The sequence below is a fragment of the Sphaerisporangium siamense genome (assembly GCF_014205275.1).
In the GTDB taxonomy this organism is placed as follows: domain Bacteria; phylum Actinomycetota; class Actinomycetes; order Streptosporangiales; family Streptosporangiaceae; genus Sphaerisporangium; species Sphaerisporangium siamense.
In genome coordinates, this window is the sequence record NZ_JACHND010000001.1 from 4,896,069 (window position 1) to 5,126,754 (window position 230,686).

At 72.9% G+C, this 230,686-nt stretch carries 192 protein-coding genes, 4 tRNA genes and 1 riboswitch (2 of these 197 only partly in view); of the genes, 102 read left to right on the top strand and 94 right to left on the bottom strand.

From position 1 onward, the window contains the following. The 3 genes from BJ982_RS22685 to BJ982_RS22695 all read left to right on the top strand — a co-directional run. Window positions 1-17 carry the end of a VOC family protein gene (locus BJ982_RS22685; RefSeq protein WP_184883185.1) on the top strand. The gene continues 346 nt to the left of window position 1, outside the view, so 17 of the gene's 363 nt are visible here — the last part of the coding sequence; the start codon falls outside the window, past its left edge; the stop codon is at window positions 15-17. 548 nt (window positions 18-565) lie between these two features. Then, window positions 566-1,939 (top strand): MFS transporter, encoded by a 1,374-nt coding sequence (locus tag BJ982_RS22690; protein WP_239122779.1) that lies wholly within the window; start codon window positions 566-568, stop codon window positions 1,937-1,939. Between the two features lie 92 nt (window positions 1,940-2,031). Continuing rightward, on the top strand, window positions 2,032-3,150 hold the full coding sequence (locus BJ982_RS22695; RefSeq protein ID WP_184883187.1) for an enolase C-terminal domain-like protein: 1,119 nt from the start codon (window positions 2,032-2,034) through the stop codon (window positions 3,148-3,150). Window positions 3,151-3,157: 7 nt separating this feature from the next. Here BJ982_RS22695 and BJ982_RS22700 read toward each other — a convergent pair whose 3' ends face one another. From BJ982_RS22700 to BJ982_RS22710, 3 genes are all read right to left on the bottom strand, one after another. Next, a complete protein-coding gene (locus BJ982_RS22700; protein ID WP_239122778.1) occupies window positions 3,158-4,738 on the bottom strand; it encodes an FAD-binding oxidoreductase in 1,581 nt (526 codons plus the stop codon). A 329-nt stretch (window positions 4,739-5,067) separates the two neighbouring features. Further along, the gene (locus BJ982_RS22705) at window positions 5,068-6,540 is read right to left on the bottom strand and encodes an LCP family protein (protein ID WP_239122773.1); all 1,473 of its coding nucleotides are present in this window, start codon (window positions 6,538-6,540) and stop codon (window positions 5,068-5,070) included. 121 nt (window positions 6,541-6,661) lie between these two features. Further along, complete coding sequence (locus tag BJ982_RS22710) at window positions 6,662-8,152, bottom strand: alpha/beta hydrolase family protein (protein WP_239122770.1); 1,491 nt, start codon at window positions 8,150-8,152, stop codon at window positions 6,662-6,664. A 202-nt stretch (window positions 8,153-8,354) separates the two neighbouring features. Between BJ982_RS22710 and BJ982_RS22715 the strand changes: the two genes are divergently transcribed. From BJ982_RS22715 to BJ982_RS22740, 6 genes are all read left to right on the top strand, one after another. Next, the gene (locus tag BJ982_RS22715; protein WP_184883190.1) at window positions 8,355-9,482 is read left to right on the top strand and encodes an exonuclease SbcCD subunit D; all 1,128 of its coding nucleotides are present in this window, start codon (window positions 8,355-8,357) and stop codon (window positions 9,480-9,482) included. A gap of 74 nt (window positions 9,483-9,556) precedes the next feature. Beyond that, window positions 9,557-14,101: an AAA family ATPase gene (locus BJ982_RS40560; RefSeq protein ID WP_184883192.1), complete on the top strand. Its 4,545-nt coding sequence runs from the start codon at window positions 9,557-9,559 to the stop codon at window positions 14,099-14,101. Window positions 14,102-14,211: 110 nt separating this feature from the next. Beyond that, window positions 14,212-16,356, top strand: coding sequence for a fibronectin type III domain-containing protein (locus BJ982_RS22725; protein ID WP_184883194.1), 2,145 nt, complete (start codon window positions 14,212-14,214; stop codon window positions 16,354-16,356). 2,077 nt (window positions 16,357-18,433) lie between these two features. Next, window positions 18,434-19,396 (top strand): AAA family ATPase, encoded by a 963-nt coding sequence (locus BJ982_RS22730; protein ID WP_184883195.1) that lies wholly within the window; start codon window positions 18,434-18,436, stop codon window positions 19,394-19,396. Between the two features lie 184 nt (window positions 19,397-19,580). Continuing rightward, complete coding sequence (locus tag BJ982_RS22735; RefSeq protein ID WP_184883197.1) at window positions 19,581-20,807, top strand: DUF58 domain-containing protein; 1,227 nt, start codon at window positions 19,581-19,583, stop codon at window positions 20,805-20,807. A 155-nt stretch (window positions 20,808-20,962) separates the two neighbouring features. Beyond that, window positions 20,963-23,065 (top strand): transglutaminase TgpA family protein, encoded by a 2,103-nt coding sequence (locus BJ982_RS22740; protein WP_184883199.1) that lies wholly within the window; start codon window positions 20,963-20,965, stop codon window positions 23,063-23,065. Window positions 23,066-23,107: 42 nt separating this feature from the next. Here the strand turns inward: BJ982_RS22740 and BJ982_RS22745 are convergent, their stop codons facing one another. Continuing rightward, a complete protein-coding gene (locus BJ982_RS22745; RefSeq protein ID WP_184889176.1) occupies window positions 23,108-23,779 on the bottom strand; it encodes a M50 family metallopeptidase in 672 nt (223 codons plus the stop codon). 523 nt (window positions 23,780-24,302) lie between these two features. Between BJ982_RS22745 and BJ982_RS22750 the strand changes: the two genes are divergently transcribed. The 3 genes from BJ982_RS22750 (at window position 24,303) to BJ982_RS22760 (ending at window position 26,696) form a co-directional block, all read left to right on the top strand. Beyond that, window positions 24,303-24,821: a nuclear transport factor 2 family protein gene (locus tag BJ982_RS22750; RefSeq protein WP_184883201.1), complete on the top strand. Its 519-nt coding sequence runs from the start codon at window positions 24,303-24,305 to the stop codon at window positions 24,819-24,821. 111 nt (window positions 24,822-24,932) lie between these two features. Further along, window positions 24,933-26,081 carry a magnesium and cobalt transport protein CorA gene (locus BJ982_RS22755; protein WP_239122769.1) on the top strand — a complete coding sequence of 383 codons (1,149 nt, stop codon included), beginning with the start codon at window positions 24,933-24,935 and terminating at the stop codon, window positions 26,079-26,081. 48 nt (window positions 26,082-26,129) lie between these two features. Continuing rightward, the gene (locus tag BJ982_RS22760; RefSeq protein WP_184883203.1) at window positions 26,130-26,696 is read left to right on the top strand and encodes a TIGR03086 family metal-binding protein; all 567 of its coding nucleotides are present in this window, start codon (window positions 26,130-26,132) and stop codon (window positions 26,694-26,696) included. Between the two features lie 15 nt (window positions 26,697-26,711). Here BJ982_RS22760 and BJ982_RS22765 read toward each other — a convergent pair whose 3' ends face one another. Then, window positions 26,712-28,922 (bottom strand): thiamine pyrophosphate-dependent enzyme, encoded by a 2,211-nt coding sequence (locus BJ982_RS22765; protein ID WP_203958898.1) that lies wholly within the window; start codon window positions 28,920-28,922, stop codon window positions 26,712-26,714. Between the two features lie 204 nt (window positions 28,923-29,126). Here BJ982_RS22765 and BJ982_RS22770 point away from each other — a divergent pair, with 204 nt between their 5' ends. Further along, window positions 29,127-30,485, top strand: a complete 1,359-nt coding sequence (locus tag BJ982_RS22770; protein ID WP_184883207.1) for a hypothetical protein — start codon at window positions 29,127-29,129, stop codon at window positions 30,483-30,485. A gap of 79 nt (window positions 30,486-30,564) precedes the next feature. Here BJ982_RS22770 and BJ982_RS22775 read toward each other — a convergent pair whose 3' ends face one another. Further along, window positions 30,565-31,593 (bottom strand): Scr1 family TA system antitoxin-like transcriptional regulator, encoded by a 1,029-nt coding sequence (locus tag BJ982_RS22775; RefSeq protein WP_184883209.1) that lies wholly within the window; start codon window positions 31,591-31,593, stop codon window positions 30,565-30,567. Window positions 31,594-31,913: 320 nt separating this feature from the next. Here BJ982_RS22775 and BJ982_RS22780 point away from each other — a divergent pair, with 320 nt between their 5' ends. Then, window positions 31,914-32,288 carry a hypothetical protein gene (locus tag BJ982_RS22780; protein ID WP_184883211.1) on the top strand — a complete coding sequence of 125 codons (375 nt, stop codon included), beginning with the start codon at window positions 31,914-31,916 and terminating at the stop codon, window positions 32,286-32,288. A gap of 61 nt (window positions 32,289-32,349) precedes the next feature. Here BJ982_RS22780 and BJ982_RS22785 read toward each other — a convergent pair whose 3' ends face one another. The 4 genes from BJ982_RS22785 to BJ982_RS22800 all read right to left on the bottom strand — a co-directional run bounded on the left by BJ982_RS22785 (window position 32,350) and on the right by BJ982_RS22800 (window position 35,577). After that, window positions 32,350-33,222: an ABC transporter permease gene (locus tag BJ982_RS22785; RefSeq protein ID WP_184883214.1), complete on the bottom strand. Its 873-nt coding sequence runs from the start codon at window positions 33,220-33,222 to the stop codon at window positions 32,350-32,352. A gap of 5 nt (window positions 33,223-33,227) precedes the next feature. Further along, window positions 33,228-34,211, bottom strand: coding sequence for an ATP-binding cassette domain-containing protein (locus BJ982_RS22790; protein ID WP_184883216.1), 984 nt, complete (start codon window positions 34,209-34,211; stop codon window positions 33,228-33,230). Continuing rightward, a complete protein-coding gene (locus tag BJ982_RS39585) occupies window positions 34,208-34,822 on the bottom strand; it encodes a PadR family transcriptional regulator (protein ID WP_184883218.1) in 615 nt (204 codons plus the stop codon). The genes BJ982_RS22790 and BJ982_RS39585 overlap by 4 nt, the downstream gene beginning before the upstream one ends. 158 nt (window positions 34,823-34,980) lie before the next feature. Further along, the gene (locus BJ982_RS22800) at window positions 34,981-35,577 is read right to left on the bottom strand and encodes an SACE_7040 family transcriptional regulator (RefSeq protein WP_184883220.1); all 597 of its coding nucleotides are present in this window, start codon (window positions 35,575-35,577) and stop codon (window positions 34,981-34,983) included. Between the two features lie 97 nt (window positions 35,578-35,674). Here BJ982_RS22800 and BJ982_RS22805 point away from each other — a divergent pair, with 97 nt between their 5' ends. The 6 genes from BJ982_RS22805 (at window position 35,675) to BJ982_RS22830 (ending at window position 42,466) form a co-directional block, all read left to right on the top strand. Next, a complete protein-coding gene (locus BJ982_RS22805) occupies window positions 35,675-37,252 on the top strand; it encodes a carboxyl transferase domain-containing protein (protein WP_445009392.1) in 1,578 nt (525 codons plus the stop codon). Between the two features lie 2 nt (window positions 37,253-37,254). Next, complete coding sequence (locus BJ982_RS22810) at window positions 37,255-39,288, top strand: acetyl/propionyl/methylcrotonyl-CoA carboxylase subunit alpha (RefSeq protein WP_184883224.1); 2,034 nt, start codon at window positions 37,255-37,257, stop codon at window positions 39,286-39,288. Then, a complete protein-coding gene (locus BJ982_RS22815) occupies window positions 39,288-40,235 on the top strand; it encodes a hydroxymethylglutaryl-CoA lyase (RefSeq protein ID WP_239122768.1) in 948 nt (315 codons plus the stop codon). The genes BJ982_RS22810 and BJ982_RS22815 overlap by 1 nt, the downstream gene beginning before the upstream one ends. Before the next feature lie 3 nt (window positions 40,236-40,238). Beyond that, window positions 40,239-41,405 carry an acyl-CoA dehydrogenase family protein gene (locus BJ982_RS22820; RefSeq protein WP_184883226.1) on the top strand — a complete coding sequence of 389 codons (1,167 nt, stop codon included), beginning with the start codon at window positions 40,239-40,241 and terminating at the stop codon, window positions 41,403-41,405. Between the two features lie 121 nt (window positions 41,406-41,526). Further along, window positions 41,527-41,961, top strand: a complete 435-nt coding sequence (locus BJ982_RS22825) for an ester cyclase (RefSeq protein ID WP_184883228.1) — start codon at window positions 41,527-41,529, stop codon at window positions 41,959-41,961. 55 nt (window positions 41,962-42,016) lie between these two features. Beyond that, window positions 42,017-42,466, top strand: a complete 450-nt coding sequence (locus tag BJ982_RS22830) for a GNAT family N-acetyltransferase (protein ID WP_184883230.1) — start codon at window positions 42,017-42,019, stop codon at window positions 42,464-42,466. 24 nt (window positions 42,467-42,490) lie between these two features. Here BJ982_RS22830 and BJ982_RS22835 read toward each other — a convergent pair whose 3' ends face one another. The 3 genes from BJ982_RS22835 to BJ982_RS22845 all read right to left on the bottom strand — a co-directional run bounded on the left by BJ982_RS22835 (window position 42,491) and on the right by BJ982_RS22845 (window position 46,042). Further along, a complete protein-coding gene (locus BJ982_RS22835; protein WP_184883232.1) occupies window positions 42,491-44,071 on the bottom strand; it encodes a serine/threonine-protein kinase in 1,581 nt (526 codons plus the stop codon). Between the two features lie 78 nt (window positions 44,072-44,149). Continuing rightward, window positions 44,150-45,091: a carbohydrate kinase family protein gene (locus BJ982_RS22840; RefSeq protein WP_184883235.1), complete on the bottom strand. Its 942-nt coding sequence runs from the start codon at window positions 45,089-45,091 to the stop codon at window positions 44,150-44,152. After that, on the bottom strand, window positions 45,092-46,042 hold the full coding sequence (locus BJ982_RS22845) for a pseudouridine-5'-phosphate glycosidase (protein ID WP_239122767.1): 951 nt from the start codon (window positions 46,040-46,042) through the stop codon (window positions 45,092-45,094). Between the two features lie 93 nt (window positions 46,043-46,135). Between BJ982_RS22845 and BJ982_RS22850 the strand changes: the two genes are divergently transcribed. The 5 genes from BJ982_RS22850 to BJ982_RS22870 all read left to right on the top strand — a co-directional run bounded on the left by BJ982_RS22850 (window position 46,136) and on the right by BJ982_RS22870 (window position 50,469). Continuing rightward, window positions 46,136-47,671, top strand: a complete 1,536-nt coding sequence (locus tag BJ982_RS22850) for a phytoene desaturase family protein (RefSeq protein ID WP_184883237.1) — start codon at window positions 46,136-46,138, stop codon at window positions 47,669-47,671. Window positions 47,672-47,702: 31 nt separating this feature from the next. Next, a complete protein-coding gene (locus BJ982_RS22855) occupies window positions 47,703-48,539 on the top strand; it encodes a hypothetical protein (protein WP_184883239.1) in 837 nt (278 codons plus the stop codon). A 110-nt stretch (window positions 48,540-48,649) separates the two neighbouring features. Beyond that, complete coding sequence (locus BJ982_RS22860) at window positions 48,650-49,042, top strand: mannosyltransferase YkcB-related protein (protein ID WP_184883241.1); 393 nt, start codon at window positions 48,650-48,652, stop codon at window positions 49,040-49,042. A gap of 175 nt (window positions 49,043-49,217) precedes the next feature. Next, entirely contained in the window at window positions 49,218-49,634 is a 417-nt protein-coding gene (locus BJ982_RS22865; RefSeq protein ID WP_184883243.1) for a ferritin-like domain-containing protein, read from the top strand. A gap of 184 nt (window positions 49,635-49,818) precedes the next feature. After that, entirely contained in the window at window positions 49,819-50,469 is a 651-nt protein-coding gene (locus tag BJ982_RS22870; protein ID WP_184883245.1) for a TetR/AcrR family transcriptional regulator, read from the top strand. 12 nt (window positions 50,470-50,481) lie between these two features. Here the strand turns inward: BJ982_RS22870 and BJ982_RS22875 are convergent, their stop codons facing one another. Next, a complete protein-coding gene (locus BJ982_RS22875; protein ID WP_184883247.1) occupies window positions 50,482-51,066 on the bottom strand; it encodes a TetR/AcrR family transcriptional regulator in 585 nt (194 codons plus the stop codon). A 96-nt stretch (window positions 51,067-51,162) separates the two neighbouring features. Between BJ982_RS22875 and BJ982_RS22880 the strand changes: the two genes are divergently transcribed. From BJ982_RS22880 to BJ982_RS22890, 3 genes are all read left to right on the top strand, one after another. Next, entirely contained in the window at window positions 51,163-51,597 is a 435-nt protein-coding gene (locus BJ982_RS22880; protein ID WP_184883249.1) for a nuclear transport factor 2 family protein, read from the top strand. Next, window positions 51,594-52,700, top strand: a complete 1,107-nt coding sequence (locus BJ982_RS22885) for a leucine-rich repeat domain-containing protein (protein WP_239122766.1) — start codon at window positions 51,594-51,596, stop codon at window positions 52,698-52,700. Before BJ982_RS22880 ends, BJ982_RS22885 begins: the two co-directional genes overlap by 4 nt. Window positions 52,701-52,773: 73 nt before the next feature. Next, window positions 52,774-53,685 (top strand): NADP-dependent oxidoreductase, encoded by a 912-nt coding sequence (locus tag BJ982_RS22890; protein WP_184883251.1) that lies wholly within the window; start codon window positions 52,774-52,776, stop codon window positions 53,683-53,685. A gap of 19 nt (window positions 53,686-53,704) precedes the next feature. Here BJ982_RS22890 and BJ982_RS22895 read toward each other — a convergent pair whose 3' ends face one another. From BJ982_RS22895 to BJ982_RS22940, 10 genes are all read right to left on the bottom strand, one after another. Continuing rightward, complete coding sequence (locus BJ982_RS22895) at window positions 53,705-53,962, bottom strand: hypothetical protein (RefSeq protein ID WP_184883253.1); 258 nt, start codon at window positions 53,960-53,962, stop codon at window positions 53,705-53,707. A gap of 187 nt (window positions 53,963-54,149) precedes the next feature. Beyond that, on the bottom strand, window positions 54,150-55,001 hold the full coding sequence (locus BJ982_RS22900; RefSeq protein WP_184883255.1) for a helix-turn-helix domain-containing protein: 852 nt from the start codon (window positions 54,999-55,001) through the stop codon (window positions 54,150-54,152). A gap of 82 nt (window positions 55,002-55,083) precedes the next feature. Next, window positions 55,084-55,317, bottom strand: coding sequence for a hypothetical protein (locus BJ982_RS22905; RefSeq protein WP_184883257.1), 234 nt, complete (start codon window positions 55,315-55,317; stop codon window positions 55,084-55,086). A gap of 74 nt (window positions 55,318-55,391) precedes the next feature. Then, entirely contained in the window at window positions 55,392-55,895 is a 504-nt protein-coding gene (locus BJ982_RS22910) for a DinB family protein (protein ID WP_184883259.1), read from the bottom strand. After that, window positions 55,861-57,645 carry an acyclic terpene utilization AtuA family protein gene (locus BJ982_RS22915; protein WP_275411665.1) on the bottom strand — a complete coding sequence of 595 codons (1,785 nt, stop codon included), beginning with the start codon at window positions 57,643-57,645 and terminating at the stop codon, window positions 55,861-55,863. The genes BJ982_RS22910 and BJ982_RS22915 overlap by 35 nt, the downstream gene beginning before the upstream one ends. Further along, window positions 57,627-58,415, bottom strand: a complete 789-nt coding sequence (locus BJ982_RS22920; protein ID WP_184883261.1) for an enoyl-CoA hydratase-related protein — start codon at window positions 58,413-58,415, stop codon at window positions 57,627-57,629. The genes BJ982_RS22915 and BJ982_RS22920 overlap by 19 nt, the downstream gene beginning before the upstream one ends. Further along, window positions 58,412-60,379 carry an ATP-binding protein gene (locus tag BJ982_RS22925; protein WP_184883263.1) on the bottom strand — a complete coding sequence of 656 codons (1,968 nt, stop codon included), beginning with the start codon at window positions 60,377-60,379 and terminating at the stop codon, window positions 58,412-58,414. The genes BJ982_RS22920 and BJ982_RS22925 overlap by 4 nt, the downstream gene beginning before the upstream one ends. A 4-nt stretch (window positions 60,380-60,383) precedes the next feature. Beyond that, window positions 60,384-61,916, bottom strand: a complete 1,533-nt coding sequence (locus tag BJ982_RS22930) for an acyl-CoA carboxylase subunit beta (RefSeq protein WP_184889188.1) — start codon at window positions 61,914-61,916, stop codon at window positions 60,384-60,386. Window positions 61,917-62,058: 142 nt separating this feature from the next. Then, complete coding sequence (locus BJ982_RS22935) at window positions 62,059-63,696, bottom strand: serine/threonine-protein kinase (RefSeq protein WP_239122765.1); 1,638 nt, start codon at window positions 63,694-63,696, stop codon at window positions 62,059-62,061. A gap of 53 nt (window positions 63,697-63,749) precedes the next feature. Then, window positions 63,750-65,108 (bottom strand): FAD-binding oxidoreductase, encoded by a 1,359-nt coding sequence (locus BJ982_RS22940; RefSeq protein WP_184883265.1) that lies wholly within the window; start codon window positions 65,106-65,108, stop codon window positions 63,750-63,752. A 487-nt stretch (window positions 65,109-65,595) separates the two neighbouring features. On the opposite strand from BJ982_RS22940, the gene BJ982_RS22945 reads away from it, so the two are divergent. The 3 genes from BJ982_RS22945 to BJ982_RS22955 all read left to right on the top strand — a co-directional run bounded on the left by BJ982_RS22945 (window position 65,596) and on the right by BJ982_RS22955 (window position 72,329). After that, window positions 65,596-68,205, top strand: a complete 2,610-nt coding sequence (locus BJ982_RS22945; protein ID WP_239122764.1) for an immune inhibitor A domain-containing protein — start codon at window positions 65,596-65,598, stop codon at window positions 68,203-68,205. 188 nt (window positions 68,206-68,393) lie between these two features. Then, window positions 68,394-69,332, top strand: coding sequence for a diacylglycerol/lipid kinase family protein (locus BJ982_RS22950; protein ID WP_239122763.1), 939 nt, complete (start codon window positions 68,394-68,396; stop codon window positions 69,330-69,332). A gap of 411 nt (window positions 69,333-69,743) precedes the next feature. Next, entirely contained in the window at window positions 69,744-72,329 is a 2,586-nt protein-coding gene (locus BJ982_RS22955; protein WP_239122762.1) for a collagenase, read from the top strand. A 108-nt stretch (window positions 72,330-72,437) separates the two neighbouring features. Here BJ982_RS22955 and BJ982_RS22960 read toward each other — a convergent pair whose 3' ends face one another. From BJ982_RS22960 to BJ982_RS22985, 6 genes are all read right to left on the bottom strand, one after another. After that, window positions 72,438-73,337: an ABC transporter ATP-binding protein gene (locus tag BJ982_RS22960; protein ID WP_184889194.1), complete on the bottom strand. Its 900-nt coding sequence runs from the start codon at window positions 73,335-73,337 to the stop codon at window positions 72,438-72,440. A 65-nt stretch (window positions 73,338-73,402) separates the two neighbouring features. Further along, window positions 73,403-74,437, bottom strand: a complete 1,035-nt coding sequence (locus tag BJ982_RS22965) for an ABC transporter ATP-binding protein (RefSeq protein ID WP_184883271.1) — start codon at window positions 74,435-74,437, stop codon at window positions 73,403-73,405. Next, window positions 74,434-75,414: an ABC transporter permease gene (locus tag BJ982_RS22970; RefSeq protein WP_184883273.1), complete on the bottom strand. Its 981-nt coding sequence runs from the start codon at window positions 75,412-75,414 to the stop codon at window positions 74,434-74,436. The genes BJ982_RS22965 and BJ982_RS22970 overlap by 4 nt, the downstream gene beginning before the upstream one ends. 34 nt (window positions 75,415-75,448) lie before the next feature. After that, the gene (locus BJ982_RS22975) at window positions 75,449-76,399 is read right to left on the bottom strand and encodes an ABC transporter permease (protein ID WP_184883275.1); all 951 of its coding nucleotides are present in this window, start codon (window positions 76,397-76,399) and stop codon (window positions 75,449-75,451) included. Then, on the bottom strand, window positions 76,396-78,060 hold the full coding sequence (locus BJ982_RS22980; protein WP_184883277.1) for an ABC transporter substrate-binding protein: 1,665 nt from the start codon (window positions 78,058-78,060) through the stop codon (window positions 76,396-76,398). Before BJ982_RS22980 ends, BJ982_RS22975 begins: the two co-directional genes overlap by 4 nt. Before the next feature lie 433 nt (window positions 78,061-78,493). After that, window positions 78,494-79,690, bottom strand: coding sequence for a MalY/PatB family protein (locus BJ982_RS22985; protein WP_239122761.1), 1,197 nt, complete (start codon window positions 79,688-79,690; stop codon window positions 78,494-78,496). Between the two features lie 159 nt (window positions 79,691-79,849). On the opposite strand from BJ982_RS22985, the gene BJ982_RS22990 reads away from it, so the two are divergent. From BJ982_RS22990 to BJ982_RS23025, 8 genes are all read left to right on the top strand, one after another. After that, the gene (locus tag BJ982_RS22990; protein WP_184883279.1) at window positions 79,850-80,287 is read left to right on the top strand and encodes a DUF5335 family protein; all 438 of its coding nucleotides are present in this window, start codon (window positions 79,850-79,852) and stop codon (window positions 80,285-80,287) included. A 146-nt stretch (window positions 80,288-80,433) separates the two neighbouring features. Then, entirely contained in the window at window positions 80,434-80,928 is a 495-nt protein-coding gene (locus BJ982_RS22995; RefSeq protein WP_239122760.1) for an HIT family protein, read from the top strand. 11 nt (window positions 80,929-80,939) lie between these two features. Beyond that, window positions 80,940-82,154 (top strand): sensor histidine kinase, encoded by a 1,215-nt coding sequence (locus BJ982_RS23000; RefSeq protein WP_184883281.1) that lies wholly within the window; start codon window positions 80,940-80,942, stop codon window positions 82,152-82,154. Between the two features lie 119 nt (window positions 82,155-82,273). Then, window positions 82,274-83,053 (top strand): LytR/AlgR family response regulator transcription factor, encoded by a 780-nt coding sequence (locus tag BJ982_RS23005; protein WP_184883283.1) that lies wholly within the window; start codon window positions 82,274-82,276, stop codon window positions 83,051-83,053. Further along, complete coding sequence (locus tag BJ982_RS23010) at window positions 83,050-83,499, top strand: hypothetical protein (protein ID WP_203958897.1); 450 nt, start codon at window positions 83,050-83,052, stop codon at window positions 83,497-83,499. Before BJ982_RS23005 ends, BJ982_RS23010 begins: the two co-directional genes overlap by 4 nt. Before the next feature lie 16 nt (window positions 83,500-83,515). Next, on the top strand, window positions 83,516-85,246 hold the full coding sequence (locus BJ982_RS23015) for a sodium/solute symporter (protein WP_184883286.1): 1,731 nt from the start codon (window positions 83,516-83,518) through the stop codon (window positions 85,244-85,246). A gap of 166 nt (window positions 85,247-85,412) precedes the next feature. Beyond that, window positions 85,413-85,742 (top strand): DUF485 domain-containing protein, encoded by a 330-nt coding sequence (locus tag BJ982_RS23020; RefSeq protein WP_239122759.1) that lies wholly within the window; start codon window positions 85,413-85,415, stop codon window positions 85,740-85,742. After that, the gene (locus BJ982_RS23025; RefSeq protein WP_184883290.1) at window positions 85,739-87,349 is read left to right on the top strand and encodes a monocarboxylic acid transporter; all 1,611 of its coding nucleotides are present in this window, start codon (window positions 85,739-85,741) and stop codon (window positions 87,347-87,349) included. Before BJ982_RS23020 ends, BJ982_RS23025 begins: the two co-directional genes overlap by 4 nt. Before the next feature lie 101 nt (window positions 87,350-87,450). On the opposite strand, the gene BJ982_RS23030 is transcribed toward BJ982_RS23025, so the two are convergent. From BJ982_RS23030 to BJ982_RS23040, 3 genes are all read right to left on the bottom strand, one after another. Next, the gene (locus tag BJ982_RS23030) at window positions 87,451-88,620 is read right to left on the bottom strand and encodes a sulfite oxidase (protein ID WP_184883292.1); all 1,170 of its coding nucleotides are present in this window, start codon (window positions 88,618-88,620) and stop codon (window positions 87,451-87,453) included. Between the two features lie 111 nt (window positions 88,621-88,731). Next, window positions 88,732-90,417 (bottom strand): DNA polymerase/3'-5' exonuclease PolX, encoded by a 1,686-nt coding sequence (gene polX, locus BJ982_RS23035; RefSeq protein ID WP_184883294.1) that lies wholly within the window; start codon window positions 90,415-90,417, stop codon window positions 88,732-88,734. Between the two features lie 55 nt (window positions 90,418-90,472). After that, window positions 90,473-91,444, bottom strand: a complete 972-nt coding sequence (locus tag BJ982_RS23040) for an aldo/keto reductase (protein WP_184883297.1) — start codon at window positions 91,442-91,444, stop codon at window positions 90,473-90,475. 694 nt (window positions 91,445-92,138) lie between these two features. Here BJ982_RS23040 and BJ982_RS23045 point away from each other — a divergent pair. Together BJ982_RS23045 and BJ982_RS23050 are read left to right on the top strand one after the other, a co-directional pair. Next, entirely contained in the window at window positions 92,139-97,373 is a 5,235-nt protein-coding gene (locus BJ982_RS23045) for an Ig-like domain-containing protein (protein ID WP_184883299.1), read from the top strand. 85 nt (window positions 97,374-97,458) lie between these two features. After that, a complete protein-coding gene (locus BJ982_RS23050) occupies window positions 97,459-98,046 on the top strand; it encodes a hypothetical protein (RefSeq protein ID WP_184883301.1) in 588 nt (195 codons plus the stop codon). A gap of 188 nt (window positions 98,047-98,234) precedes the next feature. Here the strand turns inward: BJ982_RS23050 and BJ982_RS23055 are convergent, their stop codons facing one another. From BJ982_RS23055 to BJ982_RS23065, 3 genes are all read right to left on the bottom strand, one after another. Continuing rightward, a complete protein-coding gene (locus BJ982_RS23055; protein ID WP_203958893.1) occupies window positions 98,235-98,786 on the bottom strand; it encodes a GNAT family N-acetyltransferase in 552 nt (183 codons plus the stop codon). Between the two features lie 119 nt (window positions 98,787-98,905). After that, window positions 98,906-99,661 (bottom strand): PilN family protein, encoded by a 756-nt coding sequence (locus BJ982_RS23060; RefSeq protein WP_184883303.1) that lies wholly within the window; start codon window positions 99,659-99,661, stop codon window positions 98,906-98,908. Window positions 99,662-99,786: 125 nt separating this feature from the next. Continuing rightward, window positions 99,787-100,437, bottom strand: coding sequence for a winged helix-turn-helix transcriptional regulator (locus BJ982_RS23065; protein WP_184883306.1), 651 nt, complete (start codon window positions 100,435-100,437; stop codon window positions 99,787-99,789). Window positions 100,438-100,619: 182 nt separating this feature from the next. Between BJ982_RS23065 and BJ982_RS23070 the strand changes: the two genes are divergently transcribed. The 3 genes from BJ982_RS23070 to BJ982_RS23080 all read left to right on the top strand — a co-directional run bounded on the left by BJ982_RS23070 (window position 100,620) and on the right by BJ982_RS23080 (window position 102,996). Beyond that, window positions 100,620-101,096 carry a VOC family protein gene (locus tag BJ982_RS23070; RefSeq protein WP_184883308.1) on the top strand — a complete coding sequence of 159 codons (477 nt, stop codon included), beginning with the start codon at window positions 100,620-100,622 and terminating at the stop codon, window positions 101,094-101,096. Between the two features lie 165 nt (window positions 101,097-101,261). After that, entirely contained in the window at window positions 101,262-101,639 is a 378-nt protein-coding gene (locus BJ982_RS23075; protein WP_184883310.1) for a hypothetical protein, read from the top strand. 37 nt (window positions 101,640-101,676) lie between these two features. After that, on the top strand, window positions 101,677-102,996 hold the full coding sequence (locus BJ982_RS23080) for a serine hydrolase domain-containing protein (protein ID WP_184883312.1): 1,320 nt from the start codon (window positions 101,677-101,679) through the stop codon (window positions 102,994-102,996). On the opposite strand, the gene BJ982_RS23085 is transcribed toward BJ982_RS23080, so the two are convergent. Both BJ982_RS23085 and BJ982_RS23090 read right to left on the bottom strand, forming a co-directional pair. Beyond that, a complete protein-coding gene (locus BJ982_RS23085; protein WP_184883314.1) occupies window positions 102,877-103,551 on the bottom strand; it encodes a response regulator in 675 nt (224 codons plus the stop codon). The two genes, BJ982_RS23080 and BJ982_RS23085, sit on opposite strands and share 120 nt — an antisense overlap. Beyond that, window positions 103,548-104,684: a sensor histidine kinase gene (locus BJ982_RS23090; RefSeq protein ID WP_184883316.1), complete on the bottom strand. Its 1,137-nt coding sequence runs from the start codon at window positions 104,682-104,684 to the stop codon at window positions 103,548-103,550. The genes BJ982_RS23085 and BJ982_RS23090 overlap by 4 nt, the downstream gene beginning before the upstream one ends. Before the next feature lie 168 nt (window positions 104,685-104,852). Here BJ982_RS23090 and BJ982_RS23095 point away from each other — a divergent pair, with 168 nt between their 5' ends. Both BJ982_RS23095 and BJ982_RS23100 read left to right on the top strand, forming a co-directional pair. Further along, a complete protein-coding gene (locus BJ982_RS23095; protein WP_184883318.1) occupies window positions 104,853-105,560 on the top strand; it encodes a hypothetical protein in 708 nt (235 codons plus the stop codon). 159 nt (window positions 105,561-105,719) lie between these two features. Then, window positions 105,720-106,076 carry a hypothetical protein gene (locus BJ982_RS23100; protein WP_184883320.1) on the top strand — a complete coding sequence of 119 codons (357 nt, stop codon included), beginning with the start codon at window positions 105,720-105,722 and terminating at the stop codon, window positions 106,074-106,076. Between the two features lie 36 nt (window positions 106,077-106,112). Here the strand turns inward: BJ982_RS23100 and BJ982_RS23105 are convergent, their stop codons facing one another. The 5 genes from BJ982_RS23105 to BJ982_RS23125 all read right to left on the bottom strand — a co-directional run bounded on the left by BJ982_RS23105 (window position 106,113) and on the right by BJ982_RS23125 (window position 112,011). Next, window positions 106,113-107,087, bottom strand: a complete 975-nt coding sequence (locus BJ982_RS23105) for a magnesium transporter CorA family protein (RefSeq protein WP_184883322.1) — start codon at window positions 107,085-107,087, stop codon at window positions 106,113-106,115. A 57-nt stretch (window positions 107,088-107,144) separates the two neighbouring features. Next, window positions 107,145-108,143: an IS481 family transposase gene (locus tag BJ982_RS23110; RefSeq protein ID WP_184883324.1), complete on the bottom strand. Its 999-nt coding sequence runs from the start codon at window positions 108,141-108,143 to the stop codon at window positions 107,145-107,147. 117 nt (window positions 108,144-108,260) lie between these two features. Next, window positions 108,261-109,226 (bottom strand): ATP-binding protein, encoded by a 966-nt coding sequence (locus BJ982_RS23115; protein ID WP_184877598.1) that lies wholly within the window; start codon window positions 109,224-109,226, stop codon window positions 108,261-108,263. A 139-nt stretch (window positions 109,227-109,365) separates the two neighbouring features. Further along, window positions 109,366-111,006 carry a M28 family peptidase gene (locus tag BJ982_RS23120; protein WP_184883326.1) on the bottom strand — a complete coding sequence of 547 codons (1,641 nt, stop codon included), beginning with the start codon at window positions 111,004-111,006 and terminating at the stop codon, window positions 109,366-109,368. A 666-nt stretch (window positions 111,007-111,672) separates the two neighbouring features. After that, window positions 111,673-112,011, bottom strand: a complete 339-nt coding sequence (locus tag BJ982_RS23125; protein WP_184883328.1) for a spore germination protein GerW family protein — start codon at window positions 112,009-112,011, stop codon at window positions 111,673-111,675. Window positions 112,012-112,101: 90 nt separating this feature from the next. Here BJ982_RS23125 and BJ982_RS23130 point away from each other — a divergent pair, with 90 nt between their 5' ends. Continuing rightward, entirely contained in the window at window positions 112,102-113,052 is a 951-nt protein-coding gene (locus BJ982_RS23130; protein ID WP_239123748.1) for a GNAT family N-acetyltransferase, read from the top strand. Between the two features lie 144 nt (window positions 113,053-113,196). On the opposite strand, the gene BJ982_RS23135 is transcribed toward BJ982_RS23130, so the two are convergent. After that, on the bottom strand, window positions 113,197-114,471 hold the full coding sequence (locus tag BJ982_RS23135; protein WP_184883332.1) for a C39 family peptidase: 1,275 nt from the start codon (window positions 114,469-114,471) through the stop codon (window positions 113,197-113,199). A 207-nt stretch (window positions 114,472-114,678) separates the two neighbouring features. Between BJ982_RS23135 and BJ982_RS23140 the strand changes: the two genes are divergently transcribed. Further along, complete coding sequence (locus tag BJ982_RS23140) at window positions 114,679-114,918, top strand: phospholipase domain-containing protein (protein WP_260414468.1); 240 nt, start codon at window positions 114,679-114,681, stop codon at window positions 114,916-114,918. A gap of 52 nt (window positions 114,919-114,970) precedes the next feature. Here the strand turns inward: BJ982_RS23140 and BJ982_RS23145 are convergent, their stop codons facing one another. After that, the gene (locus BJ982_RS23145; protein ID WP_203959486.1) at window positions 114,971-116,494 is read right to left on the bottom strand and encodes an APC family permease; all 1,524 of its coding nucleotides are present in this window, start codon (window positions 116,492-116,494) and stop codon (window positions 114,971-114,973) included. Between the two features lie 433 nt (window positions 116,495-116,927). Here BJ982_RS23145 and BJ982_RS23150 point away from each other — a divergent pair, with 433 nt between their 5' ends. Continuing rightward, window positions 116,928-117,941, top strand: coding sequence for a phosphotransferase enzyme family protein (locus BJ982_RS23150; protein WP_184883336.1), 1,014 nt, complete (start codon window positions 116,928-116,930; stop codon window positions 117,939-117,941). Window positions 117,942-118,026: 85 nt separating this feature from the next. On the opposite strand, the gene BJ982_RS23155 is transcribed toward BJ982_RS23150, so the two are convergent. From BJ982_RS23155 to BJ982_RS23165, 3 genes are read right to left on the bottom strand one after another with little or no spacing between them, the layout of a single operon-like run. Next, window positions 118,027-118,584 carry a hypothetical protein gene (locus BJ982_RS23155; RefSeq protein ID WP_184883337.1) on the bottom strand — a complete coding sequence of 186 codons (558 nt, stop codon included), beginning with the start codon at window positions 118,582-118,584 and terminating at the stop codon, window positions 118,027-118,029. Between the two features lie 20 nt (window positions 118,585-118,604). Then, a complete protein-coding gene (locus BJ982_RS23160) occupies window positions 118,605-119,246 on the bottom strand; it encodes a response regulator transcription factor (protein ID WP_184883339.1) in 642 nt (213 codons plus the stop codon). Continuing rightward, entirely contained in the window at window positions 119,237-120,475 is a 1,239-nt protein-coding gene (locus BJ982_RS23165) for a sensor histidine kinase (protein ID WP_184883341.1), read from the bottom strand. Before BJ982_RS23165 ends, BJ982_RS23160 begins: the two co-directional genes overlap by 10 nt. 288 nt (window positions 120,476-120,763) lie before the next feature. Between BJ982_RS23165 and BJ982_RS23170 the strand changes: the two genes are divergently transcribed. Both BJ982_RS23170 and BJ982_RS23175 read left to right on the top strand, forming a co-directional pair. Continuing rightward, window positions 120,764-121,537, top strand: coding sequence for a bestrophin-like domain (locus BJ982_RS23170; protein ID WP_184883343.1), 774 nt, complete (start codon window positions 120,764-120,766; stop codon window positions 121,535-121,537). Beyond that, complete coding sequence (locus BJ982_RS23175; protein ID WP_184883345.1) at window positions 121,534-122,322, top strand: hypothetical protein; 789 nt, start codon at window positions 121,534-121,536, stop codon at window positions 122,320-122,322. Before BJ982_RS23170 ends, BJ982_RS23175 begins: the two co-directional genes overlap by 4 nt. A gap of 90 nt (window positions 122,323-122,412) precedes the next feature. Here BJ982_RS23175 and BJ982_RS23180 read toward each other — a convergent pair whose 3' ends face one another. Further along, the gene (locus BJ982_RS23180) at window positions 122,413-123,612 is read right to left on the bottom strand and encodes a TIGR03118 family protein (protein ID WP_184883347.1); all 1,200 of its coding nucleotides are present in this window, start codon (window positions 123,610-123,612) and stop codon (window positions 122,413-122,415) included. 177 nt (window positions 123,613-123,789) lie between these two features. On the opposite strand from BJ982_RS23180, the gene BJ982_RS23185 reads away from it, so the two are divergent. Beyond that, a complete protein-coding gene (locus BJ982_RS23185; protein ID WP_184883349.1) occupies window positions 123,790-125,292 on the top strand; it encodes a glutamate-cysteine ligase family protein in 1,503 nt (500 codons plus the stop codon). Window positions 125,293-125,362: 70 nt separating this feature from the next. Here BJ982_RS23185 and BJ982_RS23190 read toward each other — a convergent pair whose 3' ends face one another. The 4 genes from BJ982_RS23190 to BJ982_RS23205 all read right to left on the bottom strand — a co-directional run bounded on the left by BJ982_RS23190 (window position 125,363) and on the right by BJ982_RS23205 (window position 128,981). Further along, window positions 125,363-126,202 (bottom strand): sirohydrochlorin chelatase, encoded by an 840-nt coding sequence (locus BJ982_RS23190; protein WP_239123750.1) that lies wholly within the window; start codon window positions 126,200-126,202, stop codon window positions 125,363-125,365. 253 nt (window positions 126,203-126,455) lie between these two features. Then, entirely contained in the window at window positions 126,456-126,974 is a 519-nt protein-coding gene (locus BJ982_RS23195) for a hypothetical protein (RefSeq protein WP_184883351.1), read from the bottom strand. A 50-nt stretch (window positions 126,975-127,024) separates the two neighbouring features. Beyond that, the gene (locus BJ982_RS23200; protein ID WP_184883353.1) at window positions 127,025-128,260 is read right to left on the bottom strand and encodes an MFS transporter; all 1,236 of its coding nucleotides are present in this window, start codon (window positions 128,258-128,260) and stop codon (window positions 127,025-127,027) included. A gap of 178 nt (window positions 128,261-128,438) precedes the next feature. Continuing rightward, entirely contained in the window at window positions 128,439-128,981 is a 543-nt protein-coding gene (locus tag BJ982_RS23205) for an ATP-binding protein (protein ID WP_184883355.1), read from the bottom strand. Between the two features lie 262 nt (window positions 128,982-129,243). Here BJ982_RS23205 and BJ982_RS23210 point away from each other — a divergent pair, with 262 nt between their 5' ends. Both BJ982_RS23210 and BJ982_RS23215 read left to right on the top strand, forming a co-directional pair. Further along, window positions 129,244-129,498 (top strand): DUF397 domain-containing protein, encoded by a 255-nt coding sequence (locus BJ982_RS23210; RefSeq protein ID WP_184883357.1) that lies wholly within the window; start codon window positions 129,244-129,246, stop codon window positions 129,496-129,498. A 142-nt stretch (window positions 129,499-129,640) separates the two neighbouring features. Next, on the top strand, window positions 129,641-130,546 hold the full coding sequence (locus BJ982_RS23215) for a Sco1979 family transcriptional regulator (RefSeq protein WP_184883359.1): 906 nt from the start codon (window positions 129,641-129,643) through the stop codon (window positions 130,544-130,546). 66 nt (window positions 130,547-130,612) lie between these two features. Here the strand turns inward: BJ982_RS23215 and BJ982_RS23220 are convergent, their stop codons facing one another. Continuing rightward, window positions 130,613-131,392 (bottom strand): DUF72 domain-containing protein, encoded by a 780-nt coding sequence (locus BJ982_RS23220; RefSeq protein ID WP_184883361.1) that lies wholly within the window; start codon window positions 131,390-131,392, stop codon window positions 130,613-130,615. A gap of 190 nt (window positions 131,393-131,582) precedes the next feature. Between BJ982_RS23220 and recD2 the strand changes: the two genes are divergently transcribed. From recD2 to BJ982_RS23235, 3 genes are all read left to right on the top strand, one after another. Next, window positions 131,583-133,748, top strand: coding sequence for an SF1B family DNA helicase RecD2 (gene recD2 / locus BJ982_RS23225; protein ID WP_184883363.1), 2,166 nt, complete (start codon window positions 131,583-131,585; stop codon window positions 133,746-133,748). A 91-nt stretch (window positions 133,749-133,839) separates the two neighbouring features. Beyond that, a complete protein-coding gene (locus BJ982_RS23230) occupies window positions 133,840-134,199 on the top strand; it encodes an antibiotic biosynthesis monooxygenase family protein (protein ID WP_184883365.1) in 360 nt (119 codons plus the stop codon). Between the two features lie 39 nt (window positions 134,200-134,238). Then, window positions 134,239-135,090: an LLM class flavin-dependent oxidoreductase gene (locus BJ982_RS23235; protein ID WP_184883367.1), complete on the top strand. Its 852-nt coding sequence runs from the start codon at window positions 134,239-134,241 to the stop codon at window positions 135,088-135,090. 86 nt (window positions 135,091-135,176) lie between these two features. Here the strand turns inward: BJ982_RS23235 and BJ982_RS23240 are convergent, their stop codons facing one another. Further along, complete coding sequence (locus tag BJ982_RS23240; protein WP_184883369.1) at window positions 135,177-136,811, bottom strand: aromatic amino acid ammonia-lyase; 1,635 nt, start codon at window positions 136,809-136,811, stop codon at window positions 135,177-135,179. Between the two features lie 397 nt (window positions 136,812-137,208). Between BJ982_RS23240 and BJ982_RS23245 the strand changes: the two genes are divergently transcribed. The 7 genes from BJ982_RS23245 to hutI all read left to right on the top strand — a co-directional run bounded on the left by BJ982_RS23245 (window position 137,209) and on the right by hutI (window position 147,072). Beyond that, window positions 137,209-138,930 carry a DUF885 domain-containing protein gene (locus tag BJ982_RS23245; RefSeq protein ID WP_184883371.1) on the top strand — a complete coding sequence of 574 codons (1,722 nt, stop codon included), beginning with the start codon at window positions 137,209-137,211 and terminating at the stop codon, window positions 138,928-138,930. A 116-nt stretch (window positions 138,931-139,046) separates the two neighbouring features. After that, window positions 139,047-139,982 (top strand): MurR/RpiR family transcriptional regulator, encoded by a 936-nt coding sequence (locus tag BJ982_RS23250; protein ID WP_239123752.1) that lies wholly within the window; start codon window positions 139,047-139,049, stop codon window positions 139,980-139,982. 120 nt (window positions 139,983-140,102) lie between these two features. Further along, window positions 140,103-141,773 (top strand): urocanate hydratase, encoded by a 1,671-nt coding sequence (hutU, locus tag BJ982_RS23255; RefSeq protein ID WP_184883375.1) that lies wholly within the window; start codon window positions 140,103-140,105, stop codon window positions 141,771-141,773. 529 nt (window positions 141,774-142,302) lie between these two features. After that, complete coding sequence (locus BJ982_RS23260; protein ID WP_373869712.1) at window positions 142,303-143,505, top strand: allantoate amidohydrolase; 1,203 nt, start codon at window positions 142,303-142,305, stop codon at window positions 143,503-143,505. Beyond that, window positions 143,496-143,621, top strand: a complete 126-nt coding sequence (locus BJ982_RS39590; protein ID WP_260413834.1) for a hypothetical protein — start codon at window positions 143,496-143,498, stop codon at window positions 143,619-143,621. Before BJ982_RS23260 ends, BJ982_RS39590 begins: the two co-directional genes overlap by 10 nt. A 254-nt stretch (window positions 143,622-143,875) precedes the next feature. Continuing rightward, window positions 143,876-145,318: a formimidoylglutamate deiminase gene (locus tag BJ982_RS23265; RefSeq protein WP_373869711.1), complete on the top strand. Its 1,443-nt coding sequence runs from the start codon at window positions 143,876-143,878 to the stop codon at window positions 145,316-145,318. Between the two features lie 581 nt (window positions 145,319-145,899). Beyond that, window positions 145,900-147,072 carry an imidazolonepropionase gene (gene hutI / locus BJ982_RS23270; RefSeq protein ID WP_184883381.1) on the top strand — a complete coding sequence of 391 codons (1,173 nt, stop codon included), beginning with the start codon at window positions 145,900-145,902 and terminating at the stop codon, window positions 147,070-147,072. Window positions 147,073-147,224: 152 nt separating this feature from the next. Here hutI and BJ982_RS23275 read toward each other — a convergent pair whose 3' ends face one another. Together BJ982_RS23275 and BJ982_RS23280 are read right to left on the bottom strand one after the other, a co-directional pair. Next, a complete protein-coding gene (locus BJ982_RS23275; protein ID WP_184883383.1) occupies window positions 147,225-148,205 on the bottom strand; it encodes a glycoside hydrolase family protein in 981 nt (326 codons plus the stop codon). After that, window positions 148,202-148,765, bottom strand: a complete 564-nt coding sequence (locus tag BJ982_RS23280; protein ID WP_184883385.1) for a PadR family transcriptional regulator — start codon at window positions 148,763-148,765, stop codon at window positions 148,202-148,204. Before BJ982_RS23280 ends, BJ982_RS23275 begins: the two co-directional genes overlap by 4 nt. Before the next feature lie 106 nt (window positions 148,766-148,871). On the opposite strand from BJ982_RS23280, the gene BJ982_RS38600 reads away from it, so the two are divergent. Next, complete coding sequence (locus BJ982_RS38600) at window positions 148,872-149,684, top strand: ArsR/SmtB family transcription factor (RefSeq protein WP_239123754.1); 813 nt, start codon at window positions 148,872-148,874, stop codon at window positions 149,682-149,684. After that, window positions 149,681-150,415: an SRPBCC family protein gene (locus BJ982_RS23290; protein WP_184883387.1), complete on the top strand. Its 735-nt coding sequence runs from the start codon at window positions 149,681-149,683 to the stop codon at window positions 150,413-150,415. Before BJ982_RS38600 ends, BJ982_RS23290 begins: the two co-directional genes overlap by 4 nt. A gap of 31 nt (window positions 150,416-150,446) precedes the next feature. Here the strand turns inward: BJ982_RS23290 and gdhA are convergent, their stop codons facing one another. Beyond that, entirely contained in the window at window positions 150,447-151,790 is a 1,344-nt protein-coding gene (gdhA, locus tag BJ982_RS23295) for an NADP-specific glutamate dehydrogenase (protein WP_184883389.1), read from the bottom strand. A 100-nt stretch (window positions 151,791-151,890) separates the two neighbouring features. Further along, window positions 151,891-155,139 carry an AfsR/SARP family transcriptional regulator gene (locus BJ982_RS23300; protein WP_184883391.1) on the bottom strand — a complete coding sequence of 1,083 codons (3,249 nt, stop codon included), beginning with the start codon at window positions 155,137-155,139 and terminating at the stop codon, window positions 151,891-151,893. 331 nt (window positions 155,140-155,470) lie between these two features. Here BJ982_RS23300 and BJ982_RS23305 point away from each other — a divergent pair, with 331 nt between their 5' ends. From BJ982_RS23305 to BJ982_RS23315, 3 genes are all read left to right on the top strand, one after another. Next, complete coding sequence (locus BJ982_RS23305) at window positions 155,471-156,844, top strand: FAD-binding oxidoreductase (RefSeq protein WP_184883393.1); 1,374 nt, start codon at window positions 155,471-155,473, stop codon at window positions 156,842-156,844. 227 nt (window positions 156,845-157,071) lie between these two features. Next, window positions 157,072-158,013 carry a helix-turn-helix domain-containing protein gene (locus BJ982_RS23310; RefSeq protein WP_184883395.1) on the top strand — a complete coding sequence of 314 codons (942 nt, stop codon included), beginning with the start codon at window positions 157,072-157,074 and terminating at the stop codon, window positions 158,011-158,013. Between the two features lie 368 nt (window positions 158,014-158,381). Then, on the top strand, window positions 158,382-163,016 hold the full coding sequence (locus tag BJ982_RS23315; RefSeq protein ID WP_184883396.1) for a LamG-like jellyroll fold domain-containing protein: 4,635 nt from the start codon (window positions 158,382-158,384) through the stop codon (window positions 163,014-163,016). A 203-nt stretch (window positions 163,017-163,219) separates the two neighbouring features. Here the strand turns inward: BJ982_RS23315 and BJ982_RS23320 are convergent, their stop codons facing one another. Next, window positions 163,220-164,326: a serine hydrolase domain-containing protein gene (locus tag BJ982_RS23320; RefSeq protein WP_184883398.1), complete on the bottom strand. Its 1,107-nt coding sequence runs from the start codon at window positions 164,324-164,326 to the stop codon at window positions 163,220-163,222. A gap of 29 nt (window positions 164,327-164,355) precedes the next feature. Beyond that, entirely contained in the window at window positions 164,356-164,943 is a 588-nt protein-coding gene (locus BJ982_RS23325) for an NADPH-dependent FMN reductase (protein WP_184883400.1), read from the bottom strand. Between the two features lie 250 nt (window positions 164,944-165,193). Here BJ982_RS23325 and BJ982_RS23330 point away from each other — a divergent pair, with 250 nt between their 5' ends. Continuing rightward, window positions 165,194-165,487, top strand: coding sequence for an SAV_915 family protein (locus BJ982_RS23330; protein ID WP_203959469.1), 294 nt, complete (start codon window positions 165,194-165,196; stop codon window positions 165,485-165,487). Window positions 165,488-165,595: 108 nt separating this feature from the next. Here BJ982_RS23330 and BJ982_RS23335 read toward each other — a convergent pair whose 3' ends face one another. The 5 genes from BJ982_RS23335 to BJ982_RS23355 form a co-directional block, all read right to left on the bottom strand. Next, complete coding sequence (locus BJ982_RS23335) at window positions 165,596-166,156, bottom strand: DJ-1/PfpI family protein (protein WP_184883402.1); 561 nt, start codon at window positions 166,154-166,156, stop codon at window positions 165,596-165,598. A gap of 125 nt (window positions 166,157-166,281) precedes the next feature. Then, a tRNA-Val gene (locus BJ982_RS23340) sits at window positions 166,282-166,356 on the bottom strand. A 15-nt stretch (window positions 166,357-166,371) separates the two neighbouring features. After that, window positions 166,372-166,444, bottom strand: a tRNA-Gly gene (locus tag BJ982_RS23345). 76 nt (window positions 166,445-166,520) lie between these two features. Beyond that, window positions 166,521-166,591 (bottom strand) — tRNA-Cys (locus tag BJ982_RS23350). Between the two features lie 11 nt (window positions 166,592-166,602). Further along, window positions 166,603-166,675: transfer RNA gene (locus BJ982_RS23355), tRNA-Gly, on the bottom strand. A 356-nt stretch (window positions 166,676-167,031) separates the two neighbouring features. Between BJ982_RS23355 and BJ982_RS23360 the strand changes: the two genes are divergently transcribed. The 3 genes from BJ982_RS23360 to BJ982_RS23370 all read left to right on the top strand — a co-directional run bounded on the left by BJ982_RS23360 (window position 167,032) and on the right by BJ982_RS23370 (window position 170,162). Then, window positions 167,032-167,307, top strand: coding sequence for a hypothetical protein (locus tag BJ982_RS23360; RefSeq protein WP_184883404.1), 276 nt, complete (start codon window positions 167,032-167,034; stop codon window positions 167,305-167,307). Window positions 167,308-167,322: 15 nt separating this feature from the next. Further along, window positions 167,323-169,143, top strand: coding sequence for a glutamine--fructose-6-phosphate transaminase (isomerizing) (gene glmS, locus BJ982_RS23365; protein WP_184883406.1), 1,821 nt, complete (start codon window positions 167,323-167,325; stop codon window positions 169,141-169,143). 74 nt (window positions 169,144-169,217) lie between these two features. Continuing rightward, window positions 169,218-170,162, top strand: a complete 945-nt coding sequence (locus BJ982_RS23370) for a pirin family protein (RefSeq protein WP_203959470.1) — start codon at window positions 169,218-169,220, stop codon at window positions 170,160-170,162. Here BJ982_RS23370 and BJ982_RS23375 read toward each other — a convergent pair. Together BJ982_RS23375 and BJ982_RS23380 are read right to left on the bottom strand one after the other, a co-directional pair. Next, the gene (locus BJ982_RS23375; protein WP_184883408.1) at window positions 170,137-171,204 is read right to left on the bottom strand and encodes a sigma-70 family RNA polymerase sigma factor; all 1,068 of its coding nucleotides are present in this window, start codon (window positions 171,202-171,204) and stop codon (window positions 170,137-170,139) included. The genes BJ982_RS23370 and BJ982_RS23375 overlap by 26 nt on opposite strands. A gap of 166 nt (window positions 171,205-171,370) precedes the next feature. Beyond that, window positions 171,371-172,186, bottom strand: a complete 816-nt coding sequence (locus BJ982_RS23380; protein WP_184883410.1) for a hypothetical protein — start codon at window positions 172,184-172,186, stop codon at window positions 171,371-171,373. A 191-nt stretch (window positions 172,187-172,377) separates the two neighbouring features. Between BJ982_RS23380 and BJ982_RS23385 the strand changes: the two genes are divergently transcribed. Together BJ982_RS23385 and BJ982_RS23390 are read left to right on the top strand one after the other, a co-directional pair. Next, the gene (locus BJ982_RS23385; protein ID WP_184883412.1) at window positions 172,378-173,718 is read left to right on the top strand and encodes a sensor histidine kinase; all 1,341 of its coding nucleotides are present in this window, start codon (window positions 172,378-172,380) and stop codon (window positions 173,716-173,718) included. A gap of 88 nt (window positions 173,719-173,806) precedes the next feature. Continuing rightward, window positions 173,807-174,478, top strand: a complete 672-nt coding sequence (locus BJ982_RS23390) for a response regulator transcription factor (protein ID WP_184883414.1) — start codon at window positions 173,807-173,809, stop codon at window positions 174,476-174,478. Between the two features lie 127 nt (window positions 174,479-174,605). Here the strand turns inward: BJ982_RS23390 and BJ982_RS23395 are convergent, their stop codons facing one another. Both BJ982_RS23395 and BJ982_RS23400 read right to left on the bottom strand, forming a co-directional pair. Further along, window positions 174,606-175,619 carry a polyprenyl synthetase family protein gene (locus tag BJ982_RS23395; protein ID WP_184883416.1) on the bottom strand — a complete coding sequence of 338 codons (1,014 nt, stop codon included), beginning with the start codon at window positions 175,617-175,619 and terminating at the stop codon, window positions 174,606-174,608. Beyond that, complete coding sequence (locus tag BJ982_RS23400) at window positions 175,616-176,725, bottom strand: hypothetical protein (RefSeq protein WP_184883418.1); 1,110 nt, start codon at window positions 176,723-176,725, stop codon at window positions 175,616-175,618. Before BJ982_RS23400 ends, BJ982_RS23395 begins: the two co-directional genes overlap by 4 nt. A 285-nt stretch (window positions 176,726-177,010) precedes the next feature. On the opposite strand from BJ982_RS23400, the gene BJ982_RS23405 reads away from it, so the two are divergent. From BJ982_RS23405 to BJ982_RS23420, 4 genes are all read left to right on the top strand, one after another. Next, window positions 177,011-177,973 carry a tripartite tricarboxylate transporter substrate-binding protein gene (locus BJ982_RS23405; protein ID WP_184883420.1) on the top strand — a complete coding sequence of 321 codons (963 nt, stop codon included), beginning with the start codon at window positions 177,011-177,013 and terminating at the stop codon, window positions 177,971-177,973. 73 nt (window positions 177,974-178,046) lie between these two features. Then, window positions 178,047-178,240, top strand: a riboswitch (cobalamin riboswitch). Window positions 178,241-178,355: 115 nt separating this feature from the next. Next, a complete protein-coding gene (locus BJ982_RS23410; protein ID WP_184883422.1) occupies window positions 178,356-180,617 on the top strand; it encodes a ribonucleoside-diphosphate reductase subunit alpha in 2,262 nt (753 codons plus the stop codon). Continuing rightward, window positions 180,617-181,612 (top strand): ribonucleotide-diphosphate reductase subunit beta, encoded by a 996-nt coding sequence (locus tag BJ982_RS23415; protein WP_184889212.1) that lies wholly within the window; start codon window positions 180,617-180,619, stop codon window positions 181,610-181,612. Before BJ982_RS23410 ends, BJ982_RS23415 begins: the two co-directional genes overlap by 1 nt. A 304-nt stretch (window positions 181,613-181,916) precedes the next feature. Continuing rightward, complete coding sequence (locus BJ982_RS23420; protein ID WP_184883424.1) at window positions 181,917-183,131, top strand: mechanosensitive ion channel family protein; 1,215 nt, start codon at window positions 181,917-181,919, stop codon at window positions 183,129-183,131. A gap of 27 nt (window positions 183,132-183,158) precedes the next feature. Here the strand turns inward: BJ982_RS23420 and BJ982_RS23425 are convergent, their stop codons facing one another. The 3 genes from BJ982_RS23425 to glgC all read right to left on the bottom strand — a co-directional run bounded on the left by BJ982_RS23425 (window position 183,159) and on the right by glgC (window position 186,438). Next, the gene (locus tag BJ982_RS23425; RefSeq protein WP_184883426.1) at window positions 183,159-184,733 is read right to left on the bottom strand and encodes a pentapeptide repeat-containing protein; all 1,575 of its coding nucleotides are present in this window, start codon (window positions 184,731-184,733) and stop codon (window positions 183,159-183,161) included. Window positions 184,734-184,814: 81 nt separating this feature from the next. After that, window positions 184,815-185,126 carry a DUF5709 domain-containing protein gene (locus BJ982_RS23430; RefSeq protein WP_184883428.1) on the bottom strand — a complete coding sequence of 104 codons (312 nt, stop codon included), beginning with the start codon at window positions 185,124-185,126 and terminating at the stop codon, window positions 184,815-184,817. Window positions 185,127-185,205: 79 nt separating this feature from the next. Continuing rightward, on the bottom strand, window positions 185,206-186,438 hold the full coding sequence (gene glgC, locus BJ982_RS23435) for a glucose-1-phosphate adenylyltransferase (protein WP_184883430.1): 1,233 nt from the start codon (window positions 186,436-186,438) through the stop codon (window positions 185,206-185,208). Window positions 186,439-186,506: 68 nt separating this feature from the next. Between glgC and glgA the strand changes: the two genes are divergently transcribed. The 4 genes from glgA (at window position 186,507) to pgeF (ending at window position 190,792) form a co-directional block, all read left to right on the top strand. Further along, window positions 186,507-187,682 (top strand): glycogen synthase, encoded by a 1,176-nt coding sequence (gene glgA, locus BJ982_RS23440; RefSeq protein ID WP_184883432.1) that lies wholly within the window; start codon window positions 186,507-186,509, stop codon window positions 187,680-187,682. A 195-nt stretch (window positions 187,683-187,877) separates the two neighbouring features. Next, window positions 187,878-189,689 (top strand): AbeC-like domain-containing protein, encoded by a 1,812-nt coding sequence (locus BJ982_RS23445; RefSeq protein ID WP_184883435.1) that lies wholly within the window; start codon window positions 187,878-187,880, stop codon window positions 189,687-189,689. A 21-nt stretch (window positions 189,690-189,710) separates the two neighbouring features. Further along, window positions 189,711-190,052, top strand: coding sequence for a hypothetical protein (locus BJ982_RS23450; RefSeq protein ID WP_184883438.1), 342 nt, complete (start codon window positions 189,711-189,713; stop codon window positions 190,050-190,052). Window positions 190,053-190,105: 53 nt separating this feature from the next. Continuing rightward, a complete protein-coding gene (pgeF, locus tag BJ982_RS23455) occupies window positions 190,106-190,792 on the top strand; it encodes a peptidoglycan editing factor PgeF (protein WP_184889214.1) in 687 nt (228 codons plus the stop codon). On the opposite strand, the gene BJ982_RS23460 is transcribed toward pgeF, so the two are convergent. Continuing rightward, window positions 190,735-192,132: an acyltransferase family protein gene (locus BJ982_RS23460; RefSeq protein WP_184883440.1), complete on the bottom strand. Its 1,398-nt coding sequence runs from the start codon at window positions 192,130-192,132 to the stop codon at window positions 190,735-190,737. The two genes, pgeF and BJ982_RS23460, sit on opposite strands and share 58 nt — an antisense overlap. A gap of 202 nt (window positions 192,133-192,334) precedes the next feature. Here BJ982_RS23460 and BJ982_RS23465 point away from each other — a divergent pair, with 202 nt between their 5' ends. Together BJ982_RS23465 and BJ982_RS23470 are read left to right on the top strand one after the other, a co-directional pair. Next, on the top strand, window positions 192,335-193,582 hold the full coding sequence (locus BJ982_RS23465; RefSeq protein ID WP_184883442.1) for a sensor histidine kinase: 1,248 nt from the start codon (window positions 192,335-192,337) through the stop codon (window positions 193,580-193,582). Then, window positions 193,573-194,220: a response regulator gene (locus BJ982_RS23470; protein ID WP_184617145.1), complete on the top strand. Its 648-nt coding sequence runs from the start codon at window positions 193,573-193,575 to the stop codon at window positions 194,218-194,220. Before BJ982_RS23465 ends, BJ982_RS23470 begins: the two co-directional genes overlap by 10 nt. 7 nt (window positions 194,221-194,227) lie before the next feature. Here BJ982_RS23470 and BJ982_RS23475 read toward each other — a convergent pair whose 3' ends face one another. Next, complete coding sequence (locus BJ982_RS23475; protein WP_184883444.1) at window positions 194,228-194,971, bottom strand: GNAT family N-acetyltransferase; 744 nt, start codon at window positions 194,969-194,971, stop codon at window positions 194,228-194,230. A 327-nt stretch (window positions 194,972-195,298) separates the two neighbouring features. Here BJ982_RS23475 and BJ982_RS23480 point away from each other — a divergent pair, with 327 nt between their 5' ends. Next, window positions 195,299-196,000, top strand: coding sequence for a hypothetical protein (locus BJ982_RS23480; RefSeq protein WP_184883446.1), 702 nt, complete (start codon window positions 195,299-195,301; stop codon window positions 195,998-196,000). Then, window positions 195,997-197,484, top strand: coding sequence for an NADH-quinone oxidoreductase subunit NuoF family protein (locus tag BJ982_RS23485; RefSeq protein WP_184883448.1), 1,488 nt, complete (start codon window positions 195,997-195,999; stop codon window positions 197,482-197,484). The genes BJ982_RS23480 and BJ982_RS23485 overlap by 4 nt, the downstream gene beginning before the upstream one ends. Before the next feature lie 56 nt (window positions 197,485-197,540). Here BJ982_RS23485 and BJ982_RS38605 read toward each other — a convergent pair whose 3' ends face one another. Together BJ982_RS38605 and BJ982_RS23495 are read right to left on the bottom strand one after the other, a co-directional pair. Then, on the bottom strand, window positions 197,541-198,371 hold the full coding sequence (locus tag BJ982_RS38605; protein WP_239123729.1) for an anti-sigma factor family protein: 831 nt from the start codon (window positions 198,369-198,371) through the stop codon (window positions 197,541-197,543). Further along, window positions 198,368-198,913, bottom strand: coding sequence for a sigma-70 family RNA polymerase sigma factor (locus BJ982_RS23495; protein WP_184883449.1), 546 nt, complete (start codon window positions 198,911-198,913; stop codon window positions 198,368-198,370). Before BJ982_RS23495 ends, BJ982_RS38605 begins: the two co-directional genes overlap by 4 nt. Before the next feature lie 166 nt (window positions 198,914-199,079). Between BJ982_RS23495 and BJ982_RS23500 the strand changes: the two genes are divergently transcribed. After that, window positions 199,080-199,718, top strand: coding sequence for a DUF4142 domain-containing protein (locus BJ982_RS23500; protein ID WP_239123741.1), 639 nt, complete (start codon window positions 199,080-199,082; stop codon window positions 199,716-199,718). A 142-nt stretch (window positions 199,719-199,860) separates the two neighbouring features. Here BJ982_RS23500 and BJ982_RS23505 read toward each other — a convergent pair whose 3' ends face one another. The 4 genes from BJ982_RS23505 to BJ982_RS23520 all read right to left on the bottom strand — a co-directional run bounded on the left by BJ982_RS23505 (window position 199,861) and on the right by BJ982_RS23520 (window position 207,446). Continuing rightward, window positions 199,861-202,224, bottom strand: coding sequence for a GMC oxidoreductase (locus tag BJ982_RS23505; RefSeq protein ID WP_184883450.1), 2,364 nt, complete (start codon window positions 202,222-202,224; stop codon window positions 199,861-199,863). An 82-nt stretch (window positions 202,225-202,306) separates the two neighbouring features. Continuing rightward, complete coding sequence (locus BJ982_RS23510; RefSeq protein ID WP_184883451.1) at window positions 202,307-203,407, bottom strand: alpha/beta fold hydrolase; 1,101 nt, start codon at window positions 203,405-203,407, stop codon at window positions 202,307-202,309. A gap of 147 nt (window positions 203,408-203,554) precedes the next feature. Further along, the gene (locus tag BJ982_RS23515) at window positions 203,555-206,461 is read right to left on the bottom strand and encodes a helix-turn-helix transcriptional regulator (RefSeq protein ID WP_184883452.1); all 2,907 of its coding nucleotides are present in this window, start codon (window positions 206,459-206,461) and stop codon (window positions 203,555-203,557) included. Between the two features lie 325 nt (window positions 206,462-206,786). Beyond that, window positions 206,787-207,446, bottom strand: a complete 660-nt coding sequence (locus tag BJ982_RS23520) for a TetR/AcrR family transcriptional regulator (protein ID WP_184883453.1) — start codon at window positions 207,444-207,446, stop codon at window positions 206,787-206,789. A 120-nt stretch (window positions 207,447-207,566) separates the two neighbouring features. Between BJ982_RS23520 and BJ982_RS23525 the strand changes: the two genes are divergently transcribed. Together BJ982_RS23525 and BJ982_RS23530 are read left to right on the top strand one after the other, a co-directional pair. Then, window positions 207,567-208,763 (top strand): cytochrome P450, encoded by a 1,197-nt coding sequence (locus tag BJ982_RS23525; protein ID WP_184883454.1) that lies wholly within the window; start codon window positions 207,567-207,569, stop codon window positions 208,761-208,763. Between the two features lie 12 nt (window positions 208,764-208,775). Beyond that, on the top strand, window positions 208,776-208,976 hold the full coding sequence (locus BJ982_RS23530; protein ID WP_184883455.1) for a ferredoxin: 201 nt from the start codon (window positions 208,776-208,778) through the stop codon (window positions 208,974-208,976). 33 nt (window positions 208,977-209,009) lie between these two features. Here BJ982_RS23530 and BJ982_RS23535 read toward each other — a convergent pair whose 3' ends face one another. Further along, on the bottom strand, window positions 209,010-209,498 hold the full coding sequence (locus BJ982_RS23535; protein ID WP_184883456.1) for a hypothetical protein: 489 nt from the start codon (window positions 209,496-209,498) through the stop codon (window positions 209,010-209,012). 256 nt (window positions 209,499-209,754) lie between these two features. On the opposite strand from BJ982_RS23535, the gene BJ982_RS23540 reads away from it, so the two are divergent. Continuing rightward, window positions 209,755-211,383, top strand: coding sequence for a DUF1996 domain-containing protein (locus BJ982_RS23540; protein ID WP_184883457.1), 1,629 nt, complete (start codon window positions 209,755-209,757; stop codon window positions 211,381-211,383). 109 nt (window positions 211,384-211,492) lie between these two features. Here BJ982_RS23540 and BJ982_RS23545 read toward each other — a convergent pair whose 3' ends face one another. Further along, window positions 211,493-211,636 (bottom strand): hypothetical protein, encoded by a 144-nt coding sequence (locus tag BJ982_RS23545; protein WP_184883458.1) that lies wholly within the window; start codon window positions 211,634-211,636, stop codon window positions 211,493-211,495. A 314-nt stretch (window positions 211,637-211,950) separates the two neighbouring features. Between BJ982_RS23545 and BJ982_RS23550 the strand changes: the two genes are divergently transcribed. From BJ982_RS23550 to BJ982_RS23560, 3 genes are all read left to right on the top strand, one after another. Continuing rightward, window positions 211,951-213,330 (top strand): cytochrome ubiquinol oxidase subunit I, encoded by a 1,380-nt coding sequence (locus BJ982_RS23550; RefSeq protein WP_184883459.1) that lies wholly within the window; start codon window positions 211,951-211,953, stop codon window positions 213,328-213,330. Then, window positions 213,330-214,343 carry a cytochrome d ubiquinol oxidase subunit II gene (locus BJ982_RS23555; protein WP_184883460.1) on the top strand — a complete coding sequence of 338 codons (1,014 nt, stop codon included), beginning with the start codon at window positions 213,330-213,332 and terminating at the stop codon, window positions 214,341-214,343. Before BJ982_RS23550 ends, BJ982_RS23555 begins: the two co-directional genes overlap by 1 nt. Before the next feature lie 201 nt (window positions 214,344-214,544). After that, a complete protein-coding gene (locus BJ982_RS23560) occupies window positions 214,545-216,431 on the top strand; it encodes an ABC transporter ATP-binding protein (RefSeq protein ID WP_184883461.1) in 1,887 nt (628 codons plus the stop codon). 192 nt (window positions 216,432-216,623) lie between these two features. Here BJ982_RS23560 and BJ982_RS23565 read toward each other — a convergent pair whose 3' ends face one another. Together BJ982_RS23565 and BJ982_RS23570 are read right to left on the bottom strand one after the other, a co-directional pair. Beyond that, the gene (locus BJ982_RS23565) at window positions 216,624-216,989 is read right to left on the bottom strand and encodes a hypothetical protein (protein WP_184883462.1); all 366 of its coding nucleotides are present in this window, start codon (window positions 216,987-216,989) and stop codon (window positions 216,624-216,626) included. Between the two features lie 179 nt (window positions 216,990-217,168). Further along, a complete protein-coding gene (locus BJ982_RS23570) occupies window positions 217,169-217,540 on the bottom strand; it encodes an STAS domain-containing protein (RefSeq protein WP_184883463.1) in 372 nt (123 codons plus the stop codon). Window positions 217,541-217,808: 268 nt separating this feature from the next. On the opposite strand from BJ982_RS23570, the gene BJ982_RS23575 reads away from it, so the two are divergent. Beyond that, a complete protein-coding gene (locus tag BJ982_RS23575; protein WP_184883465.1) occupies window positions 217,809-218,534 on the top strand; it encodes a sulfotransferase family protein in 726 nt (241 codons plus the stop codon). Window positions 218,535-218,580: 46 nt separating this feature from the next. On the opposite strand, the gene BJ982_RS23580 is transcribed toward BJ982_RS23575, so the two are convergent. Both BJ982_RS23580 and BJ982_RS23585 read right to left on the bottom strand, forming a co-directional pair. Then, a complete protein-coding gene (locus tag BJ982_RS23580) occupies window positions 218,581-219,396 on the bottom strand; it encodes a sporulation protein (RefSeq protein WP_221482358.1) in 816 nt (271 codons plus the stop codon). A 97-nt stretch (window positions 219,397-219,493) separates the two neighbouring features. Further along, entirely contained in the window at window positions 219,494-219,859 is a 366-nt protein-coding gene (locus tag BJ982_RS23585) for a YybH family protein (protein ID WP_184883467.1), read from the bottom strand. Between the two features lie 103 nt (window positions 219,860-219,962). Here BJ982_RS23585 and BJ982_RS23590 point away from each other — a divergent pair, with 103 nt between their 5' ends. After that, complete coding sequence (locus BJ982_RS23590) at window positions 219,963-220,874, top strand: LysR family transcriptional regulator (RefSeq protein WP_184883469.1); 912 nt, start codon at window positions 219,963-219,965, stop codon at window positions 220,872-220,874. A gap of 59 nt (window positions 220,875-220,933) precedes the next feature. Further along, a complete protein-coding gene (locus BJ982_RS23595; RefSeq protein ID WP_184883471.1) occupies window positions 220,934-221,743 on the top strand; it encodes a thioesterase II family protein in 810 nt (269 codons plus the stop codon). 71 nt (window positions 221,744-221,814) lie between these two features. Here BJ982_RS23595 and BJ982_RS23600 read toward each other — a convergent pair whose 3' ends face one another. After that, on the bottom strand, window positions 221,815-223,269 hold the full coding sequence (locus tag BJ982_RS23600; protein WP_184883473.1) for a glycosyltransferase family 39 protein: 1,455 nt from the start codon (window positions 223,267-223,269) through the stop codon (window positions 221,815-221,817). A 427-nt stretch (window positions 223,270-223,696) separates the two neighbouring features. Here BJ982_RS23600 and BJ982_RS23605 point away from each other — a divergent pair, with 427 nt between their 5' ends. Beyond that, the gene (locus tag BJ982_RS23605) at window positions 223,697-223,972 is read left to right on the top strand and encodes a hypothetical protein (protein WP_184883475.1); all 276 of its coding nucleotides are present in this window, start codon (window positions 223,697-223,699) and stop codon (window positions 223,970-223,972) included. Window positions 223,973-224,021: 49 nt separating this feature from the next. On the opposite strand, the gene BJ982_RS23610 is transcribed toward BJ982_RS23605, so the two are convergent. Then, entirely contained in the window at window positions 224,022-224,522 is a 501-nt protein-coding gene (locus tag BJ982_RS23610) for a GyrI-like domain-containing protein (protein ID WP_184883477.1), read from the bottom strand. 55 nt (window positions 224,523-224,577) lie between these two features. Next, complete coding sequence (locus BJ982_RS23615) at window positions 224,578-225,555, bottom strand: sigma-70 family RNA polymerase sigma factor (RefSeq protein ID WP_275411777.1); 978 nt, start codon at window positions 225,553-225,555, stop codon at window positions 224,578-224,580. Between the two features lie 123 nt (window positions 225,556-225,678). On the opposite strand from BJ982_RS23615, the gene BJ982_RS23620 reads away from it, so the two are divergent. After that, window positions 225,679-226,041, top strand: coding sequence for a YciI family protein (locus tag BJ982_RS23620; protein ID WP_184883480.1), 363 nt, complete (start codon window positions 225,679-225,681; stop codon window positions 226,039-226,041). 40 nt (window positions 226,042-226,081) lie between these two features. Here the strand turns inward: BJ982_RS23620 and BJ982_RS23625 are convergent, their stop codons facing one another. Beyond that, complete coding sequence (locus BJ982_RS23625; protein WP_184883482.1) at window positions 226,082-226,948, bottom strand: glycerophosphodiester phosphodiesterase; 867 nt, start codon at window positions 226,946-226,948, stop codon at window positions 226,082-226,084. Between the two features lie 360 nt (window positions 226,949-227,308). On the opposite strand from BJ982_RS23625, the gene BJ982_RS23630 reads away from it, so the two are divergent. Further along, window positions 227,309-227,908, top strand: coding sequence for a dihydrofolate reductase family protein (locus BJ982_RS23630; RefSeq protein WP_184883483.1), 600 nt, complete (start codon window positions 227,309-227,311; stop codon window positions 227,906-227,908). A gap of 117 nt (window positions 227,909-228,025) precedes the next feature. Here the strand turns inward: BJ982_RS23630 and BJ982_RS23635 are convergent, their stop codons facing one another. Both BJ982_RS23635 and BJ982_RS23640 read right to left on the bottom strand, forming a co-directional pair. After that, window positions 228,026-228,238, bottom strand: a complete 213-nt coding sequence (locus BJ982_RS23635; RefSeq protein WP_184883485.1) for a DUF3072 domain-containing protein — start codon at window positions 228,236-228,238, stop codon at window positions 228,026-228,028. A 76-nt stretch (window positions 228,239-228,314) separates the two neighbouring features. Further along, window positions 228,315-228,965: a winged helix-turn-helix transcriptional regulator gene (locus BJ982_RS23640; protein WP_184883487.1), complete on the bottom strand. Its 651-nt coding sequence runs from the start codon at window positions 228,963-228,965 to the stop codon at window positions 228,315-228,317. Between the two features lie 120 nt (window positions 228,966-229,085). On the opposite strand from BJ982_RS23640, the gene BJ982_RS23645 reads away from it, so the two are divergent. Together BJ982_RS23645 and BJ982_RS23650 are read left to right on the top strand one after the other, a co-directional pair. Continuing rightward, window positions 229,086-229,790, top strand: a complete 705-nt coding sequence (locus tag BJ982_RS23645; protein ID WP_184883489.1) for an alpha/beta fold hydrolase — start codon at window positions 229,086-229,088, stop codon at window positions 229,788-229,790. Window positions 229,791-229,885: 95 nt separating this feature from the next. Next, window positions 229,886-230,443, top strand: a complete 558-nt coding sequence (locus BJ982_RS23650) for an SRPBCC family protein (protein ID WP_184883492.1) — start codon at window positions 229,886-229,888, stop codon at window positions 230,441-230,443. A 151-nt stretch (window positions 230,444-230,594) separates the two neighbouring features. Here the strand turns inward: BJ982_RS23650 and BJ982_RS23655 are convergent, their stop codons facing one another. Beyond that, window positions 230,595-230,686, bottom strand: partial view of a hypothetical protein gene (locus BJ982_RS23655; RefSeq protein ID WP_184883494.1) — the final stretch only. The gene runs 196 nt beyond the window's last position; only the last 92 of its 288 coding nucleotides appear in the window; the start codon falls outside the window, past its right edge; the stop codon is at window positions 230,595-230,597.

Consider the following 230,686-nt stretch of genomic DNA (forward strand, 5'->3'; position numbering starts at 1 on the left):
GGGAAGACACGGCCTGACGATCGCCTGACGATGGGCCGACAGGGCACTGGCACCCTCGGCAGGAAGCAGGGCGGGTTCGGGCGCGAGGAAGGCGGCAGAGGGGCTCGTGAGCCGGTAGGGCCGTCCGGATGGCGGGCAGTACGGCGTCCGGACCGCAGGACACGAGGACGGCAGCACGGCGTCCGGACCGTAGGGCGCGAGGACGGCGCGCGCGGGTGGCCGAGGGCGCGAGAACAGCGCGGACGGGTGGTCAAGGGGCGAGGGACGGCGCGAGCGGGTGGCCGCGCCGCGTGGGCCTGGCGCGGGCAGGTGGTCGCACAGCGTGGGGCCGGCGCGGGCGGGTGGTCGTGCGGTGTGGGGCCGGAGGCGATCACGGTGGGTGCTGTCGGGGAGGGCGGCGGGCGGGCGAGGACGGGCAGGACGGCGTGGGGCGGGCGAAGATGGACAGGACGGTGTGGGCTGGCGGCTGCGGCACCTCTGAAGGCGACGGGCCGGGCGTGACCTAGGACCAAAGACCGAGGGAGGCCCGATGTGAGGGCCCCGAATCAGGACATACCGTAATCCGGTGTCCCCAGCTGTGATCGATTCCCCCGTCAGCCCCCCTCCCGGCGTGCTGAGCCGTCCCTACCGGGCGATCAGCGTCGGCATGGTGGCGCTGGTCATCCTCGTGGCGTTCGAGTATCTGGCGGTGGCGACCGCGATGCCCGTGGTCGCCAAGACCCTGCACGGCCTGCCGCTCTATGGGCTCGCCTTCAGCGGCTCCATGGCGGCCAGTGTGATCGCGACCGTGGCGGGCGGCCGGTGGAGCGACGTCCGCGGCCCCGTCGCCCCCTTGTGGGCGGGGGTGGGCGGTTTCACCCTCGGCCTGCTCATCGCGGGCTTCGCCCCGAGCATGCACGTCCTGATCGCCGGCCGGTTCGTCCAGGGCATCGGCGGCGGCCTTTTCTCGGTCGCGCTGTACGTGGTCGTGGCCCAGGTGTTCCCCGCTGCGATGCACCCCAAAGTGTTCTCGCTGCTCGCGGCGGCCTGGGTGCTCCCGTCGGTGGTGGGCCCGGCGATCACCGGCGCCGTGGTCGAACACGTGGGGTGGCGGTGGATCTTCCTGGGCATCCCGCTGTTCGTCGCGCCCGCCGCGCTGCTGCTGTGGCGCGGCCTGGCCGGCAGGACCACCGCGCCCCCCGCGTCCGACGGCGCGCCGGGCACCGGGTTCCGTGCCCGGCTGCTCTGGGGCGGCGTGGTGGCCGTCGGCGCGGCGCTCCTGCAGTACGGCAGCGGCCTCGGCCCGAGCGGTTTCCCGCTGCTGGCGGCGGCCCTGCTGATCCTCGCCTTCGCCCTGCCCAGGTTGCTGCCCCGGGGAACCCTGCGCGCGGCGCGCGGCTTCCCCGCCGTGGTCCTGCTGCGCGGCCTGGCCGCGGGCGCGGTGTTCGCGGCCGACGCGTTCATCCCGCTCATGCTGACCGGCCAGCGCGGCCTGAGCCCGACCCAGGCCGGGCTCTTCCTCACCGGGTCCGCGCTGAGCTGGTCGTTCGCCTCCTGGGTGCAGGGGCGCGGCCGGTACGACCGCAACAAGCTGTTGCGTCTCGGCGCCGCCATGCTCTCCGCGGGCGTCGCGGGCGCCGCGCTGCTGGTCTTCGCCTCCGTGCCGCTGGCCGCCGGCCTGGTCGCCTGGCTGGCCGCCGGTTTCGGCATCGGCCTGGTCTACCCGATCCTTTCGGTCCTCACCCTGGAGTTGTCCGCGCCGGGCCAGGAGGGCGTGAACACCTCGTCCCTGCAGATCGGCGAGTCGGTCTTCTCCGTCGTGATCGTGGCGGTCATCGGCGCGGTGTTCGCCGGGCTGGGCACCGCCTGGTGGGTGTACCTGCTCTGCTTCGGGCTCATCGCCACACAGGCGCTGCTCGGCCTGCTGATCAGCGGCCGGGTGCGGCCTGCCACCCCCTGACCAGGACGAAAGGGACGTTCCCTCTGCCCGCGTTTGGTCTGGATCCCCACACCGGGCACCATGGAAGGGCAGGTGTCCGACAAGGGGGTTCCATGCCACGCGTCCGTGAGCTTGAGGTCTTCCGGCTCGTGCTGCCCTACGGCAGGCGTCCGGAGAGCATCCTGGTGAAGCTCACCGATTACGGTGGCATGACCGGCTGGGGCGAGGTGGTGCAGGGCCCCGGCCGCTCCCTGCCCGGCCCCGTGGCCGCCTCCGCCGACGCCGGCGAGGAGGAGGCGGACGAGGACGAGGTGGCGGGCGCGCGTGACAACGCCCTGGCCAAGACCTGGGCCGCGCTGGAGGAGTCGCTCGGCCCCGCCCTGCTCGGCGTCGACTGGGAGCACCCCGACGAGCTGACCTCCCTGCCCGCGAGCCCCGCCGTCGACCTGGCCTGCTGGGACCTGTGGGCCCGCATGCGCGGCGTCCCGCTGGCGCACGCGATCGGCGGCACCCGCACGTCCGTGGTCGCGACCGTGCGGCTGCCCGCCGAGCGGTCCCTGGAGGCGATGGTCGCCCGCGTCAACCGGCACGTGTGCGCCGGATACGCCCACGTCACCCTGGACGTCCACCCTGGCTGGGACGTCGAGCCGGTGCGCGCGGTGCGCGCGGCGTACCCGGCGCTGGCGCTGGCCGTGGACGCCCGCGGCGTCTACACCGACATCGCGGCGCTGGCGGCCCTGGACGCCTACGATGTGACGGCGATCGAGCGGCCCTTCGGCGGCTTCGACACCCCGCCCGACCTCGCCCGGCACGCCGAGCTGCAGGGCAGGGTGTCCTCGCTGGTGGCGGTGGAGGTGCATTCGGTCGCCGCACTGGAGCAGGCCATCGCCGCTCGGGCCGCGAGCGCGCTGCTGCTGCGCCCGTCCCGCTTCGGCACCCTGCGCGCGGCGCGGACGGCCCACGACCGGGCCGCCGCGGCCGGCTGGGACATCACGGCGGCCGGCGGCAGGGGGACGGGCCTGGCCCGCGCGGCCACCGTCGCCGTCGCCAGCCTTCCGGGCTGCACGCTGCCGGGAGACGTCACCGAGCCCCCGCGCAACGCCCAGATCGTGACGCCGCCGGTCGGCGCGTCCGGCGGCGTGGTGGCCGTCCCGTTGACCCAGCCGGGCCTCGGCCACCTCGTCGACGAGGACCGGGTGCGGCGGCTCGCCCGCGACTCCTTCCGCCTGTGAGAGGCCGTCAGCCGATCGACTGCTCGTGGCGGAACACCTCGTGCGGGTCCCACACCTGCTTGACCTCCAGCAGCCGCTCGTAGTTCTGCCCGTAGTAGAGGCGGTACCAGGGCACGCCGGAGGTGTTCCAGACGTCGCTGTTCAGGTCACGGTCGGGGTAGTTGACGTAGCAGCCGTCGGTCACGGCCTCGGGGTCGGCCGCGTCGCCGCTCCCGGCCGGGACGGGCACGCCGCCGGTCCGCTGGTAGACCCTGCGGTACAGCTCGCGGATCCACCGCTCGTGCACGGCGTCCTCGCGCGGGTCGGTCCAGTACGTCTGGTACTGCAGCTTCATGATCGAGTCGCGCTGGGGGACGGCCGTGTCGCGCGGCCCCACCGCGTTGATCCGGCAGCCGTAGGTGTCCACCTGGATCAGCGCGTCGGGGTTGTGGTACCCGGTGTTGTCGTAGTCGCCGTCGTCGCGGGCGCCGGACAGGAAGTTCCACATGACCTGGATCTGGTCATCGGGGAATGGTTTGCGCATGTAGGCGGACTTGTACTTCCCGCGCCGGTTCGGCCCGGAGCCGTTCAGGGTCTGGGTGGCCTGGATCCAGGGCATCAGGCGCGGCTCCTCGTGCAGGCCGGGCATCTGCGGATGCTCGCCCATGACGAGGTCCAGCTCGGCGCGCGGAAGGTCGAGGCCCTCTTCGAGCCGGCCGAGGAAGGCGTCCAGCCGCTCGCGCCCGGTGATCGGGTTGTTGGCCTCGACCTGGGTGATCAGTCCGATCTTCCCCGCCGACCTGTGCGTCAGCTTGAGGATGGAGAACAGGTCGGCGTACTCGCTGCGGACGCCGCCGTTCTCGGCGCAGAAGCGCCCGAAGTTTCCCACCAGGCGGGCGAAGCGCTCCTGGCTCATGTCCTTCCACTCCCACGCGACGGCGCTGAGCCAGACGTTGATGGGCGGGCGGGGGAGGTCCTTGAACCAGTAGCGGGTGATCACGCCGAAGTTCCCGCCGCCGCCCCCGGTGTGCGCCCACCACAGGTCGCGCAGGTGGCCCTCGTCGTCCCTGCGGGCGATCACGGCCTCGGCCCGGTAGTCGCTGTGCGGCTCGCGGCGCACGACGACGACCTCGACGGCGTACAGGTAGTCGACGGTGAGGCCCGCGCGGCGGGACAGCAGGCCGTATCCGCCGCCGCAGATGTGGCCGCCCGCGCCGACCGAGTAGCAGGACCCGGCGGGCAGCGTGAAGCCGGTCTCGCGGTAGAGCTGGGCGTAGTTGTGCCAGTTCGTCGACCCGGCCTCCACGCAGTACGCGCCCATGCCGGGGTCGTAGTGGACCCGGTCCATCTGGCCCGCGTCGATGATCACCTGCGTCTCCGCGTTGGAGACGAAGTTCTCGTAACAGTGGCCGCCCGAGCGGACGGCGATGCGGGTGCGGCCGCTGTTCAGCGCCTCGTTCAGGGCTCCGATGACGTCGGCGGTGGAGCGGACGATCTTGATGTAGTCGGGGTGGGACGTCCAGCGCTGGTTGAATCCTTGGCACAGCGCGCCGTACCTGTCGTCGATCCCCGTCACGGTGACGCCCGAGCTGGCTTCCGCGTTGGACACTGCGCTCTCCTTGTGAGGATTGCCGGGTTTATCGGCGTTATCGGCGTTGTCCGTACCGTCGGTGGACGCCGTCCCGGGGGGGACGGCGGGCATGATCGGCATAGTGGGCATGGTGGGAACCGCAGGAGACGACGGGCGCGGGAACAACGCGCGGAGCAGGCCGCCCGGGGCGCGAAGACGAGGACGTGGAGGACGCATCAGGAAGGGCCGCTCTCAGCACGGCAGCGTCACGGGGGGCGGACACACGAGAAAGACTTACCGTAACCGGTCCGTCACGACACGTCACCAGAACGCCACCGTTATGGAACCGTGATTGCGGCCGGGTGGGTTCAGGTGGCGCAGATGTCCTTGTCCGGCCCGGTGGCGGACGGCGTCGGCGTCCCAAGGCCGGGAGACGGGGTCAACGAGGTCGAAGGGGACGCCGAGAGCGGCGGCGCGGACGGCGACGGGCGGGTGGCCGCCGGGGTGGGGGCCGGGGCGGCGCGGCGCGCGGAGTCCCGTACGGCCTTGGCGCTCAGCCTGCGGATCAGGGCCCAGTCCGGGTTCCCGGTGTGGATCAGCGGCGGTACGAACTGTACGCCCGTGACGCGCGCGTCGCGCACCTTCAGGGCGAGCGGCACGAGGTGGGAGAGCATCGACCGCGGGATGTCGGTGCGGAACATCCCCTTGGTGGCCTTGGCGAGCTGGTTGAAGCGCAGCAGCACGGTGGCGGGGTCGGCCTGGTGGAGGAGGGCGTCCAGCACGCAGCGCTGGCGTCCCATCCGCGTGTAGTCGTCGCTGTAGGTGCGCGACCGGGCGAACCACATCGCGTCCGCGCCCCGCAGGCGGCGGGTGCCCGCCTTGATCAGGCCCTCGTTGTACTTGCCGAACACCACGTCGGTGGGGACGGTCAGCGTCAGGCCGCCGAGGGCGTCGATGATCCGGGCCAGCCCCCACATGTTCACCATGGCGTACCAGTCGATCTGCAGGCCGAGGGTGTGCCCGATGGTCTCCTTCAGCGTCTCGGGGCCCATGCCGGTACGGCCGCCGAACAGCTCGGGGTGGGTCTCGGCGTACTCCCACACCGAGAAGAGCAGGTCCTCGCGCGAGCCGTCCGGGTTGGCGGGCAGGCGGAAGCCGCCGGGGAAGCGGCGGTGCATCGGCGTGCCCGCGGGGAAGCGGACGTTCTCCAGGTTGCGCGGCAGGCTGAACAGGACGGTCGCGCCGGTGCGCACGTCCACGCTGGCGACGTTGATGCTGTCGGTGCGGATGCCGACCCGGTCGGGCTGCCAGTCGCCGCCGAGGATCAGGACGTTGACCCGCGTCCTGCCCACCCACGGGTCGGTCGTCGGGACGCCCCTCTCCGGCGCCGCGGCCACCGGGGCGGGGTCGTCGAAGACGGCGCTGAGCAGTTCCTCCGACACCAGGGCGTACTGCGCGACCGCGACGAACGGCAGCGAGACCGCCACGGCCAGCGTCCCCGCCAGGATCCCCGAGATCACCTGCCCGGCCTGGGAGAGCAGGGACGGCCGCAGCACGACGTAGGAGCGCACCAGCAGCGCGAACCAGCCGAGCGCGAGCAGCGGGGCCACCACGACGGTGCCGCGCAGCAGGGCGGGGTCCACCAGGCGCCCGCTGAGGTCGTCCCCCATCGCGAGGGCCGTCGTCACCAGGCCGGCCAGCACGAGGACGTAGGCGCCGACGAGGATGAGCCCGGTGCGCCGGCGGCCGGCGCGCAGGTGCGCCGAGCCGGGGAGCAGGGCCGACAGGGCGGTCCAGGCGATGACCGCGGCGGTCGTCGGGCGCGTGCTGGTGCCAGGCAAAGATCTTCCATTCCCCCGGTGGTCAGGGGGGCACGATACCCACGCCGTTCGACGGGGACGTGAACACGTCCCGAACAGATCATGAGTTATCCGGACATAGCGAGGCAGGCGTACGGCCGTGCTACCAGGGGATGCCGAACAGCCCGTAGTACGCGGCCGTCACCAGCAGCAACGCCGTCCCGCCCAGCACGGCCGCCATCGCGTACCGCTGCCAGCGCCCCGGCCGCCACCCCTCGCGCAGCGCCGTCGCCACCGCGGCGACCGCGGCGACCTCCTGCACCAGCATCAGCATCGCCAGCACCCGGACGATCAGCCACCCGGACAGCACGGCGGGCCACGCCCCCGCCTGGTTCACCGAGAACAGCACGATCAGCGTGATGAACGCCAGCACCGAGGCCAGCAGCCCCACGCCCGTCCAGGCCATGCGGCGCAGCCGCCGCCGGACGGCGGGCCAGACCTCCGCGCCCGCCGACGTCAGCGGCCCCCTGCCGCGCAGCCGGATGACCATCTCGGTGACCGGCGCCGCGACGTACCCGACCGCGGTGAGCGTCAGCGCCAGGCCCAGGATGGCGCTGTGGGCGTACCACGGCGCCTGCGGGATGTCGCTGGCCTCGTACCGCTGCACGGGCGTGGCCCCGGCGATCTGCGTGGCCGGCTGCGGCCGCGCGGTGCTGGGCAGCCCGCGAATCCAGTTCGCCAGCGTCTCCAGGTAGCCCCGGGTGTAGGGGCCGCCGTTGACGCGCATCGCGTGGTCGGCGCCGCCCAGGAAACGGATCGTGTAGTCGCGGTTGTCGCCGGCGGTCAGCGCGGAGGTCAGCGTCTGCATGCTCTCCACGAACGGGATCGAGGGGTCCATCGTGCCGTACAGCGCCAGTACCGGCTGCGTCATCCGCTGTAGCTCTGGGACGCTGTCGTAGCGCAGGAAATCGAACCCGACCCCGCCCATGGCCTTCGTCAGCAGCTCGCGCACCCCGGCCGGCGCGTGCAGGCGCTCCAGTTGCTCGTTGAGCGCCCAGGCGACCTGGCGGACGGGGGAGACGTTGGGGGAGGAGACCAGGACGCTGAACCCGACGTCCTTGCTGGTGGCGGCCGCGATCGGCACGACCCAGCTTCCCTCGCTGACCCCCCACAGCCCCGTGCGCACCGGGTCGACGTCGCCGCGCGCGCGGAGCACCTCGACCATGCGCAGGGCGTCGTCGGCGAGCAGGCCGAAGTCGCGGTGGCGGAAGTCGTACCCGACCGTGCGCTTGTCGTAGGTCAGCGTCACGATGCCGGCCTTGGCCAGCCACGTGGCCTGCGTGGTGAAGTCGCGGCGGGACCCCGACCCCGAGCCCTGTACGAACGCGACCGCGGGGTAGCGGCCGGGCACGCGCGGCGCGCGGATCGTCGCGGCGAGCGTGGTGCCCTTGACCGGGATCGAGATGTCCTGGGTGGTGATGGCGCCGTCATGCGGGACCGAACGGTACTCGGCGGCCGGCTGTGCCGGCAGCGCGGCCATCGTCTCGGACAGGCGCGGAGGATCGAACGAGGGCGGCGAGAGCAGATATCCCACGGACCCGAGCATCGCGAGGACCACCACTGTCGCGACGCTCAACCGGCTACGGTCGGTCACGCCACCTCCTGTTCTCGCGACCTCCTCGCGGAACCCCGTCCCGTGTTCTCGCCCACCCGAAAGGTTCCGATCGCACGCTTTCTACGCACAACAGAATTACACCCTTGAACACATCCTCCGATCATCAGATTAAGTCACGGGGCATGAACGATGGTGCCGGTGGTACCGCATTTGTCGGTGGGACCTGTTAGCTTCCTGCGACATGCGCGTCCTGCACACTTCCGACTGGCACCTCGGGCGGGCGTTCCACCGCGAAAGCCTCCTCGACGCCCAGGCCGCCTTCGTCGACCACCTGCTCGAAACGGTACGCACCGAGCACGTCGACGTGGTGGCCGTGGCCGGCGACGTGTACGACCGGGCGCTGCCCTCGGTCGACGCGGTCGCGCTGTGTAACGACGCCCTGCGGCGGCTCACCTCCGCGGGCGTCCGCACCATTCTGATCAGCGGCAACCACGACTCGGCGCGCAGGCTCGGCTTCGGCGCCGAGCTGATCGACGCCGCGGGCGTGCACCTGCGCACCGACCCCGCCCGCGTCGGCGAGCCCGTCGTCATCGGCGACGTCGCCTTCTACGGCATCCCCTACCTGGAGCCCGAGGCCGTGCGGGTCCCCTGGGAGCTCGGCGAGCGCAGCCACACGGCCGCCCTCCGGCACGCCATGGGCCTGATCCACGCCGACCTCGCCCGCCGCGGCACCCGCTCGGTGGTCCTGGCCCACGCCTTCGTCTCCGGCGGCGAGAGCAGCGACAGCGAACGCGACATCAGCGTGGGCGGCGTCTCCCACGTCCCGGTCTCCGCCTTCGACGGAATCGACTACGTCGCGCTCGGCCACCTGCACGGCCGGCAGCGCATGAGCGAGACCGTGCGCTACTCCGGCTCGCCGATCGCCTACTCGTTCTCCGAGGAACGCCAGCTCAAGGGGTCCTGGCTGGTCGACATCGGGCCGCAGGGGCTCTCCGCCGCCGAGTTCGTGCCCGCGCCCGTGCCGCGTCCGATCGCCACGCTCCGCGGCCGTCTCGACGATCTGCTGACGTCCGAGCGGTGGTCGCCCCACGAGGACCACTGGCTGCACGTCACCCTCACCGACCCGCAGCGGCCCAAGGCGGCCATGGAACGCCTGCGCCGCCGCTTCCCCCACACCCTCGGCCTCGCGTTCGAGCCGGAAGGCGGCGACGAGGCCGCGCCCGCGGCGCCGCGCCTGGCCGGGCGCCCCGAGATCGACGTCGCCCTCGACTTCGTGCGCGCCGTCCGCGGCGAGCCCGCCGACGCCGACGAGACGCGCCTCCTGCGCGCGGCCGTCGAGGCGTGCCGGCTGAAAGAGGCTCTGGTCTGAATGCGTTCGTGCCACGCTGGAGCGCGTGACCTTGTCGAGCCGTCGATCACCCCCGCGCCGGGAGGCCCGCTGACATGAGGCTGCACAACCTGCGGCTCACCGCCTTCGGCTCCTTCCCCGGCAGCGAGGAGGTCGACTTCGACGCGCTCGGGGAGTCCGGCCTGTTCCTGGTGCACGGCCCCACCGGCGCGGGCAAGACCACCGTCCTGGACGCCGTCTGCTACGCGCTGTACGGCCAGGTGCCCGGCCTGCGCAACAGCGCGCGCCGCCTGCGCTGCGACCACGCGCCCCCCGACCGCGGGCCGAAGGTCACGCTCGAGGTCACGCTGCGCGGCAGGCGGCTGCGCGTCACCCGTTCTCCCGTCTGGGAGCGGCCCAAGCTCAGAGGCGAAGGGGTCGTCGAAGAGAAGGCGAAGGTCCTGGTCGAGGAACTGCCCGCCTCCGGCGCGCCGGTGTTCCTGTCCAGCCGGGCGGACGAGGCCGGCGATCTCATCGGCGGTCTGCTCGGCATGAACGCCGACCAGTTCTGCCAGGTCGCGATGCTCCCGCAGGGCGACTTCGCGAGGTTCCTGCGCGCCGACGGCGAAGAGCGCCGCCGCCTGCTGGAGAAACTGTTCTCCGTCAAGATCTTCAGCGACGTCGAGCACTGGCTGTCCGAGCACCGCACGACCGCCCACCAGGAGCGCCAGGAACTCCGCCAGCGCGTCGACTCGGTAATCGACCAAATGCGCGGCGCCGCCGGCCCCACCCTCCTGGCGACCGCAGCCTCGCCCGTCCCCACGACCGCGGGGCCCGCTCCTCTCGACATCACGGACACCGCCCCGCCGGCGGGCGAGGCTCCCACCACGCTGGAGAGCGAGGGTCCTTCCCGGAAGGCTGGGGATTCCGCCACGCTGGGAACCGAGGGACCGGCCGCTCTGGAGAGTGAGGGTCCAGCCGCACTGGACGCCGGGGGGTCCGCCTCGCCGAGTGGCAGGGGCGTCAGGGATCCGCGGGAAGAGCCGCTGGAATGGGCCCGTGATCTCCTGGAGGCCGCCGAGCGCGCCTGCGCGGGCCTCACCGGCGCGCGGGCCGGGAGCGAGGCGTTCCTGAAGTCGGCCAGGACCGCGCTGGAGGCCGGGCACGAGCTGGCCCGGCGCCGCCGCGCCCACGCCGACGCCCAGGCCAGGCGGGACGAGCTCGACCGCGCCGCCGAGGAGCGCTCCGACCTGGAGACCATCCTCGCCGAGGCGATCCGCGCCGACCAGGTCGCACCGCTGATCCAGCAGGCCGAGCAACGTGCCGAGGAGGCCGCGAAGGCATGGCGCCTTGCCGCCGAGGCCACCGCCCGCGCCCTTCCCTTGCTCCCGTCGGCCGGAACCGCCCACCCGGACGTCACAGCCCCCAGCGGTTCGCGCCCGTCCCCGGAGGACCGGTCCACCTCTCGTTCCCCGGACGGAAGGGGGCCGCGCCCGTCCCTGGAAGACCACTCCGGCTCTCATTCCCCAGATGTGACCGGTGCGCGGGGTGTGACCGGTTCCCCGGACGTGACCGGCCCGCGCCCGTTCGCCGACGACCGGCCGGACTCCCAGGCGCCGGATGTGCCGGAAGACGCCCCGAGGGTGCCGTCCTCGGGCGAGCGTCCGGAGCCGGACCCGGAGTCGATGGCCGCGCTGGAGCGTGCGCGCCGGGACGAGATCGCACGGCTGGAGCAGCTCGCACCCGAGGAGGCGCGGCTGGAGACGCTGCGGGACGGGCTGGCCCAGGTGGGTGCGCGGCGCACGGCGCTGACGGACGAGCGAGACCGGACGAGCCGGCGGCTCGAAGCCCTGCCCGGGCTGCGCGCGCAGACCGGGGAGCGCCTCGCGCTGGCCCGGCTGGCCGCCTCCGGCCTCCCCACGGCCCGCGCCGCCGAGTCCGCCGCCACTCGTCACCTTGATGCCGTCCGCCGCCGCGACACCGCGGCCGCCGACATGTCCGCCGCTCTGAACGACCTCCGCACCCTGCTCGCCGACCTGCCCGGCCCTGTGCCCGGTGACCTGTCCGTTGACCCGGCGAGTCCCGGGCAGGTCGGCGCGGTGGCTCGGGAGGTGCGGGAGCGGCTGTCCGAGATGGAGCGCGCGCACCGGGACGAGCTGGCCGGGCTAGAGCTGCGCCGGGCCGACGAGACGCGCGCGGCCGAGGTGCGCGCCGAGCTCGCCGAAACCGACACCGCGCTCGAAGGGCTGGACGAGCGTGAGACGGCCCTCGCCGCCGCGCGGGACGAGCTGCCGACCCGCCTCGCCGACATCGAGGAGCGCCTGGCCGCCGTACGCGAGCAGGCGGCCCAGGTCCCCGCCGCCGAGGCCGCCTGGAACGCCGCCTGCGCCGCCCTGGAGCACGCCGAGCGCCGCGACGCCGTGGCCGCCGAACTGGAGGCCGCGGAGGCCGAGCGGAGGATCACCACCGACGAGGCCCAGGAACTGCGCGACCGCCTCCAGTCCATCAGGCAGGAACGCATCGAGGGCATGGCCGCCGAGCTGGCACAAGCGCTCACCCCAGGCGAGCCCTGCGCCGTCTGTGGCTCGATCGACCACCCCGCGCCCGCGATCCTCGCCGAGGCCATGTCCACGGTCGAGGACGAGCAGGAGGCCGAGGCGCTCGCCGACGCCGCGCAGGATCGCCGGCAGGCTGCGGAGGGCCGGGTCGCGGTCCTGCACGCCCAGGTGGAGGAGGCCGAGGCCCGGGCGGGCGGCCTGTCGGCCGACGAGGCCCTGACCGCCCGCGAGGAGACCGAGTCGCGGCTCACCGGCCTCGCCGTGGCCGCGGAGGCCGAGGAGGAGCTGGCGGAACAGGCGCGCGCCGTGCGCGCCGAGCTGGACGACGTCAGGGACCGGGTGCGCGACGTCGACCTTGAGATCGCGGGCCACCGCACGCACCGCGCCGCCCTCCAGGCCGAACTGGACCGTCTCACGCTCGTCCTCGACGCCGCGCGGGGTGAGGACGCCACCGTGGCGGCGCGCCGCGAGCGCCTCGGCGCGGAGGCCCGCCTGCTCGGCCTCGCCATCGACGCCGCCACCCGCCTTGGCGAGACGGCCGCCGCCCACGAGGAACAACGCGCCGCGGCACGCCGCGACCTCCCGGAGGCCCTCCGCCTCCTCGACGCCGCCGAAGCCGCGTCCCGCGCACCCGAAACGAGCGGCACCGTCAGGGACGCTGAGCGTGACGGCACTGACGTCGGGAGTGCGAAGTTCCGGAGCGCGGAGGTCAGGGGCACTGAGTTCGAGGGCGTGAAGTTCAGGGGTGCTGAGGTCCGGAGGGCGGAGTTCGGCGGTACTGACTTCGGAGGCGTGGAGTTCGGGGGTGTGGAGGCTGGCGGGGCGGACTTCAGTGAGGAGAAGGCGGCGGGGCTGGTGCGGCGGGGCGAAGGGGTGTTGGCCGCGTTGCGTGAATCGGCCGACGAGGAGGCCGCCCTGGCCGAGGCCGCAGGGCGCCTGGACGCGGAGCTGGCCGACCTGAACGACGCCCTCGCCCGCGTCGGCCTCGAACTCGCCGCGGAACAGGCCAAGGAGGAAGGTCTGACCGCGGAGTCCGAACGGCTGACCACGCGTCTCGACGCCGCCAGGGGGGAGGACGCCACCCTGTCCGCCCGCCTGGAGCGCCTCGCCGACGAGGCGGAGCTGCTGCGGGACGCCGCCGAGGTCGGCCGGCACGCCCGCGCGACCTCCGCCGAACGGGACGCCGCCGCGGCCAGGGCCGAGAGCGCGGCCGGGGAGGCCGGCTTCGCCGGGGTCGAGGACGCCCGCGCGGCCATGCGCACGACATCGGCCCGCCAGGCGATGTCCGAACGGCTGCGCGCGCTGGACGCCGAGCACGCCGCCGTCACGAAGCTGCTCTCCGATCCCGAGCTCGCCGCCGCCGCGGCGGCCCCGCCCCCGGACGTCCCCGCGCTGACCGAGGCGTTCGAGCGGGCCGAGCGCGAGCACGCCGAGCGTTCGTCGGCCCGCGACCAGGCCGCCGCCCGCCGTGACCGTCTCGCCGAGCTGTCCACGTCGCTGGACGCCACGATGGCGCGGTGGCGTCCCGCCGAGGAGCGCCACCGCCTGGCCAGGAGCCTCGCCGAGCTGGCCGTGGGCACCTCGCCGGACAACGTGCCGCACATGCGCCTGTCGTCCTACGTGCTGGGCGAGCGGCTGCGCCAGGTCGTGGACGCGGCCAACGCCCGGCTCGACCACATGTCCGGCGGCCGTTACGTCCTGCTCTACGACCCGCGCAAGTCCGCGGGCGACCGCAAGCGGGCCGGCGGCGGCCTCGGTCTGCGCGTCCTGGACGGCTGGACGGGGGTGGACCGCGATCCCGCCACCCTGTCCGGCGGCGAGGCGTTCATGACGTCCCTGGCGCTGGCCCTGGCGCTCGCCGACGTCGTCAGCGCCGAGGCGGGTGGCGTCGAGCTCGGCACGCTGTTCATCGACGAGGGCTTCGGCACCCTCGACGAGGACACGCTCGACGGCGTCCTCGACATCCTGGACGAGCTGCGGGACGGAGGCAGGGCCGTGGGCATCGTCAGCCACGTCGGCGAGCTGCGTGCCCGGGTGCCCGCGCAGCTCAAGGTGATCAAGAACCGTTTCGGTTCCCGTCTTTCCATGGCGGTTCCCGGATAGACCGCCACATATGGGAACGTTGTAACGGCTGGGGTGTCCGGTGTCTTTGGGATAGATGACACGCGGGGGGACACGCCAGGGCGGATCGAGAAGGGCGGGGAAGTCACGGGGTGAAGATCGCACTGCCGCGGGGAGACCGGCGTACGGCGGTGATCGCGGCGGTCGCCGTCGGCGCGCTCGGGGTCGGCGCGGCGATCGTGGGCGTGGGCGTGTCCAGCGCGAGCCCCAGGCTGGCCGATGTCGGCGCCTGGCTGTGGAGCTCGGCACGCGGCTCGGTCGTGCACGCCAACGGCCTGTCCGGCCAGGTGGACGGTCGTATCGACGACGTCGCCAGGCCCGGCCGCGACCTCGACGTCGTCCAGCACGGAGCCACCGTCCTGCTGGTCGACCGGGCGGCCGGCGTGGTCAGCCGCGTCGAGCCGAGCCGGCTCACCGTGGTCCGCACCCGCGACTTCCGCGCGGCGCGCATCCAGATCGTCGTGGCAGGTGACGCCGCGTACGCCGTCGATCCTGAGGGCACGGTCCAGCGCATCGACCCGGCCACGCTCGGCCCCGTCGGCGCGCCCGTCGCGCTGCCGGGCCCGCTCGGCCGCGCCGCCGCCGACGGGGGAGGGACGCTGTGGGTGCCGGTGCCCGAGACCGGCCGTGTCGTGCCGATCCGTGACGGCGTCAAGGGCACGGAGGTCCCGGTCGGCGCGCCCGGCGACCCCTTGGCGCTCACCGTCGCCGGCGGACTGCCAGTGGTCGTCGACGCCCGCGCGGCACGCGCCGTCACCATCCGCGCCGATGGCACCCGGACACGCTTCACCCTCCCCGACGCCGTCACCGCCGCGGGGCGCGGCGGCGTGCTGTCCCCGGCGACCACCGAAGGCTCGACCGTGCCCATCCTCGTGCCGGGGCGGGACGGGTTGCTGCTGCTCCTCGACTCCGCCTCGGGGCAGATCGCCCAGACCAAGCTGTCGCAGGCCGTCGCCGACCCGGCGGCGCTCGGCGTGCCCCAGGTGCTCGGCACCCGCGCGTACATCCCCGACAGTGGCGCCGGGCGGCTGATCGTGTGGGACTGGGCGGCGAACGGCTTCGCCGCACCCGTCCAGGTCACCACGCGCTACGGCGACTTGCAGGTGTTCGTCCGCGACGGCCTGCTCTGGGCGAACGACGGCGCGGGCGACGGGGCCGTCGTGGTCGATCCCGAGGGGCGGGCGCGCCGCGTGCGCAAGGACGAGCCCGACGTTCCCGGCCCGACGCGCACGCCGTGGACGGAACCGACGCCGAGCGCGGGGCCGACCGGCGACGGCGCGTCCGCGCCCTCCGACCCGACCGGCTCGCCGCCGCCCCGCACCGGCCCGCTCAGCGCGGAACCCACCCGGACCCGCGACGCGGTTCCTCCGGAGGCGTCACCGACCCCGACGCGCGACGGCGAGTCCTCGCCGCAGCAGTCCGGGGCGCCGGGGGCGGTGAGCGTACGGTCCGGTCCCGGCAGGATCGACGTGGCGTTCTCTCCCTCCGTGGGGGGCGAGGTGCGGCGGTACACGCTGGCCGTGTCTCCGGCAGGTGGGGAGGTCACCCCGGCGGCGGTCGCCGGAGAAGGACCGTTCCGATTCACGGTCGCCGGAGGCGACTGCGCCAAGGAGTACACGGTCGTGGTCGTCGCGCAGTGGAAGGGTGGCGAGGCGCGGTCAGCGCCGAGTGGAGCGGCGCGGCCGTGCGTCGCGCCCGCCGCCCCCGCGAACTTCCAGGCCAAGGCCAGGAACCGCGGAGCCGACCTGTCGTGGTCGGCCCCCGAGAACGCCGGGGGCGCGGACGTGACCTACTCGCTGTCGGGCGCGGCGTCCAAGAACGGGATCACGGGCACCTCGTTCGGCGTCGAGGGCCTCAAGAACGCGCGCAAGCACGAATTCACCCTCAAAGCGCGCAACTCGGCGGGGGAGGGGCAGGCCACGGCCTCGGCCACGGCGGACCTGGCCTACCCACGGCACGCCTACGAGAACGCCGGCAACCGCCAGAGCGACACCCCCGTCCGGCCTGGCCCCGGCAAGGACGGCGAGATCGGCCGCATCCCCAAGGGACGGCACCGGCCTCTCACGGTGATCTGCCAGCTCAAGGGTGCCTCCGTCGCGGAGGCCGAGTCGGGGGAGACCAGTGACGTCTGGAACCGCATCGAGTGGAACGGCGGCGTGGGCTACCTCAGCGACACGCTGATGAAGACTCCGCGCGGCGCGTTCCCCGCCGCGCCCCTGTTCCAATGCGACGACTGACCGAACCCGACAGCATGCGACGACATGCGACGACCGACAGGGGGGCGACGTCGTGAGCCACACCCCACGGCACAGCGACCAGGGACGCGCCGCGCGCCCCCCATCCGGCCACCCCCACGACACCCAACCCCTCAACCCGTCCCCGCCCCAAGACCCCCATCCCCTTGACGACCAGTCCACCCCTCACGACCTCAACCGCGCCACCCTGAGCACCCCCGCCCACCTCTCCCCGCCGAACCGCGACCCAGAGTCGCCAGGTGGTGCGGCGGGGCATGGCTCGGGGGCGTCCGGAGGTGCGGGGGGATATGTCTCTGCCGCGTCCGGTGGTGCGGCCGAATATGGCCCGGAGGTGTCGGGTGGTGCGGCCGGGTATGGCCCAGAGGCGCCCGGTGCTGCGGGGAGGCCCGGCTTGGGGGCGTCTCGGGGTGCGGCGGGCCATGGCTTGGGGGCGTCCGTCGGGGCCGCGGGGTACGGCTCGGCGGCGCCTGACGGGGCCGCAGGGCACGGCTCGCAGGTGCCTGGTGGGGTGGTGGGGCACGACTCGCAGGCGTTCGGTGGGACGTCGAAGTATGGCTCGGGGGCGTCCGGTGAGATGGCGCCGGTGTACGGCGAAGGCGTGGTGCTGGTGGTGTCCGGTGAGGTCGGGGGGCGCGGAAACATGATGTCCGACGGTGGCGAAGGGGGGACCCCTGTCGGAGCACAGAGGCCGGTGCCCCCCGGTCCGGGCGACCCGGCGAACGCGTCCCCATACGGTGGCGCCGCTCCCCGCCACGGTATTCCGCCCGCCCCTCGCCACGGCGGCCCGGCTCAGCCCACCGGACCAGACCCCTGGTCCCGGCATGCCGCGCCCGGCGGGACGGTAGCGGGCCCCGATGGCGCGAGTTCCCCGAGCCATGCCGGCACGGCATCCCCCGCTACGGGGCATTCCGGTTACCCGCCTCAGCAGGGCGACTCCGTCACTGTCTCCCTGGGAACGGCAGCGGCTCCTCTAGGCCAGCCGCCCCATCTCGATCAGATGGGTTATCCAGGCCAGACGGGATACCCAGGTCAGACTGGCCATCCCGGTCAGATGAGCCATCTAGGGCAAACCGGTCCCCTGAGTCAGGCGGGACACCCAGCTCAGACGGGACACCCAGCTCAGACGGGACACCCAGCTCAGACAGGGCAGCCGGGGCGATCCGAGCACCCTGGGCAGACAGGTTCCATTGGGGCCACGCTCGCCGGGCCCGCCGACGGTACGGCGATGGGCCGGCCGGGGACGAGCGGTCGTGAAAACGGGACGGGCGGTCGTGGAGAGGCCGTGACCCTTGACCAGGGCACCGCGCGCCTCCAGCGACCCGGGCGCGAGCAATGGGACACCCAGTATGCGGACCCGGGATCTCCGGCCCCTCCGTCATATGCAGCGTCCTCGCCATCTCCGGCCTCCCCGCCATACCCCGCATCCCCGACGCCGCATGGCAATCAGGGGTACGGGGGCCAGGAGACTCCCGTATCGCCTGTGTACGCCCCGCCCTCCCCGAGTGCCGGCTCCTCGGCGCCGCATGCCGATCAGAGGTACGGGGGCCAAGACACTTCGGCCTCGCCGCTGTACGCCGCCTCCTCCCCGGGTGCCGGGTCCTCGGGGCCGCATGCCGATCAGAGGTACAGGGGCCAGGAGACTTCGCCTTCGCCGCTGTATCCCACGTCCTCGCCGAGTAGCGGATCTCCGATGTCGCACGCTGATCAGGGGTATGGAGGTCAGGAGGCGTCTGGATCGGCGCCGTATCCAGCGTCCTCGGCGAGTGCCGGATCCGCGATGTCGCATGGCGAGCAGGGGTACAGGGGGCAGGAGACTTCCGCGTCGGCGCGGTATGCCGGGGCTGCGATGTACGCGGCGCCCACGATGTACGACGCCCCGGCGATGGCCGTGACGTCCTCCCGATACGGCGAGGGACCAGTGGCCTCCGCCGAGTCGGGGTACGGGGACGCGGCCGGGTCTACTCCCTACGCTGTGTCCTCGTTGGCTCCGGGGCCCCGGCCCTACGTCCCGTCGCCCTCCCCGGAGCCGGGGTACGGCGATTCTGAGGATCTCGGGGACATGGCCGCGTTGGCGGGGGAGTTCCGGCAGCGGTTCGAGGCGCTCGCGGGGAACGTGGAGCAGGTCATCCGTGGGAAGCGGGAGGCCGTCGAGCTGGCGCTGATCTGCCTGTTCTGTGAGGGGCACGTGCTCATCGAGGACGTGCCGGGGACGGGTAAGACCACGCTGGCCCGGAGCCTCGCGGCCAGCATCCAGGCGGAGCTGCGCCGGGTGCAGTTCACCCCGGACCTGCTGCCGTCCGACATCACCGGAGTGTCCATCTACGACCAGGCGAGCCACCGCTTCGAGTTCCACCGGGGCCCCGTCTTCGCCAACCTCGTCCTCGCCGACGAGATCAACCGCGCGTCCCCCAAGACGCAGGCGGCACTGCTGGAGGTCATGGAGGAGCGGCGTGTCACCGTCGACGGCGAGTCCCACGAGGTGCCGCGCCCGTTCATGGTGCTCGCCACCCAGAACCCCGTCGACATGGACGGCACCTACACCCTGCCCGAGGCGCAGCTCGACCGGTTCCTCATGCGCGTGGCGGTCGGGTATCCCGACCCCGCCTCGGAGGTCGAGGTGCTCAAGGGCATGCCCACCGGCCCGCGGATCGACCACCTGCCCCTGATCGCGCGGGCCGCGGACGTCGCGGGGATGATCGACTTCGCCGCGCGCATCCATGTCGCCGACTCCATCTACGACTATGTCGTCGCCGTGGTCGGGGCGACGCGGCATTCACCGGAGGTCCGGCTCGGGGCCAGTCCCCGCGCCAGCCTCGCGCTGGTGCGCGCGAGCAAGGTCAGGGCGGCGGCGGCCGGACGGCACTTCGTCATCCCCGAGGACGTCAAGGCCCTGGCGGTCCCCGTCCTGGCGCACCGTCTTCTCCTCACCGCCGAGGCCGAACTCCGCGACCGCACCGCGACGGCCGTCGTCACCGAAATCCTGTCCCAGACCCCCGGCCCCCACGCGCTCACGAAACCCTGACACCGTGCCCCGAACTCCCCGCGACCAGACCAGCGCCGTACCCGATGCACCTCACCCTCGGACCGGCGCTGTGATCCAAAACACTCGCCACCCAGCGGCGCGGGATGCCCGGGAGGGACGAAGCTCGCGGCAGGCCGGGCAGTCGCCGGGCGGCGCGGTGTTGACGTCGGCGGGGAAAGGGGTGTTGGGAGGGGCGGTCCTGCTGTACGTGGTGGGGGCGTTCGTGCTCGGGTATCCCGAGTTGGTCGTGATGGCGGCCGGAGGCGTGATCGCGCTGATCGGGGCCCTGCTGTGGACGTTGCCACGGGCCAGGCTGTCGGTCGGCCGGGAGGTGACGCCGCTGAAGGTGTCCCGGGGCGAGGCGGCGGTGGCCGTGCTGACCGTACGCAACCACGGACGGCTGCCACTGGCCGGGCTGCGCGCCCGCGACCGCGTCGGCGCGTCCGAGCGGGTCGTCGGACTGCCTCCGCTGCGGGGTGGCCGCACGCGCGTCGTGTCGTACGCGCTTCCCACCGACGTCCGCGGTGTGATCGAGGTGGGGCCTCTCGCCGTCGTCAGGGAGGACCCGTTCGGCCTGACCCGCCACGTGACGGGGTACGGCGAGGAGTCCCGCCTGCTGGTCCGGCCGCGGGTGGTGCCGCTCGGCGTGCTGCCGTCCGGCCGCGCGCACCATCTGGAAGGTCCGGCCGGCGACCGCGCGCCCAGCGGCACCGCGACGTTCCACACGCTGCGCGAGTACGTCCCCGGCGACGACCTGCGGCACGTCCACTGGCGTTCCACCGCCCGCACCGGGACGCTCATGGTCCGCAGGCTGGTCGACGCGGGCCTGCCCTTCACGACGGTGGCGCTCGACAACCGGGGGAGCCCGGGCCGTCGCGGCGCCGCCGGTGCTGGAACTCGCGCCGACGAGGAGGTCTCCGGGTTCGAGCTGGCCGTGGACGTCGCCGCCTCGGTCACGGTCGGCGCGGTGCGGGCGGGCTTCCCCGTGCGGGTGGTGACCGCCGATGGGGTGCTGCTCGACCTCAAGGGCGGCGCGGGGGACGCCGAGGTCGTGCTGGACGCGCTCGCTCTTGTCCGGATCCGCGACGAGGACGCCGCCACGGTGGACCCTCTCCGTCTTGCCCGCCCGGGTGGCTCCCTGGTCGTCGTCACCGCGGCCCCGACCGCCGCGCGGGGCAGGAACGCCGGCATGGTCGCGGGCAGTGAGACGAACACGGTCGCGGAAAGGGAGGCGAGCACGGTCGCAGCCGCCCGCCGCCGTCACGACCGGACGCTGTGGCTGCGCGTCACCTCACCCGGCGACCCGCTCCGCCCGCCCGGCGGTGCGGTGCCGGCGGTGCCGGGGGTCGCCGTCATCGATGTCACGGACCTTGATGTTCTTGCCGCGACGTGGCCGGGAGCGCGGCGATGACCGCACTTCCGGATACGGACGGCCCGGCCCGCGGTGCGAGCGGGCCCGCCTGGGTCCACTCGGGGACCGGGGGCGCTTCGGCACGCCACGCGGCCGGGGACGCTCCGGCGAGGGCGGCGGACGGCGGGGGTGGGGGCTTTCGTGGGTCGCGGCTCGTGGCCTTGGTGTTGGTGGCCGGGTTGGCGGGTGTGGCGGGGTGGGGGTTTCAGCGGGTCTTCGAGACGCGGGCGCTGGTGCCGGTGGCCGGGGTGGCGGCGGTCGTGCCGGTGTCGCTGGCCGCGCTGACGAGGCGGTGGCCGTTGTGGGCGGCTCTGGCGGCGCAGACGGTGGTGTGGCCGCTCACGGTGTCGGCGACGTTGTTCCAGGCCATGACCGTGGCCGGGGTTCTGCCGTCGGCCTCGACCGCCGCCGAGCTCGGGCAGGCCCTCGTGAACTCGTGGCGGTCCCTGCTGACGGTGATCCTCCCCGCGCCCGGCGAGCCGAGGCTGCTGACCGTGCCGCACCTGCTGGTGTGGCTGGCCGCGCTGGCGGGCGCCGAGCTGGTCCTGCGCTCGCGCGCCCGGATCCTTCCCGCGCTGCCCGCGCTCGCGGTGTTCACGATCGCCGTGCCCCTCGGCGTGGACGGCCCGGGATCGGTCCTGCCCACGGCCGGGGTGCTGGTGGCGCTCGTGGCGGCGCTGGCGGTCGTGCGCGGGGAAGGGGGCGCACCGCGGTCGCTCGCCGCGCTCCCGCTCGCGGCCGTCGTGGGCGCGGCGGGACTGCTGCTCGCCCCGTCGCTGCCCGTCGCACGCGAGCCGTTCGACCCGAGGACGCTGGTCGAGGAGCCTCCCGTGGCCAGGGTCGACGGCGTGAGCCCGCTCGACCGCGTGTCGGCCTGGCTGCAGGTTCCGACGACGCCGCTGTTCACCGTCCGCGCGCCGCGCCCGCACAACTGGCGGCTGGCGGTGCTCGACCGGTACGACGGGGTGCGCTGGACGTCCTCCTCGCGGTTTCGCATGACCGGCGGGCGCGTGCCGCCGGGCCCGTACCGCGGCGCGTACGAGACCCTCGATCAGCAGGTCACACTGGAGGGACTGCCCGGCGGCTGGCTGCCCGCGGCCGACCGGCCGGTCTCGGTGTCGGGCGTCGGCGTGGCGGTCGACGAGTCCGGCACGCTGCTGTCCGCCCCGTCCGGCGCGCCCGGCAGGACGTACCGGGTCAGCTCCAGCATCCCCCACCCTTCCGCCGAGCAGCGGCGGGACGCGTCGCCCGCGGGCGGTCCCGGCGCGCTGCCGCCGAAGGTCGAGGTGTTCCGGTCGCTCGCCGAACGCGTCACCCGCGACGCGCGCTCGCCGTACCAGCGGGCGTCGCTGCTGGAGCACTACCTGCGCACCAAGCTGAAGTACGACGTGACGTCCCCGCCGGGCCATTCCCTGGCCGTCCTGGACTACTTCCTGCGGACGACGCACCGGGGCACCTCCGAGCAGTTCGCCGCGTCGTTCGCCTTGCTCGCCCGCACGCTCGGCCTGCCGAGCCGCGTGGTCGTCGGGTTCCGGCCCGGCACGGCGGACGGCGGCGCCTACCACGTGCTCTCGGGGGACGTCCTGGCCTGGGCGGAGATCGAGTTCGAGGGTCTGGGGTGGCTGCCGTTCGACCCGACCCCTGAGCGCGGCGACGCGCGGGCCCGGCACGATGTCGTCGGCACGGAGGTGAAGGAGCGCGAGCGGCTGGCCGAGCAGATCCAGGCGTCCCCGGGCACGTCCACCCCGTCGCCGAGCCCTCCGGCGGTCGCGCACGAGGACGACGCGCGGGCGGCCGGGGCGATCGCCGCGGCGGTGGCGGGGGCCGTCCTCGTGCTCGGGTATCTGGTGGCCGTGCTCGCGGCGCCGGTGCTGCGGCGACGACGGCGCCGCCGGGGTGATCCGGCGGAGCGGGTGCGGGGGGCCTGGTCGCAGGCGTGTGAGGATCTGGGGCTGGCCCGGGAGCCGGCGTTGACGGCGTCGGAGGTCGCGGAACGCGCGGCGGCCCTGGCCGGACCGGAGATATCACCTCACATAACGGCCTTGGCGGACCTCTCGAACTACGCCGAGTTCGCCGGCCGTGACATCGGACCGGACGCCGCCGAGAAGGCATGGCGCCACTCCACCGAGGCGAGCACCCTCGCTTCCCGCGCGACCCCGCGACTCCGGAGACTGGTCCGCCTCCTCCACCCGCGCGCCCTCCGCCGTCCACGTCCCCCCAAGGCGAGGCCCCGCGAGAAGGAGTCCGCACAACCTTGAGCCGGGCAGCCGTTCTTCCTGGTGGGCGCGGTGGACGAACGGTCAGATGCCGCCGAGGCGGTTCAGAAGTTCGTTCGGGATCATCAGGTACGCGCCGACGAGCAGGGCCCCGGTGGAGACGAGCAGGAAGAGGTAGACGAAGAAGCCGCCGGGGAACGGGGTGAGGCGCGCGAGCTGGTCGGCGTCGGACTCCGGCGCGCGGCCCTGGCGTCGCTTGCGGCGCAGTTCGAGGATCGGGCGGATGCCGCCGAACAGTAGGAACCAGACGGCGAGCTGGGCGCCGATGGCCTGGATGTCCGGCGTGGCGAACCAGTACAGGGCGAACACCGCCCCGCCGATGGTGACCAGCGAGACCACGCCGAACACGTTGCGGATCATCAACAGCATGCCCGCGAGCAGCAGCAGGACCGTCCACAGCAGGATGGTGATGTACCCGGCGGCGGCGAGCCAGGCCGCGCCCAGCCCGAGCAGCGAGGGGGCGACGTACCCGGCGGCGGCCGTGAAGATCATGCCGGGCCCGGTCGGCCGCCCGCGGGTGAGCGTGACCCCGGAGGTGTCGGAGTGCAGGCGGATGCCCTGGAGCTTGCGCCGGGTGAGCAGCGCCACCAGCGCGTGCCCGCCCTCGTGCGCCACGGTGATCAGGCCGCGCGAGATGTGCCACGAGGAGGGGTAGAGGACCACGCCGAGCGCGGCGAACGCCGCCAGGGCCGTCATCCAGAACGGCGGGCCGGGTTGGACGGCGACCAGCCGGGTCCACAGGCCGCTGAACGTCTGCAGGGGGCACCTCCAGGGGATCCGGCGGCGGGCCGGCGCGCACGGCGTCGCGCTCGCCGGGGACGGCCGGTGCCGCGGGGTCGGCACATCGTAGGTCTCCCCGTGATGCTAGAGCACGACCCTCCGCCCGCGAGCCGCGCTGACGAGGACGCCCGGCTTCGCACGCCGGCGCGCGGGACCGATGGCGGGCGTGAGGAGGGCGGCGGATTCGTGCTTCGGCGTTGGCGACCCGGCGGGGCCGAGGAGGTCTCCCGCGGGTGATGGCCGTCCCCGGCGCGTCCGTGCTCTACGTGGACCACGGCGACCGGGGGCCGGTCGCATCGCCGCGTGCCTGGTCACGGTGGGGAGGAGTGAGGAGGTCGCCTGGCGGGCGTGGCCTGGTGGAGGTGGGGGAGGAGTGGGCGTGGAGGGTCTGCGGGGGGAACGGCGTCTGGTTTTGGAACGTGCCGTCTAAGCTGGGGCAATGCACGAACCCCTTGCGCCGGGTCCTCGGGATGAGGAGCACCACGGTCTGCTTCTGGCGTTCTTCCAGGCCTTCTCGCGCGGAGATCTGGACACGATGACGCGGTGTTACCACCCCGAGATCAGCTTCGGCGACCCGGTCTTCCCCGAGTTGGAGGGCCGTGACCGCGTGATAGGCATGTGGCGCATGCTCTTCGCCGTCGGCCGCGACGTCCGGGTGACGTTCCGCGACGTCGCGGCGAGCCGGCACACCGGCGCGGCGCACTGGACGGCCACGTACCGCCTGCCCGGCAGCGGCCGCACGGTCGTCAACGAGGTGGACGCGGAGTTCCGCTTCGAGGACGGCCTGATCGTCCGCCACCACGACGTCTTCGACTTCCGCCGGTGGTGCAAGATGGCCTACGGCATGCCCGCCGGCGCGGTGCTCGGCTGGACGCCCGCGCTGCGCCGCCAGGTGCGCGGCCGCGCCCGGGGGCGGCTGGACGAGTACCTGAGGAGCACGTCGCCCGCCTCGGGGTGATCTCCGGCCGAGGGAGGCCGTTAAGGATGGCTGTTAAGGGCAGCTAAGGTCTGACACGGGCGGAAGCGGGAGGAACGGGCGGCCGTCCTCACCGTCCGAGGGGAGGGTTCCGTGCCAGAGCGTCGCGTGCGCGGGCTGAGAGATTTCATCCGGGTGCCGGTCCGGGGCGGCGACCACGAGGCGGCGCCGCCGGAGTATTCGATGGATCCCCGGCCCGCCGGCCGCGAGTCCCCGGCCCACCAGAGCCTGATCGACAACGCGGTGTACGTCGACGGGCGGCGGGTGGCCAGCCCGCCGTCGCTGCCGGAGGCCGTGGTCGCCCTGCGATCCACCCCGGGGAGCATGGCGTGGATCGGCATGTACCGCCCCCGCGAGTCGGAGATCCTCAACGTGGCCGACGAGTTCGGCCTGCACGAGCTCGCCGTCGAGGACGCCATCGTCGCCCACCAGCGCCCGAAGGCCGACCGGTACGGCGAGACGTTGTTCCTGGTGCTGCGCGCGGCGCAGTACCTGGACTCGCCGGAGAAGGTGGAGTTCGGCGAGCTGCACGTCTTCGTCGGCCCCGACTTCGTGCTCACCGTCCGCCACAGCGAGGCCCCGGACCTGAGCAAGGTGCGCCGCCGCATGGAGGACGACCCCGAGCTGCTCCGCCAGGGCCCGCAGGCCGTCCTGTACGCGATCCTGGACGCGGTCGTGGACGGCTACGCGCCGGTGGTGGCGGGCCTGCAGAAGGACATCGACGAGATCGAGGTCCAGGTCTTCGGCGGCGACCCGGCGGCGCCGCGGCGCATCTACGAGCTGTCCCGCGAGGTGATCGAGTTCCAGCGGGCGACCCGCCCGCTGCTGGACATGCTCAACGGCCTGATCGCCGGCTCCTCCAAGTACGGCGTGGACACCGAGCTGGAGCGCTACCTGCGTGACGTCGCCGACCACGCGATCACCGTGGTGGAGCGGGTGGACAACTTCCGGCAGATGCTCCAGGACATCCTGATCGTCAACTCCACGCTGGTCAGCCAGGCTCAGAACGAGGAGATGAAGAACGTCACCCAGGCCAGCTACACCCAGAGCGAGGAGGTCAAGCGCATCTCCTCCTGGGCGGCCATCCTCTTCGCCCCCACCCTGGTCGGCACGATCTACGGCATGAACTTCACCCACATGCCCGAGCTGGACTGGCGGTTCGGCTACCCGTTCGCGGTCGCGCTCATGGGAGTCGTCTGCGTCACCCTCTATGTGATCTTCAAACGCCGCGACTGGCTGTGATCCGCGCCGATCTGGGATGAGCCGCGCGTACGGGGTACGTCCGCCGGTATGGAGGATCGAGTCCTGGAACTGCACGCCGTCGCGATGGACGAGTTCGGCCTGCGCGTGGCGATGGTCCGCGACGACCAGTGGGACGCTCCGACGCCGTGCGCGGACTGGACGGTCCGCGACCTGGTCGGCCACCTGGTGTCCGAGCAGCTGTGGGTGCCGCCGCTGCTCGCGGGCGAGACGATCGCCCAGGTCGGCGACCGGTTCGACGGCGACCAGCTCGGCGACGACCCGGTGGGCCGGTGGACGCGGGCGAGTGTCGCCGCGCAGCAGGCGTTCGCCGCCCCGGGCGCCCTGGACCGCGAGGTTCACCTGTCGTACGGCACCGTCCCCGCCCGGCGCTACTGCATGGAGATGACCAGCGACCTGGCCGTGCACGCCTGGGACCTGGCCCGCGCCCTTGGTGTCGACGAGCGGGTGGACCCGGTGCTGATGGCGGAGGTGCACGACTACCTGGCGCCGATGCTGGAGAAGTACTCCGGCGAGCTGTTCGCGCCGCCCGTCCCCGTGCCGGAGGACGCGAGCCCGCAGGAGCGCACGCTGGCCCTCACCGGCCGCCGCCCCTGACCCCGGCCGCCGGGGTCAGGCCAGCAGCCGGCGGGCGGCCGCCTCGATCGCGGCCTCGGACAGCAGGACGTGCGCGGCGGCGTCGCCGAGCGGCACGAAGCTGTCCTGGGACGTCACCCGGGCCACCTTCCCGGCGAACCCGTTGTCGGCGAGCGCGGCGAGCACCCCTTCCGACACGCCGCCGGAGCCGCGGGTCTCGTCGGCGATCAGCACCCGGCCGGTCAGCCCGGCGGCGCCGATCAGGTCCTCCACGGGCAGGGGGGACAGCCACCGCAGGTCGAGCACGCGGCAGCCGTACCCCTCGGAGGTGAGGCGTATCGCGGTCCGCAGGCTCATGCGCAGCCCGTTGCCGAACGTGACGATCGTGAGGTCGCGGCCGTCGCCGTAGGAGCGTGCCCTGCCGATGGGCACGTGCGTCTCGGCCCACCGGGCCGGGGAGGCGTACGGGGTGAGCCAGCCGTTGTCGCCCTCGTCCATCAGGTCGCGGGTGCCGTAGAGGGCGATGGGTTCGAGGAAGACGCACACCTCGCCGTCGGCCTTGGCGGCGGCCACGCACGTGCGCAGCATCGCGGCGGCGTCGTCGGGGCGGGCGGGGGAGGCGACGACGACGCCGGGGATGTCGCGCAGCGCGGCCACGGAGTTGTCGTTGTGGAAGTGGCCGCCGAACCCCTTCTGGTAGGCGTAGGAGGCCACGCGCACGACCATGGGGTTGCGGTAGGCGCCCTTGGAGAAGAACCGCAGCGACGCCGCCTCGCCGCGGATCTGGTCCAGCGCGTTGTGCAGGTAGGCCAGGTACTGGATCTCGGGGATCGGCAGCAGCCCCGAGGCGCCCGCGCCGAGGGCGAGGCCCAGCAGGGCCTGCTCGTCCAGCGGCGTGTCGAACACCCGGGCCGCGCCGAAGCGTTTGAGCAGCCCGCGCGTGACGCCGTACACGCCGCCCTTGCGCGCGACGTCCTCCCCGAACACCATCGCCTCGGGGTGGGCGCCGAGGATCTCGGCGAGCGTGCGGTTGACGGCCTGGGCGAGGGTGAGCGGACCCTCGTGCTCGGGCAGGGTGGGGCCGAACACCGCGGCGCGGTCGCGCGGGCGGCGCGCGGCCTGCGCGGCGACCAGCGCGGGGCGGCGCGGGGCGAGGGGCTCCATGACCTCGCGCGCCGAGCCGAGCCGGGGACGCCGGGTGGACTCCAGCGCGAGCTTCAGCACGTGCTCGCGGATCGTCTCGTAGCGGCCGAGCAGTTCCTCGGGGTCGGTCAGTCCCGCCTCGACGAGCATCCGCGCCGTGGCCACCAGGGGGTCGCGCGCGAGGTCGGCGGCGATCTCGCGGGGCGCGCGGTAGGCGGACTCGACGTCGGAGCCGGCGTGTCCCATGAGCCGCACCACGCGCAGGTGCAGGAAGGCGGGCGACCTGCGGGTGCGGACGTGCTCGGCGGCGCGCCGCGCGACGTCGTAGGCCTCGGCCAGGTCGCAGCCGTCGGCCTCGAACCGCGGGATCAGCGGGTGGCCGGAGGCCTTCACCCAGTCCCGGGGCGTGCGCACGCTGATGCCGATGCCGTTGTCCTCGCAGACGAACAGGATCGGCAGCGGAAGCCCCTGGTAGGCGCAGTAGGCGGCGGTGTTGAAGCCGGTGAGCGCGCTCGCGTGGTTGACCGAGGCGTCGCCGAAGCTGCACACGGCGATCGACTCGGCGGGCCAGGCGCTCTCGACGCCGAGCTTGCGGGCCCGCTCGATGGCGAACGCGACGCCCACCGCGCGCGGCAGGTGGCTGGCGATGGTCGAGGTCTGCGGGATGACCGCCAGGTCGGGGTGGCCGAAGACCTTGTGGCGGCCTCCGGCGATCGGCTCCTCGGCCGCGGCCGACAGGCCGAGCAGCACGTCGCGCAGGCCCTCCTCGGCGAGGCGCCCGGCCTGCGCCGACCGTGCCAGGTAGAACGCTCCAGACCGGTAGTGCAGCAGCGCGGGGTCGGTGGGGCGCACGGCCGCGGCCACCGCCGCGTTGCCCTCGTGGCCGGCGGAGCCGATGGTGTAGAAGCCCTCGCCCTGCTCGCGCAGCCAGCGGGCCGCGATGTCGAGGAGCCTGCTGGCGAGCTGGACCTCGAACAGTTCGCGGCAGAGGTCGCCGGTCAGGGTGGTGCCCGGGCGGACGGGCAGGGCGGGATCGCGGCGCGTGCCTGGGGAGAGCGCGGCGACCGACTCGGTGAAGTGCGTCTCTACTGCGTCGCGGGCCACACGGCCGATTATGTAGCCCGCATCGGGGCCCCGTCTCAGGGCTTGCCGGAACCGTCTGGCCGGACGCGGTGATCGTTCGCTTTGACTCATATTTTTGACGCTTTGTCAGATGTCACAACCAAGGTACACGAAAGGCCGTCTATTGGAGTGGAGAGACGTGGCACCCTCACGCCGCGTTCGAGCAACGGGAAAGGACGGTACCCCGTGTTTCAACGCATGCGCGCCGTCGTGGTCGCGGTGGCGATGAGCGCCGGGGCGTTGGCCCTGGTCTCCTCACCCGCGTCGGCGACGGCCGTGGCGGCCCCCGAGGTCACCTCGGTGGACGTCGGGCCGAGCCCGGTGGTCGTCGAGAACAAGGACGGCAGGCCGGTCACCTTCAGCTTCCTCGTGGACGGGGCGACCTCGGGAGGCTTCACCCTCAAGCGGCCCGACGGGTCGACGGTCGACGTCGAGGCCAAGAAGGCCGGCGAGGTCGGCGGAAAGCAGAAGTGGGAGGGCACCCGCACCTTCGGCCGCGCCGACGCGCCCGGCACGTGGAACGTCACGGCCAAGGCGACGAGCGTGGTCGGCACCGGCAAGGCCGACAAGGACTTCCAGGTCAGGCAGGTCTGGGAGACCGACCTGGCCGGCTTCGGCGCCTGGCCCGAGCCGGTCTCCAAGGGCGGCACGCTGCGGGTGCGCGGCCGGCTGCTGGTCAACGGCACCGGCGGGTGGCGGCCGTACGCGGGCCAGAAGGTCTTCGTCGCCTTCCGGGCCTACGGCGCCCCCGGCTACGAGCGTGTGGCCTCCGACCGCACCGACCGCGGCGGGCGCTTCGCGCTCGGCGTGAAGGCCCTGCGCACCGGCTGGTGGCGGGCCGAGTACGACGGCTCGGACGTCGCGCACAAGACGGTCAGCGACAGCGACCGCGTCGACGTACGGGCCACGCGGGCCCACAGCCGCATCGCGGGCTTCCGCGTCGCCCCGAACCCGGCCACCGAGGGGGCCCGCCTCGTCGCGAGCGGGCGCCTGGAGGCGTCCCGCGGGTGGGGCGGCTACGGCGGCCAGAAGGTCGACCTGCTGTTCAGGGCGGACGGCTCGCACCGGTGGCGGCATGTCTCCTCGGGCAGGACCGACCGGGGCGGCCGGTTCCGGATCGCTGCCGAGGCCGAGCGGTCCGGCTGGTACCGGGCCGAGTACGACGGTTCCCGCCACGTGCGGGGGACGAGCGGCCCGGCCGTGCACGTGAAGGTCGCGCGCCACACCGCCTCGACGCGGATCGTCAGGTCCGACTCCTCGCCCGAGCCGGTCAGGTACGGCAGATACGTCACGAGCCGCGGCGTGCTGCAGATCTGGAACGGCCACGACTACGAGGGGTACGCCCACCAGAAGGTCGCGCTGTACTTCAAGCGTGCGGGCGGCGCCAAGTGGGAGTACGTGAAGACCGTGTCGACCGGCGGCTCGGGCGCCTTCCGCGCCCAGGCCAAGGCGTGGCGCTCCGGCGACTGGAGGGTCGTCTTCGCGGGCAACGACGAGGCGCGCCCCTCGTCGGGCAAGGCCGACTTCGTCAAGGTCAGGAAGTGACGCCCTGACGTAGCGCCCGAACGAACAGGACGGCCCGGGAACCTCGCGTTCCCGGGCCGTCCGCCTCCTGTGGCGGGAATCAGGGGCGGAAGTCGCCCGACTTGAGGCCGTTCGCGAAGTCCGCCCATTCTTCTGAGGTGAAGACGAGCGGCCGGCCGGCGGGGGTCTTGCTGTCGCGGACGCCGACGAGCCCGCGGGACAGGAAAGCGACCTCGACGCAATTGCCGCCGCTGCCCCCCGAGAAGGTGGACTTCTCCCACTGAGCGGTGGAGAATTCCTCGTTCAGCTGCATATGTTCTCGAATCTCCCTAATTCGCGCAAAGGACGCCTGCTGAGGAAGCGCCTCAGCACGGATCATCTCGTATCGCGTCAGGAGTTCCTGAACTTCCGCGGCACGTTCGATGACCTGGCCATGTCCTCCAACAGCCTCGACGTATACCGCATCAGGCAAGCCGTGCGCCTGGGCCATCAGAAAACTTCCCTCCAGTCCTGCGGTCGAGCGTGCCGAGAATGGGAGGACCTGAAGGGTGATGTGCGGAACCGTCTCCAGCGCTTCCAGGCGTTTCAGTTGGTCGGTCATCACGAGAGGGTCGCCGATGACGCGGCGCAGCGCGCCCTCGTCGATCACGGCCCAGAACATCGGGGGCTCGGGGCGCTCGAAGATGCTCTGGCGCTCCAGGCGCGCGGCGACCTGTTCCTCGACCCGCTCCAGCACCGGGCGCGGCTCGCCGCGGAAGATGGCCCTGGCGTACGCCTCGGTCTGCAGCAGGCCCGGGATGACCAGCGGCTCCCAGGCGCGCAGCGTGCCGGCCTCCCGCTCGATGTCGAGCCAGGGACGGAACCACGAGGGGGTCGCCGAGTGGTGGATGAACGGCCAGAGCCTGACCAGCGTGCCGTCGAGGTGGAGGGCGTCGTCGCAGCGCCGGGCGAAGTCGCGCGACGGGGTGCGCTTGGCGGTCTCGACCGAGCTGATCATCGCCGCCGTGTACTGAATTAGCGTGGAAAGCTGCTCCTGCGAAAGTCCTGCTGCTTTTCGATGTTTGCGAAGTTCGTAGCCGAAAAGGGCCCTCGGGCTCTCGGCGGGGTTGAGCTCGCTCGGATGGGGCATCCTGGCGTTCCTTCCACCTCGCCGCGGTTCACGACGGCATTAACCGGATGTGTCTGTGTCTTGTTGAAGGGAAACCTCTACCGAGAGTAATCGTGAAGGAGCAATCTGAGAAGACGGTACGACGCCGTCGAGGCGGGGGGCTGATCGGTGCCAAGGGAGCTCGTACGCGCATTCAATCCCTTTTGTGGCATTTATCGGCTTCAACTCGCTTCACGATGGCTTCGTTACAGGCGGGAGGCCGTCCGGGGCAGGCCCCGCCGCCCGTACGGGCTCGCGTCCGTACGGGCATCGCCCATATCCGACGATGAACGGTTCCCACCATGAACCAGACGAAGACCAAGGCCGTCACGGAAAAGAAGGCGCACGCCGACACGCGGCATCTCTGCGCCCTGCGGGAGGGCCTCCAGGACGCGGACGTCACGTGCCTGATCGTGAAGCGGTTGCGCGTCGTGCTGGCGCACAACACCGCGGAGCCGGTGCATCACCAGCCCGGCGAGCTGCTGGTGTTCGGCCCGGACGGCATCGCCCTGGCCCGGGTCACCGTGTGCCAGGCCACGCGCGGCGCGGCCTACCGCGTCACCTCCGCGGGCGACGCGCCCGAGCGCCTGTTCATCGAGGCGCAGGCCGGCGAGGCGATCGCCTACCTCAGGGGCCTGGTGCGGGGGCACGACCTCGCCGCGCACGCCACACCGTGAGGACGGTGCGGCCCCGGCCGGATCCCTCGCCCGGCCGGGGCCCGGCGCGTTCCCCGGCCGGTCAGTCGGTGCGGCGGAACTGGGCGACGGCGACGCCGAGCAGGGCCACGCCCATGACCGCGACGATGCCGAGCTCCACGCCCACCGGGACGTGCCAGCCCCACCAGTGGACCCCCGGGTTCAGCGCGTCCATCACCTCCGGCCGGACCGACAGGTGGCTGAACACCGCGTGGCGCATCGGGTCCACGGCGTAGGTCAGCGGGTTGATCTTCGTCAGGAACGCGAGCCACGCGGGCAGGCCGGCCAGCGGGAACATCGCGCCCGACAGGAAGATCATCGGCATGATGGCCATCTGCATCACGCCGAAGAAGGACTGCATGTTCTTCATCCGGGCCGCGAGGCTGACGCCGAAGGCGGTGATGGTGAACGAGGCGAGGAACATCTCGCCGAGCAGGGTCAGGATCAGCGTGGGGGAGTAGGGCACGTGCACCAGGCCCGCCAGGGCCAGGATGATCACCCCCTGCGCGGTCGCGACGATGCCGCCGCCCAGGCACTTGCCGATCACGATCGAGCCCCGCCCGACCGGGGCGACCAGCATCTCGCGCAGGAACCCGAACTCCCGGTCCCAGACGATCGAGCCCGCGGAGAACATCGCGGTGGTGACCACCGTCATCGCGATCACGCCGGGGTACATGAAGGTGCGGAAGTCGACGCCCTGGGCGGTGCCGCCGGTGATCAGCGTGCTCAGCCCGGTGCCCATGACGAACAGCCACAGCACGGGCTGGATCAGGGTGGAGACCATGCGCGTGCGGTCGCTGAGGAACCGCAGCAGCTCGCGGTGCAGCACGATCTTGATCGCCCGCAGGTCGTGCGCCGCGCCGCGCCCCGGCACGCGGACCCCGACGACGCCGGACGCGGAGACCTCGGTGGACATGGGGCTCACCTCCTCGCCATGGCGCGCATGTAGGACTGCCCGCCGCTCTCACCCTCGGCGTCACGGATCGTGGAGCCGGTGTAGTTCATGAAGACGTCGTCCAGCGACGGGCGCGACACGCTCACCGAGCGGATCGGCACGCCGAGCTCGGAGAACAGCCGCGGCACGAACGCCTCCCCCGAGGCCACCGCGAAGGTGACCGTGCCCTCGCGGACGGCGGCGTCCAGGTCGAAGCGCTCCTTGAGCGCGGCGATCGCGGTCGCGTCGTCGGCGGTCTGGATCTGGACGCGGTCCTTGCCGACGCTGGCCTTCAGCTCCTCGGGGGAGTCGATGACCACGATCTCGCCGTGGTCGATGATCGCGATGCGGTCGCAGTACTCGGCCTCGTCCATGTAGTGCGTCGTCATGAAGATCGTGATGTCCTCGGTGCGACGCAGCTTGTCGATGTAGCCCCAGATGGCCGCGCGGGTCTGGGGGTCCAGCCCCACGGTGGGCTCGTCGAGGAACAGCACGCGCGGCGAGTGCAGCAGGCCGCGCGCGATCTCCAGGCGGCGCTTCATGCCGCCGGAGAAGGTGTTCACCTTGGCGTCCTTGCGGTCCCACAGCGCGACCATCTCCATCACCTGCCGGATGCGCGCGGCCACGACCTCCTTCGGCACCCCGTACAGCTCGGCGTGGAAGCGCAGGTTCTGCTCGGCCGACAGGTAGCCGTCCAGGGTCGGGTCCTGGAAGACCAGCCCGATGTTGCGCCGCACCTCGTCGCGTTCCCGGACGACGTCGTGCCCCGCGACCAGGGCGCTGCCGCCCGTCGGGCGGATCAGCGTGCACAGCATGCTGATCGTGGTGGTCTTGCCGGCGCCGTTCGGGCCGAGGAAGCCGAAGACCTCGCCCGGCCGCACCTCGAACTCGACGCCTTTCACGGCCTCGACCGCGCCGTAGCTCTTCCTGAGCCCTTGTACGGCGACGGCGGGCGCCTCACGTGTCGTCACGGTTCCTCTTCCTCCTCGTCCCCGTCGTCGGCGAGGATCACGAAGATCGAACGTCTGGTGGACTTGAGCAGGGTGCGCGCCGCGGCGAGCTGCCGCGGGTTGGCGACCTGCGTGAGCTGGGCGAACGCCTCTCCGAGCTGCGACCAGAGCATCCGCAGCTCCATCATCTCCTCGGGCAGGCTGCTCGCGACCTCCGACCACGGGTCACCGGCCGCGTGCCGGGCGAGGTGGTCGCGGCCCTTGCCGGTGAGCCGGTAGGTGCGGCTGCCGCCCGACTCCTCCCCGGTGATCAGCCTCTCGTCCTCCAGTTGCTGGAGCGCGGGGTAGACCGAGCCGGGGCTGGGGCGCCAGATGCCGTGGCTGCGCCGCTGGATCTCCTGGATCATCTGGTAGCCGTTGCGCTCGCCCTCCGCCAGCAGCGACAGCAGCGCGGCGCGCACGTCGCCCCGCCGCACCCGGGGCGCGAAGTGGGCGCCCGGCGGCCCGTGGTGGAAGCCCGGCGGGACCGGGGGGACCGGAGGAGCAGGCGGCGCCGGGGGGATCGGCGGGACGGGCGGCACCGGGCCCGCCGGGGGCGGCGTGAACGGGGGCGGCGGGGGGTGCGCGGACATGCGCGTATGCCACTCGTACGAGGGGTCCACAGGTCATGACCTCCAACTATCGAGATACGTAAACGATATATCTAGATAGTTGGCAGAACAAGCGGCTTTCCGGACATGACGAAGCCCCGCCGCGCCCGAGGGCGCAGCGGGGGAGAGGAGGTGTGTGGTTAGCGCTCGTTAACCAGGCCGGACAGCGCCGCCCGGGCCAGGCTCCGCAGCAGGGCCGCCATGGCCGGACGCGGAAGCTCCCCGGCGCTGTGCGGCGTGGAGTTGAGCAGGCCGAAGACCGCGTGGGTGGCCGCCCGCAGCTCCGGCGGCGCGACGTCGGGGTACAGCTCGGTCAGCACCGTGACCCACTCCTCGACGTACAGCCGCTGCAGGCGCCGGATCTGCCGCCGCGACGGCTCGGGGACGTTGCCGAGCTCGCGGTCGTGCACGGTGATCAGCGCCGGATGGTCGAGCGCGAAGTCGATCTGCCCGCTGATCAGCGCGTCCAGGGCCTCGCCCGCGGTGCCGGCCGCGGTGACCCGCTCCACCGCCGCGCCGCGCAGGCGCTCGCTGACGTCGAGCAGCATCTCGGCGAGCAGTGACTCCTTGCCGCTGAAGTGGCGGTACAGGGCCGGGCCCGAGACGCCGACGGCCGCGCCGATCTCTTCGATGGAGGTGCCGTGGAAGCCCCGCGCCGCGAACAGCCGGGCCGCCGCGTCCAGGATCTCCCTGCGGCGGTTGCCGGGAACGCGGGTAGGACTTCGCATGACGGCCATGACCGGCAATGGTAGACGAAGCAGTTAATCATCACTAACATCTGAGGTCGGTGTTAGCGTACGTTAACCCCTCTGGGAGGAGCGCACCATGGCCCCTGTGCTCCGGACCGCGGTGGGTCCGGGCGGCGAGGAGTACAAGCGCAACGCGGAGGTCAACGAGCGGCTGGCCGCGGAGCTGCGCGAACGCCTCGCGCTCGCCGCCCTGGGCGGCCCCGAGCGATCCCGCGCGCGGCACGTCGAGCGCGGCAAGCTCCTGCCCCGCGACCGCGTGGGCACCCTGCTCGACCCCGGCTCGCGCTTCCTGGAACTGTCGCCGCTGGCCGCCACCGGCCTGTACGGCGACGAGGCCCCCGCCGCGGGCATCATCACCGGCATCGGCCGGGTCTCCGGGCGCGAGTGCGTGATCGTCGCCAACGACGCCACCGTCAAGGGCGGCACGTACTACCCGATCACCGTCAAGAAGCACCTGCGCGCCCAGGAGGTCGCCCTCCACAACCGCCTGCCGTGCGTCTACCTGGTCGACTCCGGCGGCGCGTTCCTCCCGCTGCAGGACGAGGTCTTCCCCGACCGCGAGCACTTCGGCCGCATCTTCTACAACCAGGCCACCATGTCCCGGCGCGGCATCCCGCAGATCGCCGCGGTCCTCGGGTCCTGCACGGCCGGGGGCGCCTACGTGCCCGCGATGAGCGACGAGGCCGTCATCGTCAGGAACCAGGGCACGATCTTCCTTGGCGGCCCGCCCCTGGTGAAGGCCGCCACCGGCGAGGAGGTCACGGCCGAGGAGCTCGGCGGCGGCGAGGTGCACGCCCGTGTCAGCGGCGTCACCGACCACCTGGCCGAGGACGACGCCCACGCGCTCGCCATCGTCCGCGACATCGTCGCCACCCTCGCCCCGCGCGGACCCGCCCCCTGGGAGCGCGCCCCGTCCCGCGAGCCCGCGCACGACCCGCGCGACCTGTACGGCATCGTGCCCTCCGACACCCGCACGCCCTACGACGTGCGCGAGGTCGTCGCCCGCGTGGTGGACGGCAGCGAGTTCCTGGAGTTCAAGGCCGAGTACGGCACCACGCTGGTGACCGGCTTCGCCAGGATCCACGGGCACCCGGTCGGCGTCGTGGCCAACAACGGCATCCTGTTCGGCGAGTCCGCGCTGAAGGGCGCGCACTTCATCGAGCTGTGCGACCAGCGCGGCGTCCCGCTGGTGTTCCTGCAGAACATCAGCGGGTTCATGGTGGGCCGGGCCTACGAGGCCGGCGGCATCGCCAAGCACGGCGCCAAGATGGTCACCGCGGTCTCCTGCGCCCGGGTCCCCAAGTTCACCGTGGTGATCGGCGGATCGTTCGGGGCCGGCAACTACGCGATGGCCGGCCGCGCCTACTCCCCGCGCCTGCTGTGGATGTGGCCGAACGCCCGCATCTCGGTCATGGGCGGCGAGCAGGCCGCCAACGTCCTCGCCACCGTGCGCCCCGGCGGCGACGCCGAGGGCGAGGCCGAGTTCAAGCGCGAGATCCGGGACCGCTACGAGCGCCAGGGCAACCCGTACTACTCCACCGCGCGGCTCTGGGACGACGGCGTGATCGACCCCCTCGACACCCGCACCGTGCTGGGGCTGGCCCTGTCGGCCGCGGCCAACGCCCCCCTCGACCCCATCGGCTACGGCGTCTTCCGGATGTGATCATGCTTTCTGGGCTCTCAGGCATCGGCACCGTGCTCGTGGCCAACCGCGGCGAGATCGCGCTGCGCGTGATCAGGACGCTCCGGCGGCTCGGCCTGCGCTCCGTCGCCGTCCACAGCGACGCCGACGCCGGGGCGCGGCACGTCCGCGAGGCCGACGCGGCCGTCCGGCTCGCCGCGGGCTACCTCGACATCGAGGGCGTCGTCGCCGCGGCGAAGGCGAGCGGCGCCCGGGCCGTCCACCCCGGGTACGGCTTCCTGGCCGAGAACACCGCGTTCGCGCGCCGCTGCGCCGAGGAGGGGCTGGTGTTCGTCGGCCCGCCGCCGGAGGCCATCGAGGCGATGGGCGACAAGATCCGCGCCAAGGCCACGGTGGAGGCGGCGGGCGTGCCGGTCGTGCCGGGCGGCGCCGAGCCCGGCGACGACCTCGCCGAGGCCGCCGCGCGCATCGGCTTCCCGGTGCTGATCAAGCCGTCGGCGGGCGGCGGCGGCAAGGGCATGCTGGTGGTGCGCTCGGCGGGCGAGCTGGCCGACGCGGTCGCCTCCGCGCGGCGCACGGCCGCGGCCGCGTTCGGCGACGCCACCCTGCTCGTCGAACGGTACGTCTCCGACCCCCGGCACATCGAGATCCAGGTCCTGGCCGACACCCACGGCAACGTGATCCACCTCGGCGAGCGCGAGTGCAGCCTTCAGCGCCGCCATCAGAAGATCGTCGAGGAGGCCCCCTCGCCGCTGATCGACGAGGAGACCCGCCGGCGCATGGGCGCCGCCGCGGTCAGCGCCGCCCGCTCGGTCGGGTACGTCGGCGCGGGCACCGTCGAGTTCATCGTCCCCGGCGACCAGCCCGGCCACCCGGGCTACTTCATCGAGATGAACACCCGCCTGCAGGTCGAACACCCGGTCACCGAGATGGTCACCGGCCTCGACCTGGTGGAGCTGCAGCTCCGCGTAGCGGCGGGCGAGCCCCTGCCCCTGACGCAGCAGGACGTGCGCATGCGCGGCCACGCCGTCGAGGCCCGCGTGTACGCCGAGGACCCGGCGCGCGACTTCCTGCCCACCGGCGGCCGGGTGCTGGCCCTGGCCGAGCCCGAGGACACCGCCGGAGTCCGGGTGGACTCCGGCCTCTTCCCGGGCGCGGTCGTCGGCAGCGACTACGACCCCATGCTCGCCAAGGTGATCGCCTGGGGCCAGGACCGCGCCGCCGCCCTGCGCGGGCTCGACACCGCGCTGCGCCGCACGACGGTCCTCGGCGTCACCACCAACATCGCGTTCCTGCGCGCCCTGCTGGCCGACGCCGACGTCGCCGCCGGGCGGCTCGGCACCGGCCTGATCGACCAGCGCCTCGACGCCCTGCTCACCGCCGCCCACGCCACTGGCGCCCCGCCGGACGAGGTGCTCGCCGCGGCGGCCCTGGTGCTGCACGACGAGCTGTCCGCGGGCGGCGAAGACCCCTGGGGTGTGCCGGACGGGTGGCGGATCGGCGAGCCCGCCTGGACGACCTGGCCGCTCGCCGCGCGCGGCGAGCCGGTCGCCGTCCGGGTCAGGGGCCTGCCCGCGCGCGGCGCCGAGGTCGCCGTCGGGGACGGGCCGCCGTCCGAGGCCAGGGTCGCGCGCGAGAACGGCGACGCGCTGGTCACCCTGGACGGGGTCACCACGCGCTACGCCTGCGCCCGCGACGGGCACACGGTGTGGCTCGGGCGCGACGGGCGCGCCTGGGCCCTCACCCGCCACCTGCCCGGGGACCCGGGCGACCGCGCCGGGGCCGGCCTGGCGGGCGACGGCGTGGTGCGCAGCCCGATGCCGGGCACGGTGCTGCTGGTCAAGGTGGTGCCGGGCGAGGCGGTGACCGAGGGGCAGCCGCTGCTGATCGTCGAGGCGATGAAGATGGAGCACACCGTGACCGCCCCCGCCGGCGGCGTCGTCGCCGAGCTCTCGGCCCGCGCGGGGCGTCCGGTCGACATGGACGAGGTGCTGGCCGTCATCCGCGCCCCCGACGCGGGGACGTCCCCCGAGGTCACCGAGACGGGAGGATCGTGATGCTCCAGCCGATGCGGGTGCCGGCGGAAGGGCTGCCGGACCGCGTGACGATCTACGAGGTCGGGCCGCGCGACGGCCTGCAGAACGAACCGGCGATCGTGCCGCTGGAGGTCAAGGCCGAGCTGGTCGCGCGGCTGGCCGCCGCCGGGCTCACCACCATCGAGACCACCAGCTTCGTCCGCCCCACGTGGGTGCCCCAGCTCGCCGACGCCGAGGAGCTGCTGGCGCGCGTCGAGAAGGCGCCGGGCGTGCGCTACCCGGTGCTGGTCCCCAACGAGCGCGGCCTGGACCGCGCGCTCGCCCTGGGCGTCACCGACATCGCGATCTTCGGCAGCGCCACCGAGACCTTCGCCCGGCGCAACCTCAACCGCGGCCTGGACGAGTCGGTCGAGATGTTCGCCCCGGTCGTCGCGCGCGCCCGCGAGAACGGCCTGCGGGTGCGGGCGTACCTGTCGATGTGCTTCGGCGACCCGTGGGAGGGGCCGGTGCCGATCGCGCAGGTCGTCGGCAACGGCAGGCGGCTGCTCGACCTCGGCTGCGAGCAGCTCTCGCTCGGCGACACCATCGGCGTCGGCACCCCCGGGCACGTCACTGCCCTGCTCGACGCCTTCGCCGCGGCGGGCGTCGGCCCCGAGCGCCTCGCCGTGCACTTCCACGACACCTACGGCCAGGCGCTGGCCAACACCCTCAGCGCGCTGCGCGCGGGCGTCACCGTGGTGGACGCCTCGGCCGGGGGCATCGGCGGCTGCCCCTACGCCAAGAGCGCCACCGGCAACCTCGCCACCGAGGACCTGGTGTGGATGCTGTCCGGCCTCGGCATCGAGACCGGCGTGGACCTGGCGTCGCTGGCCGCGACCAGCCTGTGGCTGGCGGAGCGGCTCGGCCGCCCGAGCCCGTCGGCGGTGGTGCGCGCGCTGTCCCAAGAACTCTCCGAGGATGAGGAGTAGATCATGCACCGGCTCAGCGACGAGTACGAGGCCCTGCGCAAGACCGTCGAGGAGTTCTCCCGGGACGTGGTGGCCCCGGTGATCGGCGACTACTACGAGCGCTGCGAGTTCCCCTACGACATCGTCTCCCAGATGGGCCGCATGGGACTGTTCGGCCTGCCGATCCCCGAGGAGCACGGGGGCATGGGCGGGGACTACTTCGCGCTGTGCCTCGCCCTGGAGGAGCTGGCCCGCGTCGACTCCTCGGTGGCGATCACCCTGGAGGCCGCGGTGTCGCTCGGCGCGATGCCGCTCTACCGGTTCGGCACCGCGGAGCAGAAGGCCGAGTGGCTGCCGGAGCTGACCTCCGGGCGCAAGCTCGGCGCGTTCGGGCTCACCGAGCCCGGCGGCGGCTCCGACGTGCCCGGCGGCATGCGCACCACGGCCGTGCTGGACGGCGGCGAGTGGGTGATCAACGGCTCCAAGGCGTTCATCACCAACTCCGGCACCGACATCACCGGCTTCGTGGCGGTCGCCGCCATCACCGGGCAGCGGCGCAAGGCCGACGGCGAGCCCGCGCCGGAGATCTCCACGATCCTGGTCCCGTCGGGCACGCCCGGGTTCACGGTGTCCAAGAAGTACTCCAAGGTCGGCTGGTCGGCCTCCGACACCCGCGAGCTGGCCTTCTCCGACTGCCGCGTGCCCGCGGCCGGCCTCGTCGGCGAGCGCGGGCGCGGGTACGCCCAGTTCCTGCAGACCCTCGACGAGGGCCGGGTCGCCATCGCCGCGCTGTCGGTGGGCCTGGCGCAGGGCTGCGTGGACGAGAGCCTGCGCTACGTCAAGGAGCGGCACGCGTTCGGGCAGGCGATCGGGCGCTACCAGGCCATCCAGTTCAAGGTGGCCGACATGGAGGTGCGCGCGCACACCGCCCGCCTGGCGTACTACCACGCGGCGGAGAAGATGCTCGCCGGCGAGCCGTTCAAGAAGGAGGCGGCGATCGCCAAGCTGGTGAGCTCCAATGCCGCCATGGACAACGCCCGCGACGCCACCCAGATCTTCGGCGGCTACGGCTTCATGAACGAGTACCCCGTGGGCCGGTTCTACCGCGACGCGAAGATCCTGGAGATCGGCGAGGGCACCAGCGAGGTCCAGCGCATGCTCATCGCCCGCCAGCTGGGCCTGAACGCCTGACGCCGGGGCGCGGCGCGCCGGGCTACGCTATCGTGACAAACGGACATTTGGAGCACGAGACGCGATAGGCGACGAAAACCACCCGGCGCGGCCGGTGACGCCGCGAGAAAGGCCCGCCCCCATGCCCGACGCGAGCGAGATCATGAACAGGGTCACCGATGGTTTCAACCGGCACGACCTGGAGGCGCTGACCCGCTGCTTCGACGCCCGGGGAGTGTTCGTCACCCCCAGCGGCGTGGGGGACGGGCTGGAGGAGATCACCTACTTCTTCGAGTCGTCCCTGACGGCCTTCCCCGACGCCGTCGTGACGCTCTGGAGCACGGTCACGTGCGGGGACACCGCGATCGGCGAGTGGACCGTCACCGGCACGCACGGCGGCGCCTACATGCTGCCGGGCGGCGACGTCGTGACGGCGACCGGGCGTCCCATCGCGATCCGGGGCGCCTCCTTCTGCACCGTGGACGAGGACGGCGTCGTCGGCTACCGCATCTACTACGACCAGCTCGAGCTCATCGCGCAGCTCGGGCGCACCGTGGGCGCGGAGCGCGAGTTCTGATCTTTCGGGCACCCCGAATGGACGAACCGTGCGCCGAGTCCCTAAAGTCCCATTCATGACTTCAGATGATCTCCTGGTACGGCAGGCCCGCGAGGACGACGCCGAGGAGATCTACGGGCTGACGCGCGAGTTCGCCCTGTCCTTCCGGCCCGAGCGCGCCGCCTTCCACGCGGCCTTCCCGGCGCTGCTCGCCAACCCCGACGCGATCGTGCTGGTGGCCGTCGTGGACGGCGCCGTGCGCGGGTACCTCCTCGGCTTCGTGCACCTGACGCTGTTCGCCAACGGCCCCGTCGCCTGGGTGGAGGAGGCCATCACGCAGCACGGCTTCCGCAGGCGCGGCCTCGGGCGCGCGCTGCTGGAGGAGTTCGAGCGCTGGGCGCGCTCCCGGGACGGCGGGTACATCGCCCTGGCGACGCGCAGGGCGCCGGAGTTCTACAACGCGCTCAAATACGAGTCCGCCGGCACGTACTACCGCAAGGTTTTGAAAGCCGACGCGCAGGACTGAACCCGGGGCGGCGCCCCGGGCCCGTCACGAGGTGAGCTGCGCGTCCAGGCGGTACCCGTCCACGGTGACGTACACCGAGTCCCCGGGCCTGGCGTTGAGGCGCATGAGCACCGGCTGGAGCGAGTCGAACACCGGCTGGCGGTCGCGCCAGACCAGCACCACCGCGTTGTCCCCCGGCCCGGTCACCGACAGCAGCGTGCCCGGGCGCATGCCGAGCTGCGTCGCGTACCCCTCGGGCACCGGCACCGGCTCGCCGCGCAGATGCTCGCTGGTGACGTCGATGCGCTGCCAGCGGCGCGGGTCCGAGGCCGGCCCCGGCAGCGGGGGCGCGTGGGTCGCGGCGCGCGGCTCGGGCACCAGGTGCGGCCGGGGCGGGCCGGACAGGGCCGTGAGCGCGGCCAGGGCGTTCTGGGCGGTCTGCGCGTCGGGCAGGTTGCCCGCCACGGACGGCACCGGCACGCCGCCGCGCATCTGGTGCCCGTTGGCGCCGGGAGTACGGCGAGGCAGCGGCGCGAAGCCGCCGGTCGTGGTGGGCTCGGGGGGCCGCGCCGCGACCTTGGGCAGCGCCTCGATCCACGCCTGGGCCGAGTGCGCGCGGATCCCCACCTGGGCCAGCAGCTCGACCGCGTCCTCGCCGGAGGTCTTGTCCCCGAGCATCTGGGCGGTGCGCTCCCGCAGCCGGGTCAGGTCGCCGACGACCAGCCAGCCGTCCTGCAGGCGGCGGTCCGGCATGAGCGCCACCAGCACCCGCCACAGCGGCGTGCCGAGCGAGGGCACCTCGATCGGATGCGCCGGGTCGGCGCCGATGAGCTGCTCCTCGGTGGCGGCGTTGCCGAGCCACTCGGTGAGCCGGAACAGGTGCCCGGTGACCGGGGTGCCCTCCGGCGAGCGCAGCCAGTGCAGGACGCGCTCCTCGGCGGCGCGCTGCGCCTGCGACAGCACGTCGCGGTCGACGTGCAGCTCGTGGGCGAGCGTGCGCAGGCTGACCGGCTCCTCGGCGAAGAGCCGCTCGATGGCCACGGCGCGCTCCAGCGGCGTCCACTCGCGGAACACCGCGTCGACCAGGCGGACGAGCGGGTTGTCCGACACCGGCGGCGGAGCCGGGACCTGCGCCACGGGCCGCGCGGCGGCGTCCTGCGCGGGGCCGGTGGGCGGGCCCGCGGGCGCCGGCGCCGAGACGGCGGGGACCCGGCCGATCACCTCGCGGAACACCGCCGTCAGGATCGTCTCGGGGGCGGCGGCGATCGCCGGGGCGCGCAGGTCGGCGGCGGTGAGCCTGCGCAGCCGCTGCCAGCCGCCGATGCCGCCGATGGCCGAGCGTGCGGGCTCGGGCCAGCCGGGCAGCGCCGGGTCCACCTTGTGGACCTGCAGCGCGGGCAGCAGCTCGGTCAGCGCCAGATGGTCCCAGCGGCTGACGGCCAGCCGTGAGAGGCGGTCGCACAGCCACTCGACACCGGTCGTGCCGAGCGCGCGACTGAGCGCGACCGAGGCCCACCAGCCCCCGGGGAGCCGGGGATCGGCGAGCACGTCGGCGACCTGCTGAGGCCGGCTCCAGCGCAGGACCGGCACCAGATCACTCAGGCAGATCATTGAATCGGCGTCCATCGGCTGACCGCATCCTCCCGAGTGTGACGCATGTTGCTAATGGTGCAGCTTACGCCGGACGCTAGCAATTAGCGCCATCTAGGGAGAACATAGCGGCTCGTCGGACTCCGGGGTCCGCGGAGCGGGCATCCCGCCCGCGGGAACGGGCCTCCCGCCGAGCCTCGTCACCGCCCGCGCCCCGGCCGCGCACCCCGCCACCAGCGCCGACTCCGCCGGATGACCGGACAGCAGCGCGGCGAGGAATCCCGCGGCGAACGCGTCGCCCGCGCCCGTGGAGTCCACGGCCCGGGCCGCGACGGCGGGTGCCCGCGCCACCACGCGCCCGTCCCGCGCCAGCAGCGCCCCGCCGGCGCCGAGCTTCACCGCCGCCGTGCCGTACCGGGCGCTGAGCGCCGCGGCGGCGGCCTCCGGGTCGCGCTCACCGGTGAGCAGCAGCGCCTCGTCCCGGTTGGGGACGACCAGCGACGCGGCCGCGGTCTCGCGCAGGAAGCGGTCCACGCCGAAGGCGGCCAGGGGGCCGGTGGAGGCCGGGTCCACGCTGACGCCGAGCCCGCGGCGCTCCGCCGCGCGCACCGCCGTCCTGAACAGGTCGAGGCCCGGCCCGGCGAACAGGGTGTAGCCGGAGACGTGCAGGCGGCGCACGCCGTCGAGCAGCCGGTCGTCCCAGTCGGACGGGCCGATGCGCCCGCCCGCGCCCCGGTTGGTCAGCATGGACCGCTCGCCCGAGGCGTCCACCATCGCGATCACCACGGCCGTCGGGTGCCCGGGATCGACCTGGGCGTGCGGGCGCACCCCCGCGCCGCGCAGCTCGGCGACGTGCCAGGCCCCGGTGTCGTACCCGACCCGGGTGAGGAGGCGGGCGTCCGCGCCCAGGTGCGCGGCCCAGCAGGCGGTGTTGGCCCCGGAGCCGCCCGGACGCACCACGATGTCGGCGGGGGTGTCGGTGCCGGTCGCGACCGGTGTCCGGTGGACGGCGACCACGTCGGTGACGGCGTCCCCGATGACCAGCAGCCCGCCCACTCAGCCCTCCGGGGAACCCGGGGCGCCGCCGGCCCAGGCGGCGGCGATCGCGGCGGCCAGGCGGACGTTGCCGCGCACGGCCGCGAGGTTCGCCTCCAGCGACGCGCCGCCGGTGCCGCGGACCAGGAAGTCCAGCAGGAACGGGGTGATCGCCTGCCCGGTGACGCCTTCGCGGGCGGCGGCGGCGAGGGCCTCGGCCAGCACGTGGTCGTGCAGGACCGGGTCGAGCTGGTCGGCGGTGGGGACGGGGTTGGCGACGATCAGCGCGCTCTCGGGGCCGCCGAGGAGGTCCTGCGCGCGCATGACGGCCGCGGCCTCCTGCGGGGTCTCCAGCCGCCAGTCCACGGGCAGCCCGGAGCTGTGCAGGTAGAACCCGGGGAAGGAGCCGGTGCGGTAGCCGGCGACGGTGACGCCGCGCGTCTCCAGCCGCTGCAGCGTGGCGGGGACGTCCAGAATCGACTTCACCCCCGCGCACACGACCGTGATCCTGGTCTTGGCGAGCATGTCCAGGTCGGCGGACTCGTCCTGGTCGGTGGTCCACCCGCGGTGCACGCCGCCGAGGCCGCCGGTGGCGAACACCCGGATCCCGGCGCGGGCGGCGAGGAACGCGGTGGCCGAGACGGTGGTCGCGCCGCTCGCCGACAGGGCCGCGGCGAGCGGCAGGTCGCGGAAGCCCAGCTTGCGCAGGCCGTCCTCGGTGGCGACGCGTTCCAGCATGTCCTTGTCCAGGCCGACGCGGGCCACCCCGTCGAGGACGGCGATGGTCGCGGGCACCGCGCCCGCCCGACGGACCAGCTCCTCCAGCTCCAGCGCCACCCGCAGGTTGCGCGGCCGGGGCAGGCCGTGGGAGATGATCGTCGTCTCCAGTGCCACCACGGGGGTGCCGGCGGCCAGGGCCTCGGTCACTTCCTCGGACGTCCGGATCGCCGGGCCCGGGCCGGTCATCTGCATGCTCGCTCTCGATCCTCTCCGTATGTAGGCTCGCAGGGGATTCTGCCCTTGATGTGCCGTCTCACCGTACTGTCCGAGTTGGGGGGCTTTGGCATGCGCCGGTCGCACTACGACGTGGTGATCGCGGGCGCCGGGCACAACGGCCTGACCGCCGCCGCCTACCTGGCGCACGCAGGACGCCGGGTGCTCGTGCTCGAACGGCTGCCGTACACCGGCGGCCTCGCCGTCTCGGCCCGCGCCTTCACCGGCGTGGACGCCCGGCTGTCCCGCTACTCCTACCTGGTCAGCCTCCTGCCCGCCAAGATCGTCGCGGACCTGGGCCTGGCCCTGGAGCTGCGCCGCCGCCGCTACGCCTCCTACACCCCCGTCGGCGACGCCGGCCTGCTCGCCGACAACGACGACCCGGCCCGCACCGCCGCCTCCTTCGCCGCCGTGACCGGCGGACCCGACGACCACGCCGCCTGGAACCGCTTCTACGCCATGACCGCGCGCGTCGCCCGCCGCCTCGCCCCGACGCTGCTGGAACCCCTGCGCGACCGGGCGGCCGTCCGCGCGGAGGTGATCGCCGACGAGGAGGCGTGGCGCGACCTGTTCGAACGGCCGATCGGCGAAGCGGCCGCCGAGCGCTTCGGCGACGACACGGTCAGGGGAGTGGTGCTCACCGACGCCCTCATCGGCACCTTCGCCGACCCGGCCGCCGACCTGACGGCCAACCGCTGCTTCCTCTACCACGTCATCGGCGACGGCACAGGGGAGTGGAAGGTGCCCGTGGGCGGCATGGGCGCGGTCACCGGCGCGCTCGCCGACGCCGCCGCGCGGGCCGGCGCGGAGATCCGGACCGGGATGGAGGTGCTGTCGATCGACCCCGCCGGGGAGGTCGCCTTCCGTGACGCCGACGGCGCCGAGCACACCGTGACCGGCGGCCACGTGCTGGTGAACGCCCCGCCCGCCGTCCTCGCCCGCCTGCTCGGCGGCGCGCAGGAGCCGCCGGAGGGCTCCCAGCTCAAGGTCAACATGGTGCTGGCGCGGCTGCCCCGGCTCAAGGACCCCGCGGTGGCCCCTTCCGAGGCGTTCGGCGGCACCTTCCACGTCAACGAGGGCGGCGAGGCGCTGGCGCGGGCCTACGCGCAGGCCGCCGCCGGAATCATCCCCGAACTGCCGCCCGCGGAGGTGTACTGCCACTCGCTCACCGACCCCTCCATCCTCGGGCCGTCCCTGCGGGCGGCCGGGGCCCACACGATGACGCTGTTCGGCCTGCACATGCCCGCTCGCCTCTTCCGCGCGGACCCCGGCGCGGCGCGCGCGAAGGCGCTGGCCGCCACCCTGGCGTCCCTCGACGCGGTGCTCGCCGAACCCGTCGAGGACTGCCTGCTGCGCGGGCCCGACGGGTCGCCGTGCCTGGAGGTCAAGACCCCGGTCGACCTGGAGCGGGAGGCCGGGCTGCCCGGCGGGCACATCTTCCACCGCGACCTGTCCTGGCCCTTCGCCGAGCACCCGGACGAGGCCGGGCGCTGGGGCGTGGAGACCGCGCACCCCCGCGTCCTGCTGTGCGGGGCGGGCGCGCGGCGCGGCGGCGGGGTCAGCGGCATCCCCGGCCACAACGCCGCCATGGCCGTCCTGGCCGGCTGACCGCGCTCTCACCGGATTCTCATGATCGTTCATGGGGCCGGGGTTCGCGCTGGTCTACCTGCTCGCCGCGCGGGGCCGGGTGTGGCGCAGGGCGGGCCACCTGGCCGTCGCGGGCGCGGCGCTGGCGGTGTCCAGCGCGTGGTGGATGGTCGTCGTGGACCTGTGGCCCGGCGAGCGCCCGTACGTGGGCGGCAGCACCGACGGCACCGTGTGGGACCTCGTGATCGGCTACAACGGCCTCGGCCGCGTCTTCGGCCAGGGCGGCGGGCCCGGCGGGGGAGACGGCGGCGGCCCGGGCGGCTTCGGCGGCTTCGGAGGACAGGCAGGCGCGGGCCGCCTGTTCAACGACGTCATGGCGGGCCAGATCTCCTGGCTGATCCCCTTCGCGGTGCCGGCGCTCGTCACCGGCCTGATACTCACCCGCCGACGCCGTTCCGCCCCCACCGGCGACCCCGGCCACATTCCGGGCGTGATCGGTTCTGGGCGACCCGGCCCCGGTACGCGGCGGATCGGGACGCGTTCGGGCGCGTGGACGGCGCTCGTGCTGTGGGGCGGATGGCTCGTCGTCCACTATGCCGTGTTCAGCTTCTCCGCCGGGATCTTCCACCCCTACTACGCGACCGCGGTGGCTCCCGCGATCGCCGCGCTCACCGGCGTCGGCGGTGTGCCGATGTGGCGGGCGTACCGGGAGCGGCGCGCGGTCACCGGCTGGGCGCTTCCGGCAGGCGCGGCCTCGCCGGGCCGGCGGCCTACGCGCTCACCCCGCTGTCGGCGCCGGTCAGCGGCTCCAACCCGACCGCCGGCCCGCAGACCGGCTTCGGCGGGATGGGAGGCTCGTTCCGTCCGCCCGGCGCGGGCGCGGGCGTAGCGCCCGGAGACGCGGGCCGTCCCGCAGGAGCCTACGGAGCACCCCCAGGCGCGTCCGGAAACGCACGGGTCCCCGGCGAAGAGGCGGGGACGGGGGCTTCCGGGAGAGAGATGGGAACGGGTACTCCCGGCGGCGTGGACGGAGGCCGTACGACCGTGGACGCCGGGCTGGTCGGCTACCTGCGCCGGAATCGTGGGGACGCGGACTGGCTGGTCGCGGTGAGCAGTTCCCGTGAGGCGTCGCCTCTCATCCTCGCCACCGGGGGCGAGCCGGTGCTCGCGATGGGCGGCTTCTCGGGCTCCGACCCCGCGATGACCGTGGCGAAGCTCCAGCGGTACGTGGCGGCCGGGCGGCTGAAGTACGTCGTCCTCGGCGGAGGTATGGGCGGCTCCCGAGGCCAGGACGGCGAGCTCGCCACGTGGGTGCGGAGCCACGGCACCGAGGTCCCCGCGTCGGAGTACGGCGGCACGGGGACGGGCGGCACCCTCTACCGCCTGGGCTGACACCGCGGACGCCACGCATCGCCCCCGCCGTCCGGGGTAGGGACACCCACCTCGGAACCGGACCCGGAGCCGACTCGGGACCGGTCTCGGGACCAGGCCCGGAATCGGAACCGGCCCGGGACCTGGACACCGGACCCGGAGACCACACAGGAACCAGCACGGAAGGACGGCCGGCGTGGATCAGCAGAGTTTCATCGCCCTGCTCAACGAGGACCTGCAGAGCGAGTACCGCTCGATCGTGCAGTACACCCAGCACACGGCGACGATCAGCGGGCCGGAGTACCAGAGCCTCGTCGAGGAGCTGAAGGTCCACCTTCACCAGGAGCTGGACCACGCGACGACGCTCGCGGGCCAGATCACCTTCCTCGGCGGTGTCCCGACGGTGTCGGTGCCCGAGGTGCCGAGCGTGCCCGACGGCGCGGCGGCGCTGCGCCTGGACCTGGAACTGGAGGAGACGCAGCTCGACCGCTACCGCGAGCGCGTGGCGCAGGCGACGGACCTGGGCCTGCCCGACGTGGCCGAGGCCCTGCGCCCCCTGCTCCAGCAGACCCAGGACCACGTCATGGACCTGCGCAACGCCCTCGGCGACTGACCGCCGGGATCGCGTCCCCCGCCCGCCGCCCCGCGCGCGCCCGCCGTGTCCCGGCGTGTGCTCCGCGATGCCCCCCGGCGCTGCCTTGCGGCGGGGTGGGGGCGGCGTCGCGGGCAGGTTCGTCTGACCGGAGGGTCAGGAAGGTGCGGCGGGTGGGAACGGCGGCGAGTAGTAGGATCAGCGCGTGCGCAGTGGGGATGGTGCAGGCGGGGGGACGCGGGTCAGCCGGGCCGACCAGGCCGACCATCGCCGGGCGGAGCTGCTGGAGGCCGCGCGGCGCGTCGTGCTCGAACGCGGCATCTCCAGCACCCGGGTCGCCGACATCGCCAAGGCCACCAACGTCAGCGGCGGGCTGATCCACTATCACTTCGCCACCAAGGACGAACTGATCACGGCGATGCTGCGCACGACCATCGACGGCGAGGTCGGCCGCCTCAGGCAGCTCGTCCAGGATCCCGGCACCGGCGTCGAGCGTCTGGACCGGGTGCTGCGCTACTACATCCCGAGGTCGCGGGCCGACCAGAGCTGGCTGTTGTGGATCGACGCCTTCGCCGCCGGGCTGCGCGAGACCGTCGTCCAGCAGATCCTGCTGGAGCTGGAGTCCGGCTGGATCGGCGCCCTGGAGCAGGTCATCCGGTCGGGCGTGGACGGCGGCGAGTTCACCTGCGACGACCCGCGCGGGGCCGCCGAGCGCATCGACGGCATGCTCGACGGCCTCATCATCCGCTACACCCTGCACCCGTCGGTGCTGTCCCGGCGCCGCCTGCTGGAGCACGCCCGCATCGCCGCCGCCCGCGAGGTCGGCCTCTCCCGCGCCGACTTCCCCGATTCCTGAGCCGGCCCGGCGTCAGGGGCGCAGGCCGGCGAAGACGATGGCGAGCACACGGCGCTGCAGGTCGGGGGGCCAGGCGGCGTGGACGGCGCCCTGGCACACGCCGGTCAGCAGCGCGAGCACCTCGTCCAGGCGCACGTCGGCGCGCACGGTCCCCGCCTCCTGAGCCCGGGCCAGCAGCGTGCCGATGGCGTCGCGGAGCGTCTCGACCGGGCCGGCCACCATCATGTCGACGCCGAAGTCGGCGGCGACGAGTTCGGCGACGGTGCGCTTCTCCACGGCCTGACCCACCATCTCGCCGAAGAAGGCGAACAGCCCGATGGCCGGGTCGCCGCCGGAGCCGAGGGCGCGCACCTGCTCGGTGAGGTTTTCCATCAGGTCCTTCAGGATGGCCTTGAGCAGGTCGTTCTTGGTGGGGAAGTGCCGGAACACCGTGCCGACCGCCACGCCCGCGCGCACCGCGACCTCCTCGGTGGTGGCGGAGGCGCCCTTCTCGGCGAACACGGCCGCGGCCGCCTCCAGGATGCGGGCGCGGTTGCGCCGCGCGTCGGCGCGCAGCGGCGGAGACGGCGGGGATGGCGGCGATTCTGATGAGGTCATAGGCATCCATTGTCGGCGTTGACAACATGAGTGGAGACTCATAATCTCCAACCTGAGTACCCACTCATATTATCCGTGGACGTCGAAAGGATCGCCATGTCCGCGACCGCACGCGAGGTGTTCGAGCGTTTCCCGTGGTCGGCGTCCGGCGGCATGCCGGAGGAAACGCCGTGGGCCGACGACGTCGTCATCGAGACCCCCTTCGCCCCGCCGGGCCGTCCCCGCCGCTGGGAGGGACGGGAGGCGTTCCTCGCCTACGCCGGCCCCCGCCGTGCCGAGCTCCCCATGCGGCTGGAGCGCCGCAACCTGGTCGTCCACGAGACCGCCGACCCCGAGGTCATCGTCGTCGAGTACGAGCTGGGCGGCAGGCCGCCGGGCGCGCGGGAGGACGTGTGGGCGCCGTTCATCGGCGTGCTGCGCGTCCGCGACGGGCAGGTGGCGCACTGGCGCGAGTACCAGGACCCGCTGGTCATGGCCGCCGCCACCGGCACGCTGCCCGGCCTGATCGCGTCCCTGGGCGGCGGCCGGTGACCACGCTCCCCGTGGGCGTGCTGGTCCGCCGCGACGGCGTGGTGGCCGAGCTGCGCGCCCCCGGCCTCGGGCTCGACCGGCCGCCCGCCGAGCTGGGCGAGCTGACCGGCCTGCGGCTGGTCGACCTGGCCTGGAACCGGATCACCGCGCTGCCGGCCTCCGTCGGCCGGCTCACCGGGCTCGTCACCCTGCGGCTCGACGGCAACCGCCTCACCGGACTGCCGCCGGAGTTCGCCGCGCTCCGTTCGCTGCGCGAGCTGCACCTGGACGGCAACGCCCTCGACGCCGTCCCCGGCCCGGTCCTGGAGCTGCCCGGCCTGACCACCCTCTTCCTGTACGGCAACCGCCTCGCCGCGCTGCCCGCCGGCCTCGGCCGCCTGCGCGGGCTGCGCCACCTCGCGGCCGGCGGCAACGCGCTCACCTCGGTGCCCGGCGCGCTGTGGGGGCTCACCGGGCTCCGGTCGCTGAACCTGGCGGAGAACGCGCTCACCGAGATCCCCGAGGACATCGGCCGGCTGCGCGACCTGCGCATGCTCGACCTCGGCCACAACTCCCTGGCCGGCCTCCCCGCCGCGATCGGCGACCTGGAGAACCTCAGCGACTATCTGTACCTCAGCGACAACGGCCTGACCTCGGTGCCGGCCTCGCTCGGGCGGCTGCGCCGCCTGGCGTACCTCAACCTGACCGACAACCGGCTGGAGACGCTGCCGGAGAGCCTCGGCGACCTCGCCGCGCTGGTGGAGCTGCGGCTGTACGGCAACCGCCTCACGACGCTGCCGGAGTCGTTCGGCCGCCTCTCGCGCCTGCGCGAGCTGCACCTGCGCGGCAACCGCGTCGCCGGCCTGCCCTCCGCGCTCGGCGGGCTGCGCGAGCTGCGCGTCCTCGACCTGCGGGACAACGTGCTGACCCGCCTGCCCGACGCGATCGGGGGCCTGACCGCGCTGACCCACCTGGACCTGCGGAACAACCGGCTGCGCGACGTTCCCCGCGCGCTCGCCGCGCTGCCGGGCCTGGAGAAGCTCGACCTGCGCTGGAACAAGCTCGACCGCGAGCCCGAGGCCGCGGACGCCCTGCGGGAGCGCGGCTGCGTGGTGCTGCTCTGACCCTTTCCGCCTTGACCTCAACAAAGGTTGAGGTCACATACTCGGTCCCGATGCGACGAGGAAAGGACCGGAGATGAAGGCGGCGGCGTTCGAACGGCCCGGGGGACCCGAGGTGCTCCGGCTCATGGAGGTGGCGACGCCCGAGGCCGGGCCCGGGCAGGTACGCGTCCGGGTACGGGCCGCAGGGGTCCAGCCCTACGACTGCGCGGTGCGGGCGGGCTGGATCCCGCCGGGGGTTCCGCCGGACACGCCGAAGATCCCCGGCAACGAGTTCGCGGGCGTCGTGGACCAGGCCGGCGCCGGTGTGACGGGGGTCGCGACCGGCGACGAGGTGCTCGGGTTCGGGCGGCTCGACGCCTACGCCGAGTACATCGTGGTCCCCGCCGACCAGGTCACCGCGAAACCGGCGGCGATGCCGTGGGAGGTCGCGGGCGGCTTCAGCGCCGGGGCGCAGACGGCGCACATCGCGCTGCGGGAGCTCGGCGTCGGCGCGGGGGACACGGTGCTGGTCCACGCGGCGGCCGGCGGGGTGGGCACGATCGCGGTGCAGCTCGCGGTCGCCTGGGGCGCGGCCGTCGTCGGCACGGCGAGCGAGGCCAACCACGACTACCTCCGCGCGCTCGGCGCGGTCCCGGTCGCCTACGGCGAGGGCCTGGTCGCCCGGGTGCGGGCGGCGGCGCCCGGCGGGGTGGACGCCGCGCTCGACGGGGCCGGCGGCGACGCGCTGACCGCCTCCCTGGAGCTGGTGAAGGACCGCTCCCGCGTCCTCACGCTGGTCGACCACGGCAAGGCCGAGGCGCTGGGCGTCCGGGTGACGCCCGCCCTGCGCTCGGCCGCCAGGCTCGCCGAGCTGGCCGGCATGTACGCGCGGGGAGAGCTACGCGTCCACGTGCGCGAGACGTTCCCGCTGGAGCGGGCGGCGGACGCCCACCGCGCGGTGGAGGCCGGTCACGGGGCGGGCAAGGTCGTGATCACGGTCGGCTGAGGCGGCGAGGGCGCCGGCGTCAGGCGGGCAGCGCGGCCAGGAGGTAGGCGAGGCGGGCGGCGGCGTTCTCGACGTTGTCCGCCGTGCCGAGCCGGTAGCCCCAGGAGGTGAGGAACACCCCGTCCGGGGTGCAGGTGACCACCTCGTTGAGAGTGTTGCTGAAGCGGTTGCGGACGCGGACCGTGACGGGGTTGCCGCCGAGGACGCGGACGGAGAGGTCGATGTGCTCGCGGGCCGCGAGAGCGAATCGCTCCAGGCAGGACATGGTGTCCAGCATGCTCAATCACCTCCGCTTCGACCAGAGAAGTCAGGATTGCATGATCTTGGCGAAGCGGGCAAGCAATTGTGGGGTTTAAGGGACGATTGTTAGTAGTCCGAATATTCGGGGCGTTCATCAAGACTGGTTAGTGCATATTTATGCAGATATTTCGGTTCGCCATCCTGATGGTATGGGCCGCCGGAAGTTACGGCCCCACCGGGTCGGCGAAGTCCACGAGCACGCGGACGATCACCTCGCGCGCCTTCTCGCGGAACACCGCGACCTCGCACAGATCCTCGAACGCGCCCGTGTAGAAGGCCACGTCCTCGGGGTCGCGGAGCTGGAAGTCCTTGGTGCGCGTCGGAACGGCCACCAGCGAGTCGTTGTAGATCCAGAAGCCGTTGAGCAGCGCGGACGGCAGCTCGGCCGCGAAGGGGATCACCCCGAACTCGACGTTGGGCAGCGTGGTGACGGCGAGCAGCCGGTCGAGCTGGCCGCGCATCACGTCGGCGGGCGCGAGGCGGTAGCGCAGGGCGGCCTCGGGCAGCACGAACCGGAACCGCCGCTCCTGGTCGTACAGGATCTCCTGGCGGCGCATGCGGACGCGGATCGCGGCGTCGACGTCGTCGGTGGCGCCGTAGACCCGGCGCACCTTGCAGAAGATGTGCCGGGCGTACTCGGCCGTCTGGAGCAGGCCGATGATGACGGCGGGCTCGAACACGCGGAAGAGGCGGGTGCGCGACTCCAGGTCACGCACGTCCTCCTGGAGCGCGGCGAGCCCGCTCTTGTGGCGCTGCCTCCAGGACTCCTGCCGTTCGAGGAGCCCGACGGCCTCGGCGATCAGCTGGTCGATCACCTCGGGCGTCGCCTCGACGGCCTGGCCCCACATCACCACGTCGTCCTCGGTCGCGGTCTGCCGGGCGTTCTCGATGCGCGAGACCTTGGACGCCTGCCAGTTCAGCCGCGCCGCGAGGTCCTTGCCGGAGAGTTGTGCCGTCTCTCGCAGGTGGCGGAGCCGGACGCCCAGGTCGATCCGCGCCTGCTGAAAGCTGCTCACGCTCACCCTCCGGTCGGCGACGGACTCGCAAGAGGGTAGACCTACAGCGGCCCGTGTGCCAGAGGGATCACCCTATTCGTGATCAGCCGCCGTTCGGCCCCGGTTCCTGGCCGGTCAGGACCGCGCGCGCGATCTCGACGAGCAGCGCCCGGGGGACCTCCACGGCCGACTCGCCGGGAAGGACCTCGCGCAGGTCGGCCCGGGCTTCCGGGTCGATCAGCGTCAGGCCCTGGACGACGATCGTGCCGCGGTCGGTCTCGTAGAGCGAGGGGCAGGCGCCGGCCTCCGAGGTGGAGCCGAGGAACCGAAGACGCATGAATATCCTCCTTCCCAAATGGCAACCGTAATGGTCACAATTGCGCGCAATTGTAGGGGATCAGGTGGTGCGGATCAGTCGCCGGTGACGCCGTCCGCCATCTCGCGCAGGATGTCGATGTGCCCGTTGTGCCGGGCCGTCTCCTCGATCAGGTGGTGCAGGATCCAGCGCAGCGTCACGTGCGTGCCGTCCCTGACGGGCCGCTCGGCCACGGTGTCGAGGTCCAGGGACGCCACCAGCTCGCGGTAGCGCGCGCACTGCTCCTCGTACTCCTTGAGCAGCTGCTCCAAGGGGATCTCCACGGCGATGCGCATCTCGCGGTCGGGGTCCTCCTCGGTCCAGGGCGCGCGGTCCTCCTCACCGAAGAGCCGCCACTCGATCCAGGCGAACTCGACCCACCGCAGGTGGCTGACCAGCCCGCTGATCGTTGTCAGCGGCGAGGTCGCCAGCGGGGCGCGGCGGGCGTCCTCCTCGGACAGGCCCGCGCACTTGGCGTGGACCGTGGCCCGGACGTAGTCCAGCATGGTGGTGAGTGTGGCGCGTTCATCCCAGGTGGGAGGAATGTCGGTTCGGCTCATGAATGGAGCCTCCTAGACCGGCGTGCCCCTGTCCAACGGATATGGGAATAGGAACCACCCGCGCCCGCAGTTCCTCGCCGAGCGCCTTCGCCTGGGCGTCCAGGCGCGGGCTCGCCGCGACGCCCGGGCCGAGCAGCCCGCGCACCACGAAGTTGAGGGCCCGCAGGTTCGGCAGGCGGTACCGCTCGACCGTCAGCCCGGCCACCGGCGGCAGCAGCGCCCGGAGCCGGTCGGTGGTGAGGAAGGCGTCCAGCCAGGCGTACGCGGCGTCGGTGCGCACCCAGACCCCGAGGTTGGCGTCCCCGCCCTTGTCCCCGGACCTCGCCCCCGCGACCGTGCCGAGCGGCGCCTCCCGGACCGGCCCGGCGGGCACGACAGGGGCGGCGGGCTCGGCCCGCGGCCCAGCGTCCCCGGCCGTCGCGGGGTACGAGGCCGGGCCCGGGTCGCGCCACACGCGCCGGTCCCCGAACCACACCTCGGCGCGCACGTCCCCGGCGGGCACGAAGGACGGCCGGTACACCCCGTACGGGGACGCCTCGCCCGGCGGGGTGAGCGCGTAGAACCCCGGATAGCTGGCCAGCCCGGTCTCCACGACGGCCGAGGAGAACGCGCGCCCCGCCTTCCTCGGGTCGGTGTCCATCACCGTGATCCGCAGCAGCGCCACCGCCTCGGGGCCCTGCGGCGCGCCGAGCGGCGTCAGCTCCACGTGGACCTGGCCGAACGCCTCCCGGGGGACCCGGGCGAACACCGCCTCCTCCGCCAGCCGTGCCTTGGCCGCGATGTCCAGGCCGGTGAGCACGAGCGTCATCGTGTTGCGGTGGCCGCCGAGGTGGTTGAGCGCCACCTTCAGCGTGCCCGGCGGCGGCTCGCCCCGCACGCCGCTGATCCGCACGCGGTCCTCCCCTTCCCGCGCCAGCCGGATCGTGTCGAAACGCGCGACCACGTCGGGGCCGAGGTAGCGCGGCGAGTCGATCTCGTACAGGAGCTGCGCGGTGACCGTGCCCACCGACACCCGCCCGCCCGTGCCCGGGTGCTTGGTGATCACACTGGACCCGTCGGCGCGCAGCTCGACGATGGGGAAACCGCAGCGCGGCAGGCCGGGCACCTCGGTGAAGAAGGCGTAGTTGCCGCCGGTGGCCTGGCAGCCGCACTCGATGACGTGCCCGGCCACGACCGACCCGGCCAGCGCGTCCAGGTCGTGCGGCCCCCAGCCGTACCGCCACATGCCCGGCCCCGTCACCAGCGCCGCATCGGTCACCCTGCCCGTGACCACGACGTCCGCGCCGTGCTCCAGGGCGGCGGCGATGGGCCGGCCGCCGAGGTAGGCGTTGGCGGTGAGCGGCCTCTCCTCCGGTGGCACGCCGAGGGCGGCGAGGTCGCGCCCGGACAGGTCGTCGCCGGTGACGTGCGCCACCCGCGCGGGCAGCCCGAGCCGGTCCGCCAGCTCGGCCACCGCCGCCGCGCACCCGGCCGGGTCCAGGCCGCCCGCGTTGGAGACGACCTTGATACCCCGGTCCAGGCAGGTGCCGAGCACCTGATCCATCTGGGTGAGGAACGTGCGCGCGTACCCCGGACGGCCCTTGAGCCGGTTGCCGGCCAGGATGAGCATGGTCAGCTCCGCGAGCCAGTCGCCGGTGAGCACGTCGATCGGCCCGCCCTCGACCATCTCGCGGGCCGCCGACAGCCGGTCGCCGTAGAAACCGCTGCAGTTGGCGACGCGCAGCGGCGCCGTCACGGGGAGGGCGCCCACGCGGCGGGACGCTTCTCCATGAACGCGCGCAGCCCCTCCTGGCCCTCGGCCGAGGTGAACCGCTGGGCCGACAGCTCCGCCATGCGCCGCATGCCCTCCTCGACCGGGATACCGGGAACCTCGCGGACCAGCCGCTTGGTGATCGCCAGCGCCTCCGGGCCGCCGCGCATCAGCATGCCCGCGTAGTGGGCGACGGCCGCGTCCAGCTCCCCGGCCGGGACGGCCCGGGTGAGCAGGCCGATCTCGGCGGCGCGCGCGGCGTCGAAGACCTCGCCGGTCATGAAGTACTCGGCGGCGGCGCGCGGCTCCACCCGCCGCAGCACGGTCACCGAGATCATGGCGGGCACCACGCCGAGCCGCACCTCGCTGAACGCGAACGTCGCCGAGTCCGGCGCGATGGCGAAGTCGCACGCGGCCACCAGCCCGAGGCCCCCGGCGCGGGCGGTGCCGTTCAGCCGGCAGATGACCGGCTTGGGGCTCTTCCAGATCAGGCTCATGACGGTGGGCAGTGCCTCGGTGACCGGCGCGGTGACCGGCGCGTCGCCCGGCCCTCCCGCGGGCGCCTGCTCCTTCAGATCGGCTCCCGAGCAGAACACCGGCCCGGCGCCGGTCAGCACCACCACGCGGACGGCCTCGTCGCCGATGGCGCCGGTCAGCGCCCGCTCCAGCTCGGCCAGCAGCCGGGTGGACAGGGCGTTCCTGTTGGCGGGGGAGTCCAGCGTGACGGTGGCGACCCCGCCGGCCGTCTCAAGGTGTACCAGCGCGGTCACGGCGCCTCCTCTGCGGCCTCGATGACGGCGAGGACGGCCCCCGCCCCGACCTGAAGCCCCGCGGCGGCGTTCAGGGTGGACAGCACCCCCGCGGCGGGGGCGCGGACCTCGTGTTCCATCTTCATCGCCTCCAAGGTGAGGATCGCCTGCCCCGCCGCGACCCGGTCCCCGGGCGCCACCGCGACGCGCAGGACCGTGCCGGGCATGGGGGCGAGCAGGGAGCCCGGGGCCGGGCGCGCCGCCGGCTCGGGCAGGCGCGGCAGCGGCGTGAGCCGCACCGCGCCGAGCGGAGAGTCCACGTGCACGGCGTCGTCGTAGGCGGCCACCTCGAAGCCCCGGCGCACCCCGGCGACCTCCAGGACGACCCGCGCGGGCGTCGCCGCGACCAGCGTCACGTCCGCGAACCCCTCCGCGCTCAGGCCCGCCCGGGTCAGGCGGTAGGCGACCTCGACGCGTCCTGACGGGGCGTCGAACGCGGCGCGCTGCGGCTGGGACGGCACGTTGCGCCAGCCGCTCGGCAGCCCGCCCATCACCGGCGCGGCGGCGCGGCGCGCGGCGGCGAGCGCCAGCGCGGCGGCCAGCGCGGCCAGCTCCACCCGCCGCGGCGGCCCGGAGGAACCGCCGGCCGGGTCCAGGGTGTCCAGGAACCCGGTGTGGGCGTCGCCGGCGAGGAACGTCTCGTGCCGCAGCACGCGGACGAGCAGGTCCCGGTTGGTGACCGGGCCGTGGAGGCGGGCGCGGGCCAGCGCGGCGGCCAGCCGCCGCGCCGCCGCCGCCCGGGTGGGGGCCCAGGCGATCACCTTGGCGAGCATGGGGTCGTAGTGGACGTCCACCCGCGAGCCGGTCTCCACCCCGGAGTCCAGCCGCAGCCCGGACGCGGCCCCGCCCGGCGGCGGCCCGAACCGCGCGTCCACGCCGGGGATCTCGAACAGGTCCAGCGTCCCGGCCTGGGGGCGCCAGCCGTCCGCCGGGTCCTCGGCGTACAGGCGGGCCTCGACGGCGTGGCCGGACGGCTCGGGCGGCGCGGCGGGCAGGCGGGCGCCCTCGGCGACCTCCAGTTGCAGGCGCACCAGGTCCACGCCGTACACGCACTCGGTCACCGGGTGCTCGACCTGCAGCCGCGTGTTCATCTCCAGGAAGGCCACCGTGTCGCCCTTGACCAGGAACTCCACGGTCCCGGCCCCGATGTAGCCGATGGCCTCGGCGGCCTTGACGGCGGCGGCGAGCAGCGCGTCGCGCACCCGCGGCGGCAGCCCCGGCGCGGGGGCCTCCTCGACGACCTTCTGGTGCCGGCGCTGGACCGAGCAGTCGCGCGCGCCGAGCGCCCACACCGTGCCGTGCGCGTCGGCGACGATCTGCACCTCGACGTGGCGGGCGCCCTCCAGCAGGGGCTCGGCGAACAGCGTGCCGTCGCCGAACGCCGCCAGCGCCTCGCGCCCGGCGGCCTCGGCCGCCTCCGCCAGCCCCGACGGGTCGCGCACGACGCGCATGCCGCGCCCGCCACCGCCCGCCGACGCCTTGAGCAGCACCGGGAACGGCAGCTCCGCGGCGGACCCGGGCGCGGCCGAGGGGAGCACCGGCACCCCGGCCGCGGCCATCAGCGCCTTGGCGCCGATCTTGGCGCCCATCGCGGCGATGGCCTCCGGCGGCGGGCCGATCCAGGTGAGCCCGGCGTCCAGGACGGCGCGCGCGAACGCGGCGTTCTCCGACAGGAAGCCGTAGCCGGGATGCACGGCGTCCGCGCCCGTGCCCCGCGCGGCGGCCACGATCGCGGCGGCGTCGAGGTAGGTGTCCGCGGGCCTGGCCCCGGGCAGGCGGACGGCGTGGTCGGCCTCGGCGGCGTGCGGGGAGGAGGCGTCGGCGTCGGAGAACACCGCCACGGTCTCGATGCCGAGGTCGCGGCAGGTGCGGAACACCCGGCGGGCGATCTCGGCGCGGTTGGCGACCAGCAGGCGTCCGATCACGGGCTCACATCCGGAAGACGCCGAAGCCGTGCCCGGCCGGCTCGGGGGACCCGGCGATGGCCGCCAGGCACAGGCCGAGCACGGTGCGGGTGTCACGCGGGTCGATCACGCCGTCGTCGTACAGCCGCCCCGACAGGAAGAAGGGCAGCGACTCGGCCTCGATCGTCTCCTCGACCGTCCGCCGCATCACCGCGTCGGCCTCCTCGTCGTAGACCTGGCCGCGGGCCTCGGCGGCGGCCCGGCCCACGATCGACAGCACCCCGGCGAGCTGCGCCGGGCCCATGACCGCCGACTTGGCGCTCGGCCAGGTGAACAGGAAGCGCGGGTCGTAGGCCCGCCCGCACATGCCGTAGTTGCCGGCCCCGTAGGAGGCGCCCATCACGACGGTGAGGTGCGGCACGGTCGAGTTCGACACCGCGTTGATCATCATCGCGCCGTGCTTGACGATGCCGCCCCGCTCGTACTCCGTGCCGACCATGTACCCGGTGGTGTTCTGCAGGAACAGCAGAGGGGTGCGCGCCCGGCAGGCGAGCTGGATGAACTGCGCCGCCTTGCGCGCCTCGTCGCTGAACAGCACGCCCCGGGCGTTGGCCAGGACACCGATCGGGTGCCCGTGCAGCTCGGCCCAGCCGGTGACGAGGCTCTCGCCGTACAGCGGCTTGAACTCGTCGAACTCGCTGGCGTCGACGACGCGGGCGATGACCTCGCGCGGGTCGAACGGCACGCGCAGGTCCTCCGGGACGACGCCGAGCAGCTCCTCCTCGTCGTACACGGGAGGGCGCGCGCCGCCGGGCGGGGCAGCGGGCGGACGCCGGTTGAGGCGCCGCACGACGCGGCGGCCGAGGCGCAGCGCGTCGTGCTCGTCCAGCGCCAGGTGGTCGGCGAGGCCGGAGACCCGGGCGTGCATGTCGGCGCCGCCGAGCGACTCGTCGTCGGCATCCTCGCCGGTGGCCATCCTGACCAGCGGCGGGCCGCCGAGGAAGACCTTGGCGCGCTCCTTGACCATGATCACATGGTCGCTCATGCCCGGGACGTAGGCGCCGCCCGCCGTGGAGTTGCCGAAGACGATCGCGACGGTGGGCACGCCGGCGGCCGACAGCCGGGTCAGGTCGCGGAACACCCGCCCGCCGGGGATGAAGATCTCCTTCTGGGACGGCAGGTCGGCGCCGCCGGACTCCACCAGGTTGATCAGGGGCAGCCGGTTCTCCAGCGCGATGTCGGCGGCCCGCAGGGTCTTGCGCAGCGTCCAGGGGTTGGAGGCGCCGCCCCGCACGGTCGGGTCGTTGGCGACGATCACGCACGGCACGCCCTCGACCACCCCGACGCCGGTCACCACGCTCGCGCCGACCGGGACGCCGGTGCCCCACCCGGCCAGCGGGGACAGTTCCAGGAACGGCGCGTCGGGGTCGAGGAGCAGTTCCACGCGCTCGCGGGCCAGCAGCTTGCCGCGCCGGTGGTGGCGCTCGGCGTACTTCGGGCCGCCGCCCGCCACCGCCTTGGCGTGCTCGGCGTCCAGCTCGCGCAACCGGGCCAGCATGGCCGCGCGCCGCGCGCGGAACTCGGCGCCCGCGGTGTCCAGCCTGCTGTCGATCACGCTTCACTCCCCGGGGTGCCGGTGCCCGTGGCCCAGACCGTAGTACACCGCGGCGGCGCGCACACGGCCCGGCACGGCGGCCCCGCTACCCGCAGTGGGACCAGCCGCTCTTCCAGGTCGTCGCGCCGTACCCGCCGCCCCAGATCACGCACACCTTCTTGGCGGCCTGGCGCACCGGGCCGGCGTAGGCGGTGTAGCTCCCGCTGTCGGTCACGGCCGTCGTGCCCTTCGCCTGGAGGGTCGCGCTCATCTTCACCTTCCGCGCCACCACGTACTTGGACAGGGTGGTCACGCAGTTCTTCCCCGCGGTCGCGTTGTAGAGCAGGTAGGTGGTCCCCGCGCCGTAGGAGTGCGAGTCGATGACCTTGTACCCCGACCCGCACACCTGGGCCGCGGTGTACGGGTTCGGCTTGGGGGCGGCGGTGGGCTTCGGGGTGGGCTTGGGCGTGGGTTTGACGGTCGGCTTCGCCGTGGGCGTCGGCTTGACGGTGGGCGTGGGGGACGGCGCGGGCGTGCGGGTGGGGGAGGGCTTGGCGGTCGCGCTCGGCTTCGGGGTGCGCGACGGGCTCGCCGACGGGGTCGCGACGGGCTTGGGCGTGCGCGCGGGCTTCGCCGCCGGGGTGGTGGCCCGCCGCGTGGCGCCCGGCGTCCTGGCCGGGCGCGAGGGCTCGGCCGGGGAGGGCGCCGCCGACCAGGTGCCCTCCACCAGGCCCGACGGGCTCTGCGTCACCGGCGGGGCGGCGGAGGAGGACGAGGCGCCGAGCGACTGGGCCAGCACGACCGAGCCCCCGCCCAGCACGGCGGCGGCGACGCCCGCCGCGACCGGCAGCAGGACCGCGCGCCGGGCGCGCGACGCGCCGCGCGTGTCCTCCGGGCCCGGGGGCGGGGCGTGGGGGCGGCCCATCAGGTGGGTGACCACGTCGTCGGCCGTGGGCCGCGCCGCCGGGTCCTTGGACAGGCACGCGGCCACGATGTCGCGCAGCGGCGGCTCCAGCGACCCCAGGTACGGCGGCTCGTTGAGGATGCGGTTGATCACCGCGGGGATCGAGTCCGCCCCGAAGGCCGGCCGTCCCGTCGCGGCGAAGACCATCGTGACGCCCCAGGCGAACAGGTCCACCGCCGCGGTGACGGCCCCGCCTCTGAGCTGCTCGGGGGCCAGGTAGGACGGGGTGCCGAGGGTGTCCTGGGTGATGGTCGCGCCGGGGGAGTCCAGCGCCTTGGCGATGCCGAAGTCGATGACGACGGGACCTTCGGGGCCCATGAGCACGTTGGCGGGCTTGAGGTCGCGGTGCAGGACGCCGGCGCGGTGGATCGCGGCGAGCGCGGTCGCGGTGCTGATCGCGAGCCGGTCCAGGGCGGCGCCCTGGCGCGGGCCCTCGTGCTCGACGAGCTGGCGCAGCGAGGGGCCGGGCACGTACTCGCTGACGATGTAGGGCCGGTCGCCGGCCAGGTCGGCGTGCAGGACCGAGGCGGTGCAGAACCGGGCGACCCGCTGGGCGACCGAGACCTCGCGCAGGAACCGGCCGCGGGCCTCGGGGTCGCCGGAGAGCCGCGCGTGCAGGAGCTTGATCGCGACCTGCCGCCCGTCCGGGGCCCGGCCCAGGTAGACCACGCCCTGACCGCCCTCGCCGAGGCGTCCGGTGAGGTCGTGGACGCCGAGGCGGCGCGGATCGTCGTCCCTGAGCGCCTGTACCACCTCGACCCCCGATATCGCCCTTTTCACGCCTTGTGGGATAGAACGCTACCAGCGTGACGACGGAGAGCGCGGGCTCGCGGTCAGATGGCCTTGCCGGGATTCAGGATGTTCAGAGGGTCGAAGACCTGCTTGATGCCCCGCTGCACCTCGTCGGTGACCGGCCCGCTCTCCAGGCCGAGCCAGCGCCGCTTGAGCAGCCCGACGCCGTGCTCGCCCGTGAGCGTGCCGCCGAGGTCCAGGGCGGCGCGGAAGACCTCGTCGGCCGCGGCCCAGACGTTCTCCGGCGGCTCGGGCAGCCCCCGGTCGAAGATGAACACCGGGTGCAGGTTGCCGTCACCGGCGTGCGCGACCGTGCAGATCAGCACGTCGTGCCGGGCGGCGGCCCGCTCGATCTCGCTGATCATGTCAGGCAGCGCGGAGCGGGGCACGCAGACGTCCTCGACCAGGCACGCGCCGAGCCGCTCCTTGGCGGTGTAGGCCAGGCGGCGGATGCCGATCAGCTCCTCGGTCTCCTCGGGCGTGGAGGACACCGCGACGAAGCCGGCGCCGTTCTCCTCGCACAGGCGCGCCATCGCGCTCGCGTCGCCGGGCGCGTCCCCCTCGGCCTGCGCGATCAGCATCGCCTGGACGTCGTCTTCGAGGCCGATGTTCTTCCAGTCGTCGATGGCCTTGAGCGTGCCCCGGTCCATCAGCTCCAGCAGCGACGGGCGGCACCCGGCCGCGACGATGGCCGCGACGGCGTCCCCGGCGGCGCGCAGCGAGGGGAACTCGGCGGCGATCGTGACCGGCGGCAGGGCGGGGGCGCGGCGCAGGCGCAGCGTGGCCGCGGTGATGACGCCGAGCGTGCCCTCCGAGCCGACGAACAGGCCGGTCAGGTCGTAGCCGGTCACGCCCTTGATCGTGCGGCGGCCGGTGTTCAGCACCCTGCCGTCGGCCAGCACGACCTCAAGGCCCAGCGTGGAGTCGCGCGTGACGCCGTACTTCACGCAGCGCAGCCCGCCCGCGTTGGTGGCGAGGTTGCCGCCGATGGTGGAGATCTCGTACGACGAGGGGTCCGGGGCGTACATCAGGCCGTGCTCGCGCGCGGCGCGGTCCAGGTCGGCGGTCACCACGCCTGGCTCGGCGACGGCGATCTCGTCGGCGGGGGACAGCTCGCGGATGGCGGTCATGCGGGCGAGCGAGAGCGTCACGCAGCCGTCCAGGGCGGTCGCGCCGCCCGCGAGGCCGGTGCCCGCTCCCCGGGGGACGACGGGCACGCGGTGCTCGGTGGCCCAGCGCAGGGTGGTCACGACGTCGTCGCGGGTCTGCGCCGCCACGACGCACAACGGCGTCCCCGGCCGGAGGAACGTCTGGTCGCGCGCGTAGGACTCGGTCACGTCGGGATCCGTCAGGACCCGTCCGGCGGGGAGGGCGTCGACCAGGGCAGGGAGAGCGTTCACGTCTGCGACTGTACGTGCTGTCCCCGCGTGCCGCCGACCCGGGCACGGGGCGATTCGCCCGGACGTATGCGCCGGTCAGCGTGGGTCAGTGCCGCCCCGCAAGTGCCGAAAATTCGGGCTTTTCCGGGATCATGATGACGATTTCGCAACATCCTCGGATGGCTTTACTCTACCTTTACTTTTTCCTCTAACGTCCGCTTTGCCGATTCTTGGGGGTTCCCTGACGGAGCGCTCCAAGTCTCCACGTTGGCGCGTCCATCCCGGCGCGTCTTGGACGTCGCCCGGTGAACCCGGGTGAAGCCCGGTAAGGGCGGAGGAGGAAACCCTGTTGTCACGCAAAATCAGGCGGCTCATCGCTGTGCTGCCGGTCGTGGGACTGGCGGTTGCCGGGCTCTCGGTAACGGCGGCAGCGGCACCGGGGGACACCACGGTCGCGCGGTACCAGCCGAAGCCGAGCGATTACTACATCAATTACGCTCCGCCTCGCGTGCAGAGCGACATCGCGGCGAAGTCCAGCGAGAAGGTGCAGACCAACGCCCGGCTGCGCGGCGCCCCGAACGCGGAGCAGTTCGACCGTAAGTACTCCGAGGGCAACCCGGTCGCGGCGCGCGTGCTCGCCAAGCGCGAGCAGGAGGCCGTCCGCACGGGCAAGAACCCCTCCGAGTGGCTGTACAAGAAGGCGAAGACCACGACGAAGGCCAAGCTGCTCACGCTGCTGGTCGAGTTCAACGAGAACGCCAACGACGACTTCTCCGGGTTCAGCCACCCGAAGACGATCAACGACGCGAACGACTGTGTCACCGAGCCCGCGGGCACCAAGATCAGCGGGCCGCTGCACAACCAGATCCCCGACCCCGCCAAGGCCGCGGGGGGTGGCAAGGACAACAACGCGATGTGGGTGAAGGACTTCAACAACGCCCACTACAACGACATGCTCTACTCCAGCAAGGGCATCACCAAGCGCGTCCGCACGGACCTGCGCGACCCTCGCGACGGCAAGCCGGGCATCGACATCGCCGGCTACACCATGAAGAACATGTACGAGGAGATGTCCAAGGGCGCCTACACCGTCACCGGTGAGGCCATCGGCTGGATCAAGGTCCCGCACTCCGAGGCGTGGTACGGCGCCGGCGCGTGCGGCGCGGCCGTCCAGGACACCTCCGGCCACCCCGACAACCCGCGGGGCGCCGCGCAGCTCGGCATCGACGCGGTGAACGAGCTGGTCAAGTCGAACCCCGGCTTCAACTGGGCCGACTACGACCAGGAGGACACCTCCGACGCCGACGGCGACGGCAACTTCAAGGAGCCGGACGGCGTCGTCGACCACCTGGTGCTGGTCCACGCCGGTGAGGACAAGTCCGGCGGCGGCGGCGCGCAGGGCACCTTCGCGATCTGGGCCCACTCCAGCGCGATCCCCGGCGGCTACACCATCCCGGGCACCAACGTCAAGATCTCCAACTACATCGTGCAGCCGGAGAACTCGGGCGTCGGCGTGTTCGCCCACGAGTACGGCCACGACCTCGGCCTGCCGGACCTCTACGACGCGACCGGCGCCGGCGACAGCGACGTGGAGTTCTGGGACCTCATGTCCTCCGGATCCCACGCCGGCCCCATCTTCCAGTCCATGCCGACCCACATGGGCCTGTGGGACAAGTGGGTGCTCGGCTGGGCCAACCCGAAGGTGCTCAAGCCGGGTGACGGCAGCAAGCTCGTCACCGTGGGCCAGACCTCGCGCACGCCCAAGCTCACCGAGGACGGCGTCCGCATCAGCCTGCCCGACAAGGACGTCACGCTCACCACGCCGCACAGCGGCGCCAAGGTCTGGTGGTCGGGCAACGACCAGGACTGGGCCGACGTCAAGCTGACCCGTGACATCGCCGTGCCCGCCGGGAACGACACCAAGTTCTGGTTCTGGAACGACTACACGATCGAGGCCGACTGGGACTACGGCTTCGTCGAGGTCTCGGCCGACGGCGGCACCACCTGGTCCGAGCAGAAGATCTACGGCGCGGGCGGCGAGCTCGTCTCCACCGACGACGGCTACGCCGACCCGAACAAGCGCATGAAGGACTACGGCAACAAGAAGTACGGCCTCACCGGCGACTCCGGCGGCTGGCAGCACTACTACGTCGACCTGGCCCCGTTCGCCGGCAAGAACGTCAAGCTCCGCCTGCGGTACGCCACCGACGCCGCCGCCGAGGAGCGCGGCTGGTTCGCCGACGACTTCTCGGTCGTCAGCGGCGGCTCCACCGTCTTCAGCGACGACGTCGAGTCCGGCGCCAACGGCTGGACCGCCGTCAAGGGCACCTTCACCGACACCTCCGGCGCGGGCTGGACGCAGCACAGCGGCTCGCTGAAGAGCGCCCAGTACTACCTGGCCGAGTGGCGCAACCTGGACGGCTTCGACAACGGCCTCAAGTACACCTACGACACCACCTGGAACCGCCAGGGCGCCTGGAAGGTCGAGAAGGTCCCCTACAACGCTCCCGGCCTGCTGGTCTGGCTGCGTGACGAGGCGATCCCGCTCAACAACCCGGCCTCCAACATCTGGACGCTCCCGTCGCCCGGGTCCAAGGGCCAGCTGCTCCTGGTGGACTCCCACTTCGACCCGCTGCGCCGCTCCGGCGAGGCGGCCACGGTGGACACCAGCGTGCTGAAGAACATCCCGTCCCGCCCGCAGTCCTCCAACGCGGCCTTCGGCTTCAAGAAGACGTACGCCTTCAAGGAGTGCATCGAGGGCGCGGCGTTCACCGAGTACTGCACCCAGTTCAAGCCGCAGAACCCGGTGACCTCCTTCACCGACGCCAAGGGCTGGTACCCCGGCCTGGAGAACCGTGAGGACGGGCTGTACTACCGATTCCGCGACGGCTCCGTGGTCGTCCCCTCCAAGGGCAACCAGCAGTACTCCCTCCGCGTGGTCAACCCCGACGGCACGCCGGCGACCGACCTGTACGGAGAGAGCGTCAACGGCTTCACCCTCGGCTCCGGCAACCCCGGCGACGAGGGCAAGCAGGCCGGCGTGAAGATCCAGCTCATCGCGCCTCTGCCGGGCAACCTCGGCGTGATCGCGCAGTTCACCGCACCGCCTGCCAAGTGATCGTGAGCCCGGCCCGCCCGTGATGGCGCGGCCGGGACACGCCCCGCCGGAGCCCACGCGGGCTCCGGCGGGGCACGGCGGGACTCCGGGACGGGTACGGCATGGCCGTGCCCGTCCCGTACGCTGTGCACGACCGTTGCGGCGAGCGCACGGCATGTCCCCCGCGACTTTCGAAGGACGGCAGATCGGTGAGCGAGCTGCGGAGCAAGGCGGAGCACACGGCGGCGATCCGCGCGCTGCGCCGCGTCGTCCTCGTGGTGAACACCCGGTCCCGCAAGGGGCGCCACAGCTACTTCGAGGCGCTGCGGCTGCTCCAGGCCGACGGGTTCCGGCCGCTGCGGTCCTACGCCGTCATGGACCCCACCAGGCTCCCGCAGACCATCACCGAGGCGCTGGACCTCCAGCCGGACCTTCTGGTGGTCGGCGGCGGCGACGGGAGCCTCAGCGAGGCCGTCAAGCACGTCGCCCACCGCGACGTCGCGCTCGGCGTGCTCCCGCTCGGCACCACCAACAACTTCGCGCGCAGCCTGGGCCTCCCGCTCGACCTGGCCCTGGCCGTCAAGGTGTTCAGCCGCGGCAAGGTCGCCGACATCGACCTCGGCATGGCCGGTGACCGCCCCTTCGCCAACCTGGCGAGCTTCGGGGTGTCGGTCGAGGTCGCGGGCCGGGTCAAGCCCTGGCTCAAGCGGGCCCTCGGCCGCGCGGCCTACCCCCTCACCGCCCTGGCCCTCCTGCCCGGGCACAAGCCGTTCCGCGCCTTCATCACCGTGGACGGCCGCCGCCACGAGCTGCTGACCCACCAGCTCAACATCGCCAACGGGCGCTACCACGGCGGCTGGCAGATCGCCAAGGACATCAGCATCGACAACCGCCGCCTCGTCGCCTACCAGCTCGGCTCCGGCAAGCGGCTGCGCCTGATCGCCGAGACCATGGTGCGGGCGACCAGCGGCCGGTGGCGCAGCCTCGCGGGCGGCCCGTTCGTGACCGGCGGCGAGATGCTGCTGGAGACCGACCCGCCGATCGCCGCCGACGTCGACGGCGAGGTCCGCCTCCGCACCCCCATGACCATCCGCACCATCCCCAACGGCCTCCGCGTCATGGTCCCCCCACGCTTCGTCGACACCTGATCCACACCCACCCGGGCCCCGGTCTCACGCTCGCGTTCCGTCGGTCTCGTCCACGGCCACGTTGTCGTGGGTACCTGTCACGTGCCTCGCGGAGCTCTGATCGGTGGATGGCCGCCTTTCCCGACCCCGTGTCCGGACCTGGGACGGAGTGTGCGCCGGCCTGGCGTGGGGGATTTTTCGTGATCTTGCGGGACGTGTAGGCGTTCGGGGCTATCGCCCAGACTTATGTCTTCTTTTATGACCATCCGGTGAACGGCGCCCGCACACTCGGGCTGCGCGTCGCCGCACGGATGAGCGACGCGGGGCCGTCAAGGCCGGACGCCCCGCCCGGATGAGCTCCCCGGGGCGATCCCTTCCGGCCCACGTGCCCGACCTCACGCCCGTTCCTCGAACACCCCCCGGAGGTTGTACGTGAGAATCCCGAGTTTCCGCCGCCGGGCGGGCGGTCGCCTGCCCGCGACGGCCGCCGCCTGTCTGAGCCTGGGGCTCGCGCTCCAGGTGCTGGCGGCCACACCGGCGGGCGCCGCGGAACCCCCGCCGTCCCCCGCCGACTCCACCGCCGCCCTCACCGCCACCCAGCCCCCGCCGGTCTCGCCGGGCTTCGTCAACGACGGGGCCGACCACGTCCGGCGGGCCCCGAAGCCCGCCAAGGACCGCGCGCCGCTACCCGCCGCCAAGGACGCGCTGCGCGAGGACTACGACCGCGCCCCGATCTCCGCCGCACACCCGCGGCCCTCGATGAAGCGCCCCGCCCTGGCCGGCACGGCGGCGGCGTGCGCGCCCGGCGACTTCGCGGGCGGCACGGCGGCCGCACTGGTGGAGCGGATCAAGGCCGCCACCACCGACTGCGTCACTTCGCTGTTCTCGCTGAGCGGCGGCGCCGCCCGCGGCGCGTTCGCCGAGCCCCGGATGGCCGCCGTCGCCGCCGCGCTACGCGGCGACGCCACGGGCTACACCGGGGACGACGGCGCCGGCACCGTCCGGCTCCTGCGCTACCTGCAGGCCGGATACGCCGCGCGGCGCGCCCACCCCTCCGACGTCGGCGCCTACGGGTCCACACTGCGCACCGCGACCCGCGCCGCGCTCGACGCCTTCTTCGCCAACCCGCGCTCCGCCACGGTCGGCGACGCCAACGGCGAGGTGCTCTCCGAGGCGGTCACGCTGATCGACGCCGCCCGCGAGAACGCCCGTTACCTGCGCGTCCTGCAGCGCCTGCTCGACGGCTACGACGCCTCCTACGACGCGCACTGGTGGATGGTCAACGCCGTCAACAGCGTCTACAACGTGCTGTTCGGCGGGCACTCCGCTCCCGGCTTCGCCGCCGCGGTCCAGGCCGACCCCTCCGTCCTCGGCACGCTGCGGGCCTTCGCGGTGCGGCACATCGGCCTGCTCGGCACCGACCGCGGCTTCCTGACCGCCAACGCCGGCCGCGAGCTCGCCCGGTTCCTCCAATACCCCGCGCTGCGGGATGCCGTCCGCCCGATGGCCAAGGACCTGCTCGGCCGCACCCGCCTCACCGGGCCGACCGCGCCCCTGTCGGTCGGCGTGGCGGAGATGGCGTCCTCGCTGGACGCGTCGTCCTGCGGCTATTACGGCGTCTGCGACCTGCAGCGGCGACTCGCCGTCGACGTCCTCACGGTGACCTACACCTGCAGCTCGACGCTGAGGATCCGCGCGCAGCAGATGACCTCCGCGCAGCTCACCGCCACCTGCTCCAGCCTGGCCAACCAGGACGCCTACTTCCACTCCATCGCCAAGGACGGCAACCGCCCGGTCGCCTACGACTACAACACCGCGCTGGAGGTCTGCGTCTTCGACTCCAGCACCGACTACCAGACCTACGCCGGGGCGATGTTCGGCATCGACACCAACAACGGCGGCATGTACCTGGAGGGCGACCCGTCGGCGTCCGGCAACCAGGCGCGCTTCATCGCCTACGAGGCCGAGTGGGTGCGCCCCACCTTCGAGATCTGGAACCTCAACCACGAGTACACCCACTACCTCGACGGCCGGTTCGACATGTACGGCGACTTCACCGCCGGGGTGAGCACGCCGACCATCTGGTGGATCGAGGGCTTCGCCGAGTACATCTCCTACCACTACCGGGGCGTCCGCTACGACGCCGCCATGACCGAGGCCGGCTACCGGACGTACGCGCTCAGCACGCTGTTCGGCACCACCTACTCGCACGACACCACGCGCGTCTACCGCTGGGGCTACCTCGCCGTCCGGTACATGATCGAGCAACGTCCCGCCGACGTCGCCACCGTCCTCGGCCACTACCGGGCCGGAAGCTGGAGCACGGCCAGGTCGTTCCTGACCGGCAGCATCGGCACCCGCTACGACAGCGCCTGGTGGACCTGGCTGGCCGCGTGCGCCGCGGGCACCTGCCCGGGCAGCGGCGGCGGCGACCAGGCGCCGACGGCCGGCTTCACCTACGCCTCCAGCGGGCTGACGGCGAACTTCACCGACACCTCCACCGACGACGGCACGATCGCCGCGCGCCAGTGGGACTTCGGCGACGCCACCACCTCCACCGCGGCCAACCCGTCCCACACCTACGCCGCCGCCGGCACCTACACGGTGAAGCTGACCGTCACCGACAACAGCGGCAAGACCGGCGGCGTCAGCAAGCAGGTCACGGTGAGCACCGGCGGAACGTCCCTGCCGGAGTGCACCGCGGCCAGGACCGACGAACTGGGACGCAACTGTCAGCGGAGTGACCTGTCGGCGACCACCGGGAACTACAAGTACTTCTACCTGTACGTCCCCGCAGGGGTGTCCCGCCTGACCATCACCTCCTCCGGCGGCACCGGCAACGCGGACCTGTACTACAGCCCCAGCTCCTGGGCCACCACGTCCACCTACAGCCGGCGCTCGGCGAACGCCGGCAACGGCGAGAGCCTGGTCGTCACCAACCCCGTGTCCGGCTACCACTACATCAGCCTGTACGCCACGCAGGGCTTCGGCGGCGCGGCCGTCCAGGTCCAGTACTGAGAGGAGACCGTGGGGGAAGACCGACGCCCTTGACCGAGGGTGATCGGAAAGCCGGGGCCGGACCACGAGTCCGGCCCCGGCCTTGTGCCCGGTCCAGTGCAGGGCCGGTCAGACCTCCGGGTAGTGGCAGGCGACCTGACGGCCCCGGACCGGCGTCAGCACCGGGGCCTCGGCACGGCACCGGTCCCGCGCCTTGTGGCACCGGGGCGAGAAGGCGCACCCCGGGGGCGGCGCCGCCGGGCTGGGCGGGTCGCCGCGCAGCACGATGCGCTCCCTCGTGGCCTCGGTGTCGGGGTCCGGCACGGGGATCGCCGACAGCAGCGCCTTGGTGTAGGGATGGGCGGGGTCGCGGTAGATCGGCCCGCGGTCGCCGATCTCCACGATCCGGCCGAGGTACATGACCGCGATCCGCGCGCAGACGTGCCGCACCACCGCCAGGTCGTGGGCGATGAACAGGTAGGCGAGGCCGAGCTCCCGCTGGAGGTCCTTCAGCAGATTGACGATCTGGGCCTGGATGGACACGTCCAGCGCCGAGACGGGCTCGTCGCAGACGATCAGCTTGGGCTTGGAGGCGAGCGCGCGGGCGATGCCGATGCGCTGCGCCTGCCCGCCGGAGAACTCGTGCGGGTAGCGGTCCACGTGCTCGGGGGACAGGCCGACCAGCTCCAGCATGTCGAGCACCCCCGCGCGGTCCAGCAGCCGGAGGGGGCCGGAGACGATCTGCCGGACGGTCTGGCGGGGGTTCAGCGACGCGAACGGATCCTGGAAGATCATCTGGATGTCGCGGCGCAGCGGCAGCATCTCGCGCGGCCCGAGGTGGGTGACGTCCCGGCCGGCGAAGGTGACGGTCCCGCCGGTCGGCTCCAGCAGGCGCACGATCATGCGCCCGGTGGTGGACTTGCCGCACCCCGACTCGCCGACCATGCCCAGCGTCTCGCCGTGCCCGAGACCGAAGCCGACGCCGTCCACGGCCCTGACGCGCGTCCCGCGCCGTCCGGGGAAGGTCATCCGCAGGTCACGGACGGTGAGAAGCGCGTCGTCGGCGACCTGTTCACCGCGTTCTTTGGTGGTTCTCACCGGGCTCCTTCGGGGAAGTGACAGGCGACCTTGTGCCCGGCCCCGCTCAGGGCGGGACGCTCGGTCGCGCAGACGGCCGGGTGCCGGGCGTCGGCGAACCGCGAGCAGCGCGGGTGGAAGCGGCAGCCCGGCGGTGGGGTCGCCGGGGACGGCGGGGCGCCGGCGATGGCCGGGAGCCGCGCGCCGTCGTCCGCGTCCACCCACGCGGTGCCGGGAACCGAGGCGAGCAGCCCCTGGGTGTAGGGGTGGCGCGGCGTCTTGAAGACGGCCCGCGCCCCGGCGTACTCGGCGGTACGCCCTCCGTACATCACCAGGACGTCGTCGGCGACCTGCGCCACCACCCCGAGATCATGGGTGATCATGATGACGGCGAGTCCGCGCTCCTCCTGGATGCGGGCGATGAGCTCCAGGATCTGCGCCTGGACGGTCACGTCCAGCGCGGTCGTCGGCTCGTCGGCGATGAGCAGATTCGGCTCGCACGCCAGCGCCATCGCGATCATGACGCGCTGGCGCATGCCTCCGGAGAACCGGTGGGGGTACTCGCGGGCGCGGCGGCGCGGCTCGGGGATGCCCACCTCGGCGAGCATCTCCACCGCGCGCTCCCGCGCCGCCCTGCGGGAGGCGCGGCGGTGCAGCCGATAGGACTCGGCGATCTGCTCGCCCACGCTGTAGCAGGGATGCAGGGACGACAACGGATCCTGGAAGATCATCGACATCCTGCTGCCCCGGAGCGTGCGCAGCCGCTCGGCGGGCGCGCCGACCAGCTCCTCGCCGTCGAAGACGATGGAACCGGTGACGGACGCCGTGCGGTGCAGCCCGAGCACGGCCAGCGAGGACACCGACTTGCCCGATCCTGACTCGCCGACGATGCCCAGCGTGCGCCCCTGGCGCACGCAGAACGACACCCCGTCGACGACCCGGACCGCGCCGAAGGAGACGCACAGGCCGGTCACCTCCAGGAGCGGGGCCGCGGCCTCCTTGGCGTGCGCGTGCGGCCGGGACGCGCCGGCCGGCGGGTCATGGTCGTTCACGAGTACCTCACCCGGGGGTCGATCAGGACGTAGAGGAGGTCCACGGCGAGGTTGGCGAACACGATGAAGAACGCCGCCAGCAGCGTGGTGCCGAGGATCACCGGCTGGTCGGACTTGACGACGCCGTCGTAGGCGAGCCTTCCGATGCCGGGCAGGCCGAACACGGTCTCGGTGATCATGGCCCCGGCGAGCAGCCCGCCCAGGTCCATGCCGAAGATCGTCACGATCGGCGTCATCGCCGCGCGCATGCCGTGCTTGACGACGACGGTCCGCTCGGGCAGGCCCTTGGCGCGCGCGGTGCGGATGTACGGCTCGGCCAGCGTCTCGATCATCTGGGCGCGGCTGAGCCTGGCGTACAGGGCCGCGTACAGGGCGGCGAGCGTCACCCACGGCAGGATGAGGTTGCCCGCCCACGCCGCCAGGTCCTCCCCGGGCGGGACGTAGGCCGGATAGGGGAGGATCCCGGTCACCCGGACGACGAGCAGCAGCAGGAGCATCGCCACGAAGTACACCGGCAGCGACGCCGACGTGAGCGTGGCCACCATCAGGGAGCGGTCCAGCCGGGTGCCCTGCCGCAGCGCCGACAGCACCCCGATGGCCAGACCGGTGGCCAGCCAGAGCAGGGCCGCGCCGATCGCGAGCGAGACGCTGGCGCCGAGCCGGTCGACCAGCAGGTCCCAGACCGGCAGGGAGTTCTGGTAGGAGAAGCCGAAGCACGGGAACCCGCACGCGAGGCCGGAGCCGAGCGTGCGGCCGGCGAAGACGCCGGCCACGTACGCGCCGAACTGCTCGTGGACCGGCCGGTCCAGGCCCATCTGGGCGCGGACGTCGGCGACCCGCTCGGGCGTGCACGTCTTGCCGCACGCCTGCAGCGCCGGGTCGGCGGGGATCACGTAGAAGATGAGGAAGGTGACGGCGCAGATCACCAGCAGGATCCCCGCGGCGGCGAACAGGCGCCGGGTGAGATAGACGATCACCGCGGGGCTCCGTACGACATCCCGGCCATGACGGTCATGCCCGGCCGCCCTTCGGGTCGATCGCGTCACGCAGCGAGTCGCCGAGCAGCGTGAAGGCGAGCACGGTCAGGAACAGGCACGTGCCGGGGACGATGAAGTACATCGGGTCGACCTCGTACCACATCATCGACTCCTGGATCATCTGCCCCCAGGAGGCGGTCGGCGGGCGCACCCCGACGCCGAGGAACGACAGCGCGGCCTCGGTGCCGATGTTGGCGGGGATCGCCAGGGTCGCGTAGACCAGGATCGGCGCGGTGATGTTCGGCAGCATCTCGCGGAACAGGATCGAGGCGCCCATCGCGCCGCCCACGCGGGCCGCGTCGACGTACTCGCGGTGCCTGACGGCCATGGCCTGGCCGCGGACGATCCGGCCCACGTACGGCCAGCCGAACCCGCCCATGACGGCGACCAGCAGCAGCACCCGGTCGCCCTCGGGCATGACCGAGATCAGGGCGATCATGAAGATCAGGGCGGGGAAGGACATGAGCAGGTCCATGAGCCTGCTGATGGCGGCGTCCGCCCAGCCGCCGAGGTATCCGGCGAGCAGGCCGAGCACCGTGCCGATCAGCACCGAGACGACCGTGGCCGTCACGGAGATGAGCAGCGAGATCCGCGCGCCGTACACGATCCGGCTGAAGACGTCGCGCCCGCTCACCGGCTCCACGCCGAGCCAGTGCTCGGCGCCGACGCCGCCGAGGGCGCCCTTGGGCACCCCGGCGAGCCTCTGGTCGACGGCGGAGGGGTCGAAGTCGTAGGGCGACCAGCCGTTCAGCGCGGTGAGCAGCGGCGCCGTGACCGCGATCAGCACGAACAGCACGATGATCGCCAGGCCGGTCATGGCCGTGCGGTCACGGCGCACCCGGTCCCAGATCAGCCGCGAGGGGGAGCGCCCGGCGGCGGCGTGGCCCGGCGGCCGTGCCGCCGCCGGGGCGGTGAGCGAGGTCATCCCTGCTTCACCCCGAGCGCGGAGAAGTCGAGCTGCCCCGACCAGACGGGGTGGCCGAACGCCCCGGTCACGCCGGTGCCGACGAGCAGCGGCTTCTTGTCCCACAGGGTCGGGACGGCGGGGGAGGACCGCATGATCAGCTGATCCAGCTCGGCCCACGCCGCGGCGGCGGCGCCGGTGTCGGTCATGGCCTGGATCTCGTCGATCCTCGCCTCGACCGCCTTGTCCCTGAACTGCCAGACGTTGCCGGAGTTGCCCTTCTCGACGATCGTGCGGCCGTCGAAGAGCATCGGCAGGAACGTCGCGCCCGAGGGGTAGTCGGGGCACCAGCCGTAGGTGAACATCTCGGGGGTCTTGGCGGTGTCGCCGATCGTGTCGTAGTAGACCGACGGGTCGACGGGGTTGAGCGTGACGGTGATCCCGACCCGCTTGAGCGAGGACTGCACGGCCTCGCCGAGCGCCTTCTCGCCGGTGGAGACGGTCATGGCGACGTCCAGCGTCCTGCCGCCGAGCAGGGCCTTGGCCTTCTCGACGTCGCCGGTGGGCGGCAGGCCGTAGACGTCCTGCGCCTGGCCGCCGGACAGGGCGGGCGGCAGATAGGAGGTGGCGATCTCGGCCATGCCGGGCCCGCCCTGCGCGGTCTGCAGGGCCTGCTTGTCCAGCGCGAAGTGGACCGCCTGCCGCATGCGCGGGTCGTCGAACGGCGCCTTGGCCGTGTTGAAGCCGATCATGTCGGTGCAGCCGGAGATCTCGCTGACCAGGCGTGCCTTCACCTCCGGCCGGGGCAGCACCTTGGCGAGGCCGGCGGCGGTCACGTCCGAGTAGGAGACGGCCGTGGCGTCCTCGCCCCTGCTGTCGATGAGCCGGTCGTCGATGACGCTCTGCCGCAGGCCCTGCTTCATCACGATCTTGTCCGGGTACGCCTTGCGCACCGGGTCGGTGGCCGGGTCCCAGTTGGCGTTGCGGACCAGCACCAGCTCCTTGCCCCGGTCGTAGCTCTGGATCTTGTAGGGGCCGGAGGAGAACGGCCGGTTGTCGTACTGCTCGCCCGCCTCCTTGGCCTTGGGCACGGGGGCGAACGTGGGGAGCGTGACGGTGTAGGAGAACTCGGCGACCGGCCGCTTCAGCCGGAAGACGATCGTCCTCTCGTCGGGGGTCTCGATGGACTTCAGGCGCTCGCCCTTGAGCGGGCCCTTGTAGTGCTCGGCGCCCGCCAGGTAGAGCTGCGCGTAGTTGGGGCCGCCGGGCAGCTCGGGCGCGAAGGACCGCTCGACGTTGTACTTGACGTCGTCGGCGACGATCGGGGTGCCGTCCTCGTACTTCAGCCCGCTCTTGAGGGTGAACGTCCACACCTTGCCGCCCTCGCTCGGCGTGCCGAGGTCGGTGGCGAGGTCGGGGACGAGCCGTGTCCCGCCCGCGCCGGGCTCCGCCTTGAAGGTCGTGAGGGTGCGGTAGAGCAGGCGGATGCCGAAGTCCATGTGCGGCATCGTCCAGTTGCGGGTGGGGTCGAGGTGGGAGAAGTCCTGGTTGGACAGGATCGTGAGCGTTCCGCCCTCGCCGGTCGCCGCCGTGCCGCCGGAGGACGCCGGGGTGCCGCCCCCGCCGCAGGCGCTCAGTGTGATCGCCAGGGTGGCCGCGGACAGCAGGCCACCGGCGGCCATGAATTTTCCGGACATCATTGTCTCCCGCTTTGTGGGGCCGTGATGCCATGCAACTTAATTGTGTGCAATATTACCCACAAGAGGGTTTTGGCACGTGTTTCCATTCCGAGACTTGATGACAAGAAAACGGCATGACGATGCTCGGAAAAAGGGGAAAGAATGGCCGGTTGAAATGCCGGTGAATCCGTGGCGCGGCGATTCGCCGGTCAGGGGATAACGCCGTCCCGGCTTGTCAGGGACGTGCCGGGACGGCGTCGGACGGCGTCCGAACCACCCCAAGGGTTCGGCGCGCCGCCCGGGCATCGCGTCACCGGACGGCCGGCGGGCTCGGTCGGCGGATCACCGGATCGGCGGGGCTGAATCACCATTGTGATGGCGCGGCCCGCCGCCGGCGATAAAAGAAGTCATAAGTTTGGTTTATGCCCGGCGGGCGTCAGCGCGAGGCGGCGGCGCGGGGCCTGCCGCTCAGCGAGGCGGCCATCCGGCCGACCGCCTCGGTCACCCGGTCGCCGGAGGTGGCGAAGTTGAAGCGGGCGAACCCGCGCCCGGGCGCGCCGAACTTCGGCCCCGGGTACAGCGCGGTGCCGGCCCGTCGCAGGAACCACTCCGCGGGGTCGTCGCCGAGCCCGAGCGCGCGCAGGTCCAGCCATGCCAGGTACGTCGCCTGCGGCGGCTGGTAGCCCACCTCGGGCAGCCGTTCGGCCAGCAGGCGGCCGAGCAGCGCCCGGTTGGCGTCCAGCCCGGCCAGCAGCTCGTCCAGCCAGGGCTCGCCGGAGGTGAAGGCCACCTCGGAGGCGATCACGCCGAGCAGCCCCGCGCCCTCGCTGACCTCGGGGTGGATGCGGGCGACGTCCGTGCGGGCCTCCTCGCCGGGGACGGCCAGCGCCGCCTTCAGCCCGGCGAGGTTCCACGCCTTGGACGCCGAGGCCAGCGTGATCGACCGGGCCGCGGCCGGGGCGTCCAGCCCGGCGAACGGCACGTGGCGGGCGCCGGGGAAGACCAGCGGCGCGTGGATCTCGTCGGTGACCACCCGCACGCCGTACCGGGCGGCCAGGGCGGCGACGGCCAGCAGGTCCTCCTCGCCGAAGACCACGCCCGTGGGGTTGTGCGGGTTGCAGAGCAGGAACGCCGCGGCCCCCGCGGCGAAGTCGCGCTCCAGCGCCGCGAGGTCGAGGCGGTGACCGCCCGGGGTGAGCAGCAAGGCATTCTCGACCAGCTCGCGCCCGATGCGGGGGATCCAGTAGAAGTACGGCGGGTAGGCGGGGGTGTTCACGACGACCCGGTCGCCGGGCTCGGTCACCAGGCTCAGCACCTCGACGATGCCCGCCATCACGTCCGGGACCAGGCGGATGGCCGCCGGGTCGGTCCGCCAGCCGAACCGCCGCGCGGCGAAGGCGGCGAAGGCGTCCGGCAGCCCTCCGGCGACGGCGTACCCGGTGTCGCCCCGGCCGACGGCCTCGACCAGCGCCGCCGCGATCGGCTCGGCCAGCGGCGTGTCCATCTCCGCCACCCACACCGGGAGCACGTCCCGCGGGTACTCGCGCCATTTGGAACTGCGCCGGGCCCGCAGCTCGCCGAGATCGAGGGCGTCCAGCGGGCCGCCGGTGCGGCCGTGACTCGTGCCGGTCAAGCTACCCCCTCCAGTGGCCGGAACCTCCGGCGCCACCGCTGTACCTCGTCAATTACGTCATAGCACATGATTTCCGGCATAACCGATTTCACCCCTCCGTATCCCTCCGGACCGGCCCCGGCCGGTTCTACCCGATCGGGTGATGTGGAAGATCACCGGGTGCGCCAGCATGGTCTGGACGGGTACGTGGCCCAGTGCCGTGGCCGGGGAGGGGGCCTGGAGATGACCGAGCAGCGGCCGGAGCTTCCGCGGGACCGATGGCACGAGTTCTTCGACGAGATGACCCGCGACTACGAGGGCGCCGACGTGACCATCGAGGAGTTGCGCGCCGACTTCGGCGACCTCCTGCAGGTGGAGAGGATCCCGCTGGCCTACCTGGAGTACGACCCCAAGGACGACCAGTTCTCGGTCGGCGTCGGCGGGCGCGACGCGCGCTACCCGGTGATCCTGCGCCACGCGGTCGACCACCCGCGGGCCATCCTCGCCGACATCGTCGGCGAAGGGGGACGGTGGGCGTTCGACGTCGTCGGCGCCGAGGGCGGCGAGACGATCGTCACCGTCTACTTCGAGGACGTCCCGGAGGCCGCCACCGCCTGACCGCCCCGCCGTCCGGGCGTGGCACCATAGGCGCGGCGGGGGCCGCGCGGCCCCGCGGCGGCGACGGCGAGGAGAACGGACGGCCCCATGCGCTTCGAGCTCGACCGGCACCGGCAGCCCGCGCCCCACGCCGTGCAGGCGGGCCGGTGACCACCCCCGCCGGGACCGTGCCCGGCTGCCCGTTCTGCGAGATCGCCGCCGGGCTGCTGCCCGCCCACGTCGTGTACGCCGACGACGCCGTCGCCGCGTTCCTCGACGCCCGCCCGGTCTTCAAGGGGCACGTCCTGGTCGTCCCGAAGACCCACGTCGAGACCCTCACCGACCTGCCCGTGGCGGCGGTCGGCCCGTTCTTCACCCGCGTGCGGGCGCTGGCCGGGGCCGTCGAGGCGGGGCTCGGGGCGGCGGGCACGTTCGTGGCGATGAACAACCGGGTCAGCCAGAGCGTCCCCCACCTGCACGCCCACGTCGTCCCCCGCAACCGCAAGGACGGCCTGCGCGGCTTCTTCTGGCCCCGGGTCAAGTACGCCGACGACGCCGAGGCCGCCGCCTTCGCGGCCAAGATAGGCGCCGCGATGGACTTTCCGCCGGACGTTTCGGCGGACGTTTCGGTGAACAAGGTGGCCGGCGGGGACGTGGAGTAGGCTGCGGCCGCGTGGAACCGCTGCTGGCCGTCCCCGTCCTGCTGGTCCTGCTGGGCGTTCCCTCGGTGGTGCTCTGGCGCATGCTGCGCGGCCGGCGCGACCTCGGCACCGGCCCCGCCGAGCGCGCCACCTTCGAGACGCTGCACACCGCCTCCCTGGCGGCGCCGCCACTGCGCGCCGGGCTCACCGCGGCCGGCGCGCTCAAGGCGTCCCGCTACTTACGCGAGCTGCTCGGCTCGCCCGCCCTGGCGATCACCAGCGGCGAGGAGCTGCTGGTGTACGACGGCGCGGGCGACGACCACGCGCGCGAGGCGTTCGCCCACGCCGCCGAGACCCTGCGCGACGGCCGCATCCAGGTGCTCGGCCCCGAGGCCGTCGCCTGCGACGTGCCCGAATGCCCGATCCGTTACGCCGTGGTGGTGCCGCTGACCACCGACGAGCGCGTGGTCGGCTCGCTCGCCGCCTACGGCGACCACGCCTCCGCCGGGCTGGTGCGCGCCACCCAGGAGGTCGCCACCTGGGTGGACTCCCAGCTCGAACTCGCCGAGCTGGACCGCTCGCGCACGCTGCTCATGGAGGCCGAGGTCCGGGCGCTGCGCGCGCAGATCTCCCCGCACTTCATCTACAACTCGCTCACCACGATCGCCTCGTTCGTCCGCACCGACCCCGAGCGCGCCCGCGAGCTGCTGCTGGACTTCGCCGACTTCACCCGCTACTCCTTCCGCCGCCACGGCGAGTTCACGACGCTGGCCGAGGAGCTGCGGTCCATCGACCGCTACCTCACGCTGGAGCGCGCCCGCTTCGGCGACCACCTGCTGGTCACGCTGCGCATCGCGCCGGAGGTGCTGCCGGTGGCCGTCCCGTTCCTGTGCCTGCAGCCGCTGGTCGAGAACGCCGTGCGGCACGGCCTGGAGGGCAAGCCCGGCGTCGGCCACATCACGATCATCGCCGAGGACGCCGGCGCCGAGTGCATGATCAGCGTCGAGGACGACGGCATCGGCATGGACCCCGAACGGCTGCGGCGCATCCTGGCCGGCGACCCCGACGAGCGCTCCGGCACCAGCGGCGTCGGGCTGGCCAACGTGGACGAGCGGCTGCGCCAGGTCTACGGCGACGAGTACGGACTGGTCGTGGAGACCGCGCTCGGCGCGGGCGCCAAGGTCAGCGTGCGGCTCCCCAAATACCGCCAAGGGGTGTCCGCGCAGGCCGCCGGCGGGCGGTACTGATCACCGTCTCCGTATAGTTATCGAATAGGCGCAGGTCCGCGCGCCGATCGGTTGACTTCCGCTGCCTGATTCATCACGCTCAAGAACATTCCTCAGTTTGAACGGCGAATGGAAGTGACGTGACCGCGCTGCGCGTTCTGGCGGTGGACGACGAGCAGCCGGCGCTTGAGGACCTGGCGTACCTGCTGCGTGCCGATCCGCGCATCGGTGACGTGGCGACCGCGCGGGACGGCGCCTCGGCGCTGAAGATCCTCGACCGCGCCATGGCCGACGGCAGGCCGATCGAGGCCGTGTTCCTGGACATCCGTATGCGCGGGCTGGACGGCGTCGTGCTCGGCCGGCTGCTCACCCAGTTCGCCCGTCCGCCCCGCGTGGTCTTCGTCACGGCATACGAGGACCACGCCGTGGACGCCTTCGAGATCAAGGCGGAGGACTACCTGCTCAAACCCGTGCGCCCCGAACGCCTCGCCGAGGCGATACGCCGGGTCTGCGCGGCCGTCCCCGACGCCGCGCCCGGCCCCCCGCAGGACGACCCGGCCCGGGCCGCCCCCGACGCCGACACGATCCCCGTCGAGCTGGCCGGCGTCACCCGGTTCGTCGCCAGCTCCGACGTCCGCTTCGTCGAGGCCCAGGGCGACTACGCCCGGCTGCACACCCCGACCGGCAGCCACCTGGTGCGCATCCCGCTCGCCGCCCTGGAGGAACGCTGGGCGGGCGCCGGGTTCGTCCGCGTGCACCGCAGCCACCTGGTCGCCGTCAAGCACATCGACGAACTGCACATCGACTCCGGCCGCTGCACGGTCCGCATCGGCGAGACCGAGATCCCGGTCAGCCGCAGGCACACGCGCGAACTGCGCGACCTGCTGGTGCGGCGCGCCAGGAAGGGCCGGGCCGAATGACGCCCTCCAGCGGGCGCGGGCGCGGCGGCCGGCCGAAGAGCGAGACACCGCGGGCCCAGGCGCGCGAGGCCGCCCCGCCCGCGCCGCCGCGCCGCGAGATCGTGACCAGCCCCCGCACCCGGGCCGCCCGCAGGCCCCGCTACCCCGTCACCATGGAGATCGACCAGCAGACCAGCCTCGGCGAGGTCTACATGCGCTCGCTGGTCCGCACCCAGTTCCGCCTCGCGCTGTTCGTCTGCACCGTGCTCGGCTGCCTGGTCGGCGGCATCCCGATGCTGTTCATGCTGGTCCCCGCGCTGCGCGAGACCCCCGTGCTCGGGCTCCCGCTGCCCTGGGTGGTGCTGGCCGGGCTGGTCTACCCCGCGTTCGTGGCCGGGGCCTGGCTGTACGTGCGCGGCGCCGAGCGCAACGAACGCCACTTCGCCGAGCTCGTCGAGCGCCGGTGAGGCCGGCGACCGCGCGGTGAGCGCCGGGCTCGGCCTCACCGCGGTGCTGGTCGTGGTGGTCGCCGCGATCCTCATCGGCGCCTTCGGGCTGCGGCTCTCGCGCACCACCTCCGACTTCTACGTCGCCTCGCGCACGGTCTCGCCGCTGTGGAACGCCTCGGCGATCGGCGGCGAGTACCTGTCGGCCGCGTCCTTCCTCGGCATCGCCGGGCTGATCCTCGCCTACGGGGCCGACATGCTGTGGCTGCCGGTCGGCTGGACCGGCGGCTACCTGGTGCTGCTCGTGCTGGTCTCGGCCCCGCTGCGCCGCTCGGGCGCCTACACCCTGCCCGACTTCGCCGAGGCCCGGCTGGAGTCGATGGCCGTGCGCAGGACGGCCAGCGTGCTGGTCGTGCTCATCGGCTGGCTCTACCTGATGCCGCAGTTCCAGAGCGCGGGCCTGGTGTTCCGCGAGATCACCGGCGCGCCGCCGTGGGTGGGCGGCCTGCTGGTCGGCGTCGTCGTCGGCGTCAACGTGCTGTCGGGGGGCATGCGCTCCATCACCTTCGTCCAGGCGTTCCAGTACTGGCTCAAGCTGACCGCGCTGGCCCTGCCGGTGGCGTTCCTGCTGTTCGCCTGGAACCACGACGGCCGCCCCGCTCCGCACGGCGAGGCCCCGCCGGTCTTCACCGCCCCGGTGACGGTGTCCGTCGGCGTGGACGTCACCGTGCGCGTCCAGCGGCCGGTGACGGTCACCGCGCACGGGCAGGTGGACGGCCGCCCCGCGCGCGGCGAGCCGCTCGCCCTGGCCGCCGGCCCCCACACCATCGCCCACGACACGACGGTCACCTTCCCCGCCGGCACGCCGGTCCCGCACGTGGAGAGCCTGCCCGTGCTCACCGACCACGAGTGGGCGCTGCCGCTGCACGGCCGCGAACACCCGGTATACGCGACGTACTCGCTGATCCTGGCCACCTTCCTCGGCACCATGGGCCTGCCGCACGTGCTCGTCCGCTTCTACACCAACCCCGACGGGCGCGCCGCGCGCAGGACCACCCTGGTCGTGCTGACCCTGCTCGGCGCGTTCTACCTGCTCCCGGCCCTCTACGGCTTCCTCGGCCGCGTCTACACCCCCGAGCTGCTGATGACCGGCCGCACCGACGCCGTGGTGCTCACCCTGCCGGGACGGCTGGTCGGCGGCACGGCGGGGGACCTGCTCAGCGCGCTGGTCACCGCGGGCGCGTTCGCCGCGTTCCTGTCCACCTCCTCCGGCCTCGCGGTGTCGGTCGCCGGCGTCATCGGGCAGGACATCCTGCGCGGGGGAGTGCCGTCGTTCCGCGCCGCCACCATCATGGCGATCAGCGTGCCGCTCGTGCTCGCCGCCGGCGCGCGCTCGCTGGCCGTCGCCGACGTCGTTGGCCTGGCCTTCGCGGTGGCCGCCTCCTCCTTCTGCCCGCTGCTGGTGCTCGGCATCTGGTGGCGCAGGCTGACCACCACCGGCGCCATGGCCGGGCTGCTCGTCGGCGGCGGCCTGGCCTGCGGCGCCGGGTTCGCGGTCATCGTGGGCGGCCCGACCGCGGGCTGGGCCGGGGCGCTGCTCGCCCAGCCGGCCGCCTGGACGGTGCCGATCGCCTTCCTGGTGATGATCGTGGTCTCGCTGCTCACGCCGGGCCGCGTCCCGCGCGGGGTCGCCCGCACGATGGTGCGGCTCCACACGCCCGAGACCCTCGACGTCAACCGGGGAGACTGGCGTCCCCGCTCCACCTGACGTGCGCGGGTGACCGCTCGTCGCGTGGAACGCGCCTTTCGTCGCAGGCCCTCCCCTGTGAGCGATGGGTCGGGGCGGCTTGGCGACAATGCCGTCCGGCCCCCTCCGCAAGCGCGCGCGGTCCTCCTACGGTGAGCGTGATCCAAGTCACCATGTGGGAGGTCACGTGACCACAAGACAAGACGAATCATCGGGATTCGAGCAGTTGCAGGCCAGCGCCGATTTCCAGGAGCTGCGCCGGCGCTACCGCACCTGGGCCTTCCCGGTGACCGTCGCCTTCCTCGCGTGGTACCTGCTGTACGTCGTGCTGTCGGGCTGGGCGCGCGGCTTCATGGGCACCAAGGTCGTCGGCGACATCAACGTGGCGCTCGTCTTCGGGGTGCTGCAGTTCGTGTCGACGTTCCTGATCGCCTGGCTGTACGCGCGGCACGCCGACAGGAAGCTCGACCCGCTGGCCGACAAGCTGCGCGACGAGATCGAGGGAGGCGCGCGATGAGCAATCACGCCCTCTCCATCACCCTGTTCCTGATCTTCGTCGCCGCGACCCTCGGCATCACGTTCTGGGCGAGCCGCCAGAACAAGAGCGCCAGCGACTTCTACGCCGGCGGCCGGTCGTTCAGCGGTTTCCAGAACGGCATGGCCATCGGCGGCGACTACATGTCGGCGGCCTCGTTCCTCGGGATCGCGGGCATCATCGCCCTGTCCGGCTACGACGGCTTCCTGTACTCGATCGGCTTCCTGGTCGCGTGGCTGGTGGCGCTGCTGCTGGTGGCCGAGCTGATGCGCAACTCCGGCAAGTACACGATGGCCGACGTGCTGGCCTTCCGCATGCGTCCCCGCCCGGTGCGCACCGCCGCCGGCGTCTCCACCATCGTCGTCAGCATCTTCTACCTGCTGGCCCAGATGGTCGGCGCGGGCGCGCTGGTCGGCCTGCTGTTCGGCATCACCTCCGACGCGGGCAAGGCCCTCACGATCGTGGTCGTCGGCCTCCTGATGATCGTCTACGTGGTCGTCGGCGGCATGAAGGGCACCACCTGGGTCCAGATCGTCAAGGCCGTGCTGCTGATGGTCGGCGCCGCGCTGGTGACCCTGCTCGTGCTCGGCCACTTCGGCTTCAACCTGTCCAACCTGCTCGGCACGGCCGCCCAGCAGAGCGGCAAGGGCGACGCCTTCCTCAACCCCGGCCTGAAGTACGGCGTCGAGGCCAAGGGGCTGGCGAGCAAGCTGGACCTGATCAGCCTCGGCCTGGCGCTCGTCCTCGGCACGGCCGGCCTGCCGCACATCCTGATCCGCTTCTACACCGTGCCCACCGCCAAGGACGCCCGCAAGTCCGTCCTGTGGGGCATCGGCATCATCGGCGTCTTCTACCTGCTCACCCTCGTCCTCGGCTTCGGCGCGGCGGCGCTGGTCGGCAGCGGCGCCATCGCCGAGCAGAACAAGGCGGGCAACACCGCGGCGCCACAACTGGCCCAGAAGATCGGCGAACTGATCTTCGGTGACGTCGGCGGGACGATCCTGCTCGCCGTCATCGCCGCGGTCGCCTTCGCGACGATCCTCGCCGTGGTGGCGGGGCTCACGCTCGCCTCGTCCTCCAGCTTCGCCCACGACCTCTACGCGCACGTCTTCAAGCGCGGCACCGCGACCGAGCGGCAGGAGATCGCGGTGGCACGGGTGTCGGCCCTGGTGATCGGCGCCGTCTCCATCGCGCTCGGCATCCTCGCCCAGAGCCTGAACGTGGCGTTCCTGGTCGCGCTGGCCTTCGCCGTCGCCGCCTCGGGCAACCTGCCCGCCATCCTCTACAGCCTGTTCTGGAAGCGGTTCAACACGGCCGGGGCGGTCTCGGCGATCTACGGCGGCCTCGCCTCCGCCGTGATCCTCGTGATCTTCTCCCCGGTGGTGTCGGGCTCGCCGACGGCGATGTTCCCCAACGCCGACTTCCACTGGTTCCCCTTGGAGAACCCGGGCCTGGTCTCGATCCCGCTCGGCTTCCTCGCCGGGTACCTGGGCACGGTCCTGAGCAAGCGGCAGGACTCGGCGAAGTACGCCGAGATGGAGGTGCGGTCCCTCACCGGCGCGGGAGCCGAGAAGGCCGCCGGTCACTGAGGTCTCCCACGCGGCGGCGGCCCCTGCGGGGCTGCCGCCGGTCCGCGCGGCCCGGTCACGGCCCCGCTCTCGGCGGGCGTCCGCGACCGGGCCCCTTCGTTTCAGACCACCGTCACCGGGTGCCGCACCACGCCGTCGAACTGGTACCCCAGCGTGTTGAACGCCGCCTCGTCCGGCTGGCCCGCCCCGGTCTCGTCGGTCGCGCGGGCCATCAGCACGTACGCCCCCGGGCCGGGCGGCGTCCAGGCGAACCGCCACCGGGTCCAGACGCCGGGCCGCCGGGGCACGCGGGCGCGGGCGCGCGCCCAGGTCCCGCCGCCGTCCACGCTGACCTCCACTTCGACGACGCGGCCCTTCCCCGACCACGACCGGCCGTGCAGCACGTGCCGCCGCCCCGCCCGCAGCGTCGCCTCCCACGGCAGCTCGAAGGCGCTCCTGACGCCCTGCACGGTGAGCGGGTCGCCGTCCTCGGCGTGGCCGGGGCCGAACACGCGGTAGAAGCGGGTGTTCCACGGCGAGGTGAGGGGAGTGGCGGACACCTCGATGTCGCCCAGCCACTTGATCGAGGCGATGCCGCTCCACCCGGGCACCACCAGGCGGGCGGGGAAGCCGTGGTCGGGCGGCAGCGTCCTGCCGTTCATCTCGAAGGCGATCAGCACGTCGCCCATGGCCTTGGCCACCGGCAGCGGGCGCCGCACCCGCCCGTGGTCCACGCCGTCCTCGACGTAGGGGGCGTCGAGGCCGCGCGGCATCACGTCCACCGCGTCCCCGGTCACCCCGGCCAGCTCCAGGACGGTGCGCAGCGGCACGCCGTGCCAGCGGGCGACGCCGACGCCGCCGAGCCGCCACGGGACGCCCGCCGTGGGCGTCCCCTGCTGCGACGCGAAGAACGACCGGCCGTTGCCGGCGCACTCGATGGCGACGTCCGCGGTCGCCGAGCCCAGGGAGAGCAGGTCGCCGTAGGTCAGGCTCAGCGGTTCGCGCAGGCCGGAGCCGTGCAGGCGCAGGCGCCAGCGCTCGGCGTCGATCAGCGGGGTGCCGGTGTGGTTCCTGACGAAGAAGCGGTCGTTGGGGGTGTGGAGGCCCTGCCCGCGCATGGACTCCCAGCGCGTCTCGGCCGTGGAGCCGTGTACGACGAACAGGTCCGGGGGTAGGGGTTTGACGATGGGGGTCAGCGGCCGCGGGCCCGTGGGCACGGTGGGCTTGGTGGTGCGGTCGGCGGCGGTGGTCGGCTCGGCGGGTTGGGTCCTGGTCGGGTCGTCGAGGTCCATGGGGCCACCCCTGGCTTTAATCAGATATTACCTACCAGTTTTGCAGCCTATACCCGCCAGTCTACCTCTCGCCCGCGCCGGGCGCCTCCCGCCCCCAGACCGCCGGACGGGTCAGGCGCGGCCGAAGAAGGCCAGCAGGCGGTCCAGCGGCCAGGTGTTCACGACGTCCTCGCCGGTCAGCCAGGCGCGCTGGGCCAGGCCCACGCCGTAGCGCAGGTTGCCCAGGTGGGGCACGGCGTGCGCGTCGCTGTCGATAGAGAACTTCACGCCATGGTGGCGCGCGAGCCGGATCAGGTCGGACGGCAGGTCGGCCCGGTCGGGGTAGGCGTCGATCTCCATCACCGTGCACGTGCGCCCGGCGGCGGCGAAGACGGCCTCCCAGTCGGCGTCCACCGGCGGGCGCTTGCCGATCTTGCGCGTGGTCGGGTGACCGATGATCTGCACGCCGGGGTTCTCGCAGGCGGCGATCAGGCGGCGGGTCATCTCGTCCCGCGGCTGGGTGAAGTGGGAGTGCACCGACGCCACGCGCACGTCGAACCCCTCCAGGACCTCCAGCGGCCAGTCGACCGAGCCGTCCGGGCCGATGTTGAGCTCGGTGCCGTGCAGCAGGCGCATGCCGGGGTAGGACGCCTGGAGCCCGCGCAGCCGCCCGCGCTGCTCCAGCGCCTTGTCCAGCGTCATGCGCTGCATGACCAGGTCGGGCGCGTGGTCGGTCACCGCGTAGTAGGCGTACCCGCGCGCGGCGGCGGCGTCCAGCATCTGTTCCAGCGGGGCGATGCCGTCGGTCAGGTCGGTGTGCGTGTGAAGGTCGCCCTTGATGTCCGCGAGCGTCACCGGCTCGGGCAGCGTCCCGCGCAGCGCCGCCTCGACCTCGCCGCCGTCCTCGCGCAGCGGCGGCGGCACCCACGGCATGCCCAGCGCGGCGTAGATCTCCTCCTCGGTCTCGGCGGCGATGACCCTGTCGCCCTCGAACAGGCCGTACTCCGACAGTTTCCAGCCGCGCTTCACGCACATCTCGCGCAGCCGCACGTTGTGCTCCTTGGAGCCGGTGAAGTACTGCATCGCCGCGCCCCAGGAGGCGGCCGGCACCACCCGCAGGTCCACCTGGAGACCCACGGTGGTGCGCACCGAGGTCTTGTGCGCGCCGCTCGCGATGACCTCCGCGACGTACGGCTGCTCCTTGAACGTCTCCATCAGGCTCACCGGCCCGACGGCGAGGATGTCGATGTCGCCGATCGTGTCCTTCATGCGGCGCAGCGACCCGGCGTAGGCGATCTTCTCGGCCGGGAGGGAGGCGATGACGCGCTCGGCCAGGCCCATGGCGACGCCCAGATGCACCCGCTCGCCCGACGTGCGCATCTGCTCGATGCCCTTGAGCAGGTTCTCCTCGGTCTTGGCCCCGAACCCCCTGACGCCGGTCAGCCGGCCCTGGTGGATGGCCTCGGCCAGGGCGTCGGGGGAGTCGATGCCGAGCTCGTGGAACAGGAACACCGCCTTCTTGGGGCCGAGCGAGGCGATGCGCGTCATCGCGCGCACCCCCTCGGGAACCTGGGCCCGCAGATCGTCGAGCTGGCGGAAGGAGCCCCGCAGCAGGAACTCCTCGACCTTCTTCGCGATGGCCTCGCCGACCCCCGCCACCCGGCGGACGTCGCCGCCCGAGATGTCCTCGGGAAAGCCCGCTATCGCCTTGGCCGCCTTCTGGTAGCTGCGCACCCGGAAGGCGTCCCCGCCCGTCATCGCGAAGAGATCGGCGTACTCTTCGAGCGCCGCCGCCGCCTCGTCGTTCGCCCGTCCCATGAGGGTCAGCTTACGGAAGGCCCCCGACAATCCCGGGCCGAGGTGAGCCCGCGGATCAGATGCTCACGGACCGGGGGAGGTACGGCTCGGCGAGGTAGGCCAGCTCCTCGCCGGTCAGCGCCAGCGCCTCGGCCGCCACGGCGTCGTCCACGTGCCGTTCCTTGGTCGCGCCGACGATCGGGGCGGTGACGCCGGGCTGCGCGAGCAGCCAGGCCAGGGCCACCTGCGCGGGCGGCACCCGCCGCGCCCCGGCCGTCTGCGCCAGGCGGCGCAGCACCTCGGCGTCGCCCGGCCCGCCGTACAAGATCTCGATACGGCCGTCCGCGCCCGACCGGGCGGTCTCGTCCTCCGCCCCCGCCCGCGCCAGCAGCCCCCGCGCCAGCGGGCTCCACGGGATCAGCCCGACCCCCTGGTCCAGGCACAGCGGGATCATCTCCCGCTCCTCTTCACGGTAGATGAGGTTGTAATGCGGCTGCATCGACGCGAAACGCGTCCAGCCGTGGCGTTCGGCGGTGTGCTGGGCCTTGGCGAACTGCCAGGCGTACATGCTGGAGGCGCCGATGTAGCGGACCTTCCCGGCGCGGACCAGGTCGTTGAGCGCCTCCATCGTCTCCTCGATGGGCGTGGCGTCGTCCCAGCGGTGGATCTGGTACAGGTCGACGTAGTCGGTGCCGAGGCGGGTGAGCGAGGCGTCGATGGCCGCGTGGATGTGCTTGCGCGACAGCCCGCGATCGTTGACCTCCGGGTCCACGGGGAAGAACACCTTGGTCGCCAGCACGTACTGCTCACGGCGCGGGAAGATCTCGCGCAGCAGCCGCCCGGTGATCTCCTCGCTGACGCCCGCCGAGTAGGTGTCGGCGGTGTCGAAGAAGTTCACCCCCGCCTCGGCGGCCCTCCGCACCAGGGGCCTGGCCGCGTCCTCGCTCAGCACCCAGTCCGGTCCTCGCTCCGGGTCGCCGTAGCTCATCATCCCGAGACAGATCCGCGAAACCTTCATCCCGGTCGTCCCGAGACGTACGTATTCCATGTCTTTACCTCCTGGGACATCCCAGCACGCACCCGGGTGGCCCCGCGAAGGGGGCGGCCGCCTCGTCCCGGCGCCCCGGCCCGCTCCCGTCGCGCGTACGCGGTGGGACCGGGCGAGACGCGTCCATGCGCCGGTTAATGAGCCGGGGATAACGCGTTTCCAAAAATCTCCGGCGAATGCGGAGCGTTTCCATAGCACTACGTTCTTCGCATCGGCGTGAAAAAGGTATTCCCCTTTCCGGGAGCCCGTGACAAGATCACCCTGCCTCTCCTGACTTCGACGAAAGGGCGCAGTGAAAACACGGTTACGCAGGGTTCGCACGTTAGGGAGCGCGTCGCTCACCGCCGTTCTCGGCTTATCGACGTCCCTGGTCGCGACGCCCGCCGCAGCTGCTTCACCGGTTCCGGCCCCCACGCCGGGCCGCGTGAGCGCGACCACGCCCCGGTCTTACTCCGCGGCCCCCGACCCGATACAGACGGCCCGGGAACAAGCGAAACTCCAACATAAGCGCATTGAAGTCGAAAGCTTACGCACGGAGAACTCCACGACATTCGCCACCCCCGACGGCACGACATTCGCCACTTACGTCGAGGCCGCTCCCGTCCGATTCAAAAAAGACGGGACATGGCACGCGATCGACCTCACCCTCGTCCAGGACGGCGGCGCCGTACGGCCGAAGTCGATCAAAGACCAGGTGCGGCTGTCCGCGGGCGGGGACACCGCGCTCCTGACCGTCGAGGACGGCCGCGGCGAGACCAGGCTGTCGGCCCCCGCCACGCTGCCGAAGCCGGTGCTCGCCCGCAACACCGCCACCTATCCCTCGGCGTACGGACCCGGCACCGACCTGGTCATCGAGGCCACGCCTGCCGGGATCCTGCAGAAGATCGTCATCAGGCAACGTCCCGCCACCCCTCCCGCCTTCAGCCTGCCGATCGCCACCGGCGCCGGCCTGAAGTACCGCACCCAGGCCGGACGCGCCGAAGTGCTGGACGAGGGGAAGAGGGTCGCCGAGGTCGCCGCGCCGCTGCTGCTGGACGCCGAGGCGACCAGATCGATCACCACCGGGAGGATCGGCAAGGCCGAGGCCCGGCTCGACGCCGGCGGCGGACGGCTCACCTACACGCCCGACCCCGCCTTCCTCGCCGACCCGCGCACGACCTATCCGGTGACGCTGGCCGGCGACCCGACCCCGTGGTACGGGCCCGGCTTCCCCACCGACGCGTTCGTCTCCGACGACTCCCGGTTCACGACCGGCCGTGCCACCCAGTACCGCCAGGAGATCCTGACCGGCCGCAACAACTTCGACGGCGGCGCCGGCCGTTACTACCGGTACCGCGGCTACATCAAGCACGACCTGACCAACGCGCCCTTCTACGGCCGGCGGATCATCAACGCCGACCTGCGCCCGTGGAACTACATCACCACCGGCTGCGGCGCCAACGCCGGCGACATCGCGGCGCGCCGCGTCACCAGCGACTGGGCCCTCGACTCCAGCAGCTCCCGCGACCTGCGCTGGGACAACCAGCCGTTGGTGACCACCAGCGGCGAGGGCGTCAAGGGCAGCGGCGTCGGGCGCATCATGAAGCGCGACGGCTCCTACGTGTACTGCAACGACCCCTCGGGGGAGGTCTACTACTCCATCGAGGGCGTCGTCCAGGCATGGGCCGACGGCGCGGCCAACTACGGCGTGCAACTCGCCGCGGTCAACGACGGCAGCGGGCCGTCGAACTACCGGGAGTACCTCTCCTCGGAATGGTCCGGCGTGGACGGCCGGGGTCCGGTGCTCTTCGTCGAGTACGAGGAGCCGGTCCCTGAGGAGTTCGACATCGCCTACGAACGCGACGGCGTCCCCGACGACAGGCTGCCGACGTACGAGGAACTGCTCGCCGACGAGATCCCGCAGTCCGACGTCCGTCCCGCCCCGGAGACGGTGACCGTCGCCGAGGCGGCGGTCCGGCAGAGCGATTCCGGGCAGACCTTCGAGGTGGAAAGCGACACGCTGCCCGACACGACGATCTCCCCGATCGGCTCGGACCCCGAGTCGGCCCCGCCCACGGTGGCCGGCACCGACCCCGCCTCCGGCGAGACCGAGATCGCCGTCACCACCCCCGTCCGCGTGACGTTCAGCAAGCCCGTGACCGGCGCGCGGATCGAGCTCAAGGACCCGGCGGGAACGGTCGTGCAGGGCGCGCTGACCACGAACCCGGCCGGTGACGTGTGGCGGTTCACCCCGCAGGGCACGCTCGCCGGAGAGACGACGTACCAGGCCTCCGTGACCGGGGCCACGGACGCCGACGGCATCGAGGCCGCGCCCTATTCGTGGTCGTTCACCACGATTCCGGTGGACTCCACCGTCCCGGCGGTCACCGCCACGGACCCGTCCTCCGGCGCCACGGAGGTTCCACTGACCGCCCCGATCCGCGCGACCTTCAGCGAACCGGTCACCGGCGCCGTGTTCACGGTCGAGGACGGCGCGGGGACCGCCGTGCCGGGAAGCCTGACCGCGGCCGGTGACGGGAAGGTGTGGACGTTCACCCCCGCGGCGCCGCTCGCCTGGAACGCCGCCTACACGGTCGGCGTGACCGCCGCCAGGGACGCCTCCGGCAACATGATGGCGCCGTACACCTGGTCGTTCGCCACGGTGACCGACCACACGGCCCCCGCCGTGACGCGCACCGTCCCGGCCAAGGACGCCACCGGCGTCAAGGTGATCGACCCGATCGTGGTGACGTTCGGCGAGCCCGTCTACGACGTGCGGATCGTCGTCAAGGACGCGGCCGGCACGCCGGTCGCCGGCACGGTCGCAGCCGGGGCGCGTGACGACGAATGGTCGTTCACGCCCACGGCGCCGCTGGCCGCCGACACCGTTCACACCGCGGAGGTGTCCGGTGGCAGGGACGCCGCCGGCAACACCATGACCGGCCACACCTGGTCGTTCACGACCGCGCCGCCCGACACGACACCACCCACGGTGAGCGGGACGAACCCGGCCAGGGACGCCACCGAGACCGAGGTGGGCGCCCCCGTCCTGGTGACCTTCAGCGAACCCGTGACCGGCGCGCAGATCACGGTCAAGGGCCCCTCGGGCGCCGCGGTCGCGGGCACCGCGACCGCGACCTCACCGGCCACCCTGTCCTTCGTCCCCTCCGCGCCCCTCGCCGGGACGACCAGGTACACCGCCGAGGTGACCGGGGCCAAGGACGGCGCCGGCAACACCATGACGGCCTATACCTGGTCCTTCACGACCGGCGAGCCGCCGGTGCCGCCCGACGCGCCCCGCGTGTCGGACGAGTACGTGTCCCCGTCCGACGAGACGGGGGATGTCACCTCCTCGGCGGTGCCGTCGTTCGGCGGCCGGGTGAGTGATCCCGCTGGGCGTAGTTCGACGCTGACGGTCCAGGTGGAGCACGATCCGTCCGTTCCGGCGCAGGGCAGCGGGTTGATCTGGTCGGGGACGAGTGGTGCGACCGCGTCCGGTTCGTATGCCTCGGTGACGATCGCTTCGGGCAGGTTGTCGGACGGGTGGAAGCTGCGCTGGCGTGCTCGTGCCACGGCCGGGGGTGTGAACGGGGCTTGGACGAGTTGGCACACGCTGACGGTGGATGTGTCCAAGCCGAGTGTGTCGGATGAGTACGTGTCCCCGTCCGACGAGACGGGGGATGTCACCTCCTCGGCGGTGCCGTCTTTCGGTGGCCGAGTGAGTGATCCGGACGGGCGTAGTTCGACGCTGACGGTTCAGGTGGAGCATGATCCGTCTGTTCCGGCACAGGGGAGCGGGTTGATCTGGTCGGGGACCAGTACCTCGACGTTCCCCGGTTCCTACGCCTCGGTGACGGTTCCCTCGGGGAAGCTGTCGGACGGGTGGAAGCTGCGCTGGCGTGCTCGCGCGACGGCCGGGGGCGTGAACGGCGCCTGGACGGACTGGCACACGTTGACGGTGGATGTGTCCAAGCCGAGTGTGTCGGATGAGTACGTGTCCCCCTCCAACGAGACGGGGGATGTCACCTCCTCGGCGGTGCCCTCGTTCGGCGGTCAGGTGGACGACCCGGACGGGCGTAGTTCGACGCTGACCGTCCAGGTGGAGCATGATCCGTCTGTTCCGGCACAGGGCAGCGGGTTGATCTGGTCGGGGACCAGTACCTCGACGTTCCCCGGTTCCTACGCCTCGGTGACGGTTCCCTCGGGGAAGCTGTCGGACGGGTGGAAGCTGCGCTGGCGTGCTCGCGCGACGGCCGGGGGCGTGAACGGCGCCTGGACGGACTGGCACACGTTGACGGTGGATGTGTCGAAGCCGAGTGTGTCGGATGAGTACGTGTCCCCCTCCAACCAGGCAGGCAATGTCACCACCTCGCTGACGCCGTCGTTCGGCGGTCAGATGGACGACCCGGACGGGCGTAGCTCGACGCTGACCGTCCAGGTGGAGCACGATCCGGCCGTTCCGGCGCAGGGCAGCGGGCTGATCTGGTCGGGGACCAGCAGTGCCACCGCGCCCGGTTCCTACGCCTCGGTGACGGTTCCCTCGGGCAGGCTGTCCAAGGGGTGGAAGCTGCGCTGGCGCGCGCGGGGCAACGCCGGTGGTGTGAGCGGCGCGTGGACCGCCTGGCACGGCCTGGCCGTGAGCGCGACCGCGACGGCGGCGGGGCGGTCCGTGCCCTCCGCCGCGGGCACGGCGAACGCGGCGGCGGCCGCCGCGGCGGGCGACTCGGCGCCGTGGCCGACCTTGCCCGACAAGCGCGTCCACTTCAGTGACTGCTGGGTGAACAAACAGGCCGGCAGCAAGAGGACCTACCCCCATGGATGGGTGCGCGACGGCTACAACTGGTGCTCCTACCGCACGGTGGGCAAGGCGCGGACCCAGAAGACCAAGACCACGGACCCGTGCGGCTGCAAGTACGAGTACAAGGTGAAGGGCAAGCTCGAATTCCTGTTCAGCGTGGCCGCCTACACCTACGCCGGTGGCATGAAGATCTTCAAGAAACTTCCCGGCCCCAACGCCGAGAAGGCCACCGACGAGAACCGCACCGTGATCAACAGCCGTACCGTCAAGGTCTGGACGCGCGTCGACGACATCCGCGTGTCCGGCGCCGGGGGAGCGACCATCTGGCCGGAGTCCACCATGCTCACGGTGGACATGGGCTTCTTCGGCCAGGGCTGCCAGCAGACGGGCGGTCAGACGCAGAGGCGGACCCTCGCGGAGTGGAGGAACGACAGCGTCAAGCAGTCCTACTTCCAGTACTTCTCCGACAAGGCCGCGAGCCGCGGGCCGCACAAACTGGCCGTCTGCACGATGCAGCCGTACCTGGCGGCGGGCACCGGCTACATGCCGTACATCAACTCCAAGATGGCCGACATGCCGGTGCGCTGCGACACCTCCGAGACGCTCGCCCAGCGGTACGGGGGCTGTGTGTTCGTCGAGTACACGCCGTCGTTCAAGAGTCCGCTGATCTACAAGAGCGAGGAGGGGGTTCCGTACGCGAACGAGTCCGCCTACCTCATACGGAAAGCCCTGACCGAGAACTCGGCGACGCCCCAGGACGACAGGACGTTCCCCCGTAAGGCGGGGAAGGTCATCCCGGGGCTCAAGGAGAAGAACCTTCCGCTGCACCGTACGGCCAGCGAGGAGAGGGACGAGGACAACCGGGATGAATCAAGGGCCTACTGTGCCGAGATGCTCAGGATTCTGAAGTTGCCCAAGCCGTCCGGTCACGACTGTGACGAGTATCCCTTCGCCGCGACGCACGAAGGCTCGGCGGGGGACGACACGGATCGCAACGTGGCGGTCGAGTACGTGGACGAAGGCCACAACCGGTCGGTCGGCAGCAAGCTCGGATGGTTCTTCCAGGACTTCCGCGTCTTCGGCTACCACGCCGAGACGGGCGCGGACGAGCGGCACGCGTTCGAACGCTTCTATGTGAAGATTCCTGAATAAAAGTCTCGGCGACGGCCGGTCTTCCGCGGGCATCGGTGTCATCCCCGCGGGAGCCGGCCGTCGCTCCCTTCCATCGGAGGAAGCAGTGCCCGACGCGGTGGAGCCCTCCTACCGGCACCTGCTCGACTCGTACGACTTCCAGATGCGCGACATCTGTGTCACCTGGGCGCCGGGCACGGACGCCGGCGATCTGGCGGAGGCCCTCGGCGCGGATCCGTCGACGGCCGCGTCGAAAGTCCTCGAGGACGCCTACGACGAGTCCTACGAGCGGGCGGTGTCAGGCGAAGGGCCGAATCCGCTGCTCGTCGGGCGGGCCGGGGCATGGCTCGTCGCGCTGGAGCCGCTGGCCTCGGCGGGACGCCGCAGGCTCGCGACGCTTTCGGCCGGAGGGGAGGCCTGCTGCCTAACCGTTGGCCAGGGGTCGTACTGTTCGTTCTACTACGCGCGCGACGGCGCGCTCGTGTGCCGTCTCGTCCGGCTCGACGACCCCGAGGGGGACACGCGCCCGCTCGAACGGCATCTCGCGGGCCTCCGCCTGCTGGACAAGGTCACGTTCGGGGTCTGGCTGACGCACGCCTTCCTGCTGGCCGAGCGGATCACCGGCGTGCACCTGGGGGAGGACTGGTTCTCCGACGAGCACACCCGCTATTTCCACCGCGGCGCCGGGGCGTGACCGGCGCCTTCGCGGTGGAACCCGGGGCCATTGCCGAGCCGACGTGTGGCCGAAGACCCGGAAGCTCCGTATGGCGGGCTGCTTCCGGGGGATCGCCTGGGCGACGGTCCTGGACGCTTCGACGTACTCCTCGGACGTCGCCCCGGGCTTCAACGTGTACAGGCAATGGACCTTCTGCGCGTCCGCCTTCATTCCTCGGGAGCAAGCGGCTCCGCGTATGTGAGCCGTCTGTTGTATGTATCAACGCGGGGAGCGAGTCGCTTCTCCAGTAGCACGCCGGTCCAGCGGGGGCTGAATTTCCGTAGTCCGACCTCCAGAAACCCGAGGTCCGCGTAGTAACGGCGCAGGCGTGCGTTGTGCTCCACGCAGTCCAGGCGCACCAGGTCGGTCCCGGCCTCGCGGGCCCGGTCCTCCACCCAGGCCAGCATGGCCGCGCCTGCTCCGGTTCCGGCCCGCCCGCGGTCGATCATGAGGCCGTGCACGTACGCGGCGAACGCGTCGCGTTCCTCCCAGACTCGCGGGTCCGACCACAGCAGGCGGAAGGCTCCGCACGGCACCTCGCCTGACCTGGCCACATACCATTCACCCTTGTTTATCTGCTCCGCGATCCGCTCGGGCGCCACATGACCCTGCGGCCACTGCCGGATCCCTTGCGCGGCCAGCCAGTCCTCGGCGTCCCTGCGCATGCGCGCGAGGGCCGGCACGTCCTGCGGCGTGGCCGGAAATATCACCATCTCCATGGCGAAAAACGGTATCGCGTCCCTCAGGTGTTGACATTTTCAGCGGGGGAGCCTTGGACGAGCTGCTGATGCGCGCCGGCGGTTGTTTTGGGCCTGCCGCGGGGGGTTCCGCCCGTGGGTCAGGGGACCAGTCCGTCGGCGATCGTCCAGGTGGTCGCGAAGGCGGGGCAGCCGGAGGCGCCGGAGGTCTCCAGGTGGAACTCGGCCGAATACTCGGTGATCCGCCAGCGCCGGTCGCCCGCGTCGAACGCGGCGGCCAGGGGCTCCATCGTGAACCGCCACGTCATCTCGTCGCTGACGTCCTCGCCCGCGCAGGTGAACTGCACCCCCGCGGGGGCGCCCGTCGCGGACCACGACCACGCCGGCGCCTCCGTGCCCTGGGAGAGGGGCGCGGGGCCGGTCACCCACGTCTGCGTCAGGCACCGCTGGGCGCCGTCGCACGGCTCGACCTTCGCCGAGATGGTCGTGAAGTCCGAGCACGTCCAGTTGTCGAAGTCCGACACGCAGCTCGTCTGGCGCAGGGGGACGTTCAGCCCGCCCTCCGGGACGTCCGCCTCCAGCAGGTCCTTGCCGGACAGCCTGAGGCCGTCCCGGAAGATCTGCGTCACGTCCTTGAGCGACGTGCCGGCCTCCTTCTCCAGCGCGGCGATGTCCTTCTTCGCGGCGTCGCGCTCGCGGCGGAGCTGGTCGGTCTCCTTGCCGACCGTGCTCACCTGGCTCTGCAGGGACTGCAACCGGTCGGCCTGGGCGCGCGCCTCGTCCCGCAGCGCGGTGATCTTCATGCCCGCGACGACGCCGCCGACGGCCGCGAGGACGAACGTGAGCAGGAAGAGAACGGCGAAGAGGCGGACGCGGCCCGGCCCGGCTCGTGGCACGTGATCGGCCCCCTAGCGTCACCGGCGGATGGTCCATGTGAGGGAAACGATGGGCAGCGCAATCATCACACGCGCGACCCCGTCAGGTCCCCTGTCCGCGACCGATCCCCGCGGGTACGTCCCGATCAGTGAGCCGGATCCGCCACCGAGCGCAGCAGCCCGCGCAGGGCGTCCAGGTCGCCGGTCGCGGTGACGTGGCCGGCCGACAGGGCCGCGTCCAGGCCGGACGGCGCCGCGAGCAGGGCGTTCAGCGTCGCCGGGTCGGTGCGCAGGGCGGCGTCCGCCCCGGCGGGCTCTCCGGGACGCACGGTCACGCTCCCCGCGCAGGACTCGGCCGTCCACACGTGGTCGTCCAGTTCCACGCGGAACACGGCCGGGAGAGCGCCGGGGGAGGGGCGCGCGGCGCCGCGCAGGTAGAGCAGGACGGAGGTCGCGCTCGGCGTGACCGCCCCCGGCGGCATCGGCGCGCGCAGGCCCCAGCCGCCCAGGGCGAGCACGATCGGCTCCAGTTCCCGTCCCCATGCGGTGAGCTCGTAGACCTGCGAGCCCGCCGGAGGCGCCAGCCGGCGACGGGCGATCACGCCCCGGGCCTCCAGCTCGCGCAGCCGGTCGCTCACCAGGTTGGAGCTCGCGCCCGGCAGCGCGCGGCGCAGGTCGGTGAAGCGCCTCGGGCCGAGCAGCAGCTCCCGAACCACCAGCAGGGCCCAGCGTTCCCCGACGACGTCCAGGGCACGGGCGATCCCGCAGGCGTCCTGGTAGGTGCGGCTCGTCGGCATGTCGTCCGTCTCCTTCTGCTCGATGGCAATTTACAACCAGCCGGTTGTTTTTAACAACCATGGTCACTACGGTGAGCCTTCCGGGCGGGGCTTCGCCCGGATGGGGGCGTACGGCGACCTCGGCCCTGGGCGGGGCCGCGGTGCGCACGGACGGGCGCGAAGAGCGCCGGAAGGGGACCACCATGGGACGGCCCGTCGTGCACTTCGAGATCATCGGACGCGACCCCGCGGCGCTGCGCCGCTTCTACGCCGCGCTGTTCGACTGGGACTTCGACACGACCGGCCCGGTGTCCGCGCGGATCTCCGACCCGGGCGACTACGGCTTCGTCACCCCTCGCCAGGACGCCCCCGGCTCCCCGCCCGCGACGTCCCCGCCGGACGGCCCCCGAACGTGGGACGAGGTCTCCTTCCCGGCCGGAATCCCGGGCGGCGTGGGCGGCGGTCCGGGTTTCGAGCCGCACGTCCTGTTCTACGTCGGCGTCCCCGACGTGGAAGCCACCCTCCGCAAGGCCGAAACCCTCGGCGCCACCCGCCGCCTGGCCCCCGACCCCCGCCCGGGAGGATCCCTGGTCGTGGCCCATCTCGCCGACCCCGAGGGCAACCTGATCGGCCTGGCCGCCCTCACCTCCGCCGCCGACGACGAACGGAGCTCCCACTGACGCGCTCCCGCGTGAACGAACGTCGTCACTGGCGTTGACGAAGTTATCGGGCCTGACTAAGGTCGTCTACGTAAGAGACGATGTTCGGTGCGTCTCGGGCGTGTACGGGCGTGGTAGGAATGGCATTCGCGGAGGAGGCCGGGGAGACAAGAGGGTGCGTGTGCCATGACCGAGTCCTACCTTGGCGTTCTTGGAATCGCCGAGGTGCTCGGGGTGAGCCGGCACGCGGTTCACAAGTGGCGGGCCCGCTATCCGGCCGATTCCGGTCACCCGTTCCCCGAACCCGACGTCGACGTCGACGGGACGCCGGGCTGGCGGCGCGATCGGCTGGAAGAGATCGTGCGCTGGCGCGCCGGCCTTCCCGGCCGTGGCGCGGGCGGAGGCCGGCCCACCGTCGCGCGTCAGGAATACCTCAAAGCGGCGGCGGTGCGCGGCCTCGATCGCGATGAGGCGCTGCGGGCGCTCGCCGTGTTCGGCGCGGAGTTCCCCGAGATGACCGAACCGGAGATCTGCGCCTGGCTCGTCGAGAGCTGGCGCAGGTAGCCGATCCGTACACCCGGCTCTCGAAGGGCGATGACGCATGTCCGAAGTCAGCGGGGACACCGCACCGGGATTCGAAGCGGTACGTGAGGCGTTCGCGGCCTCCCAGGCCCTCAACCCCCAAGGAGGCGCCGCGGTCAGCGCCTACCTGCACGGCCGGAAGGTCGTCGACCTGTGGGGCGGGATCGCCGACCCCGAGGACGGCCGTCCCTGGGAGCGGGACACCGTGCAGGTCGTCTACTCCACCACCAAAGCCGTCACCGCGGCGTGCGCCCACCTGCTCGCGCAGCGGGGAGAACTGGACCTCGACGCGCCCGTCGCCGAGTACTGGCCGGAGTTCGCCGCGCACGGCAAGGACCGCGTCCCGGTGCGCTGGCTGCTCACCCACCAGGCCGGGCTTCCGGTGCTCGACCGGCCGCTCACCCCGGCGGACGCGATCGCCTGGGAGCCGGTGGTGGCCGCGCTGGCCGCCCAGCGTCCCGCCTGGGAGCCGGGCACCGCCCACGGCTACCACGCGCACACCTACGGCTGGCTGGTGGGGGAGGTCGTCCGCCGGGTCTCCGGCCGCGGCATCGGCAGGTACCTCGCGGACGAGATCGCCGCCCCGCTCGGCCTGGACCTGTGGATCGGGCTGCCCGAAAGCGAGCGGCACCGGGTCAGCCGGATCATCGCGCCCCCCGTGGACCTGGACGCCCTGGCCGCCACCGACCTCGACGCCCTGCCCGAACCCGTGCGCGAGGTGATGGCGGCCTACGCGGACCCGGCGTCGCTGACCGTGCGGTCGATGATGCTCTTCACCCCTCCGCTGGACCACAACGATCCCGCCGAACAGTCCGCCGAGATGCCCTCCACCAACGGCATCTGCACCGCCCGTTCCCTGGCCCGGTTCTACGCCGCCCTCATCGGCGAGGTCGACGGACACCGCGTCCTCACCCAGGAGACCCTGGCCGCCGCGACCGAGGAACAGACCAGCGGCATCGACCGCGTCCTGCGCGTGCCCGTCCGCATCGGCACCGGCTTCGGCCTGCCCACTCCTGACGCCTTCTCCTGGTACAGCCCGACCGCCTTCGGATACCCCGGCTACGGCGGATCCCTCGGCTTCGCCGACCCGGCGACCGGCCTCGCGTTCGGCTACGTCATGAACCACCTCCAGGATGGCACACGGGACCGCAGAGCCGCCGTCCTCGTCGACGCCGTCCGATCCGCGGCGCGCCGACGTCCCACGCGCCGGCCCCGGCGATCAGGAGCGGTGCGGGCTGATCAGCCCGGACTCGTAGGCGATGATCACGAGCTGGGCGCGGTCACGGGCGTGGAGCTTCGCCAGCAACCGTCCGATGTAGGTCTTCACCGTGGCCGGTGAGAGGTGAAGCCGCTCGGCGAGCTCGCTGTTGGACAGACCACGCGCGATCAGGGTCAGGACCTCGCGTTCCCTGTCCGTCAGGCGCTGGAGCTCGCGGGTCGGCGTGGGGGGTGACTCGGGAAGGCGGGCGAACTCGGCGATCAACCGGCGGGTGACGGTCGGCGCGAGAAGGCCCTCTCCCTGGGCGACGAGGCGGATCGCGTCGCACAGGTCGGCGGGCCGGGTGTCCTTGAGCAGGAACCCGCCCGCCCCCGCGCGCAGCGCGGCGTACACATGGGAGTCCAGGTCGAACATGGTCAGGACCAGGACGCGCACGCCTTGCGTCTCCGGCGTTCCGCGGATCAGCCGGGTGGCCTCGATGCCGTCCATCGCCGGCATGCGCACGTCCATGAGCACGATGTCGGGCAGGTGCGCGCGGGCGAGTTCGACGGCTTCCCCGCCGGTGCCCGCCTCGGCGACGACGGTCATATCGGGCTCGTTCTCGATCAGCGCCCGGAAGCTGCCCCGCAGCAGGGCCTGGTCGTCGGCGATGAGCACCCGGATGGGCCCGTTCACCGCGCGTCACCTCCGACGGGCCGGTAGCGCAGGGTCGCGCTCACCTGGAATCCTCCCTGCGGCAGCGGTCCGGCGGCGAACCGGCCGTCGTACAGCGTGACCCGCTCCCGCATGCCGACGATGCCGTGTCCCGGGGGACCGGCGGAAGAACGGGCGCCGCGGCCGTCGTCGGTCACCTCGATGGTCACGACTCCGTCCTCGGCCAGGACGCTCACCCGGCAGCGGGCCGGGGCCGCGTGCTTGACGACGTTCGTCACGGCTTCCTGGACGATCCGGTAGGCGGCCAGCTCGACGGGTTCCGGCAGGTCGTTCCCGCCCCGCACCGACAGCTCGACGTCGGCCCCGGCCACGGAGGCTCGCTCGGCGAGCTCGGCCAGACCGGCGAGCGTCGGCGCGGGCGCCGGTCCGGTGTCCTCGCGCAGCACTCCGAGCAGCCTGCGCGTCTCGGCGAGCGCCTCCTTGCTCGTCGCCTCGATGACCCGCAACGCGTCGAGGGCCTCCTCGGGCCGGTTCCGTGCCAGGTGGTTGGCGATGCCCGCCTTGACCGCGATCAGCCCCATCCCGTGGGTCATCACGTCGTGCAGCTCGCGGGCGATCCGAAGCCGTTCGTCCATCAGCACCTGGTGGTCACGCTGCCGCTCCAGACGTATCGCCTGCTCACGCCGATCGCGCACGCTGAGCCCCCACCTCCACGCGCCGGCGAGCAGCGGCAGGGCAGGCGCGTACCACCACCACCCGCCGCCGGGACGCAGCACCGCGCCGGCGGCGCCGGCGGCCGCCACCGCCGCCGCGGCGCAGGCCGTGGCCCGCGCCGCGCGTCCTCCCTGGGCGCTGAGCGTCAGCGTGTACAGGGCGCAGGCGGCGGCGACGAAGGGGTCCCACAGCAGGCCGAGCGCGGCGGCGGGGACCGACAGCGTCATGATCAGGACGAGCGCGCCGAGGGGCCGGTACCTGCGGAGCGCGAGCGCCACGGCGATCACGGCGGCGACGGCCAGCGAGACCGGAAGCCGCCACGGGGAATGCGTCTCGTCCCGCAGCACGTTGCCGCCGACGCCGATGTCCACCGCCAGCAGTGTCGCGGCGATCACGACGTCCACGGCGACCTGACGGAGGGTGGGTCTCACAGCGGGCATGCCCGGTACGGTAACGGCCGGCCTGGCGGGGTACATCCGGCCACGGGGGATCATCCCCAGGTATGACGCGGGCCCGCCGGCGCCGGTCGCCGACCGACCGTGGTCGGACCGGGAAGTGTCCACCGCGGGCCGATCCGTCCCCGGCGGTCGCGGTGCGATCGTCGGGCCATGCCAACCGACCACACCTTCCCCGGCCGCTGGATCAGCGCGGCCTCCATGATCGGCGGTCCCCTGCTCCTGCTCGCGGGGACGTTGATGCGCGTGCCGTTCCCTTTCTTCTTCCCCCAGCAGCTGGCGGCCGTCCAACGGGCCCCCGGCCTGGTGATCGGCGGCTACACCGCCTTCCTCGCCGGCAACGTGCTGATGTGGCCCGCCGTCGTCACGCTGGCCCGCAGGATCGGGGTGACCCATCCCTTGTGGGCCGCGTGGGGCGGGGTGTTCGTCATCGCCGGGCTGTTCGAACGCACCTTCCACGCCGGGATCAACCAGGCCGCGTTCCGCATGGTGCGGTGGCGCGGCCTGGACCCGGCGACGGCCTTCGTCCGGGACTCCTACACGGACACGCACCTGTTCACCTATCTCTCGTTCACCATCATGTTCGGCTGGTACATCCTGGCCTTCGGCGCCTACCGCAGCCGGGCCCTCGGCCTGACCGGCTCGATCGCGCTCGCCGCGATGGGCCTGGTGCCGCTGGGGGTGCTCAAGGGGACGGATCTGTTCACGATCGCCGGGACCCTGGGGTTGTGCGTCGCGTTCCTGCCGCTCGGGGTCGAACTCGTGCGTGAGGGGCCGCGGCCGGGCCGCCGGTCGATCCTGCTCGCCCTGCTCGGGGCCCTGGTGGTCGCCCTGCTCGCCTACGCCAGCACCTACGGCTGAGCCCCTGCCAGGCTCCGGCCGGCCCGTTTCGACGCCTCGTACGCGTGTGCTCCGGGCGGGAAATTCGAGCAACAACGAGCAACATTCTTGCTCCGGATGTCGTGGGATTTCTACCTTTCATGGTCATGAGGGTTGCTTTGCAGCCGTGGGGGGAGCGCCGTGGCCGCTGATGAGCGGTCACGGCGACACCCCGCCGCACTCGCCGCCCACCGGCTGAGCCACGCCCTGGAACGACACGGGATCAACGGGCAGGTTCACGAAGGGCGAGGCCTCGCGCTGGTGAGCGTGTGGACCGACCTGGTGGCCTGGACGGACGGCTTGTGCTTCTGGTGGTCGGGCCCGGTGTCGGAGTCCAACCGGCGGACCTACAGCTACAGCCCGGCCGACGATCCGGTGACCACGGCCCGCCGCGTGGCCGAGCGGTACGCCGAGCTGCGCCGCCGGCCCACGTCCCCCGGCCCGCCGTCCCCACCCGACCCCGGCCCGGCCCCCGCGCCGTCGCTCAACGCCGAGTGACCCCCGGCCGGCGCCCGCGAGCCGGCCGCCCGTGCGTCAGATCCAGTCCTTGAGGCGGAAGATGACGTACAGGATGGCCGAGGCGAGGACGATCAGCAGGGTGGAGGTCCAGAACCCCGCCGCGTGCGCGAACCCGGGGTAGGGGATGTTCTGCCCGTAGAAGCCGGTGATCATGGTGGGGACCGCGATGATGGCCGCCCAGCTCGTCACCCGCTTCATGATGTCGTTCATGCGGTAGCCCTGCAGGTTCAGGTGGGTCTCGTGGACGTTGCCCACCAGCTCGCGCAGCGACTCGGTCCACTCCGACACGCGCAGCACGTGGTCGTAGACGTCCTGGTAGTACGGCGCCATGTCCGCCTGCACCACGCGCAGGTCCGGCCGCATCAGGCCGTTCACCACCTCGCGCATCGGCACCACGACCCGCCGGAACCGCACGGTCGTCCTGCGCAGGTCGAACACGCGGCGCTGCAACGAGCGGCCGTTGCCGGCCCGGTCGGCGAACAGCACGTCCTCCAGCGCCTCGACCCGGTCGTCCAGGGCCTGGGCGATGTCGTAGTGGCCGTCCACGATGTGGTCGAGCAGGGTGTACAGCAGGTAGGACACGCCGTGCTTGGCGAGGCCAGGGCTCCTGTCCCACTGCGCCGCCACCTGGTCGATGTCGAACTTCTCGCTGGAACGCACGGTGACGATCGCGTTCCTCGTCACGAAGATCGACAGCTCGCAGAAGTCCAGGGCGCCCGGCTCGTGACCGAGCCGTACGGAGTAGGCCACGATGAACAGGTGGCTCTCGTAGACGTCGAGCTTCGGCCGCTGGTGCGGGTGCAGGACGTCCTCGACGGCGAGCGGGTGCAGGCCGAGCTCCTCGCTGATGACGTCGAGGTTCTCGGGCGGCGGCGAGCACAGGTCGAACCACACGGTGGCCGAAGGGTCCTGCAAATGATCGGATACCTCGGCGATCGGGAAACCCTCGGCCGCGAGGACGCCGTCGCGGTAGAGCCGGGTGCGTACCATGTCCGCCAAGACTAGCCCGTGGTCAGACGCCCGGGAACGCATGCGGGCGCCCGCGGCCTAGCTGTTCTGTCCCGTGAGGTTGGGTACGCGGCTGGCGGGTGGTGCGCCGTTCAGTGCGGTGTGGCCGCGGTGGTGATTGTAGGTGTGGAGCCACTGTGGGAGTGCTTGGCGGCGTTCGGTCTCTGACCGGTAGGGGTGGGCGTAGGCCCATTCGTCCAGCAGGGTGCGGTTGTAGCGTTCGACCTTGCCGTTGGTCTGGGGACGGTAGGGGCGGGTGCGTTTGTGGGTGATGCCGGCTGCGGTCAGGGTGTCGCGCCATAGGTGGGAGCGGTAGGCCGAGCCGTTGTCGGTCAGTACTCGCTGCACGGTGATGCCGCAGCTGGTGAAGTATGCCTGGGCCCGTAGCCAGAACGCGGTGGCGGTTTCCTTGGTCTCGTCGGGCAGGATCTCGGTGTAGGCCAGGCGGGAGTGGTCGTCGATGGCGTTGTGCAGATAGCCGTAGCCCAGGTTGGGGCGGCCGTGGCGGGTTCGTGGCCGGGCCGGGTCGCGGTGGGCGGAGCTGTTGCGGCCGCCTGCCGCCCGGCCGTGGATCTTGTGGCCGCCGCCGTCAGGGATGTTGCCGAGCTTTTTGATGTCGACGTGGATGAGTTCACCGGGGGTGGCGCGCTCGTAGCGGCGGATGGGGGTGGCCGTGGCGCGGTCCAGGTGTGACAGTCGGGCCAGGCGGTAGCGGGTCAGGACGCGGTGCACGGTGGCGGGGTTGAGGCGCAGCAGGTAGGCGATGCGGGCCGGTCCCCAGCGGCGGGCCAGACGGACCTTGATGATGCGCCGCTCGGTACGGGTTGGAGTACGCCGAGGGCTGTGGCGTGGACGGCTGGAGCGGTCGGTCATGCCTGCCGCACCGTGCAGGCGGTAGCGCTCGGCCCAGCGGCGGGCGGTGGTCACCGCGACCTGGAAGCGTTCGGCGGCACGGCGCAGTGGCCAGCCGTCCTCGACGACGCACCGGGCCAGGCGAAGGCGTCCCAGTTCGGTCAGGGGGGCGTTACGGTGGGGCATGAGGGCCTTTCGGGTCTTGGTGCAGATGTCGCAATCCACACCGAACCCGAAGGCCCTCACCCATTACAAGATCATTCGCTCGTGTCGCCCCGTACCCAACCTCTGTGGTCAGTACACCTAGCCCGTGGCGAGGGTGGGGCGGCGGCCGTAGACGAAGTCGTGGTCGATCTGCTGGAGCAGGTCCTGGCCGGTGGCGCGGTTGGCCCAGGCGTGGGCGTTGCGGGTGTGGAACTCGATGGTCTGGCGGCCGAACTTGGCCCAGTCCTTGGTCTGGGCGTCCAGGTGGTCTTTGAGGACGGCCAGGGCGTGGTGGCCTTGGGGTTCCAGGTCGTCCAGGGTGAAGGGGTGGCCTTGTTCCATGGCGCGGACGGCGGGGGAGTGGGGCAGGGCGACCAGCAGGGCCTCGCCGACGTGGCGGCGCAGGAAGGCGACGTCGTCGGGGGTGTGGATCTTGTTGCCGATGACGGCGAGGGGGACGTCGAAGTCGCGGGCGTGTTCGGCGTACTGGTGGTAGACGCCGATGCCCTGGCGGGTGGGTTCGGCGACCAGGTAGGTCATGTCGAAGCGGGTGAACATGCCCGAGGCGAAGGAGTCGCCGCCGGCGGTCATGTCGACGATGACGTGCTCGCCGGGGCCGTCGATGAGGTGGTTGAGGTAGAGCTCCACCGCGCCGACCTTGGAGTGGTAGCAGGCCACGCCGAGGTCGTCTTCGTTGAAGGGGCCGGTGACCATCAGGGCCAGGCCGCCGAGTTCGGGGACGGTGGTGGTGTGGTGGCGGGTGAAGTAGGGGTCGTCGATGGTGATCAGGCGGGAGCCGGAGCCGGGCGGGGTGGTCTTGACCATGGTGGCGGCCGAGGGGATGCGGGGGTTGTCGCCGCGCAGGTAGTCCTTGATCGCGGTGATGCCCGCGCCCAGCGGGGCGGGCAGCCGGTCGGGGGTGAGCCCGAGGGCCAGGCCCAGGTGCTGGTTGATGTCGGCGTCGATGGCCACCACCGGACCGCCGGCACGCGCGGTGTACCGGGCGAACAGCGAGGACAGGGTGGTCTTACCGCTACCACCCTTGCCGACGAACGCGACCCGCACGGGTATCACTCCCCTTATTGATTATGAAAACCGTTGCTAGCATACTGAGGGCACGACGCCCCTGGGGTGGGAAGGCCCACCTGTCCCCAGGGGCGTCGTGCTGTCGTGCCGTGGTGCGACGGTGCCGGGTGGAGTCCGCTCAGACGGTGATGCTCCAGCTGTCCAGGACACCGGTGTCCTGCGAGTACATGTCCGTCACCTGCAGCGTCCAGGTTCCGGAGGCCTGCTGGGTGACCGGGACCGAGTAGTTGCGGGTGCCGAGGTTGCTGCAGGACGAACCACCGGCGTTCTTGAGGGTGTAGGTCGTCCCGTCGGGGCCGCGCAGGCGGATCCGCAGGTCCTCGGAGCAGGTGTGCGTGCCCTTCACGGTGACCTGGACCGGCGAGGCGGCGCTGCCGGAGGCGGTCGAGGTGATCGGGCTGCTGGCGGTCACGTAGTCGTTGAGCTGGTAGTCGGTGTCGTTGGTGAACGACCGGTTGCCGCTCGTGCCGCCGACCGTCAGCGAGTACGTCGCGTTGTGGTTCGCGGTCTCACCGGTTCCCGCGACGGTGATGTTGTAGGTGCCGTCGGGCGTCGCCGCCGAGGTGGCGATGCTCAGCGTCGAGGAGCTCCCCGAGTTGACCGAGGTCGGGTTGAACGTCGCGGTCGCGCCGGACGGCAGGCCGGAGGCCGACAGGTTCACGCGCTGCGCGGTGCCCGACGTCGTCGTGGTGCCGATCATGGTCGTGGCCGTCCCGCCCGCCTGCACCGTGCCCGAGCCCGGGCTGGCGGTGATCGAGAAGTCCCGCTGGGTGGAGCTGCCCACGGCCTGGTTCCAGATGGCGTACGCCAGGGCGTCGCCCGACCGGTCCAGGTGGGTGTCGCTGATGTTGGACGTCGTGTCGCACGAGGAGTGGTAGCACGAGTCGTACGCGCGGTACGCCGTGCCACCCCACTTCTGGGCCTGGGCGGCGGTCTTGGTCGCGCTCGCGCCCGCCGCGACGCCGGAGGTGGGGATGCCCGCGTTGCGGAAGGAGGCGTCGTCGGAGCGGTTGGCGCCCTCGACGTTCTCCTCCGGCTGCAGGTTCAGGTTCGTGTAGAACGCCCGCAGGTCGGCGGCGGCCGCGGTGGAGATGTTGTTGATGAAGTAGCCGCCGTTGGTCGAGCCGACCATGTCGAAGTTCAGGTACTGCTTGATCTTGCTGCGCTCGGTCGAGGCGAGCCCGTTGACGTAGGCGCGCGAGCCGAGGAGGCCCTGCTCCTCGTCGCTCCACCAGCCGAAGCGCACGTGCTTGGTCATCGTCGGCCGCTGCGCGGCCAGGGTCAGCGCGACCTCCAGGATCATCGCGGAGCCCGAGCCGTTGTCGTTGATGCCCGGGCCGGCCGAGACGCTGTCCAGGTGGGCGCCGGCCATGATGATCTGGTTCTCGTCACCGCCGGGCCAGTCGGCGATCAGGTTCGGCCCCGCGCCGCCGCTGCAGCCGGGCGAGCAGGTGACGCGCCGGGTGGTGTAGCCGGCGGCCTGCAGCTTCTGCTCGACGTAGGAGACCGAGGCGGTGTACCCAGGGCCGGTCGACCTGCGGGTGCCGCCGTTCTGGCTGGCGATGCTCTGGAACTGGCTCAGGTGTCCCCTGATGTTCGTCACGCTGACGTCCGGGGGCGCCAGGGCGGTGCGGGCGACGCCGCTCTTCGCACCATGCCCGGCTCCCGGCGGTGCCTGGGCGGTAACGGGGGTCGCGGCCGCCACCATGCCCATAAGGGCCATGGCGGCGGTGGCCGCGAGCACAGCTGTGCGCCTCATGCGCGTTTTCCTTTCTCGGCGTCCCGCCGCCACATTGTCCGACGTGAACGCGGGCAGCGCTCATCGCGCCGTCGCGAATCGCCGGACGGCGCGATGAGTGGGACTGGGGGGTGTGGAGAAATGAATGCTCACAGACCGGATTCGCGGCTGAGGGCCGAGGCGGGCCGTGGCTCATCCGGCACCGAACATAACTCCCGGGGGTGGGAGTCACGTTATACCTTTAGTACGGGTACGACATGATATGGCGCTCCTCGCTGCGTCGTGACGGTCGATCCGACTTGTGCGTGACGGTAGGGCCACAAGAAGGTGTCGTACATCCGTAGCGACATCCGTATATGTACGGAAAAGCTACGCCGAAGGCGGACGGCAGCGTGTATGTGACGTGCGGGCATCTCCGGCTTCGCGGTGAACTCCGGTTATGGACCGTTCCGACGCCAAACGGGATCGGATTTCATTTGCGATCCTCCGGAGAACGCGCCGCGGGACGCGCGGGGCCGGGCGCGGATATTCGGGCTTTCCCGCCATTCCGCGTTGGAGGGAATGCCCGAACGCCGCCTTCCCCGACCGGCTGCGGAAGGCGGCGGGAGAGACGGCGGCGCACAATTGTGCACAGAGGGTTCGCGTGTTACCGCATGACGGAAATTTCGCCCGGAGCGCGGCCTCGGGTCAGCGGCGGCGGCGGAGGTGGCGGGCGATCAGGATGAGGGCGAGGCCGAGGAGGAGCTGACCGCCGAGGACGATGCGGTTGACGTCAAGGGCCGGCTCCCACCGCACCTGGCCGTCCTTGATGACGTACGCGCCCGCCGGGCGGGCGATCGCGCCGCCGCCGCCCCCCGAGCCGCCGTTCTCCTTGCCGTGCTCGGGCCCGTGGCGCTCCCCGTGGCCGAAGCCGCCGCCCGCGGTGACGGACACGGCGGGGATCACGGTCACACCGTCCTTCTCGTACGGCTCGCCGTACACACGCCGCGCCCCGGACAGATGCTCGAAGAACTCCCGCAGTTCCATGTCCCGCCTCCGCGTGTGATGATCCGCCTTATGACGCAATCATGCCCCCCCGTGACGGCCCCGCGCGGGCCCGGCGGTACAACGGAAGGCGTGAACGCGCCCCCCGACTCCGGCGACCTCCTCGCCCACGACGTCCGCCGCCCCGCCGCGCGCGACGTGCCCGCCCTCCACCGGCTGGTCGCCGCCTGCGACGCCGAGGTCCTCGGCCACCCCGACATGACCGAGGACGACGTGGCCGACGTCCTCGCCGACCCGGCGCTCGACGCCGCCCGCGACGCCTGGCTGGTCGGCGTCCCCGGCGGCGACGAGGTCGCGGGCTGGGGCTACGTCCTGCGCCAGGGCTCCGGCGTGGAGGTCGAGGTGTACGCCAGGGACGCCGCGGTCTCGGAGTGGCTGTGGGCGGCCGTGCTCGGCCGGGCCCGCGAGCTGGCCGCCGACCACGAGCCCTCCCCGCTGACCGTCGACATCGGCGTCTACCGTCAGGACACCGCCAAGCAGGCGTCGGCCGAGCGGCACGGTTTCGCCCCCGCGACGAGCTTCCACCGGCTGCGCATCGCCCACGCCGGGGCCGACCCCGGCGACCTGCCCGGCGTCACCGTCCACCTGGCCGGCGGCTCCGAGGAGCTCATGCGGGCCGCCCACCGGATCCACCAGGAGGGCTTCGCCGAGCACTTCGGCTTCGTGCCCAAGGGGTTCGACCGCTGGAAGCAGGACTTCGAGGCGTCGAGCACCCACGACTGGTCCCAGCTCCTGCTGGCCGAGGCGGACGGACGCCCGGCGGGCATGCTGCTCGGCAGCGACATGTTCGCCGCCGACGAGAACCACGGGTACGTGCGCATCCTCGCCGTCCTCCCCGAGTTCCGCGGGCGCGGCATCGGCCGCCTCCTGCTGAAGCGGGCGTTCGCCGCCGACGCGCGCCGGGGAAGGGCCGGAACGTACCTCCACGTGGACTCCGGCAACTCCACCCCGGCCCTGGACCTGTACCTGTCAGCGGGCATGCGACCCGTGCTCGCCATCGACGTCTGGCGCCGAACCCTCTGACCCGGGCTCAGCCGCCTCGCCGCAGCAGCGGCAGCGCGCACGAGCGCCGCCTCGCGGGGGCCGTCGGCGCGGTGGACGCGCTGCCGGCCGAAGGCTGGGCGTTCGCCGACCCGCTGTGATCAGGTGCGCCGTCCGGAAGGGACGTCACCAGTTGGGCTGGCTCGGGACGGCCGGGGGCGGGAGCCTGCGGCCGGGCGGGTGGATGACGTAGACGACGCCGCCGCTGCCGGTGCCGCGGAGCCAGACCGTTTCGAAGGCGGCGCGCGGGTAGACGTGGCGGACCGCCTCGTCGGAGGGGGAGGCCGGGTCGTTGGCGATCACGTCGCCGGTCGCGGTGAAGCCGACGACGACCATGAGGTGCCCGTTGGTGCTGTAGCCCGCCCCGGGCAGCTCCTCCTCCTCGAACGACTGCGAGGTGACCACCGGGATGCCCGCGGCGACCAGGCGCTCCAGCTCGGCCAGGGACCGCAGCCGGGTGACGAACCCGTCCATCCCGTACCGGCCGGCGTAGGCGGTGTTGAACGGCCAGTTGCCCGCGCCCTCGTAGTCGTGGTCGTAGGTGTAGCGGGCCGCGTGGTCCACCTCGGGATCGGGGTCGGCGGGGTCCACCCACGCGGTGTCGCGCGCGCTCGGCCACCTGCCCCAGTAGCCGAGCACCATGGTCGTCGAGGTCGGGCTGCACCACGCCTCGCCGCCGCCGTCCCACTCGGGGTAGTGGCCTACGTGGACGTTCTGGGAGCGCCGCGGCACGGGCAGCTCGACGCCCCACGCCCCGCCGGACGGGCTGACCGGGATGGTCGTGCGCGCGGGGACGGCCGAGGACATCGCGCCGAGCGTCCTGACCGACGGGCGCGCCGCGGAGCCGGGCGCGCGGTACAGGGTGAGGCGGAGCTGGTAGGCGGAGACGGCCTTGCCGGCCGCGGCGGCGAAGGTGTCCACGTAGACGGTGCCGTCGGCGTCGCGCTGGCCGGGCACCGAGGTGCGGCGGATGTCCCCCTCGCCGTACGCCCAGCGGCCGAGCACGTACCACTTGGTCAGCCCGGCCGCGTGCCGTCCGCGCATCTCGACCTGGAGCCAGCTTCCGGCCGGAGTGTCGGCGTTCCAGGAGGCGACCAGCTCGGTGGCGGCGAAGCCGATCGGGTGCTCCTTGCCGGTCCAGCGGGCGTACTCCCAGGTCCTGGTGCCGAGCGCGTCGGTGTAGGTGGTGGTGCCGGCGGGGGAGCGGAACGTCAGCCGGTCGCCGGTGGACACGCCCTCGGCCGTGCCGGTTCTGAACGCCTCGCGCTTGTACACGACGTCCACGGCGGGGCTGGGGCGGGGCCGCCCCTCCACGGGCCTCGGGACGGGGTCGGCGGCGGCGGGAGCGGTGAGGAGTGCGGTGGACAGGACGGCGAAGAGGAATACGGCGGGGACGCGCATGGGCTCCACCTTGCCTCGGGGGGCTTCGGATGCCGCCGACCGTAGGGCCGCGACACGGTTCGCGCATCGGCAGGTTTACGTATCGCACACGCCCCGGTGAGAACCGCATGTCAGACGGCTGCGGCCGTTCCGGGAAGCGATGCGTGCGGTAAGCGATCTCGTCACCTTTGGTAAACCTTGCGCTAAACAGGCGGATCAGCCCTGCGGCTGACGTTCACCAACCCCGGCACCGCGGCCGTGGACCTGAAGATCACCCCGCTCGCCTACGCCGGCCCCGGCGAGGAGCGGACGATCAGCCTCAAGCCCGGCCACCACAAGCAGGCGCAGTGGCACTGCGACGCGCGGGAGGGCTGGTACGACCTGCGTGTCACCTGCGAGCAGGACGCCACCTACACCCGCCGCCTCATGGGCCACATCGAGAACGGCAGGCCCAGCGTCAGCGGCTGAACCCCCGCGGGCGCCGTCCCGGGAAGGGACGGCGCCCCTCACGGGGCCTGGGTCAGTCGCGCTCCGCGGTGTCCTCCAGGACGACGCGGCCGATGATCTCGAACTTGGCGGGGTTCCTCGACCTCAGGTACAGGGCGACGCCGGCGCCGAGCGCGGCCAGGGCGAGCACGATCCAGGGGATCAGGCGGAACAGCGGCGTCTTGGAGGCGTCGCCCGCGGCGGCCTCCTGGTTCTGGAAGAGCAGGAGGACCACGTACAGCATCGCCACGCCTCCGGCCAGCGGCGCGACCAGCGTGCGCCACACGTTCGCGGTCTCCGGGTGCTTCTTCCTGACGTGGAAGTAGCCGATGACCGCGAACGAGCACAGCGACTGGACGATCAGGATGGCCAGCGTGCCGAGGACGGCGAGCAGCGTGTACATGTGGACGTAGGGGTCCATGCCGGTGAGGAAGAACGCCAGCACCAGCACCACCGAGACGGCGGTCTGCGCGAACCCGGCGATGTGCGGGGAGCCGTGCCGGGGGTGGGTGCGCCCGAGGGTGCGGGCGGTGCCGGGCACGAGGCCCTCGCGGCCGATGGCGTACAGGTAGCGCGAGGCGCAGTTGTGGAACGCCATCGCGCAGGCGAACGACCCGGTGAGGATCAGGATCTTGAACACGTCCACCGCCCACGTGCCCGCCAACCGCTCGGCCGGGTCGAAGAACACGTTGATGAACTCCTTGGCCGCGATGGCGGGGGCGTCCGCCCCGTTGGCCGCGACGGTCATCCACGAGACGAAGACGTAGAACAGGCCGATGCCGACCACGGCGACCAGCGTGGCCCGGGGCACGATGCGCTTGGGGTCGCGTGACTCCTCGCCGTACATGGCGGTGGACTCGAAGCCCACCCACGACCAGAAGCACATGAACAGCCCGAGCCCGACCGCGCCGCCGGCCACGCCGTTGGTGCCGAAGGCGTTGACCGGGTTCAGTGAGCCGGCCATCAGCCCGTCGGGGCCGCCGCCGTGGAACAGGGTCACGACCGAGGTGAGGCCGAGCATGACGATCTCGCTCACCAGGAACACGCCGAGGACCTTGGCGGTGAGGTTGATGTCGAAGTAGGTGAGGATCGCGTTCAGCGCGAGCCCGAGGAAGGCGAACCACAGCCAGTGGACGTCCACGTGGGCCAGCGAGCCGAAGGTGTCGTGCGCCTGGTAGGCGAAGAACCCGATGATCGACGCCTCGAACACCACGTACGCCATCGTGGCCAGCAGGCCCGCGACCATGCCCGCGACCTGGCCGAGGCCGTGGGAGATGTAGCCGTAGAAGGCGCCGGCGGCGGTGATGTGCCTGGCCATCGCGACGTAGCCGACCGAGAAGACGGTGAGCACGACGGTGGCGACGAGGTAGCCGGCGGGGACCCCGGTGCCGATGCCGGAGCCGAGGGCGATCGGGACGTTGCCGGTCATGGCGGTGATGGGGGCGGCGGTGGCGACCGCCATGAAGATGACGCCCATCAGGCCGACGGCGTTCTTGCGCAGGCGGTGGACCTCCACATGTGGGGGAGTCGCCGCCGCGGGTCGATCAGTGGTGCTCACCGAAACCTCCGGAGGAAGCCTGCTCCTTCAGCGCCAGGAGGAATCCGGACCCCACCAGGGGTTGCCCGGCGAAGGCGGGACGGCCCAGGGTGCGTGGCGCCCATGACACTCTCCTTTCGCTTAACTGATCAGGCAATGGGATGGCCGATGCGAACGTGCGTCCGGTGGTGCGGGTCTACCGCGCCCCCGGACAGGCCGCGGTGCCCGCACGTTCACTGGTGTACGCCTGCTCTGGAACAAGCTCCTCGCTTGGCGGCACGCCCGCCATCACGCTGGGGCGTGACTCTCGTCGACGTGCAGATGATAGGGTCCGGCGGCCCCTTCCCCGGTTTCCCTCTGGAAGGGCGGCGCCGGAACCGTGACCATGGTGCCGGGCCCGCCGGAGCCGGGGACGGCGCAGCGGCGCGAGAAGTCACGAGCACGAGGAGGGCCGATGGACCTGCACGACCTGTCGGGCGGCGGCGACGTCCTGTCCCGGATCGAGATCACCGCCCGCCGGGCGCTGCCCGCCTACGACCTGTCGCCGGAGGCACGGGTCGCGCTCGTCAACGTGTCGGAGAACGCCACCTTCCTGGTGGAGGACGCGGGCGCCCGCACGATCCTGCGCGTCCACCGGCTCGGCTACCACCCGCCCGAGGCGATCCTGTCCGAGCTGGACTGGCTGTCCGCGCTGCGCGACGAGGCCGGCGTGCGCATCCCCGCGGTGATCCCCGCCCGCGACGGCTCCCGCGTCGTCACCGTCGAGGATCCCGGCGCCGCGCCCCGCAACTGCGTGATGTTCGAATGGGCGCCCGGCGCCGAGCCCCCCGAGGACCGGCTCGTCGAGCACTTCGAACCCCTCGGCGCCATCACCGCCCGCATGCACCGGCACGCCCGCGCCTGGGCCAGGCCCGCGGTGTTCACCCGGTTCCGCTGGGACGAGGACGCGGCCTTCGGCCCCGCGCCGCGGTGGGGCCGGTGGCAGGACGGCGCGGGCGTCGGCCGCGAGGCCCGCGAGGTGCTCGGCCGGCTGGAGAGCACCCTGCGCGACCGGCTCGCCCGCTACGGCAAGGGGCCCGAGCGGTTCGGGCTGATCCACGCCGACCTGCGGCTGGCCAACCTGCTCGTCGACGGCGCCGCCGGCACCACGGTCATCGACTTCGACGACTGCGGCCTCGGCTGGTACATGTACGACCTCGGGGCCGCCGTCAGCTTCATCGAGCACCACCCCGAGGTCCCCGCCATGATCGACGCGTGGGCGCGCGGCTACCGCACCGTCCTGGACCTTCCCGAGGAGGACGAGCGCGAGATCTGGACCTTCGTCATGTTCCGCCGGCTGCTGCTCGTCGCCTGGATCGGCTCACACCCGGCGGTCGACGTCGCGCGCGAGCTCGGCGCCGGCTACACGCTGGGCAGCTGCGAGCTGGCCGAACGCTTTCTCGCCGGTTCACCGCGCCCGAGCGGATGACGCGCGCGCCCGCACCACGCGCGCCAGGCCCTTCCGCGCGTGATCCCGCGGTCCCCGGCCCCGAGCCCACCCCGACCGGCCCGGGCTACCCGCCTTCCGGCGGTAGGCCCGGCGGCGGGACAGGCGGCGGGCCGGCGGACACCTCGCACGCGGCCGGTTCCGGACCCGCCGCCGCGCAGGTCGCCGCCCCCGAGGGCGTCCTCAGCTCGACCCGCGCGCTCGTCGGCGCGGTCAGGGTGTACGTCGCCCGGCACGCCCCCGGTGGCCCGGAGCGGGGGCGCGGGCAGCCCAGGCGGACGTCCAGCGTCGTGCCGTCCCGCCACGACTCCTCGAAGTCGCGCTCGCCCTCCTCCCAGGACATCTCCCGCCGGACCGCGAGCCTGCCCGCCGGGCCCAGGGCCACCATCACCCGCACCGGCCCCGCCGCGTGCACGACGATCACCGGCGTCGTGATCGCGTAGGTCACCGTCGAGACCTCGGTGGTCCGCCGCCCGAGGTCCGCGCTGTCGTAGGACCCGAGCGCGAAGTCGTAGTCGTGCGGCAGCCGCACGGCGAACCACAACCCCAGCGCCACCACGAGCACGGCCGAGGCCGACAACAGCCCGCCCGCCGCGATCCACCCCACCCGCACGTTCCTTCGCATCCCGTCGCGCCTTCCGTCCTTCAGATCTTCAGGAAGCGCAGGACGGCCAGCACCCGGCGGTGGTCCTTGTCCGCGCCGGAGAGTTCCAGCTTGGCGAAGATGTTGTTGATGTGCTTGCCCACCGCCCCCTCGGAGACGACCAGGGCGTCGGCGATGCCGGTGTTGGACCGGCCCTCGGCGATCAGCGCGAGCACCTCGTGCTCGCGCGGGGTGAGCCGGTCCAGCGGGTCGCTGTGCCGGCGGACGAGGAGCTGCGCGACCACCTCGGGGTCCAGCGCCGTGCCGCCCGCCGCCACGCGGCGCAGCGCGTCCAGGAACTCCGCGACGTCGGCGACGCGGTCCTTCAGCAGGTACCCGATGCCGCTGGTCTCCGTCGACAGCAACTGGGTGGCGTAACGCTCCTCCACGTACTGCGACAGCACCACGATGGGCAGGCCCGCCCGCCGGCGGCGCAGGGCGAGCGCCGCGCGGAGCCCCTCGTCGCTGTGCCCCGGCGGCATGCGCACGTCGGTGACGACCAGGTCGGGGGTGTGCTCGTCGCAGGCGCGCAGCAGCGCCTCGGCGTCGCCCACGGCCGCCACGACCTCCATGCCCGCCGAGCCGAGCATCCAGACGAGCCCCTCCCGCAGCAGCACCGAGTCCTCGGCGAGCACTACACGCACGGCATCTCCACGCTGATCGTCGTCGGCCCGCCCGGCGGGCTGTCGAGCTTCAGTGTGCCGTCGACCGAGCCCACCCGCTGCGCCAGCCCGCGCAGGCCCGTCCCGCCGCCGGGGTCGGCGCCGCCGCGGCCGTCGTCGTGTACCACCACCCGCAGCAGGTCGCCCTCCCGGGCCACGACCACCTCGGCGGTGGTGGCGCGGGCGTGCTTGGCGACGTTCACGAGCGCCTCCGACACCACGAAGAACGCCACCGCCTCGATCGTGGGGGAGACGCGCCGGGGCACGTCCACCCGCAGCCGCACCGGCAGCGCCGCGCGCGCGGCCAGGCCGGACAGCGCGGCGTCCAGACCCTCGTCGGTGAGCACGGCGGGGTGCAGGCCGCGCACCAGGTCGCGCAGCTCCTTCAACGCCTGCTTGGCCTCGTCGTGCGCCTGGGCGATCATCTCCTTGGCCGGGAGCGGCAGCTCGCCGAACGTGGCGCGCGCCATGCCGAGCTTCATCGCCAGCGACACCAGCCGCTGCTGCGCCCCGTCGTGCAGGTCGCGTTCGATGCGCCGGCGCTCGGCGTCCGCCGCGTCGATCACCTCGGCCCGGCTCTCGCGCAGCGACTCCACCCGCTCGGCGAGCTGGTCGCTGACGCTCGGCCCGAGCAGCGCCTCACCCGCGATCACGTCCAGGGACGACACCCCCTGCGCCAGCCACGGGCCCGCCACCAGCAGCGCCGCGGAGAGCAGCGCGAACGGCACGCCGCGCCAGCCGCCGCCGAGCACCCAGAACTGCACGGCCAGCGCGCCCGTCACCAGGGCCCCCGACCAGGTCACGATCACCCCGGCGCACCCCACCACGCTGATCAGCGGGGACGCCAGGTGGTAGGCGACCTGGCGCCACAGCGACGCCGAGCGGGTCCTGCGCAGCAGGCGCATCGCGACGTTACCCTTGAGCCTGCGCCGGGGCACCGGCGGGATCTCCACGTCCAGGAACGCCGCGAACCTCAGGCGCTGCAGGCGCGTGAGCAGCGGCACGAGCCAGAACAGCAGCAGCGCGCCCGCCACCGGCACCGCCACCGTCCACACGAAGATCACCGACAGGGCGGTGATCGCGACGATCAGCAGGCCCGCCAGCAGCCCCAGCGGAACGCCGGTCACGACGTGGAACATGCGCAGCCAGCTCCGCGCGGACCAGTGCCCGCGGACCCGGTCCCAGGGGCTCCTCACCTCGGCGACGGTCATGTTCCAACCGTAGGGATAACGCGACCACCACCGACATGGTCATAACCCCCCTCCCCAAGGTGAGGAAAACCCCCGCCCCGCCCTCCCGCCCGTCCCATTCCGGCGTCGCCCGCGCCGTGGACGCTGTGGTTCGCGAGGGTTCTGCTGCTTTCGGTGTGGGGGTTGCTACGGAAAGTTATGCACATCTACGCGATCACCATTCGAAGTCACTACGTAATGTGATAACCATGTGACGGCATGCGATCGGCAAACGGGCGGACGTCCCCTGTCAGAAAGTGGTCGTACAAGATGATGATCCTGGTCAGCGTACTCGCGGTGCTCTGCGCGGTCGGCGTGGTGGTCGTGGCCGCGTTTCTCTTCCGCCGGTTCGTCAAAGGCACGGACGACCTCGCCCCCAACGGCCCCTCGTCCGGGCACGCCGGGTCCATGCTGTCGTCGCTGTTCCTCCTGGTGTTCGCCATCGCGATCGTCGTGCCGTGGAGCACGGCCGACGCCGCGCGGCACAACACCTACGCCGAAAGCCAGGCCGCCGTCGAGAGCTATTGGTCCGCCGCCCGCGTTCCCGCGCCCGCCGGCCCCCGGCTACGGCAGCAACTGCGCGACTACGTCGACTTCGTGGTGCGCACGGAATGGCCGCTCATGGCGTCGGGCGGCCTCAGCCAAGAGGGGGCCTCGCGCCTTGAGGCCCTGCGCACCCAGGTGACGGGCCTGGTGCTCAGCGACGAGGACGCCAAGGCGGCGAGAGGCGAACTTCTCGATGAGATGCGCGACCTGTCCGCGGCCCGCCGCCAGCGCGCGGCGGACGCCGGGGCCAAGCCTCCCGCGGGCGTGCTGCCGCTGGCCGTCTGCACCGGGGTGATCGTCATCCTCTTCCCGTTCCTGGCGGGGGCGCGTCCCCGGGGCAAGACGCTGGTGCCGCTGTCCCTCATGGCGGGGCTGCTCGGGCTCGGCATCTTCCTGGCCTGGCAGATCTCGCACGTCTTCGCCAGCGGCCTGTCGGTCGGGCCGGAGGCCTACGAGGCCGCGCTGACCGAGATGCGACGCCTTTCCTGGAGCGGGTGACCGTGCCGACCTCCCGTGTGACCGCGCTGGTCACGGCCATCTCCCTGACTCCCTTGGTCCCCCTGCAGGCCCAGCCGTCCCCGCCGGAGGACAGGACGGCCGAGGCGGCCATGGTCGGCGACCATGACGGCGGCGCGGCCGGGGCGAGGCGCCGGCGGGCCGTGGTCGATTCCGCGGTCGATCTCGACGCCTCCGTCGGCGGGCTCCTCTCGGTGTGCCTGGACGTCGACCTGCTGGTCAGCCTGCGGGCCGGGCTCAGCGTCGGGGGCCCGCCCATCTGCCACGAGGCCCGCCCGCCCGCCGAACCGGCTCCCGTCCCGCCGCCGCCCGAGCCGCCGCCCGCCCCCTCCCCGGCCCCGCCCGCGTCACCCACCCCGCCTCCCTCCGCTCCACCGGCGCCGACGAGGCCGCCCGCGCCCCCGGCCGGGCCGCCCACCCGGCCGCCCGCGCCGCCCACGAGGCCGCCTGCTCCGGACCCGGGCGTCACCCCGACGCGCGGCCCGGTGCCGCCGCCCGTCCCGCCGCCCACGTCGCCGGGACGGCCGCCGCTCGCGCAGGGTTCGGTCGTCCCGCCCTCGTCCGAGCCCACGGCCGCGCCGACGCTGCCGCCCGCGCGGCCCGTGCCCACCCCGTCGCTGGCCTCGCCCACTGCCGAGGTGCGCAGGGCCCGGGCGCACATGCGGGCGCCCCGCCGCCCCCAGCCGCTGGGCACGGTCATGGTCGTGATCGTCCTGTCACTGATCATCGCCGTGATGGCGGGCGCGGCCTTCGCCGCGATCCGCTAGGCCGAACGCGCGAAAGACGGCTGCGGGGCGCGCCACCCCGCAGCCGACCTCCGCTCATTCGGGCAGGTCGCCTCCTTTCGTCAGGGAGAGTCAGTAGGAGTGGGAGTCGCCGGTCGGCGACGCCGACGGGGACGGCGAGGAGGACGGGCCCGGCGAGGCCGTCGGGCTTGGGGAGCCGGTGGCCGCGCCGGCGGGCATGATCAGGCCGACCAGCCCGTGCCGGGCCTTCTGGATCCCGGCGGAGTACCACACGGCGTTCTCGCCGCCGCTCGCCGCGGTGCCGGGCTCCAGGTCCCACAGGCCCTCGATCGCGATGGGCCTGCCGTCGGCCTTGCGCAGCGGCCCGAGGTGGCGCCCGTTCCGGTAGGCGTTGATCCAGCCGTCGCCGAAGTTGCCCACGAGCAGCGCCCCGGCGTAGGCGCCGAAGGCCCGCGGGGCCTTGATCATGGCCCACGGCGCGTTGAGCGCGCCCCGGGCGGCGACGCGGCCGAGGAGCCGGCCCGTCGCGGAGAAGCGGCTGACGAACCCGGAGCCCTTGCCGGCGACGGACCCGCCGGTCGCGGGGTCGCGCTTGGCGAACGCGACGTAGACGGCGTTGCCGACGACCTCCACGTTGAACGCCGAGTACGACGACGGCAGCCCCCGGTCGCGGAACGCCCACCTCGGCAGCCGCACCCGGCGGAAGTCGTCGTCGAACACGTCGACGCGGTTGTGGGCGAAGTCGGCGGCCAGCAGGAAGTTGCCCCGGTTCGTCGGCATCAGCGCCAGGCCCTTGTAGTCGGCGTGCCTGGTGAAGGCCGCGATGATCGCGCTTCCCGGGCTGACCTCGGCGTTCCACCCGGTGATGGCGCCGCTCGGGCTGGCGAAGACGAACGTGGCGGGGCCGCTCACGCCCTTGCTGCTGATCGGGAAGTCCCCGGTGGGGTTGAAGATCTGGCCCGTCGGCGACCCGCCCGGGATGGCGACCTCGGTCTTCTCCTTGGTGAGCCCGCCGGCCCCGCCCGAGTACACGGTGGCGGAGCCGGTTCCGGCGTTGGAGACCCACAGGGTCTTGCCCATCGCCAGGCCCCAGGGGTTGACCAGCTTCGGATCGGTGACGTCCGCCTTTCCGGCGAGGTCCGATATCAGGGGAAGGTCGGTGAACCGCGTGGAGTGCGCGGTGACGCTCTTGGCGTGCTCCGCCGAGCGGGTGGACCGCGCGGAGGACGCGGATGTGGCGTGCGCGGGGATCGTGCCGGACAGGCCCAGGACGAGCGCCGCAGCGCAGAGTGTGACGATGCGTGGCCGCATCGAGGCCTCCTATGTCGTCTGCAGGTGCGTACGGACGGAGGTACGCGGTCCCGGCGGAGCCGGTTCAGGTGATTTCGCGCGGCGGCGCGGGGGGAGGGGAAGGAGATGAGGCATGAAACGCGCCTGCCGGGACAGTGAGGGGGCGACCGGGGACCTTCACCAGTGGGGGACGAGACGATGGGACAGCAGGTAGCCAAGGAGCGGTTCTCCGAGGACGAGTACGCGCGCTTCGGCCGCCGCCTCGAAGACTGCCTGGTCGCGCTGCGTGAGCTGCTGGACAGGCCCGGGTTCGGCGCGGGCCCGGCCAGTGTGGGCGCCGAGCTGGAGCTCTTCCTGATCGACGAGAGCGGCCGGCCGCTGCGCCGCAACAAGGAGGTGCGCGAGTCGGCGGGCGACGAGCGGGTGGTGCTGGAGCTCGGCAGCTTCAACCTGGAGGTCAACCTGACCCCGCTGCCGCTGGCCGGACGCCCGTTCTCGGCGATGGAGGACGAGGCGCGCCTGCTGGTCGGCCTGGTGGACGAGGCCGCCCGGACGCACGGCGGGCGGGTGGTGCCGATCGGCATCCTGCCGACGCTGAGCGAGTTCGACTTCACCCGCGACGCCATCAGCGACGAGGTGCGCTACCGGGCGCTCAGCCGGGGCATGCGGCGGGTCAGGGACGAGCCGTACCGGGTGCGGATCGACGGGGCCGAGCGGCTGGACCTGGAGGTCGAGGACGTCATCCTCGAAAGCGCCAACACCTCCTGGCAGGTGCACCTGCGCACCTCTCCCGGCGATTTCGCCCGCGTCCACAACGCCGCGCAGCTCGCGATCGGCCCGGTGCTGGCGGTCAGCGGCAACTCCCCGTCCTTCCTCGGCCGCGAGCTGTGGGAGGAGACGCGGATCGCGCTGTTCGAGGCGTCGGCCGACGACCGGGACGCCGAGCGGCCCTGGCGCGTGGCGGGCCGGGTCAGCTTCGGCTCGGGGTGGGTGCGCAGCGGCGCCGAGGAGTTGTTCGAGCAGAGCGTGCGCGAGTACGAGCCGGTCATGCCGGTGACCAGCGACGAGGACCCGCTGGCGGTCGTCCGCGCGGGCGGGGTGCCCGGCCTGGCCGAGCTGCGGCTGCACCAGGGCACGGTGTGGCAGTGGAACCGTCCCGTCTACGACCCCGCGGACGGCGGCCACCTGCGCGTCGAGCTGCGCGCGCTGCCGGCCGGGCCGACGTGCGCGGACATGGCGGCCAACGCGGCGTTCCTGCTCGGCCTGGTCGCGGCGTCGGCCGCGAACCCCGGCTGGATCGAGGACTTCCCGTTCGCCGACGCCTACCGCAACTTCTACCGCGCGGCGCGCGGCGGCCTGGACGCCGTGCTGGCCTGGCCGGGCCGGTCCGGGCCCGCCCCGGCGTCCGAGCTGGTGCTCGACCTGCTGCCGATGGCCCACGAGGGGCTGCTCGGGGTCGGGGTGGAGGAGGACGAGGCGCGCGAACGCCTGGCGGTCATCCGCGAGCGCGTGCGCGCGGGCCGCACCGGGGCGGTCTGGCAGCGGCGCGCGCTGGCCGCGCTGGGGGAGGAGCCGAACGCGCGGGCGGCCATGCTGGCGCGCTACCGCGAGCTGGCCCACGGCGGCGAGCCCGTGCACACCTGGCCGGACATGGAGCCCCTGAGCATGGTCGCCGCCGAGACGGCGCGGCCTGCCCTCTAGGGGCGGTCCGGGCCGTGGACGGAGAACCGGAGACCGTGCGGAGACGGTCCCGCGGTGGTGGTCGCGGCGTCTATTCGGGGTCGACGCCGGTGAGGGAGCTTCCGTAGCTGAGCGCGACGAGCTGGGCGACCGCGCTGTGCGCGCCGATGGGGTCGGAGCAGCCCGCGCCCACGGACTCGGCCGCCTTGGTGATCTTGTGCGGGTCGACCTCCGGGCCGATCAGGAAGGGGGCGAGCGCCAGGCGGGAGGCGCCGATGTTGCGCAGCCGCTGGGCGGCGTCCCCGACGCCGGGGGAGGCGTCCAGCGAGGCGGCCACCACGGGCAGCGTGAGCCGCGCCGCCAGCAGGACCACCGTGGCGTCGGCGGCGCGGACGGCCTCGGGACCGCCGACCGTGGCCACGATGATGCCGTCCACCGGGGCGGCGATGTTGAACAGGCGCATGCGGTCGGCGCGGGCCAGCCCGCTCTCGGAGAGCTTGACGTGCAGGGCCTCGGCGAGCAGCGGGTGCGGCCCGAGAGGGTCGGCGATCGTCGTCACGACGTCGCTCTCGGCGACGGCCTCCCGTACGGCGCGGTAGACCTGCTGGTGCGGGCCGGTGACCAGGGGGACGACGATGGCGGCCGGTGCTCCGGCGGGCCGTTCGGCGGCGCATTCGGTGAGCGTCTCGGCCAGGCTGGCCTTGGAGTCGCCCAGGTTGACCAGGCGCACGTCGAGCTGCGGGTGATCGACGCTGACGATGGTCTTGACGGCCGTCGCGACGTCGCCGCCGATGCCGGGCGCGGCCAGCACCAGGGCGGGCGCGTCCGGAGGCAGGTGCGCGGGCACCGGGCGCCGGTGCCTGCCGGAGCTGGTCCGGAACGAGCGTTCGCGGACCGGGAGCTCCTGTGGGACGTGGTGGCCATCGTTCACATCGGCGGATTTTACGGGGTATGCGGCAAAAGTTAAGTCTGATTCGCGCCGACGCGCGGAGGGCAGTCGATCTTTCTCCGAGGAGATCACTGACATATTAGGTCTCGATCGTCCGGACGGTACCAACGGACCGTAATCATTCGAGATCATCGCGGGGGCGGAGGGCCCGCCCCGCGTGGCGCGGCGTGCCGTACCACTGACACGGCCTTCGCGCGGGCCCGGGAACATTTGATCCCCGGGGGCGGCGGACTCCTCAGTGCGCGGGACGCACCGCCCTGAGGAGTCCGATCACCTCGATCCCGGCCACCAGCAGAGCCGAGGCGCCGATCAGCGCGTAGAGCAGCCGCGGCCGCGCCGGCGAGGGGACGAGGCGCCACCCAGGCCGGCGTGGCACCGGCCCGGGAACCGTCACGGCGGGTTCGTCTCCCGGGACGCGCGCCGTCACGGCGGGCTCGTCCGCGGCCACGGGGGCCGTCACGGCGGTCGTGTCCGCCGCCGGCGCCGCCCGGGACGGGCGCGTGACGCGCAGCTCGGGATGTCGCGAGAGGTACCCACGGGGAAAGATCTTGACATCGGTGTCGCCGCAGGCCGGGCAGCACACGCCCGACCACGGCGGCTGGACCCGCACGCCGGCGAGCGACCAGACCTCCACCTCGGTGCCGTGATGGCCGGTGAGGTGCCGGACGGTGTAATCCTCTTCCCAGATCATCAGGCAGCGGACGCACTCGAACGGCCAGGTCTCGCGAGTGCTGTAGGCATCGTGCACGAGCACCACCCCCAGGGCATGCCTTGCCTAGGCTCGCCCGTTCTTGAGTGTGTGCGTCACCGGGGTTGATCGCAAGAGCCGACGCCGATACGTCCGGTGTCCAGATTTTCGCGCCGCGTCACGTCCAGCACGCCCCGCATCGCCGCCACCACCGCCAGGGCCACCAGGACGCAGCCCGTCATGATCAGCGCCATGGGCCCCGCGTCCCGGCCGCCGCCGAGTCCGGCCAGCACGGCCGTGATCGCCCCGGCCGTGAACTGCGCGGCCCCGAGCGTGCTCGCGGCGCGCGGGGCACGGGCCAGCGCCAGGCCGCAGGCGGCGCCCAGCACCAGCCCGAGAGCGGAGACGGCGGCGAACAGCAGGACCAGGAAGGCGGCCAAGGGGAGCGCGCCGGCCAGCGCGAGCCCGCACAGCGCCGCGGACGCCGCAAGCGTCACCGCCAGCCCCGCCTCCAGCAGCCGGTGCGGCGCGAACGCGTACGTCAGGTGGCTGCCCGCGACGCCCGCGAGGACGAGCCCGGCCGCGTTGACCGCCAGCACGAGCGCCAGCGCCTCGACCGGCAGGCCGAACAGATCGCGCAGGAGGAACGGGAAGGCCGCCAGGTACGCGGCGAGCGCGCCGAAAGCCAGGACGAACGCGAGCGCGTACCCCGCGAAGGGCCGGTCCGGCGTCCCGGCCGCGGGGCGGTGGCGCATGGGTCCCGCGGGCGCGCGGGGCACGGTGGCCACGGCGGCGGGGACCATCGCCAGCGACAGCAGCGCGAGCGCCCAGAAGACCGCGCGCCAGCCCGCGGCCGCGACCAGGACGCCGCCCGCGAGCGGGGCGAGGACCAGGGCGACGCCGAGGGTGGCCATCAGCAGCCCGTAGAGACGGGCCGCCTCTCGTCCCCGCCGCCGGTCCGCCACGACGGCGCGGCCGACGAGGAGGCACGCCGACGCGGTGAACCCCTGGACGAGCCGCGCGCCGGCCAGCGTTCCGGCGCCGGTGGACAGCGCGCAGGCCACGCAGGCCAGGGCGGACACGGCCAGGCAGACGAGCAGCGGCGCGCGGCGGCCGTAGCGGGCGGTGAGCGGCCCGAGCAGCACGTGGCCCGCGGCCATGCCGAGGAAGAAGGCGGTGAGGGTGAGCTGGACGCCCGTGGCGTTCGTGCCGAGGTCCCGCGCGATGGCTGGGAGGCCGGGAAGGTAGGCGTCGGCGGCCAGCGGCGGCAGCGCCGACATCAGGACCAGGACGGTCGCCGGCCCGGGGCCGGTGGCGGTCGTGGCGCGGGTTGTGGTGGTGGCGGCGGACATGGCGACTCCATCGGCCGGCGCGCCACGGCGTGACGTCCGCGGTGGCTTCCGGTCTGCCTGACCTGGTGCGATGCCGTGTACCGCCACAGTACGCCCCCGGCTGCGCCCCGGTGGCGCGGGGCCGCCGCGGTGCGGGGCGGCCGGGGGGCTCAGCCGCGTGGGGCCGTGCCCGGTGGGGTCACTGGCAGACTTCCAGGTGCCGGGCGGTGGGGGCCGGACGCCTGCCCAGGCCGAAGGCGGCCCACACGGCCTTGCCGGGGGAGCGCAGCGGCGACCATCCCCAGCGGTCGCTGATGGCCTCGACCACCTGCAGGCCGCGCCCGCCCTCCGCGCCGAAGTCGGGGTCGCGCGGCGTCGGCACCTCCTCGCCGTCGTCGATGACCACGCAGACCAGCGAGACGTCGTTGAGGGCCAGGATGACGCGCACCGGGTGGCCGGACACGACGGCCGCGCGGCCCCTGAGGCCGTGGTGCAGGGCGTTGATCACCAGCTCGCCGATGACCAGCTCGGCGTCGTCGAGGAGCTCGGTGAGCCCCCACGCGCGCATGGTGCTGGTGGTGAAGGCACGCGCGGTACGGGCGGCGTAGGGATCGTGGCGGAGCTCGCAGAGGGCGAGGCTCAGCCGGTCGGCGTTCGTCCCGCCGTCGGACGCCCATGGGCCGGCGGGCGACAGGACACGGTCGAGAGCGGCCAGCCAGTCTTCCCACTCATGGTCCGGCACCAGAGCGGGTTTGGTGCGTTGTGTCCTGTACGCAGTCATAAGCGTGCCTTGGGGGGTTAGTTCGGTTGTAGCGAGCTGCTTAGCGCGTAGCCATATTGCTCCCTCACGGTGTGCATGTGCAAGTACCGATGCACGTGCAAACGCACAGAGGTATGCTGACACTTGAGGGTCGATGCACCGATCTGGGGCCCTCGTGGCAAAGAGGGGCCTACGGGACGGATGTCAGATCTGTCGGGGTTCCGGGGGACATGAAGAAGGCAACATGGACGAGATCTCCAACGGCATGCCCGCCATGGAGCTGACCGCGCGCCTCGGGCAGACCGGTGTGCGGTGGCGCAAGAGCGCGTACAGTAACCCGAGCGGCAACTGCGTCGAGCTGGCCCCGCTGCCGGACGGCGGGGTGGCGGTGCGCAACTCCCGGCATCCGGGTGGCCCCGCGCTGATTTATAGCCGGGGAGAAATGGCGGCCTTCATCCAGGGTGCGAAGCGCGGGGAGTTCGATGACCTGGCCTTTTAACGGAACTGGTGGCTACTGAGCGTTGAAAATCGTGGCCTAAGGGTGATGTTGGGGTATATCCGGATTCGGACGTGAGGGGTATCGTGAACTCCTCTATGCCCGTGCGAAGTGAGACGTCGGTCTGCTGTCCTAAGGAAGAGATATGATCACTGCCCGAGCCGAAGGGGACGAGACCCCGCTCACCATGATGGCTCGGGAACGCGGCAGCTCCACCGTGCTGCGCATCCTTCTCGGGTCCCAGCTTCGCCGGCTCCGGGAAGGCCGCAACATCACCCTGGAGTCCGCGGGCCACTCCATCCGCGCCTCGCACTCCAAGATCAGCCGCATGGAGCTGGGACGCGTCAGCTTCCGCACCCGCGACGTCGCCGACCTGCTCACCTTCTATGGAGTCACCGAGGAGAGCGAGCGCGAGGCGCTGCTGTCGCTGGTCACCCAGGCCAACCGCCCCGGCTGGTGGCACAACTACGACGACGTGCTGCCGAACTGGTTCGAGGCGTACGTCGGCCTGGAGGAGGCGGCCACCCGCATCCGCTGCTACGAGGTGCAGTTCATCCCCGGCCTGCTCCAGACCGAGGGCTACGCCCGCGCCGTCGTCATGCTCGGCCACCCCGAGGGGACCGAGGAGGAGATCCAGCGGCGCGTGGACCTCAGAATGGCCCGGCAGAGGCTTCTGGAACGCAACAGCCCGCCCCACCTGTGGGCCGTGATCGACGAGGCGGCGCTGCGGCGTCCGCTCGGCGGTCCCGACGTCATGCGCGGCCAGATCAAGCACCTGATCGAGGCGATCAGCTCCCCGACCGTCACCGTGCAGGTCATGCCGTTCAGCGCCGGCGGCCACGCCGCGGCGGGCGGCCCGTTCAGCATCCTGCGCTTCGCCGAGCGCGACCTGCCCGACGTGGTCTACCTGGAGCAGCTCACCAGCGCCATCTACCTCGACAAGCGCGAGGACCTCGACCGCTACCAGGCGGTCATGGAGCGCCTGTGCCTGGACGCCGTCCCGGTCTCGGAGACCAAGAAGACCCTCCAGGGCATCCTCGACGACATCTGATCGCGCCGCCGGCGGTCCGCCGGACGAAGACCCACACGACGTGCCTCCGGCGACGGGGGCACGTCGTCATGTGAGGGCCGCCTCAGGCAGCTCCTCGGGAGTACGGCTCACCGGGATGCCCTCCCCGCGGGCCAGCGCCGCGAACCGCACCGCGTTGCGCACGGCGGCGCCCTCCGGGTCGTTGTTGAAGTAGACGTACAGATCATGCTCCGCCGGGTCCCACTGCGCGGACAGCCGGTGCAGCCACGACCGCAGCGACGCCTCGCCGTACGACGGCCAGGGATCGGCGCGTCCCTGGTGCAGGCGCAGGTAGCCCCAGCCCGCGGTGCGCCACAGCGGGGTCACCGGCCTGCCGAGCACGTCGGCCCAGCACAGGGCCGCCCCGTGCCGGGCGAGCACGTCCCGGACCTCGCCGGTCCACCACGACCGGTGGCGCGGCTCGACGGCCACGCGGGTGCCCGCGGGGAAGCGGCGCAGGCACGCGTCCAGGCGGCCCGGGTCGGCGCGCAGGGTGGGCGGGAGCTGGAGCAGCACCGGGCCGAGCTTGCGGCCGAGCCCGCCCGCGGCCTCCATGAGCCGCTCGACCGGCTCCTCGGGGTCCTTCAGCCGCTTGATGTGGGTCAGGAAGCGGCTCGCCTTGACCGCCATGACGAAGCCGGCGGGCGTGCGGTCCCGCCACGCCTCGAACGTCTCCCGCGGTGGCAGCCGGTAGAAGGCGTTGTTGTTCTCGACGGTGGCGAAGCACTCGGCGTACCGCTCCAGCCACAGCCGCTGCGGCAGCCCGGCCGGGTACAGCACGTCCCGCCAGTGCTTGTACTGCCATCCCGATGTCCCCACGAGCACCATGGCGAGCTCCGTCCCTCAGGCTCCGCGCGGCGCACACCCGCGCGGGGGCCGTACCGGCCGTATATGGCCAGCATGCCCGCCCCGGTGTGGTTCGTTCACACCGGGCCCGCGTGGCCATGCGGGACGGAACTGTCGCAGGCGGGCGCTAGTCTCCTGCGCAGAGGTGCCCGCATGTGACCTGGGGAGCGTAGTGGCCGTGCTCGCGACGCCGTCTCCGGCCGAGGTCGAGGCCTCGGTGGAGCGGCTGGTGTACGTCCGCGAGGACGAGTACACCGTCGCCCGCATGAGCGCCGAGTCGCTTCCCGCCTTCGTGGCCTCGGGCCGCGCCCTGGCCGGAGTGCAACCGGGAGAGACGCTGCGCCTGGCCGGTGAGTGGGAGGACCATCCCCGCCACGGCGGGCGCCTGGTCGTCGCCCGCTGCGAACGCGTGGTGCCCTCCACCGTGCCCGCCATCGCGCTGTACCTGGGCTCCGGCCTGATCCGGGGCATCGGGCCGCGCCTGGCCCAGGCCATCGTCGGCCACTTCGGCGAGCGCACGCTCACGGTCATCGACACCGAGCCCGAGCGCCTGACCGAGGTCGTCAACATCGGCGCCGCGCGGCAGGCGCAGATCGTCGAGGCGTGGGCCGAGCAGAAGGCCGTGGCCGCGCTGATGGTCGTCCTGCAAGGGTTCGGGGTCAGCCCCCTGCTCGCCGCCAAGATCTACCAGGTGTACGGCGAGGAGTCCGCCGAGATCCTCGCCCACGACCCGTACCGCCTGATCGGCCGGGTGCGGGGCGTCGCCTTCCACACCGCCGACCGCATCGCGCTGCGCTCCGGGGTGCCGGAGGCCGGCCCGCAGCGCCTCAAGGCCGCGGTCGTGGACCGGCTGGACGCCGCGGCCGCCCGCGACGGCCACTGCTACCTGCCCCTGCCGGCCCTCGTCGCCGCGGCCGTCGCCCTGGTCGAGCAGGACGAGGAGCCGATCCGCCGCGCCGTCAACGCGCTCGCCGCCGAGCGCAGGGTCGTCGTCGAGGCCTCGCCCGCCGGGCACGGCCAGGTCGTGGTGTACTCCAAGGAGCACCACGTCCGCGAGGTCACGCTGGCCGCGAACGTGACCAGGCTCCTGCGCGCCCGTTCGACCATGCCCCGCCGCCCCTACGCCGAGGACCAAGGGCTCCACGAGGACCAGCGCGTGGCGGTGAACCTGGCCCTGACCAGCACGGTCTCGATCCTCACCGGCGGCCCCGGCTGCGGCAAGAGCCACACGCTGAAGGTGATCGCCGCGACCGTCCGCGCGATGGGCGGCCGGGTCACGCTGACCGCGCCGACCGGCAAGGCCGCCAAGCGGCTGTCGGAGCTCACCGGCCTGCCCGCCATGACCGTCCACCGCATGCTCGCCCGGCAGGCCGAGCGGGACGAGGGCGCGCTGTTCCAGCAGTCCCCGGCCGACGCCGACCTCGTCGTGGTGGACGAGGCGTCCATGCTGGACCTCCAGCTCGCCACCCGGCTCACCTCGGTGATCCCCGAGGGCGCCCATCTGCTGCTGGTCGGGGACGGCGATCAGCTTCCCAGCATCGGCCCGGGCAGCGTCCTCGCCGACCTGCTGCGCGTCGAACAGGTCCCGCGCATCCGCCTGACCAAGGTGTTCCGCCAGGCGCAGGACAGCGGCATCGTCCGTGCCGCGCACGACATCCGCGCCGGCGAGGTGCCCCCGCTGCCCGGCCGCGCCGGCTTCTGGTTCGAGGAGCTCGACGACCCCGAACAGGTGGCCGACCGTGTCGTCCACCTGGCCACCGAGGCCATCCCGCGCAAGCAGGGCATCGCCAAGGACCAGGTGCAGGTGCTGTGCCCCATGCGCAAGGGGCCCACGGGCACCGCCGAGCTGGGCCGCAGGCTCCAGGAGCGCCTCAACCCGGCGCGCGAGGACGCCGCGGAACACTGGTCGGGCCCCGCGGTGTTCCGCGTCGGCGACCGGGTCATGCCGATCCGCAACAACTACGACAAGGGCGTGTTCAACGGCGAGACCGCGACGGTCACGGCGGTGAACGTCCAGGAGCGCCTGATCGAGATCCGCACCGACGACGGCGAGACCGTCCGGTACACCTTCGGCGAGCTCGACGAGCTCACCCACGCCTACGCGATCAGCGTGCACCGCTCCCAGGGCAGCGAGTACCCGTTCGTCGTCGCGCCGATCGTCGCCGACGCCGGGGGAGTGATGCTGCGCCGCCGGCTGCTCTACACCCTCGTCACCCGCGCGAAGACCTGGGTGGTCCTGGTCGGTGCGCGCGACGCCCTGGAGGCCGCCGTCCACCGCCTCGGGAACCGCAGGAACACCGGCCTGGCCGCCCGCCTCGCCCTCCACCTGACCGGCTGAGCTCCCGCCGGTCCGCTCTTGATCTCAACCGCGGTTGAGGTTGCACGATGGACGCGGCCCTCGCCGTCCGAGCGTGAAGGAGCAGCACGCCATGAGCCACGATCCAGGCTTCTACTCGATCATCGACTACACCGTCGACGGCCACGACACCCAGCGGGAGTTCGTGGCGGCGTTCGCCGAGATCCAGGAACGCTGGGTGCGCTTCCACCCCGGCTACCGGTCGGCCCGGTTCCACGTCAGCACCGACGGCACCCGCGTGTACAACATCGTCCACTGGGCGAGCGAGGCCGACTACCGCCACTTCGTGGAGACCTCCGACACCGAGGGGCGCGCGGCCGCCATCCGGGCGGCGCTGGAGAGCCTGGACGGCAGGGCCGAGCCGCGCATGAGCGGCATCCCCACCTACACGGTCGTCCGCGAGATCGGCCCGGGCCCCCGGCGGGCCGGCTGATCCGTCTTGGCGACCCCGACGAGAGGAACGGCACCGACGATGGACATCGGCATCGGGCTGCCCGGCCACGCCCCGTGGTCCGACGGCAGGGTCCTGGTGGAATGGGCGCGCCGCGCGGAGGCGCGCGGCTTCGCCACCCTCAGCGTCAGCGACCGCCTGGTGTGGTCCACGCCCGAGCCGCTGGTCACGCTGGCCGCCGCGGCGGGCGCCACCTCGCGGATCCGGCTGCTCACCAGCGTGCTCCTCGGGCCGCTGCGCGCCAACCACGCGCTGTTCGCCAAGGAGGTCGCCACGCTGGACCAGCTCGCCGGCCCCGGCCGGCTGCGCCTCGGCCTCGCTCCCGGGCTCAGGCCGGACGACTTCGCGGCCGGCGGTCTCGACTACACCACCCGCGGCAAGGACCTGGACCGCCTGCTCGAACGGCTGGCCGCCACGGGGGTCGACCCGGTAGGCCCGCGCCCGGCCACCCCCGGCGGGCCGCCGCTGCTGTTCGGCGGGCACTCCGAGGCCGCCCTGCGCCGCGTCACCACCTACGGCGCCGGATGGATCGCCGGGGACGCCACCGTCGCCGGCGTCCAGGAGTTCACGCCCCTGCTCGCCGAGGCGTGGGCCCGGGCGGGCAGGTCCGGGGCGCCGCGCGTGGTCGCGTCGGTGATGTACGCGCTCGGGCCGGACGCGAAGGCCGCCGTGTCCCGCGCGATCGGCCCGTACTACGCCTTCGCCGGGGAGGACTACGCGCAGTACGGCGTCTCCCTCGCCCACACCTCGCCCGAGGCGGTCACGGCCGCGGTCGAGGGGTTCGCGAAGATCGGCTGCGACGAGCTGATCTTCATGGGCAACGACCCCGACCCCGGCCAGGTCGACCTGCTCGCCGACGCCATCGGCCTGTGAGACCGGCCGGACGACGCCACCGGTTGTGAGCCCCGCCGGACGACGCCATCAGCTCGTGAGACCCGCCGGACGGCGCGGGAGGTCGTTCAGAGCCCGGCGAGACGGTCCAGCAGGTCCGCGGCCGTGTCGGCGTCCGCGCCGAGAGGACGGTCCTCGGTCGCCGGGTCCAGCCGCCCGGCCGCCTCGGCGAACGCCGCGCCCACCGGAGTGGACGGATCGGGGACGACGCCGCGCATCCGCAGCGCCCGCACGGCCGTGACCAGCTCGCACGCCAGCACCAGCCGGTAGGCCGAGGCCGCCCGCAGGGTCTGGCGCGCCGACTGCGGGGCGAAGCTCGCGTGGTCCTCGGCGCCCAGGGACAGCACGGCGTGGCCGAGCGAGGCCGGGTGCGCGGCCTCGCGCAGCCCGGCCAGCGCGGAGGTCGCCGAGTACTCCAGGATCATCGCGCCGGACGCGCCCGGCGCGCCGTCGGCCAGGAACCGCCGCAGCCCCGTGTAGGCGGGGTCCATCAGCGTGGCCAGGCGCGCCGCCGACAGGTGCGCGGACGGCAGCAGGGCCAGGCGCAGGTGGTCCAGGGCGAGCCCGAGCGCGGCCTGGTGGAAGCCGCCGTGGTGGTGCACCGTGCCACCCGTGCCCGGCACCAGCGGGTTCTCCGCGGCGGCATTGATCTCCACGGCGACCACGCGCTCCACCTCACCCGCCGCCTCCACCCCCGGGCCATGCGCCTGCGGCAAGCACCGAAACCCGAAGGGATCCTGCACCCGGGCGGCGCCCGCCGCGATGATCTCGTTGGACCGCCTCGCGCCGGAGCGGTCCGACACGGAGGGCTCGTGGAACCGTGTCGCGCTGGAGTGGTCTGTCGCGGTGATCTTGTGGGACCGCGTCGTGTCAGAGTGGTCCGTCGCGGAGGTCTCATCGGTCGTGGCCTGCTCGCGCGCTCCTTGAGCCGAGCCGCCCTGGGCGCCGTGCAGCAGGCGGCGCATCTCGGCGGCGACCGCCGCTCCGCCCGGGTGCGGGCGCGCGGCGTGCACCTCCGCGTCGTACGGCTCGGTGCTTCCGTCCACCGCGACCAGGGACAGCGCGGCCACCACCTGCGCGGCCCGCAGCAGAGGGGAGAGCAGCGCCCACGCGAGCGCGGCCTGGCCGATGGTCATCGCGCCGCTGCTGCAGAACGCCAGCGCGTCCCCGGGCTCTAGAGTCAGGGGAGCGGGAGGCGCGCCTTCGCCCGCGCGCTGCCAGGGGCGCTCGCCGACCAGGGTGAGCCCGGTCTCGGCGAGGGCGGTGAGGTCCCCGGTGCCGATGGCCCCGACCTGCCGCACCTCCGGCAGGCGGCCGGCGTTCAACGCCTCGGCCAGGGCCTCGGCGAAGGCGGGCCGCAGGCCGGAGCCTCCGGCGAGGATCTGGTTGACGCGCACGGCGAGCATCGCCCGTACGTGGACGTCCGGCTCCGGCGGCCCTGCGCCTCCGGCGTGGCTGCGCAGCAGGCGCAGGCCGTGCAGGTCCCGCTCGGCGGCGGGGACGGCCTCGGTGCGGTTGGCGCCGACTCCGGTCGTGCGCCCGTACACCGGGCGCCGCGCCGCGATCGCGCGGGCCGCCGCGTGCGAGGCCCGCGCGCGGTCGAGCCCGGTCCCGGCCAGCGCGACGCGGGCCCCGGCGCGCGCGATCTCGGCGATGTCGCCCGGGCGCGCCCGGACCCCGTCCAGGACGATCGGCGACGCCATTCGGAAGCAGCCCCTCAGCGCCCACGCTACCCGCGTCATGGACGGCCCATGGACTGGTGGTGCGCCGCGGCAATCCTGACTTTCCTCCCAATTTCCCGCAAGTGCCGCCCAAGGACGAGCCCTCAAGCCGACAGGGCGAGTTCCAGCCGGTCCAGAGCGGCCGGGGCACTGACGACGTCGATCGCGGCGACGCCGTGTCAGACGGGTGATGAAGCGACGAATCAGTAGACGAAGGAGGCGAATCAGTAGAGGAACCGGTATCGGCTCGGGGGCGGCCCGGTATCGGCGAGGGGCCGGCGTGGCCGCACCACAGGCGCTGCGACCCCTCGGATCTACCCGTGCTTTCCCCCGCATTCACGGGCAAAATCATCGTCGACGGACGAGGAGAGGAGTGGTCGTGGCAGGTGACCGGCCCGTGCCCGAGGTGGCCCACGACGAGCGTCTCGCCCGGCTCGGCGAGGAGTTCTACGAGGTCAAGCACACCGCGGACCCGTTCGGCGCCACGCTGCTCGGCGTCTCGGGCTTCGACGGGCTGGTGCCCGACGTCAGCAGGGACGGCTCCCGTGCCGCCGCGGCCAGGTTCGCCGGCCTTGAGCGGCGGCTGGCCGAGATCGACCCCGCCGGGCTGAACGAGGCCGACCGGATCGACCACGCGGTCCTCGGCAGGCTCGCCTGGTCGATGCGGGCCGACCTGGAGCACGCGCTGTGGGAGGCCACCCCCTCCGCGGGCATCGGCTCCGCGCCGCAGGCGATCATGTTCATGGCCGTCCCCGCCATGTCCCTGACCGACGCCCCCGCCGTCGAGACCTACCTCCGGCGGCTGACCGCCCTGCCGCCGTTCCTGGACGCCCTCCTCGACCGTTACCGCGCGGCGAAGGCGGACGGACGCCTCCCGGCCCGGGTCGGCGTCGTCCAGGCCGTCGACCAGCTCACCGGACACCTCGGGCTGAGCCTGGAGGACGACACGCTGCTCAGCCCCCGGCTGCCCGCGGACGTGGACGCCGACCGGGTGCGGGCCCGCGCCGCCGAGATCGTCAAGGAGTCCGTCCGGCCCGCGCTGCGGCGCCTGCTGGCAGGGCTTGAGGAGGAGCTGCTGCCCGTCGCCCGCCCCGACGACCGGGTGGGCGCGCGGTTCGTCCCCGGCGGCGAGGAGGGGTACCGCGCGGCCGTGCGGCGGCACACCACCACCGCCCTCGATCCCGAGGAGATCCACCAGATCGGCCTGGACTGCCTGGCGGCGCTGCGCGCGGAATGGGCCGAGGCGGGCGGGGCGGCGCTCGGCACCGGCGACTTCGACGAGATCCGCGCCCGGCTGCGCGAGGACCGCTCGCTGCGCTTCGGCACCACCGCGCAGATCGTCGACACCGTCGCCGGGGCGCTGCGCCGCGCCGAGGAGGCCCGCGGCGACTGGTTCCCGCCCTACGACATCGGCGACTGCGTGATCGAGGAGATCAACCCGATCGAGGCGGGCAACGCCGCCCTCGCCTACTACCGCCCGCCCACCGCCGACGGGTCGCGCCCGGGCGCCCACTGCGTGCTCACCGCCGATCCGCGAGAACGGTTCGTGTACGAGTACGAGGCGCTGGCCTTCCACGAGAGCGTCCCCGGCCACCACCTGCAGATCGCCTCCGCGCAGAAGCTGGCGGGCATTCCCCGGTACCGGCGGTTCCTGGACGCCGAGGTGTGCGGGTACATCGAGGGCTGGGGCCTGTACAGCGAGCGGCTGGCCGACGAGATGGGCCTGTACACCTCCGGCCTCGCCCGGCTCGGCATGCTCTCCTTCGACGCGGTGCGCGCCTGCCGCCTGGTCGTCGACACCGGCCTGCACCACTTCGGCTGGTCGCGGCAGAAGGCCGTCGAGTTCATGTGGGACAACACCGCCACCACCCGGGCGAACGTCCGCAACGAGGTCGACCGCTACATCGCCTGGCCCGGCCAGGCGCTGGCCTACATGATCGGGCGGCGCGAGATCGACCGCCTGCGCGCGCTCGCCGAGACCCGGCTCGGGCCGCGCTTCGACATCCGCGCCTTCCACGGCGTGGTCCTCGGCAACGCCGTCGTTCCCCTCGACGTCCTCGACGCGATGGTCACGGCCTGGCTCGACGCCTTCCCCCGCTAGCCCGCGGGCCGTCCCGCCCGTGCACTTCCTGGAACGCCAGGAGGCGATTTCTTCGCGCCACCCGTTGACATGGCTTCATGCGGCGTAGATGCTGCATGAAAGTATTCATTCGATGGGTGGGAGGAACCGTGGTGCGCGGCGTCACGAGCACGGCCGCCGGCGGCGGGGAGCGGGCGGACGCCCCGGCGCGCCTGCCGGAGGGGTCCGAGGACGCCTCGCGGGTGGCGGCCCGGCTCAGGGAGCTGATCGAGGGGCACCGGCTGTCCCCGGCCCAGCGGCGCATCGCCCGCCACCTGCTGGGGCGCCCTCACGAGGCCGTCTTCCTCAGCAGCGTCGACATCGCCGTGGCGACCGGCACCAGCCAGCCCTCCGTCACCCGCTTCGCCTTCGCCCTCGGTTTCTCCGGCTTCCCGGAGTTCCGCGACGACCTGCGCGCCGCGATGCACGACGGCCCGGTGGCCGCGGCCACCGAGCTCGGCCCGGTGCAGGCCATGGTCGACTCCGAGATCCGCAACCTCGAACTGCTGCGCGACTCCCTCGGCGACACGCGCAGGCTCCACGAGCTGGCGGGGGCGCTGGCCGCGTCCCGGCCGCTGCCCGTGGTGGGGCTGCGGGTGTCCGCGCCGCTCGCCCACCTGTTCGGGTATCTCGCCGCCAAGGCGCACCCGGACGTCCGGGTCCTCGACGCGCCCGGCTCGGCGCTGGAGGACGGGCTGAGCAGGGCCCGCGACGCCGGGGCGCAATGGGTGCTCGCCTTCGGCCTGCCCCGGTACCCGCGCGAGCTGCGCGACGGCCTCGTCTGGGCGCGCAAGGCCGGGCTGCGGGTGGGGCTCGTCACCGACAACGCCGCGGGAGCGCTCGCCGAGCACGCGGACGCCGTGCTCACCGCGCCGGTCAGCTCCCGGTTCGCCTTCGACTCCCAGGCCGCGCCCAGCGTGCTGTGCGCGGTGCTGGTGCACGCCATGATCGACGCGCTGCCCGTCAGGGAACAGGCGGCGATCGAACACTTCGAGTCCAGCGCGGTGCGGCGGCGGTTGTTCCTGCCCGACTGAACTCGGGCCGGCGGTCCGGGCGCACCCTGGGAAGAACAGGGATGAGCACGAGGGCACGACCGGTCACGACCGACGAACCGACGAGGACGATCACGACGATCGAACAGGAGATGACCAGCGATGAGTGAGGACGTCCGGCGGGTGATCCGCTCGCCACGCGGCACGGAGCTGTCCTGCCAGGGGTGGCAGCAGGAAGCCGCGTTCCGCATGCTGCACAACAACCTCGACCCCGAGGTCGCCGAACACCCGGACAAGCTCGTCGTCTACGGCGGCACCGGCAAGGCCGCGCGCGACTGGCCGTCCTTCGACGCCATCGCCCGCACGCTGCGCGGGCTGAAGCAGGACGAGACGCTGCTCGTGCAGTCCGGCCGCCCGGTCGGCGTCATGCGCACCCACGAGTGGGCGCCCCGCGTGCTCATCGCCAACTCCAACTTGGTGCCCGACTGGGCCAACTGGGAGGAGTTCCGGCGGCTCGAAGCGGCGGGCCTGACGATGTACGGCCAGATGACCGCCGGGTCGTGGATCTACATCGGCACGCAGGGCATCCTGCAGGGCACCTACGAGACCTTCGCCGCGGTCGCCGCCAAGCGCTTCGGCGGCAGCCTCGCCGGCACGATCACGCTCACCGCCGGGCTCGGCGGCATGGGCGGGGCCCAGCCGCTGGCCGTCACCATGAACGACGGCGTGGCGATCTGCGTCGACTGCGACCCCTCCCGCATCGCCCGCCGCATCGAACACCGCTACCTCGACGTCGAGGCCAAGGACCTCGACGACGCGCTCCGGCTCGCCGTCGAGGCCAGGGACGCCCGCCGCCCGCTGTCCATCGGCCTGCTCGGCAACGCCGCCGAGATCCTGCCCCGGCTGCTGGCCATGGACGCGCCCATCGACGTCGTCACCGACCAGACCTCCGCGCACGACCCCCTGTCCTACCTTCCGATCGGCACCGCGTTCGAGGACATGCGCGACGAGGCCGCCAAGGACCCGTCCGGCTTCACCACGCGCGCCCGCGAGTCCATGGCCCGGCACGTCGAGGCCATGGTCGGCTTCCAGGACAAGGGCGCTGAGGTCTTCGACTACGGCAACTCCATCCGCGGCGAGGCCATGCTCGCCGGGTACACGCGGGCGTTCGACTTCCCCGGCTTCGTGCCCGCCTACATCCGCCCCCTGTTCTGCGAGGGCAAGGGCCCGTTCCGCTGGGCCGCGCTGTCGGGCGACCCGCGGGACATCGCCGCGACCGACCGCGCCATCCTGGACCTCTTCCCCGAGAACGCCTCCCTCGCCCGCTGGATCAAGCTCGCCGGCGAGCGGGTCGCCTTCCAGGGGCTGCCCGCGCGCATCTGCTGGCTCGGGTACGGCGAGCGCGACAAGGCGGGCGTCCGCTTCAACGAGATGGTCGCCTCCGGCGAGCTGAGCGCGCCGGTCGTCATCGGCCGCGACCACCTGGACTGCGGGTCGGTCGCCTCGCCGTACCGCGAGACCGAGGCGATGCTCGACGGCTCCGACGCGATCGCCGACTGGCCGCTGCTCAACGCGATGGTCAACGTCGCCTCCGGCGCGTCCTGGGTGTCGATCCACCACGGTGGCGGCGTCGGCATCGGCCGCTCCATCCACGCCGGTCAGGTCGCGGTCGCCGACGGCACCGAGCTCGCGTCCCGCAAGCTGGAGCGCGTCCTGACGAACGACCCCGGCATGGGCGTCATCCGCCACGTCGACGCCGGCTACGACAAGGCCACCGAAACCGCCGCCACCCACAACGTCCCCATCCCCATGACCACACCCGACACCCCATGACCCACCCCACCCGACCAGCGACCCACCGCGCCTTCGCGACACCTCGCGAAGCGCCACCCACCCTTGCCGGCCGACGAGCCACTGTGATCGACCACCCGGCCCGAATGGCGCCCTCCCGCCCCTGCCGGCCGATGAGGGCGTCGTGACCTCTCGTCTCACCTGGCATGGGTGTCACCAACGCGCCACCGTTGGCGAGGCGCTGTGATCGAGCACCCGGCTTCGCGTGGCGCTCGCCGGTCTTCGGCCGTCGGTAAGGGCGTCATCATTCCCTGTTCCCCCTGGCGTGGGTGGCACCCGTGCCTGATCGTTGGCGAGGCGCCGTGACATACCGTTCCGCTCCGGGCGGATCTCATCCGCACCTGATAACTGGTGAGGCGTCGTGATGTCCCGTCCCACCTCCCGTAGCTCGCGCCCGCCTCTTCCCCACCTCGCGCAAGGTCATGGCGGGGAGAGGGCGGGCGTGGGCGCGGCGGCGAACGAGCGGCCCGCGTATCTCCGCGAGGGCGAGGAGCGTGGCCGCCTGCCGGTCGTGCGCGCGAGCTTCGAGCGCGATTGGGCCGCGCTGGCCGGCATCGGCGGCGGGGGAGCGGAGGGGTACCACCGCTTCGCCTGGACGCCCGTCGACCTGGCGCTGCGCGCATGGTTCCGCGATGAAGCGGCGCGGCGGGACATGACCTGCGAGCAGGACCGCAACGGCAACCTCTGGGCCTGGTGGGGAACGCCGGGCCCGGACGCGGTCGTCACGGGCAGCCACCTCGACAGCGTGCCGGGCGGCGGCGCCTTCGACGGCCCGCTCGGCGTCGTCTCCGCCTTCCTCGCGGTGGACGAGCTGCGCGCCCGCGGTGTCGTCCCCGACCGGCCGATCGCGGTGGTCGACTTCGCCGACGAGGAAGGGGCGCGCTTCGGCGTGGCGTGCGTCGGCAGCCGTCTGCTCACCGGCGTGCTCGCCCCGCACGCCGCCCGCGAGCTGCGCGACGGCGACGGGGTGACGCTGGCCGAGGCGATGCGCGCGGCCGGGGCCGACCCGGACGCGCTCGGGCGAGACGAGGAGGCCCTGGCCCGCGTCGGCGCGTTCGTCGAGCTGCACGTCGAGCAGGGACGCGGCCTGGTGGACCTCGGCGCGCCCGTCGGCGTGGCCAGCGCGATCTGGCCGCACGGCCGCTGGCGCTGCACCTTCCACGGCGAGGGCGACCACGCGGGCACCACCCGGCTCGCCGACCGGCACGATCCCATGCTGCCGTTCGCCGCCACCGTCCTCGCGGCCCGCCAGGCCGCCGAGGGGCTCGGCGCGCTGGCGACGTTCGGCAAGGTACGCATCGTGCCCGGCGGGACCAACGCCATCCCCTCGCGCGTCGACGCCTGGCTGGACGGCCGCGCCCCCGACGCGGCCACGGTCGACCGGCTGGTGGAGGACATCGCCGCAGCCGCCCGCGCCGCCGCGGTCCCGCACGGCGTCCAGGTCGAGGTCGCCGTCGAGTCCTCCACGCCGCTGGTCGAGTTCGGCGGCGCCCTGCGCGACCGGGTGGCCACCGCGCTCGGCGGCGTCCCCGCCCTGCCCACCGGCGCCGGTCATGACGCGGGCATCCTGTCGGCACACGCCCCGACCGCCATGCTCTTCGTCCGCAACCCCACCGGCACCAGCCACAGCCCCGCCGAGCACGCCACCACCACCGACTGCGTCACCGGCATCCTCGCCTTGACCACCGTCCTGGAGGACCTGGCATGCCGGTAACCACCTTCTACGCCGAACACGCCGAGACCACGAACCGCGTCGCGGGCATCTCGCCCTCGGTCACGGTGCCGGAGGGCGCCCTGGGGCTGGTGCTGGAGGGAGTGGGATGGCGGTGACGGTCTACTACGCGGACTACGCGTGGGTGAACGATTCTGCGGCTTCCGCGGCTACGGGCGGAGTGCGAGGCGGTCAGGGGGGCGAGGCCGGAACGGGCGGTGACGTCGCAGCGGGGTCGGGTGGTGACGGGACGCCGAACGATCGCGGTGAGAACCACAGGACGCACGGGGCCGGTTCACAGGGGACTCACGGTCACGGGGCGCACGGGACGCGCTGGGGCGGTTCACACCAGACGCCCGGGGACGGTTCACCGGTGGACGGCGGGCTTCCAGGGGTGGTGCCAGGTGGTCGTGGTGGTGTTCCGGAGGGAGGAACTGAGTCCGGGCGTGTGAGGACGGAACCGGAGCGACACGGCGCCAGGAGGGAGTCCGAGCCGGGGTCCCAGGGGCTTCCGGAGGTCGTCTCCGGGGTCGTTCGCGGGGTTGTCGTGGAGGTGTCGGGAGGGCGGATCGTAGGCGTGCGGCACGGTGTCGACGCGCCGCCGCCGGGGGCGGTTCACCTGCGCGGCGTCACCCTGCCCGGTCTCGCCAACGCCCACAGCCATGCCTTCCACCGGGCCCTGCGCGGGCGCACCCAGCGGGAGCGCGGGACCTTCTGGACCTGGCGCCGCCAGATGTACGAGGTCGCGGCGCGCCTCACGCCCGACACCTACCACGCGCTCGCCCGCGCGGCGTACGCCGAGATGGCGCTCGCCGGCATCACCTGCGTGGGCGAGTTCCACTACGTCCACCACCAGCCCGGCGGCCGGCCGTACGACGCGCCCAACGCGATGGGTGAGGCGCTCATCGCGGCGGCGGCGGACGCCGGCATCAGGATCACCCTGCTCGACACCTGCTACCTGCGCGGTGGGTTCGCGGCGCCGCTGGAAGGCCCGCAACTGCGCTTCGGTGACCGTGACGCGCACGCCTGGGCCGACAGGGCCGCCTCACTCAAGGGCGCCGGGCACGCCCGCGTCGGCGCGGCCGTCCACTCGGTGCGCGCCGTCCCCGAGGGCGAGATCGGCGTCGTGAGCGGCTGGGCACGGGAACGGGGCGCGCCGCTGCACTTCCACCTGTCCGAGCAGGTCGCCGAGAACGAAGGATGCCTGGCCGCGTCCGGCCGCACCCCGGCCGCGCTGCTGGAATCCCACGGCGCGCTCGGCCCCTTCGCGACGGCCGTCCACGCCACCCATCTCACCCCCGAGGACATCACGCTGCTCGGCGGGTCCGGGACGGGCGTGTGCATGTGCCCGACCACCGAACGCGACCTGGCCGACGGCATCGGCCCGGCCCGCGTGCTGGCCGACGCCGGCGCGCCGCTCTCGCTCGGCAGCGACAGCAACGCCGTCGTGGACCTCTTCGAGGAGGCGCGCGGTGTCGAGCTGGACGAGCGGCTCGCCACCCGCGAACGCGGCCACTGGCTCGCCGCAGGGCTGCTGCGCGGCGCGACCTCCGGCGGTCACGCCGCCCTGGGGTGGCACGAGGCGGGTCGCATCGCCGTGGGCGCCCCCGCCGACCTGGTCACGGTCACGCTCGACTCGGTCCGCACGGCGGGCGCCCCGCTCGACGCGCTGGTGGAGACGGTCGTCTTCGCCGCGACCGCCGCGGACGTCCGCGAGGTCATCTGCGACGGCCGCCACATCGTCCACGAAGGCCGCCACCTCCTAACCGGCGACGTCCCCTCCGCCCTCACCACAGCGATCAACCACCTGACATGAGCTCAATCCGCCCTGGTTACAGCGATCGACTGCCTGCCATGAGCTCATTCCACCGTGGCCACAGCGATGACCTGTCTGCCGTGACCTCACTCCATCGTGGCCACAGCGATCAACCGCCTGATATGCCCCTACTCCGCCCGCAGAATCGGCGTGCACAGTATGAACCGCTGCGCACACGGGTGGCGGCCAGGTGTTCGACCGTCGTGTGGGGGGCTCTGCCAGCGGCTTGCCGTTCTTCAGCATGTGCCTGGAGGCCGGCGGCGTGTGCTGCCCCCCGTGCCGGTCGATGGGCGGTGCTTGGGGAGCGAGATCGGTCAGGGCGTCGCGGGGCTTGGGCTCGCTTCGACTGTGAGAAGGGTGTGTGTTGTCACGTACGGTGCCGATCACACGGTCGCACTGGTGCTCCTGTGGGACTTCGTGAGCTGGTCCGCAGGCAGGGGGACGTCACGTCCCCGCCTTCTCATCCGCCTTCACGTCCTGGCCGGCGGGCGGGAAGCCGGTCGGGGCGGGGTTCGGGTGAGCGGTGGGGGCGTCGCCGTGGGCTGTGAGGTGTCGGTGGAACGAAGGGTGAGGAGGGGCGGATGACGTCGGTTCTGGTGGACAACGTCGGGACTCTGGTGACGAACGCGCCGGAAGTCGGCGACGGGGTGCTCGGGGTCGTCGAGGACGCGGCGGTCGTCGTGGAGAACGGTGTCGTGGCCTGGGTGGGGCCGCGGGGGAGTGCACCGCAGGGGGCCGAGGAGCGGTTCGACGCCGGGGGGCGGGCGCTCGTGCCCGGGTTCGTCGACAGCCACGCGCACCTCGTGTTCGCCGGGGAGCGGGCGCGAGAGTTCGAGGCCCGCATGTCGGGTCTCCCGTACACCGCGGGCGGCATCCGTACCACCGTCGCCGCCACCCGGGCGGCGAGCGACGACGAACTGCGGGGCACGCTGCGGCGGCTGGTCACCGAGGCGTCGCGATCGGGCACGACGACGATCGAGTGCAAGTCCGGGTACGGCCTCACGGTCGAGGACGAGGCCCGTGCGCTGCGCCTGGCCAGTGAGCACACGTCCGAGGTGACCTACCTCGGCGCGCACGTCATCCCGCCCGAGTACGCCGACCGGCCGGACGCCTACGTGGACCTGGTGCGCGGGCCGATGCTGGAGGCGTGCGCGCCGCACGCGCGGTGGATCGACGTGTTCTGCGAGCGCGGCGCGTTCGACGGCGACCAGACCAGGGCGATCCTGACCGCGGGCATCGCGCGTGGGCTGGTGCCCCGGGTGCACGCCGGGCAGCTCGGCCCCGGGCCCGGGGTGGCGATCGCCGTCGAGCTGGGCGCCGCCTCTGCCGACCACGTCACCCACCTGAGCGACGCCGACGTGGACGCGCTCGCCTCCGGCACGACCGTCGCCACGCTGCTGCCGGGTGCGGAGTTCTCCACCCGCTCGCCCTACCCCGACGCGCGGCGCCTGCTCGACGCCGGGGTCACGGTCGCGCTTGCCGCCGACTGCAACCCCGGCTCCAGCTACACCACCAATATCCCGTTCTGCATCGCCGTGGCCGTCCGCGACATGCGCATGACCCCCGCCGAGGCCGTCTGGTCGGCCACCATGGGCGGCGCGAAGGCCCTGCGCCGCACCGACGTCGGCCACCTCGCGCCGGGCGCCCGCGCCGACATGGTCCTGCTCGACGCCCCGTCCTACATCCACCTGGCCTACCGCCCCGGCGTCCCCCTGATCGCCAAGGTATGGCACGCCGGCAAGCCCACCTCGTGACGGCCTCGGGGTCGTCCTGGGTCTCGCGGGTGCGGTGCACGGCCCTCGTCGCCCATGACGTATCCCACGGATCTTGAGTCGTGGATTCGAGGATTCGTGCACCATGAACGGCCCACGGCCGCGCGCGTGGCGCGGCACGGGTCGAGGCGCGCTCAGTTCTCGGCGATCAGCTTGCGGTAGACGTCGTAGGCGGGCTTGGGCTGGTAGTCGCTGGTGGTCAGCCCGAGTTGGGCGGTCGGCTCGGCGCGGGCGGAGTCGGCGTCACGCAGACCGAACAGCTCGTAGTGAGTGACGTTGTAGCGCGTGGCGGCGGCAGCCACGGTACGGATCATGATGTCGAGCCGGGCGGCCTGGTCGTCGGGGGTGCGGTCGGGGCCGGTGGGGGTGCCGTTCTCGGCGATGTGAACGGGCACGTCCGGCGCGAGGTGGGCGCGGGGCATGCTGTGCTCGCGCAGGTGGCGCAGCGCGTGCTCGGTGAGCCCGGCCAGGGCGGGTTCGGGCACGGGAGAGAAGGCGTCCGGGTAGAGCCCCAGGCCCACGTAGTCGACGTGGGCCGCGAAGTCCGCAGGTGCGAGGGCCTCCAGGTGCGCCCAGAATTCCTCGTCGCCGCCGAGGAATTCCGGCGGTTCGGCGACGGAGAATCCGAGGCGGACGTCATGGTGGCCGGCCGCGTCGAGCAGGCGGCGGGCGTGGCACGTCCCGGTGGTGAGGGCGTCGAGGACTCCGGGGGAACTGCCGTCGATCCAGGGCAGTTTGAAGTTCGGCTCCAGGGTGATCTGCAGGAAGCGCGCGACAGCCCCGTATCGGTGGACGGCCTGCTCGATGAAGGCCAGCCAGCCGTCGAGGTCGCGTTCGACGGGCAGGTAGCACAGGACCAGGTCGAGCTGACGGTTCCCTGTGCGGTACCACTGGTCGGGCATGGTCAGCTCGCCCATCCGCCGCTCGGGCGCCAGGACCTGCGCCTTCGCCGGGTCCGCGGGCGTGCCGAGGAAGTGCAGGTACTCGCGGACGACGAAGGGCCGTCCGCCGCTCAGCCCGCCGACCAGGTCGTCGATGGCCGCGGGGTCGTCCGGCGGTCCCGCCGTGGCGGCCACCTGGCCGGCCGCATAGATGCCGTACGTCAATCCGCTCATGTCCGTCCCTTCCCCGGCCATGCCAGCTCGCCGTTGTCGATGCGCGCGATCAGGTCGCGGATCCATTCCGCTTCGGCCCGCAGCTGGTGCATGACGAAGTCGACCTCGATCATGGTGATCTCCGGCAGGTCGGGGTCGCCGGCCTGTGCCAGCTCCGCGATCCGTTCCACCAGTGACTCCTGCCGCTCGCGCAGGACGTGCGGGGCCTCGTCCCGGTCGAGGGCGCCGAGATAGGCCAGGGCGTCCACGAACGCCGAGGTGGTCACCTTGGCCTCGCGGATCTGCCGCCGCACCCGTTCCTTGAAGACCTCCCAGCCCTGATCGGTCAGGGCGTAGACGGTACGCGCGGGGCGGTTGCCCATCTGCTCGACCCCGGTCGGGGCCACCCATCCGGCCGCCTCCAACGATCGGACGAGCGTGTAGACGGAGCCGCTCTTGGCGTTCAGGTACGGATAGCGGTCGTTGAGCGCGACCGCCAGCGCGTACTGGTGCTTCGGCTGCTCCACCAGGAGACCGAGCAGTCGCAGGATCAGTGGGTTGTCCACTGCAGTCGATGGCATACCCGAACACTATCATTCGTATACGGGTATTGACCGCTGGTTCCCGTGGCAGGACGGCGGATCGCCGCGCACAGCAATTGACAACTTTATTTGTCTATTGGACGATGTGGCCGTGCGGCGAATGGAGTTGCTGGAGGAGCCGGGACAGGTTCGCGGGGCACTGGCGCCTGTACGCCGACGGTTGCTGGTGCGGCTGCGCACACCGGCCTCGGCGAGCGAGCTGGCCCGCGAGTTCGGCCTGACCAGACAGAAGGTCAACTACCACCTGCGCAGGCTGGAGGACGCCGGCCTGATCGAACTGGCCGAGGAACGTCGCCGCCGGGGCTTCGTCGAGCGGGTCATGCGCGCGACCGCGGGCTCCTACATCGTGGACCCCTCACTCCTCGCCGCCGCCGACGATCCCGCCGCGCGGCCGGTAGGGGACGCCGAGAAGGCGGACGATGCCACACGGGACCCCGGCGAACCGCGGAAGGCCGGCGATCTCGTCCAGGCGCCGTCCGACGACCGAGTCGAGGCCGGAATCGCGCACCAGGATGAGGAGCCCCTCCCGGCCCTGCCCGCCGAATACGTCCGCACCGCGGACCGGCACTCGGCCGCCCGCCTGGTCGCGGTCGCCTCCGCCGCCGTACGCGACGTCACGCGCATGCAGGCCGCCGCCGACCGCGCGGACCGGCGCCTGCTGACCTTCACGCTGGAGAGCGAGGTCCGCCTGGCCGAGCCCGCCGACCTGCACCGCTTCACCGAGGCGCTGGCGGGCGCCGTGGCCGACGTGATCGCCCGCTTCCACGCCGGCGGCGGGCGCCTCTACCGCGTCATCGGCGCGGGCCACCCCGCCCCCGCCACCCAGGACGCCACGCCTGCCGCACACGCTCCCGCGCCAGACGCGCAGGCCGACCCACCACCAGGAGGACCGTCATGACCGAACCCACTCCGCCGCCGCGCGTCGAGGTCACCGTCGCCGCGCCCGTCGAGGACGTCTGGGCGGCGCTGCGTGATCCCGGGCTGCTGCGGCGGTGGCACGGGTGGCACTACGACGGCCTCGACGACGAGATCCGGCAGATCTACCTCACCGACGTCACCGAGGACGCCGGGGCGCGCGTCCTGCGGCTGGGCGACGGCGACCGGTTCAGCCTGCACGGCACGGAGGGCGGCACGGTGGTCCGTCTCACCCGCGGCCCGATCGGCGCCAACCCCGACTGGGACGCCTACTACGACGACATCACCCAAGGCTGGCGGGTTTTCCTGTGGCAGCTCCGCTTCGCCGTCGAACGGCACGGGCTCGCCCCGCGGCGCACCCTCCACCTGGAGGGCTCCCTGGACGTGCCCGGGTCCCCGGCCGAGGCGCTGGGGCTGGGCGAGGCCGCCGCCCTGCCGCCCGGCTCGCCGTACAAGGCGGAAAGCGCGGCGGGCGGCACGCTGAGCGGCGAGGTGTGGGCGTCGGGGCCGGACGGGCTGCTGATCACGGTGGACCGGTTCGGCGACGGCCTCGCCGTCCTGGCCCCCCAGCCCCGCACCGCCTACCGCCCGGACGGCGGCACGCTCGTCGTGCTGACCGCGTACGACATGGACGACGCCGCGTTCGCCGCCGTGGAGGAGCGCTGGACGTCCTGGTGGGACGCGCACCGCCGCCCGGAGCCGGCCCGCGGCTAGAACGACCCCGGGCCGGTGGACACCAGGAGGATCAGATCAGCCCGAGCGACAGCATCGCGTCGGCGACGCGCGTGAAGCCGGCGATGTTGGCGCCGGCCACGTAGTCGCCGGGCTTGCCGTAGGCGTCCGCCGTGGTCAGGCAGCGGTCGTGCATGTCGCGCATGATCTCGTGCAGGCGGGCCTCGGAGTGCTCGAAGGTCCAGGAGTCGCGGGCGGCGTTCTGCTGCATCTCCAGCGCGCTGGTCGCGACTCCTCCCGCGTTGGCCGCCTTTCCGGGCCCGAAGGCGATGCCCGCCTCCTGGAACACCCGGATGCCGCCGGGCGTGGTAGGCATGTTGGCGCCCTCGCCGACCGCCACGCATCCGGACCGGACCAGGCGGGCGGCGTCGTCGTCGCCGATCTCGTTCTGGGTCGCGGACGGCAGCGCCACCTGGCAGGGAACCTCCCACACCGTGCGCCCGGGTACGAACACCGCGTCGCTCCCGCGCCGCTCGGCGTAGACGCTCAGTCCGGCCCGCTCGACCTCCTTGACCTGCCTGAGCAGCCCCAGGTCGATGCCCTTCTCGTCCAGCACGTACCCCGTGGAGTCGGAGCAGGCGACGGTCACGCCGCCGAGGGCCTGGGCCTTCTCGATCGAGTGGATCGCCACGTTGCCGGAGCCGGAGACGACCACCCGCTTGCCGTCCAGCGAGGTGCCGCGCGCGTTCAGCATCTCTTCGACGAAGTAGACGCAGCCGTACCCGGTGGCCTCGGCCCGCACCCGCGCGCCGCCGTACTCCAGGCCCTTGCCCGTGATGACCCCGGACTCGTACCGGTTCGTGATGCGCTTGAACTGGCCGAACAGGTAACCGATCTCACGCTGCCCGACGCCGATGTCCCCGGCGGGCACATCGGTGTACTCGCCGATGTGGCGGTACAGCTCGGTCATGAAGCTCTGGCAGAACCGCATGACCTCGCGGGCCGAGCGGCCCTTGGGGTCGAAGTCGGAGCCGCCCTTGCCCGCGCCGATCGGCAGGCCCGTCAGGCTGTTCTTGAAGATCTGCTCGAAGGCGAGGAACTTGACGACGCCCAGGTAGACCGACGGATGGAAGCGCAGCCCGCCCTTGTACGGCCCGAGCGCGCTGTTGAACTCGACGCGGAAGCCACGGTTGATGTGCACCTCGCCGCGGTCGTCCTCCCAGGGCACCCGGAAGATGATCTGCCGCTCGGGCTCGCAGATCCGTTCGATCAGCTTCCAGTCGGCGTATTCCGGACGCCGTTCGATGACGGGCGCGATGCTCTCCAGCACTTCGCGCACGGCCTGGTGGAACTCCGGCTCCCCGGGATTACGGCGGACGACCTGTTCGTAGATCGCGGACGACTTCTGGTGCGGCATCACGGCTCCCCTCGGTCTCAGGCCGTCCCGGCCCCCTTCAGGGTGCATGGCCGGCCGGTTCGGTGGCGCTCTGCCACGCCGCCGAGGATACCGGCCGGTTCTAGATGCAGGCGCGGTCGGCGACCGACCTGGCCTCCTCGGGGGCGAGCGCGCCGCCGCGGGCGAACTCGGCGGCGAAGCGGTCCGCGCCGAGGGTGTGCCGCGCCCGCGCCTCGATGCGGTCGACGTCCCCCCGCTCGGCCGGGGCGAGCGGCAGGGCACTGGACGCCCGCGCCGCGGCCGCCGCGCCGAGGAGCTGGGCGGCGGGCGCGGCGCACTCCGACAGGGCGAGCGCCCCGGCCAGGCCCTCCAGCGCCAGCGCCTTCTCGCGCGGCGCGCCGAGCCGGTCGGCGACCGCGAACGCCTCCAGATGCAGGGCCCTGGCCGCCGGCGCGTCCCCGCGCTGCTCGGCGACGAAGCCCAGCTCGGCGAGCACCATGGCCAGGTGCGGGGGCTCCTGGGCGGCCTCCTGCCGGGGCGCGGACGCCAGGACCTCGCGCAGGTGCCGCTCGGCGGTGTCCAGGCACCCGTCCTTGCGCGCGGCGAAGGCCAGCCCCATCTCGGCGAAGATCTGCAGCGGGCGGAACCCCTGCTCCCTGGCCAGGCGCACGGCCTCCTCGCAGAACTCCCTGGCCCGCTTGTAGTCGCCGAGCTGCAGGGCGATCCAGCCGAGCCAGGCCAGCCGCCCGGACACCTCCGGCCACAGCGCGAGCTCCTGGGCCATGCGCAGCCCCTCGGTGTGCAGGTGGCGGGCCCGCTCGTAGTCGCCGGTCATCTCGGCCAGCGCGCCGAGCCAGCCCGACGCCTGCAGCTCGCCCCACCGGTCGCCGAGCACCTCGAACAGGTCGGCGCTGCGCTCCCCGTCGCGCCGCAACGCCGCCAGGTCGCCTCTGAGGTGCGCGAGCTTGGTGCGGGTCACCAGGGCCGCGGCCACGCCCCAGTCGTCCCCGATGGCGCGGAACCCCGTGAGCGCCCGGTCCAGCAGCTCCTCGCCCGCGGTCAGGTCCCCGGCGTCCAGGCCCGCGTAGCCGAGGAACCACTCCGACCTGGCCCGCCCGGCCGGATCATCGACGCCGTCGTAGGCGCGCAGCACGGCGTCGCGCCCGGCGGCGTGGTCGGGCGTGCCGCCCTGCAGCAGGACGATGCCGGCGTGCCAGGCGGTGGCGCGGGCCCGAAGGGCGGCGGGCGCGTCGCCGTCGAGGGCCAGCGCCGCCTCCAGCGACCGGCGCGCCTCGGTGAGCCTGCCGCGCAGGAACCAGTACCAGGCCAGCGCGTTGACCATGCGCAGCGCGCACCCGGCGTGACGGTCGGCGACCGCGCCGTCCAGCGCGGCCCGCAGGTTGGGGGTGGCGGCGTCCAGACGGGCCAGCCACCGCCGCTGCTCCCGCCCGTACAGGCAGGGCTCGGCCCTCTCGGCCAGCTCGGCGTAGTGCTCGTGGTGGCGGCGGCGCACGCGTTCGAACTCGCCGGCCTCGTGCATGCGCTCCAGGCAGTACGCCGCCACCGACTCCAGCAGCCGGTAGCGGGGCCCGTCCACGCCGTGGACGGCCACCACCAGGGACCGGCCCACCAGGCGGGCCAGCAGGTCGAGGACGGCCGGGGCGGGCAGGTCATCGCCCGAGCACACCGCCTCGGCCGCCTCCAGCGTGCACCCGTCGGCGTGGACGGCCAGGCGGCGCAGCACGATGCGCTCGGGCGCGGTGAGCAGCTCCCAGCTCCAGTCGATCATCGCGGTCAGGGTCTGCTGGCGCGGCGGCGCGCCGCGGTGGCCGGTGGCCAGCAGCCGGAAGCGGTCGTCGAGCCGGGCGACCAGACCGTGCACGCCGAGCGTGGGCACCTTGGTGGCGGCCAGCTCCAGCGCCAGCGGGATGCCGTCCAGGCGCCGGCACAGCACCGCGACGTCCCCGGCGATCTCGGCGTCCAGGGCGAAGCCGCGCGCCGCCGCCGAGGCCCGCGTGACGAACAGGCGGACCGCGCTCGACTGCTCCAGCGCCGCGGGGTCGCCGCCCGCCGCGCGCTCGGGCACCTCCAAGGGAGGCACGTTCCACACGACCTCCCCGGCCAGGGCGAGAGGCTCCTGACTGGTGGCGAGGACGCGCAGGCCGGGGACGGCCCGCAGCAGGGCCTCGGTCATCTCGGCGACCTGGTCCACCACGTGCTCGCAGTTGTCCAGCACGAGCAGCGCCCGCCGGGTGCGCAGCGCGGTGATCAGCCGGTCCAGCGGCGTCATCGGCCGCCCCGCCGCCCCGCCGTCCCGCAGGTCGAGCGCGGACATCACCGCGTCGATCAACGAGCCGAGCATGTCGGGGGTGCCCAGCCGGTCCAGGACGGCCAGCTCGACCAGCCACACCCCGTCGGGGTAGGACTCGGCGAGGCCGGCGGCGATCTCCAGGGCCAGCCGGGTCTTGCCGACGCCGCCGGGGCCGGTCAGCGTGACCAGGCGCGCGGACCCGAGCTGCGCGCGGACCTCGGTGACCGCGTCCTCCCTGCCGATCAGGGCGGTGATCGGCGCCGGGAGGTTGGTGAGCGGGCGCGCGGCCGTGGCGCGGGCCTCGGGGGCGTCCAGCGAGGGGTCCTGGGTGAGGATCGCCCGGTGCAGGGCCACCAGCTCGGCTCCCGGGTCCAGGCCGAGCTCCTCGGCCAGGCGCGCGCGCAGCTCCTCGTAGCCGTCCAGCGCCTCGCTCTGCCGCCCGGCCCGGTACAGGGCCCGCAGGTGCGCGGCGCGCAGCCGCTCCCGCAGCGGGTACTCCCGGACCACCTCGGCCAGCTCGTCGGCCAGCAGGGTGTGCTCGCCGAGCGCGAGCCGCGCCTCCGCCTGGTCCTCACGCGCGGTCAGCCGCTGCTCCTCCAGGCGGGCGATGGCCGCGCGGGCGAAGGCGTCGTCGGCGAAGTCGGCGAACGCCGGGCCCCGCCACAGGGCCAGCGCGTCCGACAGCAGCGTCGCCCGGGCGCGCGGATCGTCGCGGTCGCGGGCCTCGGTGACCAGGGACTGGAAACGGCGCGCGTCCACGGCGGCGGCCTCGACGCCGAGCTGGTACCCGGCGGGACGGGCGGCCAGCAGCTCGCGCGCGCCCGGCTCGGCGTCCTCCAGCGCCCGGCGGAGCTGCGAGACCTTGGCCGACAGCGCGCCCGCGGGGTTGCCGGGCGGGTGGTCGCCCCACAGGTCGTCGATGAGACGGTCGGCGGGCACCGGGCGCCCGTCGTGCAGCAGGAGATCGGCGAGCAGCGCCCGGACCTTGACCCCGGGGATCGTCACAGGATCGCCGTCCGCCGTCCAGACTGCGAGCGGTCCCAGGACCCCGAAACGCATGAACGCCACGATATCGCCACACCTCACGGAATCACGACCCCTTACGGGGCCTGCGCAGGAGCCCGTAAGCGAGACAGCAAGATGCCGTAAACCCTCTGCTCCAGAGTGAAACACAATAGGCCGCACACACGCGCGAAGGAGCCGTAGATGGCCCTGCACGACGCCCGCCCGGTACGGCGGCGGACCGCGTCCGCACCGTACGGGCGCCCGGCGGGCCGTCCCGGCACCCTCCTCCGCGCCGGCCGTAGAGAACGGCCCGCCTGCTCCGACTTCTCCGGTGAGGGCCGCCCGCACGCAGGACGATCTTCGAGGGAACAGGGAGAGTTTTGAGATGACCCAGCACGTTCAGGAGCAGACGTACGGATACCCAGGGCTCGACGGCGCGGGCGCCGCCGCCCGTCTGCGGGGCCTCGGCTTCGAGGGCGCCGTGCACCTTCCTGGGGACCCCCCCTACGAGGAGAGGCGGCAGCCCCTGTTCGACACGATCGACCCCTATCCCGCGATCGTGGCCGAGCCCTCGGGGGCCGCCGACGTCCGCGCCGCCGTGCTGACCGCCCGCGAGCACGACCTGCCCCTCGCCGTGCAGGCGACCGGGCACGGCACCCACGTCCCCGCGGACGGGGGACTTCTGCTGCGGACCACCGGCCTGTCCGCCGTCCTGGTGGACCCGGCGGAGCGCGTCGCCCGGGTCGGCCCCGGCGCGCTGTGGGGCGACGTCATCGCCGCCGCCGCGGCGTTCGGCCTGGCGCCGCTCGCCGGCTCCTCGCCCGACGTCGGCGTGGTCGGCTACACCCTCGGCGGCGGCCTCGGGTGGCTCGGCCGCGCCTACGGCTTCGCCGCCGACAGCGTGGTGCGCGCCGAGGTCGTCACCGCCGACGGCGCGCTCGTCGACGCGAGCCCCGACAGCCACGCGTCGCTGTTCTGGGCGCTGCGCGGCGGCGGCGCCAACTTCGGCGTGGTCACCCGGCTGGAGTTCCGCCTGTACCCGGCCGCCCAGGTGCACGCGGGCTTCGCCTACTACCCGATCGAGCGCGCGGCCGACGTCCTCACCCGCTACCGCGAGTGGATCGCCGACGCGCCCGACGCGCTCAGCACCGCCGTCGTGCTGCGCCGCGCCCCCGACACCGATCTCTTCCCCGAGGCGGTCCGCGGCAGGCGCGTGGTCGTGCTCAAGGCGATGTACGCCGGCGCCTCCGAGGACGCCGAGCGGCACCTGCGCCCGCTGCGCGAGGCCGCGGGCCCGGCCCTGCTGGACGAGATCCGGCCGACGACCTTCGCGGCGGCGGCCATGGGGGGCCAGCCGGCACGCTTCCTCGACCTGTACCACGGGCTGCCCGACCCGGTCGTGCACGCGCTCGCGAACGCGATCGACGAGGACCCCGACGCGCCGGTGTCCGCCGTGGAGATCCGGCACTGGGGCGGAGCGATGGCCGACCCCGGCCCCGGCGCCGGTCCGGTGGGCCACCGCTCGGTCCCGCTGTCGGTCATCATCGACGCCGACGTGCCCGAGCTCACCGCCGCGCTGCGCCCGTACGGCACCGGCGGCTCGTTCCTGAACTTCCTCGACGACCCCGGCAACGTCCCCGCCGCCTACACCACGGCCGACTACCGGCGGCTGGCCGAGGTGAAGAGGGAGTACGACCCCGCCAACCTGTTCCGACTCAACCACAACATCGCACCCGCGCTGCCGGCGCGAACCGGCTGACCGGCCGCGCGCACGAGGGGCCCGGGCGACTCGCCCCGGGCCCCTTCTTCATGCGGCTTCTTCGTGCGGCGGGCCCGGAATCGCTCTGGACAAATCTCATGACACCCCCTTAGATCAGGACGCGCAGTCATTGAGGAGTTCGGTTGCTCACGGCGACTGGGGGACCCGTGCGGGATGCTCCGCCCGACTTACGCACCGTGCACACCGCGGCCGACTTCATGCGGGCCATGCGGCAGCTGAAAACCTGGTCCGGCATGACCTACCGGCAGCTGGAGGAGCGGGCGGAGGCCGTGGGCGAGGTGTTGCCGCGCAGTACCCTGGCCGGCGCGCTGGACCGTGATCGATTGCCACGGGTGGCGGTGGTGGAGGCGTTCACCAAGGCGTGCGGGTGCGACGGCGACACCGTGGCCGCCTGGACCGCGCTGGCCCGGCGCCTGGTGGACGCCGCGCCGCCCGAGCCCGGCCCAGAGACGAGTCCACCGCCCGGTCCAGAGGCGGCTCCACAGCCGAGCCGGAGGCCGACCGGCGCCGTCCGTCCCGGTGCCAAGGCCAGGGCGGCGGACGGGTGGGAGGTGGGCTCGTCGGTCAGGGCGCTGCTCAACCTGGCCGCGTACGCGGTCGCCATTCTGTCCCTCGTCTGGGCCGACACACCCGGCACCGGTGCCGAGCGGCCGGCGGCCCGCGCCGAGCCGGCCGTCGGCGGCGCGCACCCGTCCGGGTCGGGCATGCCGGAGGCGGGCCGGTACCGCGTCCGCCTGCTCCCGTCGAACCTGTGCCTGTCGGAGAAACCGGGCAGCGATCTCGGGCTGGTCTACCAGGCGCCGTGCACGAGCGGGTTTCCGGTGACCTTGCATCCCGAGCCCGGTGGCGCGGGTGTCTACAGGGTCGCCACGGTGCATCCGGTCTTCGGCGACGGCTGTATGGGGGTGGACAAGGCCGACGGCCTGGTCAACACCTTCTGTGACGACGAGGGCTTCAGCCGGTACCTCAGGCTGGAAACCGTCACGGCACCCGTGAGCGGCGTGCGCCTGCGGGTGCCCGGGCGGGCCGGCTGCGTCGGCGTCCATGAATCCGATCGCGCTCGTGCGTGGGCCCGGCTGGCGCTGCGCACCTGTTCGTCCTCCATGGCGGGGCAGGTCGTCCTTTTCGAGCGGCTTCCCGGCGACTGATCCACCGGCTGATCCGGTGACGCCGTCCGTTCCGCCGACCCTCGCACCCGAGCCGCCGCGCGGGTGATCTCCCGTCACGTCCCTGATGGTGTCCGGCCAGGTGAGGATGTGCACCGCTTGTCCGGGACAGCCCGATCCCTGTCCGGGACAGTGATGTGATCTTGTGCGGCCAGGGGTGGTGGCCGACGCTGTGAAGGTCCGCGTGATCAGCGGGCCCACTTTGGACGCGAGGCCGGCCAGGGGCACGATCTACGCCCTCCTGTCCAGGCCCATCCGCTCGCGTACCAGGACAGCGCGAAGAGTACTTCCTGCTCTTTCCATGCCCATTACGTGATTTGCGAGGTTGTGTGACCACGTCCCAGTTACGCATGCGGCCAGGCACCCGGCGGGTAGCCCTGGCCACCGCACTCCTGCTCGCCGGCTCCCTGCTGACGATCCCGTTCACCGCCCAGGCCGAGGACCGTGGCGCCGAGCCGCCTGCCGCCGATCCCCGAGCCTCGGTGGTGACCCTCCCGAGGCCCGACGACCCGGACGCCGCCCTGCGCGCCGCGATCGCGCGGGCACGTGACCGGAACCAGGCCGTCGAGGTGACGAAGGAGTTCACCGAGACCTCCCGCACCTGGGCCTTCCCCGACGGCCATCTGACGACGCAGAGCTACACCGCCCCCGTGCAGGCCGAGCGGCCAGGAGGCGGCTGGGCCTGGCTGGACGCGACCCTGGTGGAGAAGGACGGCCGGCTTCAGCCGAAGATGGCCAAGGGCGAGGTCCGCCTGTCCCTCGGCGGCGACGGCCCGTTCGCGACCATGGCCCTGGGCACAGGCCGGACGTTCAGCCTTTCCTGGCCGACATCACTTCCCCGCCCTCGGGTCGAGGGGAACACGGCCACGTACGTGGACGCGGCCGGGCCCGCGGCCGACCTGGTCGTCACGGCGCTCCCGACCGGCTTCCGCCACGACGTGGTGTTGCGCCGGCGCCCCGCCGGCCCGGTGGAGATCCGCGTTCCCGTGACGGCCACCGGCGCGGACCTGAAGGTCACCAAGTCCGGCGGGTTGTCCCTGGCGACGCCCGAGGGGCGACGGCTCGCCTCGGCGCCGGCTCCGCTGATGTGGGACGCGGACACCGCCGGACGTCCCGGCCGTCAGGCGCGCGTCCGGGCGCGGGTCGAGGCCCGGCGTGGCGGGAGTGAGCTGGTACTCACACCCGACCCCGCCTGGCTGGCGGACCCGGCCACCCGGTACCCGGTCACCGTGGACCCCACCACCACCTTGGGCGTGACCCAGGAGGTGGCCGTCCAGAGCCCGAACGGGCAGCTGGGCATCGCCGCCCAGGTCGGTCGCCACCAGCTGTGCAGCGGCTGCGGCGGCCCCAACCCGGTACGCGAGGATCGTCTGATCAGGTCACTGATGGCCTTCGACACCACCCCGATCGCCGGCCGGCAGGTGGTCAAGGCGACCATGCAGCTCACCCTGCGGCAGGCGGTCGCCGCCTGCACCGAGTTCCAGGGCATCATCGCCCGCCGCGTCACCAAGGCGTGGAAGGCCGACGACACCTCCTGGGGCAACCAGCCCTCCAGCACGCTGGAGGGGCGTGGCTCGGTGAACCCGTGCTCGCTACCAGGCGCGGCCGGGTCGGTGTGGAGCTGGGACCTGACCGAGATGACCGGCCAATGGGCCAGAGGCCTGCCCAACCAGGGCGTGATCTTGCAGCTCGGCGCGGAAAGCCCCGTCCCCGCCAACCTGTCGGAGATGTTCGTGTTCTGGCCGGCGCTCGTAGGGACCGGCCCCAAGCCCAAACTCAGTGTCGACTGGGTGCTCCCACCTGAGATCCCCGTGGTCACGGCCGAGTCGATCGACTCCGTCAACGGCACCGATGCCATCGCGCGTAGTACCAACGTCAAGGTGCATTACACGTCCCGGGTGCCGGAGGCGACCCCGCTGGACTACACCGTGACCGTCAACGACTCCACGATGCGGCCGCCCGCGGCCCAGCTGCCGGGCGGCGAGGCCGCCTACTACAAGCTCGACGAATCCACCGGCGCCACCGCCGCCGATTCCTCCGGCAACCGCAACAACGCGACCCTGCGCGGCTCCTACAGTCGCGCTCTAGGACAACTCGGGCAGGCGCTCCAGTTGTCCGGTGCCGGCTACGCCACGGCGGGCAAGGCCCTGCTGCGCACCGACCGGAGCTATACCGTCGGCGCGTGGGTGAGGCTGGATGACAGCACGGTCGATCAGACGGTCTTCACGCAGCTCGGAACCTATCAACCCGGGCTGAAGCTGAGCTACACGGCCTCTCCTGATGTGCCGGAGTTCGACCAGCGGTGGGCGTTCGAGGTCGCCCAGCAGGATCATCCCGAGCGTTACTACCCCATGCCGGTCTGGTCCACCGCGCTGGCGAAGACCAAGCAGTGGACCCACGTGGTGGTCCAGTACGACGCGGAAGCGCACAAGCTGCGCCTCTTCGTGGACGGCGTCCTGGCCGGTGACCGTGACTACACGGTCACCTGGAACGCCGGCGGCGCCTTCGAGTTCGGCCGAGGCGCCGACGGCTCCCTCCGTGGCGCGATCGACGACCTGCACGTCTACCAGCGGGCCCTGACCGGCGAGGAGATCCGCGCACTGGTCGGCGTCCCCGGCACCACCACCCACAACGCCGTCCCCTCCGGCCAGGTGCTGGACAAGGTCTTCACCCTGGACAACCCGGCCAGCTTCAAGTTCGTGGTCAAGGCCTGCCGCAGCGGCGTCACCCCGCCCTCCTGCAACGAGAGCCCGGCGTACCGCATCACCTCCGACGCGCCCATGCCGCCCAAGGACACCGAGACGGGGATGGCCGAGCCCACCCGGCCCGTGCTGTCCGGGATGGTGGCCCGGCCGTCGGACGGACGGCTCACGGCGAAGTTCTTCCTGTACGACAGCGCCGGCCGTCCGGTCGGGGCGAGCCCCATCGGGGAGGTCGCCGCCTATAGCGGGCAGCGCGCGTCCCTGAACCTGCCCGAGGGCGCCGTCCAGCCGGGGTCGGCGTACAGCTGGCAGATGCAGGCCTGCGTCGAGGAGGTGTGCACCTCCAAGACGGCTCCCGTCACGTTCGCCACTCCCGGGACGCGGCCGCCCGACCCGGAGGATCCGGGCCGTAACCTGACGCTCGGTAAGGATTCCTTCGTCGTCAAGACGGCCAGGACCGATCCCACCGCCTGCGACGGAGCCCCGTGCCCGGTCGAGGACGCCACCACGATCCGGATCGGCGGCACGGGCGCTGGCAAGACGGCCGCCGTCGTCGCCTTCAAGTACGGCGACCTGCCGGAGGGCGTCATCGTGACCGTGGCCGATCTTCAGCTTGGCACGCCCGTCTGCGGTGGAGGCGCCTGCCCCGGCGACGCCGTCGTCACCGCGGTTCCGCTGGACAAGCCGGTCACCTCGGACACCAAGGCGTCGGAGCTCGCCGCTTCCGCCATCCCCGGCAAGAGCTACCCGCTGCCCATCGGCTCTCCCCGGGCCGACATCGCCGAAGACGCCTACTCCTGGCTGATGCTCACCACCACCCACGACGACGTCATCACCTTCGGCGAGGCCGGTCAGACGCAGCCGTCGCTGGCACTCACCTACCTGCCGCCGCGACCGCCCAGCGAGATCCTGAACCTCTCGCTGCAGAGCGGCGACGGCGGAGCCATCGCCAGCTGGGGGATACCGGAGTCGAACGGCGGCATGGCCCTGCTCGACGGCTACGACGTCGAGGTGGCGGCCGGCGACAGCGTCGTGAAGACCCTGGACGTCAAGGACCCCGTCGCCACCATCCCGGGGCTGACGAACGGCACCGACTACACGGTGAGAGTGCGCGCGCGTACCCGCCTCGGCTCGGGGAACTGGGTGTCCGCGCAGGTCACGCCGCGACCGCTACCGCCGGTGACGCCGCCGTCCGGCTCACGCGGCCCCTGTGACACCGGGCAGTTCAAAGGCGCGGTCGAAGACTGGTACAAGGCCCAGGACGCGGTTCTGGAAGGCCGGGCGGCGAGCGTCTGGGACGCTCCCGGCAGCGCTCCTGACGGCCCCTTGGCGGCCCGGCTGTCCGTCTTCAACGAATCTCTCGTCAGTGAGCGCCAGGCCATGGCCGGCTCGGGCCTGGCACGGACCGATTCGAAGGTGAACGTCAGCGATCTGATCGTCCAGGAGGCTCCGGGCGGGATGGTCAGGGTCACCGCCGGCGTCGAACGCACCTGGAACCTGACGCGAAAGGACACGGCCCTCGCCTCCGGGGCGGCGGCCGGGCCGCTCGACTCCGAGCGGTTCTACACCATCACGATCATCATGTTCCACCGGTGCGGCCCCGCCACCTATCAAGACGTACTGGTCGAGGTGGAGAAGGATCCGACGGACTTCGACGGGCCGCCGCCGAGCGGCGGCAATATCCCAAAGCAGCTGCCGGGGGATGGTTATGGTTGCAACAAGGACACGAAGTACTGTTCCATTTTGCTCGAAAAATCCCGCGCCCTTATGAAGGGTATGATTCTACACGTCCAAACGGTACTCACCTGGCGAGGGACGGGACTGCCGCAGGCGGCGACGGAGGTGACCGGTAGGCATGAAGGCAGAATATGGGTGGAGCAGCCGCTGTGCGTGTCGAGGGGGAGAACGAAGGAATGCAAGGTCATCCGTGATCGATTGAAGATGAAACTCGAGGTCGGCACCACCGTTAGTTGGTACGGGTTTTCCTCTCCTACTGTCTCGTGGCCCCCAGGCGCCACGTTGACGTCGGAGGACAGGACCGCCTCGAAGATCACATGGAGTGTGGACCGGGGTGTCCGTAGCTTCGATTACCAGCCACTCTCGTTCAGTATGGAATGTAAGTGGGCCCACTGCAACGGCGGATTCACAAGCATCCAGCAAACGATGGCAGCGACCGTCCAGGTCGTGGACCTGTGCGGTTCTAGGGATGGTGACTTGCGCTGCGAGCACGGCTACGCGGTGCAGGGGTCATCGATGTGGCGCCCGGCGTTCACGCTGATCTGAGCCGATGCCGCGGTACGGACGACGTCCCCGGCCGTAGGTGAGCATGCGCTCTGAGTGGTGATCGTGACGATGACGACCCATCACGAGATCACCGCTCAGAGCGTTCGGTCTTCATGTCGGTTCCCGAGCCTCGCGCGCGACGACGGCCTGGCGGCTCGGGGGCGGCCGGGCCCCGGTCAGGGCGGCCCGGCCGCGCGGCGGCCTCAGGTGAGGTGCTTGGTGACCAGGGCGGAGATGGGGGCGATGGTGGTGTAGTCGCCGGGGGTGAAGCGGGTCTTGGTGACGGCGAAGGCGATGTTGTTGGTGAGGTCGGCGTCGGCGACGCTGCCGCCGGCGCCGGGCCAGCCGATGATGGTGGCTTCGGCGGGGGCGTCGGGGACGGGGCGGCCGATGGAGTAGCCGAGGGCGTATTGGGTGGGCATGCCGAAGATCTGGTCGGTGTCGGCGACGGCGACCTGGGAGATCTCCTTGAGTCGCTGGTCGGAGACCAGGGTGGTGCCGTCGAGCTGGCCGGTGAGGGCGGCGTAGACCTTGGCGACGCCGCGGGCGGTCATGGTGCCGCCGGCGGGGATGTCGGCGGTGAGGTAGTCGTCGCGGTTGCACAGGTCGGCCGACAGTTGGACGGCGGGGGGTGCGATTTTGAAGAAGGTGGGCATCATGGCGCGCAGTTGTTCCATGTCGATCTGCGGGCCGACCTGCTCCAGGCGGGCGACGCGGGAGAGTTCTTCGGCAGGGACGCCGAGGTAGATTTCGCGCTGGAGGCCGAGGGGGGTGGCGATTTTGTCGTGGAGGACTTTGGAGATGGGGTCGCCGGTGGCGCGGCGGACGATTTCGCCGAGGATGTAGCCGAAGGTCTGGGGGTGGTAGCCGACCTTGGTGCCGGGTTCCCACCAGGGCTGGGTGTCGGCGATGGCGGTGGTGATCTTGTCCCAGTCGAGCAGGTCGTCGGCGGTGGAGTCTTCGGGGACGCCGGGGACGCCGACGGTGAAGGCCAGGGCGTGGCGGATGGTGGCGTCCTGCTTGCCGTGGGCGGCGAATTCGGGCCAGATCTGGGCGATGGGGGTGTCGTAGTCCAGGACGCCTTGTTCGGCGAGCACGTGGATGAGGGTGCTGGTGAGGGATTTGCCGGTGGAGGCGACGTAGACGGGGGTGTCGCTGGTCAGGGGGCGGTCGGTGGCGGGGTCGGTGCCGGCGACGGCGTCCACGACCAGGTCGCCGTCCTTGTACACGGCGACCTGCAGTCCCCGCTCGGCTCCGGACTCGACCAGCTCGTCGATGGTCTTCTGCACTTCCCGCTGGAGATCGCTCATATCCGCTCCTGTGGCTGTTCGGTGTGGTCTCAGGTGGTGTACGGACGCGCGGCCCGCGCGTCGCGCAGGGCGTGCGCCCACCACGCAAGCTGGTCGAGCGTGGTCTTGATGGCGCTGTTGCAGTCGGCGCCGGGCCTCGGCCAGCTCCCGTCCGCGGCGAACAGCTCCCAATAGGAGGGAAGGCTGATCGCGTTGCGGATCGGGACGGCGTGCAACTCGGTGAAGACCTGGCGCAACTGGGCGACGGCGTGCAGGCCGCCCGACTCCCTGCCGTAGGAGACGAAGGTGACGGGCTTGGCTTTCCACTCCTCGTAGTACCAGTCGATGGCGGTCTTCAACGGCGCCGGGAAACTCTGGTTGTACTCGGGGGTGACGATGACGAACGCGTCGGCGGCGGCGAGGCGCGGGGCCAGGGCGCGCACCTGCGGGGGCAGGGGCTCGTCCTGGTCGGTGAGGACCTCCGGCAGCCGGGTCTCCGCCAGGTCGATCAGGTCGACGTCCAGGTCTCCCCGCCGGACGGCCCGGGCACTGAACCAGCGGGCCACGGTGGGGCCGAACCGGCCGTTACGGGTGCTGCCGATGATGACGGCCACCCGCAACCTGTGGCTCTCCGGCATCTCCGCCTCCTGAACGTTCGCATCCCCGTCGACGTCCTCACTGTGCCGGGCCACGTTTACGGTTTGTTGCTCACCGGCTTACGGCCCCCTGCGCACACCGCGCCGCGGCCCCCGCGTCAAGGCCGCGTCGGTTCTTCCCCCTCGGGCGTCAGGAGCGCGTCAAAGGCGCGGTTCACCCGGTTTCTCCCGGCATAACGTGACGTCCGAGGCGGCCCACGCCGCCTCGTGATCCGTTTCCTGGAGGAAGATCGTGAGAAGCGAGACCGATCCGCTGCTGGTGGTCCCGGTCCGGGGGAGCTCCGTCGTGTCGCTGCGCCTGTTCCGCACCGTGGCAGGAACGAAGACGGCGGTCGCGTTCTCCTCACCCCTAACGCTGGCGAAGGTGCTCGGCGCCGGCCACCGCTGGATACGCCTCAGCGAGCCCGCCCTGCGGCACATGCTCGCCGATCTGGACGTCACCGGCATCGTCGTCGACCCGGCGGGCACCCTGCCCGCCCACGCGCCCGAGCGGCGCCGGGCCGTCCGTCATGTGAGGGCAGCCTGATGTGCGTCCTCGCCCAGGACCTCGCCGCCGAGCCCACCGAGCCCGCCGAGCCCGGCGACCCGGACGACCCGGGCCGCGACGTCGGCCTGTAGATCTTGCGCGCCCGGGTCAGACCGGGGCGGCGACCTTGAGGATCTTGAGGAACTCGCGCATCCAGGCGGGGTGGTCCGGCCAGGCGCGGCCGGTGACGAGGTTGCGGTCGATGTGCGCCTCGCTGTCCACCCACGTGGCGCCGGCCACCTCGACGTCGGGGGCGCAGGCGGGGTAGGCGCTGGACGACCGGCCGCGCAGCACGTCCGCGGCGGCGAGGATCAGGGGGCCGTGGCACAGCGCGGCGATGGGCAGGTCCCGCTCGGCGAAGTGCCGCACGACGCGGCGCACGTCGGCGTCGTTCCTGATGTACTCCGGCGCCCGGCCGCCGGGGATCACCAGCGCCGCGTACCCCGACGGGTCGACGTCGGCGAAGGCCAGGTCGGCGGGCCAGGAGTGGCCGGGCTTCTCGGTGTAGGTGTCGAAACCGTCCTCGAAGTCGTGCACCACGAACCGCAGCTTCTTGACGCTCGGCGCCGCGATGTCGACCTCGTACCCTTCCTCCAGCAGCCGCTGATACGGGTACATGACCTCCAGATCCTCGGCCGCGTCCCCAGTGATGATCAGCACCTTCGCCATCACGACCCCCTCGCCCGTACGCCTGACGTCTCCGATCGTCGCGACGCCCGCCGCCCGGGTCAACCGGCTCGCGCGCGCCGACCGGAAAAGAAAAATCCCCAGGTCGTCGACCTGGGGATATCGAGTGGTGGGCGATACTGGGATTGAACCAGTGGCCTCTACCGTGTCAAGGTAGCGCTCTCCCACTGAGCTAATCGCCCTCGATGAGGATTCAGAGCGGACGACGGGATTCGAACCCGCGACCCTCACCTTGGCAAGGTGATGCTCTACCAGCTGAGCCACGTCCGCGCGATCACCAGGGCCTTGTGGGCCCCTGCGACGCCTGTCTCACTTTACCGGATCCCGGCGGTGCGAGATCCCGTCGAGGTGGAGACGGGATTTGAACCCGTGTACGCGGCTTTGCAGGCCGCTGCCTCGCCTCTCGGCCACTCCACCAGGATCTTCCGAGCGGACGACGGGATTCGAACCCGCGACCCTCACCTTGGCAAGGTGATGCTCTACCAGCTGAGCCACGTCCGCGTGGGCCCGGGCGACCCCGGCCACGCGAAGACTCTAGCGCGTCCGGGGACCTGGTGCGCGCAGTCCGGCGGGCGAGCCGCCGCGAAAGGGCGAAAGATCGGCTTTTTCCGGGGAGCCGCGGGGCGACTTCCGGCGCGGGGAGCGTGTGAGGGGCGTGATTGAGGGAAGGGGCGCCCGGAGCGCGTGGCCGCGCGCCTCTCGGGTACTGGCGGTCCATGGTGACGCCGGAAGAAGACCACCCTCCCTGTCCATTGCCTGCCCCATGCCGGAGGGCGAGCGCTTCTAGTGCGTATCCTTGCCCGAAATCGGGCAGAAATCTTGGCGTGTCATCTCTTTCCTGCGTAAAGTCCTGGCCTATGTCCACGGCCCGGCACTCCCACGAGGACCTGATCGCCCACCTGACGCGGACGACGTCCCTTGGCCGGGGTGAGGCCGCGCGGGTGGTGGCGGAGGTCGTGGCGTACTTCTCCGAGTCGGTGGAGGAGTACGTCCGCCGCCGCCATGGCGAGATGAAGTCGCGAGGTCTGACCAACGACCAGATCTTCCCGGGGATCGCCGCCGAGCTGTCGGAACGCCGCGTCGCGGCGCCCGAGCTGTCGCTGCGCCAACTGCGCCGCATCGTGTACGGCTAGCGCAAGGAGATTGAAATGTGCGGAATCGTCGCTTATATCGGGCCGAAGGACGCGGCGCCGATCCTGCTGGAAGGGCTGCAGCGGCTGGAGTACCGAGGCTACGACTCGGCCGGGCTGGTGGTGAACAACAAAGGGCTCAAGGTACGCAAGGTCAAGGGCAGGGTCGCCGACCTGGCCGCGGCCGTGCCCGCCCGGTTCAAGGGCGGCCTCGGCATCGGCCACACCCGCTGGGCCACGCACGGCGTGCCGAACGACGTCAACGCCCACCCCCACCTCGACACCAAGGAACGCGTGGCGGTCGTCCACAACGGCATCATCGAGAACGCCGACGAGCTGCGCGCCAAACTCGTGGCCGACGGCGCGGTCTTCGTCTCCGACACCGACACCGAGGTGCTCGCCCACCTCGTCGCCCGCACCGTCCAGGACACCGACTCCCTCGAAGAGGCCGTCAGGAGGGCGCTGAAGAGCGTCGTCGGCACCTACGGCATCGCCGTCGTGGACGCCGAACGCCCCGGCGAGATCGTCGTCGCCCGCAACGGCAGCCCGATCGTGCTCGGCATCGGCGAGAAGGAGATGTTCTGCGCCTCCGACGTCGCCGCGCTCGTCCGCTACACCCGCCAGGTCGTCCACCTGGAGGACGGCGAGCTGGCCGTGCTGAGGGCCGACGGCTTCCGCACCTTCACCATGGACGCCCGGGTCACCTCCAAGGAGCCGCTGACCGTCGACTGGGACGCCGGCCACTACGACACCGGCGGATACGAGCACTACCTGCTCAAGGAGATCTCCGACCAGCCCGAGTCCGTGGCCCGCACGCTGCGCGGGCGCCTCGACGACCGCTTCCACATCGCCCACCTGGGCGGGCTCAACCTCGACCCCCGCGAGACCCGCGCCTTCCGCCGCGTGAAGATCATCGGCTGCGGGTCCGCCTACTACGCCGGCCAGATCGGCGCCCAGCTCATCGAGGAGCTCGCCCGCATCCCCGCCGACGCCGAACCCGCCTCGGAGTTCCGCTACCGCAGCCCCGTCGTCGAGCACGACACCCTCTACGTCGCGGTGAGCCAGTCGGGGGAGACCTACGACACGCTCGCCGCCGTGCAGGAGCTCAAGCGCAAGGGCGGCCGGGTGCTCGGCGTCGTCAACGCGGTCGGCAGCGCCATCGCCCGCGAGGTGGACGGCGGCGTCTACCTGCACGCGGGGCCGGAGGTCTCGGTGGCGTCCACCAAGGCGTTCACCTCCACGGCCGTCGCGTTCGCCCTCATGGCCCTGCACTTCGGCCGCGTGCACGACCTTTCCCCCGCCGACGGGCGGCGCATCGTCGAGGGGCTGCGCAGGCTCCCCGAACAGATTCAGGCCATCGTCGACCAGGACGACACCATCGCCGAGCTGGCCCGCAAGTACGCGCCCCACCCGAGCATGATGTTCGTCGGCCGGGTGCGCGGCTATCCGGTCGCCCGCGAGGGCGCCCAGAAGCTCAAGGAGATCTCCTACGTGCACGCCGAGGCCTACCCGGCGAGCGAGCTCAAGCACGGGCCGCTGGCCCTGATCGGCCCGGACATGCCCACCGTCGCGATCGTCCCCGACGACGAACTGCTCGACAAGAACCTCACCACGCTCGGCGAGATCCGCGCCCGGGGCGGCAAGGTGCTCATGATCGGCCACCGCGAGCCGGACGCCAGGCTCGCCGAGGACGTCATCGTGGTGCCGAAGAACGAGGTCGAGCTGGACCCGATCCTGCTGAGCATCCCCCTCCAGGTCTTCGCCTACCACGCGGCGGTCGCCCTCGATCGCGACGTGGACAAGCCTCGCAACCTGGCCAAGAGCGTCACCGTCGAGTGACCCTGCCCGCCCGGCGGCGCGTCCCTCCACGGGCGCGCCGCTGGGCGCAGGCGGGGGAGACGTACAGTCGTCGGGTGAGCAACCTGGAACGCGACCCGCGCGAAACGGTGTGCGCGGGCTCGGCCGAGGGGCCCGCGCGCGAGCTGCTGGCCGGGCGCGACGTCGTCCTCGGCGGCCCCCGCGGCATGAAGGTCACCCGCACGCTGCCGAACCGCGACCGCCGCATGGTCGGGGCCTGGTGCTTCGTCGACCAGTACGGCCCCGAGCCCGCGGTCATGCGGGTCGCCCCCCACCCGCACACCGGCCTCCAGACGGTGACCTGGCTGCTCGAAGGCGAGGTCCTGCACCGCGACAGCCTCGGCAGCGCCCAGGTGATCACCCCGGGCGGGCTGAACCTCATGACGGCCGGGCGCGGCATCTCGCACTCCGAGGAGTCCACCCGGGAGGGCGTGCTGCACGGCGTGCAGCTCTGGGTGGCGCTGCCCGAGAACGCCCGGCACACCGCCCCCGCCTTCGACCACCACCCCGACCTGCCCGTGCTGACCGCCCCCGGCGTGCGGGCCACCGTCATCGTCGGAGAGCTCGGCGGGGCCGTCTCGCCCGCCGTGGCCTACACGCCGCTGGTCGGCGCCGAGCTGGTTCTGGAAGAAGGCGCGGCGGTCACCCTGCCCGTGCGGCCGGACTTCGAGTACGCGGCGATGGCGCTCGGCGGGACGGCCGAGGTGGACGGCGTGCTCCTCGAACCCGGGCCGCTGCTCTACCTGGGGTCAGGTCGCGCCGAGCTGGCCTTCGCCGCCGGGAGCGGCGGCCGGGTGCTCCTGCTCGGCGGGGAGCCGTTCGAGGAACGGCTCGTCATGTGGTGGAACTTCGTCGGCCGCGGCCACGAAGAGATCGAGCGCTTCCGCAAGGAATGGTCGCAGGGCACGGCGTTCGGCACCGTGCGCGGCTACGACGGCGCCCCGCTGCCCGCGCCCGTCCTGCCCGCCACCCCGCTCAAGCCGCGCCCTCGCCACCGATGAGCCCGCCCCGCCCGGCCCCGGCGCAGGCCGGCCGGGCCGCCGAATCGCCGGCGGGACGGGTGCGGGGCAGGCCGAAGATCTCGAACAGGCCGGGCCCCATGAAGGTGGCCACGTGGCGCACGCCCGCCGCGGTGACGGTCAGCACCTGCAGCGCGAAGCCGGTGTAGTCCGCCGCCCCGTCGCGCAGGTACAGCGCGAAGGCGGCCTGCCCGTTGGCGTGGGCCGGCACGAGCAGCGTGCGCCCCGGACGGGCCGGGCACACCGACTCCAGGTGACGGGCGATGCGCTCGGGGCCGTGGTACCACGCGGTGTACGGCGGCATCTCCCACACCGCGTCGGCCGTGAACAGCGCGACGATGGCGCCGACGTCCTTGCGCTCGAAGGCCGCCACGTACCGGTCGAGCAGCTCGCGTTCGCGCGCCTCGGTCGGCTCGGCGACCGACTCCTCGGTCGGGGACACCCGGGCCAGCTGCGCGCGGGCGCGCCGCAGGACGCTGTTCACCGCCGTGGTCGTGACGCCGAGCATGGCCGCGACCTCGGCCGCCCGCCACTGCATCACGTCCCGCAGGATCAGTACGGCCCGCTGGCGCGGCGGGAGGACCTGCAGGGCGGCGACGAACGCCAGCCGCACGCTCTCGCGCGAGGCGACGATCGCCGCCGGGTCGTCGCCCTCGCCCACCCCGGACAGGACGTCGGGCAGGGGCTCCAGCCAGGGGACCTCGGGCCGGGACACCAGGGCGTCCGAGGGGTCGGACCCGGGGACGCCGAGACCGGCCGGCAGCACGCGCCGCCTTCGGCCCTCCAGCGCGGAGAGGCAGACCGAGGTCGCGATGCGGTACAGCCAGGTGCGCAGCGACGAGCGGCCCTCGAACCCGTCGTAGGCCCGCCACGCGCGCAGGTAGGTCTCCTGCACGAGGTCTTCCGCGTCGTGCGCGGACCCCGTCATGCGGTAGCAGTGCGCCAGCAGCTCCCGCCGGAACGGGTCGGCGAGGCGTGGGAAGTCGTCGCGGGCGCGGGTCGGTTCGGTCGTGGTTTCCGGCATGACGCGGCCTTTCATCCCCCGGAGTCCGGTCCGCGAGGCGGGCGCGCCGCCCGCCTCGCCGGTGTCCGTCCTGTATACCGGCCGCCTCCGACGAAAACCGTCCCCGCCCACGGCAGGCGAAGGCCCACGGGCTCGTGACCCGCGGGCCTTCACGGCGTGACGGGGATCAGTGCGGCGGCCCCCAGTTGGTGACCGAGGAGATGCGGTCGTTCCAGCCGATCGCGTTGAGGTCGGCCCAGGCGTGCCCGCCCAGGGGGTCTCCGGTGTAGGCGGGCGAGAAGAAGGAGCTTCCGCCCCCGTTGATGTGCTCGTAGTAGGTCACGTTGCAGTCGGTGGCCGACATGGAGCTGATCGTGTCGTTCCAGTCGCTGCGCGACCAGAACGGCCCGTGGTGGACGCGGGTGAGGTCCGGCCACCAGTACCCGGCCTCCAGCCAGAACCAGTCGCCGTCGAAGTTGTGGTGCTCGAACATCTGCACCGTCCCCCGCGTGAAGGGCGCCCCGGCGGCGCTCTCCACGCCGGTCGAGGCCGGGGTGCGCCCGCGGGTCAGCGAGGCGACCCACAGCGCGGTGCGCAGCGGCCGGTCGTCGGTGAAGGCCAGCAGCCGCGGCTCGCCGTTGGCGTGGCTCGCCACGAAGTGCAGGGGCCGGCCGTCGAAGCGGGTCAGGTCGGCGGGGTCGTGCTCGACGCCGTCCACGACCACGGCCATGCTCGGCGGACGGTGCGTGACGCGCCCGTTCGGGGCCGCGGAGCCGCCGGGCGCCTCGGCGGACCCGAGTGGCACGGACGCGCGCACGGGCTCCGGCGACGCCGAGCGGGGGGCGCTCAGGCCGTGCCGGACCAGCGCATCCAGGGTGGTGATGCCGTTCTCCCGCAGCACTTCCAGCACGTCCTCTTCCTGGAGGCCGCCGACGTGCTCGGAGAACTGGAGAAGCCGTTCGACGCCGCGGCGCGTGTCGTCGCCGAGCTGCTGAGTCGTCATGGGTGGATGAACCTCCGGTCCGCGCGAGGACCCCGGCACCCCGCCGGGACCCGCCTTGTGACCAGGCACGACAGGCGTCACCTGGGGGGACGCTCGGACGGTACCACACGCGTGATCGGCCGACTACGGTCCGTGATGGCCTGACCGGGACATCCCGCGCCCACGACCGCCGCGTTCCGTATATTTCCCTGATGTCTGCACGCGGTGGGACGGGCGGAGAGGTCTGGGAGGATCGGCGGGTGGGCGTTCGCGGGGTGGCCGGGCCGCTGGTCAGTGCGACGACCTACCGGCGTGCGGTGCATCTGCTGCTCGGCGGTGTGCTGCTGTTGCCGTACCTGCTGCTCGGGTGGGCGTTCGCGGGCATGTTCGCCGTTCCCGGCGCGCCGCAGGTGCTGCTCACCGTCGTGCTGGCGGTGACCGCCCTCGTCGGGCTGGTGCCGCCGTTCCTGCGCGGCACCCGGGCCCTGGAGATCGCGGCGGCCCGCTCGCTGCTCGGCGTGGCCCTGCCCGACCCTCCCGCGACCGCCGAGCGGGGCCGGGCCGCGCGCGAGACGCGGCTGCGCGCGGCCCTGTGGTTCGCCGTCCACCTCTGCGCGGGCGGAGTCGTCGGCCTGCTGCTCTTCGTGCCCGTGGCGATGGGCCTGGCGTTCACGCTCCAGTGGCTGGACCTCGCGGGCGGCGCGCTGGCCGGGCTGCGACTCGGGCCGCTGGACGAGCACGACACCGGGTGGCTCGCCCTGCTCGGCGTGGTCATGCTGGTCGGCGTGCTGTACGCCGTCGCGGGCCTCGGCGGGCTCGCGGCCGTGATGGCCCCGGTGCTGCTCGGGCCCTCCCCCGCCGAGCGCATCGCCGCGCTGGAGGCCCGCGCCGCCCGGCTCGCCGAGCGCAACCGGCTGGCCCGCGACCTGCACGACTCCATCGGGCACGCGCTGACCGTGACCACGCTGCAGGCGGCGGCCGCGCGCGAGGTGCTGGAGAAGGACCCGGCGTTCGCCGCCCGCGCGCTCGCCGCCATCGAGGAGACCGGCAGGGCCGCCGCGGAGGACCTGGACCGTGTCCTCGGCATGCTCCGCGAGCCCGAGGACGCCCACGACCCGCATCCCGCCCGCGATGCGCCGGACCCGCACGAGCCGCACGGCACGGACGGCGCGCAGGGCCGGCTCGCCGACCTGGAGCGCCTCGTAGCGCATTCGCGCGGCACCGGCGTCGAGGTCAGCGCGCGGATCGAGGGCCCGGTGGGCGGGCTTCCCGCCGCGGTGTCGCGCGAGGGGTACCGCATCGTCCAGGAGAGCCTCACCAACGCGCTGCGGCACGCCGGCCGGGTCCCCGTGGCGCTGCGCGTCCGCGCCGACGCGCGCACGCTCGCCATCGAGGTGACCAACCCGGTCACCGGCGTCCCCGGGCGCCGCCAGGGCGGGCGGGGGCTCTCCGGCATGAGGGAGCGGGTCGCCATGCTCGGCGGCTCCATGACGGCCGGGGCGCGGGACGGGCAGTGGCGGGTCTCGGTACGGCTGCCGGTGGAGGAACCGTGACGACGGCCGGGGCGGCGATCACGAGGGACACCGTACGCACGGCCGGGGTTCGGGGCGGGGGCGCGGCGGACGCCGGTGGAGGGGCGCGGTGACGGCCATCCGGGTGGCGCTGGTCGACGACGAGGAGCTGATCCGGGTGGGGTTGCGCGTCATCATCGACGCCCAGCCCGACCTGGAGGTGGTCGGCGAGGCCGCCGACGGCGCCGAGGTGATGCCGATGGTGGCGCGCAACCGTCCCGACGTGGTCCTCATGGACGTGCGGATGCCCGCCATCGACGGCATCGAGGCCACGCGCCGCCTGCTGGCCGCCTCCGGCGAGCCGCCCCGGGTGCTCGTCGTCACCACGTTCGAGAACGACGACCACGTGTACGACGCGCTGCGGGCGGGCGCGAGCGGGTTCCTGCTGAAGCGGGCGCGCCCGGCCGAGGTCGTGCAGGCGGTCCGCGTGGTCGCCCGCGGGGAGTCGCTGGTGTTCCCGGCCGCGATCCGCCGCCTGGCCGGCGCCCGCGTGCGCGGCGGCCCCGGCGCGGGCCCGGCGGCCGACCGGCTCCGCCGCGCCCGGCTCACCGAGCGCGAGGAGGAGGTCCTGCGGCTCATGGCCGCGGGGCTGTCCAACGCCGAGATCGCCGCGCGCCTGGTCGTGGGCGCCGAGACCGTCAAGACGCACGTCGGCAACGTCCTCGGCAAGCTCGCCGCCCGCGACCGCACGCAGGCCGTGATCGTGGCCTACGAGTCCGGGTTCGTCAGCCCCGAAGGGTGACGGCCGGTCCTTTCCTGCCACGGGCCGCTCCCGTGGAGGCACGCGGCCGGCATGATGGCCGGTTCCCTCCTGAGATGGGCCGCTCCCCGGTGGGCGCACGCCGCCGGCGGCGCTTCCAGCGGCCATGTCAATCCTTCCCGGAGGCACGGGCGGCGAGGTGGGCGCACATGGCGATGAGCTCGGTGCGCGCGGGGGAGCCGGGCAGGGCGTCCAGGGCGTGGCGGGCGCGGCCGGCGTGCCGCGCGACCTCGGCGCGGGCCTGGGCGAGACCGGGGGAGCGCCGCAGCAGGCGCGTGGCGGCGGCCAGGCGCCCCGGGTCGGTGACGGGCCCGCGAAGCAGCCCGCGCAGCCGTGCCGGTGTCCGGCCCCGCCCCCGCAGGGCCCGGAGCACCGGCAGCGTCGCCACCCCCTGGCGCAGGTCCGCGCCCGCGGGCTTGCCCGCGTGCGCGTCCGGCCCGGCGATGTCGAGCACGTCGTCGCACAGCTGGTAGGCGACGCCGTACGCCTCCCCGAACGCCCCCAGCGCCTCCCGGGTCTCGGGCCCCGCCCCGGCCGCATGCGCCCCGAGGCGGGCGGCCAGCGCGAACAGCGCCGCCGTCTTGTCGGCGATGACGCGCATGTAGTACCGCTCGGGATCGGCGTCACGGCCGGGGCCGACGGTCTCGCGGAGCTGCCCGGTCACGAGCCGGGTCATCATCCGCGCCTGCTCCTCGACCGCCGCGGGCCCGAGCGGCGCGACCAGCTCGGCGGCCCTGGCCACCAGGTAGTCCCCGGCGAGGATGGCCACCCGGTTGCCCCACCTGGCGTTGACGCTCGGGACTCCCCGCCGCGTCGCCGCCTCGTCCATGACGTCGTCGTGGTACAGCGAGGCCACGTGGACCAGCTCCACGGCGGCCGCCGCGCGCACCACCTCCGGCCGGCCGGGGTCGCCGAACCGCGCGGCCAGCAGGGCGATCGTGGGACGCAGCCGCTTGCCGCCCGCGGCCAGCAGGTGCGTGGCGACCGTGGTCAGGAACGGGTCGCCGGGGGCGCGCAGCGTGGCGGACAGCAGGTCCTCCACCTCCGCCAGGGCGTGGCGGGTCCACTCCGCGAGGGGACGCTCGCCGGGCGCGGTGGCCCGCGGGCCGGGCACGCCCGTCATCCCTGCCTCCCGCACATCGGGCAGGCGCCGCGCCGCCGCAGGTAGTAGCAGGAGGCGGCGAACGCCAGGGCCGGGCCCCACAGCAGCCAGAGCGCGTGCGTGGCGAGCAGCACCGGGCTGTACCCGGTCAGCCGGCCGAGCTCGGGCGAGGTGACGATGCCGATGCCGGCCGCGACGACGATGGGCGCCACGTACGCCGCCGGGATCACCGCGAGCTTGATCGGGACGCGGCGGCCCGCCAGGCCGGGCGTCCAGCGGGGGAACACCTCTCCCCAGCGCTGGACGAGCCCCAGCGTCAGCGCCGCCCCCGCGACGGCGGCCGTCGCCAGCCCCGCGCCCGCCCAGACGCCGCCGCTGTCCCACAGCGAGCGCAGCAGCGCGTCGTCGATGCCGAGTGGGACGCCCGCGAGCCAGGCGTACCGGCTCACCGCGTACAGCAGGGGTATCACGACGGCCGTGGCCGTCGCCCGGCGGCTCAGCGCGAGGAGACGGCTCCGGTCCCGCGCCGGGCCGTCGCGGTGCCGTCCGCAGCGGGCGCAGGAGCCCCGGGCGCGCCGCTGCCAGGACAGCACCGTGAACGTCACGAGGTAGCCGCCGATCAGGCACAGGGCCTGGTTCAGCAGCGACCAGTCCAGGACGGCGGCGTAGTCCACGCCCCTCGGCCGGCCGAAGGGGGCGCCCAGGATCAGCATCGGCGCGTACCCGGTGAGCGCGAGGACGTCCACGGTCGGCACGCCCACGAGCAGGACCGCCGCCACCGTCCCGCCGAAGGCGAGCAGGACGGCCCGCGCCGGGCGGGGCGGCGTCTCCGCGTGGCGGCCCGCCATGGCCAGGGCGGCGACGGCGGTGACGAGCAGGACGGTCGCGAAGAGCGGCGCCCCGGCCGGGGCGGGCAGGGACCGCAGCAGCGGCGGGGAGTCCTCCGCGTGCCCCGGCCCGAAGGGGTAGCCCCTCCCGGAGATCGTCCAGAACAACGCCACCACGCCGTACGCGGCGGCCCACAGCGCCGCCGCGTACCCCGTCCATCCGGCCCACCCGGCCCTTCGGGGGGCGGGGGTGGCGGCCGGTATGGCGGCCGGTGTGGTGTGCGATCGGTTGTCGGACACGATGGCTCCCATTGCGATGAGCGAAAGACCAACGTGTTCACATTCGCCGCGCATCCCTGGCCGGCGACTCCCCCCGGATCGGGAACCGCCTCCCCCGTACGGGGGACCGCCTCTCCCGCGCGGCGAACGCCCCTTCGAAGCCCTGGTGACCGGGCTTCCCGAGCGCCGTGGGACACCGCCGCCGTACGGGCCCCGGGACGCGACCGGGCCCGATCCGTTCTCGTGCCGTGTGCCGGACCGCAGAAATGGGCATTTAGCCCGATATCGGGGGAAAGGGCGTGAACCATGCGTCGTCGCCAGGTCCTCGCGCTCGGCGCGGGGTTCGTCGCGATGGCCGCCGGGTGCGGCGGCGCCCCGGGTACGCGCGGCCTCGCGACCACGCGGGTCTCGATGGTGGTGCCGGGCCCGGCCGGCGGCGACGCCGACAGGGTCGCCCGGTCGCTCAAAGGGGTGGCCGAGCGCGAGTCGCTGGCCAGGGCCGTCCACGTCGAGACCAGGCCCCTCGCGTCCTGCCTGGCCGAGTTCACCCGGGCGCGCCGCGCCGACCAGGTCCTGATGGCCGAGCCCGAGCTGGTCGGCACGGTGCGCGCCGCCCGGCCGTCGGGCGCCTTCGCCGGCACGACCCCCGTGGCCCGGCTCTGCGGCGAGTGGGAGCTGATCGCCGTCCCCGCGTCCTCGCGCCTGGCCACGTTCGGCGCGTTCGCCGACGCCCTGCGCCGCGACCCCGGCCGGCTCGCCGTCGCGGGCAGGAACGAGGGCGGGGTGGACCACCTGCTGCTCGGCATGCTGGCCCAGAGCCTCGGCGTGGACGCGCGCCTGGTCCGGTACGCGGCCCATCCAAGCTGCGACGACGCCGTCGCCGCGCTCAACGGGGGCACGGCGGCCGCCGTCATCGCGGGGCAGGCCGCCGTGCGGGCACGGGTGCGCTCGGGAGAGCTGCGCGTGCTGGCGGTGTCCTCGCCCGAGCGCATCCCCGGCCTGGAGGCCCCGACACTGATGGAGTCCGACGTGCACCTGTACTGCGCGAACTGGCGCGGCCTGCTCGGGCCCGGCCGCCTCGCCGACGACGACCGCGCCGCACTGGCCCTGCTGTGCCGGGGCGTGGCCGAGTCGCCGCGCTGGCAGGCGCTGTGCGGGCGCAACGGCTGGACCCCCTTGTACCTGGACGGCGACGACTTCCGGCAGTGGCTCGGCGTGGAGTCGGCCCGGCTCGGCCGCGCGCTGGGGGAGCTGGGCGTGCGGGCCTGACCGCCCGGTGACGCTCCGTACCCCTGTGCAACACAACTTATAGGGGTTGTTGCGCGCTGCGCCACTAGATGTAGGATCCATGCTCGTCGCTGGTTCGCTTCGGCGAGGTGAGAGGGAAGCCGGTGTGACTCCGGCGCTGCCCCGCAGCGGTGAGCGGGAACGACCGCCGTCACAAGGCACTGGGCCGCACGGCCCGGGAAGCGACGGCCAGTAGGGGTGTGCCGTGCGCCCGCGAGCCCGAAGACCTGCCCGCGACGTCGTCCAGGCCCCGAGGGAGGGCCGCGAGACGAGGTCGTCCCGGCATGCCCCTGTGAGGGCCACCGGGCCATGTCTTCGTGCGCTCCTTCCTCGCGGCGACCCGTTCGCACGAAGGAGACAGCAGGTGACCGTGACCGATGCGGTGACTGACGCGGCGCGTGACGCCGAGCCGGGCCCGCGCCCGGCCTACCGGCGGGACGCGGCCGGCGAGCGACGGCGGCTCGCCATCCAGGAGGCCGCCGCCCGGGTCATCGCCGACCCGGAGAACTCCCGCCTCGCCGCCCGGCTGCTCGCCGAGGAGATCGCCGAGGAGGCCGCGGCGCACGGCGTGCGGACGTTCTCGGAGTCGGTCGCGGCCACGCACGCCGCGGGCCTGGTCCACGACCGCCTCGCCGCGTTCGTCCGGGACGACGCCGCCGCGCTGGACGCCCTCGTCGACCCGGAGGGGGACGGCCGCTTCGAGTACTTCGGGCTGCGCACCGTCTACGACCGCTACCTGCTGCGCCACCCCGTCACCCGGGGCGTCCTCGAAACCCCGCAGCACTTCTTCCTGCGCGTCGCCTGCGGCCTCGCGCGGACCGTCGCCGAGGCCGGCGAGCTGTACCGGCTGATCTCCACGCTGTCGTACCTGCCGAGCTCGCCCACGCTCTTCAACTCCGGCACCCGCAGGCCCCAGCTCTCCTCCTGCTTCCTGCTGGACTCCCCGCGCGACGAGCTGGACGGCATCTACGAGCGGTACGCCCAGGTGGCGCGCCTGTCGAAGTACGCGGGCGGCATCGGCATCGCCTGGACCAGGGTCCGCGCGCGCGGTTCGCTGATCCGGGGCACCAACGGGCTGTCCAACGGCATCGTCCCCTGGCTGCGCACGCTGGACGCCAGCGTCGCCGCCGTCAACCAGGGCGGGCGGCGCAAGGGCGCGGCCTGCGTCTACCTCGAACCGTGGCACGCCGACGTCGAGGAGTTCCTCGAACTGCGCGACAACACCGGCGAGGACGCCCGGCGCACCCACAACCTGAACCTGGCCAACTGGGTGCCCGACGAGTTCATGCGCAGGGTCGAGGCCGACGCCGAGTGGGCGCTGTTCGACCCCAAGGAGGTCCCCGAGCTCACCGACCTGTGGGGGGAGGCGTTCGAGGCCGCCTACCGCGAGGCCGAGGCCGCCGGACGGTACGTCCGCAAGGTGCCGGCCCGCGCCCTGTACGGCCGCATGATGCGCACGCTCGCCCAGACCGGCAACGGCTGGATGACCTTCAAGGACGCCGCCAACCGCGCCTCCAACCAGACGGCGCTGCCGGAGAACGTCATCCACCTGTCCAACCTCTGCACCGAGATCCTGGAGGTGACCAGCGACGCCGAGACCGCGGTGTGCAACCTCGGCTCGGTCAACCTGGCCGCCCACCTGACCGGCGGCGGCATCGACTGGGCCCGGCTGCGCGCCACGGTGGCGACCGCCGTCCGGTTCCTGGACAGGACCATCGACCTGGGCTACTACCCGACGCCCGAGGCCGAGGCCGCCAACCGGCGCTGGCGCCCGATCGGGCTCGGCGTGATGGGCCTGGCCGACGTGTTCTTCGCGCTGCGCCTGCCCTTCGACGCGCCCGAGGCGCTGGCCCTGTCCACGCGCGTCGCCGAGGAGATCGCGCTCGCCGCCTACCGCACGTCCTGCGACCTGGCCGAGGCCCACGGCGCCCACCCCTCCTACGGAGACACGCGGGCGGCGCGCGGGACGCTGCACCCGGACCACTACCCGGACGCCCGGCCCGTCCACCCGGGCGAGTGGGCGGCGCTGCGGGAGCGCGTCGCCGCCACCGGCCTGCGCAACTCGCTGATGATCGCGATCGCCCCGACGGCGACGATCGCCTCGATCGCCGGATGCTACGAGTGTGTCGAGCCGCAGGTGTCCAACGTCTTCAAGCGCGAGACCCTGTCGGGGGAGTTCCTTCAGGTCAACCGCTACCTGGTGCGTGACCTGCGGGAGCGCGGGCTGTGGACGCCGGAGGTCAGGGACGCGATCAAGCGGGCGGACGGCTCGGTCCAGGACATCGCGTCCATCCCCGAGGACCTGCGGGCGCTGTACCGCACCGCGTGGGAGCTGCCGCAGAAGGCGCTGATCGACATGGCCGCCGCGCGCCAGCCCTACGTGGACCAGTCGCAGTCGCTGAACCTGTTCATGGCGGCCCCGACCATCGGCAAGCTGTCCTCGATGTACGCCTACGCCTGGCGCGCGGGGCTGAAGACCACCTACTACCTGCGCTCCCGCCCGGCCACCCGCATCGCGCAGACCACCGTCGCCGCCGTCCCCGCCGCGGCCTCCCCGGCGTTCTCGGAGCCCGAGGCCGTCGCCTGTTCCCTGGAGAACCCCGAGATCTGCGAGGCGTGCCAGTGATGCTGCTCGACCCCGGCATGAACCTGACCCTGCGCCCGATGCGCTACCCGGACTTCTACGAGCGCTACCGGGCCGCGATCCGCAACACCTGGACGGTCGAGGAGGTGGACCTGCAGTCCGACCTCGCCGACCTGGCCCGGCTCGGCCCGCAGGAACGCCACCTGATCAACCGCCTGGTGGCCTTCTTCGCCACCGGCGACTCGATCGTGGCCAACAACCTCGTGCTCAACCTGTACCAGCACGTCAACGCGCCCGAGGCGCGGTTGTACCTGTCGCGGCAGCTCTTCGAGGAGGCCGTGCACGTGCAGTTCTACCTCACGCTGCTGGACACCTACCTGCCCGACCACGACGAGCGGGCCAAGGCGTTCGCGGCGATCGAGCACATCCCGTCCATCAGGGACAAGGCCGAGTTCTGCTTCCGCTGGATCGACTCCATCGGCGGGCTCGCCCGGCTGGAGTCCCGCGACGACCGGCGGGCGTTCCTGCTCAACCTGATCTGCTTCGCCGCGTGCATCGAGGGGCTGTTCTTCTACGGCGCCTTCGCCTACGTGTACTGGCTGCGCTCGCGCGGCCTGCTCGGCGGGCTGGCCACCGGGACGAACTGGGTGTTCCGCGACGAGTCCATGCACATGGAGTTCGCGTTCGCGGTCGTGGACACCGTGCGGGCCGAGGAGCCGGAGCTGTTCGACGACGAGATGGGCGCCCAGGTGACCCGCATGATCGAGGAGGCGGTCGCCGCGGAGCTCGCCTTCGCCCGCGATCTGTGCGGCGACGGCGTCGCCGGGATGACGGCCGATCGCATGCGCGAGTACCTGGAGTACGTCGCGGACCGGCGCCTGGCCCGGCTGGGCCTGCCGCCGCGGTACGGGTCGGCCAACCCGTTCGCCTTCATGGAGCTCCAGGACGTGCAGGAGCTGGCGAACTTCTTCGAGCGGCGCGTGTCGGCCTACCAGGTGGCCGTGGAGGGCACGGTCCGCCTCGACGAGGCGTTCTGAAGGCGGCAAGCCGTGGCATGTGAGCCATGTCTCTCTATTTCATGATTCATAAATCGATGTTCGGTTAGAACTGCGCGAGAGCCAGCGCGTGGCCCAGGGCCCGCGCCGGTGGCACGTCCGCGCGCGGTGCCACGGGAAGCCGCTGGAAGACCCCGGAAAAGGAGGCAATCGGTTCGCGTCCGGACTCGTGTGAAATGCCTGGTTCTGTGATGATTCGTGGTGACCGGCCGCGGCCCGTACGGGTGGCGGCGGAGGCCACGATCCCCCGCCCTGACGGGAGCCGACGACGAAGGGGGCGCCGCCGGTGCCATCGCTAGGGAGCTGGACGCTGCTCGTGCTCACGGTCGTCGCGGCGGTCGTCGCGGTCGAGCTGCTGCGGAGGCTGCTGAAGTCGCGCCGGGTCAACGGCAGGTTCTCCCTGGCCGGGCCGCTGGTCGAGCGCTGCACCTGGCCCGGGTTCGCCACCGCGGGCGTGGTCGCGTTCAACACGGTGTACGTCCCCGGCATGACCGGGCACACCGGTGCCGACGGCCGGCCGGTCCCGGGGACGAGCGGCAACGCGATCGAGCAGGTCGTCACCCTCCTGCTCATCGCCTGCGTCGCCTGGCTGGTCATCCAGGCCGCCTACGCCGTCACCGACGTGGTGCTGGAGCGGCTCGGCACGGTCGAGGGCGAGGGCAACCGCAGGGCGCGGCGCATCCGCACGCAGATCGCGCTGGTCCGCCGCGTCGCCGCCGCCGTGATCATCATCGTGGCCATGGGCGCGATGCTGTTCAGCTTCCCCGCCGTCCGTGCGCTCGGCGCCGGGCTGCTGGCCTCGGCCGGCATCGCCGGCGTCGTGGCGGGCATCGCCGCGCAGTCCACGCTCAGCAACCTCATCGCCGGGCTGCAGCTCGCCTTCAGCGACGCCATCCGCCTGGACGACGCGGTCGTCGTGGACGGCGAGTGGGGCCGCATCGAGGAGCTGACGCTCACCTACGTCGTCGTGCGCCTGTGGGACGAGCGGCGGCTGATCCTGCCGGTCTCCTACTTCACCACCAACCCGTTCGAGAACTGGACCCGCTACGAGAGCCGGGTCATCGGCCACGTCCTGCTGTACGTCGACTGGTCGGTCCCGGTGGACGAGCTCAGGGCCGAGCTGTACCGGCGGCTGCGCGACCACCCGCTGTGGGACCAGAAGGACTGGTCGGTCCAGGTCACCGGCGTCCAGCCCAACGGCCTGGTGGAGTTGCGCGCGCTGATGAGCGCCTCCGACGCCCCGAGCGTGTGGGACCTGAAGTGCGACATGCGCGAGCACCTGGTCTCCTACGTCCGCGAGAAGTACCCCGAGGCCCTGCCGCGCCTGCGGGTCGAGGAGACCGCCTTGCCCGGCGGCTCCGAGCGCACGGGGCCCCGGCCGGGCGCGGGCCTGCTCGGCGGGCCCCGCGCGCCCTACCCCGACGATGTCGCCGGCTCCCAGGCCGACGACGGCCCGCCGCCGAAGGTGGACGCCGACGCCGACGCGGGCCCGGCCCGCTGACCGGAGCCCAGGGCGGTCAAGATCGCGTCAGCCGGCCTGCGGCCGCAGCACCCGCGTGGCGCCCGCGATCAGCGCCGTCGCCAGGATCCACCCCGAGGCGATCAGGATGTTCGCCGGCCACTGCGTCCACCCCACCGGCTCCCACGCGGCGCGCTGCTCGAAGACGCTCACCGGCACCAGCAGGTCCAGCGTGTAGGGGAAGGCGTGGAACACGCGCCGCTCGTCCAGGCCCACCTGGGAGGGCGGGTACAGCGTGAACACCACCGTGCCCGCGACGAGCAGCAGCGCGAACCACACCCCGGCGAGCCACGCGCGGTGCCCGTACCCGACGGCCACGTCCAGCACGTACCCGCCCGTCCTGCCCGTGACGCCGAGCGTGGCCCGCCGCGCCCGCTGCTTGGCCAGCAGGACGGCACGGGCCTCCTGGTCGTGGCCGATCCTGCGATACCAGGCGGCGAGCTGCTCGTACGGATGCGGGCGGTACCCCTCGGGGTCACGCGCCAGCCAGGACAGGCGGTCGGCGAGGGTCATGCCGCCGCGCAGCGACTCGACGGTGAAGCCGTTGAGCCGCACGGCGGCGGGGTAGGCGTCGGCGGCGTCGAGCAGGACGCCGATCCGCGAGTAGCCGAGGTTGACCTCCCCGCTCATCGACGCCGGCCGCAGGATCAGCTCGTCCACCTGCATGTGGCTGAGGTGCAGGCAGCGCTCGCTCCCGGGCGCCGACAGCACCGCCTTGTCGAACGACAGCACCCCGGCCACCCGGGCGCCGCGCAGCCGGATCGTGCCCACGGCGGTGAAGCCGCCGCTGAACTCGACGCTGGACGCCTGGAGGTGGTCGGCGTACACGGCGTGCCCGCCCTGGTTCTCGATCACGGCTCGCTGCAGGTAGAGGCCGCTGTTGAAGCGGGCCCCGATCATCCGCAGGCCGCCGTGCGCGCGCAGGTCGCGGCAGAACGCGCCGCCGTCCACGATGAGGCCGCCCGCCCACAGCGCCCACTGGCTCTGGTCCCAGCCGCGCTCGCGCTTCTCGGCGTCGGTGAACGGGCGGCGCGCGTCCTCCAGGTAGCTCTCCGAGGCGCCGCCCCCGGGATCAGGGGGGAGCAGGGTGGCCCTGGCCAGGCGGAGCTGCCCGGTGATGTGCGCGTTGTCGAGTCGTAAGCCGGCGCGGATCGTGCAGGCGTCCAGCTCCAGCATCCCGTCGATCGTGCAGCGCGCCGCCCGCAGGCGGTAGATGTCGCAGCCGCGGAACCGCACGCCCTTGGCGGTGGTGTCGGTCAGCGAGACGATGTCCGGCAGATGGCAGCCCAGCAGGTGCAGCTTGGTGGTGAGCGCGGCGTCGGAGAGGTTGAGGTTCCCTGGGATGTGCGCCCCGGCCAGCCGCAGCCCCGCGACCTGCCCGGGGCCGGGCGGGTTGGCGCCCAGCATGAGCGCGGCGATGACCTCGGCCCGCACCGTGCGCTCCCGTCCCCAGGAGGCGCCCTTCGCCGGGTCGTCGGCGTCGGGGTCCCCGCCGCGCAGGTCCACCCACGCGCCGGAGGGGTAGGCGTCCCACACCCGTCGCTCCGCGGCGGTCAGCCACCGGAACGGTCGTGATCTCCGCACACCTGGACTCTAGCGCGACGCCCCCGTCCCCAGCCGGTATGAACCCCCACGGACCCGGCGAATCCGGCCGTACGGCGGGGGTCAGTCGGGCTCGATGTGGATCGCCCGCTCCTCGGCCGACAGGTCGCCGTCGTCCGCGCCGAGATCGGCGGCGTACTCCTCGGACTCCACGTCCGGGCGGGCGCCCTCGTCGGGGGCCACCAGCCGGTGCTCCTCGCGCGGCGAACGGGTGTGGTCCGGGGCCTCCCGCCACAGGCGGCGATCGAGGTCGTCGCGCTGCTGCGGGTCGTCCGGGGTGATCTCGTAACCGATGGGCAGGTTCTCGGTCCACTCCTCGATCTGGGTCAGCTGCTCGTCGTCGCCCATGTCGGGCTCGCGTCTGGTCTCGCTCATACGGCGGCCCTACCCCCGAACGGTCACATATTGCCAAATTTCCGGCATGGGATCGGGCAGCGGAAGTGAGATCCTGCCGCTACCGCTCGACGAGCTCGTTCTTGCCGATCACCACCACGCCCCCGCGCGTCACCGCGAAGCGCGAGCGGTCGTACTCGGTGTCCAGGCCGATGCGCGCCCCGTCCGGGATCACCACGTTCTTGTCGATGATCGCGCGCCGCACCACCGCGCCCCGGCCGATCTTCACGCCGTGCATGAGCACCGAGTCCTCCACCTGGGAGTGCGAGTGCAGCACCACCCCCGGCGACAGGATCGACCGCCGCGCCGTGCCACCCGAGACGATCACGCCGGGGGAGACCATCGAGTCCAGCGCGTGCCCCACCCGGTCGCCGTCCTCGTGGACGAACTTGGCGGGCGGCAGCGGGTCGTGGCCGGTGTAGATCGGCCAGCGGTCGTTGTACAGGTTGAACACCGGCTGGGCGGACACCAGGTCCATGTGCGCGTCGTAGTAGGCGTCCAGGGTGCCGACGTCCCGCCAGTAGCCGCGGTCGCGCTCGGTGGAGCCGGGCACCACGTTGTGCGCGAAGTCGTACACCTCCGCCGAGCCGGACTTCACGAACATCGGGATCACGTCGCCGCCCAGGTCGTGCCGGCTGCTCGGGTCCAGCGCGTCCTCGCGCAGCGCGTCGATCATCGCCTGGGTTCTGAAGACGTAGTTGCCCATCGAGGCGTAGATCTGGTCGGGGGCGTCCGGCAGGCCGACGGCGTCCTTGGGCTTCTCGCGGAACGCGACGATCCTGCGCCCGGCCGGGTCGGTCTCGATCACGCCGAACTGGTCGGCCAGCGACAGCGGCTGGCGGATCGCGGCGACCGTCACGTCCGCGCCGGAGTCGATGTGCTGGTCCACCATCTGGCGCGGATCCATGCGGTAGATGTGGTCGGCGCCGAACACGATGCAGTGCTCGGGCAGCTCGTCGTAGATCAGGTTCAGGTTCTGGAACAGCGCGTCGGCCGAGCCGGCGAACCAGCGCGGGCCGAGCCGCTGCTGGGCGGGCACGGGGGTGACGTAGTTGCCGAGCATGGTCGACATCCGCCAGGTGCGCGAGACGTGCCGGTCCAGGCTGTGGCTCTTGTACTGCGTCAGCACGACCATGCGCAGGAAGCCGCCGTTGGCCAGGTTGGACAGCACGAAGTCGACCAGGCGGTAGATCCCGCCGAAGGGCACCGCGGGCTTGGCGCGGTCGGCCGTCAGCGGCATCAGGCGCTTCCCCTCGCCACCGGCCAGCACGATCGCGAGGATTCTCGTCGTCATGGCACCGACGTTACCCGCCTTTACCATGCCCAATCCGACGAAACACCGGTGAACGCTAAGGTCGTCCCATGCGAGTCGATCTCCTGAGCCGCGAGTACCCGCCCGAGGTCTACGGCGGGGCCGGAGTCCATGTGGAATACCTCGCCGGGGAGCTGAGGAAGCTGGCCGAGGTGCGCGTCCGCTGCTTCGGCGCCCCGCGGGCCGAGACCGGGGTGGACGCCTACCGGGTCCCGGACGGCCTCGGCGGCGCCAACGCGGCCCTGCAGGTCTTCGGCGTGGACCTGGAGATGGCCGCCGCCTGCGCCGGGACCGACCTCGTGCACAGCCACACCTGGTACGCCAACCTCGCCGGCCACGTCGCCAAGATGCTGCACGGCGTCCCGCACGTGGTCACCACCCACAGCCTGGAGCCGCTGCGCCCCTGGAAGGCCGAGCAGCTCGGCGGCGGCTACACCCTGTCCTGCTGGGCCGAGCGCACCGCGCTGCTCGCCGCCGACGCGGTGATCGCCGTCTCGGAGGGCATGCGGCGCGACGTGCTGGCCTGCTACCCCGAGATCGCGCCCGAGCGGGTCAGCGTGATCCACAACGGCATCGACACCGCGCGGTACGCGCCCGACCACGGCACCGGCGTGCTGACCCGCCACGGCATCGACCCCGGCCGGCCGTACGTGGTCTTCGTCGGCCGCATCACCCGGCAGAAGGGCCTGGCCCACCTGCTGCGCGCCGCCCGGGCGTTCGACCCCGGCGTCCAGATCGTGCTCTGCGCGGGCGCCCCGGACACGCCCGAGATCGCGGCCGAGGTCACCGGCCTGGTGGAGGAGCTGCGCGCCGGGCGGGCGGGCGTCGTGTGGATCTCCGAGATGCTCCCGAGGCCCGAGGTGATCCAGATCCTCACCGGCGCCTCGGTGTTCGTGTGCCCCTCGGTGTACGAGCCGATGGGCATCGTGAACCTGGAGGCCATGGCCTGCGAGACCGCCGTCGTGGCCACCGCGACCGGCGGCATCCCCGAGGTGGTCGCCGACGGCGAGACCGGCCTGCTCGTTCCCATCGACCAGGGCGCCGACGGCGAGCCGCACGACCCCGAGGCGTTCGCCGCCGCCATCGCGGACCGGGTGAACGCCCTCCTGGCCGACCCGGCGCGCGCCGCCGCTCTGGGACGGGCCGGGCGAGCCCGCGCCGTGGAGCGTTTCTCCTGGCCCGCGATCGCGGCGCGCACCCGCGAGCTCTACGCGACGTTGCTCTAGGAATTCCTATTAGCGTCGGACCGAAAACGGGCGCGATACCCGGAAACTCCCGCTAATTCCCGGGAGATTCTCGCGGTACGTCGCGCCCATTGTCGGCATCTCCGAAATATCTCCGGAAACGCCTTCTTGTAAAGGTGCGCCGTTCTAGGCTTGCCGCAGCCCTGACGCTCGGAGATGCCGGGAGGACGCGTGGTCGTGGAGGAGCCCCGGGCGGGCGGGCCCCAGACGGGCCGGACCGGGCAGTACGGGGCGCCGCACGCCGCCCGGCGGCCCATGAGCAACACGACGCGCTACCTGTGCGCCGGGGCGTACCTGGACACCGGGTTCCGCAACAGGGTCCTGGAAGAGACATTGCGCGATGAGTTCCGCGCGGTTCCCCCCTCGTACGGCGATTTCGACCTCGCCCCGGTCATCCACCACTGCCGCCGCGCCCGCACCATGCTGATGGTGCGCGACCTGCTCATCACGCTGGTCTTCGTCGTGGGGATCTTCACGCAGTTCCTCGCCACCATCGGCTGGCTGTTCGTCCTCGCCCCCTACGCGCTGCTGACGCTCGACCGGATACGCCGCGGGCCGCTGCCCGTGCGCCTGCTGCTGTGGGCCTGGGCGATCTACTCCGGCTTCACGATCGTGCTCACCGCCCTCCTCGCGTTGTTCGCCGGCGTGCTCGGCCCGCTGATCGGCCTGTTCCTCGGCCTGCCCGGCACCGGAGCCTCCGGCCTGATCCTGCGCTCGGCCGAGTCCACGCTGATCAGCGTGTTCGTGGTGCCCCTGGCCACGCTCGGCGTCGCCCTCGCCTACCGCATCGTGACGTACATGACGCTCGTCGGCTCCCTCAAGCCCGGCTCGCCCGAGCCCGAGCCCGCCCCGGCCGACCCGCCCAAGCTCGCGCGCCGCCTCGACTACATCCGCAGGGCCCAGCGCGGCAACATCACCATGTACGCCAACGAGGACGCGTTCATGGGCGCGGGCGCCATCGAGCGCGCCTGGTCCATCGCGGTCGAGCTGGATCGCGCGCGGAGCGCCGACGGCGGGGAGCGGCGGCAGGCGCCCGCCGACATCGACCCGGTGGAGCTGCACGCCCACGTCCGCGACCGGCTCGTCGAGATGCGCGACGGCGTGCTCAGGCAGAACGAGAGCCTCCACCTGCTGCGCATGGGCGACCACGTCGTCACCCGCGGCGCGTTCGAGACGCCCGGCCCGGGGCGGTCCCTCCACCCGCTGATCATCCACGGCGGGCCGGGGAAGGCGCCCGGCCACGAACGGCCCGAGGACCAGGGACGCCCCCGCTACCAGGCCACCCCGGAGGAGATCGCCGCCGTCATCCGCCACCCGCAGGGCGGCGTGCGCTACTACCAGCGGGTCACGGTCGGCGGCTCCGGCCAGGAGATCCGGGACGCGCACGGCGGGCTGGTCGCGCCCGCGGAGGACCTGGAGGTCCTCACCTCGGCCTTCATCTATCTCGCGGTCGAGGGCCGCATGCTCTACACGCAGTTCGTCGTCACCGTGCTGCCGCCCGCCAAGGCCCTGTACCACATCGTCGACGAGCTGCCCACGATGAACGTGGCCCGCCTGGTCTGGGAGGCCGTCCGCGCGCTGAAGCTCCACCTGATGGCCGACGTGGCCGCCGCGCCCGGGCGTCTGGCCCGCACCACCTGGCAGGCGGCCCGCCGGGCCCTCACCGCCCCCGACCCCGCCGACTACCTGGTCTACCGGTACGGCGCGCGGCTGAGCGCGCGGGAGATCGGGGCCGCCCCCGAGCCGCAGACGCACATCCAGGTGCTGGACACGCTCAAGTACACCAAGCTGATCGAGCAGCGCCTCACCGAGGCCGTGCTCGACTTCCTGGAGGACCGCGGGGTCGACACCGCCGGCTACCGCCTGCAGGCGGCGAGCGTGTCGATGAACACGCTCATGGTCGGCGCGGGCGGCACCGTGAACGGGCCGGTGAGCTTCGGCGTGAACTCCTCCGCCACCGTCAACAACCTGGGCCGCGCGGCCACCTGAGGCGATCGGGAGGACCATCCGATGGGCGACGAGTACCGCGTCGAGGTGAGCGGGCGCGCGGACGGGCCGATCGCGCTCGGCCCGCACGCCCGCGCCACCGTCAACAACGTCGGCGCGCCGGTCACCCCGGCCGACGCCGCCGAGCTGCTCGACCTGCTGGAGCGGCTCATCGACGCGCACGCCGGCGAGATCCGCGACCCGGACAAGGCCTCCAGGGACCTGGCGGACGTGCGCGGCGAGCTGGAGGAGGCGTCCCCCGACCGCGACCGCGTCCTGGACGCGCTCCGGCGGCTCGCGGCCCGGGCGGCGGAGGTGACGGTCATCGTCGAGGTCGTCTCCAAGGTGCGGGAACTGTTCGCCTGACCCCCGCGGACGCTCAGTACACTGGCGGCGTGCTCGTGATCGACCGGGTCAGGATGGCCTTCACCGACCGCCACGGGGGAGTCAGCTCGGGGGCGTACGGCACGCGCAACCTCGGCGGCGGCGTGGGGGACGACCCCGGGGCCGTCGCGGAGAACCGCGCGCGCACCGCCGAGGGCTTCGGCCTCGACCCCGCGGACGTGGTGTTCATGCGGCAGGTCCACGGCCGCGACGTCGCCCACGTGACCATGCCGTTCGACGGCGAGCCGCCCCCGCTGGACGGGGTGTTCACCGACAGGCCCGGGCTCGGGCTGGCGGTGCTGGTCGCCGACTGCGCGCCCGTCCTCCTCGCCGACCCCTCCGCCGGCCTGGCCGGCGCCGCGCACTCCGGCCGCGCCGGCACGGCCGCCGGGGTGGTGACCGCCCTGGCCGAGGCCATGCGCGCCCGCGGCGCCCGCGACCTGGTCGCGCTGGTCGGCCCGCTCGCGTGCGGCTCCTGCTACGAGGTCCCCGAGGCCATGCGCGCCGAGTTCGCCGCCGCGCTGCCCGAGGCGTGGTCGTCCACCCGCGCGGGCACCCCCGCCCTCGACCTGCGGGCCGCCATCTCCGCCCAGCTCGCCCGCGCCGGCGTGGAGGACGTCCGCCACGACGCGCGCTGCACCATCGAGACCGCCGACCTGTTCTCTCACCGGCGCGACCGCCCGACCGGCAGGTTCGCCGGGTACGTCTGGCTCGACGGCTGAGCCGTACGGCCGGACGCCCGAGCCGCCGGCACCGGGAGCCTGGACACGGCCGCCCGTCGCCGCGTCGGCGTGACCAGCGCCACCCCCGTCAGCACGGCCGCCGCCCCCAGCATCGGCGCGACGCCGGGCGCGAAGCCGGTGACGGTCAGGGTGAGCAGCCCCGCCCCCGCCAGGCCCGTCGCGGCGGCGACCCGGACCGCGCCCGGGTTCGCCCCGGCCGCGGCGGGCGGCTCCTCGTGCCGCGCGAACAGCCGGATCAGCGGCCAGGCCACCAGCGCCAGCGCGGCCAGCCACAGCGGCCACCCGGCCAGCCACGCGGCGCTCGCCGGGGCCGGGGTCGCCAGGCCGAAGCCCACCACGGCCACGCCCGCGACCACGAACAGCGCGCTCATGTGCCACAGATAGACGGTCATCATGCGCGGGCCCGCCCACGCCGCGACCCGCGCCACCCGGGGCCGCGCGGCCAGGCGCACGATGCGGGGACGCAGCAGCATCGCCAGCCCGATCTGCCCGAACGCCACGCCGAGCAGCGCCACGGTCGGCGGGGCCATGTTGGAGATCGCCCCCGGCAGGCCGATCATGCTGCCCGGGTACGGCCCGAAGGCGACCAGGGCGGCGGCGGTGACGAAGCCGCCCACGGCCATGAGCCGGAACCCGGCGAGCCTGCCCTGGGCGTAGAGGAAGCCGAGCTGGTGGACCGCCAGCCAGACGAACGCCACGTTGGCGTATCCGGCCGCCTCGGCGCCGGTGAACCTGATCACGTCGGTGAGCACGGCGGCCACGGCCAGCGCGGCGGGCACGCGCCCGCCGAACCGCTCGCCGAGGCGCAGCAGCCACGGCGTGGCCGCCACCGCGACCAGGTAGATCGCGAGGAACCACAGCAACTGCCCAGCCAGCCGGGCGGCGACCAGCATGGGCTGCTCCGGCAGCCCGAACGCCGGCAGCAGGTAGGGGAGCGGGATCCACACCGCAGCCAGCGGGAGCACCGGCCAGGCCAGGCGCCGCACGCGCCCGGCCAGCCAGCGCGCGTCCCCGCCGCCGCGCGAGACGTGCGATCGGTGGCTGATCGCGTTGGCGGCGCCGCCGGCGAAGAAGACCAGCGGCATCACCTGGGTGATCCAGGTGATCACGAACGCGCCCGGCGAGCTGAAGGCGTTGCCCGTGGTGACGCGTCCCCCGGCGTAGGAGAGGACCGGGATGCTCCAGTGCTCCAGCACCACCATCCCGATGCCGAACAGCCGCAGCAGATCGATGAACAGGTCGCGGCCGGGGCGGGCCCGGGAGACGGGAGGCGGCGGTCCGGCCGGGGGGACCGGGGGGACGGCGAGCTGGGCGGGCATGAGAGCACCTCGCGTGAGGGGAGAGGAATCCGGGTGGAGAACCCGTGCTCCGACCCTCTCGCCGCGGGCGGGGCACGCGCAGTGACGGCTGCGGGCGTCTTGCCGTCCGGTCACCCGGCCGGCCGCGGTAGTGCTGGCCCTACCGTCCACTCACCTGCGCACTGGCTCGAAGCGCCCCCTCCGGGCTCGTACCTTTGACGGCATGACCTCCCCTTTCAAGCGTCTCGGCACGGACACCCGCTACCTGCTGCTGGGCTTTCCTCTTGGCGTGCTGAGCTTCTGCCTGCTGCTGCCGGGCCTCGTGGCGGGGATCGGCACGGCCGTGGTGTGGCTGGGGCTGCCGATCCTGGCCGGGACCCTGCTGATGGCCAGGGGTTTCGCCAACGTCGCGCGCAGCAGGCTGCCCGAGATCCTCGGCAGGCCCGTGGCCCTGCCGCGCCTCAAGAGGGCGCCCGAGGGGGCGAGCCGGCCGCGCCGGATGATGCAGCCGCTGCTGGACGGCCAGTCGTGGCTGGACCTGCTGCACGGCATCGTGGTGTTCCCCGTGGCGACCATCACCTTCGTCGTGACCGTGGCGTGGTGGGGGGTGACGCTGACCGGCCTGCTCTACCCGTTGTTCGGATGGATCATCCCCCAGTCGCCCGACAACGTGCAGCTCCCCGAGCTGCTCGGGCTGGGCAGGGGCTACACCGTGGACGCGCTGTTCTACGTCGCCGTCGGGGCGGTGTTCGGGCTGACCCTGCCGCTGGTCCTGCGGAGCGCCGCCCTGCTGCAGGCCGGTCTCGGCCGGGCGCTGCTCACCGGCGTGGCCGAGCTGCGCGAGCGCATCGACGACCTCACCGAGGGGCGCGCCGCCGCGGTGTCGGCGGAGGCCGACGCCCTGCGCAGGCTGGAGCGCGACATCCACGACGGGCCGCAGCAGCGTCTGGTCCACCTGGCGATGGAGCTGTCCCGGGCCCAGCGCCAGATGCGCAGGGACCCGCAGGCCGCCCAGGCGACGCTCGCCGAGGCGATCACCGCGACCCGCGACACGCTGGACGAGCTGCGCGCCCTGTCGCGGGGCATCGCGCCGCCGATCCTGAGCGACCGCGGCCTGGCCCCCGCGCTCGCCGCGCTCGCCGGACGCTGCACGGTCCCGGTGGAGCTCGACGTGCAGACCGCCGAGCGGTACACCGCCGTCGTCGAGAACACCGTCTACTACGTGGCGGCCGAGTCGCTGACCAACGTCGCCAAGCACAGCAGGGCCCAGCTCTGCACGCTGTCGCTCACCCGCCTGGGGGACACGCTGGTGCTGAGCATCGGCGATGATGGGGTCGGCGGCGCCCACGTCGCCAAGGGGCACGGTCTGTCCGGGCTCGCCGACCGGCTGCGCGCGGTCGACGGCGAGCTGGCCGTCCAGTCGCCCGTCGGAGGTCCCACTTTGATCGTCGCGGAGGTGCCGTGCGGGTAGTCGTCGCCGATGACGCCGTGCTCATCAGGTCCGGCCTGATCAGGCTGCTGGAGGAGTTCGGCTGCGAGGTGGTGGACGCGGTCGGCGACGGCGACGCCCTGGTGAAGTCCGTCGTCGCCCACCGCCCCGACATCTCGGTCGTGGACGTCCGCATGCCGCCCGGTTTCACCGACGAGGGCCTGCGCGCCGCCGTGGAGGCCCGGCGGCGGGTGCCGGGCTCCCCGATCATGATCCTTTCGCAGTACGTCGAGGTGTCCTACGCCGACGACCTGCTGGCCGACGCGCGCGGCGCGGTCGGCTACCTGCTCAAGGACCGCGTGGCCGACGTGGACGAGTTCCTGGAGGGGCTGCGTCGCGTGGCCTCCGGCGGCACCGTTTTCGACCCTCAGGTGGTGGCCCAGTTGATGGTCAGGCGACGGCGCGACGACCCGCTCGCGTCGCTGACCCCGCGCGAGCGCGAGGTGCTAGGCCTGATGGCCGAGGGGAAGTCCAACCCGGCGATCGGCCGGCAGCTCGTCATCACCGACGGCGCGGTCGAGAAGCACGTGCGCAGCATCTTCAACAAGCTCGGCCTGTACGCCGACGACGGCGACCAGCACCGGCGGGTGCTCGCCGTGCTGGCCTACCTGCGCTCCTGAACGGTGCTCAGCCGGGGACGACGACGGTGACCGACGTGAGCACGTGCCGGAACCCCAGACGCTCGTACAGCCGCCGGGCCGGGTTGCCCTCGGTGACGGCGAGGCCGAGCGCGGGCAGCCCGTGCAGCGTGGCCAGGGCGAGCGCCCGGCGCAGCATCACCGCGCCGAGCCCGGCGTACCGGGGGTTCGGGTCGCGGAAGACGTCGTAGATCCACGGGCCGGCGAGCGGGGGGTCGCCGTGGCCGCCGACGAGCACCCCGGCGACCACGCGGTCGTCGCGCAGCAGCAGCCCCCCGCAGGGCAGCAGCGGGCCGTAGGACTCCCCGGCCAGCAGCGGCGCGAGCTCCCCTTCGAGGGCCTCGGCGTCGGTGCGGGGATTGTGGTCGGGGTGGCCGGCCGGATAGGCGGCGCGCCAGGCGGGGAACACCTCGGCGGCGGGGACGGCGTCGCAGGACACCACGCCGTAGCCGGTCTCGGCCCACTCCGCGGGGGCCGGGTCGGCGCGCAGGTCTCGCGAGTGGACGTGGGCGTGCCGCCGCGGGCGGGCTCCCGCGGCGAGCAGGCGGCGGGCGAGGTCCTCGTCGCAGGAGATCACCCAGCCCGGCATGTCGCGCAGGATCACCTCGACCGCGCCGGGGGCGAGCTCGCGGGCGAGGTCGGCCCAGGGGCGCCCGGCGCGCGTGCCCTCGACGTAGCTGAGCACCGGGCGCCCGGCCTGGTCGGTGGCCGTCCGGCGGCTGAGAGTCTCCACGCCGTCCAAGTTAGGGCCGCCCGGACCGAACGGCCACTGCTTTTCGGGTGATTTGCCCAGGTTGCTGGCTTTGTGCGCGAATCATCCGGCAGATATTTACCGGAGTCAGGATGCGATTCAAGGGTCCGAAAATTATGTAACGTTCTGGTACCAGCGCGGCCGGTGAGGCGCTAGTGTGATCGCGCGCGCAAATGTCCCGATGATCCCGGTAGGCACCCTGCAGCACGTTGTCCGGTATGTACCGGCCGGCGTTATCTGGCGGAGGACGGGATGAAAGAAACGCGGCATAGACGTGCCCCGCAGCGAACCCGCCCACGAGGCCCCCTCGTGGTAGGCCTGTTCACGTCCACGTCGCTGGTCGCCGGGACGGCGCTCTTCGGGGCGTCGGTCTTCGGCGAGGTGCAAGGCTTCCTCATCTTCTACTCGGGGGTGTTCACACTCGTCGCGCTCACGGCGACGGTGCTGGCCGGCCTGGCCGCCACCGATCGCATCCTCCTCGCGGTACGGCACCGCGTCCGCCTCCAGGCCGTCCACCGGGCCGCCGCGGTCCTGTCCACCGGCTTCCTGATCACCCACGTCGTCCTCCAGATCCTGCGAGGACGCCTGGACCCCGCGGGGGCGTTCCTGCCCGGACGGGCCGGGCAGGCGGTCGGCCTCGGCACGATCGCCGCCTACCTGCTCGTCCTCGCCGCCGCGACCGGCGCCTTCCGCGGGCGCTTCGCCACCATGTCCCGCCCGTGGGTGTGGCGAACCCTGCACGTCACGGCCTACCTGTGCTGGCCGCTCGCGATCGTGCACGGGCTCACCGCGGGGCGCGACCCCGCCGACTGGGTGACTCTGTGTTACGTCGCCTCCCTCGTCGCGGTCGGGCTCGGCCTGCTCGCCCGGACGGTCGTCACCGCCGGGCCGAGGCCCGGCGCCCCGGCCGTCCGCCCGGCCACCATCGGCCGCAGGGCCGAGTACATCCGGGTCGACGACGTCTTCGACGAGGAGTTCTGGGTGACCTTGAGAAAGGAGGTGCGGCGATGACCGGGCCCGGCGTGCCCGAGGTGTTCAGGATCGGCCCCGGCCGGCTCACCGCCGGCCTCGACCGCTCCCTCCGCCTGGACTACGACACGCACCGCAGGGTGCACGGCCGCCTGCCGCGGCTGCCCGTCGACGACCTCATCGCCCTCGCCGAGCTCGGCGACCTGCGCGGCAGGGGAGGCGCGGGCTTCCCGTTCGCCCGCAAGCTCCGCGCGGTCATCGACGCGGCCGGCCGCCGCGGCGCGCCCATCACGGTGGTCGTCAACGCGACCGAGGGCGAGCCCGCGGCCGCCAAGGACAAGGTGCTGCTCACCCGGGCGCCCCACCTGATCCTGGACGGCGCCGACCTGGTCGCCCGCGCGCTGGACGCCCGCGAGATCGTCGTGGGCGTCGCCCACGGCGGGCCGGGGGAGCGGTCCCTGCTCAACGCCGTGCACGAGCGCGGCATGACCGACACCGTGCGCGTCGTCCGCATGCCCGACCGGTTCATCTCCGGCGAGGGCGGCGCCCTGGTCGCCGGCATCAACGGCGAGCGCCCGATCCCGCCGGGCCGCAAGGTCCGGGCCAGCGAGATGGGCGTCGGCGGCATGCCGACCATGCTGTCCAACGCCGAGACCTACGCCCAGCTCGCGCTGCTGGCGATGCTCGGGGTGGACCTGTACTCCTCGGTCGGCACCCCGCTCGAACCGGGCACGGTCCTGCTGTCGGTCGGCGGCTCGGCGCGGCGCCCCGCCGTCGTGGAGACCCCGACCGGCGTGCGGCTGCGCGAGGTGCTCGACCTGTGCGACGCCGTCGTGGGCAAGGGCGTGCTGCTCGGCGGCTACCACGGCACATGGATGTCCGCCGAGTCCGCCGAGCGCGCGGAGGTGTCGCGGGCCGGGTTCGAGGCCCTCGGCGGGGCCCTCGGCGCGGGCATCGTCATCCCGCTCGGCGAGGGCTCCTGCCCGCTCGGCGAGACCGCCAGGGTGGCCAGGTACATGGCCGAGCAGTCGGCCGGGCAGTGCGGCCCCTGCTACATGGGGCTGCCCGACCTGGCGCGGGCGTTCGGCGCGCTCGCCGACGGCGACGGGCACATCGAGGCCGTCAAACGGGCCGCCGAGATCATCCGCGGCCGGGGCGCGTGCGGCCACCCCGACGGCACCGCGCGGTTCGTGCTGTCGGCCGTCGGCGTCTTCGCCGAGGACGTCATGACCCACGCCGCGTACGGCACCTGCGGGCTGCCGGTGCGCGGGGTGCTCCCGCTGCCGCAGGAGAACCGGGCCAAGGCCCAGGAGGCACAGCTCACCGTGGACTGGTCGCGGTGCGAGGGGCACGGCCTGTGCGCCCACGTCGTGCCGGAGCTCATCAGCCTGGACCAGCACGGCTATCCCGTGGTCAGCACCGCCTCGGTGCCGTTCCGGCTGGAGGGCGACGCGCGCCGGGCGATCGAGATGTGCCCCGCGCTCGCCCTGCGCCTGGCCCCCGCGCCCGCCGAGGCGAGGAGGTAGCGGGCGGACGACGCGGCGAACACGACCGCGTGACTCTCGCGGGATCCCCGCCGCCGTCAGGTGACGGGGATCTCCAGGAGGCGCACGCCGTCGTCCCTGCGCACCTCGAAGCGGGCGATCTCCGCGGTGGCGAGCGCGGTGGCGCCGGTAAGCCGCAGCGGGCCGGGGTGGCCGGGGACGCCGAAGCCGTCCCCGGGCCGGATGCGCCAGCCCGACACGACGTCGGTGTCGCCGCCGCGCGAGACCGCCACCAGGCTGCACCGTTCCGGGCCGGTGACGCCGCTGAGCTGGAAGGCGACCTCGGTGCCCCAGCTTCGCGGCGTCAGGCCGACCTTGCCGCTCACTCCCGTGCCGGGGCTCGCGCCCTCGCGGAACTCGGTCGCCGCCGGGGCGCCGGTGGGGGCCGCCACGGTCGTGCCGCCGATGCCGGGCCACAGCCGGGACGCCGCCACGCCGCCGGTGACGCCGATGAACAGCACGGCCGCCACGCCCAGGGCGACGGCACGGTGGCGCCGGGCGCGGGCCGCGGTGATCTCCTCCCGCGACTCCTCGGCGCGGGGCGGGGCGTGCCGCCGGCGGGGGGAACGGCAACCGGGCGGCCGCGGGTCCTGGATGACGCCGGGGGAGCCGTGCGCCGCCCCGTTGACGGATCCGGCGGGCCGCGCGCCGGGGGCGGCGCCGTGCGCCGTGGCGCGGGGCGCGCCGATCACGTCGCCCCTGATCAGGTCCAGGGCGTCGGGCAGCGCGTACATCTCGCGCAGTTCGTCCTGGCAGCTCGGGCAGTCGAGCAGGTGGCCCTCGAACGCCTCGGAGTCCTCCTCGTCGAGGACCCCGAGGATGTACGCCGCCACGTCGGCGTGCGGGGGCGAACCCATGAGGCCGGTCACCCCCTCTCCTTCATCGTCTTCTGCAGGGCGCGGAGCGCGTAGTACACCCGGGACTTGACCGTCCCGGGCGGCACGCCGAGCACCTCGGCGGCCTCATTGATCGTACGGTCGTGCAGGTACGTCTGCACGAGCGCTTCCCGATGCTCCTCCGACAGGCTGTACAGGGCCTCCGACACCACCATCGCCGACAACGTCGGCTCCGACCAGTCGGGGACGGCGACGCTGTCGAGCCGGTCGGGTTCGACCTCCTGGGGGCGCGCCGAGCGCTGCCTGCGCGCGTCGATGACGATCCTGCGCGCCACGGTCATCAGCCAGGCCCATAACAGGCCGGGTTCTCTGTTCAGCTTCCCCGCGTTCCGCCACGCGCGGAAGACCGTCTCCTGGACGACATCCTCTGCCCATTGCCGGTCGCCTCCGGTCAGTCTGCGCACGTTGCGGAGGAGGGGGCCGCCGAACTCGCGATAGAGCGTCGCGACCAGCTGCTCGTCCGACTCGTCGTGCGGCACCTCCGGTCCGGACCGGACGCTGCGATGACGCTGCACAGGCACATGGTGGCAGCGCACCACCAGTCACGTGAGCAAATCACACAACTTCCGTAAAGATTTAAATTCCCTCAGAAATACGTGAACCGCCCCTCTTCGCGGGCCGTACCTCCCCCTGACAAGCGCGCCCGAGGGATCCGGGACAACGGAAGGGAGAAAGCGTTCGGTGAACCGGCTACAGCTCAGGTCCATACGGCTCGTCGAGGTGCTCGCCGCACTCGCGTTCCTGGTCATCGCCACGATCACGGTCTTCGCCATCGCGCCCGGCATCGTGCCGGGCGCGAGCGGCTCCTCCGGGGAGTGGACCGGGACCGAGTCCGGCCCGCTCGGGCCCGCCGACCGCGACTTCCTGGTGAAGGTGCGCCAGGCCGGCCTGTGGGAGATCCCGACCGGGCAGCAGGCGCAGGAGCGTGCCGGCGGCGAACGCGTCAAGGAGGTCGGCCGGCATCTCGTCGCCGACCACACCAAGCTCGACGAGCAGGTGCGCGCCCTGGCCGCCAAGCTGGACGTCCCCCTGCCGAGCACGCCCACCACCGACCAGCAGAACTGGATGGCCGAGCTGTCCGCCAAGACCGGAGAGGACTACGACCGCGCCTTCGCCGCCCGGCTGCGCTTCGCCCACGGCAAGGTGTTCGCCGTCGTCGCGGCCGTGCGCGCGGGCACCAGGAACGACGAGATCCGAGCGTTCGCGCAGGTCGCGGTCGACGTGGTCATGAAACACATGACGCTTCTCGAAAGCACGGGCAAAGTCGACTACTCGTCGTTGCCCACGCCCCCGCCTCCCTCCCCTAACCCCTCCAAGTAGGGGACGAAGGCGTCAAGGTCATCGTCTCAGCCAGGAAAAACCACGTACGACCGCGACCGCGCCGCGGAGACCCGGAGCCGGCGGCCGATCGGCGGGGGATCCACCTCCCACTCGACCGATCGGCCGCCTCGGGGTTTCCGCCTCACCCCGGTCCGTAGACGTCCCAGAGCTGGCCGACGAAGAACCTCCCGAACCGCGCCAGCGCGGCGAGGCCGTGCGGCCCCTCGGTGGAGAAGCTCTTCAGCGTCGCGGCGAGGTCCATGGGCTGGATGTGCAGCGTCCCCGCGCCGACCACCACGGCCTTTCCGTCCTCGCCCTCCGGGACGTGACCCTCCAGCAGGCATGTGTAGAGGGTCGATGTGTCGAGCCACAGCCGTGTGGCGGGCCCGTGATGAACGTCCTTGTACCCGGCGAGCGTGCGGGGCCTGCCCTCGCCGTCGGTGAACCACAGCCGGTAGCGCATCTCGCGGTGGTCGGGCCGCCGGCCCGGCGCGAACAGGTTGAACCAGCCCCGCTCCACCGCGCGCCGCCCGCCGAGGAACTCCGCCTCGACCCACCCCTCCGCCCGCGCCGGATGCGCGGGCAGGGCCAGGAAGCGGTCCACGTCGTCGACCTCGATGGTGAGCTCGAACGACACCCTGTCGCCGTGCGACCTGCCGTCGACCTCACGGGACCGCGGGTCGGACACCCCGACGGAGACGAACCCCGCCATCTCCTCGCTGAAGGACAGCGACGTGGGCTCGGCGGGCTCGCCCACCGTGACCGGCCCGCGCACCTCCTGCGGCGGGCTCGCCGCCGTGCTTCCGTTCATGACGCTCATCAGAGCCCGGCCTCCTCCACGCCGGCGCTCGGCCGGCCGTCGTTCCAGGATGCGGGTGCACATGCGGTCGGCCAGCGCCGCGATCGTCAGCGAGGGGTTGGCCCCCACCGGGCCCGGCAGGGCGGCCCCGTCGGCGACGTACAGCCCGGGATGGCCGAACATCTCGCCGTAGGGGTCACAGGCGCCCTCGCCGGCGTGACGTCCCATCGGCACGCCGCCGAGCGGGTGGACCGTGATGATGCGCTTGCCGAGCCAGGCGGGCATGTCGGAGTGCTCGGCGCCGAGCACGTCCGACACCCGGCGCATCGTCGCGCGCAGCCGGTCGAAGTGGTCCTCGCTGCCCTCCGAGCTCCACTGGACGTCCAGCTTGCCGTCGCGCAGCCGCAGCCGCCCGTCCGGGACGTCCCTGCCCATGCCGAGCAGCGGGAGCGAACTGCCCGACAGCTCGCCCTCGCCGACCAGGGCGGCGATCTCGGCCGACATGTTGGTGTCGCGGGTCAGCAGCGCACGCAGCCGGTCGGCCAGGAAGCGCGCCGCCCGCTTCACCTCGCTGCGGACGTCGGCCCCCTCGACCAGCCAGTCGATGAACGCGGGGTACCCGCCGTCCTGGATGTAGGCGCCGCGGCCGGCGTCGCGCGGGCCGTCCAGCTCGTCGGCCAGGCGGATCGCGCTCGTGATCACCGGGCCGCGGCTCGCGGTGATCGTGCGGGTCCTGCTGCGGTCCTTGGCCCGCAGCAGGAACGTCAGCAGGTCGCCGTTGCCGGAGAACCGGGTGCCGAGCGCGTCGCTCAGCCCTGGCAGGTTCGGGCGGCTGCGCAGCAGAAGCAGCGTCGTGCCATAGGTGCCCGCGGCGAGCACCAGCCGGTCGCAGCGGATGGTCCGCCGCTCCGAGCCCGGGTGGTGGCGCACGTAGTCGACCTCGTACCCGCCGTCCGGGTGCGGCCTGACCTCCTTGGCCTCGCGCAGCGTGCGCAGGTCGGCGCCGTGGTGGCGCGCCGCGGAGAGGTAGGTGTGGTCCAGGCTGTTCTTGGAGCCGTCGTTGCAGCCGAAGTCGCACTCGCCGCACAGGCGGCAGGTGCGGCGCTGCACCCCGTGCAGGTTGCCGTACCCGGGGTCGGGGATGGGCACGCCGATGCCCGGCTCGGCGCCGGGGAAGGGCGCGAAGTTGATCGCCAACGGCGGAAGCCGCCAGTCCAGCCCCAGCTCGGCCGCCGCGTCCTGCATGGCCCGGGTCTTCGGCGTGTCGGAGTAGACCGGGTGGTCCAGCGGGTACGGCGTGACGCCGACCATCTTCTCGACGGCGTCGTAGTGCGGGTCCAGGTCGGCCCGCGTCACCGGCCACGTCTCGTACCCGCCCGTCGGCAGCGGCTCCTCGTGGACGAACCAGCGCTCGTCCTTGCGGAGCATGACGTTGGCGTAGATCAGCGAGCCGCCCCCGAGCCCGCTGCTCACCACCGAGTCACAGCCGCTGAAGCTCCACACGTCGAACATGCCGTAGTGACCCTCGGCCGGGTCCCAGAACGCCTTGCTCATCTCGGCGGGGCTGCGCGGGAACATGCCCGGCGCGTAGGCACGGCCCCGTTCCAGCACCACCACCGACAGCCCCGCCGAGGCCAGGCGATACGCCGCGACCGAGCCCCCGAATCCGGACCCGACGACGACCGCATCGACATGCTCTGTGTTCATCGCGCGAACTCCGTTCGCGCGGTGCTCGGGCGCCTCCGCGCCCGAGCACTGGATTCTGGAGTCTTCTTGGTGTTCATCGCGATCACCCGGCGTGGCGCTTGAGGAAGTCGAGGATGCGCGGGAACACGTCTACATGGGCGTTCTTGCCGATCAGCGGGTCGATGTGCCCGTAGCCGGGGACGACCTGGAGCTCGTGCAGGCCGGGCGCCCGCTTGGAGAGGATCTTGTGGCAGACGATGTTGCTGTCGGCGAACACGTCGTTGTGGTCGCCGGTCATGAACAGCACCGGCGTCTCGACCTGCCCGGCCTCGGCCAGGTAGTCCTCCGGGAGCCGGTCGTGCAAGGGGTTGCCGGGGTCGCACTTCACCGCGCGCCCGGCCACCGCCATCTTGCGCATGTGCCGGTAGTAGTTGACGTCGGCCGCGCCGTTGAGATCGGCGAGGCGCTCGTGGACATGGGTCCGCGGCGCGAGGTTCGCGTGCCGGTACATCGCCGGCCGGCCTTTGCCCCACATGAAGCTCTGCATGGCGCAGGCCGGCTCCCGGCACTCCGGATGGAAGAACGAGACGAGCCGCGAGAGCATGCGGCGGCGCGTGAACGGCGGGGCCTCGCTGAACCGGGGGTCCAGGTACGAGACTCCGAGACCGTACTCCAGCAGCGCGGGCCCGAGGAGCAGTTTGACGCGGGACCAGGCCGGCACCCGCGGGGTCAGGCCCACGCTGTTGGCGACCATGCTCGTGACGCCGTCGAGCGCGCCGCCGAACAGGCTCATCTGGAAAGAAACCGACCCCAGGCAGTGCGCGATGACGTGGATCCGCCGTGCCCCAACGTGACGGCGGAGCTCGGTCATCGCGGCCGGGTGGTCGAAGGCGGCGATGTCGTCGAGCGACTGCCGCCGGGTCTCCATGTTGTAGGGGAACCTGTTGCTCATCCGGAAGTCGAGCGTCCAGACGTCGCCGAACCCGCTGTCCAGCAGGAAGCTCACCAGATTGCGGTGCTCGGGCATGATGAACATGTCGCTGGACGAGGTCAGGCCGTGGACGAGTAGGACGACGTCGTCGGACTCCGACCCATGGAATCGCGTCAACGTCAGGCCGAGCTCGTCCTCGGTCGAGAATGGGTGGACCGAGACCTCGGCGTCCGGCACGCCCTTGAGCGTGTACCGCGGGATGCGGTGCTCCATCTGACCGTCCTCCTTGGTGACCCGCTCCAACAATGCCAACGGGCGGGCGCGCGCGGCATCGTGGAAACCCCGTACATCGGTGTGGGGACCCCGTACGGTGCCCTCAGGGGTCTCCCGTAGGTGAGACACCGGTCGCGCGCCAGTGGTTCACGGGCGGTTCAGGTTCGTCGCCACGCCGACACGCGAGGTGACGCCGAGCTTGGCGAACACGCGGGACAGGTGGGTCTCGACCGTGCGCACGCTGAGGAACAACTGTTCGGCGATCTGCTGGTTGGTCAGGCCCTCGGCGACCAGGCGCGCGATCTCCAGCTCGCGGGGGGAGAGACCCTGCGGGCCGCCGTGCCCCGCCGGGCTCGAAGACGACACCCGCACCCCGAGGCGGCGCTGCTCGCGCGCCGCCTGGGCCGACAGCGCCTTGGCCCCGCAGTCCTGGAAGATGTCGGCGGCGTCGCGCAGGTACTCGCGGGCGAGGCGCCGCTCGCCGGCCTCGCCGTAGGCCTGCCCGGCGGTCATCAGGGCGCGCCCGGCGTCGATGCGCTGTTCGCCCGCGGTGAGCAGGCGGGCCGCCTCGCGCGCCAGCTCCGCCGCTCGCGCCGGGTCGGAGGAACGGACGGCGTGCGCCCGGGCGAGGGGGATGAACCCGGAGAAGACCGGCAGCGCGGGGGCGGTGATGTGGGTGGCCGTCTCGGCCCAGCGGGCCGCCTCCTCCGCGCGGCCCCGGGACGCCTCGGCCAGCGCGAGCAGCTCGCAGCTCGCCATGAGCGTGCCCCGGTCCAGGCGGGGGGCGTCGAACCGGCCGCACGCCTCGACGATCGCGTCGACGCCCTCGTCCACGCGCCCGGCCGTGACCAGCGCGACGCCCCGGGCGTGCCGCGCCATGTCCACCCAGACCTCGCCGAGCCCGACCTCCGAGCGCAGGGACTCCTCCACGGCGCCGAGCGCGGCGTCGTGGTCGCCGGCCCACGCCGAGGACAGGCAGGACTGGGTGAGCGCGAAGACCAGTTGCTGGCCCGACTTCAGCAGCCGGGCGCCCTCGACGGACTCCTCGGCCGTGGCCCGCGCGTCGGGCAGCCTGCCGAGCACGGTGAGCGTCCTGGCCTTGCCGGCGAGCAGGTTGGTCAGGATGTAGGTCTGTCCGGTGGAGCGGGCGACGGCGATGGCGCGCTCGAAGTGGCGCAGCGCCACCGAGTAGCGCCCGAGGTTGGTCTCGGCCCAGCACAGCCACGCCACCGCGTCCAGCCACTCGGCGAGATGCTCGTCCAGGGCGGTGCTGACCAGGCGGTCGGCGGCGTCGGCCGCGCGCAGCGCCTCGGCCATGCGCCCGGCGGCGTAGGCGGGCATCGGGCGCAGCGCGGCCACGGCCATGGCGAGGTCGGGTTCCCAGTCGTCGCCGGAGTCGGGCATGAGGTCCAGCACGGCCTGGGCGGCGCGGAAGTCGACGCGCATCATGCTCTCGGCGACCAGGCGCATGCGCAGGGGGATGGCGGCGGCGGCGCGCGGGTCGGGCATGCGGCGCAGCTCGTCCAGCAGCAGGGCGCGGGCCTCGGCGGGCCGGTCGAGCTGGCGCTCCATCAGCGCGCAGATGCGGGCGGCCCTGGCGCGGCGGGCGTGGTCGTCGGCGGGCAGCAGGCGCAGCAGCTCGCGGGCGGTGTCGCGGCCCTCGGCCATGCGGCCGCTGACCCCTTGGGCGCGCGACAGCTCCATGAGCAGCTCCAGCCGGTCCTCCAGCGTCCCCGGCTCCTCGGGGGTCAGATCCAGCGCCTTGCGCAGCCAGTGCGAGGCGGTGACCGGGGCGTGCGGCGCCACGGCGCGCGCCGCCTCCACCAGGGTGGCGATCGCCCGCTGGTCGCCGAAGGATCCCGAGCGTTCGACGTGATGGGCCTGGACGGTGGCGGGGGCGCCCAGCTCGGCCAGATGGGAGGCCAGCCGGGCGTGCGCGGCCAGCTGCCACCCGGCCGCCGCCGACTCATAGGCCGCCCGCCGCACCAAAGGGTGGCGGAAACGGAAACGCCCGGCCGCGGCCGGGCGCACGATGTCACGGGCGACCAGCTCGTTGAGGCCGTCCAGCGCGACGGCCTCGGGCACCTGCGCCGCGACCGCCGCCAGCGCCGGCAGGAACTCGTCGGCGGTCACCGCGGCGGCCTGCGCGATCAGCAGCGAGTCTCCCGACAGGTCGCTGAGCTCGGCCCGCAGCGCCGCCCGCACCGTCAGCGGCAGGTCGCCCACCTCCAGCTGGCCCATGCGGGCCAGCGCCTCCAGGTAGAAGGGGTTGCCGCCGCTGGCCTCGTACAGGGCGCGGATACGGGTCCTGTTGACACGGGGGCCGAGGAACTCCTCGACCTCGGCCTGGTTCAGCGGGCCGACGGTGACCTGCCGGCCGCGGGCGCCCGCGCTGAGCGCGAGCGCGGCCAGGCGGGGGGTGACCTGGGCGGGCCGGTAGGCGACCGCGACCAGCACCTTCCCACGCGGCGGGTGACGCACCAGGTGGTCCAGGAACTCCGCGGAGCTGTCGTCGGCCCAGTGCACGTCGTCCAGGATCAGGGCCAGCCCGCCGGGGCCGGCCAGTTCGTCGATGAGCTGGCGCAGCGCGCGATAGAGCCGGTAGCGCACCATGCCGCTCTGGTCGTCGCCCTCGGGCGGACCGGCGTCCTCGCCCTGGGAGGGCATCTTGGCGGCCAGGGCGGGGAACACCGTGGCGAGCCGGTGGGCCTGAGCGGTGCTCAGCCGGCCCGCCAGGTCGTCGCGGCGGCCCTCCAGGTGGTCGTCCAGGGCGTCGATCAGCGCGCTGAAGGGCATCATCTGTTCGAATTCGGCGGCCCTGCCCCACAGCGTGGTGAGGCTACGGGCGGCGGTGAGGCCGGCGAGCTCGGTGAGCAGCCGGGACTTGCCGGCGCCCGGCTCTCCGACCACGGCGAGGAACTGGAACCCGCTGGACGTCGCGTCGACCGTCCGGCCGAACTCGCGCATCGCGTCGCGGCGGCCGACGAGCGGGGTTCCACCGGGGCGGGCCGTCTCGGTGCCCTCGCCGGATGGCAGCGTCTCAGGACCGTTCATGTCTGTACCCCACAGCGAGACGGAACACCACGAACAGCCGCGCCGCAATCCAATTCCGTGACGGATTTGAGGCGGTGCTCCACCGGAGTCGCGGTGTCCACGGTCGAGGGCTCGCCGTTCGCACGCCCTCGGGGCATGATTTTGTCGTAAAACAAGCTGGTGGCGGGCTGATCAGCCCGATCAGACCTTTTGTGACCAATTCACGCGGCCTGTGGCGTGATCAGTTAGTCTTATGTGGCGGTTTCGCACACCGTACGTTGGGCTATAGTTCCGCCTCTATGTCGTCGCTGTCCGGATGTGGACGCTCACGCTGGGCGGTAGGTGATCAGGCGCGCCCGGGACCGCCCAGCGAGCCGAGCCCCAGTGCGGCGATCTCGACCCCTCTGAGCGCCGCGGCCCACATCGCCTCCGGGGGCTCGCCGCGCTTCTGGCACGCCATGGCCGCCACCTTGGCCGCGCCGACGAACGCGCCCACGGCCGCCGCGGCCTCGACCTGGTCCAGCTCGCCCGCGTACGCGCGCTCGACGGCCTCGACCAGCTCGATCTGGACGTCGAAGAGCAGGTGCAGGGCCCGGGCCTGCAGCGCGGGGACCGACATGATCAGCTGGTGGCGGGCCGCCGCCAGCCTCATGGCGAGCCGGGCGTCCTCCAGGGAGTGGTTCGCCTCCTCGTCGTCCGCGCCGCGCGGGCCGCGGAAGATCGCTTCGGCGACGCGGCGCAGCAGGTCGACCACGGGCTCGCCGGGCGCGCGGTCCGCGATGACCGCGAGCGCGCGGTCGGTCCGCGCCCGGATGTCGAAGAAGATCACGTCTTCCTTGCTGGCGAAGTAGCTGAAGAACGTGCGGGTCGAGACCTCGGCGGCGGCGGCGATCTCGGCCACCGTCGTCTCCTCGAAGCCCTTGCGCTCGAAGAGCCGCACCGCCGTCTCGACCAGCGTGTGACGTGTGCGCAGCTTCTTGCGCTCTCTCAGCCCGGGACCGTCCATACGCGAATTTTACTGCACGCGCTGCTTCTTTTCATCCGTTGCAATTTCGGAGGATGTACTGTTTTCTTAGGACCTGCAAGCGTGTCAAGTCTCGACGGACTTCCAGTCAAGGAGCGTGTCATGACCAACGCGATGCACGAGCCGGTCACCTTTCCCGTGACGCGTGAGCACCCCCTCGATCCCCCCCAGGACTTCGCGCGGTGGCGCGAGGACGCCCCCCTCCGCCCCATGCTCTTCGCCGACGGCCACGTCGGCTGGCTCGCCACCGGGTACGCCGTCTCCCGCGCGGTGCTCGCCGATCCGCGGTTCAGCAACGACGTCCAGGTGACGCACCCGCCGATCCCGCAGCGCATCCGGCAGCAGACTCTCGCCAAGTTCCCCGGCTTCTTCCTGCGCGAGGACCCCCCGGAGCACACCCGGTTCCGCCGCCTGCTCACCGGGCAGTTCACCGTGCGCCGCATGCGGCTGCTCGAGCCCCGGATCGAGAAGATCACTAATGACCGGCTGGACGCCATGGAGCGCGAGGGCGCGCCGGTGGACCTGGTGCAGAGCTTCGCGCTGCCGATCCCGTCCCTGGTGATCTGCGAGCTGCTCGGCGTCCCCTACTCCGACCACGACCGGTTCCAGCGCGACTCCTCCGCCCTGCTGAACCTGGACAACTCCATCGAGCGGGCGCGCGAGGCCATGGAGAGCCTGCTGGACTACGTCAGAGGACTCGTGGCGCGCAAGCGGGACGAGCCCGGCGACGACCTGATCAGCGGTCTCATCGCCACCGGACGGCTCACCGACGTCGAGATCACCGGCGCCTCGGTGCTCATGCTCGTGGCCGGCCACGAGACCACGGCGAACATGCTCGCGCTCGGCACCTACACCCTGCTGCGCAACCCCGCCCAGCTCGCCGCCCTGCGCGCGGACCCGTCACTGGCCGAGTCCGCCGTCGAGGAGCTGCTGCGCTACCTCACCATCGTCCACCTCGGCCCGGTCAGGACCGCCACCGAGGACGTCGAGATCGAGGGACAGACGATCAGGGCCGGCCAGTCGGTGACGGTGTCCCTCTCCGCCGCCAACCGCGACCCCGGGCGCTTCGGAGATCCCGACAGCCTGGACATAACGCGGCAGGCCACCGGACACCTGTCGTTCGGGCATGGAATACACCAATGCCTCGGACAGCAACTCGCCCGGATCGAGATGCGCATCGGCTACCCTGCACTGCTGGCGCGCTTTCCCGGCCTGCGCCTCGCGACTCCCGGCGAGGAGGTCGCGATGCGGTCCAACATGGCCATTTACGGAGTTCACCGCTTGCCGGTGGCTTGGTAGGAGGTAGCCCTCATGCGGATCAAAGCCGACACCGATGTCTGCATCGGCGCGGGTATGTGCGTGTTCACGGCAGGTGACGTCTTCGACCAGGACGAGGACGAGGGCACCGTCGTGGTGCTCCTGCCCGAGCCGCCGCCCGACAGGCACGCGGCGGTCCGGCGGGCCCTGCAGGTCTGCCCGTCCGGCGCCCTGTCGATCTCGGAGGACGAGTGAGGTCCGCGCGTCCGTGAGCACATCCCCGGCGGCTCACCCCGGCGGCGCCCCGGCGCCCACGGGCGCCGCCGGGCCGTGCTCCGCCCCCGACGGCATCTCGTGCCCGCCGCTCATCACGGTGCCGCCGACCTTCTCGCTGAACAGCCGCAGCATGCCCGGGTCGTTGCCCGCGATCACCCATCGGGTGCCGACGAGGTAGGCGCCGCCCCACTTCTTGGCCTCCGCGAGCCACTCGTCCCTGCCCTTGTCGGTGGAGAACGTGGTCACGGTGTACTGGCCCTCGCCGGTCTTGCACACGCCCTGCCGCAGTTCCTCGGCGTCGGTCTGGACCTGCGGCCTCGCGCAGCCGGTCCTGGCGGCGAGCTGCTTCAGCGTCGCGGGCGGTCCCGGATCGGCCCGGGTGCCCCCGGCGGACGCGCCGGGGGGCTCGCCGCCGCCGCCGCACCCGGTGACGAGCGCGAGGGTGAGGGCGGACCCGAGAAGGGCGGACGCGCGGGCCGCGGCGAAGGTGGGGCGTCCCATGGCAGGTCTCCCGTTCGGTGTGAAGTGCCGGAGGCGTCGGAGAATCGGCCACCGACAGCGGGTACGGCGTCTCCACGCCGCCGGTTCACACCACTTCGTCCGGCCCCGGGCGCGCCACACGCCTTCCGGACGGCGGGCGGCATGCCGGCGCGGAACTTCCCGCGATCGTCGAACCGTTCCGCCGCCGCCCGCGTACCTCGTCCCGACGGGCCACGACACCGGGCCTCCACGAGCACAGACTCCGGGAGGAGTTCCAATGATCCGAAACAGGCACGGACGGCGGCGCCGGGCCGTCCTGCGCGCGCTGGCCCTCGGCGGGGCGGGGGCCGGCCTCGTCCTGGCGAGCGTGACGCCGGCCGGGTGGGCCGCCGAGGCACCGCCGTCCGCCCCCGGCTCCGCCCCGGCCGCCCGCCTCGCCGCGGCCCGGGGCCCGAGCGCCGCGCCCTCCGCGCCCACCGGCGGCGATCCGCGGACCCCGGCCGAGCCGGACGCCTCCGCCCCGCCGTCCCCCGAGGCGTCAGCCGGCGAGGAAGAGCCGCGGGAGTCCGCCGCGCCGGAGGCGGGCACGCGGCGCGCGGCCCGCCAGGCCGCGCGCCGGGTGAGCTGCCCGTCGGTCGCCGAGCGGCTGAACGGCCTGGACTCGGCCGCCGACGCCGCGGTGCGGCGTGACCTCGCCCTGCTGGACCGCCAGATCGCCCAGGCCGACCGGCGCCTGGCCGGGCTCGGGTCCCGCGCGACCACCGGTCAGATCAGGGCGTTCGTCCTGAACCCGCTCCGGCTCCAGCGGCAGGTCGTCGTCGGACGTGTCGCGGACGTGCTGCGGCGCGCCGGCGAGGACGTCACGGTGCTGCGCGGGGTGACCACGTGCGCGGTCGCCGAGGGCGGCGGCCAGGAGCCGTCTCCGGGCCCCACCCCGACCGGCGGCCCCACGGCGTCCCCCTCGCCTACGGGGGACGGCGGCGCGAGCCCGGGCGCCTCGCCGTCGGTGAGCCCCACCGCGACCGGCGGCGGGCCGTCCCCCGACGACTTCGTCGACATCCGCCGTGTGCGGCCCAACGTGAACACCCCCGCCGTCCGGCAGGGCGGCTCGCGCGGCACGTTCGTCTCCCGGTGCGGGCGCAACGAGGAGGGCCACCACAACTCCGACAACGTCATCGTCGCGCCGGGCGTGACCAACGGCGCCCACCACGTCCACGATTACGTGGGCAACCTCGACACCAGCGGGTTCTCCACCAACGAGAGCCTTCAGGCCGCCGGCACGACCTGTGCCAACGGCGACAAGTCCACGCACTACTGGCCGGTCCTGCGCCTGCGGCGGGGACAGGGGACCGACGCGGGCGAGCCGGGCGGCGGCCTGGACGGCAACGTCGGCCGGATACTCAGGCCCGCCTCGGTGACGCTGACGCTGCGCGGCAACGCCACCGCCAAGGTGGTCGCGATGCCGGCCTTCCTGCGCGTCATCACCGGCGACGCCAAGTCCTTCACCAACGGCACGACCAACGCCAACGCCCGCTGGACCTGCACCGGGTTCGAGAACCGCCAGCTCACCGACAAGTACCCGCTCTGCCCGCGCGGCAGCCAGGTCGTGCGGCTGCTGCGGTTCCAGAGCTGCTGGGACGGCAGGAACACCGACAGCGCCAACCACCGCACGCACGTCGCCTTCACCGCGGCGGACGGGTCCTGCCCTCAGGGCTTCCAGCCCATCCCCGCCCTGGAGCAGCGGGTCACCTACGACGTGCCGCCGGGGCCGGTGTTCGCGCTGGACAGCTTCCCCGAGCAGCTCCACAAGCCGGTCACCGACCACGGTGACTTCATCAACGTCATGCCGGACACGCTGATGAGACAGGCCGTCGCCTGCGTCAACAGCGGCCGTCGCTGCGGCTGACCCCCCAGGCCGCGCACGGCGAGGCGCCGCCCCGCGACTCGGTTCGCGGGGCGGCGCCGTTGACCGTCCACAGGGCCGGGATCGCCCCGTGCCGGTGACGCGGGCGGGATCAGTCCCAGTCGTCGTCCCAGTCGTCGTCGTCCCAGTCGTCGTCCCAGTCGTCGCCGCCGCGAAGGCGGGCGGAGGCCGGCGCCGTGACGGTGAGCACGGCGACCGTGAGAAGGATGCCAGTGGCGATGAGTCGTCTGAGCATGAGAATCAACTCCGTAACCCTGGTGGCGCTGATCTGCGAGCGTCGCGATGGGTTCCCGGGATACGCAGCACGGCGCGGTACAGCCCAACCCTAACCAGGTCATCACCGCGGAATCACCCGGAAGCGGGCAAACCGCCGGCATGGGTTCGGACAAAGCGGACGTCGCACCTTTCCCTTGTCCGCCCGGCCCCAAACGGCGGCGCGGCGCGCCGCCCAGAAGCCGCCCTCACACCCGTCTACGGCTTAACCTGCGGAAACGGAGATCCATCTCGCGTGCCGCCCCCCGGCGCGTCATGTGACCGGGGGAGAGGCGGATGGGGACGTGGCAGTGGGCCGCGGGCCTGGTGACGGGCCCGGCGAGCCCGGAGGACCTCATCGCGGCGCGCACCCAGATGGCGCTGTCGCTCGGCTGGCACATCATCCTCGCCTGCCTGGGCGTCGGCATGCCCACGCTCATGGTCCTCATCGAATGGCGCGGCCTGCGGACCGGCGACGAGGCGTACCGGCGGCTCGCCCTCCAGTGGGCCAAGGCGATCGGCGTGCTGTTCGCGGCCGGCGCGGTGTCCGGCACCATCCTCAGCTTCGAGCTCGGATTGCTGTGGCCGGCCATGATGGGCATGTACGGCCAGGTCATCGGGCTGCCGTTCGCGGCCGAGGGCGTCGCCTTCTTCATCGAGGCCATCTTCCTCGGCATCTACCTGTACACCTGGAACCGCGTGTCGCCCAAGGCGCACCTGCTCGCCGGCCTGCCGGTGGCGATCTCGGGCGCCCTGTCGGCCTTCCTGGTGGTGTGCGCCAACGCCTGGATGAACACGCCGGTCGGCTTCACCGCGGCGGGCGGACGGGTACGCCAGGTGAGCCCGTGGCGGGCCATGTTCAACCCGGCAGTGCCGCACGAGACCCTCCACATGATCGTGGCGGCGTTCATGGTCGCGGGCTTCCTCGTCGCCGGCGTCTACGCGATGGGGATGCTGCGGGGCAACACCGACCGGCGCCACCGGCTGGGCTTCGTGGTGCCCTTCACCCTCGCCGCGGCCTTCACCCCCATCCAGATCATCGTCGGCGACTACTCCGGCAAGTCCATCCACGAACTGCAACCCGCCAAGCTCGCCGCCGCGGAGGCGCTGTTCCGCACCCAGGCGGGCGCTCCGCTCAGCATCGGCGGCTTCGTCTCCGGAGACCGGCTGCACTACTCCATCGAGGTGCCGAAGGCGTTGTCGCTGCTGGCCGGGGGCAGCTTCGACACCGTCGTCCAGGGCCTGGACCGGGTGCCGAGGGCCGACCGCGCGCCGGTCGGCATCGTCCACTTCGCCTTCGACCTCATGGTGTCCATGGCGTTCGCGCTCCTCCTGCTGTCGGCCTGGTTCGCCTGGAGCTGGTGGCGCAGGCGCGACCTGCCCCGGTCGCGCTGGTTCCTCCGCTTCGCCGCGCTGTCCGGCGTGGCGGCGGTGGTCGCCACCGAGGCGGGCTGGACGGTCACCGAGGTCGGCAGGCAGCCCTGGACCGTGTACGGCCACATGCGCACCGCCGACGCGGTGAACCCCGCCCCGGGCCTGTGGGCCGGATTCGCCCTCGTCCTGCTCGTCTACCTCGTGCTGACCGTCGTCATCCTGTACGTGCTGCGCCTGCTCAGGACCGAGCGTCCAGTCGCGCCCCAGGAACCCGAGGAACTGCCCCAGGCGAGGGCGCGCTGATGGACCTCGCGCAGATCGTGCTCATCGTGATGTGGGCCGGCGTCACCCTGTACGCGCTGCTGGCCGGGGCCGACTTCGGCGCGGGCGCCTGGGACCTGCTGGCCGGGCGCAGCCGCGAGGGCATGCCCCGCCGCGAGTTCATCGAGCGGGCGATCGGGCCGGTCTGGGAGGCCAACCACGTCTGGCTCATCTTCGTGCTCGTGGTGCTGTGGACGGGCTTCTCCGGCGTCTTCGCCGCCGTGATGTCCACCCTCTACATCCCGCTGACGCTCGCCGCGCTCGGCATCATCGCCAGGGGGACGGCCTTCGCGTTCCGCAAGGCGGCGCGCAAGCTGTGGCAGCAGCGCCTGTTCGGCGGCGCCTTCGCCCTCTCCTCGGTGCTCACGCCGTACTTCTTCGGCGCGGTCGCGGGCGGCATCGCCTCGGGGCGGGTGCCGCCGGGCCTGGCCCGGGGGAGCATCTTCACGAGCTGGCTCAACCCGACCTCCGCGCTGGGCGGCGTGCTCGCCGTCCTGGTGTGCGTGTACCTGGCGGGAGCGTACCTGTGCGGCGACGCGACCCAAGGGGGGCGGCCGGACCTGGCGGAGTGGTTCCGTGTGCGCGCGCTGGCCGCGGCCGCGGTCATCGGGGTGGTCGCCCTGGGTGGCATCGCGATCCTGTGGTGGGACGCCCGGCCGCTGTACGAGGGGCTCACCCACCGGGCGCTGCCGGTCCTGCTGGCGAGCGTGGTGTTCGGCGCGGCCTCGCTGGTCCTGCTGTGGTACAGGCTCTACTCGCTGGTCAGGGCCGCGGCGATGCTCGGCGTCATCACGATCCTGTGGGGCTGGCCGCTCGCGCAATATCCCGTCATGCTGCCGCCGGCCCTGACCTACCGGCAGGCGGCCGCGGAAATGTCGGTGCTGGCCGCCACAATCATCGTCATCGCGGTGGGCGTGCTCCTGATCGTTCCGTCCATGGCGTGGCTGATCAGCGTCCAGCGGCGCGGTCTGCGCGGCGGCGAGCCGCCGCCCTGACCCGTCCCGCGCGCCCGGCCCGCCGTGCACGGCGGTGACACACGGGTCCTTGACCTCAATATTAGTTGAGGTTCTAGGGTCCGGGGTGGATCACCGGTCGGATCTGAGCGCACGCCCCGGTGATCGGCGACCGCCGCGAGGGCGCGGTCGGTGACCGTACGGAACGTGAGCGGCCGGAGCGCCGGGAGACGGGGTGTCGTGATGGACATGGAAGTGACGGCGTGGCATTCGCTCTACCACGCGATGCACGCCAACGAGGACCGGCGGCCCTTCTCGGGGGCGACGCTGCGGCGCATCGCCGCCTTCGCCCGGCCCCACCGCCGCATGCTCGTCTGCTACTTACTGCTCAGCGTGGTGGGCGCGGTGCTCGCCGTCGCCTCGCCCGTGCTCGCCGGGCGCGTGGTCGACGCCATCGTGCGGCGCGAGGCCCTGGACATCGTGGTGACCCTCGCCGCGCTGATCGCCGTGATCGCCCTGCTCGACGCCGGGCTCGGCCTGCTCACCCGCTGGCTCTCCGCCAGCATCGGCGAAGGTCTCATCCTCGACCTGCGCAGGGCCGTCTACGACCACGTCCAGCGCATGCCGGTCGCGTTCTTCACCCGCACCAGGACCGGGGCGCTGGTCAGCCGCCTCAACAACGACGTCATCGGCGCCCAGCGCGCCTTCAGCGACACGCTGTCCGGCGTGGTCGGCAACATCGTCATGCTGGTCCTCACCCTCGTCGTCATGGTCGGCCTGTCCTGGCAGGTCACCCTGCTGGCGCTGCTGCTGCTCCCGGTGTTCGTGCTCCCCGCGCGGCGCATGGGCTCGCGCCTCGCCCGCTTCGAACGTGAGGCGGCCGGCCACAACGCCCATATGAGCACGCAGATGACCGAGCGATTCTCCGCGCCCGGCGCGACGCTCATCAAGCTCTTCGGCAGGCCCGCCCGCGAGTCGGCCGAGTTCGCCGCGCGCGCCCGCCGGGTCCGCGACATCGGCGTGCGCACGGCGATGCTCCAGTCGGTGTTCGTCACGGCCCTCACCCTGGTGTCCGCCCTCGCGCTCGCCATCGTCTACGGCCTCGGCGGCTTCTACTCCCTGCGCGGCGGGCTGGACGCCGGCGACGTCGTCGCCCTCGCCCTGCTGCTCACCCGCCTGTACGCGCCGCTGACCGCCCTGGCGAGCGCCCGCGTCGAGGTCATGAGCGCGCTGGTCAGCTTCGAGCGGGTCTTCGAGGTGCTCGACCTCAAGCCGCTCATCTCCGACAAGCCCGATGCCCGCGCCGTCCCCGAGGGGGCGGTCTCCGTCGAGTTCGACGACGTGCGCTTCTCCTATCCCTCGGCGGACAAGGTGTCGCTGGCCTCGCTCGAAGAGGTGGCGACCCTCGACACCCGCGGCGGCGCCCAGGTCCTGCACGGGGTGTCGTTCGCGGTCGAGCCCGGGCAGATGGTCGCGCTCGTCGGCTCATCGGGCGCGGGCAAGTCGACGATCGCCCAGCTGCTGACCCGGCTGTACGACGTCGACTCCGGCGCCGTGCGGCTCTCGGGCGCCGACGTCCGCGACCTGGCCGGCGAGTCGATCCGCGACACGGTCGGCATGGTCACCCAGGACGGCCACCTGTTCCACGAGTCCGTCCGCGCCAACCTGCTGCTGGCCAGGCCCGAGGCGAGCGAGGACGATCTGTGGGAGGTCCTGCGCCGCGCCCGCCTCGACGACCTGGTGCGGGCGCTGCCCGACGGGCTCGACACCATCGTCGGCGAGCGCGGATACCGGCTTTCGGGAGGCGAGCGCCAGCGCCTGACGATCGCGCGCCTGCTGCTCGCCCGCCCGCGCGTCGTGATCCTCGACGAGGCCACCGCGCACCTGGACTCCACCTCCGAGGCCGCCGTGCAGGAGGCGCTGGGCGAGGCCCTCGCCGGGCGCACCGCCGTCGTCATCGCCCACCGCCTGTCCACGGTCCGCGCGGCCGACCTCATCCTCGTCATCGAGGACGGCCGGGTGGTCGAGCGCGGCACCCACGTCGACCTGCTGGCCGCCGGGGGCCGTTACGAACAGCTCTACCGCACCCAGTTCGACGAGCACCCCACCCCCGAACCCGCCGCCCGCTGACCCTGCGGGGACACCTTCCGAGGGAGCTGCCGCGGCCCTCCTGAGCCGCGTGGACGTCTTGCGACGGGGGAGTGGTCGGGTGGGGCACTCTGGGGAGAGGCGGATGGGGCAGCGGTTCTGGAAGGCGGTGCCGGGGAGAGGCGCGGTGAGTCGGCGGTCCCAGGGGCGGTATCGGGGGGAGAGGTGGATGGGTCAGCGGTCCCAGGGGGCGGTCTCGCCCATCTTCTTGTAGTAGCGGGCGAGGTGGGCTTTGACGCCGTCCACGTCGGCCTTGGGGAGGTCGATACCGCCGCGCGCGCCCTGCATGACGGCGCCCGCGGCCATCACGGCGTGCGGCACGGCGGTGAGCCGTCCGTTCACGACGTCGGCGATGGGCAGCTTGTAGGAGCCGAACTCGTCGGGCTTGTCGCCGTCGTACCAGACGTGGGCCTCGCGGTAGCGGGCGTTGGGCTCCTCCTCCGCGCCCGCCCATTCCCGGACGCGCTTGTCGGCGGCGGCCCCGTCCCACTCGCGTTCACGGTCGGCCAGCGGCAGGTCCTGGAACTTGACGACGGTCATGGTGGCACTCCTCCCCGAGCCGCGCGGGACGCGCGTACATGGCTGGCCTACCCGTTAACCGGCCCTCAAACGAGCGCGCGCGCCCGGGGCAGCAGCGGGATGAGTGCGGCCGGGGCCGGAGCGTGGCGGGGCTGTGCGGCCGGCGGTCAGGAGTGCGAGGGATCCGCGCGGGCGGGGCGTCAGGAGAAGGTGAGGGAGGCGCGGCTTTCCAGGGGGCCGCCGGCGAGGGCGGCGTCGACGGTGGGGTAGATGTCGAAGGCGGCGTCGATGCCGGTGAGGTTCATGATCCTTCGCGGGGTGGGGTTCAGGCAGCACAGCGCGCACGTGCCGCCGCACTTCTGCGCCTTGGCGCCCGCGCGGACCAGGACGCGCAGGCCGGAGGAGTCGATGAAGTTCAGGCGCGAGAGATCGAAGATCAGTTGAGGTGGTCTGGCGCGGAACGCCTCATCGATGTCCTCGCCCAGCCTGGGAACCCCGTTGCGGTCCACCTCGCCGATGATGGCGATGACGGTGAACTCGCGACGGTTCTCCCGACGTACCATCAACGGCATGTCGTAACCTCCACGGCTGGGGACCTGCCCCTTACAGTCTGTTCCCGGTGGACGTGCGAATACAAGAACATGGGGCACGCAAAACGTCCGGAGTCAAGTATTCACCTACGCCGGGCGCCGATGATCCGGTCCGGTCCCGGCGTCCTCCCACAAGGCCGCGCGGTGCGCCCGACCTGTGCGGACGGCGTCTCTTTGCGGTGACATGGAGCGCGCTTTGCCCATCCGGCGGGAGGCTGGTGAAGGGAAGCGCCACGCCGGGGGGAGGCGTATGCGGGTCATCGGAGCGGGTTTCGGGCGCACGGGAACCCTGTCGCTGAAGGCGGCCCTGGAGGGGCTGGGCTTCGCCCCCTGCAACCACATGCGGGAGGTCATGGCCAGGCCCGCGCTCATCCACGGCTGGCTCGCCATCGCCGAGGGCCGCTCCCGGGACTGGGACGGGGTGCTCGGCGGGTTCGACGCCACCGTCGACTGGCCCGCGGCCGCGTACTGGCGCGAACTCGCCGCGCACTACCCGGCCGCCAAGGTCGTGCTCACGGTCAGGGATCCCGAAGCGTGGTACGCGAGCATGTGCGCCACGATCTTCGACGAGGCCCGCGCCCACGGGCCCGGGGTACGGCTCCTGTCGCGGCTCAGCGCCGACTACCGCGCGTTCCGCCGCATGGCCTACCTCGCCGTGCTCCATCGGGCGCTCGATGACGTGGGCCCGGACAAGGAGGCGCTGATCCGGAGATTCGAGGAACACGTGCGCGAGGTGCGCGAGGCGATCCCCGCCGACCGGCTGCTGGTCTACGACGTGCGGCAGGGGTGGCCCCCGCTGTGCGCGTTCCTCGGCGTCCCGGTACCCGACGAGCCGTTTCCCCGCCTCAACGACCGCCAGACCTTCGGCCGCCTCCTGCGAAGGTTCATGCTGCGTACAGCGTTCCGCCTTTCCCCTGCCCGCGGCCGCCGGCCCCCGTCGCTTCCATCCCCGCGAGGAGCCCGCCCACGCTCATGAGCCGCCCCCTACCGGCCTCCATGCCCGCGCTCCCGGTCCACGCGATCTACCAACCCATGCCGTGGCCGCGGCGGTGGGCGAGGCCGTCCATCCAGCGGGCGATCTCGGCGGTCCAGTCCATCTGGAGGGCCTGGTCGTGGCCGACCTGGAAGCGGCCGTAGACGTCCTGTCCCGAGGTGAACAGGCCGCCGCGCTTGTCGGCCTCCAGGACGACCGCCAGGCCGTGCGGGTCGGCGACGAACGTCAGCTCGACCTCGTTCACGCGGCCGGCCCACTGCGCGGGCGGGTAGTACTCGATCTCCTGGAAGAACGGCAGGCGCTGGTGCAGGCCGTGGATGCGGCCCGCCTCCATGTCGGCCTTCTTGAGGTGGAAGCCGAGCCGGGCGAAGGCGTCGAGGACGCGCTCCTGCGAGGGCAGCGGCATGATCGCCACGGGGTCGAGGTCGCCCTTGTCGACGGCCCTGGCCACCGAGAGCTCGGTGCGCACCCCGACCGTCGCGCCGGGCAGCGGGCCCCCGGGCGCCTCGGTAATCGGCGTCTCCCAGGGGATGGGGACCCCGAAGGGAACGGCGTGCCGCCGGCCCGCGCCCAGATGGAAGGGCCCGGAGACCCTGACCTGGAAGAACTCGGAGGTTCCGGTGTGCTCGTTGTCTCCGGACTCGATCTCGACGCGCGTGACCAGCCCGAGCGCGATGTACTCGACGTCGAAGTCGAGATCGCCGCCCTGGACGCGCACCTCTCCGCTCAGCGTCCCGCCGGGGCGCACGCGCGGCGTGGCGAGGACCGTGTCCACCGAAGGACCCCCGACCCCCAGCGCTCCCAGCATCCTCTTGAAGACCACGGCCACCTCTCCTGCTGTCATCGGGCGATGGATCGGACTCCGATCGGACCTGATCGAACTCCGGTCGAACAGGCAACGAGCCGCGCCCGGCGGCGGTTCCCGCGTCGCGGGGCCGGTCTCACCCGGCGGGCACGACGAACTCGGGGCGGTCCAGCACGCGCAGCCAGGTGCCGTCCGGCTGGCGGCGCGCCACCTGCGCCCGCGCGCCCGCGCCGTCCTTCGGCGGGGTGGAGGTCAGCGCCAGATCGCCGCTGACCAGCGTGGGAAGCGGCGTCTCCGGCTCGAAGCGCGGCCCCTGGGCCAGCACCTTCTCCCACAGCGCGCGGATCGCCGCGCGGCCCGTCGTGAAGCTCCCCGGCGGGTAGGCCATGACGGCGTCCTCCTCGTAGAGGGCCGCGACGCCCTCGGCGTCGCCGGCGTTGGCGCGTTCGACGAACAGGCGGGTGAGGTCCTCGGGCTCGCGGGCACGCTCGCGTTCGGTCATGACGATCCTCCGATCTCGTGATCTCTGCTGACAGGACCAAGCCTGGCAAGGAGGCCGTCAGAAGTCCAACAGATGGTTCTGCTGGGATCTAGAATCAGCTGTTATGGAACTGCGCCAACTCGAATACTTCGTCGCGGTGGCCGAGGAGGGTGGCTTCACCCGCGCGGCCGAGCGCGTGCACATCAGCCAGTCGGGGGTCAGCGCCCAGATCCGGCAGCTCGAACGCGACCTCGGCGCCCCCCTCATCGACCGCTCCGCCCGCACGGTGACGCTGACCGCCGCCGGCGCCGCGGCGCTTGAGCACGCCCGCGCCGCGCTGGCCTGCGCCGACGCCGTGCGCAAGGCCGTGGACGAGGTGAACGGGCTGGTGCGCGGTCGCCTGACGGTGGGCATGGTCACCGGCTGCACCGTCACCGAGCTGTTCGACGCCCTCGCCGCCTTCCACCGTCGCCACCCCGGCGTGGAGATCACCCTGGTGGAGGACAACGCCGACCGGCTGGTCGAGCGGGTCCGCGCCGGCGCGGCGGACCTGGCGCTGATCGGCGCCTCGGGCGCGCCCCCTGAGGGGCTGCGGGCGCTGCCGATCATCAGCGAGCCGCTCGTCGCCGCCGTGCCGCCCGGCCACCCCCTCGCGGCCCGGCGCGCCGTGACGCTGGACGAGCTGGCCGGTCACCCGCTCGTGTGCCTGCCCGAGGGGACGGGCATCCGGACGGTCCTCGACGAGGCGTGCGCCGCCCGCGGCCTCCGGCCCGGCATCGCGCTCCAGGCCACCGCGCCGGGCACGGTCGCCGACCTGGCCGCGCGCGGGCTCGGCGTGGCCGTCCTGTCGGAGTCCATCGCCGCCGGCTACGAGGACTCCCTCGTCGCGCTGCCCATCGAGGACGCCGGCACGCCCGCCGTCCTGGCGCTGGTCTGGAGGCCCGCCACCGGCCCCGCGCTGCACGAGTTCGTCCGGCACGCCCGCGAGGCGTTCGCCGTCCCTGAAGATCGCGGGCCGGCGGCGCGGGCGCGATGATAGGGAGGCCGGCGGGCGCGGGTCCCGCCGGCGGATCCTGTGAGCAGAGTGGGGAGACCATGTCCGTGCCGCCCGGCCCGTCCGACCGTCCCGTCCCGTCCGGCCTGCCCTTACGGTCGGGAAGGTCCGCCTGGTCCACCTGGTTCCGGTGCACCAAGACCCGTCCGTTCGCGAGGGTCAGGCTGTTCTGCTTCCCGTACGCGGGCGGGTCCGCCGCCCTCTACCACAACTGGCACCAGGGGCTTCCCCCGGCCGTCGAGGTGCGCGCCGTGCAGTATCCCGGCAGGGCCGACCGTATGGCCGAGCCGCTGGTCGGCGACGCCGGGCGGATGGCGGAGCTGATCACCGAGGCGATGGGCCCGCTGCTCGACCGCCCGGCCGCGCTGTTCGGCCACAGCATGGGCGCCCTGCTCGCCTACGAGGTCACCCGCGCGCTGCGCGACCTCGGCACCCCGCCCGTGCACCTGTTCGTCTCCGGCAGGAGGGCGCCGCACCTGCCCGCCCGGGAGGCGGCGGTGGCGGACGCCGACGACGCGACCTTCATGAGCCAGCTGAGCTCCCTCGGCGGCACCGACGCCGACATGCTCGCCGACCCGCAGATCCGCGAGCTGACGTTCCCTTACCTGCGCAACGACTTCCGGCTGGTGGAGACCTACGTGCACCGGGAGGCGGCGCCGCTGGACGTCCCGGTCACCGCGCTCGCGGGCGACGCCGACCCCACCGCCACCCCTGACGAGGCCGCCGGCTGGAGCGAGACGACGACCGGCGCCTTCACGGCGCGGGTGCTGCCCGGCGACCACTTCTACCTCGTCCCGCGGCAGGACGACGTGCTCGCCGAGATCACCGCGGGCCTGGACCCGTACCTCTGAGACCGTGCCCGTGAGGAGGTCGTCCGCGCGGCGGCGCCGGTCCGGGGCCCATGCGGCCCGGCGCCGCCGGTTCAGCGGGGTGCGCGTTGGAGGAACAGCACGGTCACCCCGCGCAGCGACCACAGCCGCTGCACGGCGTACCCCTTCTCCAGCAGGTAGTTCACCTTCGGCAGCGCCACCTCCGCCAGGCCGAACCGCGAGGGGGCCGTGGTGCCGGGCCGCACCGCGCGGTCGGTCTCCTCGCGCACCAGCCAGACCCGGTCCCCGATGTCGGTGCGCGGGTTCAACTCCGCGGGCATCCGCCCGTAGTGGGTCAGCCCCTCGCGGACCCACGGCGCCGCGTACGCGATCGTGTCGCCCGGCCGGACCATCGAGCCGATGACGGCCGCGGCGTCCCGGTAGGCCACCTGGTGACCGGCCGGGCCGCGGGCGTGGATCTGCTGGGGGAGGGCGAGCGCGGCGGCGACGGCCAGGGCGGCGTAGTGGAGCCAGGGCCGCGCCCGCGCGAGGGCGGCCCCGGCGAGCAGGGCGAAGGCCGGCGCCGAGGGCAGCACGTATCGGGAGTTGTAGACGGGCGTGCCGAGGAACGAGACGGCCACCAGCACCACGACGGGCAGCACGCCCCAGACCACGACCCCCGCCACGAACGCGCGCTCGCGCGGCTCGCGCCGGGCCAGGTACACCGCGCCGGTGAGGCCGCCCAGCGCCAGGAGCCAGCCGAGCGCCACGGCGGGCAGGTCGCCGGGCTCCGGCTCGGGCAGCCACGCGGTGACCGCGCTGCGCACCAGCACCAGGTTCTGCCAGGTGGGCGTGCCGAGCCAGTCGACCTGCCCCACCTGTCCCGCCGACAGCGCGGCGAGCGCGACCGCGGGCGGCGCGCCGAGGGCGAGCCACGGCAGGCACCGCCGGGTGATGACGAGGTGCGCGGGCAGCACGAGGACGGCGAACAGGTGCGCGCAGGGCAGCAGCGCGACAGACAGGACGTACCGGCCCCACCGGCCGGTCTCGGTGGCGCGGCGCAGCGCCCAGAAGGAGAAGACCGCGGCGGCGACGGCCATCGCGTACGGCCGCGCCTCCTGGCCGAACCGGGCCATCGACGGCAGGAGCAGCAGCGCCGCCCCGGCCGGCACTCCGGCCCGCGCGCCCGCGAGGCGGCGGCCGAGGTCGGTGAGCAGCCCGGTCGCGGCGGCGACGGCGAGCGCGGAGGGCAGCCGCACCCACCAGTCGGCCGTGCCGAGCCGCGTCCACACGTACATGAGCAGGTAGTACGGCAGGAAGACGGCGTCGCGCTGGCGCAGCGTCTCCCACAGCGTGTCCAGGGACGTCACCGCGCCCAGGGTGGCGAGCTCGTCGGCCCACACCGACGGTGCCCAGGACCACGCCACCGTGACCGTGAACGCGACCGCGGTCATGACGGCCACGGTGGGGTGGAGGCGTGTGCCGCGCGCCCGGGACGCGTGCGCGCCGCGCTCCCGCGCGGCCGCCGTCCGCTCGCCGCCCGCCATGCCGGGTGCCGATATTTCCATGGACGCACATATTGGCCGAGACGTCGTGCGGTGCCAAACGAACGGCTTTCGGTACGGAGGCCGTGACCGGTCACGGCCGGTGGGCGCCGGCGGTGTGCCCCGCGGGCGCCGCGTGCTACGTACGCTAAGTTCCCAAATTGTCGGGTTTATGGGTATAAGTGAATTTGTCTCGGTCCCAGAGCCCTTTCTCCGCCGATATCACCGCTCTGGGAAAGCCCCGGAAAGCCCATTCAGCGTGGGATGTCCGGCGATTTGGGAGTATGGGCCCGAATGAAAGCAGGATTCGGTCATCCGCCGGTGAAACATGAGCGGGCTTACGCCCGTCGCGGCCCCCGATGCGCCGGTTCCGGCGGGACCGCGATCGGCGTAGACTGCTCCACCACGATGATCCCGGGTGCCACCGTGGCGCCGGACGAGGACGGTGGCGATGCTGGTCGAGCTGACGATGCACAGCGCCGGGCTCGGGCCCGCGCCGAATTCGCCGATCGACGGCATTCGCATATTGGCCCTGCTCCCCGAAGAATGGCGTAAAGACCTGCGGCAGGCCAATGGCGAGATCGTCATCCGCGTCGAAACCGGCGACGACATCACCAGCACCGAGATCAGCGCCCGGGTGAAAGAGGCGCTGACCGACCCCACCGTCAGCCACTGGCGCCTGTACGCCTGCGACCCCGTGCCGGGGCCCGCCGCGGACGCACCCTGAGCGCCCCGCCGGGCCCGGCGGGCGTATGTCACCCGCCGGGCGCGCGGACTCAGGCGTCGCCGGCGATCCGGTAGGCGATCTCGATCGACCACTTGTCCATGTCGGGCTCCACGGCCGGGTCGCTCAGGTAGAACTCGAACCGCCCGCCCCACACCTCGTGGCCGCCCTCGTGCCGGTTGTCCCACCGCAACCCGTGGGCCGGGCCCCACTTCTCCAGGGCGGTGAGCGACTCCAGCAGGCGGTCCGGGTGCCCGGTGTGGAGCAGCGTGGCGTACCTGCCGCCGGGGATCACGCCGGCGATCACCCGGCCGTCCCCGGTCACCGGGGCCGCGACCGGCACGCCGACCTCCAGGCTGATGTCCCCGCGCACGTCCACCGACCAGTACCGGTAGAACAGCGGGCCCGCGGGCGGGACGCTCCTGTCCCGCAGCCACGCGTAGACCTCGGGCACCAGCGCGTTCACCCGTCCCCACTCCCGCAGCGGCGCGGTGATCGGAACGGCGGCGTACGGCCGCTCCTCCTGGGTCTCGACCGTCGGTTCGTTCGTCATGCTTCCCCCTTCAGGGTCGTCGTCACACCCCTGATACGAACGGCGGGGCCGGAACTCATCGCCCGCCCGGCCGGGCGGGCAGCCCGAACAGCGGGAAGAGCGCCTCGGCGTCGAGGAACGTCGTCACGCCGGCGATCCGGCCGCCGCGCACGTCCAGGATCAGCAGCCCCCACGGCGCGAGCACCCCCTCCTGCGGGGTGTACTGCGCGAACGCGGGGGAGCCGTTGGCGGCGACGGGGACCAGGCGCGACCCGTGGCAGTACCCGTCCGCCCCGAGCAGCGCCGCGCGGATCGCGGACCGGCCGCGCAGCCACCACCGGAACGGCGGCATCTGCATCGTGGCGTCCTCGTGGAGCAGCGCGACCATGCCCTCGACGTCGTAGCGTTCGAAGGCGTCCGCGTACCGCGCCAGCAGCGCCCGCTGCGCCGCGTCCAGGGGCGCGAACGGCTCGCCCGGGCCGGGGCCGCGTTCCTTGAGCGTCGCGCGGGCGCGCTGCAGGGCGCTGTTGACCGACGCGACGGTGACGCCGAGCAGCCCGGCGACCTCCGCGGCCGTCCAGCGCAGCACGTCGCGCAGGATCAGCACGGCCCGCTGGCGAGGCGGCAGGTGCTGGAGCGCGGCGACGAACGCCAGCCGGATCGTCTCGCGGGCGACGGCCAACTCGGCGGGGTCGCCGGACGGCAGCACCCGGTCGTCCGGGACCGGCTGGACGAACGCCCGCCAGGGCAGCGGCGGCCCGAGCGGCGTGCCGAGCTCGCAGGCCGGGCCGAGGTCCACGGCCAGGGCGCGGCGGCGCGCGCCCCGCAGCATGTCGGTGCAGACGTTTGCCGCGATCGCGTACAGCCACGACTTCGGCGACGCCCGGTGCTCGTCGTAGCGGTCGAACGCCTTCCAGGCCCGCACGAGCGTCTCCTGCACGGCGTCCTCGGCCTCGAACGCCGACCCGAGCATGCGGTAGCAGAAGCCGGTGAGGCCGGACCGGTGGCGTTCCAGCAGCTCGGCGGGGTCGCCCGGCGCGTTCGTGACCGGCACGGGGAGACCGGGCGGGAATTGGCGAAGATTCTCCGCCGCCGCGTGTCGAGGAACCGTCATGCGCTCCGACCCATGTGTGTGACGCGCCCGCCGCGGGCGCGCGAGACCGTGAGGAGCACCGGGATGAAGTACATGCTGCAGATCTACATGAACCCCGCCATCTGGGAGTCGGTGTCCGAGGACCAGCGTAACGAGGTCTTCGCGGGCCACGGGCGGTTCATCAAGCTCATCACCGAGTCGGGGGAGATGGTCGGCACCGAGGCGCTGGCCGATCCCGCGGCCGGCGTCACCGTCCGCGTGCGCGGCGGGGTGGTCACGCCGACGGACGGGCCCTACGCCGAGGCCAAGGAGTTCTTCTGCGGCTACTACGTGGTCGACTGCGAGAGCAGGGAGCGCGCGGTCGAGCTGGCCGCGCTCATTCCCGACGCCGCCCTCACCGGCATCGAGGTGCGGCCGTTCCTGGACACCAGCGGGGCCGACGTCTGACCGGCGGGGGAGCGCCCGCGCGGGCGCTCCCCGGCCCCCCCTACTCGGGCAGTGCCCCGGCCAGCATCGCCGGCTTGTCGGTGAGGATGCCGTCCACCCGGTAGGCGGCCAGACGGCGCGCGACCGCCGGGTCGTCCACAGTCCAGGTGAAGACCCGCATGCCGAGCCGGTGCACCCGCCGGACGTACCCGGCGGTGAGGTCCTGGTACGGCGGGTTGATCTGCCGGGCGAACCCGGCCAGGCCGGCCAGCCGCCCGGCCGGGGGCGTGCCGAGCAGGCCCAGGGGGACCTCGGGCATCAGCCGGTGGAACCGCCGCACCGAGCCCCAGTCGAAGGACTGCACGACCAGGCGTCCCGGGCGGAGCCAGGCGGGGTGGCGCCGCAGCTCGCGGGCGACGCGGGCCTCGATGCCGGGGTACAGGCCGGGCGCCTTGACCTCCAGCAGCAGGCCGAGGCCGCTCTTCTCCATCGCGCGCAGCGTCTCGCCGAGGGTCGGCACGCGCTCGCCGCGGTAGCGGGCCGAGAACCACGCGCCCGCGTCCAGTTTCCGGATCTCGCCGAGCGTGAGGTCACGGACCCGCCACGGCGACCGGCCGGGGAAGACCCGCTCGGCGTCGGTGGTGCGGCCGAGCGTCGTGTCGTGCACGAGGACCAGCCGGTGGTCCCTGGTCTCCTGCACGTCGGCCTCGAACATGTCGGCGCCCTGCCGGCCGGCGAGCCGGAAGGCCGCGACCGTGTTCTCCGGCGCGTGCGCGGACGCCCCGCGGTGCGCGACGTTGACGATCTTCGCCGGCGCCGCGGCGGCGGTGTCGGACGGGCCGTCCAGGGCGTGCGCGGACGGGATCAGGAGGGCGGAGGTGGTCGTGAGGATCGTGGTCGAGAGGATGAGGCCCGGTCGTCGGAACATGCGTCTCCTCAGGATCGGCGTGGCCCCTGCATTCTGAACCTGACCGCTGAGCGCGACCGCGAGTTGATGGTTTGGTAACCCTTAGGTGCCTGCTAAATGAGTATTTGTCCGTAGCCGCTCCGGCCGGTGACTCATTGAGCGGACGCGGTGCCGGTTACGGGGCTCCCAGAACCGGCCGTAGAGCCGGCCACAGGGCTGGTCGTAGAGCCGGTCACGGGGCGGTCCGCCTCCAGCGTGCCGGCAGCCTGCTTGGACGGCACCGCGCGGCGGCCCGGCGCAAGTGCGCAATCCAGCGCGTATACAAGCTTGCGCCGCCGATAGGACGATGGCCGCAGTTCTTGGTGGTGAAGGGAGCGAGCTATGAAATTGACGTTGACGACCTTCCTCTCGCTGGACGGGGTGCTGCAGGCCCCGGGACAGCCCGATGAGGACCGTGAGGGCGGGTTCGAGCACGGCGGCTGGCTGATCCCGCACGCCGACGAGGACATGGGCACGTTCGTCGGCGAGTGGTTCGAGCAGGCCGACGCGTTCCTGTTCGGCCGCAAGACGTACGAGATCTTCGCGGCGCACTGGCCGAACGTCGTGGACGACAACGACCCGACGCCGACGCGGCTGAACAAGTGCCCGAAGTACGTCGTCTCGCGGACGCTGGGCACCGCGGACTGGGCCGGCACGACCGTCATCAAGGACGACGTCGTGGAGGAGGTCCGGCGGCTGAAGAGCGAGCCCGGCAACGAGCTGCAGGTGCACGGCAGCGGCGAGCTGGCCCGCACGCTGATCGAGCACGGCCTCGTCGACGAGTACCGGCTCTGGTTCTTCCCGGTGTTCCTCGGCTCGGGCAAGCGGCTGTTCGAGGGCGCGAAGGTGCCCGCCACGCTCCAGCTCGTCGACAGCAAGAAGACCAGCACCGGCGCCGTCATCCACATCTACCGCCCGGCGCCCGAGACCCCGGAGTCCTGATCCGGGCGCGCCGGGGACGCCGTTCCCCGGCGGCGCCGCGGACGGCACACGCCGCCGCGGCGCACCGCCCCGGCAGCGCCGCGACGAAACGCGGCGGCGCCGCCGGGACGCCCCGGGTCAGCGGCCCTTGCCCTCGGCGGGCCCCAGCCGGTCGCTCTGCGGCTGGAGCTCGTCGATGAGCTTGGACGCCTCGGCCTTGCTGAGGCCGTCGGGGACGTCCCGGCCCGCCTCCCTGGCCAGCGTGCGCAGGTACGACTCCTGCGGCGCGGTCATCGGCTCGTCGCCGGTGGCCCACTCCTCCGGATCCTTCTCCACGGGTCCTCGGCTCATGGCGCTCCCTTCCTCGAACGCCCGTTCTACCCCGGCGACCTCGCCGTAACCGCCGCGCGAGGTAAAGGCCGGGCCGTCACGGCGCGGGGGCCGGGCGCGGGAACAAGGCGAGGAACCGGGCCGCCGTGTCGGCGTCGCCCGTGAGCCTCAGGGCGCCCGCCGCGATCGCCTCGGCGAGCGGCAACCGCCGGAAGACGAGAGATCTGAGCGTGGCGACGTCGGTGTCGAGCACGGCGTCGGATCGGCCGGCGTCGCCCCGGGCGATCTCGATGCGGCCCTCCGCCACCTCGGCGCGGAAGCGTTCGTCCCCGAGCGCCAGGCCGATCGTGGCGCGCGTGTCCCCGGCCGTGGCGGCGTCGAAGGTGGTCCGCAGTGCGAGCACCATCGCGGCCACGCTCAGCTCCGCGCGGCTCGCCAGGGGGACGCGGCCTCCCCACCGGGCCAAGGGGAGCAGGACCGCCTCCAGCTCCCGGCCCCGCCTGGTCAGCTCGTACACCCAGGCGTCCAGCGGCGGCCCCAGCCTGCGCCGCCGCACCACCCCCGCCGACCGCAGCTCGCGCAGGCGCTGGGACAGCACGTTCTGGCTCGCGCCCGGCAGGCCCGTCCGCAGGTCGGTGAAGCGCCTCGGGCCGGCGAGCAGCTCGCGGACCACCAGCAGGGCCCACCGCTCACCGATCACGTCGAGGGCACGCGCGACGCCGCACGGGTCGTCGTAGCTGCGTGCCATGCGCCGAGCATACGCGTCCTGCCTTTACCTTCTTGAATCCCCGCATGTGAGCAAGCATCGGTGCTAAATTAGGACCTCTATTCGAACGCATTCGAAACCGAGAAGAGGCAAGCCTCCGCGATGGCCACCTACGTCCTCATCCACGGCGCCGCGTCCGACTCCTGGTACTGGCACCTGGTCGCTCCCGAACTGCGGGCGCGCGGCCACGACGTCGTGGCCCCCGACCTGCCGTGCGGCGACGACGCGGCCGGCTTCCCCGAGTACGCCGACACGGTCGTGGCGGCGATCGGCGAGCGCGCCGCCTCCGGGGCCGACCTGATCCTGGTCGCGCAGTCGCTCGCCGGGTTCACCGCTCCGCTGGTGTGCGAGCGGGTCCCGGTGCGCCTGCTGGTGATGCTCGCCGCCATGGTGCCCGCCCCGGGGGAGTCCGGCGGGGACTGGTGGGACAACACCGGGCAGCCCCAGGCCGCGCGCGAGCTGGCCGAGCGCGAGGGGCGGCCCGCGGAGTTCGACGAGACCGTCGCCTTCCTGCACGACGTCCCGCCCGCCGTCGCCGGCGAACTGCTCTCCAGGAAGTCGCCCGGCCAGTCCGGCACGCCGTTCGCCGCACCGTGGCCGCTGGACGCCTGGCCACAGGTGCCGACCCGGTTCCTGCTCTGCCGGGGCGACCGGCTGTTCCCCGCCCCGTTCATGCGGCGGGTCGTCCGGGAACGCCTCGGCATCGTCCCCGACGAGATGGACGGCGGCCACCTGCCCGCGCTCGCCCATCCCAAGGAGCTCACCGAGCGTCTGGAGGCGTACCGCGCGGACGCGGGCCTGCGCTGAGCCGCCCCCACCCCAGAGACACCCCTATCGGGCCGGGCACCGGGAACGCGGCGCGTGTCCGGCCTGATATTCAGCGTAAGGAAATCGAGCGGCCCATGGACGGCACCGCGCCCCGGTGCCGGGAGACCACGGAGGTCCACATGGAGGATTACGGCGTCACCGGAGCGCGGGTGGACCTGGAGGTCACCGTCGACCTGCCCCCCGACCGCGTCTGGGAGCTGATCACGTCGGTGTCCCGCATCGGCGACTGGAGCCCGGAGTGCCGGTTCGAGGGCTGGGTCGGCGACGACGGCCCGGTGCTGCCCGGGACGCGCTTCGAGGCGCGTAACCGCAGGGGGGACATGGAATGGACGGTCACCTGCGAGGTGACCGAGGCGGAGCGGCCCACCACGTTCGCCTGGGAGGTCCTCGACCCGAAGGGCGACCCTGACGCCCCCTCGTCGCGGTGGCGCTACGACCTGCGGCCCGGCGACACGCCCGGGCAGACCGTCGTGCGCCACAGCTTCGAGCACGGCGGCGGCCACAGCGGCCTGCGCGACATCATCGCCCGCGACCCCGAGCACGCCTCCGCCATCCTCGCGGGCCGCCTCCAGGAACTGCGCGCCCACATGACCCAGACCCTGGCGGCCATGGCGCTGACCCCGGCCTCCTGACCCGCGAGCGGGCCATGGCTCCTGACCCGCGGGCAGGTTCCCAGGCCCGCGGGGAGGTTCCTCGACCCGCCCTTACCGGAGCGATCATCCCCTCCGGTAAGGGTGCCCCTGCGGCGCCGGGCCGGACGCGGCGTCGTAGGAACGGACGTCGTCAGGCCGCGTCGTAGTGGGCCGTCGGGTCGCCGAAGGCGTCGAGCTCGTCGAAAACCCGGAAGGCGACCTCGACGGGGAGAGGCTGGGTGC

Bases quoted from the DNA above. Each gene is read 5' to 3' on its own strand.
- BJ982_RS23105 (WP_184883322.1), bottom strand. From the start codon at position 107,087: ATGGTACGCACCCGGCTCTACCGCGACGGCGTCCTCGCGGCCGAGGGT.
- BJ982_RS23485 (WP_184883448.1), top strand. From the start codon at position 195,997: ATGACCGGGCCCGGCGTGCCCGAGGTGTTCAGGATCGGCCCCGGCCGG.
- BJ982_RS22775 (WP_184883209.1), bottom strand. From the start codon at position 31,593: ATGCCCCATCCGAGCGAGCTCAACCCCGCCGAGAGCCCGAGGGCCCTT.
- BJ982_RS22910 (WP_184883259.1), bottom strand. From the start codon at position 55,895: ATGAGCCGAACCGACATTCCTCCCACCTGGGATGAACGCGCCACACTC.
- BJ982_RS23230 (WP_184883365.1), top strand. From the start codon at position 133,840: ATGAGCCACGATCCAGGCTTCTACTCGATCATCGACTACACCGTCGAC.
- BJ982_RS23570 (WP_184883463.1), bottom strand. From the start codon at position 217,540: ATGCCGTTGATGGTACGTCGGGAGAACCGTCGCGAGTTCACCGTCATC.
- BJ982_RS23505 (WP_184883450.1), bottom strand. From the start codon at position 202,224: ATGAACACAGAGCATGTCGATGCGGTCGTCGTCGGGTCCGGATTCGGG.
- BJ982_RS23305 (WP_184883393.1), top strand. From the start codon at position 155,471: ATGACCCAGCACGTTCAGGAGCAGACGTACGGATACCCAGGGCTCGAC.
- BJ982_RS23375 (WP_184883408.1), bottom strand. From the start codon at position 171,204: ATGCCGGAAACCACGACCGAACCGACCCGCGCCCGCGACGACTTCCCA.
- BJ982_RS39590 (WP_260413834.1), top strand. From the start codon at position 143,496: ATGCCGGTAACCACCTTCTACGCCGAACACGCCGAGACCACGAACCGC.
- polX (WP_184883294.1), bottom strand. From the start codon at position 90,417: ATGGGACGGGCGAACGACGAGGCGGCGGCGGCGCTCGAAGAGTACGCC.
- BJ982_RS22875 (WP_184883247.1), bottom strand. From the start codon at position 51,066: ATGACCTCATCAGAATCGCCGCCATCCCCGCCGTCTCCGCCGCTGCGC.
- BJ982_RS22820 (WP_184883226.1), top strand. From the start codon at position 40,239: ATGCACCGGCTCAGCGACGAGTACGAGGCCCTGCGCAAGACCGTCGAG.
- BJ982_RS22960 (WP_184889194.1), bottom strand. From the start codon at position 73,337: ATGACCTTCCCCGGACGGCGCGGGACGCGCGTCAGGGCCGTGGACGGC.
- BJ982_RS23590 (WP_184883469.1), top strand. From the start codon at position 219,963: ATGGAACTGCGCCAACTCGAATACTTCGTCGCGGTGGCCGAGGAGGGT.
- BJ982_RS23640 (WP_184883487.1), bottom strand. From the start codon at position 228,965: ATGGCACGCAGCTACGACGACCCGTGCGGCGTCGCGCGTGCCCTCGAC.
- BJ982_RS23360 (WP_184883404.1), top strand. From the start codon at position 167,032: ATGTCCACGGCCCGGCACTCCCACGAGGACCTGATCGCCCACCTGACG.
- BJ982_RS23310 (WP_184883395.1), top strand. From the start codon at position 157,072: ATGCGGCAGCTGAAAACCTGGTCCGGCATGACCTACCGGCAGCTGGAG.
- BJ982_RS23430 (WP_184883428.1), bottom strand. From the start codon at position 185,126: ATGAGCGAGACCAGACGCGAGCCCGACATGGGCGACGACGAGCAGCTG.
- BJ982_RS23090 (WP_184883316.1), bottom strand. From the start codon at position 104,684: ATGCCCGCTGTGAGACCCACCCTCCGTCAGGTCGCCGTGGACGTCGTG.
- BJ982_RS23380 (WP_184883410.1), bottom strand. From the start codon at position 172,186: ATGACGACTCAGCAGCTCGGCGACGACACGCGCCGCGGCGTCGAACGG.
- BJ982_RS23120 (WP_184883326.1), bottom strand. From the start codon at position 111,006: ATGAGGCGCACAGCTGTGCTCGCGGCCACCGCCGCCATGGCCCTTATG.
- BJ982_RS23575 (WP_184883465.1), top strand. From the start codon at position 217,809: ATGCGGGTCATCGGAGCGGGTTTCGGGCGCACGGGAACCCTGTCGCTG.
- BJ982_RS22830 (WP_184883230.1), top strand. From the start codon at position 42,017: ATGACTTCAGATGATCTCCTGGTACGGCAGGCCCGCGAGGACGACGCC.
- BJ982_RS23320 (WP_184883398.1), bottom strand. From the start codon at position 164,326: ATGAGCGATCTCCAGCGGGAAGTGCAGAAGACCATCGACGAGCTGGTC.
- BJ982_RS23095 (WP_184883318.1), top strand. From the start codon at position 104,853: ATGCCAACCGACCACACCTTCCCCGGCCGCTGGATCAGCGCGGCCTCC.
- BJ982_RS23545 (WP_184883458.1), bottom strand. From the start codon at position 211,636: ATGCTCAGACGACTCATCGCCACTGGCATCCTTCTCACGGTCGCCGTG.
- BJ982_RS23620 (WP_184883480.1), top strand. From the start codon at position 225,679: ATGAAGTACATGCTGCAGATCTACATGAACCCCGCCATCTGGGAGTCG.
- BJ982_RS23635 (WP_184883485.1), bottom strand. From the start codon at position 228,238: ATGAGCCGAGGACCCGTGGAGAAGGATCCGGAGGAGTGGGCCACCGGC.
- BJ982_RS22810 (WP_184883224.1), top strand. From the start codon at position 37,255: ATGCTTTCTGGGCTCTCAGGCATCGGCACCGTGCTCGTGGCCAACCGC.
- BJ982_RS22860 (WP_184883241.1), top strand. From the start codon at position 48,650: ATGGGAACGGGTACTCCCGGCGGCGTGGACGGAGGCCGTACGACCGTG.
- BJ982_RS23415 (WP_184889212.1), top strand. From the start codon at position 180,617: ATGCTGCTCGACCCCGGCATGAACCTGACCCTGCGCCCGATGCGCTAC.
- BJ982_RS23595 (WP_184883471.1), top strand. From the start codon at position 220,934: ATGTCCGTGCCGCCCGGCCCGTCCGACCGTCCCGTCCCGTCCGGCCTG.
- BJ982_RS23385 (WP_184883412.1), top strand. From the start codon at position 172,378: ATGTCTGCACGCGGTGGGACGGGCGGAGAGGTCTGGGAGGATCGGCGG.
- BJ982_RS23465 (WP_184883442.1), top strand. From the start codon at position 192,335: ATGACCTCCCCTTTCAAGCGTCTCGGCACGGACACCCGCTACCTGCTG.
- BJ982_RS22975 (WP_184883275.1), bottom strand. From the start codon at position 76,399: ATGACCTCGCTCACCGCCCCGGCGGCGGCACGGCCGCCGGGCCACGCC.
- BJ982_RS22850 (WP_184883237.1), top strand. From the start codon at position 46,136: ATGCGCCGGTCGCACTACGACGTGGTGATCGCGGGCGCCGGGCACAAC.
- BJ982_RS39585 (WP_184883218.1), bottom strand. From the start codon at position 34,822: ATGTCCGCGCACCCCCCGCCGCCCCCGTTCACGCCGCCCCCGGCGGGC.
- BJ982_RS22745 (WP_184889176.1), bottom strand. From the start codon at position 23,779: ATGACGGCCCTGGCGGCGTTCGCCGCGCTCGGCGTGGTCCTCTACCCC.
- BJ982_RS23290 (WP_184883387.1), top strand. From the start codon at position 149,681: ATGACCGAACCCACTCCGCCGCCGCGCGTCGAGGTCACCGTCGCCGCG.
- BJ982_RS23275 (WP_184883383.1), bottom strand. From the start codon at position 148,205: ATGAGCGGATTGACGTACGGCATCTATGCGGCCGGCCAGGTGGCCGCC.
- BJ982_RS22730 (WP_184883195.1), top strand. From the start codon at position 18,434: ATGGCCGCGTTGGCGGGGGAGTTCCGGCAGCGGTTCGAGGCGCTCGCG.
- BJ982_RS23625 (WP_184883482.1), bottom strand. From the start codon at position 226,948: ATGTTCCGACGACCGGGCCTCATCCTCTCGACCACGATCCTCACGACC.
- glgC (WP_184883430.1), bottom strand. From the start codon at position 186,438: ATGACGACGAGAATCCTCGCGATCGTGCTGGCCGGTGGCGAGGGGAAG.
- BJ982_RS22930 (WP_184889188.1), bottom strand. From the start codon at position 61,916: ATGCTGGCCCGGTTGCGCGAGCTGGACGCCGAGCACGCCAAGGCGGTG.
- BJ982_RS22750 (WP_184883201.1), top strand. From the start codon at position 24,303: ATGCACGAACCCCTTGCGCCGGGTCCTCGGGATGAGGAGCACCACGGT.
- pgeF (WP_184889214.1), top strand. From the start codon at position 190,106: ATGGCCTTCACCGACCGCCACGGGGGAGTCAGCTCGGGGGCGTACGGC.
- BJ982_RS22905 (WP_184883257.1), bottom strand. From the start codon at position 55,317: ATGCGTCTTCGGTTCCTCGGCTCCACCTCGGAGGCCGGCGCCTGCCCC.
- BJ982_RS23010 (WP_203958897.1), top strand. From the start codon at position 83,050: ATGACGCCCTCCAGCGGGCGCGGGCGCGGCGGCCGGCCGAAGAGCGAG.
- gdhA (WP_184883389.1), bottom strand. From the start codon at position 151,790: ATGCCGCACCAGAAGTCGTCCGCGATCTACGAACAGGTCGTCCGCCGT.
- BJ982_RS23040 (WP_184883297.1), bottom strand. From the start codon at position 91,444: ATGGAATACGTACGTCTCGGGACGACCGGGATGAAGGTTTCGCGGATC.
- BJ982_RS22890 (WP_184883251.1), top strand. From the start codon at position 52,774: ATGAAGGCGGCGGCGTTCGAACGGCCCGGGGGACCCGAGGTGCTCCGG.
- BJ982_RS23600 (WP_184883473.1), bottom strand. From the start codon at position 223,269: ATGGAAATATCGGCACCCGGCATGGCGGGCGGCGAGCGGACGGCGGCC.
- BJ982_RS23585 (WP_184883467.1), bottom strand. From the start codon at position 219,859: ATGACCGAACGCGAGCGTGCCCGCGAGCCCGAGGACCTCACCCGCCTG.
- BJ982_RS22880 (WP_184883249.1), top strand. From the start codon at position 51,163: ATGTCCGCGACCGCACGCGAGGTGTTCGAGCGTTTCCCGTGGTCGGCG.
- BJ982_RS23210 (WP_184883357.1), top strand. From the start codon at position 129,244: ATGGACGAGATCTCCAACGGCATGCCCGCCATGGAGCTGACCGCGCGC.
- BJ982_RS23630 (WP_184883483.1), top strand. From the start codon at position 227,309: ATGAAATTGACGTTGACGACCTTCCTCTCGCTGGACGGGGTGCTGCAG.
- BJ982_RS22815 (WP_239122768.1), top strand. From the start codon at position 39,288: ATGCTCCAGCCGATGCGGGTGCCGGCGGAAGGGCTGCCGGACCGCGTG.
- BJ982_RS23025 (WP_184883290.1), top strand. From the start codon at position 85,739: ATGAGCAATCACGCCCTCTCCATCACCCTGTTCCTGATCTTCGTCGCC.
- BJ982_RS23155 (WP_184883337.1), bottom strand. From the start codon at position 118,584: ATGCGAAGGAACGTGCGGGTGGGGTGGATCGCGGCGGGCGGGCTGTTG.
- BJ982_RS23315 (WP_184883396.1), top strand. From the start codon at position 158,382: ATGCGGCCAGGCACCCGGCGGGTAGCCCTGGCCACCGCACTCCTGCTC.
- BJ982_RS22855 (WP_184883239.1), top strand. From the start codon at position 47,703: ATGGGGCCGGGGTTCGCGCTGGTCTACCTGCTCGCCGCGCGGGGCCGG.
- BJ982_RS23180 (WP_184883347.1), bottom strand. From the start codon at position 123,612: ATGCGGCCACGCATCGTCACACTCTGCGCTGCGGCGCTCGTCCTGGGC.
- BJ982_RS23335 (WP_184883402.1), bottom strand. From the start codon at position 166,156: ATGGCGAAGGTGCTGATCATCACTGGGGACGCGGCCGAGGATCTGGAG.
- hutU (WP_184883375.1), top strand. From the start codon at position 140,103: ATGAGTGAGGACGTCCGGCGGGTGATCCGCTCGCCACGCGGCACGGAG.
- BJ982_RS23030 (WP_184883292.1), bottom strand. From the start codon at position 88,620: ATGGACCTCGACGACCCGACCAGGACCCAACCCGCCGAGCCGACCACC.
- BJ982_RS23075 (WP_184883310.1), top strand. From the start codon at position 101,262: ATGACCGAGTCCTACCTTGGCGTTCTTGGAATCGCCGAGGTGCTCGGG.
- BJ982_RS23325 (WP_184883400.1), bottom strand. From the start codon at position 164,943: ATGCCGGAGAGCCACAGGTTGCGGGTGGCCGTCATCATCGGCAGCACC.
- BJ982_RS23165 (WP_184883341.1), bottom strand. From the start codon at position 120,475: ATGACCGTCGCCGAGGTGAGGAGCCCCTGGGACCGGGTCCGCGGGCAC.
- BJ982_RS22825 (WP_184883228.1), top strand. From the start codon at position 41,527: ATGCCCGACGCGAGCGAGATCATGAACAGGGTCACCGATGGTTTCAAC.
- BJ982_RS23520 (WP_184883453.1), bottom strand. From the start codon at position 207,446: ATGGACGGTCCCGGGCTGAGAGAGCGCAAGAAGCTGCGCACACGTCAC.
- BJ982_RS23110 (WP_184883324.1), bottom strand. From the start codon at position 108,143: ATGCCCCACCGTAACGCCCCCCTGACCGAACTGGGACGCCTTCGCCTG.
- BJ982_RS40560 (WP_184883192.1), top strand. From the start codon at position 9,557: ATGAGGCTGCACAACCTGCGGCTCACCGCCTTCGGCTCCTTCCCCGGC.
- BJ982_RS23530 (WP_184883455.1), top strand. From the start codon at position 208,776: ATGCGGATCAAAGCCGACACCGATGTCTGCATCGGCGCGGGTATGTGC.
- BJ982_RS23135 (WP_184883332.1), bottom strand. From the start codon at position 114,471: ATGCGCGTCCCCGCCGTATTCCTCTTCGCCGTCCTGTCCACCGCACTC.
- BJ982_RS23645 (WP_184883489.1), top strand. From the start codon at position 229,086: ATGGCCACCTACGTCCTCATCCACGGCGCCGCGTCCGACTCCTGGTAC.
- BJ982_RS23450 (WP_184883438.1), top strand. From the start codon at position 189,711: ATGGGCGACGAGTACCGCGTCGAGGTGAGCGGGCGCGCGGACGGGCCG.
- BJ982_RS23070 (WP_184883308.1), top strand. From the start codon at position 100,620: ATGGGACGGCCCGTCGTGCACTTCGAGATCATCGGACGCGACCCCGCG.
- BJ982_RS23560 (WP_184883461.1), top strand. From the start codon at position 214,545: ATGGACATGGAAGTGACGGCGTGGCATTCGCTCTACCACGCGATGCAC.
- BJ982_RS23540 (WP_184883457.1), top strand. From the start codon at position 209,755: ATGATCCGAAACAGGCACGGACGGCGGCGCCGGGCCGTCCTGCGCGCG.
- BJ982_RS23065 (WP_184883306.1), bottom strand. From the start codon at position 100,437: ATGCCGACGAGCCGCACCTACCAGGACGCCTGCGGGATCGCCCGTGCC.
- BJ982_RS22715 (WP_184883190.1), top strand. From the start codon at position 8,355: ATGCGCGTCCTGCACACTTCCGACTGGCACCTCGGGCGGGCGTTCCAC.
- glmS (WP_184883406.1), top strand. From the start codon at position 167,323: ATGTGCGGAATCGTCGCTTATATCGGGCCGAAGGACGCGGCGCCGATC.
- BJ982_RS23235 (WP_184883367.1), top strand. From the start codon at position 134,239: ATGGACATCGGCATCGGGCTGCCCGGCCACGCCCCGTGGTCCGACGGC.
- BJ982_RS23055 (WP_203958893.1), bottom strand. From the start codon at position 98,786: ATGGAGATGGTGATATTTCCGGCCACGCCGCAGGACGTGCCGGCCCTC.
- BJ982_RS23215 (WP_184883359.1), top strand. From the start codon at position 129,641: ATGATCACTGCCCGAGCCGAAGGGGACGAGACCCCGCTCACCATGATG.
- BJ982_RS23550 (WP_184883459.1), top strand. From the start codon at position 211,951: ATGGGGACGTGGCAGTGGGCCGCGGGCCTGGTGACGGGCCCGGCGAGC.
- BJ982_RS23580 (WP_221482358.1), bottom strand. From the start codon at position 219,396: ATGACAGCAGGAGAGGTGGCCGTGGTCTTCAAGAGGATGCTGGGAGCG.
- BJ982_RS23460 (WP_184883440.1), bottom strand. From the start codon at position 192,132: ATGCCCGCCCAGCTCGCCGTCCCCCCGGTCCCCCCGGCCGGACCGCCG.
- BJ982_RS23280 (WP_184883385.1), bottom strand. From the start codon at position 148,765: ATGCCATCGACTGCAGTGGACAACCCACTGATCCTGCGACTGCTCGGT.
- BJ982_RS22835 (WP_184883232.1), bottom strand. From the start codon at position 44,071: ATGGACGCCGATTCAATGATCTGCCTGAGTGATCTGGTGCCGGTCCTG.
- glgA (WP_184883432.1), top strand. From the start codon at position 186,507: ATGCGAGTCGATCTCCTGAGCCGCGAGTACCCGCCCGAGGTCTACGGC.
- BJ982_RS23220 (WP_184883361.1), bottom strand. From the start codon at position 131,392: ATGGTGCTCGTGGGGACATCGGGATGGCAGTACAAGCACTGGCGGGAC.
- BJ982_RS22800 (WP_184883220.1), bottom strand. From the start codon at position 35,577: ATGGCCGTCATGCGAAGTCCTACCCGCGTTCCCGGCAACCGCCGCAGG.
- BJ982_RS22760 (WP_184883203.1), top strand. From the start codon at position 26,130: ATGGAGGATCGAGTCCTGGAACTGCACGCCGTCGCGATGGACGAGTTC.
- BJ982_RS23080 (WP_184883312.1), top strand. From the start codon at position 101,677: ATGTCCGAAGTCAGCGGGGACACCGCACCGGGATTCGAAGCGGTACGT.
- BJ982_RS23185 (WP_184883349.1), top strand. From the start codon at position 123,790: ATGGGACAGCAGGTAGCCAAGGAGCGGTTCTCCGAGGACGAGTACGCG.
- BJ982_RS23125 (WP_184883328.1), bottom strand. From the start codon at position 112,011: ATGGAACTGCGGGAGTTCTTCGAGCATCTGTCCGGGGCGCGGCGTGTG.
- BJ982_RS23535 (WP_184883456.1), bottom strand. From the start codon at position 209,498: ATGGGACGCCCCACCTTCGCCGCGGCCCGCGCGTCCGCCCTTCTCGGG.
- BJ982_RS23565 (WP_184883462.1), bottom strand. From the start codon at position 216,989: ATGACCGTCGTCAAGTTCCAGGACCTGCCGCTGGCCGACCGTGAACGC.
- BJ982_RS22780 (WP_184883211.1), top strand. From the start codon at position 31,914: ATGAACCAGACGAAGACCAAGGCCGTCACGGAAAAGAAGGCGCACGCC.
- BJ982_RS23515 (WP_184883452.1), bottom strand. From the start codon at position 206,461: ATGAACGGTCCTGAGACGCTGCCATCCGGCGAGGGCACCGAGACGGCC.
- BJ982_RS23605 (WP_184883475.1), top strand. From the start codon at position 223,697: ATGCTGGTCGAGCTGACGATGCACAGCGCCGGGCTCGGGCCCGCGCCG.
- BJ982_RS22895 (WP_184883253.1), bottom strand. From the start codon at position 53,962: ATGCTGGACACCATGTCCTGCCTGGAGCGATTCGCTCTCGCGGCCCGC.
- BJ982_RS23200 (WP_184883353.1), bottom strand. From the start codon at position 128,260: ATGTCCGCCGCCACCACCACAACCCGCGCCACGACCGCCACCGGCCCC.
- BJ982_RS22845 (WP_239122767.1), bottom strand. From the start codon at position 46,042: ATGCAGATGACCGGCCCGGGCCCGGCGATCCGGACGTCCGAGGAAGTG.
- BJ982_RS23555 (WP_184883460.1), top strand. From the start codon at position 213,330: ATGGACCTCGCGCAGATCGTGCTCATCGTGATGTGGGCCGGCGTCACC.
- BJ982_RS23170 (WP_184883343.1), top strand. From the start codon at position 120,764: ATGATGATCCTGGTCAGCGTACTCGCGGTGCTCTGCGCGGTCGGCGTG.
- BJ982_RS23650 (WP_184883492.1), top strand. From the start codon at position 229,886: ATGGACGGCACCGCGCCCCGGTGCCGGGAGACCACGGAGGTCCACATG.
- BJ982_RS23300 (WP_184883391.1), bottom strand. From the start codon at position 155,139: ATGCGTTTCGGGGTCCTGGGACCGCTCGCAGTCTGGACGGCGGACGGC.
- BJ982_RS23395 (WP_184883416.1), bottom strand. From the start codon at position 175,619: ATGACGGGCGTGCCCGGCCCGCGGGCCACCGCGCCCGGCGAGCGTCCC.
- BJ982_RS23150 (WP_184883336.1), top strand. From the start codon at position 116,928: ATGGACCTGCACGACCTGTCGGGCGGCGGCGACGTCCTGTCCCGGATC.
- BJ982_RS23405 (WP_184883420.1), top strand. From the start codon at position 177,011: ATGCGTCGTCGCCAGGTCCTCGCGCTCGGCGCGGGGTTCGTCGCGATG.
- BJ982_RS23525 (WP_184883454.1), top strand. From the start codon at position 207,567: ATGACCAACGCGATGCACGAGCCGGTCACCTTTCCCGTGACGCGTGAG.
- BJ982_RS23610 (WP_184883477.1), bottom strand. From the start codon at position 224,522: ATGACGAACGAACCGACGGTCGAGACCCAGGAGGAGCGGCCGTACGCC.
- BJ982_RS22695 (WP_184883187.1), top strand. From the start codon at position 2,032: ATGCCACGCGTCCGTGAGCTTGAGGTCTTCCGGCTCGTGCTGCCCTAC.
- BJ982_RS23510 (WP_184883451.1), bottom strand. From the start codon at position 203,407: ATGGAGCACCGCATCCCGCGGTACACGCTCAAGGGCGTGCCGGACGCC.
- BJ982_RS23240 (WP_184883369.1), bottom strand. From the start codon at position 136,811: ATGGCGTCGCCGATCGTCCTGGACGGGGTCCGGGCGCGCCCGGGCGAC.
- BJ982_RS22785 (WP_184883214.1), bottom strand. From the start codon at position 33,222: ATGTCCACCGAGGTCTCCGCGTCCGGCGTCGTCGGGGTCCGCGTGCCG.
- hutI (WP_184883381.1), top strand. From the start codon at position 145,900: ATGACGTCGGTTCTGGTGGACAACGTCGGGACTCTGGTGACGAACGCG.
- BJ982_RS22980 (WP_184883277.1), bottom strand. From the start codon at position 78,060: ATGGCCGCCGGTGGCCTGCTGTCCGCGGCCACCCTGGCGATCACACTG.